The 230,686-nt window shown below is 40.1% G+C and carries 226 protein-coding genes and 2 pseudogenes (2 of these 228 only partly in view); 149 read left to right on the forward strand and 79 right to left on the reverse strand.

Going from position 1 to position 230,686, the window contains the following annotated elements; translation table 11 throughout:
• The 4 genes and pseudogenes from EC846_RS03020 to EC846_RS18420 form a co-directional block, all read left to right on the forward strand.
• Positions 1-961, forward strand: partial view of a bifunctional aconitate hydratase 2/2-methylisocitrate dehydratase gene (locus tag EC846_RS03020; protein ID WP_005230954.1) — the final stretch only. 1,679 nt of this gene lie to the left of the window's left edge; only the last 961 of its 2,640 coding nucleotides appear in the window; its start codon lies beyond the left edge, outside the window; its stop codon occupies positions 959-961.
• A 49-nt stretch (positions 962-1,010) separates the two neighbouring features.
• Positions 1,011-1,712: an ImmA/IrrE family metallo-endopeptidase gene (locus EC846_RS03025; RefSeq protein WP_023012534.1), complete on the forward strand. Its 702-nt coding sequence runs from the start codon at positions 1,011-1,013 to the stop codon at positions 1,710-1,712.
• A gap of 3 nt (positions 1,713-1,715) precedes the next feature.
• Positions 1,716-2,231, forward strand: a complete 516-nt coding sequence (locus EC846_RS03030) for a hypothetical protein (protein WP_123774143.1) — start codon at positions 1,716-1,718, stop codon at positions 2,229-2,231.
• A 46-nt stretch (positions 2,232-2,277) separates the two neighbouring features.
• Positions 2,278-2,516: pseudogene (locus EC846_RS18420) on the forward strand (hypothetical protein).
• Positions 2,517-2,585: 69 nt separating this feature from the next.
• Here the strand turns inward: EC846_RS18420 and EC846_RS03040 are convergent.
• Positions 2,586-4,043, reverse strand: a complete 1,458-nt coding sequence (locus EC846_RS03040; RefSeq protein WP_123774147.1) for a DASS family sodium-coupled anion symporter — start codon at positions 4,041-4,043, stop codon at positions 2,586-2,588.
• 268 nt (positions 4,044-4,311) lie between these two features.
• Between EC846_RS03040 and EC846_RS03045 the strand changes: the two genes are divergently transcribed.
• From EC846_RS03045 to EC846_RS03070, 6 genes are all read left to right on the forward strand, one after another.
• Complete coding sequence (locus EC846_RS03045) at positions 4,312-5,295, forward strand: ion transporter (protein ID WP_123774148.1); 984 nt, start codon at positions 4,312-4,314, stop codon at positions 5,293-5,295.
• A 282-nt stretch (positions 5,296-5,577) separates the two neighbouring features.
• Positions 5,578-6,534: an ABC transporter permease gene (locus tag EC846_RS03050; RefSeq protein WP_123774150.1), complete on the forward strand. Its 957-nt coding sequence runs from the start codon at positions 5,578-5,580 to the stop codon at positions 6,532-6,534.
• The gene (locus EC846_RS03055) at positions 6,524-7,480 is read left to right on the forward strand and encodes an iron chelate uptake ABC transporter family permease subunit (RefSeq protein ID WP_123774152.1); all 957 of its coding nucleotides are present in this window, start codon (positions 6,524-6,526) and stop codon (positions 7,478-7,480) included. The genes EC846_RS03050 and EC846_RS03055 overlap by 11 nt, the downstream gene beginning before the upstream one ends.
• Positions 7,471-8,235, forward strand: a complete 765-nt coding sequence (locus EC846_RS03060) for an ABC transporter ATP-binding protein (protein WP_004772594.1) — start codon at positions 7,471-7,473, stop codon at positions 8,233-8,235. The genes EC846_RS03055 and EC846_RS03060 overlap by 10 nt, the downstream gene beginning before the upstream one ends.
• Before the next feature lie 9 nt (positions 8,236-8,244).
• Positions 8,245-9,198, forward strand: a complete 954-nt coding sequence (locus EC846_RS03065; protein WP_123774154.1) for a siderophore ABC transporter substrate-binding protein — start codon at positions 8,245-8,247, stop codon at positions 9,196-9,198.
• A gap of 97 nt (positions 9,199-9,295) precedes the next feature.
• Positions 9,296-9,910 (forward strand): DUF2238 domain-containing protein, encoded by a 615-nt coding sequence (locus EC846_RS03070; protein WP_123774554.1) that lies wholly within the window; start codon positions 9,296-9,298, stop codon positions 9,908-9,910.
• A gap of 15 nt (positions 9,911-9,925) precedes the next feature.
• Here the strand turns inward: EC846_RS03070 and EC846_RS03075 are convergent, their stop codons facing one another.
• Positions 9,926-11,146 carry an MFS transporter gene (locus EC846_RS03075; RefSeq protein ID WP_069578327.1) on the reverse strand — a complete coding sequence of 407 codons (1,221 nt, stop codon included), beginning with the start codon at positions 11,144-11,146 and terminating at the stop codon, positions 9,926-9,928.
• Between the two features lie 189 nt (positions 11,147-11,335).
• Between EC846_RS03075 and EC846_RS03080 the strand changes: the two genes are divergently transcribed.
• Positions 11,336-12,127: a DUF4198 domain-containing protein gene (locus EC846_RS03080; protein WP_123774156.1), complete on the forward strand. Its 792-nt coding sequence runs from the start codon at positions 11,336-11,338 to the stop codon at positions 12,125-12,127.
• A gap of 55 nt (positions 12,128-12,182) precedes the next feature.
• Here the strand turns inward: EC846_RS03080 and EC846_RS03085 are convergent, their stop codons facing one another.
• Positions 12,183-12,875, reverse strand: coding sequence for an epoxyqueuosine reductase QueH (locus EC846_RS03085; RefSeq protein WP_032863925.1), 693 nt, complete (start codon positions 12,873-12,875; stop codon positions 12,183-12,185).
• A 400-nt stretch (positions 12,876-13,275) separates the two neighbouring features.
• Between EC846_RS03085 and EC846_RS03090 the strand changes: the two genes are divergently transcribed.
• Complete coding sequence (locus tag EC846_RS03090; protein ID WP_005257996.1) at positions 13,276-14,196, forward strand: LysR family transcriptional regulator; 921 nt, start codon at positions 13,276-13,278, stop codon at positions 14,194-14,196.
• A gap of 78 nt (positions 14,197-14,274) precedes the next feature.
• Here the strand turns inward: EC846_RS03090 and EC846_RS03095 are convergent, their stop codons facing one another.
• Both EC846_RS03095 and EC846_RS03100 read right to left on the reverse strand, forming a co-directional pair.
• Positions 14,275-14,730 (reverse strand): DUF441 domain-containing protein, encoded by a 456-nt coding sequence (locus EC846_RS03095; protein ID WP_004772587.1) that lies wholly within the window; start codon positions 14,728-14,730, stop codon positions 14,275-14,277.
• Positions 14,731-14,904: 174 nt separating this feature from the next.
• Positions 14,905-15,759, reverse strand: a complete 855-nt coding sequence (locus EC846_RS03100) for a hypothetical protein (protein WP_004772586.1) — start codon at positions 15,757-15,759, stop codon at positions 14,905-14,907.
• Between the two features lie 448 nt (positions 15,760-16,207).
• Between EC846_RS03100 and EC846_RS03105 the strand changes: the two genes are divergently transcribed.
• Entirely contained in the window at positions 16,208-16,768 is a 561-nt protein-coding gene (locus EC846_RS03105) for a TetR/AcrR family transcriptional regulator (RefSeq protein ID WP_005257994.1), read from the forward strand.
• A 117-nt stretch (positions 16,769-16,885) separates the two neighbouring features.
• Here the strand turns inward: EC846_RS03105 and EC846_RS03110 are convergent, their stop codons facing one another.
• Positions 16,886-17,665: a ferredoxin--NADP reductase gene (locus EC846_RS03110; RefSeq protein WP_004772583.1), complete on the reverse strand. Its 780-nt coding sequence runs from the start codon at positions 17,663-17,665 to the stop codon at positions 16,886-16,888.
• Positions 17,666-17,783: 118 nt separating this feature from the next.
• On the opposite strand from EC846_RS03110, the gene tsaA reads away from it, so the two are divergent.
• From tsaA to EC846_RS03135, 5 genes are all read left to right on the forward strand, one after another.
• The gene (tsaA, locus tag EC846_RS03115) at positions 17,784-18,497 is read left to right on the forward strand and encodes a tRNA (N6-threonylcarbamoyladenosine(37)-N6)-methyltransferase TrmO (protein ID WP_123774555.1); all 714 of its coding nucleotides are present in this window, start codon (positions 17,784-17,786) and stop codon (positions 18,495-18,497) included.
• Positions 18,498-18,545: 48 nt separating this feature from the next.
• Entirely contained in the window at positions 18,546-20,324 is a 1,779-nt protein-coding gene (locus EC846_RS03120; RefSeq protein ID WP_123774158.1) for a GspE/PulE family protein, read from the forward strand.
• Between the two features lie 87 nt (positions 20,325-20,411).
• The gene (locus tag EC846_RS03125) at positions 20,412-20,777 is read left to right on the forward strand and encodes a NirD/YgiW/YdeI family stress tolerance protein (protein WP_123774159.1); all 366 of its coding nucleotides are present in this window, start codon (positions 20,412-20,414) and stop codon (positions 20,775-20,777) included.
• A 100-nt stretch (positions 20,778-20,877) separates the two neighbouring features.
• Complete coding sequence (locus EC846_RS03130; protein ID WP_123774161.1) at positions 20,878-21,540, forward strand: response regulator transcription factor; 663 nt, start codon at positions 20,878-20,880, stop codon at positions 21,538-21,540.
• Position 21,541: 1 nt separating this feature from the next.
• Positions 21,542-22,873, forward strand: coding sequence for a sensor histidine kinase (locus EC846_RS03135; protein WP_123774162.1), 1,332 nt, complete (start codon positions 21,542-21,544; stop codon positions 22,871-22,873).
• Between the two features lie 86 nt (positions 22,874-22,959).
• On the opposite strand, the gene hemP is transcribed toward EC846_RS03135, so the two are convergent.
• The gene (hemP, locus tag EC846_RS03140) at positions 22,960-23,130 is read right to left on the reverse strand and encodes a hemin uptake protein HemP (protein ID WP_004661888.1); all 171 of its coding nucleotides are present in this window, start codon (positions 23,128-23,130) and stop codon (positions 22,960-22,962) included.
• Positions 23,131-23,306: 176 nt separating this feature from the next.
• Between hemP and EC846_RS03145 the strand changes: the two genes are divergently transcribed.
• Positions 23,307-24,218 carry an NUDIX domain-containing protein gene (locus tag EC846_RS03145; protein WP_123774164.1) on the forward strand — a complete coding sequence of 304 codons (912 nt, stop codon included), beginning with the start codon at positions 23,307-23,309 and terminating at the stop codon, positions 24,216-24,218.
• Between the two features lie 2 nt (positions 24,219-24,220).
• On the opposite strand, the gene EC846_RS03150 is transcribed toward EC846_RS03145, so the two are convergent.
• Complete coding sequence (locus tag EC846_RS03150; protein ID WP_123774166.1) at positions 24,221-24,766, reverse strand: tetratricopeptide repeat protein; 546 nt, start codon at positions 24,764-24,766, stop codon at positions 24,221-24,223.
• A gap of 21 nt (positions 24,767-24,787) precedes the next feature.
• Positions 24,788-27,202 (reverse strand): penicillin-binding protein 1B, encoded by a 2,415-nt coding sequence (gene mrcB / locus EC846_RS03155; protein WP_123774168.1) that lies wholly within the window; start codon positions 27,200-27,202, stop codon positions 24,788-24,790.
• Positions 27,203-27,436: 234 nt separating this feature from the next.
• Here mrcB and EC846_RS03160 point away from each other — a divergent pair, with 234 nt between their 5' ends.
• The 3 genes from EC846_RS03160 to EC846_RS03170 all read left to right on the forward strand — a co-directional run bounded on the left by EC846_RS03160 (position 27,437) and on the right by EC846_RS03170 (position 29,071).
• Positions 27,437-28,345, forward strand: coding sequence for an NAD(+) kinase (locus tag EC846_RS03160; RefSeq protein ID WP_032810682.1), 909 nt, complete (start codon positions 27,437-27,439; stop codon positions 28,343-28,345).
• Positions 28,342-28,614 (forward strand): YeaC family protein, encoded by a 273-nt coding sequence (locus tag EC846_RS03165; RefSeq protein WP_004772572.1) that lies wholly within the window; start codon positions 28,342-28,344, stop codon positions 28,612-28,614. Before EC846_RS03160 ends, EC846_RS03165 begins: the two co-directional genes overlap by 4 nt.
• A 91-nt stretch (positions 28,615-28,705) precedes the next feature.
• The gene (locus EC846_RS03170; protein WP_123774170.1) at positions 28,706-29,071 is read left to right on the forward strand and encodes a hypothetical protein; all 366 of its coding nucleotides are present in this window, start codon (positions 28,706-28,708) and stop codon (positions 29,069-29,071) included.
• A 41-nt stretch (positions 29,072-29,112) separates the two neighbouring features.
• Here EC846_RS03170 and EC846_RS03175 read toward each other — a convergent pair whose 3' ends face one another.
• Positions 29,113-30,108, reverse strand: coding sequence for a glycosyl transferase family protein (locus EC846_RS03175; protein ID WP_123774172.1), 996 nt, complete (start codon positions 30,106-30,108; stop codon positions 29,113-29,115).
• Positions 30,109-30,355: 247 nt separating this feature from the next.
• Here EC846_RS03175 and EC846_RS03180 point away from each other — a divergent pair, with 247 nt between their 5' ends.
• Complete coding sequence (locus EC846_RS03180) at positions 30,356-31,501, forward strand: acyl-CoA dehydrogenase family protein (RefSeq protein ID WP_123774173.1); 1,146 nt, start codon at positions 30,356-30,358, stop codon at positions 31,499-31,501.
• 60 nt (positions 31,502-31,561) lie between these two features.
• On the opposite strand, the gene EC846_RS03185 is transcribed toward EC846_RS03180, so the two are convergent.
• Positions 31,562-32,503: an alpha/beta hydrolase gene (locus EC846_RS03185; RefSeq protein WP_123774175.1), complete on the reverse strand. Its 942-nt coding sequence runs from the start codon at positions 32,501-32,503 to the stop codon at positions 31,562-31,564.
• A gap of 195 nt (positions 32,504-32,698) precedes the next feature.
• Between EC846_RS03185 and pheA the strand changes: the two genes are divergently transcribed.
• The 4 genes from pheA to EC846_RS03205 all read left to right on the forward strand — a co-directional run bounded on the left by pheA (position 32,699) and on the right by EC846_RS03205 (position 38,368).
• Positions 32,699-33,808, forward strand: a complete 1,110-nt coding sequence (gene pheA, locus EC846_RS03190) for a prephenate dehydratase (RefSeq protein WP_004772565.1) — start codon at positions 32,699-32,701, stop codon at positions 33,806-33,808.
• Positions 33,809-33,883: 75 nt separating this feature from the next.
• The gene (locus EC846_RS03195; protein WP_123774177.1) at positions 33,884-36,133 is read left to right on the forward strand and encodes a bifunctional prephenate dehydrogenase/3-phosphoshikimate 1-carboxyvinyltransferase; all 2,250 of its coding nucleotides are present in this window, start codon (positions 33,884-33,886) and stop codon (positions 36,131-36,133) included.
• A 287-nt stretch (positions 36,134-36,420) separates the two neighbouring features.
• Positions 36,421-36,804, forward strand: coding sequence for a hypothetical protein (locus EC846_RS03200; RefSeq protein ID WP_004772562.1), 384 nt, complete (start codon positions 36,421-36,423; stop codon positions 36,802-36,804).
• Between the two features lie 103 nt (positions 36,805-36,907).
• A complete protein-coding gene (locus EC846_RS03205; protein ID WP_123774179.1) occupies positions 36,908-38,368 on the forward strand; it encodes an aminoacyl-histidine dipeptidase in 1,461 nt (486 codons plus the stop codon).
• A 108-nt stretch (positions 38,369-38,476) separates the two neighbouring features.
• Here EC846_RS03205 and EC846_RS03210 read toward each other — a convergent pair whose 3' ends face one another.
• The 5 genes and pseudogenes from EC846_RS03210 to EC846_RS03225 form a co-directional block, all read right to left on the reverse strand.
• Positions 38,477-39,061: a hypothetical protein gene (locus tag EC846_RS03210; protein ID WP_123774181.1), complete on the reverse strand. Its 585-nt coding sequence runs from the start codon at positions 39,059-39,061 to the stop codon at positions 38,477-38,479.
• 246 nt (positions 39,062-39,307) lie between these two features.
• Positions 39,308-39,766, reverse strand: a complete 459-nt coding sequence (locus EC846_RS03215; RefSeq protein WP_004772559.1) for a DIP1984 family protein — start codon at positions 39,764-39,766, stop codon at positions 39,308-39,310.
• 114 nt (positions 39,767-39,880) lie between these two features.
• Positions 39,881-40,015, reverse strand: a pseudogene (locus tag EC846_RS18425) (RtcB family protein); the annotation flags it as partial.
• Positions 40,016-40,030: 15 nt separating this feature from the next.
• Positions 40,031-41,101, reverse strand: a complete 1,071-nt coding sequence (locus EC846_RS03220; protein WP_123774183.1) for a DUF2157 domain-containing protein — start codon at positions 41,099-41,101, stop codon at positions 40,031-40,033.
• Positions 41,102-41,191: 90 nt separating this feature from the next.
• A complete protein-coding gene (locus EC846_RS03225; RefSeq protein ID WP_123774185.1) occupies positions 41,192-41,821 on the reverse strand; it encodes an alpha/beta hydrolase in 630 nt (209 codons plus the stop codon).
• A gap of 125 nt (positions 41,822-41,946) precedes the next feature.
• Here EC846_RS03225 and yaaA point away from each other — a divergent pair, with 125 nt between their 5' ends.
• From yaaA to EC846_RS03245, 4 genes are read left to right on the forward strand one after another with little or no spacing between them, the layout of a single operon-like run.
• The gene (gene yaaA, locus EC846_RS03230) at positions 41,947-42,729 is read left to right on the forward strand and encodes a peroxide stress protein YaaA (protein ID WP_123774186.1); all 783 of its coding nucleotides are present in this window, start codon (positions 41,947-41,949) and stop codon (positions 42,727-42,729) included.
• Positions 42,730-42,750: 21 nt separating this feature from the next.
• Complete coding sequence (locus tag EC846_RS03235) at positions 42,751-43,014, forward strand: hypothetical protein (RefSeq protein ID WP_123774187.1); 264 nt, start codon at positions 42,751-42,753, stop codon at positions 43,012-43,014.
• 9 nt (positions 43,015-43,023) lie between these two features.
• Entirely contained in the window at positions 43,024-43,644 is a 621-nt protein-coding gene (locus EC846_RS03240; RefSeq protein WP_123774188.1) for a metal-dependent hydrolase, read from the forward strand.
• A 22-nt stretch (positions 43,645-43,666) separates the two neighbouring features.
• A complete protein-coding gene (locus EC846_RS03245) occupies positions 43,667-44,122 on the forward strand; it encodes an NUDIX domain-containing protein (RefSeq protein ID WP_123774189.1) in 456 nt (151 codons plus the stop codon).
• A gap of 52 nt (positions 44,123-44,174) precedes the next feature.
• On the opposite strand, the gene EC846_RS03250 is transcribed toward EC846_RS03245, so the two are convergent.
• The 5 genes from EC846_RS03250 to EC846_RS03270 all read right to left on the reverse strand — a co-directional run bounded on the left by EC846_RS03250 (position 44,175) and on the right by EC846_RS03270 (position 46,904).
• Positions 44,175-44,960, reverse strand: a complete 786-nt coding sequence (locus EC846_RS03250; RefSeq protein ID WP_004639328.1) for a thiazole synthase — start codon at positions 44,958-44,960, stop codon at positions 44,175-44,177.
• 23 nt (positions 44,961-44,983) lie between these two features.
• A complete protein-coding gene (thiS, locus tag EC846_RS03255) occupies positions 44,984-45,181 on the reverse strand; it encodes a sulfur carrier protein ThiS (RefSeq protein ID WP_005286303.1) in 198 nt (65 codons plus the stop codon).
• A gap of 9 nt (positions 45,182-45,190) precedes the next feature.
• Positions 45,191-45,556 carry a DUF423 domain-containing protein gene (locus EC846_RS03260; protein ID WP_123774190.1) on the reverse strand — a complete coding sequence of 122 codons (366 nt, stop codon included), beginning with the start codon at positions 45,554-45,556 and terminating at the stop codon, positions 45,191-45,193.
• 107 nt (positions 45,557-45,663) lie between these two features.
• On the reverse strand, positions 45,664-46,533 hold the full coding sequence (rpoH, locus tag EC846_RS03265; protein ID WP_004772546.1) for an RNA polymerase sigma factor RpoH: 870 nt from the start codon (positions 46,531-46,533) through the stop codon (positions 45,664-45,666).
• Between the two features lie 131 nt (positions 46,534-46,664).
• Positions 46,665-46,904 (reverse strand): sulfurtransferase TusA family protein, encoded by a 240-nt coding sequence (locus EC846_RS03270; RefSeq protein WP_032810678.1) that lies wholly within the window; start codon positions 46,902-46,904, stop codon positions 46,665-46,667.
• A gap of 356 nt (positions 46,905-47,260) precedes the next feature.
• On the opposite strand from EC846_RS03270, the gene EC846_RS03275 reads away from it, so the two are divergent.
• The 3 genes from EC846_RS03275 (at position 47,261) to fba (ending at position 49,977) form a co-directional block, all read left to right on the forward strand.
• Positions 47,261-47,473 (forward strand): cold-shock protein, encoded by a 213-nt coding sequence (locus tag EC846_RS03275; RefSeq protein WP_004653893.1) that lies wholly within the window; start codon positions 47,261-47,263, stop codon positions 47,471-47,473.
• Between the two features lie 101 nt (positions 47,474-47,574).
• Positions 47,575-48,726, forward strand: coding sequence for an ATP-dependent RNA helicase RhlB (rhlB, locus tag EC846_RS03280; protein ID WP_123774191.1), 1,152 nt, complete (start codon positions 47,575-47,577; stop codon positions 48,724-48,726).
• 213 nt (positions 48,727-48,939) lie between these two features.
• Positions 48,940-49,977, forward strand: coding sequence for a class II fructose-bisphosphate aldolase (gene fba / locus EC846_RS03285; protein ID WP_004772540.1), 1,038 nt, complete (start codon positions 48,940-48,942; stop codon positions 49,975-49,977).
• 115 nt (positions 49,978-50,092) lie between these two features.
• On the opposite strand, the gene EC846_RS03290 is transcribed toward fba, so the two are convergent.
• Positions 50,093-51,409 (reverse strand): peptidylprolyl isomerase, encoded by a 1,317-nt coding sequence (locus tag EC846_RS03290; RefSeq protein ID WP_123774192.1) that lies wholly within the window; start codon positions 51,407-51,409, stop codon positions 50,093-50,095.
• A complete protein-coding gene (locus EC846_RS03295; RefSeq protein WP_123774193.1) occupies positions 51,409-53,880 on the reverse strand; it encodes an LPS-assembly protein LptD in 2,472 nt (823 codons plus the stop codon). Before EC846_RS03295 ends, EC846_RS03290 begins: the two co-directional genes overlap by 1 nt.
• 118 nt (positions 53,881-53,998) lie before the next feature.
• On the opposite strand from EC846_RS03295, the gene EC846_RS03300 reads away from it, so the two are divergent.
• From EC846_RS03300 to EC846_RS03435, 28 genes are all read left to right on the forward strand, one after another.
• On the forward strand, positions 53,999-55,012 hold the full coding sequence (locus tag EC846_RS03300; RefSeq protein ID WP_005257932.1) for an aminoglycoside phosphotransferase family protein: 1,014 nt from the start codon (positions 53,999-54,001) through the stop codon (positions 55,010-55,012).
• Complete coding sequence (murU, locus tag EC846_RS03305) at positions 55,012-55,701, forward strand: N-acetylmuramate alpha-1-phosphate uridylyltransferase MurU (protein ID WP_123774194.1); 690 nt, start codon at positions 55,012-55,014, stop codon at positions 55,699-55,701. The genes EC846_RS03300 and murU overlap by 1 nt, the downstream gene beginning before the upstream one ends.
• 175 nt (positions 55,702-55,876) lie before the next feature.
• Positions 55,877-56,512 (forward strand): 16S rRNA (guanine(527)-N(7))-methyltransferase RsmG, encoded by a 636-nt coding sequence (gene rsmG / locus EC846_RS03310; protein WP_123774195.1) that lies wholly within the window; start codon positions 55,877-55,879, stop codon positions 56,510-56,512.
• A 17-nt stretch (positions 56,513-56,529) separates the two neighbouring features.
• The gene (locus tag EC846_RS03315; RefSeq protein ID WP_004772534.1) at positions 56,530-57,312 is read left to right on the forward strand and encodes a ParA family protein; all 783 of its coding nucleotides are present in this window, start codon (positions 56,530-56,532) and stop codon (positions 57,310-57,312) included.
• Positions 57,309-58,196, forward strand: a complete 888-nt coding sequence (locus tag EC846_RS03320; RefSeq protein WP_123774196.1) for a ParB/RepB/Spo0J family partition protein — start codon at positions 57,309-57,311, stop codon at positions 58,194-58,196. Before EC846_RS03315 ends, EC846_RS03320 begins: the two co-directional genes overlap by 4 nt.
• Positions 58,197-58,243: 47 nt before the next feature.
• A complete protein-coding gene (locus EC846_RS03325; protein ID WP_123774197.1) occupies positions 58,244-58,873 on the forward strand; it encodes a MotA/TolQ/ExbB proton channel family protein in 630 nt (209 codons plus the stop codon).
• A gap of 14 nt (positions 58,874-58,887) precedes the next feature.
• Positions 58,888-59,316: an ExbD/TolR family protein gene (locus EC846_RS03330; protein ID WP_123774198.1), complete on the forward strand. Its 429-nt coding sequence runs from the start codon at positions 58,888-58,890 to the stop codon at positions 59,314-59,316.
• On the forward strand, positions 59,313-61,040 hold the full coding sequence (msbA, locus tag EC846_RS03335) for a lipid A export permease/ATP-binding protein MsbA (RefSeq protein WP_062847443.1): 1,728 nt from the start codon (positions 59,313-59,315) through the stop codon (positions 61,038-61,040). Before EC846_RS03330 ends, msbA begins: the two co-directional genes overlap by 4 nt.
• A gap of 2 nt (positions 61,041-61,042) precedes the next feature.
• Positions 61,043-62,050, forward strand: a complete 1,008-nt coding sequence (gene lpxK / locus EC846_RS03340) for a tetraacyldisaccharide 4'-kinase (protein WP_123774199.1) — start codon at positions 61,043-61,045, stop codon at positions 62,048-62,050.
• A gap of 9 nt (positions 62,051-62,059) precedes the next feature.
• The gene (gene kdsB, locus EC846_RS03345; protein WP_123774200.1) at positions 62,060-62,821 is read left to right on the forward strand and encodes a 3-deoxy-manno-octulosonate cytidylyltransferase; all 762 of its coding nucleotides are present in this window, start codon (positions 62,060-62,062) and stop codon (positions 62,819-62,821) included.
• 4 nt (positions 62,822-62,825) lie between these two features.
• Complete coding sequence (locus EC846_RS03350; RefSeq protein ID WP_123774201.1) at positions 62,826-63,809, forward strand: DNA polymerase III subunit delta'; 984 nt, start codon at positions 62,826-62,828, stop codon at positions 63,807-63,809.
• Between the two features lie 201 nt (positions 63,810-64,010).
• On the forward strand, positions 64,011-64,316 hold the full coding sequence (locus EC846_RS03355; RefSeq protein ID WP_062847440.1) for a hypothetical protein: 306 nt from the start codon (positions 64,011-64,013) through the stop codon (positions 64,314-64,316).
• A gap of 359 nt (positions 64,317-64,675) precedes the next feature.
• The gene (locus EC846_RS03360; protein WP_004772519.1) at positions 64,676-65,020 is read left to right on the forward strand and encodes a PilZ domain-containing protein; all 345 of its coding nucleotides are present in this window, start codon (positions 64,676-64,678) and stop codon (positions 65,018-65,020) included.
• A gap of 24 nt (positions 65,021-65,044) precedes the next feature.
• Positions 65,045-65,818 carry a TatD family hydrolase gene (locus EC846_RS03365; protein ID WP_005257909.1) on the forward strand — a complete coding sequence of 258 codons (774 nt, stop codon included), beginning with the start codon at positions 65,045-65,047 and terminating at the stop codon, positions 65,816-65,818.
• Positions 65,819-65,858: 40 nt separating this feature from the next.
• Positions 65,859-66,467, forward strand: coding sequence for a TetR/AcrR family transcriptional regulator (locus EC846_RS03370; protein ID WP_004772516.1), 609 nt, complete (start codon positions 65,859-65,861; stop codon positions 66,465-66,467).
• Positions 66,468-66,478: 11 nt separating this feature from the next.
• The gene (locus tag EC846_RS03375; protein ID WP_069576597.1) at positions 66,479-67,027 is read left to right on the forward strand and encodes a pilus assembly FimT family protein; all 549 of its coding nucleotides are present in this window, start codon (positions 66,479-66,481) and stop codon (positions 67,025-67,027) included.
• Between the two features lie 67 nt (positions 67,028-67,094).
• Positions 67,095-67,520: a type II secretion system minor pseudopilin GspI gene (gene gspI, locus EC846_RS03380; protein WP_227516925.1), complete on the forward strand. Its 426-nt coding sequence runs from the start codon at positions 67,095-67,097 to the stop codon at positions 67,518-67,520.
• Positions 67,520-68,137: a type II secretion system minor pseudopilin GspJ gene (gene gspJ, locus EC846_RS03385; RefSeq protein WP_004772511.1), complete on the forward strand. Its 618-nt coding sequence runs from the start codon at positions 67,520-67,522 to the stop codon at positions 68,135-68,137. The genes gspI and gspJ overlap by 1 nt, the downstream gene beginning before the upstream one ends.
• Before the next feature lie 4 nt (positions 68,138-68,141).
• Positions 68,142-69,101, forward strand: a complete 960-nt coding sequence (gspK, locus tag EC846_RS03390) for a type II secretion system minor pseudopilin GspK (protein WP_123774203.1) — start codon at positions 68,142-68,144, stop codon at positions 69,099-69,101.
• A 107-nt stretch (positions 69,102-69,208) separates the two neighbouring features.
• Entirely contained in the window at positions 69,209-69,805 is a 597-nt protein-coding gene (locus tag EC846_RS03395) for a 6-pyruvoyl trahydropterin synthase family protein (protein ID WP_123774204.1), read from the forward strand.
• A gap of 43 nt (positions 69,806-69,848) precedes the next feature.
• On the forward strand, positions 69,849-70,562 hold the full coding sequence (ung, locus tag EC846_RS03400; protein WP_123774205.1) for a uracil-DNA glycosylase: 714 nt from the start codon (positions 69,849-69,851) through the stop codon (positions 70,560-70,562).
• On the forward strand, positions 70,559-71,683 hold the full coding sequence (locus EC846_RS03405) for an enoyl-CoA hydratase/isomerase family protein (RefSeq protein ID WP_171409981.1): 1,125 nt from the start codon (positions 70,559-70,561) through the stop codon (positions 71,681-71,683). The genes ung and EC846_RS03405 overlap by 4 nt, the downstream gene beginning before the upstream one ends.
• Before the next feature lie 6 nt (positions 71,684-71,689).
• Positions 71,690-72,199, forward strand: coding sequence for a tRNA adenosine(34) deaminase TadA (gene tadA, locus EC846_RS03410; protein ID WP_123774207.1), 510 nt, complete (start codon positions 71,690-71,692; stop codon positions 72,197-72,199).
• 66 nt (positions 72,200-72,265) lie between these two features.
• Complete coding sequence (locus tag EC846_RS03415; RefSeq protein ID WP_004772501.1) at positions 72,266-72,706, forward strand: SRPBCC family protein; 441 nt, start codon at positions 72,266-72,268, stop codon at positions 72,704-72,706.
• A gap of 9 nt (positions 72,707-72,715) precedes the next feature.
• Entirely contained in the window at positions 72,716-73,396 is a 681-nt protein-coding gene (gene cmk / locus EC846_RS03420; RefSeq protein WP_123774208.1) for a (d)CMP kinase, read from the forward strand.
• Positions 73,397-73,511: 115 nt separating this feature from the next.
• Positions 73,512-75,194 carry a 30S ribosomal protein S1 gene (gene rpsA, locus EC846_RS03425; protein ID WP_004772497.1) on the forward strand — a complete coding sequence of 561 codons (1,683 nt, stop codon included), beginning with the start codon at positions 73,512-73,514 and terminating at the stop codon, positions 75,192-75,194.
• Between the two features lie 157 nt (positions 75,195-75,351).
• Positions 75,352-75,654: an integration host factor subunit beta gene (locus tag EC846_RS03430; RefSeq protein ID WP_004653854.1), complete on the forward strand. Its 303-nt coding sequence runs from the start codon at positions 75,352-75,354 to the stop codon at positions 75,652-75,654.
• Between the two features lie 14 nt (positions 75,655-75,668).
• On the forward strand, positions 75,669-76,034 hold the full coding sequence (locus EC846_RS03435; protein WP_004772496.1) for a lipopolysaccharide assembly protein LapA domain-containing protein: 366 nt from the start codon (positions 75,669-75,671) through the stop codon (positions 76,032-76,034).
• An 84-nt stretch (positions 76,035-76,118) separates the two neighbouring features.
• On the opposite strand, the gene EC846_RS03440 is transcribed toward EC846_RS03435, so the two are convergent.
• Both EC846_RS03440 and EC846_RS03445 read right to left on the reverse strand, forming a co-directional pair.
• Positions 76,119-76,445, reverse strand: coding sequence for an AzlD domain-containing protein (locus EC846_RS03440; protein ID WP_123774209.1), 327 nt, complete (start codon positions 76,443-76,445; stop codon positions 76,119-76,121).
• Positions 76,442-77,098 (reverse strand): AzlC family ABC transporter permease, encoded by a 657-nt coding sequence (locus tag EC846_RS03445; RefSeq protein WP_123774210.1) that lies wholly within the window; start codon positions 77,096-77,098, stop codon positions 76,442-76,444. The genes EC846_RS03440 and EC846_RS03445 overlap by 4 nt, the downstream gene beginning before the upstream one ends.
• 89 nt (positions 77,099-77,187) lie before the next feature.
• Here EC846_RS03445 and EC846_RS03450 point away from each other — a divergent pair, with 89 nt between their 5' ends.
• Together EC846_RS03450 and pyrF are read left to right on the forward strand one after the other, a co-directional pair.
• On the forward strand, positions 77,188-77,736 hold the full coding sequence (locus EC846_RS03450) for a helix-turn-helix domain-containing protein (protein WP_123774211.1): 549 nt from the start codon (positions 77,188-77,190) through the stop codon (positions 77,734-77,736).
• Between the two features lie 113 nt (positions 77,737-77,849).
• Entirely contained in the window at positions 77,850-78,530 is a 681-nt protein-coding gene (gene pyrF, locus EC846_RS03455; RefSeq protein ID WP_123774212.1) for an orotidine-5'-phosphate decarboxylase, read from the forward strand.
• A 12-nt stretch (positions 78,531-78,542) separates the two neighbouring features.
• On the opposite strand, the gene EC846_RS03460 is transcribed toward pyrF, so the two are convergent.
• The gene (locus tag EC846_RS03460; RefSeq protein WP_123774213.1) at positions 78,543-79,460 is read right to left on the reverse strand and encodes a lysine exporter LysO family protein; all 918 of its coding nucleotides are present in this window, start codon (positions 79,458-79,460) and stop codon (positions 78,543-78,545) included.
• Positions 79,461-79,692: 232 nt separating this feature from the next.
• Between EC846_RS03460 and EC846_RS03465 the strand changes: the two genes are divergently transcribed.
• Positions 79,693-80,268: a TetR/AcrR family transcriptional regulator gene (locus EC846_RS03465; protein WP_123774214.1), complete on the forward strand. Its 576-nt coding sequence runs from the start codon at positions 79,693-79,695 to the stop codon at positions 80,266-80,268.
• A 25-nt stretch (positions 80,269-80,293) separates the two neighbouring features.
• On the opposite strand, the gene EC846_RS03470 is transcribed toward EC846_RS03465, so the two are convergent.
• Together EC846_RS03470 and EC846_RS03475 are read right to left on the reverse strand one after the other, a co-directional pair.
• Positions 80,294-81,520: a multidrug effflux MFS transporter gene (locus EC846_RS03470; protein ID WP_123774215.1), complete on the reverse strand. Its 1,227-nt coding sequence runs from the start codon at positions 81,518-81,520 to the stop codon at positions 80,294-80,296.
• Positions 81,521-81,752: 232 nt separating this feature from the next.
• The gene (locus tag EC846_RS03475; RefSeq protein ID WP_123774216.1) at positions 81,753-83,267 is read right to left on the reverse strand and encodes a flavin-containing monooxygenase; all 1,515 of its coding nucleotides are present in this window, start codon (positions 83,265-83,267) and stop codon (positions 81,753-81,755) included.
• 155 nt (positions 83,268-83,422) lie between these two features.
• Between EC846_RS03475 and EC846_RS03480 the strand changes: the two genes are divergently transcribed.
• From EC846_RS03480 to EC846_RS03500, 5 genes are all read left to right on the forward strand, one after another.
• Positions 83,423-84,442, forward strand: coding sequence for an AraC family transcriptional regulator (locus tag EC846_RS03480; protein ID WP_004772479.1), 1,020 nt, complete (start codon positions 83,423-83,425; stop codon positions 84,440-84,442).
• A gap of 118 nt (positions 84,443-84,560) precedes the next feature.
• Entirely contained in the window at positions 84,561-85,706 is a 1,146-nt protein-coding gene (gene zapE, locus EC846_RS03485) for a cell division protein ZapE (protein WP_004772477.1), read from the forward strand.
• Between the two features lie 289 nt (positions 85,707-85,995).
• Complete coding sequence (locus EC846_RS03490; RefSeq protein WP_123774217.1) at positions 85,996-88,158, forward strand: malate synthase G; 2,163 nt, start codon at positions 85,996-85,998, stop codon at positions 88,156-88,158.
• 177 nt (positions 88,159-88,335) lie between these two features.
• The gene (locus EC846_RS03495) at positions 88,336-88,956 is read left to right on the forward strand and encodes a 2OG-Fe(II) oxygenase (RefSeq protein ID WP_004772473.1); all 621 of its coding nucleotides are present in this window, start codon (positions 88,336-88,338) and stop codon (positions 88,954-88,956) included.
• A gap of 77 nt (positions 88,957-89,033) precedes the next feature.
• Complete coding sequence (locus EC846_RS03500; protein WP_123774556.1) at positions 89,034-89,699, forward strand: SOS response-associated peptidase; 666 nt, start codon at positions 89,034-89,036, stop codon at positions 89,697-89,699.
• Between the two features lie 56 nt (positions 89,700-89,755).
• On the opposite strand, the gene EC846_RS03505 is transcribed toward EC846_RS03500, so the two are convergent.
• Both EC846_RS03505 and EC846_RS03510 read right to left on the reverse strand, forming a co-directional pair.
• Positions 89,756-90,220, reverse strand: a complete 465-nt coding sequence (locus EC846_RS03505) for a MarR family winged helix-turn-helix transcriptional regulator (RefSeq protein ID WP_004772470.1) — start codon at positions 90,218-90,220, stop codon at positions 89,756-89,758.
• A 641-nt stretch (positions 90,221-90,861) separates the two neighbouring features.
• Entirely contained in the window at positions 90,862-91,719 is an 858-nt protein-coding gene (locus EC846_RS03510) for an alpha/beta fold hydrolase (protein ID WP_123774218.1), read from the reverse strand.
• A 134-nt stretch (positions 91,720-91,853) separates the two neighbouring features.
• Here EC846_RS03510 and EC846_RS03515 point away from each other — a divergent pair, with 134 nt between their 5' ends.
• Complete coding sequence (locus tag EC846_RS03515) at positions 91,854-92,309, forward strand: hypothetical protein (RefSeq protein WP_005257874.1); 456 nt, start codon at positions 91,854-91,856, stop codon at positions 92,307-92,309.
• Positions 92,310-92,322: 13 nt separating this feature from the next.
• Here EC846_RS03515 and EC846_RS03520 read toward each other — a convergent pair whose 3' ends face one another.
• Together EC846_RS03520 and brnQ are read right to left on the reverse strand one after the other, a co-directional pair.
• A complete protein-coding gene (locus tag EC846_RS03520) occupies positions 92,323-92,583 on the reverse strand; it encodes a hypothetical protein (protein WP_004772467.1) in 261 nt (86 codons plus the stop codon).
• A gap of 426 nt (positions 92,584-93,009) precedes the next feature.
• Positions 93,010-94,311 (reverse strand): branched-chain amino acid transport system II carrier protein, encoded by a 1,302-nt coding sequence (gene brnQ, locus EC846_RS03525; protein WP_123774219.1) that lies wholly within the window; start codon positions 94,309-94,311, stop codon positions 93,010-93,012.
• A 357-nt stretch (positions 94,312-94,668) separates the two neighbouring features.
• Between brnQ and map the strand changes: the two genes are divergently transcribed.
• On the forward strand, positions 94,669-95,463 hold the full coding sequence (gene map, locus EC846_RS03530) for a type I methionyl aminopeptidase (RefSeq protein ID WP_004772465.1): 795 nt from the start codon (positions 94,669-94,671) through the stop codon (positions 95,461-95,463).
• Between the two features lie 31 nt (positions 95,464-95,494).
• Here map and EC846_RS03535 read toward each other — a convergent pair whose 3' ends face one another.
• Both EC846_RS03535 and EC846_RS03540 read right to left on the reverse strand, forming a co-directional pair.
• Positions 95,495-96,415: a LysR family transcriptional regulator gene (locus EC846_RS03535; RefSeq protein ID WP_047427838.1), complete on the reverse strand. Its 921-nt coding sequence runs from the start codon at positions 96,413-96,415 to the stop codon at positions 95,495-95,497.
• 55 nt (positions 96,416-96,470) lie between these two features.
• On the reverse strand, positions 96,471-96,899 hold the full coding sequence (locus EC846_RS03540) for a guanosine-3',5'-bis(diphosphate) 3'-pyrophosphohydrolase (RefSeq protein WP_123774220.1): 429 nt from the start codon (positions 96,897-96,899) through the stop codon (positions 96,471-96,473).
• An 89-nt stretch (positions 96,900-96,988) separates the two neighbouring features.
• Here EC846_RS03540 and EC846_RS03545 point away from each other — a divergent pair, with 89 nt between their 5' ends.
• The gene (locus tag EC846_RS03545; protein WP_004772461.1) at positions 96,989-97,312 is read left to right on the forward strand and encodes a hypothetical protein; all 324 of its coding nucleotides are present in this window, start codon (positions 96,989-96,991) and stop codon (positions 97,310-97,312) included.
• 51 nt (positions 97,313-97,363) lie between these two features.
• On the opposite strand, the gene grxD is transcribed toward EC846_RS03545, so the two are convergent.
• Positions 97,364-97,705 carry a Grx4 family monothiol glutaredoxin gene (gene grxD, locus EC846_RS03550; protein ID WP_004772459.1) on the reverse strand — a complete coding sequence of 114 codons (342 nt, stop codon included), beginning with the start codon at positions 97,703-97,705 and terminating at the stop codon, positions 97,364-97,366.
• Between the two features lie 451 nt (positions 97,706-98,156).
• The gene (locus EC846_RS03555) at positions 98,157-99,008 is read right to left on the reverse strand and encodes a hypothetical protein (RefSeq protein WP_123774221.1); all 852 of its coding nucleotides are present in this window, start codon (positions 99,006-99,008) and stop codon (positions 98,157-98,159) included.
• Positions 99,009-99,850: 842 nt separating this feature from the next.
• Between EC846_RS03555 and EC846_RS03560 the strand changes: the two genes are divergently transcribed.
• On the forward strand, positions 99,851-101,065 hold the full coding sequence (locus EC846_RS03560) for an aspartate aminotransferase family protein (RefSeq protein ID WP_123774222.1): 1,215 nt from the start codon (positions 99,851-99,853) through the stop codon (positions 101,063-101,065).
• 57 nt (positions 101,066-101,122) lie between these two features.
• Here EC846_RS03560 and EC846_RS03565 read toward each other — a convergent pair whose 3' ends face one another.
• From EC846_RS03565 to EC846_RS03575, 3 genes are all read right to left on the reverse strand, one after another.
• Positions 101,123-101,554, reverse strand: a complete 432-nt coding sequence (locus EC846_RS03565) for a CBS domain-containing protein (protein WP_004772457.1) — start codon at positions 101,552-101,554, stop codon at positions 101,123-101,125.
• Between the two features lie 138 nt (positions 101,555-101,692).
• The gene (locus EC846_RS03570) at positions 101,693-102,070 is read right to left on the reverse strand and encodes a DUF2750 domain-containing protein (RefSeq protein WP_032810616.1); all 378 of its coding nucleotides are present in this window, start codon (positions 102,068-102,070) and stop codon (positions 101,693-101,695) included.
• 334 nt (positions 102,071-102,404) lie between these two features.
• Complete coding sequence (locus tag EC846_RS03575; protein ID WP_004772455.1) at positions 102,405-102,638, reverse strand: hypothetical protein; 234 nt, start codon at positions 102,636-102,638, stop codon at positions 102,405-102,407.
• 226 nt (positions 102,639-102,864) lie between these two features.
• Between EC846_RS03575 and EC846_RS03580 the strand changes: the two genes are divergently transcribed.
• The 4 genes from EC846_RS03580 to EC846_RS03600 all read left to right on the forward strand — a co-directional run bounded on the left by EC846_RS03580 (position 102,865) and on the right by EC846_RS03600 (position 105,834).
• Positions 102,865-103,224 carry a hypothetical protein gene (locus tag EC846_RS03580; RefSeq protein WP_004772454.1) on the forward strand — a complete coding sequence of 120 codons (360 nt, stop codon included), beginning with the start codon at positions 102,865-102,867 and terminating at the stop codon, positions 103,222-103,224.
• A gap of 113 nt (positions 103,225-103,337) precedes the next feature.
• Positions 103,338-103,667, forward strand: coding sequence for a hypothetical protein (locus EC846_RS03585; protein WP_047427821.1), 330 nt, complete (start codon positions 103,338-103,340; stop codon positions 103,665-103,667).
• A gap of 116 nt (positions 103,668-103,783) precedes the next feature.
• The gene (ftsY, locus tag EC846_RS03590) at positions 103,784-104,905 is read left to right on the forward strand and encodes a signal recognition particle-docking protein FtsY (RefSeq protein WP_004772450.1); all 1,122 of its coding nucleotides are present in this window, start codon (positions 103,784-103,786) and stop codon (positions 104,903-104,905) included.
• 332 nt (positions 104,906-105,237) lie between these two features.
• Positions 105,238-105,834: a nitroreductase family protein gene (locus EC846_RS03600; RefSeq protein WP_123774224.1), complete on the forward strand. Its 597-nt coding sequence runs from the start codon at positions 105,238-105,240 to the stop codon at positions 105,832-105,834.
• A gap of 148 nt (positions 105,835-105,982) precedes the next feature.
• Here the strand turns inward: EC846_RS03600 and EC846_RS03605 are convergent, their stop codons facing one another.
• Positions 105,983-106,471, reverse strand: a complete 489-nt coding sequence (locus EC846_RS03605; protein WP_062847418.1) for a pyridoxamine 5'-phosphate oxidase family protein — start codon at positions 106,469-106,471, stop codon at positions 105,983-105,985.
• 369 nt (positions 106,472-106,840) lie between these two features.
• Here EC846_RS03605 and EC846_RS03610 point away from each other — a divergent pair, with 369 nt between their 5' ends.
• On the forward strand, positions 106,841-107,302 hold the full coding sequence (locus EC846_RS03610; RefSeq protein WP_123774557.1) for a hypothetical protein: 462 nt from the start codon (positions 106,841-106,843) through the stop codon (positions 107,300-107,302).
• A gap of 1,068 nt (positions 107,303-108,370) precedes the next feature.
• Complete coding sequence (locus tag EC846_RS03615) at positions 108,371-109,060, forward strand: DUF2057 family protein (protein ID WP_123774225.1); 690 nt, start codon at positions 108,371-108,373, stop codon at positions 109,058-109,060.
• A gap of 92 nt (positions 109,061-109,152) precedes the next feature.
• Here EC846_RS03615 and EC846_RS03620 read toward each other — a convergent pair whose 3' ends face one another.
• Genes EC846_RS03620 through EC846_RS18430 form a run of 3 tightly spaced genes read right to left on the reverse strand, consistent with a single transcriptional unit; the run spans position 109,153 to position 111,360 of the window.
• Positions 109,153-110,811 (reverse strand): PepSY-associated TM helix domain-containing protein, encoded by a 1,659-nt coding sequence (locus tag EC846_RS03620; protein ID WP_123774226.1) that lies wholly within the window; start codon positions 110,809-110,811, stop codon positions 109,153-109,155.
• 2 nt (positions 110,812-110,813) lie between these two features.
• Positions 110,814-111,101: a hypothetical protein gene (locus tag EC846_RS03625; protein ID WP_004772439.1), complete on the reverse strand. Its 288-nt coding sequence runs from the start codon at positions 111,099-111,101 to the stop codon at positions 110,814-110,816.
• Between the two features lies 1 nt (position 111,102).
• Positions 111,103-111,360 carry a hypothetical protein gene (locus EC846_RS18430; protein ID WP_123774227.1) on the reverse strand — a complete coding sequence of 86 codons (258 nt, stop codon included), beginning with the start codon at positions 111,358-111,360 and terminating at the stop codon, positions 111,103-111,105.
• A 168-nt stretch (positions 111,361-111,528) separates the two neighbouring features.
• Between EC846_RS18430 and EC846_RS03635 the strand changes: the two genes are divergently transcribed.
• Positions 111,529-113,688, forward strand: coding sequence for a TonB-dependent siderophore receptor (locus EC846_RS03635; protein WP_123774228.1), 2,160 nt, complete (start codon positions 111,529-111,531; stop codon positions 113,686-113,688).
• 76 nt (positions 113,689-113,764) lie between these two features.
• Here the strand turns inward: EC846_RS03635 and EC846_RS03640 are convergent, their stop codons facing one another.
• The 8 genes from EC846_RS03640 to EC846_RS03675 all read right to left on the reverse strand — a co-directional run bounded on the left by EC846_RS03640 (position 113,765) and on the right by EC846_RS03675 (position 119,617).
• Positions 113,765-114,061 (reverse strand): cyd operon YbgE family protein, encoded by a 297-nt coding sequence (locus EC846_RS03640; protein ID WP_005257841.1) that lies wholly within the window; start codon positions 114,059-114,061, stop codon positions 113,765-113,767.
• 4 nt (positions 114,062-114,065) lie between these two features.
• On the reverse strand, positions 114,066-114,167 hold the full coding sequence (gene cydX / locus EC846_RS03645; protein WP_000270276.1) for a cytochrome bd-I oxidase subunit CydX: 102 nt from the start codon (positions 114,165-114,167) through the stop codon (positions 114,066-114,068).
• 14 nt (positions 114,168-114,181) lie between these two features.
• Entirely contained in the window at positions 114,182-115,327 is a 1,146-nt protein-coding gene (gene cydB / locus EC846_RS03650; RefSeq protein WP_004772432.1) for a cytochrome d ubiquinol oxidase subunit II, read from the reverse strand.
• Positions 115,324-116,901, reverse strand: a complete 1,578-nt coding sequence (locus tag EC846_RS03655) for a cytochrome ubiquinol oxidase subunit I (RefSeq protein ID WP_005241807.1) — start codon at positions 116,899-116,901, stop codon at positions 115,324-115,326. The genes cydB and EC846_RS03655 overlap by 4 nt, the downstream gene beginning before the upstream one ends.
• Positions 116,901-117,092 (reverse strand): cytochrome oxidase putative small subunit CydP, encoded by a 192-nt coding sequence (gene cydP / locus EC846_RS03660; protein ID WP_004653758.1) that lies wholly within the window; start codon positions 117,090-117,092, stop codon positions 116,901-116,903. Before cydP ends, EC846_RS03655 begins: the two co-directional genes overlap by 1 nt.
• Before the next feature lie 555 nt (positions 117,093-117,647).
• On the reverse strand, positions 117,648-118,259 hold the full coding sequence (locus tag EC846_RS03665) for an OB-fold-containig protein (protein WP_171066990.1): 612 nt from the start codon (positions 118,257-118,259) through the stop codon (positions 117,648-117,650).
• A gap of 22 nt (positions 118,260-118,281) precedes the next feature.
• Entirely contained in the window at positions 118,282-118,587 is a 306-nt protein-coding gene (locus tag EC846_RS03670; RefSeq protein ID WP_104021878.1) for a Rieske (2Fe-2S) protein, read from the reverse strand.
• 16 nt (positions 118,588-118,603) lie between these two features.
• Positions 118,604-119,617 (reverse strand): adenosine kinase, encoded by a 1,014-nt coding sequence (locus EC846_RS03675; protein ID WP_123774229.1) that lies wholly within the window; start codon positions 119,615-119,617, stop codon positions 118,604-118,606.
• 112 nt (positions 119,618-119,729) lie between these two features.
• Here EC846_RS03675 and EC846_RS03680 point away from each other — a divergent pair, with 112 nt between their 5' ends.
• From EC846_RS03680 to EC846_RS03695, 4 genes are all read left to right on the forward strand, one after another.
• A complete protein-coding gene (locus EC846_RS03680) occupies positions 119,730-120,179 on the forward strand; it encodes a GNAT family N-acetyltransferase (RefSeq protein ID WP_123774230.1) in 450 nt (149 codons plus the stop codon).
• Positions 120,180-120,311: 132 nt separating this feature from the next.
• Entirely contained in the window at positions 120,312-123,251 is a 2,940-nt protein-coding gene (locus tag EC846_RS03685) for an insulinase family protein (protein ID WP_123774231.1), read from the forward strand.
• 20 nt (positions 123,252-123,271) lie between these two features.
• Positions 123,272-124,438, forward strand: coding sequence for a phospholipase A (locus EC846_RS03690; protein WP_123774232.1), 1,167 nt, complete (start codon positions 123,272-123,274; stop codon positions 124,436-124,438).
• Complete coding sequence (locus EC846_RS03695) at positions 124,439-124,966, forward strand: cysteine peptidase family C39 domain-containing protein (protein WP_123774233.1); 528 nt, start codon at positions 124,439-124,441, stop codon at positions 124,964-124,966.
• On the opposite strand, the gene EC846_RS03700 is transcribed toward EC846_RS03695, so the two are convergent.
• The 3 genes from EC846_RS03700 to ilvA all read right to left on the reverse strand — a co-directional run bounded on the left by EC846_RS03700 (position 124,954) and on the right by ilvA (position 128,639).
• Positions 124,954-126,291 (reverse strand): TrkH family potassium uptake protein, encoded by a 1,338-nt coding sequence (locus EC846_RS03700; protein WP_123774234.1) that lies wholly within the window; start codon positions 126,289-126,291, stop codon positions 124,954-124,956. The two genes, EC846_RS03695 and EC846_RS03700, sit on opposite strands and share 13 nt — an antisense overlap.
• A 1-nt stretch (position 126,292) precedes the next feature.
• On the reverse strand, positions 126,293-126,943 hold the full coding sequence (locus tag EC846_RS03705) for a potassium channel family protein (RefSeq protein ID WP_004772416.1): 651 nt from the start codon (positions 126,941-126,943) through the stop codon (positions 126,293-126,295).
• 157 nt (positions 126,944-127,100) lie between these two features.
• On the reverse strand, positions 127,101-128,639 hold the full coding sequence (ilvA, locus tag EC846_RS03710; protein WP_123774235.1) for a threonine ammonia-lyase, biosynthetic: 1,539 nt from the start codon (positions 128,637-128,639) through the stop codon (positions 127,101-127,103).
• 104 nt (positions 128,640-128,743) lie between these two features.
• On the opposite strand from ilvA, the gene rpiA reads away from it, so the two are divergent.
• Positions 128,744-129,415 (forward strand): ribose-5-phosphate isomerase RpiA, encoded by a 672-nt coding sequence (rpiA, locus tag EC846_RS03715; RefSeq protein WP_004772412.1) that lies wholly within the window; start codon positions 128,744-128,746, stop codon positions 129,413-129,415.
• Positions 129,415-130,110 (forward strand): M48 family metallopeptidase, encoded by a 696-nt coding sequence (locus EC846_RS03720; RefSeq protein WP_123774236.1) that lies wholly within the window; start codon positions 129,415-129,417, stop codon positions 130,108-130,110. The genes rpiA and EC846_RS03720 overlap by 1 nt, the downstream gene beginning before the upstream one ends.
• Here the strand turns inward: EC846_RS03720 and EC846_RS03725 are convergent.
• Both EC846_RS03725 and EC846_RS03730 read right to left on the reverse strand, forming a co-directional pair.
• Entirely contained in the window at positions 130,107-130,718 is a 612-nt protein-coding gene (locus EC846_RS03725; protein ID WP_123774237.1) for a CDP-alcohol phosphatidyltransferase family protein, read from the reverse strand. The genes EC846_RS03720 and EC846_RS03725 overlap by 4 nt on opposite strands.
• A 306-nt stretch (positions 130,719-131,024) precedes the next feature.
• A complete protein-coding gene (locus tag EC846_RS03730; protein ID WP_123774238.1) occupies positions 131,025-132,536 on the reverse strand; it encodes a hypothetical protein in 1,512 nt (503 codons plus the stop codon).
• Positions 132,537-132,832: 296 nt separating this feature from the next.
• Between EC846_RS03730 and argC the strand changes: the two genes are divergently transcribed.
• The 5 genes from argC (at position 132,833) to EC846_RS03760 (ending at position 138,527) form a co-directional block, all read left to right on the forward strand.
• Positions 132,833-133,882 carry an N-acetyl-gamma-glutamyl-phosphate reductase gene (gene argC, locus EC846_RS03735; RefSeq protein WP_123774558.1) on the forward strand — a complete coding sequence of 350 codons (1,050 nt, stop codon included), beginning with the start codon at positions 132,833-132,835 and terminating at the stop codon, positions 133,880-133,882.
• Between the two features lie 81 nt (positions 133,883-133,963).
• Complete coding sequence (locus EC846_RS03740) at positions 133,964-134,713, forward strand: DUF6776 family protein (protein WP_004772399.1); 750 nt, start codon at positions 133,964-133,966, stop codon at positions 134,711-134,713.
• A gap of 22 nt (positions 134,714-134,735) precedes the next feature.
• Complete coding sequence (clpS, locus tag EC846_RS03745; RefSeq protein WP_171067701.1) at positions 134,736-135,149, forward strand: ATP-dependent Clp protease adapter ClpS; 414 nt, start codon at positions 134,736-134,738, stop codon at positions 135,147-135,149.
• A 730-nt stretch (positions 135,150-135,879) separates the two neighbouring features.
• Entirely contained in the window at positions 135,880-138,165 is a 2,286-nt protein-coding gene (gene clpA, locus EC846_RS03755) for an ATP-dependent Clp protease ATP-binding subunit ClpA (protein WP_004772396.1), read from the forward strand.
• The gene (locus EC846_RS03760; protein ID WP_005257818.1) at positions 138,165-138,527 is read left to right on the forward strand and encodes a YnfA family protein; all 363 of its coding nucleotides are present in this window, start codon (positions 138,165-138,167) and stop codon (positions 138,525-138,527) included. The genes clpA and EC846_RS03760 overlap by 1 nt, the downstream gene beginning before the upstream one ends.
• Before the next feature lie 55 nt (positions 138,528-138,582).
• Here EC846_RS03760 and EC846_RS03765 read toward each other — a convergent pair whose 3' ends face one another.
• Positions 138,583-140,154, reverse strand: coding sequence for an ATP-binding cassette domain-containing protein (locus EC846_RS03765; protein WP_123774239.1), 1,572 nt, complete (start codon positions 140,152-140,154; stop codon positions 138,583-138,585).
• Between the two features lie 618 nt (positions 140,155-140,772).
• Here EC846_RS03765 and EC846_RS03770 point away from each other — a divergent pair.
• Complete coding sequence (locus EC846_RS03770; protein ID WP_005257815.1) at positions 140,773-141,816, forward strand: 3-deoxy-7-phosphoheptulonate synthase; 1,044 nt, start codon at positions 140,773-140,775, stop codon at positions 141,814-141,816.
• Positions 141,817-141,861: 45 nt separating this feature from the next.
• Here the strand turns inward: EC846_RS03770 and EC846_RS03775 are convergent, their stop codons facing one another.
• Together EC846_RS03775 and EC846_RS03780 are read right to left on the reverse strand one after the other, a co-directional pair.
• On the reverse strand, positions 141,862-142,782 hold the full coding sequence (locus tag EC846_RS03775) for an alpha/beta fold hydrolase (protein WP_123774240.1): 921 nt from the start codon (positions 142,780-142,782) through the stop codon (positions 141,862-141,864).
• Positions 142,782-143,342 carry a PadR family transcriptional regulator gene (locus EC846_RS03780; RefSeq protein WP_004772388.1) on the reverse strand — a complete coding sequence of 187 codons (561 nt, stop codon included), beginning with the start codon at positions 143,340-143,342 and terminating at the stop codon, positions 142,782-142,784. Before EC846_RS03780 ends, EC846_RS03775 begins: the two co-directional genes overlap by 1 nt.
• Before the next feature lie 125 nt (positions 143,343-143,467).
• Here EC846_RS03780 and EC846_RS03785 point away from each other — a divergent pair, with 125 nt between their 5' ends.
• The 4 genes from EC846_RS03785 (at position 143,468) to EC846_RS03800 (ending at position 147,827) form a co-directional block, all read left to right on the forward strand.
• The gene (locus EC846_RS03785) at positions 143,468-145,492 is read left to right on the forward strand and encodes an NADPH-dependent 2,4-dienoyl-CoA reductase (protein WP_213071304.1); all 2,025 of its coding nucleotides are present in this window, start codon (positions 143,468-143,470) and stop codon (positions 145,490-145,492) included.
• A gap of 68 nt (positions 145,493-145,560) precedes the next feature.
• Positions 145,561-145,968, forward strand: a complete 408-nt coding sequence (locus EC846_RS03790) for a nuclear transport factor 2 family protein (RefSeq protein WP_123774242.1) — start codon at positions 145,561-145,563, stop codon at positions 145,966-145,968.
• Between the two features lie 39 nt (positions 145,969-146,007).
• Entirely contained in the window at positions 146,008-146,727 is a 720-nt protein-coding gene (locus EC846_RS03795) for an SGNH/GDSL hydrolase family protein (protein ID WP_123774243.1), read from the forward strand.
• A 14-nt stretch (positions 146,728-146,741) separates the two neighbouring features.
• Positions 146,742-147,827 carry a YheT family hydrolase gene (locus EC846_RS03800; RefSeq protein ID WP_062848030.1) on the forward strand — a complete coding sequence of 362 codons (1,086 nt, stop codon included), beginning with the start codon at positions 146,742-146,744 and terminating at the stop codon, positions 147,825-147,827.
• A gap of 73 nt (positions 147,828-147,900) precedes the next feature.
• Here EC846_RS03800 and EC846_RS03805 read toward each other — a convergent pair whose 3' ends face one another.
• On the reverse strand, positions 147,901-148,407 hold the full coding sequence (locus EC846_RS03805; RefSeq protein WP_123774244.1) for an internalin: 507 nt from the start codon (positions 148,405-148,407) through the stop codon (positions 147,901-147,903).
• 369 nt (positions 148,408-148,776) lie between these two features.
• On the opposite strand from EC846_RS03805, the gene EC846_RS03810 reads away from it, so the two are divergent.
• The 14 genes from EC846_RS03810 (at position 148,777) to EC846_RS03875 (ending at position 161,278) form a co-directional block, all read left to right on the forward strand.
• A complete protein-coding gene (locus tag EC846_RS03810; protein WP_004772379.1) occupies positions 148,777-150,408 on the forward strand; it encodes a CTP synthase in 1,632 nt (543 codons plus the stop codon).
• Between the two features lie 33 nt (positions 150,409-150,441).
• On the forward strand, positions 150,442-151,299 hold the full coding sequence (gene kdsA, locus EC846_RS03815; RefSeq protein WP_123774245.1) for a 3-deoxy-8-phosphooctulonate synthase: 858 nt from the start codon (positions 150,442-150,444) through the stop codon (positions 151,297-151,299).
• A 45-nt stretch (positions 151,300-151,344) separates the two neighbouring features.
• Positions 151,345-152,634, forward strand: a complete 1,290-nt coding sequence (gene eno, locus EC846_RS03820) for a phosphopyruvate hydratase (RefSeq protein ID WP_005230688.1) — start codon at positions 151,345-151,347, stop codon at positions 152,632-152,634.
• Between the two features lie 125 nt (positions 152,635-152,759).
• Positions 152,760-153,131: a cell division protein FtsB gene (gene ftsB / locus EC846_RS03825; RefSeq protein ID WP_004772376.1), complete on the forward strand. Its 372-nt coding sequence runs from the start codon at positions 152,760-152,762 to the stop codon at positions 153,129-153,131.
• Positions 153,115-153,819 carry a 2-C-methyl-D-erythritol 4-phosphate cytidylyltransferase gene (gene ispD / locus EC846_RS03830; protein WP_123774246.1) on the forward strand — a complete coding sequence of 235 codons (705 nt, stop codon included), beginning with the start codon at positions 153,115-153,117 and terminating at the stop codon, positions 153,817-153,819. The genes ftsB and ispD overlap by 17 nt, the downstream gene beginning before the upstream one ends.
• A 152-nt stretch (positions 153,820-153,971) precedes the next feature.
• A complete protein-coding gene (locus EC846_RS03835; protein WP_004772374.1) occupies positions 153,972-154,448 on the forward strand; it encodes a DUF6438 domain-containing protein in 477 nt (158 codons plus the stop codon).
• Positions 154,449-154,562: 114 nt separating this feature from the next.
• Positions 154,563-154,979, forward strand: coding sequence for a YeeE/YedE family protein (locus EC846_RS03840; RefSeq protein ID WP_123774247.1), 417 nt, complete (start codon positions 154,563-154,565; stop codon positions 154,977-154,979).
• Positions 154,979-155,398: a DUF6691 family protein gene (locus EC846_RS03845; RefSeq protein WP_123774559.1), complete on the forward strand. Its 420-nt coding sequence runs from the start codon at positions 154,979-154,981 to the stop codon at positions 155,396-155,398. The genes EC846_RS03840 and EC846_RS03845 overlap by 1 nt, the downstream gene beginning before the upstream one ends.
• A 2-nt stretch (positions 155,399-155,400) precedes the next feature.
• Positions 155,401-156,273, forward strand: a complete 873-nt coding sequence (locus EC846_RS03850) for an MBL fold metallo-hydrolase (RefSeq protein ID WP_123774248.1) — start codon at positions 155,401-155,403, stop codon at positions 156,271-156,273.
• 182 nt (positions 156,274-156,455) lie between these two features.
• Positions 156,456-157,154, forward strand: a complete 699-nt coding sequence (locus EC846_RS03855) for a histidine phosphatase family protein (RefSeq protein WP_123774249.1) — start codon at positions 156,456-156,458, stop codon at positions 157,152-157,154.
• Between the two features lie 230 nt (positions 157,155-157,384).
• Positions 157,385-158,482: an LLM class flavin-dependent oxidoreductase gene (locus EC846_RS03860; RefSeq protein ID WP_123774250.1), complete on the forward strand. Its 1,098-nt coding sequence runs from the start codon at positions 157,385-157,387 to the stop codon at positions 158,480-158,482.
• 172 nt (positions 158,483-158,654) lie between these two features.
• On the forward strand, positions 158,655-158,915 hold the full coding sequence (locus EC846_RS03865) for a hypothetical protein (protein WP_005257798.1): 261 nt from the start codon (positions 158,655-158,657) through the stop codon (positions 158,913-158,915).
• Between the two features lie 314 nt (positions 158,916-159,229).
• The gene (locus EC846_RS03870; RefSeq protein ID WP_123774251.1) at positions 159,230-159,679 is read left to right on the forward strand and encodes a hypothetical protein; all 450 of its coding nucleotides are present in this window, start codon (positions 159,230-159,232) and stop codon (positions 159,677-159,679) included.
• 486 nt (positions 159,680-160,165) lie between these two features.
• A complete protein-coding gene (locus EC846_RS03875) occupies positions 160,166-161,278 on the forward strand; it encodes an OmpW/AlkL family protein (protein ID WP_123774252.1) in 1,113 nt (370 codons plus the stop codon).
• A gap of 127 nt (positions 161,279-161,405) precedes the next feature.
• Here the strand turns inward: EC846_RS03875 and EC846_RS03880 are convergent, their stop codons facing one another.
• Both EC846_RS03880 and EC846_RS03885 read right to left on the reverse strand, forming a co-directional pair.
• Positions 161,406-162,812: a molybdenum cofactor biosysnthesis protein MoeA gene (locus EC846_RS03880; protein WP_123774253.1), complete on the reverse strand. Its 1,407-nt coding sequence runs from the start codon at positions 162,810-162,812 to the stop codon at positions 161,406-161,408.
• A gap of 53 nt (positions 162,813-162,865) precedes the next feature.
• Positions 162,866-163,927, reverse strand: coding sequence for a NucA/NucB deoxyribonuclease domain-containing protein (locus EC846_RS03885; RefSeq protein ID WP_123774254.1), 1,062 nt, complete (start codon positions 163,925-163,927; stop codon positions 162,866-162,868).
• Positions 163,928-164,639: 712 nt separating this feature from the next.
• On the opposite strand from EC846_RS03885, the gene EC846_RS03890 reads away from it, so the two are divergent.
• The gene (locus EC846_RS03890) at positions 164,640-165,230 is read left to right on the forward strand and encodes a uracil-DNA glycosylase family protein (protein WP_123774255.1); all 591 of its coding nucleotides are present in this window, start codon (positions 164,640-164,642) and stop codon (positions 165,228-165,230) included.
• Between the two features lie 21 nt (positions 165,231-165,251).
• Complete coding sequence (locus tag EC846_RS03895) at positions 165,252-165,878, forward strand: class I SAM-dependent methyltransferase (protein WP_123774256.1); 627 nt, start codon at positions 165,252-165,254, stop codon at positions 165,876-165,878.
• 24 nt (positions 165,879-165,902) lie between these two features.
• On the opposite strand, the gene EC846_RS03900 is transcribed toward EC846_RS03895, so the two are convergent.
• Positions 165,903-167,426: a phospholipase D family protein gene (locus tag EC846_RS03900; protein WP_123774560.1), complete on the reverse strand. Its 1,524-nt coding sequence runs from the start codon at positions 167,424-167,426 to the stop codon at positions 165,903-165,905.
• Positions 167,427-167,584: 158 nt separating this feature from the next.
• On the opposite strand from EC846_RS03900, the gene EC846_RS03905 reads away from it, so the two are divergent.
• From EC846_RS03905 to EC846_RS03950, 10 genes are all read left to right on the forward strand, one after another.
• Positions 167,585-168,694, forward strand: coding sequence for an S-(hydroxymethyl)glutathione dehydrogenase/class III alcohol dehydrogenase (locus tag EC846_RS03905; RefSeq protein WP_004772305.1), 1,110 nt, complete (start codon positions 167,585-167,587; stop codon positions 168,692-168,694).
• A gap of 57 nt (positions 168,695-168,751) precedes the next feature.
• Positions 168,752-169,099 (forward strand): winged helix-turn-helix domain-containing protein, encoded by a 348-nt coding sequence (locus EC846_RS03910; RefSeq protein WP_123774257.1) that lies wholly within the window; start codon positions 168,752-168,754, stop codon positions 169,097-169,099.
• Positions 169,100-169,352: 253 nt separating this feature from the next.
• Positions 169,353-171,179 (forward strand): allophanate hydrolase, encoded by a 1,827-nt coding sequence (gene atzF, locus EC846_RS03915; RefSeq protein ID WP_123774258.1) that lies wholly within the window; start codon positions 169,353-169,355, stop codon positions 171,177-171,179.
• Positions 171,180-171,194: 15 nt separating this feature from the next.
• Positions 171,195-174,800 carry an urea carboxylase gene (gene uca, locus EC846_RS03920; protein WP_123774259.1) on the forward strand — a complete coding sequence of 1,202 codons (3,606 nt, stop codon included), beginning with the start codon at positions 171,195-171,197 and terminating at the stop codon, positions 174,798-174,800.
• 6 nt (positions 174,801-174,806) lie between these two features.
• Entirely contained in the window at positions 174,807-175,499 is a 693-nt protein-coding gene (locus EC846_RS03925; RefSeq protein WP_069578810.1) for a GntR family transcriptional regulator, read from the forward strand.
• A gap of 533 nt (positions 175,500-176,032) precedes the next feature.
• Positions 176,033-176,527 carry a hypothetical protein gene (locus EC846_RS03930; protein ID WP_069578811.1) on the forward strand — a complete coding sequence of 165 codons (495 nt, stop codon included), beginning with the start codon at positions 176,033-176,035 and terminating at the stop codon, positions 176,525-176,527.
• 221 nt (positions 176,528-176,748) lie between these two features.
• Entirely contained in the window at positions 176,749-177,627 is an 879-nt protein-coding gene (locus EC846_RS03935; protein WP_123774260.1) for an AraC family transcriptional regulator, read from the forward strand.
• Between the two features lie 4 nt (positions 177,628-177,631).
• A complete protein-coding gene (locus EC846_RS03940; RefSeq protein WP_123774261.1) occupies positions 177,632-178,636 on the forward strand; it encodes an NAD(P)H-quinone oxidoreductase in 1,005 nt (334 codons plus the stop codon).
• Between the two features lie 108 nt (positions 178,637-178,744).
• Positions 178,745-179,620 (forward strand): glyoxalase III HchA, encoded by an 876-nt coding sequence (gene hchA / locus EC846_RS03945; RefSeq protein ID WP_123774262.1) that lies wholly within the window; start codon positions 178,745-178,747, stop codon positions 179,618-179,620.
• 156 nt (positions 179,621-179,776) lie between these two features.
• On the forward strand, positions 179,777-180,778 hold the full coding sequence (locus tag EC846_RS03950) for a 2-dehydropantoate 2-reductase (protein WP_123774263.1): 1,002 nt from the start codon (positions 179,777-179,779) through the stop codon (positions 180,776-180,778).
• Positions 180,779-180,835: 57 nt separating this feature from the next.
• Here EC846_RS03950 and EC846_RS03955 read toward each other — a convergent pair whose 3' ends face one another.
• Positions 180,836-181,708 carry a bile acid:sodium symporter family protein gene (locus EC846_RS03955; RefSeq protein ID WP_004772294.1) on the reverse strand — a complete coding sequence of 291 codons (873 nt, stop codon included), beginning with the start codon at positions 181,706-181,708 and terminating at the stop codon, positions 180,836-180,838.
• Between the two features lie 739 nt (positions 181,709-182,447).
• On the opposite strand from EC846_RS03955, the gene EC846_RS03960 reads away from it, so the two are divergent.
• The 6 genes from EC846_RS03960 (at position 182,448) to EC846_RS03985 (ending at position 190,132) form a co-directional block, all read left to right on the forward strand.
• On the forward strand, positions 182,448-183,509 hold the full coding sequence (locus EC846_RS03960) for an HlyD family secretion protein (RefSeq protein WP_123774264.1): 1,062 nt from the start codon (positions 182,448-182,450) through the stop codon (positions 183,507-183,509).
• A gap of 23 nt (positions 183,510-183,532) precedes the next feature.
• The gene (locus tag EC846_RS03965) at positions 183,533-185,080 is read left to right on the forward strand and encodes a DHA2 family efflux MFS transporter permease subunit (protein ID WP_004772292.1); all 1,548 of its coding nucleotides are present in this window, start codon (positions 183,533-183,535) and stop codon (positions 185,078-185,080) included.
• A gap of 156 nt (positions 185,081-185,236) precedes the next feature.
• Positions 185,237-186,058, forward strand: a complete 822-nt coding sequence (locus EC846_RS03970; protein WP_047427667.1) for a hypothetical protein — start codon at positions 185,237-185,239, stop codon at positions 186,056-186,058.
• Positions 186,055-187,641 (forward strand): GH3 family domain-containing protein, encoded by a 1,587-nt coding sequence (locus tag EC846_RS03975; RefSeq protein WP_123774265.1) that lies wholly within the window; start codon positions 186,055-186,057, stop codon positions 187,639-187,641. Before EC846_RS03970 ends, EC846_RS03975 begins: the two co-directional genes overlap by 4 nt.
• Positions 187,638-188,975 carry a TolC family protein gene (locus EC846_RS03980; RefSeq protein ID WP_123774266.1) on the forward strand — a complete coding sequence of 446 codons (1,338 nt, stop codon included), beginning with the start codon at positions 187,638-187,640 and terminating at the stop codon, positions 188,973-188,975. The genes EC846_RS03975 and EC846_RS03980 overlap by 4 nt, the downstream gene beginning before the upstream one ends.
• Entirely contained in the window at positions 188,972-190,132 is a 1,161-nt protein-coding gene (locus tag EC846_RS03985; RefSeq protein ID WP_123774267.1) for a hypothetical protein, read from the forward strand. The genes EC846_RS03980 and EC846_RS03985 overlap by 4 nt, the downstream gene beginning before the upstream one ends.
• Positions 190,133-190,202: 70 nt before the next feature.
• Here EC846_RS03985 and EC846_RS03990 read toward each other — a convergent pair whose 3' ends face one another.
• From EC846_RS03990 to EC846_RS04000, 3 genes are all read right to left on the reverse strand, one after another.
• Positions 190,203-190,676 (reverse strand): SRPBCC family protein, encoded by a 474-nt coding sequence (locus EC846_RS03990; RefSeq protein ID WP_123774268.1) that lies wholly within the window; start codon positions 190,674-190,676, stop codon positions 190,203-190,205.
• Entirely contained in the window at positions 190,654-191,013 is a 360-nt protein-coding gene (locus EC846_RS03995; protein ID WP_123774269.1) for an ArsR/SmtB family transcription factor, read from the reverse strand. The genes EC846_RS03990 and EC846_RS03995 overlap by 23 nt, the downstream gene beginning before the upstream one ends.
• A gap of 92 nt (positions 191,014-191,105) precedes the next feature.
• Entirely contained in the window at positions 191,106-191,999 is an 894-nt protein-coding gene (locus EC846_RS04000; RefSeq protein WP_123774270.1) for a DMT family transporter, read from the reverse strand.
• Positions 192,000-192,088: 89 nt separating this feature from the next.
• On the opposite strand from EC846_RS04000, the gene EC846_RS04005 reads away from it, so the two are divergent.
• From EC846_RS04005 to EC846_RS04025, 5 genes are all read left to right on the forward strand, one after another.
• Positions 192,089-192,961 (forward strand): LysR family transcriptional regulator, encoded by an 873-nt coding sequence (locus EC846_RS04005; protein ID WP_123774271.1) that lies wholly within the window; start codon positions 192,089-192,091, stop codon positions 192,959-192,961.
• A 251-nt stretch (positions 192,962-193,212) separates the two neighbouring features.
• Complete coding sequence (locus EC846_RS04010) at positions 193,213-195,417, forward strand: OsmC domain/YcaO domain-containing protein (RefSeq protein ID WP_123774272.1); 2,205 nt, start codon at positions 193,213-193,215, stop codon at positions 195,415-195,417.
• A gap of 258 nt (positions 195,418-195,675) precedes the next feature.
• A complete protein-coding gene (locus EC846_RS04015; RefSeq protein ID WP_123774273.1) occupies positions 195,676-195,987 on the forward strand; it encodes a DUF305 domain-containing protein in 312 nt (103 codons plus the stop codon).
• A gap of 95 nt (positions 195,988-196,082) precedes the next feature.
• Entirely contained in the window at positions 196,083-196,424 is a 342-nt protein-coding gene (fdx, locus tag EC846_RS04020; RefSeq protein ID WP_123774274.1) for an ISC system 2Fe-2S type ferredoxin, read from the forward strand.
• A 99-nt stretch (positions 196,425-196,523) separates the two neighbouring features.
• Entirely contained in the window at positions 196,524-196,712 is a 189-nt protein-coding gene (locus EC846_RS04025) for a heavy-metal-associated domain-containing protein (RefSeq protein ID WP_123774561.1), read from the forward strand.
• A gap of 103 nt (positions 196,713-196,815) precedes the next feature.
• On the opposite strand, the gene cueR is transcribed toward EC846_RS04025, so the two are convergent.
• Together cueR and EC846_RS04035 are read right to left on the reverse strand one after the other, a co-directional pair.
• On the reverse strand, positions 196,816-197,274 hold the full coding sequence (gene cueR, locus EC846_RS04030) for a Cu(I)-responsive transcriptional regulator (RefSeq protein ID WP_005257759.1): 459 nt from the start codon (positions 197,272-197,274) through the stop codon (positions 196,816-196,818).
• An 11-nt stretch (positions 197,275-197,285) separates the two neighbouring features.
• A complete protein-coding gene (locus EC846_RS04035) occupies positions 197,286-199,769 on the reverse strand; it encodes a heavy metal translocating P-type ATPase (protein WP_123774275.1) in 2,484 nt (827 codons plus the stop codon).
• Between the two features lie 277 nt (positions 199,770-200,046).
• On the opposite strand from EC846_RS04035, the gene EC846_RS04040 reads away from it, so the two are divergent.
• The 3 genes from EC846_RS04040 to EC846_RS04050 are packed head-to-tail and all read left to right on the forward strand — an operon-like array spanning position 200,047 to position 205,871.
• On the forward strand, positions 200,047-201,228 hold the full coding sequence (locus tag EC846_RS04040; protein WP_123774276.1) for an efflux RND transporter periplasmic adaptor subunit: 1,182 nt from the start codon (positions 200,047-200,049) through the stop codon (positions 201,226-201,228).
• Between the two features lie 3 nt (positions 201,229-201,231).
• Positions 201,232-204,402 (forward strand): efflux RND transporter permease subunit, encoded by a 3,171-nt coding sequence (locus EC846_RS04045; RefSeq protein WP_123774277.1) that lies wholly within the window; start codon positions 201,232-201,234, stop codon positions 204,400-204,402.
• On the forward strand, positions 204,399-205,871 hold the full coding sequence (locus tag EC846_RS04050; RefSeq protein ID WP_123774278.1) for an efflux transporter outer membrane subunit: 1,473 nt from the start codon (positions 204,399-204,401) through the stop codon (positions 205,869-205,871). The genes EC846_RS04045 and EC846_RS04050 overlap by 4 nt, the downstream gene beginning before the upstream one ends.
• 73 nt (positions 205,872-205,944) lie before the next feature.
• Here the strand turns inward: EC846_RS04050 and EC846_RS04055 are convergent, their stop codons facing one another.
• Entirely contained in the window at positions 205,945-206,787 is an 843-nt protein-coding gene (locus EC846_RS04055) for an SDR family NAD(P)-dependent oxidoreductase (RefSeq protein ID WP_123774279.1), read from the reverse strand.
• Positions 206,788-208,320, reverse strand: coding sequence for a flavin-containing monooxygenase (locus EC846_RS04060; protein ID WP_123774280.1), 1,533 nt, complete (start codon positions 208,318-208,320; stop codon positions 206,788-206,790).
• Positions 208,321-208,433: 113 nt separating this feature from the next.
• On the opposite strand from EC846_RS04060, the gene EC846_RS04065 reads away from it, so the two are divergent.
• The 4 genes from EC846_RS04065 to EC846_RS04080 all read left to right on the forward strand — a co-directional run bounded on the left by EC846_RS04065 (position 208,434) and on the right by EC846_RS04080 (position 213,068).
• Positions 208,434-209,459 carry an AraC family transcriptional regulator gene (locus EC846_RS04065; RefSeq protein ID WP_123774281.1) on the forward strand — a complete coding sequence of 342 codons (1,026 nt, stop codon included), beginning with the start codon at positions 208,434-208,436 and terminating at the stop codon, positions 209,457-209,459.
• A gap of 129 nt (positions 209,460-209,588) precedes the next feature.
• Complete coding sequence (locus EC846_RS04070) at positions 209,589-210,302, forward strand: response regulator transcription factor (RefSeq protein ID WP_123774282.1); 714 nt, start codon at positions 209,589-209,591, stop codon at positions 210,300-210,302.
• An 86-nt stretch (positions 210,303-210,388) separates the two neighbouring features.
• Positions 210,389-211,852, forward strand: coding sequence for an indoleacetamide hydrolase (iaaH, locus tag EC846_RS04075; protein ID WP_123774283.1), 1,464 nt, complete (start codon positions 210,389-210,391; stop codon positions 211,850-211,852).
• Between the two features lie 184 nt (positions 211,853-212,036).
• Positions 212,037-213,068, forward strand: coding sequence for a M20/M25/M40 family metallo-hydrolase (locus EC846_RS04080; RefSeq protein ID WP_123774284.1), 1,032 nt, complete (start codon positions 212,037-212,039; stop codon positions 213,066-213,068).
• 70 nt (positions 213,069-213,138) lie between these two features.
• On the opposite strand, the gene EC846_RS04085 is transcribed toward EC846_RS04080, so the two are convergent.
• Positions 213,139-213,441 carry a DUF3817 domain-containing protein gene (locus tag EC846_RS04085; RefSeq protein WP_004772263.1) on the reverse strand — a complete coding sequence of 101 codons (303 nt, stop codon included), beginning with the start codon at positions 213,439-213,441 and terminating at the stop codon, positions 213,139-213,141.
• A 377-nt stretch (positions 213,442-213,818) separates the two neighbouring features.
• Between EC846_RS04085 and EC846_RS04090 the strand changes: the two genes are divergently transcribed.
• Positions 213,819-214,802, forward strand: a complete 984-nt coding sequence (locus EC846_RS04090) for an NAD(P)H-dependent flavin oxidoreductase (protein ID WP_123774285.1) — start codon at positions 213,819-213,821, stop codon at positions 214,800-214,802.
• A gap of 46 nt (positions 214,803-214,848) precedes the next feature.
• Here EC846_RS04090 and EC846_RS04095 read toward each other — a convergent pair whose 3' ends face one another.
• From EC846_RS04095 to EC846_RS04110, 4 genes are all read right to left on the reverse strand, one after another.
• Entirely contained in the window at positions 214,849-215,835 is a 987-nt protein-coding gene (locus tag EC846_RS04095; protein ID WP_123774286.1) for an NAD(P)H-quinone oxidoreductase, read from the reverse strand.
• An 89-nt stretch (positions 215,836-215,924) separates the two neighbouring features.
• Positions 215,925-217,370 carry a coniferyl aldehyde dehydrogenase gene (locus EC846_RS04100; protein WP_123774287.1) on the reverse strand — a complete coding sequence of 482 codons (1,446 nt, stop codon included), beginning with the start codon at positions 217,368-217,370 and terminating at the stop codon, positions 215,925-215,927.
• Positions 217,371-217,426: 56 nt separating this feature from the next.
• Entirely contained in the window at positions 217,427-218,671 is a 1,245-nt protein-coding gene (locus tag EC846_RS04105; protein WP_123774288.1) for a saccharopine dehydrogenase family protein, read from the reverse strand.
• A 34-nt stretch (positions 218,672-218,705) separates the two neighbouring features.
• A complete protein-coding gene (locus tag EC846_RS04110) occupies positions 218,706-219,602 on the reverse strand; it encodes an acetoacetate decarboxylase family protein (protein ID WP_123774289.1) in 897 nt (298 codons plus the stop codon).
• Positions 219,603-220,028: 426 nt separating this feature from the next.
• On the opposite strand from EC846_RS04110, the gene EC846_RS04115 reads away from it, so the two are divergent.
• Together EC846_RS04115 and EC846_RS04120 are read left to right on the forward strand one after the other, a co-directional pair.
• Positions 220,029-220,859, forward strand: a complete 831-nt coding sequence (locus EC846_RS04115) for an alpha/beta fold hydrolase (protein WP_032869652.1) — start codon at positions 220,029-220,031, stop codon at positions 220,857-220,859.
• A gap of 174 nt (positions 220,860-221,033) precedes the next feature.
• Complete coding sequence (locus tag EC846_RS04120; protein ID WP_123774290.1) at positions 221,034-222,263, forward strand: NADH:flavin oxidoreductase/NADH oxidase family protein; 1,230 nt, start codon at positions 221,034-221,036, stop codon at positions 222,261-222,263.
• Positions 222,264-222,574: 311 nt separating this feature from the next.
• Here the strand turns inward: EC846_RS04120 and EC846_RS04125 are convergent, their stop codons facing one another.
• The 3 genes from EC846_RS04125 to EC846_RS04135 form a co-directional block, all read right to left on the reverse strand.
• Positions 222,575-223,621 carry an acetoacetate decarboxylase gene (locus tag EC846_RS04125; protein ID WP_123774291.1) on the reverse strand — a complete coding sequence of 349 codons (1,047 nt, stop codon included), beginning with the start codon at positions 223,619-223,621 and terminating at the stop codon, positions 222,575-222,577.
• A gap of 189 nt (positions 223,622-223,810) precedes the next feature.
• A complete protein-coding gene (locus EC846_RS04130; RefSeq protein WP_123774292.1) occupies positions 223,811-224,614 on the reverse strand; it encodes a type 1 glutamine amidotransferase domain-containing protein in 804 nt (267 codons plus the stop codon).
• A gap of 112 nt (positions 224,615-224,726) precedes the next feature.
• Positions 224,727-225,146, reverse strand: coding sequence for a MerR family transcriptional regulator (locus tag EC846_RS04135; protein ID WP_047427589.1), 420 nt, complete (start codon positions 225,144-225,146; stop codon positions 224,727-224,729).
• Between the two features lie 92 nt (positions 225,147-225,238).
• On the opposite strand from EC846_RS04135, the gene EC846_RS04140 reads away from it, so the two are divergent.
• The 5 genes from EC846_RS04140 to EC846_RS04160 all read left to right on the forward strand — a co-directional run.
• Positions 225,239-225,931, forward strand: a complete 693-nt coding sequence (locus EC846_RS04140) for a type 1 glutamine amidotransferase domain-containing protein (protein WP_123774293.1) — start codon at positions 225,239-225,241, stop codon at positions 225,929-225,931.
• A gap of 150 nt (positions 225,932-226,081) precedes the next feature.
• The gene (locus EC846_RS04145) at positions 226,082-228,478 is read left to right on the forward strand and encodes a TonB-dependent hemoglobin/transferrin/lactoferrin family receptor (RefSeq protein WP_123774294.1); all 2,397 of its coding nucleotides are present in this window, start codon (positions 226,082-226,084) and stop codon (positions 228,476-228,478) included.
• Positions 228,479-228,767: 289 nt separating this feature from the next.
• Positions 228,768-229,289 carry a sigma-70 family RNA polymerase sigma factor gene (locus tag EC846_RS04150; RefSeq protein ID WP_171409973.1) on the forward strand — a complete coding sequence of 174 codons (522 nt, stop codon included), beginning with the start codon at positions 228,768-228,770 and terminating at the stop codon, positions 229,287-229,289.
• Positions 229,290-230,300 (forward strand): FecR family protein, encoded by a 1,011-nt coding sequence (locus EC846_RS04155; RefSeq protein WP_123774295.1) that lies wholly within the window; start codon positions 229,290-229,292, stop codon positions 230,298-230,300.
• 194 nt (positions 230,301-230,494) lie between these two features.
• Positions 230,495-230,686, forward strand: the 5' end (the start) of a protein-coding gene (locus tag EC846_RS04160; RefSeq protein WP_322900088.1) for a TonB-dependent receptor. 2,970 nt of this gene lie beyond the right edge of the window; only the first 192 of its 3,162 coding nucleotides appear in the window; the start codon lies at positions 230,495-230,497; its stop codon lies off the right edge, out of view.

The raw sequence follows: 230,686 nt of genomic DNA on the forward strand, positions 1-230,686 counted from the left end.
CTACGCAATTCAAGCGGGTGATTTAACTGTAGAGAAGAAAGGTAAGAAAAATATCTTCTCTGGTCGTATCCTTGAGATCGATTTATCAGAAATGGAAAATGACTTGACTGTTGAGCAAGCATTCGAACTTTCTGATGCTTCTGCTGAACGTTCTGCTGCTGGCTGTTCAATCACACTTTCTGAAGAGAAAGTTGCTGAATACCTACGTTCTAACATCACGATGTTGAAGTGGATGATCGCAGAAGGTTATGGCGATGCACGTACACTTGCTCGTCGTGCTGAAAACATGCAGAAGTGGTTAGATAACCCAAGCTTGTTAAAAGCTGATGCTGATGCTGAATACTTAAAAGTTTACGAAATCGATCTAGCTGACATCAAAGAACCAATTCTTTGCTGCCCGAACGATCCAGATGACGCGAAACTTCTTTCTGACGTTCAAGGCGACAAGATTGATGAAGTATTCATCGGTTCTTGTATGACGAACATCGGTCACTTCCGTGCAGCTGGTCAGTTACTTGACAAAGTACCTGGTGGTTCATTGTCTACTCGTTTATGGTTGGCTCCACCAACGCGTATGGACGAGCATCAATTGATGGAAGAAGGCATGTATAACATCTACGGTCGTGCTGGTGCGCGTACTGAGATGCCAGGCTGTTCATTGTGTATGGGTAACCAAGCGCGTGTAGCACCGAACACAACATGTGTATCGACTTCTACACGTAACTTCCCGAACCGTCTAGGTCAAGGTGCAAACGTTTACTTGGCTTCTGCTGAGCTTGCATCAGTCGCTGCGGTTCTTGGTAAATTACCAAGCCCAGAAGAATATCAACAGTACGCGTCGCAAATCGACAGCGCTTCTGCTGATATCTACAAATACTTGAACTTCGACAAGATGAGCGAATATACCAAAGAAGCTGATCAAGTTGATACCAAGAAAATTCAAGCTGCTCAATTGACTTAATGTTTTGATTTAGAAAGAATAAGGGCTGATTAATCAGCCCTTATTTTTTATGAATATATTAGATATTATACATAGTAATGAAAGTTTGAATGATTATTATCAATTAATTTTGAGATTATGCGATAACTATAATTATCGACTTGCATTAGAATATAAGTCACTTAATGACTCAACGCCAAATTTAGGTTACTTCTTGGATGAAGGCGAAAGTGGTGTAATAAGAATAAGTACATCGTTAAATTATGAGGAAAAAATATCTTGTATTGCACATGAATTAGCTCATGTAGAATTAAATTTTTTAGGTGATACAAATGAATTATGCTATCAGATAGAAAGAATTACGTATCCTTATGATTTTAATTTATTAAAAGTACAGATATTTAATTTTTTACAGCACTTATTAATAGATGATATTTTAACTGAAAATCAATTGTCGAATCAGCTTTACCATAGTGAAATTTTAAAAACGGATATTACACATGAATTCCCCTTTACAATTGATGAGTTTTATGCTGGTTCTTCAAGAGAAGAGCTAATAGTTAAAATGAAAAATCTATTTTTATCTTTTAAGGAAGTTGAAAATAATTTAAGTAAATTCAATGGAAATTATATGGAAGTGGATTGTTCGCTATTGAGTAAAGAATATTCTTTAAATGTTATGGAAATTGTAAGATGTGGAAAGACTTTTAAAAATTTAAGAAGAATAGAAGATCTAGCTCTAATTTTAATCAATACAGTTAAGAGTGATTGAGTTATGAAATTATTTCCTAGTATATTATTGGGTAAAGTCTGGCATATGACTTCTATAAATCATTTAAAAAATATTTATGGTAAGGGTTTTATTTACGCTAATCCTAATGATGATTTACTGTTCCAAAATAAGTGGGTTAACTTTGCTGTTAAATCAGGTAAAACTTATGTACAAAGTATAAATGGAGTTAGTGTTTTTGATCTAATTGATTTTAATTATTCTGAATATTTGGAAAGGATAGATCCACCTAGAAATGCAGTTAAAAATATAGTCAATAGTAGGGTGGTTGAAGGTGCTTGCGTATGGTTGGAAGTTGATGTTGATGGTATTGATTTTATTGATAGAAATAGTTTGTATGCTAAATGGTCAGAAGATATTAAATCAGAAATTAACTTGCAGTTTTTACCAGGATTAGAAGCGGCAGTTATAGGGGATATTCCAGTTGATAGAATTAAAAAAGTATATCTATATATGGAAGAAAATAATAATTATTATTGTGTTGGGCGTGAACTAATTTAGTTTTAATGTTAATTAGCTTTACTCTTAAGTAATTAAATAGATAGTTTTGTTTCGTAAATACCTGAAATTATGTATTGGTGGATTTCTTAACGGTTCAGCAGTGAAAGATCAAGGTGACAGTTTTATCTGTGTCGAAAATGGTAAACAAGTAAGCTACCACAAAAAGGAAATTTTTCACCAAGACTCGTGGCATCAAGATTATTACGTCTGCGAAACGACGACGGATCAACAAGTACGAAACTGAATTATGACATTAAGCCTATTATTCGGTGTCTGGGCTTATAATTCAAGTATTCTTTAAATACATACATAAAAAAGCCCCTTTGATAGGAGCTTTTTTTAAACTAAATCATCCTACCAATAACCCAACACTTTCCACCAAAGTCCGCCAATCACCACAAAGATGATGATATTGACGACACTCATGACAAAGCCAGCTTTCCACCATTCACCGAGTGTGGTGTAACCCGAACCGAATACCACAGGCGATGTACCCGTTGCATAATGAGTCAAGGTCATCATGATGCTAGAAGCCGCTGCCATCATTAAGGCAAATAACATCGGTGGGGCACCAAGTGCAAGTCCTGCTGTATAGAAGGCTGCAAACATTGCAGTGATATGGGCCGTGGTACTGGCAAACATATAATGTGCATACAGATAGGCGAGCATTAACAATAAACAGGCAGGCATCCAGCTTAAACCTAAATGACCAATCCCAGTTTCAAGAACACCTGAGAACCACGTGATTAAACCTAGTTTATTTAAATAAGTCGCCATCATCACCAAAGCCGCGAACCAAGTAATGGTATCCCACGCACTTTTTTGCGTCAGGATATCTTCCCAAGTCAGTACGCCAGTGATGAGTAGTAATCCTAAGCCAATAAAGGCTGTTGTAGTTGGATCTACTGCCCAAGCTGAACCAAAAATCATGGCTGGGATACCCGCCCATAACAGCAGTAAAATCCCAAATACACCGAGCATAATGATTTCATTTTTACTGACAGGTCCCATTTCCTGCAACTTGGTTTTGGCAAACTGAGCTGCATTCGGGGTTTCTTTGACCTCAGGTGGATACATCCAGTACATAATCAGTGGCATGATGATCAAGGCGATCAAACCGGGTAATAACATTGCCAGTGCCCATGTACTCCAACTCAATGAAATCTGGCTATTGGTCGCTTTCGCCACCAGATCAACTACCAATGGGTTAGGAGCAGTCGCGGTAATAAACATGGCAGAAGTAATCGGGTTAGCTTGGTAGTTCACCAACGCTAAATATTTCCCCATACGACCTTCGGTGCCTTTAGCAGGGTCAGAGTCATAACTGGTGGAAATTGCACGGACAATCGGGTGAATAATCCCGCCACCACGAGCCGTATTACTTGGGGTGACAGGTGCAAGAGTCAGCTCAGAAAGCACCATGCTATAACCAATACCAATGGTTTTCTTGCCCCACACCGCGATAAATAAATAGCCTAAGCGTGCTCCCAATCCAGTTTTTTGCAAACCTTTGGAAATCATAATTGAAATACCAATCAACCAGATTAGTGGATTTGAAAAACTGCTGAGAGCATCTTGAATTGCGCCACTTGGGCTGTCATTGGTGACACCTGTTACGGCGACTAAGGTAATCGCAATAATCGCAATTGCACCAATTGGCATAGCTTTACCAATAATGGCGGCAATGACACCGACAAACATTGCCAATAAATGCCATGCATCAGGATCGACTCCAGCAGGTACAGGAATCACGAACCAGATGATCAATGCAATAAATAAAGAGATAAGCGTAGGGAGAGCTTTAAATCCCATGTAAATTCCCCTTGTTGTCACGGGTTTAATAAAATTTATAGTTCTTTATGAATGAATCGTTAAAGAAATAACCACTAAGCTTTTATTATCGGTGAATGAGGCCACAAAATTCAAAGAGAGTTTTGTTGAAACCGCGTGAGATAGGCCAATGATTTGGCAAATGATTTTGTTTTAAGCAGTAAAAGCGAGGTTCCCACCAAAATTTCTTATTAAAAACACAGTCAACGTGCTACATTTTTAAACTGCTTGATCGAACAATAAATATGGTATGACTCAATTTTCATGGCAACAATTAAGACGATTCATTTATAACAACCTACATAACGATGACTATAAAAGTAGCGTCAGTACCTGTGTGAATTATCTCTTAATCGCATTGATCATTGGCAATGTTGCAGCGGTATTGCTTGAGTCGGTGAATGAGTTTTATAAGCTATATCGTGTCTATTTTGATTTTTTTGAAAATCTCTCAATCATAATTTTTAGTGGCGAATATCTATTACGGTTATGGAGTATTGTTGAGAAAAAACCTCAAGAGAGCGCTTGGAAACAGCGTCTCCGCTGGATGAGAAGTGGCGGTGCAATTATTGATTTAATGGCAATTTTACCTGCCTATCTAAACTTCTTCGTACATCTCGATTTACGCTTCTTGCGTGTATTACGACTATTCCGTTTATTGAAATTGACACGCTATTTTGTGTCACTACAAATTCTTTTACGGGTCATCCAGCGAGAAAAAGGCTCGTTCCAAGCTGTTATTTTTATCTTGGTCATTATGATTGTGATGACAGCTTCTGCAATCTATGTGGTTGAGAATAAAGCGCAGCCTGACGCCTTTAGTTCAATTCCTCAAGCGATGTGGTGGGCGGTAGTAACGCTGACCACAGTGGGCTATGGCGATGTGACACCTGTAACCAATTTAGGGCGGATATTAGGGGCATTTATTACCATTCTCGGGGTAGGGATCGCTGCTTTACCGGCAGGTATTTTGGCCTCAGGTCTAGCCAATGAATTGAATATGCGAAATCAGCGTCTTGAACAGGAGTTTCGTGAAGTTCTACAAGCGAAAGGACTGGATCTATTACATGACCAAGTGGAAATTGAACGGATTCGCAAGAAAGTCGGTTTGCCTAAGGAACAAACCCATGAAATTATCATTCAGCTGGTTCGAGAAAAATTACTTGAAGACCAAGAGCAGGAAAAAAAGCATTATCGCTTCTGTCCACATTGCGGTGAGAAATTATCTGAATAATTCAAAGATTTATTATAAAAATGTAGAGCAGGGTTAAGCTCAAGTTCCTAATCATTTTCAAATCTGAACAATTTTGGAGCGCTATAACTGAGGTGTGTGAGTGCTTAGCGCTTTTTATACCTAAAAATAAAATTCTTTAAATGTTAAGTTGTACTTAATAGAGATTAAAATCCATTTAAAAAAGTTAACAATAATCTTTCTCGTTTGTGATAGTTTCTTATTATCTATTTTGTATTTTTTAAGCTTATTTTAAGTTTACGCATCCTATGAAGTTCTCCCAACATGATTAAGCGGCGTTACCTGATTCTATTATTGCTTCCGCTGGCATTTATTTCCTTATTTGTCGGTGTGGGAGGGATGAGCCTTACTGGTCTGTGGGCTGGCAATCCTCAAGACTGGCAGTTGTTCTGGACCAGTCGTTTACCACGTTTGATGGCGATTATTGTGGCGGGCGCAGGTCTGAGTGTCTGTGGTTTGATTATGCAGTCACTGAGTCGTAACCGCTTTGTCTCTCCAACCACCGCAGGTTTATATGACTGTGCACGTTTAGGCGTACTGGTTTCGATTATTTTACTGCCAAGTGCTTCGATCTTTATTAAAACTGGTTTTGCGATTGTCGTAACGCTCATTGGTGCGATGGCCTTTATGAGTATTCTGGCGACTTTAAAGCATCGTGATACGGTTTTTGTTCCACTGGTGGGGATGATTTTTGGCAGTATCATTTCTGCATTTACCACCTTTATTGCGCTGCAACTGGATTTATTACAGAACTTGGCAGGTTGGTTGCAAGGGGACTTTTCCACCATTTTAAATGGTCAATATGAGCTGATCTATCTCAGCGTGCCCATTCTGATTCTAATTTATATCTTTGCCAATCGTTTTGTTTTGGCTGGATTAGGGCAGGATTTTGCGACGAATCTTGGACTGAATTATAAGCAGACCCTTTTTATTGGCCTGTTACTGGTTTCGGTCATTACGGGTGTGGTGATTGTCACTGTGGGCGCGATTCCATTTCTTGGTTTGATTGTACCGAATCTGGTGAGTCTGTATCTGGGCGACAATATCCGTAGAACGCTTTCGCATACTGCATTGTTGGGTGCTTTGCTGGTTCTGCTTTGTGATGTATTTGGCAGGGTGGTGATTTTCCCTTATGAGGTCTCTGTGAGCCTGATTATGGGGGTGGTGGGAAGCGTGATTTTCCTGTGGTTGCTACTCAGGAGATATCGTTATGCCTCATAAAACCAAGCTGATTGTTTTGGCTGTATTGGTGCTTGCAACGATTGTACTGTACCTTGGCTGGAATTTAGGCGTGGCATGGCAATATGCCTTGAATCTACGCTTAAAAACCGTTGCTGCCATTATCGTGGCGGGTGTGGCGGTCGGTGTTTCGACTTTGGTTTTCCATACTATTGTGAATAATCGGGTGGTGACACCACAGGCTTTAGGATTAGATAAGTTATACGAACTCTCCAAGACGGCGATTATCTATTTCTTTGGTGCCAGTACGTTATTGTCACTGAACTTTGTCACCGATTATCTGATCAGTTTAATGTTAATGGTGATCTTTGCCTTGCTGCTGTATCGGTTTATTTTCCAGAAAGTTGCACAGCAAAATATCTATTTCCTCCTGCTCGTTGGTCTGATCTGCTCGACTTTATTCGACAACATGACCACGTTCTTTCAGGTTTTGCTAGATCCCGATGAATTTCAGATTGCAGCCTACGCTGGTTTTGCCAGTTTTAATGTGGTGAAAATGGAAACAGTGGGGCTATCCTTGCTGACCATTGTGCCAATTTTATTTTACAGCCTGAAGCATTATTACAAGCTCGATGTCATGGCGCTGGGACGTGATCATGCACTGAATTTGGGACTGGATTATGACAAGACCAGCCGCTTGCTATTGATTCTGGTGGTATTGGCATTGGCTTCTGCAACAGCGTTAGCTGGCCCAATGATGTTCCTCGGTTTATTGGTTCTCAACATTACCTTAGAACTGTTCAAGACCCATCAACATCATATCTTACTGCTTGGCATTATTCTGGTCAGCATTCTTTGTCTGATGCTTGGGCAATTCATGGTTCTGCATGTACTGAATTTCAAAACAACGCTCAGTGTGATTATTAACTTTGTCGGTGGAATTTATTTCTTCTGGATCTTATTGAAGGAAAATAAAAAATGGCAATAGAGCTTAAGAATTTAAGTAAAAGCTATCAACAGCAGCGTGTGGTAAATGCACTTTCGCTGACGATTGCCAAAGGACAGTTTACGGCGTTTATTGGCCCAAACGGTGCAGGTAAAAGTACAGTACTTTCGATGATGAGCCGCTTAATTGAAGCAGATCAAGGCCAAGTTTTGCTGGATGGGCAAGATTTGCAACAGATGAAAAGTGCCGACATTGCCAAAAAACTGGCGATTTTAAAGCAATCTAACCACACCGAGTTACGCCTGAGTATTGAGGATCTGGTTGCTTTCGGTCGTTTTCCCTATTCACAAGGCCGCCTTACACAGGAAGACCGTGAGGTGATTGATCGCTCAATTGCCTATATGGATCTGGAAGCCTTAAGACACCGACAAATCAGTGAATTGTCGGGCGGGCAGCGACAACGCGCTTATATCGCCATGATTTTGGCACAGGACACCGAATATATCTTGCTTGATGAACCCTTAAACAATCTTGATATGAAGCATTCTTCACAGATTATGCGGGTTTTAAAAGATTTGGCCGAGAATCATGGCAAATCAATCATTGTGGTGATTCATGACATTAACTTTGCTTCCGTCTATGCCGATCACATCATTGCCATGAAAGAAGGTGAATTGGTGTATCAAGGGCATCCACAACAGTTGATGGATGAACATATTCTGCAAGATATTTTTGATTTCCATATTCCGATCCAGCAGGTTCAGCAACATAAATTAGGTTTGTATTTTATTAGTTAGGAGTTTGTTATGCGTTTCAAAAAAACATTGCCAGTCATGATGCTGAGTGTGGCATTGGCTGCATGTGGCAATTCCAACACACCTTCGGCAAATCAGGACAGTAATACTACTGCTACACATGAAACCTTAAGTTTTAACAGCAAGGCAGGGCAGATTACTATTCCAGCGAATTTATCGCGTATTGCGGTACTGGATACCAGTGCTTTAAATACCATTCATGCTTTGGGCGCGGACGATAAAGTGGTTGCCTTGCCAAAAGGAACGCCGTTGCCGAAAGTCTTGCAAAATTTCAGTGAAGGTAAATATCTGGATGTAGGGACAGTGAAAGAACCGAATCTGGAAAAAATTGCAGCCAGTCAGCCTGAACTGATCTTGATGAGTGGCCGCATGGAAAATCTAGTGGGTCAAATCAAGCAGATCGCGCCAACTTATTTTGTCGATGTAGATTACAACGATCAGTTCAATTCTTTTAAACAGCAAACATTGAATATTGCTGAAATGGTGGGCAAGAAGCCTGAGGCAGAACAGCAATTACAAACTTTGGAAAAAGATATTGCTGCATTAAAAGACAAGACCAAAGGTAAAACGGCTTTGGTAATTCTGGTGAATAACAGCAAGATTGCTGCTTATGGCCCAGGTTCGCGTTTTGGTAATATTCATGACCTGTATGGATTTACGCCAGCCGATCCTTCAATCAAGGTGGGATTGCATGGTATGGCGGTATCGCATGAGTTTATTGCCCAGAAAAATCCAGATTATCTGTTTGTGATTGATCGTGGTGCAGCAATTACTGAAAATCAGGAAGGTGCAAAACGCGTATTGAATAATAAGATTATTAATGAGTCCAAAGCTGCGAAAAACGGCAATATTGTCTATCTGGATTCGAGTAACTGGTATTTGATGAATAATGGCTTGGGTGGTATGCAAGCCATGCTTAAAGAAGTCACGGATGCCGTGAAATAAAATCTAATTTGCCGATTTTATAACAAAAACCCGCAGGACTTTCCGCGGGTTTTTTATATGATGATATAAATAATGAGATCAATACTTTTATAAAATGATGCGTATTTCTTTATTAAGCTTGGGTACTGCGATTCTAGCCATTCTATTGGTCATTTCAGGGATCCAGCCTTTTGATCGTACCACTTGGTGGCTTGAAGTCACGCCCGTGCTGATTGCGATACCGTTATTATTTGTCACTTATAAAACTTTTCCACTTACCCATTTGCTATACGTACTTATTTTCTGTCATGCCATTGTACTGATCGTAGGTGGGGCATATAGCTATGCGCGTGTGCCTTTCGGTTTTGAAATCGCAGAATGGTTCGATCTTGATCGTAATCCTTACGACAAGATTGGGCATTTTATGCAGGGCTTTGTGCCAGCAATGGTGGCACGTGAAATATTGATTCGAAATCATATTTTAGCCAAAGGCAAAATGCTGAGCTTTATTGTAATTTGTATTGTGTTGGCAATTAGTGCGACCTATGAATTGATCGAGTGGGCTGCAGCATTGTTATTGGGACAGGGAGCAGAAGAATTCCTCGGAACTCAAGGGGATGAATGGGATACGCAATCAGATATGTTTTTTGCCCTAATTGGGTCGATCATGGCCTTATTATTGTTATCAAAGTGGCATGATCGACAGATTGCAAATTTAATGCATGAAAATTAGTAAATGAAACTGCTGTTAAGACGCAGCAGTTTCATTTTTTTGTGAATATTTGGCATAAGCCAGCGCAATTAATAAAATAGCCAAACCACCCAAACTTAAGACAAAACCAACCCAGATTGGTGCTAACCAGCCCATATTATGGCTGAGTACCCATCCACCTAAGAATGCACCCAGAGCATTAGCCAAGTTAAATGCTGAATGATTGAGAGACGCTGCCAGAGTTTGTGCATCGCCAGCAATATCCATGAGATGTGTCTGTAATGCACCACCTAAACCAATCACGGTAAAACCAATCAGGAATAAAGCTGCAATCGCGGTATAAAGATTGGACATCATAAAGCTGGCCGCGACAAAGGCAAGTGCAGAGCTGATCAGGATTCCGATAATGGTTTTAAAGAGGTTTTTATCGGCCAGCCAACCTGCAACCAGACCTCCAATGACCATGCCTATGCCCCAGATTGCTAAAGCAATGGGTACGACACTGATATTGGCATGAGTATATTCCGTCAGAATCGGTGAAACATAGCTATACACCGAGAACATGCCACCAAAACCGATTGCGCCAACCGCAAGTGTCAGCCACATATTGATATTTTTTAGACCTGCCAATTCAGCCTTGATACTTGCACTTTTTTGCAGAGGAATATTCGGAACAAATAAGCCAACACCAATCAGGGTAATAAACGCAATCACCGCAGAAAATTCGAATCCTGCTTTCCAGCCAAATTGCTGACCGAGCCATGTGGCAATGGGTACACCAATCACATTGGCAATGGTTAAGCCCATCATCACTTGGGCAATCGCAGTAGCACGACGTTGTTTGCCTGCCAGTTCAGCAGCAACCAGCGCCGCTACACCAAAGTAAGCGCCATGTGGAAAACCTGCAATAAAGCGGGATACCAGCATGGTTTCTGGTGTTGTGGCAAAAGCTGTCGCTGCATTGGCTAAGCCATAAAAAAGCATCAGGCATAGCAATAACGTTTTACGCGGAACTTTTGCGCCGAGGATGGCAATAATCGGTGCACCAACCATGACCCCAAGCGCATAAGCACTGATGAAATAGCCTGCATGAGGAACACTGACATTTAAGTCCGTGGCGATTTCCTGAATCAGACCCATAGCGACGAATTCAGTTGTTCCAATACAGAAACTACCGACAGCCAATGAAAAAATAACCAGAAATAGGGAATAATTGTGTGAGGGAGATGTGTGCAAGGGAGAGCTTGGCGAGGACATAATATCTCGAGTCTAAAAGTACCGCCGTATTATATTCGAGTCGCATTCAGAAAAGTGAAACAGCACATAATTTTTATCTCATTCTCTGCATAAGTTCAGGTCAAAAAAGATATTATGTAATGATAATTATTTTCATTTATGTATAATGCAAAACATACATATTTAGATGACAACTTTCAGGGTGGAAAAGTGAAAAAATTATTAATCAGTTCATTGCTACTTGTTTCTGGCTATAGCGCTGCACATGAACCGTATGTTGCACCAATTGCCTATACAACTGAACAAACACAAGTGGCGATTATTTCTGGTTATGCAGAAGAAGCCTTAAACAGTGAATATGCGTTGAAAGATGCAAAGTTTGAGATCACTGCGCCGAATAAGACCAAAACCAGCATTCAAGCTGATTCTAAACTTGGTTCAGCGACAGTGTTTGATTTGAAATTGCCAGAAGCGGGCACTTATCTCATCCAGACCAAGGCATCTTACCCATTGAAATACGTGCAAGATCAAAAAGAATGGAAAATGTTCTTTGATATGCCAGCAGATAAAGCACCTGCAAAAGCTGAGCGTGATTTTGTGATTCCTGCGGATCTAAAAGCTAAAAAAATTAGCCCAGTAGAAATCACGCGAGAATGGACGTTATTGACGTATGTGAGTAAAGAAAAACATACTCCCGTTCAAGCAAGTACAGCACCGATTCAAGTTGAGTTTTTAACGCATCCAAATGAGTTAAAGGCCAATCAGGCAGTAAAAATTAAAGTATCGAAAGCCAATAAAGCCTTAGCAAATGCCGAGGTGGTGATTCGTGCCAAAGGTGCGACCGATAAGCAAGGAATTAGCTTGAAAACGGCGGCGGATGGCAGTGCTGAATTGTTATTTCCAAAAGCTGCTGAGTATTTGATTGAAGTGAGTGAAACGGTAGATGTGAAACAAAAGCCGAGCAATCAGTTCTATAGCATTATCAGTGTTGCTGTAAATTAAGATGTGAAAAGGCTAATTCACTAGAATTAGCCTTTTTATTTCGATTTCATTTTTATTAATTGGACTCATCATCCATCGCATTGCTATAAAATTTCACACCCAGTTGAATTCGGTCACGACCATTGCTCATACGCCAGCGATTGGTATCTCTGAGTGAATAGACACAACCGCAATATTCCTGTTGATAAAACTCTTCACGTTTACTGATTTCCAGCATACGCACTGCGCCACCGTGTTTGCGCCAGTTATAATCCCAATATTGAATATCTGGATAATGTGCAGCAGCACGTAGACCACAATCATTAATTTGCTGCATGTTTTTCCAACGGGAAATCCCAAGAGAGCTACTGATCAGACTAAAACCGTGTTCATAGGCGTAGAGGGCAGTCCGTTCAAAACGCATATCAAAACACATGGTGCAACGAATGCCTTTCTCAGGTTCATTTTCCATGCCTTTAGCGCGTGCAAACCAGTTGTCGGTATCGTAATCACAGTCGATAAACGGAATATTATGCTTCTCGGCAAAACGGATATTTTCTTCTTTACGAATCAGATATTCCTTTACTGGATGAATATTGGGATTATAAAAAAAGATCGAGAAGTCGATACCCGATTCAATCAGGGTTTCCATGACTTCACCCGAACATGGCGCACAGCATGAGTGCAGCAGTAACTTGTCATGTCCTTCGGGTAAGCTTAGTTTTTGGCGTTCAAGCGTCTTTTGACTTTGACGGGTCATAGGCGACATGGTCTATAAAAATAATTTTATATTGTAAAAGTTTTAAATGAGTAAAACGTTTGAATTAACTGAAATATTCTCAGTTCAAGCTGAAAATTTTTAAAGCCTAAAAGTATATTTCCTTGTTTCATTATTTAAGGTTGAATAGAGTTTTTTCAAAATTCGAAAAATAATCAATAATTGGCAAGAAATTACTGTTCAAAGTTCCTTCTCCCTTAGGGAGAAGGTTAGGATGAGGGGTTTCATATAAATTTTTTCCTTGAGATTAGGATTATTAATTTTGTTAAAAAAATACATTCTTTAAATTAGAAAATTTCATTGTATAGGAAATGATTGAAATTAAATTCATGTTGAGACTTGCTAATTAATTTTATGTTAAGATGAAATAAATTCAATTTTGGTTGTTGCTGTGCTAGAACTCCGTCATTTAAAAACATTACTTGCGTTAAGAGAACATGGTTCATTGGTCGCTGCGGCAACTGATTTATGCCTGACACCGTCTGCAATTTCTCATCAATTAAAAGAACTTGATCATTGGTATGGGGTAGAAGTGGTGAATCGCCGCAGTCGCCCGGTCAGCTTTTCCAATGTCGGAGAGCGTTTGCTTAAACTGGCAGATGATGTATTGCCGCAAGTTCAGATTGCACAGACCGATATTACCCGTATCGTGCATGGTCAGACGGGACGAATTATTTTTTCTTCGGAATGCCATAGCTGTTTTGACTGGCTGATGCCGTTGTTGAATCAATATCGTCATCAATATCCAGATGTAGATTTGGATTTTGCCGCAGGTTTTGAGTCTAATCCACATGAGCTGTTGCAAAATTCCGAGTTTGATTTGTTGATCACAGCAGATCCAATTGCCTTGAAGGGAATTGAATATTTCCCAATCTTTAAATATGAATCACGTTTAGTGCTTTCCAGTACGCATCCTCTAGCTCGTGCTGAGCAGGTTTCAGTTCAGGATTTGGCTGAAGAAACCTTGATCACTTATCCTGTCGATAAGCATCGTTTAGACATTATGGCGCATCTGTTTATTCCTGCCAATGTATATCCGAAGCACATTCGTACCACGGATCTGACTCAAATGCTGATTCAACTGGTGGCAAGTGGGCGTGGTATTGCAGCTTTACCAGATTGGGTTGTGAATGAATATGAGCAAAAAGGCTGGGTGGTAAGTCGCCGTCTAGACTGTGTAGCACCAGAAGGTCTAAGACGTACTTTGTATGCGGGCTATCGGGTAGAGGATAAAGAGAAGAACTATTTTGAAGGTTTTATCAAGCAGCTTGAAAAGTTTTCCAAGATGCGTGCCGTGTATTACGAAAATTAATTGAAGTTGATTTAAAAAATAAAGGTAGCAATCGGCTACCTTTATTTTTATGATGCGATTAAGCAGATCATAAATGTTCTAAGATTTCCCAATCAGCAGAGACAAAATACCTGCTGCAATCAGTGGGCCGACGGGAACACCTCTCAATAAGGCAACACCTGCAACGGTACCGATCAGAAGCCCTGCGACGACATCAGGCTGATTACTCATCAACTTGACTCCGCGGCCTCCTAGCCATGCAACCAATAAGCCAACGGCAATTGCAGCCAAAGATTTAATACTGATAAATGATTTAAGGATGCTTTCACCACTGATCTTGCCACTTGCAATCGGAGCGAGTACGCCAATAGTGAGGATAATGATACCGATATTTAAACCATGATTCTGAATATAAGGAAAAAACTGGTTTAAAGGTGTCAGTTTGACCAAGATCAGGCAAGCGGCTGCCACCGTGACTGCCGTGTTTTGGCTAAAGATACCGCAACCTAATAAGACAAGCAGAACCACTAAATTGATATCGAATTGTGAGAACATCGCAGGGCATGGAGAGGGAAATAAAGTTGAATTATATCGTAATTTATCGAGGTTTATTTTAAAAAGGGCTTTTTTCTTATCTTATGATTGAGCTTTAATAATATAAATATTTGAAATTTAATAAAAAATAAAGGAAGCCATTTCCAAAATTAGAAATGGCTTTTCCTGAGAAAGTTAGGCCAGTTTTTTAAAGCTTCCGTAGTATGCAATTTGTTCATCCCAGAACTGTTCCCATAAATCACAGTATTCAAGACAGATTTGACGGATTGAATCATATTCAGACTCAACGCAGGCTTGTGCCAGAACAAACCACAAATCATCTTCATGGTCATCATCAGCCGCTTCTGCGGTCGCATCATGTGAAACACCATGAACATAGTAATAGCCGCTATCGACATCAAAACCAACCGCTTTGGTTGCTTGGCGTAAAGCAGGACTGAATAAAATCACTTCTTCTTCTGCCACAGCAAGTAAAGCAGAAACGGCTTGATAGCTGTTAAACGAGTTCTCCAGATAGTTACGCACACGTTGAGCGATTAGCGAAGGTTGATAGTCATTGCGCTCAGACTGGCTCAATTCGAAGTCATTGAGAACCTCTTCGAACAATGGATAATGCGCGTATTCAGGATTACCAGAATAATAGCCTTCCTGATCCAGACCAGGTCGGAAACCAAATTCATCCAGAATATTCAGGTTTAATAAAAACCGTGGAAACATTTTTGAACCCGATAATAAGCGTGGTTCTAATTGTTTAGTTTGGAATTGTGCCATCAGCAAAGCATCAGTAAATACCTGAACAATGGCATGTCGATATTCGAGATGAATATGTTTTAATGCCTCTTTGTCAATTACACCGTCATTTAAAAGTTGAATGGCAGGATGTCTCGAAACAGGATGATTTGAAATTTCTGCTCTTAATTTGTTCAGAAAGTTCAGATTCTTGTTCCATACGTCTGTAGAAATACTATTCTTCATTCCTTCAATAGCTTTCTGTCTTGGGTTATCAAAGTTTTCAAATTTTTTTGGCATAGTCTTGTACTCGATGAATTAATAATATTATTGCTTTTCCAATTATTTAGTTAGATTTTCTTTGGTTGATTATGGATATAACTATTGGTACAACCAAACATCTTTTTATTGGATGATTTAAATATAAAATGATTTTTTTGTGAAATCAATTTATTAAGACGGCTAAAAAATGGCAATAAAGTTTATTATTTAACTTAACTGTAAATAAAAGGTGAAATGATTCACGGTATATTCTTTTATTTAAAAAATAGAAAGATTTTTTTACAAATGATCTTGTGTATAAGCCTTTTTTTTCATACCCTATAAGAGGAACAATAAAGAAAATTCGACTTTTCTATAATGCTCTTAAAATAAGATAAACATACATAGTGGCCAGAAATTTCCAGCATGTAAACTATGTCTTAATAATACGTTAAGTTTTTTGATAGAATTCTAAAAGGATAATAAAATGTCAAAAAAAGAAGATATTATTGTAACGGCTCTAGACCTTTTTAACCGTCATAACTACAGTTCTGTAGGTGTGGATCGAATTATTAGTGAGTCAGGTGTTGCCAAAATGACTTTCTACAAATACTTTCCCTCTAAAGAGAACCTGATTGAAGAGTGTCTGTCTCGAAGGAACAAAAGCATTCAAGAAGCTATTGAAACAGAAATTAACCTCAAACAGGAAGATGACTATTTGGGTAAAATTAAAGCAGTCTATTTTTGGCATTTGGGCTGGTTTAATTCAGATGATTTTCATGGTTGTATGTTTCAAAAAGCTTCATTAGAAATATTACAACAGTATCCTTCAATTATTCGACCAATCATGGAGTATCGTGAATGGTTAATGGCATTGGTTGAGGGGTTGTTTGTAAAGGCTCAGGTCTATCAGCCTCATGTATTAACCGCCATGTATATTAATATTCTGGATGGAATGACTTCCTATGCAAAGGTTAATAAAGATCATGCTGAGATTGAAGAGTGTTGGTATTATATTGAGCGATTGATACATTTAGATGCTGCATAATCACTCATTATTTTAGTTTTTCAATCATTACGTTTATATAAATAAAATTACATTTTTATAAAACTTAAAAATAAAAAACCGAGGTTTTAGCCTCGGTTCTTTTTGCATCTATTCAAATTATTTTTCAACAAATGCGCGTTCAATTACATAATCACCCATAACGCCCATACGTGGTGATTCGACTAAACCATGTTGGTCAAGCAGTGCAGCAACGTCTTTCAAGAAGGCAGGGCTACCACAGAGCATGGCACGGTCAGTTTCACGGTTAAAACGTGGTAAACCAATTTTTTCAAACAGTTCGCCTGTCTCAATTGCCGTCGTTACACGACCTTGAGTGTGGAACGGTTCACGTGTCACGGTTGGGTAGTAGATCAACTTATCTTTGATTCCTAACTCTTCAAAGAATTCATGGTTAGGAAGTTCATTCAAGATTAAATCTTGGTATGCAAGTTCAGACACATAACGTGTACCGTGAACCATAATCACTTTTTCAAATTTTTCGTAAGTTTCTGGATCACGAAGTAAAGAAAGGAATGGTGCAAGGCCCGTACCAGAAGATAAAAGATATAAATTTTTACCTGGTAATAAATCGTCGTGTACTAAAGTGCCTGTAGGCTTTTTAGAAATAAGGATTTCGTCGCCCACTTGTACTTTTTGTAAAATAGAAGTTAATGGACCGTCTTGTACTTTAATAGAGAAGAATTCAAGCTCTTCTTCATAATTCGCACTGGCGATCGAATAAGCACGCATCAAAGGCTTACCATTCACTTCAAGGCCGATCATTACAAACTGACCATTTTTAAAACGTAAGCTGACGTCGCGTGTAGTTTTAAAACTGAAAAGTGTGTCATTCCAGTGGTGAACATGAGTAATGCGTTCAACGTTAAAAGCAGCCATTAAAGGTCTCGATCACAGTTAAAAGAAACAGATCGCTATTCTAATCTAAAATCATTCTCGATAAACTGAATATATTTAATTGTGTTTATAAGAAAAAGTGATGAACAATTCTGTAGTGATGCCAATTATTGGCCATATGCGTTCGCCTTACCGTGAGAAATTCGGCATTCCGCGCCAGCCAAATCTGGTGCAGGTTGAGTCTTATATAGAGATGACGGAGGCTTATAGCGATATTCTGGCATTTGAGGGGATCGAAGATTTTAGCCACTTATGGCTGCTGTGGCAGTTCCATGAGAATAAAAAATCGGATAACACCTTGAATCAAATGCCTAAATTTCGTGCACAAGTACGTCCGCCGAGACTTGGAGGTAACCAGAAAATAGGAGTTTTTGCGACGCGAAGTATGTATCGTCCATCTCCGATTGGTTTATCGGTCGTGCAATTTTTACGCGTTGAAAAGCATGGTAAAGCGGTGCGTGTCTATGTCACGGGAAGTGATTTACTGGATGGGACGCCAATTTTAGACATCAAACCGTATATTCAATATTCGGATGCAATTGCTGATTCCGTCAGTGGATATGCACAAGATGAGCCGCAGCGTAAAACGGTTGTTTGGTCGGAAAATGCACAACAGCAACAGCAGCAGTTATTAAAGCAGGGAATTTTGGATAAAAAGATATTCGATGAACTTGAACAAGTGTTATCTTTAGATCCTCGACCTGCGTATCAAAATGATGCTGAACGCGTGTATGGAATGTGCTTTGCAGTGTTGAATGTGCGTTTTACGGTCGATGAACAGGATGTCATCGTTGTTGCAGTTGAACAAAGTTAAAACTTTAAAAATATAAATTTCGTTAAAAAATTTGGGGAATGAACGGTTATGCAAGCTCAGGCAAAATTCGCAAACTTTTCTTTTACGATTGATGTGACGTGGTGCTTAGAGCAACTACTGAAAGATGGTCGGATTACTGAACGCGACAAATTGCTGGTTCAGACCACACATCGCCAAAAAGATCAGTTAAAATGGCATCCTTTGCAGTGGATTGCCAATTTTAGTTTAAAAGATCAACTGAATGCGGGTATGACCTTATCGTTGAATCGTTTGTGTCAATGGCTAGCCGAAAAAGCCGATCTTCCCTTATTTATCATTGATCCGCTTAAAGCCGATGTAGCTGCCTTGACCAGTGTCATGTCGCAAGAATTTGCAGTCAGAAATCATATTCTGGCGGTGGAGGTACAGGCAGACCGAATTTTGATCGGAACCGATCAGCCTTTTACCACCGAATGGTTAAACAATCTGGAACGTAGTCTGGCACCTAGAAAGATTGAAAAAGTTCTATTAAATCCTGAACAGTTGCAGCGCTATATTATTGAGTATTATCAAGTCAGCCGTGCAGTTAGTTCCTCACAAAATGCCAGTATCTATGACCGGGAAAATAAAGGCGTTGAAGCTTTATTACAGTTAGGCGATACACAAAATCCTGATGCCAATGACCAGCATATTGTCAAACTGGTGGACTGGGTGCTGCAATTTGCGTTTGAGCAAGGCGCCAGCGATATTCATCTAGAACCACGAAAAGACAAAGGTAAGGTGCGTTTTCGTATCGACGGTGTGTTGCATACCATCTATAACATGCCTGCCAATACACTGACAGCGGTGATTTCCCGTATTAAAATTTTAGGTCGCATGAATGTGGCGGAAAAGCGTAAACCGCAGGATGGACGCTTAAAAACCCGTACCCCGAAAGGTCAGGAAACTGAATTACGTCTTTCGACTCTGCCGACCGCTTTCGGTGAAAAGCTGGTGATGCGTATTTTCGATCCGGAAGTATTGGTGCGTAGTTTTCAGCAACTGGGTTTTGAAGGTCATTTATTACAGAGCTGGCAGCAGTTGACACAACACAGTCATGGCATCATTTTGGTCACAGGGCCAACAGGTTCAGGTAAGACCACCACTTTGTATTCATCTTTAAAGCAATTGGCAACCGAACAGGTTAATGTCTGTACCATTGAAGATCCGATTGAAATGCTGGAACCTAGTTTTAACCAGATGCAAGTCAATCCAAACATTGAGTTAGGCTTTGCAGATGGCGTGCGGGCTTTAATGCGTCAAGATCCTGACATTATCATGGTCGGTGAGATTCGTGACCATGACACCGCCAATATGGCGATTCAGGCTGCATTAACAGGGCATCTGGTGTTATCTACCTTACATACCAATGATGCACCGTCGAGCCTGACGCGTTTACATGATCTAGGCGTGCAGCCATTCTTGACTGCTGCAACCATTCTGGGGGTATTAGCTCAACGTCTGGTTCGTCGCCTGTGTCCGCATTGTAAGCAAGAAACACCAATCAATGAGCAAGAATGGGAACATCTAACCTTTGATTATATGATGGATATGCCAACCAGCATGTATAAAGCTGTGGGGTGTGAAGCATGCCGTCATACTGGATATAAGGGCCGTGTCGGTATTTACGAATTTATGCCTGTCAGTCTGGAGCTCAAGTCGATCATCAGTGCGCATGGCACACTCAATGATCTAAAAGGGCAAGCGAAAAAAGAGGGAATTGAGCCATTGCGGATTGCGGGTGCACGTAAAGTGATTGAAGGCGTGACCACGTTAGAAGAAGTATTGCGCGTGGTGCCATTAAATTAAGCTACAGTGCCATCTTCAGATTCACCTCATCTTGGTTTGTTTTAATGACTCCATCGAAATGATGAAACCACGATGAGGGGAAAGTATATGAACGTATTATCTAAATTTGCAGTTGTTGCTGGCTTGGTTGGCGCAACTACTTTTGCCGTAGCGAATACTACTGCCGTAAATCAGCAAGCATTGGCGCCGACTCAAATCACCACAGTCAAACAGGCTTTGACCTTGAAAGATGATACGCCAGTTAAATTGAAAGGTTATGTGGTAAAAGCAACAGGTGATGAGAAATATCAGTTTAGTGACCAGACAGGTTCAATGACGGTCGATATTGATGATGATTTATGGCAAGGTAAGCCAGTATCAGCAAAAACACCAGTGACCTTAATTGGTGAAATCGACATCGACTATAAGCCAGCGAAACGTGTTGAAGTTGATGTTGATCAGGTTCAATTCTAAAGATTGATGGACGAATAAAAAAACCACATGATCATCATGTGGTTTTTTGTTTATGATTTATTTTAAGATTATGTGAAAGATCAACAGAGTGGGCTGTTTTATGCGAATTTTATTGGCTGAAGATGATGCCTCGCAGGCGGAAAGTATCAAAGCCTGGCTGGAAATGGACGGTTATAGCGTTGACTGGGTGGAACGGGGGGATCATGCGATTCTGGCGGTCGAACAGCATCAATATGACTGCATCCTTCTGGATCGGGGCTTACCGCAAGCTTCAGGCGATGAAATCCTTAAAACCATTCGCCGACAAAACACCAAAACTCCTGTTATTTTTATTACTGCCAAAGACCACATCCATGATCGGGTAGAAGGACTGGATCTGGGGGCTAATGACTATCTGGTCAAGCCATTTAATCTGGAGGAATTATCAGCTCGGGTTCGTTCTCAATTGCGTCAACATCAGACTCAAGCGGGTCAATATCTTCATTTTGCCAATTTACAACTTGATCCTCAAGCCAAGACTCTGATTCAGGACGGTAAAGCGGTTAATCTCACTGCCAAAGAGTTCCAGATTCTATATAAGCTGATGCAGAAACCTGAGCATATTGTGACACGGGAGCAACTGGAAGAATCTCTCTATGCATGGGGCGATGAAATTGAAAGTAATGCCATCGAGGTGTTTATCTATCAGATTCGTAAAAAGATTGGTGGGCAATATATCAAGACCATTCGTGGTCTAGGCTATCGCATGCATCAAGGGGAATAGAATGAAAGTGGTGTCATTACAAACCAAGCTGGTTAAAACTTCTTTAGTAAGTTCAATGATTGCTGGATGTGTGGCATTACTTTTGTTCGCCGTGATTTCGGTATATCAAACCATGCAGGTACAAGATGAAATCATGGACGAGATTTCAGATATGTTGCTGATTACGGATTTAACCCAAACCTCTGGGCAACAAATTGATGAACTGAGTGATGAATTTGATATCCAATATCAGTTGAGCAATTCGCAGCAAGTTTTAACCCAATCCACTGATTTTCAGCTTGATCCACAGCATCACACTTTGATTGCAGCAACTCATGGCGACTATGGCATCATTTGGCAGCAAGGCCAGTTATGGCGGAGTTATGCGGGCGAAGATGAACATGCACATATGCAAGTACTAATTTTACAGCCGCTTGGCGAACGTTTTAAAGACTTGCTGAATAGTTTCGCAGGCTATGCACTGATCTTGATGCTGGTGTGGCTGATGCAATGGATCATGATACATTTCCTGATTAAACGACAATTTAAAGTGATTCATCAATTATCTTCAGAAATATCAGAAAAAAATGCAGATGATTTGAGCCCGATACATGCTGGAGACGTCGAACTCAAAGAATTGCAGCCAATGTTGGGGCAGCTCAATCGACTGTTACAGCGTCTCGAACAATCCTTGCTAGCAGAACAGCGTTTTACCGCTGATGCATCCCATGAATTGCGTTCACCTTTATCAGCGATTCAATTGCGATTGCAGTTACTACAGCGTAAATATCCTGAACGGGCTGGGGATTTCGTCCAGATGCAGCAAGATGTGAACCGTGGAATTCAGACACTGGAAAATTTATTGCTTTTGGCGCGTCTAGATCCTGAGCATGCAGAAAATCTACCCAAAACTTATTTTGATTTACAAGAGGTGGTGCAGGAAGCAACACAAGCATTGGCATTATTTGCTAAGGAAAAGTGCATTCAAATCCATGTAGACATCACAGAACAATCAAATATGCTGCATGCCAATCAGCAACTCATATTTACCTGCATCCGAAATATAATTGATAATGCGATCCGATATAGCATTGAGCAAGGACAGATTTATATCAGTTTGGAGCAGCAACAAGATGCTATAGCGCTGGTGATCGAAAATGAAGGACAAGGCATGGACAACGACATACTAGCGCGATTGGGAGAGCGTTTTTATCGTGCCTTAGGAACTAAAACCCAAGGTTCGGGATTAGGTCTGTCGATTTGTAAAAAAATTGTTGAATTGCATCAGGGCAAAATCAAGTTTTCCCAATCCAGCTATGGCGGACTCAAGGTGAGTATCCAGCTACCTGTATAAATTTACCAATGAGCAAAATAAAAAAAAGCAGCATGCGCTGACATACTGCTTATTCCCACGTTTATTATTATGCGGTTGTTATTATATTACTTCGTTAAAATCAGGCGATTATTACGCGTTAGACGTAAACGATATTCTTCGCCCGCATGCATAATGCGGATTTCGCGCCCCAAGGCAAAAAGGTTGTTTGAATGCAACATTGGCAATGATTGAGCTGCATCTGTACTACGAGTAAATAGGTTGAATGGTGCGTTCATTTGTTATGCTCCGTGGTGTGTTCTTTAATGTTTTAAATGATAATCATTATCGAATAGACCTGTCAACGGAAATTTTAAGAATTTACAAAATCAGTGATTAATTTTGTTTTTGGTCATGTGAATTCGTGTTTAAATTCCCTAGAATCGGGATAAAAGGTGAGAGATTTTAGTCTGTTATGACCAAAGCTACTGTTGATGTTGCAATCGCAATTTTATTACATAAAACCAAAGTATTGGTCGGCTGGCGACAGGCCAACCAGCATCAGGGCAATAAACATGAGTTTCCAGGTGGAAAAGTTGAAGCAGGTGAAACACCAGAGCAGGCTTGTCGCCGTGAGATTTATGAAGAAGTAGGGATTGGTATAAAAGACTGGCATGTTTTTGATGTGATCCGTCATGAATATGATGACATTATTGTGAATCTACATTTGTTTCATGCCTATGTGCCCGATGAATTGCTCGATCTGATTCATCAACCGTGGGGATGGTATAAACGTGAACAACTGGCTGAGTTAAATTTTCCAAAGGCCAATGATGCCATTCTACAACGTTTGATCTGGCCTCATTTCATCAAGATTAGTGACCAAATTGATGCCTTGCCGCAACAAGAGGCACTCTTATATTGGCGTACTGATTGTGCTGATATTAGACAGATCCAGCAGCAGCTTTTAAGGTTGAGCGATGCGCAATTACAGAAATTGATGATCAATGTCGATCTGTGGCAGCAACTGGATGTTGAATTACGCGATAAGATCTCAACCATCCACTTGAAGCAATCACAATTAATGAGTTTCAGTAAAGCTGGCTTAGTCGTTGGGAAGCGCTTTATCGCTGCTTGTCATGATGCGGTCTCTTTGCAACATGCCCATCATATTGGTTGTGATGCGGTGTTGTTAAGTCCGGTACAGGCGACAGAAACGCATCCTGATGCGAAAAAATTGGGTTGGGAAGGTTTTGAAGAACTCGCTCGAACAAGCGATATTCCTGTGTTTGCTTTAGGTGGTGTCGCACCTGCTGAATTAAAACAAGCCCAAAAGCATCATGCTTATGGGCTTGCCGGGATTCGTCAGTTTAGTGCAATTGACTAGGATTAGAGTGCCTGAAGGGCTCTACGAGCTTCTTGGGCCTTCACCGAATGATTGCGGGCTTCACTGGCTTTAAGAATAATTAACCACAACTGCTTTTTCATGGCATTGCTTTGCGCGTAACTAAGGCCACGGCGTGCCAATGCTTCTGCATTGGCATACTCTTTACGTTGATCAGCAATCATTGCCAAATACAAATAAGTTTCGGTGGCTTGTGGCGCGATACGTTGCGCCTGAAGCGCATAACGTTCAGCTTCCGCAAGTTGTTGCTGCTTATAAGCTACCTGCGTTTTTTGCATCAAGGTTTTAAATGCAGGTAGCTGACTACCATCATTAAACTTCTGCTGAACCTTTTGTTGAGGCACAACCACAGGAACGCTTTGACGCTTAATCTCTTTTTGATCATAAGGCGTAATTTTCACTCCAGAAGAAGGTTGAGTCACTTTCTTCGGTGGGTGAGTTGGCGAAGTCTTGGTTGGTGCCTTTTCAGGTGCCGTCGTACAACCCGCCAGTATAAGCATTCCGATAATCGCTACTGTTTTCTTCATCATGTCCAATCATCCTTTTGAGGCTTAGTTCTCACCGTTACCGTTATAGCTGCCACTGGAAATAACGCGTGCAGGGCTACGATTGGATAAATCTGTATCCATTTGGTTTTCACTTTCACGAATATAGTTACCAATGCTATCTTCATGCTCATCATTCTGTGTGTCATCTGTTTGTGGAATATAGGTTGGTTCCACTTCATAATGAGATTGACCACATAAGGTTGCACGACGTGGCACGGTTTGACGGAGTAGTGGAATATACAACGCACCATCACAGCCTTGCGCAGACAAATCACCACTCGCGCTATCAATCCATTGCCATTGCACATTATCGGTCTGGCGCAGATTAACAGGCTCTTGACGAAGCTGTTTCATCACATTAGTCCAGACTGGAAGTGCACCAGAAGAACCAGTTAAACCTGTGACTTTATTGTCGTCGAGACCTAACCACACCACTGCAACATGATTGCCTGAATAACCTGCGAACCATGAATCTCGGGTGTCGTTGGTGGTACCAGATTTACCCGCCAGATTTAATGATTCAGGTAAGCTGTTATAGGCAGAGCGACCTGTACCAGAACGCATTACTTGTTGTAAGCCAAAGTTCAGGATATAGGCAGCAGCAGGGTCAATGGTCTGTTGTACATTTAGGCCATAACGCTCAAGTAAATGTCCTTTAGCATCCACCACAGTACGGATAGAACGAGGCGGATATTTAAAGCCACCTGTCGCAAAGTTGCTATAGATGCTTAATACTTCCATTGGTGACATATTCACTGCGCCCAGATAGATTGAAGGGTAAGCAGGAATATCTGAGGTCACACCAAACTGTCTTAATTTATTGCTAAACGCAGATAAACCAAATTCATTTCCTAAACGGACAGTGGATAAGTTGTATGAGTTTGCCAAAGCTTGTTGCATTGGTACAACACCATGCTCACCACCGCTATAGTTTTTCGGTGTCCAGCTCTTATCACCATCAATTGGAATATTGACTGCGCTATCTTCAATCGGGCTTGCCCATGTGTATCGGCCTGACTCGATTGCGTTCAAGTAAATGATCGGTTTAAGCAAAGAACCCACTTGACGTTTTGCATCAAGCGCACGGTTAAAGCCAGTAAAGTCCTGAGTCGAACCTACGGCTGCAACCAGTTCACCATTTTCAGGGTGCGCAACCAGCACAGCACCTTGCAGGTTTCTTAAACGGCCGGGGTTGGCATTGGCTAAACGGCTGACGGTACTCTTAAATGCGTTCTGCACCTGAGTTTGTGCGATTGGATCAAGGGTTGTGAAAATTCTTAAACCTTGATTGGTAATATCACTCTCTTGGTATTCCGTGCGTAATTGACGACGCACAATATCCAAGAAGTCAGGGAATTTTGCAGGGCCTAAAGTTGGCTTGCTGACCACATTTAAAGGACGGGCAATTTCATCTTCATATTCTGCATCGGTCAAATAACCCATCACTTTCATGTTGTTTAGTACAACATCACGACGTTTCTTCGCCGATTCTGGATTACGCCATGGATTATAAAGAGAAGGGCCTTGAACTAAGCCAACCAGAAATGCCTGTTGTGAAATATTCAATTCACGCAATGGCAGACCGAAGTAAAACTGTGAAGCCAAGCCGTAACCATTAATAGAATAGCTACCGTTTTGGCCTAAGTTCACTTCATTTAAGTAAGCTTCCAGAATCTCATCTTTACTGTAATGTAATTCAATCAATAGCGCCATAAGTGCTTCATTGACTTTACGTTTCAGCGTCTTTTCTGGTGATAGATAGAAGTTCTTGACCAATTGCTGCGTTAAGGTTGAACCACCTTGACGACGGCCACCTGTCACATTACTGACGACAGCACGGGCAGTACCACGAATTGAAAGACCATGATGGTGATAGAAGTTACGATCTTCTGTCGAGATCAGAGCTTCGATCAGGGTTTTTGGTACTTTATTCAATTTAATGAGAACGCGGTCTTCATTATGTTGTGGATAAATACCACCAATCAATAAAGGTTCTAAACGTGCAATCCCTGTATTTGAGGGTTTGGTTGAGCGAACCTCACTCACTTCGCCATTGGCAAATGCTAGTTCCAGTACTTGTTCAGGCTCAGTGCTATCACCGTAGTCAAATCCACGGGTGTGTACATACATCTGATTGCCTTGAACCACATAGCTACCAGACTTATCGTAGTTAGCTGTATTCTTATACCCGAGTAATTTTAACTCTTGCGTAAAATTATCCTGAGTAATCGGTGCATTGGCGTAGATTTCCAATGGGCGTGCAAACACCTTGGCAGGGATGTCCCAACGCTGACCTTCAAACTTGTCACGAATAATATTATCCAGTCGGATCAGATAGATACTAAATGCAACAAAGACACCTATCACTAACATTGAGAAAATGAGTGCTAGAAAACCAATACCACGTTCAAACTTCATAGATTTGCGTTAAAACCAAAACAATGACGGTAATGATGCGATAGCTTATTGTCATTTTGCAATCATAAAACTGTGAATAAATAGCAACATGCAATAAAAAGATTAAGAATGTGTTGACATTAAAGGTATAAAAAAACAACGGATAGACATTTTTATACTTTTTAATCAATCATCAACGCAACATTGATTGTTAATGATATGATAGTCAGTAATCGCGACGGAGCTGAATTATTCGTGCAAATTTCACATAAATCCTTTCGAAATATTGGTCTCATTGGACGACCAGACAAGTATTCTGTAGTAGAAACGTTATGTTTAATTCATGATCATTTGATCAATTTAGGTTTAAACCCCGTTTTTGATCAGGAAACAGCGAAACTTGTCCCCTATAGTCATGGGCAGACTGTAAGCCGTAACTTGCTGGGTGAAGTCGTAGATTTAGTGATTGTGGTGGGCGGTGATGGTTCACTGTTACATGCAGCGCGAGCTTTGGTTAGACATAATACGCCAGTGCTCGGTATTAACCGTGGTCGACTGGGCTTTCTAACCGACATCAAGCCAGCGGAAGCTATTTTTAAGCTGGATCAGGTGTTACAAGGTCAGTTTCAACTGGATCGCCGTTTCTTACTGGAAATGGAAGTGCGGACCAATGGCGAAACGATTTATGACGCGATTGCATTGAACGATGTAGTGTTGCACTCAGGCAAGTCGGTACATATGATCGATTTTGAACTGAATATTGATGGGCAATATGTCTATCGTCAGCATAGTGACGGTTTGATTGTTTCTACACCAACGGGTTCGACTGCTTATGCGCTGTCAGGCGGTGGACCGATCTTGCATCCGAGTATGGATGCGATTGCACTGGTTCCGATGCATCCGCATACCTTGTCATCACGTCCTATCGTGGTCGGTGGGCAAAGCGAAATCAAGATTACCATTCGTGAAAATCGTGTTTTGCCTATGGTTAGTGCTGATGGACAACATAGTGTTGCATTAAATGTTGGCGACACGGTGCATATCCGCAAACATCCGTTTAAACTAAGCTTATTACATCCACCAGGTTATGACTTCTATATGGCATGTCGTACCAAGTTAGGGTGGAATCAAGATTTTGAATCTTTTCAACAGGATGACTCATGAATATTGAACAAATGCTCGCTATTTTAAATCCTGAAATTGTTGAGCGTCTTCGTACAGCTGTTGAAATTGGCAAATGGCCAAATGGTGTTGTATTGACCAAAGAGCAGCGTGAAATCTGTATGCAAGCAGTTTACGCATGGGAAATGGAAAATTTACCAAAAGAACAGCGTAGTGGTTATATCGACCGTGGTACCAAAGAAGAAGGTGAGGAATGTGATGATGATCATCACAAAAATGAACCTGAATTTAAGCCAATTCGTTTTGTTTAAATTTAAAAAAGCTCAGTGATCACTGGGCTTTTTTTATTTTCATTAAAAATGTCATCATAAATTTTATGAAACTTCAGAAATCTGTTTGACCATGTTTAGTGGAATTACATTTGCAAAACAGCCGATCGAATGTTTACTCAAAGTGAAAGTTGTCGCCAGCCAAAAATATGCTTTGCCTCAAACAGAGTATACACCCTTAAAGAATGATGGTTATCCCATGTTATTGATTGGGATTAGAGTTCTGGATGCTCAGACGATGCGAAGCTCTCAAAAGAGCAAAGCCCATTATTCATATTGTAATAAGCTGATTGGTCAGCAGCGAGATGCTTATCTATCTGATGCCTACGATTCAAACAAAATCACATTTAAAATTGGCGATCAACTCATCTTGAGAAATATTCACTCTTCAGGTCAGGAATATCCATTTTGGCCAGATTTTTATTATGTTGAAGATTAAGACCAAGATTATGCAATATAACCTTGGTCATTAATTCTAGATCAGAAACGACTTTCCCAAAGCTCTTTCGCTTTTGTCATTGCATCATCATAGCGACTGACCACACCCATGGTATACAACGCAATCCCCATCGTTTGGATCACTGCCATTTCTCCATATTCATGCGTTTGTTCACCCAACCAAACTGCTTTAAATACTGTAAGATCAAGCTCTTCTTCAACAGGGCTGCGGTCAGGAGTTAGTTTTGGCAGCTCATGTTCATACAATTCACCATTTTTAATCCCACAGATTAAAGTTTTGGCATCAGGATTACGTTCAAACTCACCACCTTCACCTTTAATCACGGCACTGTTTTGATAACCTAGACGGAAAGCAGTTTGCTGGTGTGACGTTCGATAGGCAGGGTGGAAAATGGCCTGTAAAGTAGCTTTGGCATTAAATGGATTAATCAGGCGTGCCAGTGTATGAATCGGAGAGCGTAATCCCATCACATTTCGCAGTGAAATAAGTTCGCTTAAAATAGGTGAGATGGCTTCTAGCGGAAGGTAGGCAAAGTTGTGCTGTTGAAGTTGTTCACGGACATCCTGTTCATTCTGGCAAATAGAATAGCCTAAGTATTGCAAAACCTGTTCAGTATAAACACGGTTAATCGTGTGACCAGATGCACCGTGCATCACAATCTTGTAACCATGATGCGCTAAAGTCAGTGCAGCCAATAAAAACCACGGATAGTGTTTACGTTTACCTGCATAAGAAGACCAGTCAAGATCCACTTCAAGTGGTTGAAAATTAAGCTGGTCACGCGTAGCTTGGACAAAACCTGCCAGTTCATCGACAGATTCTTCTTTAACGCGGAGTAGCATTAAAAATGCGCCAAGCTGCACATCTAGCACTTCATCTTTCAAGATCATGCCAAAGGCCTGATAAGCCTCTTCGTAACTGAGTGAACGTGAACCTGTTTTGCCTTTCCCTAAAATACGAACATATTGAGCAAATGGATGTTCTGCGGTTTTATAGATATTTCGTTTTGTGTTCATGGCCGTATTGAGGATTGTCACTAAGAATGAAATCAATATGACATAAAATAGAGACTTGTAGCATAAAAAAACCAATAGGCTGTTTAATCAATAAACAGTTGTGGTCTGGAAAGCCACCGTGCAAACAAAATTATTGACCCAATCAGTCTAGTGATTTGATGTAAACGGGACATGACATCTGATCTAAAAGTTATTAGCATGACTTCGTACAAATTTTTAAGAACAAAGAAAGCGAAAGGAAATAAAGATGTTAGCTTATGATGCAGATTTGGAACTCTTCCGTGATAATTTTAAACGCTTTATGAGCGAGCAGATTGCACCGCATTATGATCAATGGGAACGTGAAGGCATTATGCCGCGTTCAGTGTGGTCTGCATTGGGTGAAAATGGATTCTTGTGTGTGGATGTACCAGAAGAATACGGTGGTTATGGTGTGCCAACACATTATTCACTCATGTTGGTGGAAGAGTCTGCCCGTGCAGGTTACTGTGCACTATCGACTGCAATTTCATGTCACTCTGAAATCGCTGCACCGTATATTCAGCACATTGCAACAGAAGAACAAAAACAATACTGGTTACCAAAAATGGTGTCGGGTGAAGTCGTCGGTGCGATTGGTATGACTGAACCAGGTGCAGGCTCAGACTTACAGGCAATGCGTACCAGTGCAATTTTGCAAGATGACCACTATGTATTAAATGGTTCGAAAACCTTTATTTCAAATGGTCAGCATGCTGATCTGGTTGTGCTTGCAGTAAAAACTGATCCACAGGCGCGTGCTAAAGGTGTGTCATTGATGTTAGTCGATACGCATTTGGATGGCTTTAAAAAGGGCACCAACCTCGACAAAATCGGATTACATTCACAAGATACCTCAGAGCTGTTCTTTGATAATGTCAAAGTGCCGAAAGATCAATTGCTAGGTCAAGCAGGGCAAGGTTTTGCTTACTTGATGCAGGAGCTTCCGCGTGAACGTACTGCGATTGCGGCGACAGCTTTAGGTGCGATTCGTGGAGCAATTGATTTAGCAACGGCTTATGTCAAAGAGCGTCAGGCATTTGGTCAGGCAATTTCACAATTCCAGAATACTCGTTTCGTCTTGGCACAAGCGAAGATTGATGAGTTGGCAACTGCTGCTTTCTATAACCAAAACGTTGAGCTATATAACGAAGGCAAACTGGACGTAGAAACTGCTGCGGCATTGAAGAGCTTCAGTACTGATATGCAAATGAAAGTTGCAGATAACTTACTTCAGTTATTTGGTGGTTATGGTTATATGACTGAATACCCAATTTCACGTTTCTTCGTTGATGCACGTATCCAGCGTATTTATGGTGGTACCAACGAAATTATGAAAGAAATCGTGGCGCGTGGAATTATTGGTAAAACTTAATTCATACGCTTCAAAGAATAGCCTGCTCAATAGCAGGCTGTTTTGTTTCATGCAGGAGGATTAAGGCTTTGGTTCATCAAATAAGGCCGCACAGCGTTCAGTTTGACATCCTGCAAGTAGAATGGCTTTGGGTAAGCTGGCATACATATTGGTCAGGTGTTGTTCAGCGGGATGTTGAAAATACCAAAAAGAAAATTGTTTTGAGTGTTGGTCTTTAAAATTTTGATAGAAATCATTTTGCTTTTTTAAAGCATCTGGATTTGCCGCGGGTCCTTTGCCTAATTCTTGTGTACCCACGGTGGTCATGAGCATCACGTTTTGAGTTGTATTGGCTTGATTCTTTAACCATTCAGCCTGTCTATTTAATAAGGCATAGTTGTCAAACCAGAGTGAAGGGCTGGCTGCAATATAGCGCTGAAATGTTTGTGGCTTGGAAAAGAAGGTATGTAATGCAAACAAGCCGCCAAAGGAGTGTCCGAATAAGCTTTGTTGCTGGGCATTGACTTTAATCCGTGAACTGATTGCTGGTTTCAGTTCTTTATCCAAAAACTGGATGAACTGGTCTGCACCACCATATTGATATTTTGCCTGCGCTTGAAACTCAGCAGACGTTTTAGGGGTATAGTCTAAAGCACGTTTTTGCACATCAAACGTGCTCTGGTCAGGATAGCCTACAGCAACAATCACCACAGGATTAAGCCCCAAACGATTTGCACCTGCACCAACTGATTTCGCAATATTGGCAGCGCTTTCAAAAGCAGCATTGCCATCTAGAACATACAGCACAGGAAAGCCTTCTACAGGCGCTGCACGATCAGGAATAGAAATCTGAATCAGGTAGTCCTGAGCAGTATATTTCGATTTCAGGATAAAACTTTGTCTGGTCTGGGTATTTGCTTGCACTTCACGTACTGAACTGGAGCTTGCTGTAGAAGGCTGCGCAATCACGGATTGGGTCGCGATCATAAGAGAAAAAGTTAAAATACCAAGACGTTTCAACATCACTTTATTTACACTCGTCAAAATTTTGATAAGAAATATATAATGAAAATCATTATCAATAAAGTTTAATGGGAAAAAGAGTTAAAACTCAGCGTGTTTAATGCATAAAAGTATTGTTATACTCTAGCTCGGATAATCGATTCATAGATAGATTGTAATCCATTCTTATAGATGATTTTGCTGAGGCTGCATTCAATGGTAAACGATGGACAAAACACATCGAATTCACTTAATTTAGAACAAATTCGTAACGATATTGATAGTGTTGATCAACAAATCCAAGAGTTACTCAACCGCCGTGCGACACTGGCAGAAGCGGTAGCTAAAGCGAAATTTGCATCCGAAGAAAATCCACTGTTTTATCGCCCAGAACGTGAAGCGCAAGTGCTCCGTAAAGTCATGGAGCGTAATCAAGGGCCTTTGTCTGATGCAACCATGGCACGCTTATTCCGTGAAATCATGTCGGCATGTCTGGCGCTTGAAGCTCCACAAAGCATTGCATTTTTAGGGCCAGAAGGGACGTATACGCACTCTGCTGTGTTAAAACATTTTGGTAAAGATGCGGTTGTGCGTCCATTACCAACCATTGATGAAGTCTTCCGTGAAGTTGAAGCGGGCAGCGCACATTATGGTGTTGTTCCTGTAGAGAACTCATCTGAAGGGATTGTGAACCATACGCTGGATTGCTTTAAAGCATCGACAGTGAATGTGATTGGTGAAGTTGAGCTTCGTATCCATCACCAATTCCTTGTCTCAGAAAATACCCGTAAAGACAGCATCAAACAGATTTATGCGCATCAGCAAACCTTGGCGCAATGCCGTAAATGGCTAGATGCACATTATCCAGGCGTTGAGCGTGTTGCACTGAACTCAAATGCAGAAGCGGCTCGTCGTATTCGTAACGAATGGCATTCTGCTGCGATTGCATCTGATATTGCGGCAAGCATGTACAATCTTGAGATTTTACATAGCAATATTGAAGATAACCCAGAAAATACCACACGTTTCCTTGTGATTGGGCGTGAGAAGATTCCTCAAAGCGGTAATGACAAGACCTCGCTATTAATCTCTGCACATGACCGTGCGGGTGCTTTATTGGAAATTCTTGCACCGTTTGCGAAGCATCAAATCAGCTTGACCAGCATTGAAACACGTCCAGCTTTACCTGAAAAATGGGCTTATGTGTTCTTTATCGATTTAGAGGGACATATCGGTCAGGAAAATGTTGCGGCGGCATTGGAAGAAATTCGTCCAATGGTAAAAGAATTACGTGTACTCGGATCTTATCCAATCGCTGTTTTATAATCCCGTTCTATAGAATGGATAGATGACTTCGGTATCTATCCATATCAATGTCGTCTCATTAGGCAAATATGTTTTATGTCTCAACCATTATTTAAAAAAGTTGCATTTATCGGACTTGGACTGATTGGGTCTAGTCTTGCCCGTGTGATTGTGGCAGAACAACTTGCATCTCAAATTGTGGCTTCAACACGCTCAAAAAAAACATTAGAAGATGCCAAGACACTCGGTCTTATTCAACACGGTTATGCAACGCCTGAAGAAGCAGTTCAGGATGCAGATTTAATTGTTTTAGCATTACCCGTTCGTGCGACACAAAAAGTGCTTGAACAGATCAAACCCTATCTTGCCGAAAATGCCATTATTACCGATGTAGGTAGTACTAAAGGCAATGTGGTTGAAGCGGCAAAAGCAGTATTTGGTGAAAATTTACCTGTCGGTTTTGTGCCGGGGCATCCTATTGCAGGTGCAGAACATACTGGTGTGCATGCGGGTAAAGTTGATTTATTCGTCAATCACAAAGTGATTCTAACGCCACTGCCGACCAGCGCGGAGTGGGCGGTTGAAAAGCTGATTCAGCTTTGGTCTGCGGCAAAAGCAGAAGTGATTTGCATGGATGTTGCTAAACATGATGAAGTGTTGGCACATACCAGTCATTTACCGCATTTGATGGCATTCAATCTGGTTGAGCAACTGGCAAATCGTGAAGATAATCTAGATATTTTCCGCTATGCTGCGGGTGGTTTTAGAGACTTCTCTCGGATTGCAGCCAGTGATCCACAGATGTGGCATGATATTTTCTTTGCCAACAAAACCGCAATTTTGAATGCTGTTGATGGCTTCGAACAGCAATTATCCGTTTTGAAAAAATTGATTGAACAGGAAGATTCGCATGCGTTGATGGGGCTACTAGGCCACGCGCAAGCGGCACGCCAACATTTTAATCATATGTTAGCCAAAAAACCTTTGATGGAGAAAAACAAGGTGACACAGCAATTTAGCATTTTACCGGGAAAGAAAACATTTACAGGTAAATTCACCGTACCGGGTGACAAATCTGTGTCACATCGCTCAATTATGTTTGGTGCGATTGCAGAAGGCACGACTCATGTGACAGGCTTTTTGGAAGGTGAAGATGCCCTCGCAACTTTGCAGGCTTTCCGTGACATGGGCGTGAGCATTGAAGGACCAAAGAATGGTGAAGTGACCATTCATGGTGTTGGTATGCAAGGCTTAAAAGCACCAGCAAGCGCATTGTATATGGGCAACTCAGGCACCAGTATGCGTTTGTTATCAGGCATGCTGTCTGCGCAAAAATTTGACTCTGTCATGACGGGTGATGCCTCATTGTCTAAACGTCCAATGGAACGTATTGCTAAGCCACTTCGCGAAATGGGTGCACTCATCCAGACCACCGGCGAGAAAGGTACACCACCTGTGAGTATTACAGGTAGTCAGGCGCTTAAAGGAATCCAATACGATTTACCAATGGCGTCAGCTCAGGTGAAATCAGGCATTTTATTAGCTGGTTTATGGGCTGAGGGTGAAACTTCAGTGACTGAACCAGAACCGACGCGTGATCATACTGAGCGTATGTTGCGTGCCTTTGGTTATGATGTAAAAACTGAAGGCAATAAAATCTCACTTGTCGGTGGTGGCAAGTTAGTCGGTACAGATATTCAAGTGCCTTCGGATATTTCATCTGCTGCATTCTTTATGGTGGGTGCTGCGATTACTGAAGGTGCTGATGTGGTACTGGAAGCGGTCGGTATTAATCCAACTCGTACAGGTGTGATCGAAATCCTTAAGCAAATGGGTGCTGATCTGACAGTGGAAAATGAACGTATTGCAGGTGGTGAGCCGATTGCAGATATTCATATCAAAGGTTCAAGAACATTGAAAGGCATTCACATGCCAGAAGATCAAGTGCCTTTAGCCATTGATGAATTCCCGGCATTGTTCATTGCTGCTGCGTGTGCAGAAGGTCAAACTGTATTGACAGGCGCTGCTGAGCTTCGTGTTAAAGAATCTGACCGTATCCAAGTGATGGCAGATGGTTTGAAAATCATGGGGATCGACTGTACACCAACGGAAGATGGCATCATCATTGAAGGCAAAGGTAAATCTGGCGACTGGTCAGCGATCTTTACGGGTGGTGAAATTGAATCACATCATGACCATCGTATTGCCATGAGCTTTAGTATGGCTGGTTTACGTACCTCAGGTGAAATTACGATTCATGGTACAGAAACGGTTGCGACAAGTTTCCCAACCTTTACCGAGCTTGCAAATTCAGCTGGATTGGATTTAAGTGTTGTAAATCCGTAATCTAATTTGAATTAAGTAGCATTCAGCTATTGAAGGTTGAGTGCTGCTTTTTTTATGTGTTTATCTCTAAAAAGAATTTGTTAAAACCATCCATTTAACGCTTAAATACTAAAAATGATGACTTCTCTGATGTACATATCTAATCGGGTCGAAATTTATCAATTTAACAATAGAACTAAGACAATCAGCTAATCGTTTAGAGACGATTGTATATATAATAATTCAGAGTATAGGCGTTGGATTTAGGTTGTGATGCGGCGCTAAAATATAATAAAAGAGGGAATAGCATGAAAACGTTGCAGTTTATAGCAGATTGCCCAAAACATGGAGTGGTCGATCATCCACCCAATGAGTGCTATATCACACAAGAGTATGTGGCTGCACTGCTGTTTAAACAATTAGAACAATATGGTTTTGATGCACAGCATATTCGTCATGAGCATGAAAAAATTGAAGTGCGCATCGACAATCATCAATTGCCGCTTTCGATTTTATGTTCGCAACAAGATACCGAAGGGCATATTTTGTGTGAGATTTCAGCCAATCCACAACGTGAACAAGCGTGGTTTGAAAAGATCGAGACGCAAAGTATTATTCGCCAACTGGCTCAGGCCGTAGAAAATAGTTTAAAAGCAGAGCATAGTTTTTCTCAGTTTGTATGGAAAAGCTAAGTCTTTTTTACAAATAGAATCTTAAATGAAGTGCATTAACATCATGACCGTTTCTGTGTATGGTGTATATTGATTTAAACGCTTTATTTGAGAGTATAGGTGCATGATACAGGTCGATTTTTCTAAATTATCACCCCAAGTGGTTTGGCAACATTTTGAGACCTTATGTACCATCCCTCGGCCTTCCAAGCATGAACAACAATTAAGACAACATTTAAAAGATTGGGCGGAACAGCGTAAGCTCCAAACTTATGTCGATAACATTGGTAATCTGATTATTCGCAAAGCGGCAACTGTAGGTAAAGAACAGGTGGCTGGTGTGATTTTGCAGGGGCACTTGGATATGGTGACTCAGGCAAATCGCGGAACCCAACATGATTTTTTTAAAGATCCCATTCGACCTGTATTAAAAGATGGCTGGCTAATTGCTGAAAATACCACTTTAGGTGCGGATAATGGGATTGGTGTTGCATTGGCACTGGCGGTATTAGAATCAAATGATATTGCACATGGGCCGATTGAAGTCTTATTGACCATTGATGAAGAAGCGGGAATGAGTGGTGCGCGCTTACTCGAATCTGGCGTTTTAACTGGACAATGGCTTTTTAATATTGATACCGAAGAATGGGGCGAGCTATATCTTGGCTGCGCAGGCAGTATTGATCTGGAAGTGGGGCAGCCACTTGAATATGAAACAGCACCAAATGATTTAATCTTTGTAGATTTACTGGTATCAGGGCTAAAAGGTGGTCACTCTGGGGTTGATATTCATTTAGGTCGAGGGAATGCCAATGTCATTCTAGCCAATTTCCTCAATGATTATTTGACACAATCCAATGGTCGATTGGTTGAATTTGTCGGTGGAACAGCACGCAATGCCATCCCGCGTGAAGCTGTTGCAACCATTGCAATTCAGGCAGAACAACTTACTGATTTGAAAAACGCTGTGGCAGCGACACAAGCTGCATGGCAACAGAAACTACAGGGCATTGATGATCAGTTGCAAATCACGGCACAGCAAAATACCAGTCAGATAAATGAAGTCATTGCCTTGCATCAACAACAAGCGTGGTTGCAGGCATTAGCAACGTGTCCTTATGGTATTGCTCAATGGAGTAGCGCTTTACCTGATGTGGTCGAAACCTCGAATAATATCGGTGTGGTAAAGCTGACTAAAGACGAAGCAAAAGCCTTGATTATGGTTCGTTCGATGGTAAATCAGCACGCGTTAGCCTTTGCTCAGAACATTCAACAGCACTTTTCTCATTTCCAGATTCAATCTGAATTAACGCCGTTAGTATCAGGTTGGACACCGAATCCAGAGTCGGCTGCGTTAAAGTGCTTACAACAAGCGTATCAATCCGCATTTAAAATTGAGCCAAACTTGAAAGTGATTCATGCAGGTTTGGAGTGCGGCATTATTGCGGAACATTATCCTGATTTGCAAATGGTGTCTTTTGGCCCAGATATTCAGGGCGCGCATGCACCGGGAGAGCGAGTTAAAGTGGATACGGTAGAGAAATGCTGGAAGTTGTTGGTGACTGCTCTGGAGTCTATTAAATAAGCCCTTAATAAAAAGAAGCTCAAAGATGAGCTTCTTTTACTTTAACTGTGATCTGAAACAGTGTTTTATCCAACTTGATAAATTCAATTTCACAATTAAACCTGTGAATTAATCTTCCCAATGGAAAAAAGCATCAAAGTAGCAATATCCATGATTTGTGAAATTTGTATGTACCCCATAATTTGAAGGTAATTTTATTTTTAATTGTTTTTGATTTAATCGAATTAATTCAAATTTTGATAGTAATTTCTCAATCTGTTGTGCAATCAATATAATATTTGAATTTTTAATTTCATCAATTTGATCTAACTCTGGAAAACCATTAAAACGTTCTATTTTTCGGGTTTTACTTTGCCAACGATATTCATCTTCAATCATAATGAAATAGGGAGCTATGCGACAAAAATATATTTCTAATCCCAGAAAGTTTTGGTTATAGGATGTATATAGCTGTTTTGTACGAAATTCGTCTTTGAAGAAAAAAGTAGGAATATAAGATGCATAACCTGAACCATAGTGATCAAAATCTACGAGGAATTGTGTACCAGATAGTTTTGAAATATCTAAAAATATTTGTTTATAGTGTTGATCAATTAAGTTTTCATTATTTGTGCTCCATGGGAACACATCTGAAATAGAATCTCCCGAGATCAATGATTCAATTTCTAATTGTGATAATTGAAAAAAACTCATAACTTTCCATTAAGGTTAAATGAACATACTGTCAGTACATGGTAATGCGAAGTAACGTGTCACTTTGCTTTCGGCAAAGGTTTACGAGGTACATGGTGCTGAGCCTAATCTGTGAAGATTGATGCACGGCTCACATGCTGCCGTAGCCGCCTGAATTATTTTCAATCCCTCAAGCGGATGCAGGATCTTGTACTCGCCCAGTATGTCCAAACTGTGATTGTGAACTAAATTCACAAAATCTGTTGTCTATTCGACTAAATCAATCTGCCAATTGGCAGCCTGAATCTTGATATTTAAATCACGTAGTTTCGCGCTGATATCATCGGCTTGTTTTTGCAAGCTAGAAACAGGGATAACCTTCTTCCATTTAATCTCTCGTGAACTATAACGATCAGATTCACGATGGGTATTGGCAATCGCATCAACTAGAATCTTATGCTGTTCTGCATAATTATCACGTAAGCTTAATAGGGATAGCAATATTTTGCCATCCTCTAATTTTGCTTGCGCATTGGTCAAATGAATACGACAAATCAATTGATTGCTTTCTTGGGTCAAAGCAAACACTTGTTTGATTAGCTCATTTGGATCTTCACTCGGTTCATCACCATCTTGTACCAATACATTGGCATTGATCCGTTGTTTTAATGAAGCGAGCTTTTTTTGTTGATCACTTCGAAGTAAAAGTGCTTCTGCGAGTTTCATTTTTCTATCTCTATTTTATTCCAATCAAAACTATTATCAGGTAAAAAGTCTGAATCACAGGCTTGAGTATGTTGCATAGCCCAATCAAAACCTGTTTCAATTTGATTCATTAAATCACCCTTTAACATACGCCAGTTGTCTTAATGTATAAACCACTTCAACCAAATCCCGTTGTGGTTTCGGCTTATAGGTCGATGCAATTTTATCAATCACAGTAACATCTTTACGGCCTTCCACATCTTTAGTTTGAGAGACTTCCAGTAATCATTCTCCTAGACGATCTTTCTTATTTTGAGATGGGCTAGATAGAAACTCTAAATTCCAGAGTTTTTCGGCATGCCGACCTAGCCACCAGAAAGATGCTGCCAATATAATAAAGAAAATGGCTTTGTGCATACCATTCCAGAAGAACTCAAAGTACTTGGTATATAGGTTGATAAATAAGAAGGTGATACCAAAACCACGTGAGGTGGCATCGTCATGTTTCAAACCATAGACAATTGCAATGATGGCAATAAATGCGAATAAAACACCCCAATGCAACAGCTCATATTGTTTAACGTTATACCAGCTACTTAAGTCACCATAGTTGCCAAAGATTGATAGAAGCCACAAGGCAATAAATAGATAAAGCAATCCCATGACATAAGTTGAGTGTGCAAAATCTTTAAAATGCGCATAACGTTTAAAGAGAAGACTCAATCCAATCAGTACACCACCAAAGAATACAAAGCGTAAAGGGAAGTTCATCCCTAGATAATACGCACCCCAACCAGACATATAACCTGTTTCAGTTCCAAACCATGAACCCAATGAGAGTAATGAAAATACCCAAATCAGTTTGGATGGGAACCAGAAGGCAAGAGCAGCATAAATGAGGGTTGAGAGCAGGAATAACAACGAGAAATGTCCGCTGCCAGTATCAATCGCTTGTCCGAAATAAGCCACAGATGCTGCTGTAGAGAGCACACCAGCAAAAATTATGGCTTCATTGCTAAATTGATGCAGTGGTTTGGTTTTACGTCGACGATATGCAAAGCCATAAAAGGCCGCAGCGACTCCTGCAAAAATCAGACAAGGAATGATTTTGGAATCAATAAATATTTTTTCAATCAGTTCCATCAAGAACTGATCCGCTGTAATTGCGGCAATGGCAATCACGGCACAAATCATCGAAATCCAGAATGAGTATTTTGCCAAGCGTTCCCAGTCAAAAGGACGAATCGAAATACTATGCTTTAACTCATTGGCAACATCAGGCGTAATGGTGCCTTGTTGTTGCCATTGTTCAATGGTTTGCTTTAAAAAAAGTCCTTGTTTTTTATTTAATTTCATTAAAGAACCCGAATGTCTGTACATCTATACTGATATAACAGACATTGGATTGAAAAGACGTATAGTTTTCTTAGTAATTTGTTGTTAAGTCTACAGTTTTAAAAAGCGAGCAATCACTTGTCTGAGCTGTTTTAAGTAACCTGTAAAGAAATGATTGGCACCTGGCAAAATCGTGATTGGATGTTTTTGCGGTTTTGCCCATGCAATCATATCTGATAGCAAGGTAATGTCATCTTGCTCGCCATGAACAAATAAGATATCGCCGTCAATTGCAGGGGTTTTATAGTGGCGTAAATCGACTACAGAACCAGTTGGTAAACCACAGAGCACCAATTGTTTCGGACGTAATTCATTACTGAGTTGTGCTTGGCATTTTGCCAACACATGAGAACCAAAGCTAAAGCCACCAGCGTAGAAAGTAAGTCCTGCATGCTTCTCGCGGGTATATTCAATCACAGCCATGATGTCATCAGTTTCGCCGTGTCCTTGATCATGTGTGCCTTCACTGCCTGCTAGACCACGGAAACTTGGACGATAAACTACACAGCCCATTTCATTAAAAATCTGAGCCAGTAGCACAGGAACTTTATGATTTGGTGTCCCGCCTTGCAAAGGATGTGGATGGCAGACAACAGCAAAACCTGTGACTTCACCTTGAGGTTGATCGACAAACATTTCAATTTGACCAACAGGACCTTGGATGAATAATTGCTCAGACATAAGATACGCAATGGATAATGGAAGAATCCACTATTTTACCGATAATGAAGAATGAAAACACGAATTGGCATTAAAAATTATCAACTGTTATAGTTTCACCAAGATAAATTTATGTTTGATTGATTATGCTTGCTTTAATTTCTCCTGCTAAAACACTTGATTACACAACAGCACTTCCTACAGATACACATACCCAACCACGTTTGTTGGCACAATCACAACAGTTGATTGATGTATGTCGTAAGCTTTCGGCAACTGAGATCGCGTCGTTAATGACGGTAAGTGAGAAAATTGCCAACTTAAATGTAGAGCGTTTCCGTGACTGGAATGCTGATTTTAATTTTTCCAACGCACGTCAAGCCTTGTTTGCATTTAAAGGTGATGTGTATACGGGTTTAGATGCTTATCACTTAAAAGATCAAGATATTGATTTTGCCCAGCAGCATTTGCGTATGTTGTCTGGTCTTTATGGATTGTTGCGTCCTTTGGATTTGATGATGCCGTACCGTTTGGAAATGGGAACTAAATTAAAAAATACCCGTGGTCATAATCTGTATGAGTTCTGGGGCAGCATCATTACGGATCAAATTAACAAAGATTTATCTGAAATTAATTCGAAAGTATTGGTAAATTTAGCCTCTGACGAATATTATAAGTCTGTGAATGAAAAGAATATTCAGGCGGAAATTATCAAGCCAGTATTTCTGGATCAGAAGAACGGAAAATATAAAGTCATTAGTTTCTATGCGAAAAAAGCGCGTGGTCTGATGGCAAGATACTTGATTGAAAATAAATTAAGCCAAGTAGAACAATTAAAAGCATTTGATAGTGAAGGTTATTACTTCGATGCTGAAAGTTCATCGGATAAAGAATTGGTCTTTAAGCGAGATGAACAGCACGCAGCGTAAGTTTACCTTGGGCAGGGTGGGATGTTAACCAAAGAGCATTTATTAAAGTACGCAATATCGTCTGATCAAGTTTGTGTTAAAGGGCATTTAACAGAACCTCGCAGTTATGGAGTGTACGCACTACCATTAGATACAGATGGTACTCGACGATTTCGATTTGGTAATCATCCCATGCGCCAGCAGGAACTAAAACATGAGTTTGGTTCCTGCACTTTGTATCAGCTTTTTCTTGAGCGCAAAGATGCTGAATCTTTAGCAAAATGGCTTAATAACGCATTTCAGTGATAATTGGCAATGCAGCAATATTTAGCCGTATTGGAAAAATCATGGTTTGAGCTGCATCAGCATTATCATTTTTCTGAGCCGCAGAAAATTTTTAACAAGTTGATTGCTGCCTATAGTGAAAAGCAGCGCGCTTATCATACAGTTCAGCATTTATATGAATGTTTGGTGTTGCTTGAATCGATTCGAGCCAATTTGAATGATGCAAATGCTGTTGTATTAGCACTTTGGTTCCATGATGCGGTTTATGATCCGCAAGCAAAAGATAATGAATTGAAGAGTGCCGAGCTATTTGAGCAATATGTAGCTCATAATTTATCAGCAGATGTTGTTCAAAAGATAAAGCGATGGATTGTTGCGACGCAAAAGCACGAATCGACGCATGAGTTGGATTTACAATTTTTACTGGATATTGATTTAGCGATCTTGGCTGCATCTCCAGCGCGTTTTGCAGAATATGAAAAACAGATTCAAAAAGAGTATGCTTGGGTTAATCCTGAGATTTACTCCCTTAAAAGAAAAGAAGTTTTAGCGCACTTTTATCAGACTGAACCGCTGTATCAAACGGAATATTTCCAACAGAATTTTGAGCAACGCGCTAAAAGCAATTTAAAGAATATAGTAGATTATTAAAAACGAATTCATTGAGTGATAAATGAAAGATTTAACATTAGAGATAGCAGAGGGAAAGCTTAATATCCGTGTGGCTGCTTGGATAGAACATGAAGATCAGATTTTGGTTTCTACATTTCCAGATGGAAGTATTTCTTTAGTGGGTGGTCGATTAAAATTTTCAGAAACTACTTTAGAGGGGATTCAACGAGAAGTGTTTGAAGAAACAGGAGAGTATTTTAATTCGCCTGTGCTCTTTGCGATTGTTGAGAACTTTTTCTATGATCCTGTCGTAGGACAGCATTTCCATGAATTTCTTTATATTTATAAAGGTCAGATCCAAGCCAAAGCTTTTTATCTTGATGATGCAACTGAAGCTCAAGTGATTTCATGGATGCCAAAGCGTGAGATCAAACTGCTAAAGCCAGATGTCTTAAGTGACCTTGCTGTACGATCAAATGAGCATGTTGTTCATCTCATTAATCTGGAATCAAGATAAAATCATCATTGCATTAAAAAAGGGAGCTCAAAAGCTCCCTTTAATATTTTTCTTACTTAAAGAAATACCCAGTCTCAGGCGAGCTGGCATTCGCCATACGCTTACGTGGCATACGACCCGCTAAAAATGCTTCACGACCCGCTTCAACTGCTTTTTTCATTGCAGAGGCCATCAGAATCGGGTTTTGAGCGGCAGCAATCGCCGTATTCATAAGAACGCCATCACAACCGAGTTCCATTGCAATGGCAGCGTCACTGGCTGTACCAACACCCGCATCTACCAAGACAGGAACCTTAGCATTTTCTTTAATGATTGAAATGGTATGAGGATTCAAAATACCAAGACCAGAACCAATCAAACTACCCAAAGGCATAATCGCAACACAGCCCATGCTTTCAAGTTCTTGGGCAACAATCGGGTCGTCCGAGGTATACACCATGATTTCGAAACCATCATCAATCAATGTTTGCGCAGCTTTCAGGGTTGCAGTGACATTTGGATATAAGGTTTTTTCATCACCGAGTACTTCTAATTTCACCAGATTATGACCATCAAGTAGCTCACGTGCCAACATACAGGTACGAATCGCACTATCTGCATCGAAACAACCTGCGGTATTGGGCAAAATCGTGTATTTCTCAGGTGGAATCACTGAAAGTAGATTCGGTTGATCGGCATGCTGACCGATATTTACACGACGAATCGCAACGGTGACAATTTCTGCACCACTAGCTTGAATGGCTAAATCGGTTTCATTTAAATCTTTATATTTACCAGTTCCGACCAATAAACGTGATTGAAATGTACGTGAACCAATAATTAAAGGGGAATCTTGCATGGGCTTACTCCATTTTTAGCCAATTAGCCGCCACCAACAGCTTGAATAATTTCAATACGATCTTCAGGAGCAATTAAGGTCTGCTCAAGTCTACTTTTCGGAATAATCTGTTGGTTCTTCTCAACAGCGAAGCGTTTACCTTCAAGCGTCAAGCTTTGAATGAGTTGCTGTAGATTTTCACAAGACGTGTCTGTTGACTCGCCATTTAAATAGATGTGCATGATAAATCCTTATTTCGCATGCTTAATCGCTTGCCATGCGAGCATTACCCAGCCCGCAATCATAAATGCACCGCCAATCGGGGTGATTGCACCTAAGATTCTCGGTAGACCAAGCGCCATAATGTACAACGAACCACAGAAAAAGATGATGCCAATTTGGATCAAAATATAAGGAATTTTTATAGAGAAAGTTGGCGTGGTTTTATGTAGGACACCTAAAATCAGTAAGCCCAGCGCATGATAGAAAAAGTACTGGGTTGCTGTACTCCACCAAGCGAGCTGCTCTGGTGTAGCAAAAGATTTAAGACCATGTGCACCGAAAGCGCCGACCATGACTGCAAGCGCAAGATTAAGCGCTGAGATTGCTATCCACATAATGAGAATGGAACAAGAAACTTGATGAACAAAGTTAACATATTCGGATGTTTAAACAAAGCCAGATAAAACAAAAGGGCATGAAAGCCCTTGTGTTTGATTTAATCTTAACTCGCTGACATAGCGGTTTTGATTTTTTCCATTGCATTCTTTTCTAACTGGCGGATACGCTCAGCAGAAACGTTATATTCAGCCGCCAACTCATGCAAAGTTGACTTGTCATCATCTAACCAGCGACGTTGCAAAATATTACGCGAACGGTCATCAAGCTGATCCATTGCCTCGTGTAAAGCAGAAGTACTTTGTTCTTCGTAGTCTTCTTCTTCAACTAGACGTGCTGGATCGTAACGATTATCTTCTAAATACAGCGCTGGAGCAGTGTGTGGTGTATCGTCATCATCATCGCCTTGCGCTTCAAAAGCAGCATCATAAGCGGTTAAACGACCTTCCATTTCTAACACCTGCTCAGGTGTTACATTTAAATCATTAGCAATCGATTTTGCTTCTTCTAGCGTCAATCGTTTACTTGATTTCTTGAGGCTACGTAAATTAAAGAATAGTTTACGTTGTGCCTTGGTGGTCGCGATTTTGACGATACGCCAGTTACGAATCACATATTCATGAATTTCAGCTTTAATCCAGTGCACTGCAAAAGAAACTAAGCGAACGCCCATATTCGGATCAAAGCGCTTAACGGCTTTCATTAACCCGAGGTTACCTTCTTGGATGAGATCACCTTGTGGTAATCCGTAACCTGCATAGCTACGTGCAATATGTACGACAAAGCGGAGGTGTGACATTACCAAAAGTTTGGCAGCATCAAGGTCTTGGTCATAATAATAACGCTCAGCAAGTTCTTTTTCCTGCTCGGCCGTTAAAATTGGAATTTGATTGACAGTACTGATATATGCACCAAGGTTTACGCCTGGCGCAGACAATGACAGGGGCATCAATTGATTGCTGCTGTCAGTAGTCATGGAGTCTCCTTATAGGATGGTATTTGAGTCAACAATTTCATCTTAATGCGAATGTTCTTCATCACTAAGGAAATTTGAGTATAGAAATGTAAAGTTAACTATTTTATCTTTACCAAGAGTTTAGCAAAGAATCACATAGATTCAATTAAATAGTGAAATTCATTGTCTGAAATTTTTTGTGTCTGGCACTGAAGTTGCTGAATTTGGCAATATCGTGTTACATCAATTTCACTGTGTGGATCTGATGATTTCAATAAAAACTGTGTTGGACGGTCTGCTTTTTTTAAAGCGCGCTTTAACATCAATAGGGGCATTGGGCAGGGTTGTCCCAAGGCATCAATAATTTCAGGTGAATTTGGTGTACCAGTCATAAGCATTTAAATTGTTCCATTCAAACGTATGTTAACAAATTTTCGCGTAATTTTTATGATAAAAATTTCATTAAAAAAACAGCTAAATTATTGAAAAAACCTGATAGAACAGATGGAAATAACTAAAAATAATCCTATTAATTGTCATAAACCCGTGCTAAGCTCGATGCGTTTTAGGAAGAGTTTAATACAATATTAATGTAATAAACCCTATAACAAATGGATGTAACCGGAAATTGTTGATAGTTTTACAGAATGATTACAAGCTTTAAAATTATAAATATTTTAAAACCTTGTTGGCTCTGCTGTTTGCAACACCGGAAGGTCCTTATCTTTCAATATCTGAGGATTGACTTATGACAGCTCGTGAACAAGGCGTAGTAAAGTGGTTTAACGACACTAAAGGCTTTGGTTTTATTCAGCGTAATGGTGGTGATGACGTATTCGTTCATTTCCGCGCAATTATGGGTGATGGCCACCGTTCTTTACGTGACGGCCAACGCGTAGAATTCAGTGTTGTTCAAGGACAAAAAGGTTTCCAGGCTGAAAACGTTCAGCCTTTAGACTAATTTGTTGCTTTAACGCAATATAAAAACGCTCCAATGTAATTTGGGGCGTTTTTGTTTATAATAGCCACTTTCTTTTGGTCATTGATGGTTCGAGAGCATATATGACGTCTGGTTTTGAAACCTTAAATTTACATCCGCAGTTGAAGAAAGCGATTGATGCTTTGGGTTTTACAAAAATGACCCCAATTCAGCAAAAGGTTTTAAAATATACATTAGCAGGGCATGATGCCATTGGTCGAGCGCAAACGGGTACGGGTAAAACCGCTGCTTTTTTGATTAGCGTGGTCAATGATCTGTTAAATAATCCAGTTCAAGAACAGCGTTTTCGTGGTGAGCCACGTGCGTTAATTTTAGCGCCAACTCGTGAGTTAGCGTTACAGATCGAAAGTGATGCACAAGCATTAACCAAATTTTCAAATTTACATCTGGTCACTTTGTTGGGCGGCGTAGATTTTGAAAAACAAAAGAAAATGTTAGACCGTAATTTTGTCGATATTATTGTGGCTACTCCTGGTCGTCTAATTGATTTTGTCGAGCAAAAAGAAGTCTGGTTAGATAAAATTGAATTCTTGGTCATTGATGAAGCAGATCGCTTGCTCGATATGGGCTTTATCCCGTCAGTAAAGCGAATTGTTCGTTTTTCACCATTTAAAGAGCAACGTCAAACTTTAATGTTCTCTGCAACATTTAGCTATGATGTTCTTAATCTTGCACGTCAATGGTTATTTGAGCCGGTTACGGTAGAAATTGAACCTGAGCAAAAAACCAATAATGACGTTGAACAGCGTGTATATGTGGTTGCAAAAGAAGATAAATACAAACTATTGCAAGAGATCTTACGCGAAGAACCGATTGATAAGGTGATGATCTTTGCGAATCGTCGTGATCAGGTGCGTCGTTTGTATGATCATTTAAAGCGTGATGGTTATCGTGTGGGTATGTTGTCGGGCGAAATTGCACAAGATAAGCGTTTGAAGATGCTGGATCAATTTAAGCAAGGTAAGAACAATATTATGATCGCGACTGATGTTGCGGGTCGTGGTATCCATGTGGATGGTGTTTCGCATGTCATTAACTTTACCTTACCTGAACAGTCTGATGACTATGTACATCGTATTGGTCGTACTGGTCGTGCAGGTGCGCAAGGCGTAAGTATCAGCTTCTTATCGGAAGATGATGCTTTCTATTTGCCTGAAATTGAAAAAGCGATTGGTAAGAAATTGCCTTTAACGCGTCTGGATGGTTATTGCTAAGTCTGAATCTACTTTGATTTAAGCGATTTCTGACAGAGAAAGTTTTTCAAAAAAAGACCAAATTATTTTGTGATTTGGTCTTTTTTATTATTTAGTAAGATTTGCTACTCAAATTACACAAAAGATTAAAGATTTTTTTATAATTCCTGTGATTAGTTGCTGAATTGAAATAAATCAACATGTAGAATATGGCGCATTACCTGGGAGGATATTATGGCTCTAATCTCAATGCGCCAGCTCTTGGATCACGCTGCAGAATATAACTACGGCGTACCAGCGTTTAACGTAAACAACTTAGAACAAATGCGTGCAATCATGCTCGCTGCGGATGCAACAAATTCACCTGTGATCGTGCAAGCTTCAGCTGGTGCGCGTAAATATGCAGGTGCACCTTTCTTACGTCATCTTATTTTAGCTGCGATTGAAGAGTGGCCACATATTCCAGTGGTAATGCACCAAGATCATGGTACAAGTCCAGATGTTTGCCAACGTTCGATCCAGTTGGGCTTTAGCTCAGTCATGATGGATGGTTCATTGGGTGCGGATGGTAAGACACCAACATCTTATGATTATAACGTTGATGTAACCCGTCGTGTGGTTGCAATGGCGCATGCTTGTGGTGTTTCAGTTGAAGGTGAGATTGGTTGCTTAGGTAGCCTTGAAACTGGTATGGCTGGTGAAGAAGATGGTGTTGGCGCTGAAGGCGTACTTGATCACTCTCAATTACTAACTTCTGTGGAAGAAGCGACTCAGTTCGTTGCTGATACCAATGTGGATGCTTTGGCAATTGCTGTTGGTACTTCACACGGTGCGTATAAGTTTACTCGTCCACCTACAGGCGATATTCTTGCAATTGACCGTATCAAAGAAATTCATGCTGCATTGCCAAACACGCATCTTGTAATGCATGGTTCAAGCTCTGTGCCGCAAGAATGGTTAGCTGTGATTAACCAGTACGGTGGTGATATTAAAGAAACTTATGGTGTGCCTGTAGATCAGCTTGTAGAAGCGATTAAACATGGTGTGCGTAAGATTAATATTGATACCGATTTACGTTTGGCTTCTACGGGTGCAATGCGTCGTATGATGGCAGAAAAACCAAGTGAATTTGATCCACGTAAATTCTTTGGTGAAACTGTTGAAGCAATGAAAGAAATCTGTGTTGCTCGTTACGAAGCATTCGGTACAGCAGGTCATGCAGACAAAATTCGTCCAATTTCTTTAGAGAAAATGGTTGATCGTTACAAATAATTGATTTGTAATGCAGAAAAATAGCGGCAATTGCCGCTATTTTTTTATTTGTATTCTGCTGGGCAATAAAAATGCCAGCACATGGCTGGCATTTTCAATTCACTTAAGGCTTAACTTACTTTTTTTGCTGAGCTTTAGAGTCTAAATTAGCATCTTTGATTTCAACATAAGCATTGGCGCGAAGTTCACGCATCCAGCTGTCTACTTCAGTATCAAACTGACGTTCGCCCAAGATTTGACGTGCCATACGTTCTTGCACTTCTTTGGTCATGTCTTGTTGGCGAGTATCGGTGACTTGCAGAATGTGCCAGCCAAATTGACTTTGGAAGGGTTGGCTAACTTGACCAACAGGTGTCTCTTTCATTACTTTTTCAAACTCAGGCACCATCACACCTGGGCTAACCCAGCCTAAGCTACCGCCATCACGTGCAGAGCCAGTATCATTTGAATAAGTAGCTGCCAAGGTTGCGAAATCATCACCCGCTTTAGCACGATTGTAAAGGCTATCAATCATTTGCTTGGCGCGATCTAAGCTTACGACTTCTGAAGGTTGAATCAGAATATGGCGAGTCTTGTATTGTGGCACCAGCGCTTTTTGTTCATTTTGCTTACGTTCTAACAACTTTAATACGTGTGTTCCATCACGTACATTGATCAGCTCGGTTGTTTGTCCCACTTGAAGTGGAGTGATACGAGCTGCCAATTCTGTTGGAATCTCTGATAATGAACGGAAACCCATATCAAGACCATCTACTTTTACAGCACCAGTTGAAAACTTGGTGCTAATTGCTTTAGGGTCATCACTGGTAGTGAGTGATTGTTTAACCTGCTGAGCGACTTGCTGTACATCATTGGTATTATCACCAGAGATGCGCATATGGATGACATGAACTTGTGTACCCAGTGCAGCTTGACCTTCTGGTGATTTCAGGAAGTTTTCAACATCATGGTCACTGATTTTAATGCGTGACATCACTTGTTGCTGACGTAAACGGCCAATTGCAAGATCTTCCGCAACACGGTTACGCAAGTTTTCGTAAGTACCTGGTGCAATAGTATCTAGCTTTTGCTGAAAAGCTTCTAGTGAGTTTGCACCCGACTGATTTGCAACTTTCAGTACAGCAGCATTCAAGCTTTTCTCATCGGCTTTAATACCGTAACGCTTAACCTGTTCAAGTTGCGCTTGACGTACAATCAGTTGATCTAAAACCTGCATTTGCAAGTATTGTTGCGGTGGAACAGTTTTGTTTTGCGCTTTTAATTGGTGTTCTGTTTCAGCAACACCTTGTTCTAAATCACTTTTAAGAATGACACTACTATCCACAATTGCAACAACCTCATCCGTTGGTTGAGCAAAGCTTTGCATTGATGAAGAAATTAGGGCAGCGAGAACAGTGGCTCTAAAGATATGTTGAAAAGGTTTTATCTTCATTAACGTTGTGTCCAAGATTGATTAATTTTGTTGAAACCTAAAACTCTATTCTCCAGAAGTGAAGCGAGCTTATTGTTTAAAGCACCAAGACCTTTTAGCGTGAATTCAGCCATAACCGCATTCTTTTTACGAACGTCTGGGGTATTTGGATCATCCAGATCGTTATAGTAAGAGCGGCCATAGACTGACACAGCCCAACAACAAGATTCATAATTTACGCCAAGTAAGTATTCGCGCATGACATTGTTGTCGATGTCGTATTGAGCATGACCCATAATACGCCAATTGTCTTTTACAGGTTGTATAAAGGATGCAACCACTTGATCATAAGAGTCTTGACGATCAGGAATATCTTTGCGGTAGAAATAGCCTAAGTTATATAGATTACCTTTGTCGCCTGTATAGTAGGCTTGGAAATCGCGCTGTGCATTGTCACCGTTTGACATCCATGCAGCATTTGAACTGATCGTAACGTTCTGGTTGAGCTGGCTAGATAGACTTACAATTGGGCCTGTACGGCGTTGTGTATCAAATTCATCTAGTTTTTCGTTTAGGCTTACACGACGATCACTGAAATAGTAACTTTGTCCAACACTTGCTTTGATACGTTCTAAACCTTCCGTATCTAAAAGGCTATAAGTCACGCCAAGTGATAGGAAGTTATTGTCATCTAAACGGTCATGACCATAGAAACGGTAGGGGTTAAATAATTGGTCGTAATTGATTGACGCTGAAGTAGAGTCAAAGTTTGGATGATCATCCTGTTTTTTATATGGTGAATAAGCATAGAAAGCACGAGGTGAAATGCTTTGTAAGTACTTACCATCTTTTTCAAATGTCATTCCTGTAGCAAGTGTGAATTGAGGAACGACAACTGATTTTTCTAAGTCATCTGAAGCTGATAATCCACGACCTTCTTTTGAATCCTGATCGAAGAAAGTATTGATACTGCGAACAGAAACTTCTGGAACGACATAGAACCATGATGGCGTTAGATAATTATATCGAACTGCAAACTGGTTGTAGATACGGGTACCACTTGATTCAAGTGCGGAACCATCTTCAATTGATTTCTTGAAGTATGCGGTATCATTATTAAATTCATATTGGAGGCCTTGTGGATCACCAGTGACATAATTTAATAAGAATTGCGGCAATCGCGCATAAGGTTTGTCTGCATCTTTAATCGTTTTATCCAAAGTCTGGAAGTCTTCGACTTTTAACTGGGCTCTAAGACCAGGGATACCATTACCATAATTCAGTTCCCAGGCACGACGTAAATTTAGATCTGTACGTGTGTTGGGGTTGTTATTAAAGTCTGAAAAATAATCTTTATCTGATGCGTAGTTATATTCTAGATTAGTCGACCATTGATCATTGATTCTCCAGTTATGGAGAAAGTGGAGGTCTTCACGGTCTTCATTGTCATATTGATTATCTTGAGCAATATAACCACCCCAAATACGACCAGAACCGAAGCTTTCAGTCATATATCGGAATTCAGCATCTAATTTCGCCCCACGTTTACTCATAAAGCTTGGTGTGAGCGTAAGATCGTAATTTGGTGCAAGGTTTAGATAAACTGGTGCGGCAAGTTGTGCGCCACCGTCATTACTATAGCCAAAGCTTGGACTCAGTAAACCTGTAGTACGGCGGTCATCAATTGGGAAATTGAAATACGGAACGGCAAGTACGGGCACATCTTTAACATAGAATTTTGTACCGCGTGTGACACCACGACCTGTATCCTGATTTAACTCAATTTCTTTGGCCTGAATTTTCCATGCTGGTTTTTGTTCTGGTGGACATGCGGTATAACTTGCATCTTTAAAGATCACCAGATTTTCGTTGGCACGTTTGATCTGAGTGGCATGACCATGTGCATGTTGTTGTTCTGAGATATAGAAACTATTGTTTAAATCCCCAGTCTGGGTCTTTAAATTATAGTCAATTGCATCACTTTGGGTGAGGAGACCTGATTGAGCAAGTTGTACTCGACCCTCGGCATTGGCATGCGTTTGTGTTGAGTCAATAGTGACCTGATCGGCATGAATAGTGCGGCCTTCCTGATCAATGACGACATTGCCTTGCAGAACTGAATCGCCCGCTGGATTGTAGTGTCCATAGTCAGCGGTAATCACTGACGTGGTGGTACTTGCATCTCCCGCCTTGGTTTCAGGATTAATTGGTGTTACCCAAGTCCCTTGGCAAAAAGAAGAACTTAAATAGCGGTTATCACGCAATTGGGCTTCTGGTGCAGATTTGTCTACATAATATTGCTGGAAAAAATGTTCCCCAGGATAACTTTCTTGGTCTTGCTGTCCTTGATTTCGAATGGCTGCTTTGAGCTGTTTGTTGTCAAGCGTAGAGACAGCATCAGCTTGTGCCGCGAAACTGGATTGAATCGAGCCGCCACACAAGAGTGTCAAAATAGCTGTTGCTAAAGGATTAAATTTAAACTGATGTTTCATTGTCTCATTAACCAGTACGCTAATTCACAATTAATTATTGTCGCATCATAGAGAAAAAGTTGATAAGTGGCTACACTTAAGCTTTCAAAATCTCAGCTAGTTTTAGATTTTATTGCAAATGAATACACAACGTGAACAATTGATACAAACTTGGCTTCAAGCCACTCTCCAATCTGATCAATTCGAGATCAACTTTTTAGCAGGAGATGCAAGCTTTCGTCGTTATGCACGAATTAAGTTACAAAACAAAACATATATGCTCATGGATGCGCCGCCTGAAAAAGAAGATTGTGCACCATTTGTAAATATCGATGAGTTCTTTGATAAAAATGGTGTGCGTGTTCCGCATATCGTTGCCAAAGACCTGACATTGGGTTTATTGCTACTGGAAGATTTTGGTGATGTGGTGCTATCAACATTACTGAATGATAAAACAGTAGATGAGTATTATGCTCAAAGCTTTAAACAGTTGATTGAACTGCAACAGGTTGATGGGCAGGCTCATTTGCCAGCTTATTCTTATGAAAAGCTTATGACAGAAATGCGTTTGCTAACAGAATGGATGTTGCCTTCATTAAAGATTCAGCCGACAGAGCAGCAGTTGGAAACCATTGAACAAGCCTTTGATTTTCTGGCGATCGAAGCAACTCAGCAGCCGCAAGTAATTGTACATCGTGATTTTCATAGTCGTAATTTAATGAAAATTGAAAATGAACAAGAATTAGGGGTGATTGATTTTCAGGATGCTGTGATTGGTGCAGATACTTATGATCTGATTTCCATTACGCGTGACGCCTACGTGCAGTGGAATGCTGAGCGTGTTTATCAATGGTTTGAAGTGTTCTACAACTTATTGCCGGCTTCTGCTAAAGAAAATCGTAGTTTTGAGCAGTTCAAGCGTGATGCAGACTTAATGGCGATTCAGCGTCACATCAAGATCTTAGGCATTTTTGTCCGTTTATTCGAACGTGATGGCAAATCAGGTTACTTAAAAGATTTACCGCGCGTGATGTGGTATTTACTTGAAGAAAGCCAAGGTTATGATGAGTTGAATGACTTTATGCAATTTATCCGTGACGTTGTCATGCCTAAGTTCATTGCTCAATATGGTGATTACGAGGTTGCAGCATAATGAAAGCGATGATTCTTGCTGCCGGTTTAGGCAATCGTATGCGTCCACTGACTTTGCATACGCCTAAGCCTTTGCTAGAAGTCGGCGGGAAACCGCTGATTGTCTGGCATATTGAAAAGTTGCAGAAGGTTGGCGTCACAGAGATTGTGATCAATACGGCTTGGTTAGGCGATAAGCTTGTTGCTGCTTTAGGTGATGGCTCGCAATTTGGTGTCACTATCTTGTGGTCACATGAAGGCGAAGGTCTGGAAACAGCAGGCGGCATCATCAATGCTTTGCCATTGCTGGGTGAGGAACCTTTCATTTTGGTGAATGGGGATGTCTGGACCACGATGGACTTTTCAACGCTGCTCAATGTTCAGTTAGAAGACAAGCAGGCGCATTTGGTTTTGGTCGAAAACCCGCCTCAACATTTAAAAGGAGACTTCATCCTGGCAAATGATTTAGCTTATACTTTTGAGCAGGAACAGTTGGGAGAAGCCTTAACCTATAGCGGTGTTGCTGTTTTAGCGCCACACATGTTTTCTGGGCTAGAAAATGGTAAGCGACCTTTGGCACCTTTGTTGAAACAGGCGATGCAACAGCAGCAAGTTTCAGCAGAAAAGATGCAGGCGATCTGGGTTGATGTGGGCACACCTGAGCGTTTAGAACAGCTTGATCAACAAATCAAGCAAGGCGCATTTATATAACAAAAAATTGCTTTGTCTATCTTTGATTTGCCTAAGAAAAGACAAAAACTTAATGGATTGTGCAGTTTATCATGCTTGTAAATGATTAACTGCATAATCGTTCAACAAGTCCTACTGTGCCTTGTATCAGAAATCGGTATACTGCACAGCAAATTTATCGAGATGTTGCACTGTTATGCATCCTTTTTTTCAAGAATTAAAGCAAGGTAGTCAAGCTCTGGGTCTGAACCTGAGTGAGGACACCCTAACACTCTTATTGAAATATCAAGATGCTCTGGTGCTGTGGAATAAGGCATATAATTTAACGGCTATTCGTGAGCCGAAAGAAATGCTGGTTAAACATTTATTAGATAGCTTAAGTATCTTGAATGATTTGCCGCAAGGTCGTTTATTAGATGTAGGAACGGGTGGTGGAATGCCAGGCATGATCATTGCATTATGCCAACCAGGACGTTCTTGTGTCCTTTTGGATTCGAACGGGAAAAAAATTCGTTTCCTGAAGCAGTTTATTGCTGACTTGAAACTGCAAAATGTAATTGCAGTTCAAACACGTGTTGAAAATGAAGATAGTATTGGTGAACTAGGTCAGTTCGATGTCATTACAAGTCGCGCATTTGCGTCTTTAACCGACTTTGTCGATGCTGCACAACCATATATGCATGAGCAGAGTATTATTGCTGCAATGAAAGGCTTGATTCCAGCTGATGAAATTGAGCAAATGAAAAATGAGTATTCATGTAAGATCATTGAACTTCGTGTCCCGAGATTAGATGAACAACGTCATTTACTTTTACTTCAACGTATTCAATAAAAATATTAAGGGTAATCATGGCTCAAATTATTGCGATTGCAAACCAAAAAGGTGGTGTAGGGAAAACCACGACAGCAGTCAATCTTGCTGCCTCTTTGGCGATCTTGAAGAAACGTGTCTTGTTGGTTGATATGGACTCACAAGGGAATGCCACCATGGGGTCTGGCATTCAAAAGAATGATTTACTGTACTCGGTGACAGATGTATTGCTGGGTGAAGTGCCGATTGAAACTGCGATTCAGAAAGCAGAAGTTGGTTATAAGGTTTTAGGTGCGAACCGTGAATTGGCTGGGGTAGAGCTTGCAATTGCAGAACAGGAAGGGCGTGAGTTCATTCTTAAAAATGCCTTGCAGGAAGTAGAGTCTGCCTTTGACTATATTATTGTCGATTGTGCACCAAGCCTCAGCTTGATTACCGTAAATGCCTTAGCTGCCGTAAACGGCGTGATTATTCCAATGCAATGTGAATACTATGCACTGGAAGGTTTGGCTGATCTTACGCAAACCATTGACCGTATACAAAAAGCCCTTAATCCAAACTTGGAAATTGTAGGGGTATTACGTACCATGTATGACGCTCGTAATGCATTGACGCGTGATGTGTCTGCCGAATTAGAGCAATATTTTGGTAAAAAGTTATACGAGACAGTGATTCCTCGTAATATCCGTTTGGCGGAAGCGCCAGCACATGGTTTACCTGTGATCTATTTTGAGAAAAGTTCTAAAGGCGCTATTTCATATTTGAATCTCGCTGCAGAAATATTGAAGAAAAGTAAAGTGAAAAAAGGAAGTGCTGTATGAGCATCAAAAAACGCGGATTGGCTAAAGGTCGTGGTTTAGATGCGCTATTAGGTTCAATTCAAAAAGAGAAATTGCAACTTGAAGCACAGGCCTTGGATCATGGTCAACTCAAGCAAATTGATGTCAATTTATTAAAACGTGGTGAATATCAGCCACGTCGCTTTATTCATGAACAAGACTTGCAAGAGCTTGCGGCATCGATTGAAAAACATGGTGTGATGCAACCGATTGTCATTCGTCCTGTCGACGATGAGCAGCATCCATATGAAATTATTGCCGGTGAGCGTCGTTGGCGCGCAGCGCAGTTGGCGGGTTTGACTGAAATTCCTGCGATTGTGCGTGATTTAAATGATCAGGTTGCCATTGCTTTAGCGTTAATTGAAAACATTCAGCGTCAGGACTTAAATCCAATTGATCAGGCAATGGCTTTACAGCGTTTCCATGATGAGTTCGGTTTAAGTCATCAGGAAATTGCCGATACCGTCGGTAAGGCACGTACCACCGTGAGCAACTTATTGCGCCTCTTGAGTCTTGCTGATCCGATTAAAGACTTGATGCAACAAGGTCAAATCGATATGGGACATGCGCGTGCCATTCTTGCGCTAAAAACTAAAGACCAGATTTCAGTTGCGCAAATCGTGATTGAAAAAGGTTTATCGGTACGTCAAACTGAACAGTTAGTACGTGAGTGGAGTGAACCAAAACCTGAAAAGGAAAAGGCTCAGATTTCTCCTGACATTGAACAATTGACTCAGAAGCTCTCAGAACGTTTCGGAGCAAATGTAAAAATTGACCATAACCAGAAAGGTAAAGGGAAAATGGTCATTCACTACCACTCATTGGATGAGTTGGATGGAATCCTCAATATTTGTTTGCCTAACTAATATTTAGGATACGTCCTTTTATATTTTAAATATTATTGGGGAATAATATGTGGGAACTTGTGAAAGCGGGTGGCTGGTTAATGCTGCCCCTTATTCTGGCATCAATTTTTACGGTTGCGATTACGATTGAACGATATATTCGTTTAAAGCGATCACAAGTTTTACCTCAGGCTTTACTGGTCAATGCGACAGATGCTGATACTGTGATTGCACAGCTCGAGCAGGATGACGCTTTGAAAAGTCCACTCGGACGTATTTTAAAAGCAGGTTATGATCATCAGGATCAGGGTGAACAATTTGCCCGTGCGCAAATGGAAGCCACTGCTTCGCAAGAGATCAGTGCCTTAGAAAAAAATATTAATTTCCTTGGTACATTAAGTGCAATTGCACCTTTACTGGGTTTACTCGGTACCGTACTGGGAATCATTGAATCATTTTTGGTGATTGATGTCGGTTCTGCGGGTAATGCCAGTATGATGATGCCTGGGATTTCAAAAGCCTTGATTACCACAGCCGTGGGGATGCTGATTGCGATTCCTGCAATGATTGCCTATCGTTATTTTCAACGTGTCGTGCATGAATATATTGCAGAGTTGGAACAGCAATCGACTTTATTTCATGCTGCGCTTTTCTATAAAAAAGCGTCTCCTTTACAAGAACACCGTCGTGCAAGCTGAGCCGAGGTGGCATCATGAAATTTAAACGTTCTCAAGTTGAAGATATTCATATTAATTTGACACCAATGATTGACTGTATGTTATTTATTTTGGTGTTTTTATTATTATCCACGACTTTTAGTCAACAAAGTCGTATAAATCTGACACTGCCAGATGCACAAGGGGTTCCGCCTAAACAGTTCGATCAAAAAATTGAAATCATGGTAGACTCCACAGGGCATTATTCTGTGAATGGTCAGGCTTTATCCAGTAAAGATATTGCCGATTTAAGTACTGCGATCAAGCAGGTTGCTCAAGATCGTCGCGATTTGATGTTTATTATTGCTGCTGATGCGAAAGCCACTCATCAAGATGTGATTCGGGTGATGGATGTGGCAGGCCAACTTGGCTTTATGAACGTCAATATCAGCACTAAAGTTCCAACTAGAGGTTTTACTGAGTGAATCAAGATTTTAAGGTTTATGTCCGCTTAATATCGTATTTAAAATCTTATTGGGGCGTTGCCTTATTTGTCTTGCTTGGTTTTGGTATCAACGCTGCCACAGAAGTCTCTGTGGCAAAGTTGCTTAAATACATTATCGATGCAATTCAAAATGGTAGTCGTGAGAATCTGGACTGGTTTCCTGCACTCATCGTCTTGTTAATGTTCTTCCGTGGCGTAGGTTTATTCCTCGGTGGATATTTCTCAGCGGTGATTTCGCGGAGTCTGGTATTCAGTATTCGTCAGGAAGTGTATGCAAAACTTTTACGACTGCCAGCTCAGTATTATCTTGATAACAGTGCGGGTCATATCAGCGCAAAGCTGATGTATAACGTTGAACAGCTCACCGCGGCATCCTCTGAGTCTTTGCAGACTTTGATTAAAGATGGTTTGATTGTTATTGGTTTGTTGAGTTATCTACTCTATACCAACTGGCGTTTAACTCTATGTATCGTCGTTTTCATGCCGTTTATTGGTATTCTGGTCAGAATCGCATCGAAAAAGATGCGTAAGCTCTCGATTCAAGTACAAAATACAATGGGTGATGTGAACCATGTGGTACAAGAAACCATTACCGCAAACTCGGTTGTGAAAAGCTTTACTGGCGAAGAGTTTGAACAGAAGCGCTTTTATAAGTCTTCTGAAGAAAACTTACGTCGTGGTTTGAAAATGGTTGTGGTGCAAAATATCAATAGCCCAATCATTCAGCTTTTGTTGTCGATGGCAATGGCAATCATCCTTTGGTTAGCGCTACGTCCGCAAGTGTTTGGCGATACTTCTGCGGGTGAGTTCATTTCATTCATTACCGCTGCTGGTTTAATTTCTAAACCTGTAAAGAATTTGACTGATATCAATGAAAAACTGCAACGCGGTTTGGCTGCAGCACACTCAGTATTTGAGTTGTTAGATTTACCTGAAGAAGTCAACGATGGTCAGTTGAAACCTGTGTTAAAAGGCAATATTCAATTTGATCATGCGAATTTGCGTTATGAAGATGGTACACACGCTATTAAAGATTTTTCTTTAACCATCAAAGCAGGACAAACTGTTGCTTTGGTTGGGCGTTCTGGTGCGGGTAAGACCTCATTGGTTAACATGCTGCCACGCTTTCAAGAGTTAAGTGAAGGTCAGATTTATTATGATGGCATTGCTGTCAAAGAAATTGAGCTGGCTTATTTACGTTCTCAAATTGCCACAGTGAATCAGCAAGTTGTACTATTTAACCGTTCAGTACGTGACAATATTGCTTATGGTCAATTACAAGATTCAAGTGATGAGCAGGTGATTGCAGCAGCGAAAGCAGCTTATGCACATGACTTCATCATGAATCTGCCACAAGGTTACGACACGATTCTGGGGGCGCAGGGCTTAAACCTTTCAGGTGGCCAGCGTCAACGTATTGCGATTGCCCGTGCAATTCTTAAAGATTCTCCAATCTTGATTTTAGATGAAGCAACCAGTGCGCTGGATAATGAATCTGAATACTTTATCCAACAAGCCTTTGATGAAGCGATGCAAGGTCGTACAACTATTGTGATTGCACACCGTTTATCGACCGTTGAGAATGCAGATCTGATCGTGGTGATGGATAAAGGCCAGATTATTGAGCAGGGTACCCACGCTGAGCTGTTGGCTAAGCATGGTATGTATTATCAATTACATCAACGCAATTTTGAGGAAGACTAAGCATGTCGATGGCGCAACGTATTCAGGATGCCTGGAATGAACAGGCTTCATGGTTGGTGGTGTTGCGCCCACTGTCATGGTTGTACCGATTGGGCTTTTGTACCAATCAGGCACTTTATAAAAATGGTCTAAAAAAAGTCTATAAAGCACCAGTCCCGGTCATGGTGATTGGTAATATTACGGTCGGTGGTAGCGGTAAAACACCTTTGTTGATCCAGTTGGTCAAATACTTGCAACAGCAGGGCGTTCGAGTCGGTGTAATCAGTCGTGGTTATGGGGCCGAAGGGCCTTTTCCGCTCTTGGTTACTCAATCCTCCGGGCCTGATGCTGCTGGCGATGAACCTTGTCTTATTGTGCAGTCGACACAAGTTCCGATGGCTGTTGGCCCGAATCGTCAAGTGGCAATCGAGCTGTTACTGCAAAATCAACAGCTTGACCTGATTATTAGTGATGATGGTTTACAGCATTGGGCCTTGGCACGCGAAATTGAATGGATTGTACTAGATCAAAATCGTGGTTTGGGTAATGAGAAATTATTGCCAGAAGGTTATTTAAGAGAACCTAAATCACGCCTAAACCACAGTACAGTGATTGAACATACCAAAGTTGCTCAGCCTAAGCAGAACATGCATCTAGAAGTAGGTCAGCCTTATTTATTAAATGCCAATCTGGACACACCTTGGTTTGATCCAAAGCAATATTTTAATGCGGTGGTGGGCATCGGTTTCCCACAGCGTTTTTACCAGACTTTGAACAAGCTCGAAGTTGATCAATATCAAGCGCATGAATTTCCAGATCATCATGATTATGAAATTGCTGATTTAAGTTTTGATAATCCAGATGCAATCATTACTACGGAAAAAGATGCCGTAAAATTCAAGGCATTATTAAAGCAACATCCTGAATTTAATATTCCGATTTGGGTGGTACCCGTCGAAGCAGTATTATCGCCTGACTGTTATGTGCTGTTAAAACAGCAATTAAAACAGGTCGGGATTCAACTTTCTTAGAGATCTATCATGAAGCATATTGTTATTCCTGCTCGTTTTGCGAGCTCTCGTTTGCCAGGAAAACCATTACTCCTTATTCATGGTCGACCGATGATTTTGCGGGTGGTAGATCAGGCAAAAAAAGTTGCAGGTTTTGATGATTTGTGTGTTGCAACAGATGATCCACGTATTGCCGAGGTTTGTCAGGCAGAAGGTGTGGATGTGGTTTTAACCAATCCTGAGCATCCATCTGGTACGGATCGTTTAAGCGAAGTTGCTCGTATCAAAGGTTGGTCAGCAGACGATGTGATTGTGAACGTACAAGGTGATGAGCCTTTATTGCCTGCTCAACTGGTACAACAGGTCACACAGCTTTTGATTGATAATCCACAATGCTCAATGTCTACCTTGTGCGAGCCGATCCATCAGTTAGATGAATTTCAACGTGATAGCATCGTGAAAGTGGTGATGAGCAATCGTAATGAAGCGCTTTATTTTAGTCGTGCGACCATTCCTTATGATCGCGACGGCGCAAAACAAGCTGTACCAACGCTACACACACAGGCTTTCCGTCATTTAGGTCTATATGCTTACCGTGTGAAATTATTGCAAGAATACGTGACTTGGGAACAGGGCAATCTGGAGAAACTGGAAAGCCTAGAGCAATTACGTGTTTTGGAAAATGGTCATCGCATTGCGATTGATATTGCAGAAGCGAACTTACCCCCAGGCGTAGATACACAGGCGGATTTAGATCGTCTCAATACAATGCCTGTGAGTGCATTTGAATAAGATTATGGTCGATACTCAAACGAAAACACTATATCCCTGGCATGCACAGACTTGGGAACTTCTCAGTACGCGATTTCCTAATCTTGGACATGGGCTATTATTTTATGGCAAGAAAGGCTGCGCCAAAAAAGAGTTTGCTGAACGTTTTGTTGCCTGGGTGCTTTGTTTAAATAAACAGGCACAAGCTGCTTGTGGAGAATGTACAAGTTGCCAATGGCTAAAATCGGATACACATCCTAATTATGTGCATATCACGACAGACGAAGAAAATAAAAAACAAAACGCAAAAATTAAGATCGAGAAAATACGTGACTTACTGCCATTTGTTCAACAAACAGGAGAAGGCTGGCGTGTTGTGGTCATTGAGCCTGCGGAAGCATTAAACACAGCCTCTGCAAATGCTTTGTTGAAAACGCTAGAAGAACCTGGTGAGCGGGTCGTATTAATTTTACTTGCTGATCATTATTTGAAATTACCTGCCACCATTCGCAGTCGATTACAGCATTTTGCGTTAGATCGTTTAACGCTTGAGGATGCGCAGACTTTTGTCAAACAGCAAATTCCAGAAATTTCATCAAGCCAAGTGTCATTATTGCTGAATCTTGCCAATGATATGCCGCTAACTGCGATTGAAATTGAAAAAAGTGAATGGTTGCAGAAACGCGCTATTTTCCTTGCGGACTGGTTGAAGTTAGTGGCAGAAAAAAATATGCCTTTGAACTATTCAAGCAAATGGTCTAAAGAGCTTAATTTTTCAGAATTTATGACCATGTTTGAGTATTTGCTGGGTGATTTGATTAGTTTGAAACTCAATCAGACACTTAAAAATGATGATCTGGATTTTAGTCGTTTGGTCGAGTGTTATAACCTTGAGCAGCTATTTGGAATCTATTCTGATTTGCAGCAGAAAAAACGAATGGTTGAGCAGAATGTTCAAACCCAATTGGTGATGGATGAGTTATTTATTCAATTGATGAATGTAGCTTAATCATGCTTTAAGTACTCGGCTGACTAATTATTTCAATAAAACAGGTAATGAACTTGGCTCTAAAATAAGTTCATTACCTTGTTTTATATTATTTATGTAAAGATTGTATCTAAAATGTACATTGCTCTTTAATCCTTGATCAAAAAAGAATATAAAATGTGAAACACTTCACAATAATATTAAAAAATAAGGAATATCGAGATGAAAATTAAATCTATCGCGATTGCGTTGTCATTTGTAATTTTACCCAGCATGGCAATGGCTGAACCGAAGTTTATTTCGAATATTAATGGATCATCTTTTCAGATTAATGCGTCTAATGCGGGATCACAAGCTTACGAATGTGTATATAGCTACTCTTTCAATCATGTCCGTGGTACTGGCGCAAATCAGTTCAGTGGTAAATTTTATATTGAAGCTGGGGCCAACAACATTTCTGTCATTGCCAGAAATACCGATCAAGCGATTAGTAAATTAGACTTTGATTATAAATGTACTGAAAAATAAAAAACTTTATTTTTATCATTGTTAAAAAGCCGCTCACAAGAGCGGTTTTTTTTCTAAATCACATCTGTATTTTTCTTGCCATTTCTTTTAAGTTGTCATCTGTTGTAAAACTACGGCACGTATTATTCGAAAAAGTGATAAATAAGCTGCTTTTTTAAATGCCCTAAATGGTATTTAGCCTAAACATCATTTGTTGTTTGCAGGATTGTTTTCTATAATTCAGTCATATAAGACGTATAGATATTAAATGAACGATCACGAAAGATAGGCTATAAATCAGATGGAAACATTCGGATGTTTTATACGTCGATAGTAGACGTTCTAGATTTTGATGTTTCAATATTGAACAGGGGAAAGTTATGCAACCACAAATGATGGGCGGAATTATACAGGTCAACATTCCAGACAAAGCGACCTTACAATCAAGTTATATGCCTTTTGTACAAGGCGGCGGTTTATTTGTGCCAACTAAACAAGCGGTGAAAATGGGACAGGAAGTTTTTGTACTGGCAACACTTCCGGAACAATCCCAAAAGATTCCATTGACTGGGAAAGTGATCTGGATTTCTCATAAACAGACGCATTTTAAGCCACAAGGTTTTGCAATACAGCTTGCTGGTGAAAAAGGCGTGTATTATAAAAATGAAGCTGAGAAATTACTGGCCGGATCCAAAGGTCTGGATCGTCCAAGTTATACCATGTAGTTATGAAGTAAATAGGATAGAAGAGTGTTTGTTGATACGCATTGCCATTTAACCATGTTGGATCTAAGCCCTTATCAAGGCGACTTGGATCAGGCACTTGAGCAAGCCCGTCTTGCTGGTGTTTCGAAATTCATGGGCATTTCGGTTGATCTTGAGGATCATATAAAGTTGGCAGAAATCGCATCCCGACACGATGATGTTGGGTATTCTGTCGGTGTTCATCCATGTGAAGATGAACAGGTGATGGCGCGCGCGACAACAGACTATCTCGTCAATCTTGCTCAATCCGATAAAGTATGGGCTTTGGGTGAAACGGGGCTGGATTATTATCACAGTACAGATTTCGTCGAGGAACAAAAGCGTTGCTTTGCCCGACACATTGAAGCTTCAAAAATCGTGAAAAAGCCTGTGGTTGTGCATACCCGTGCAGCCAAGCACGATACCATTGATATTATTCGTGCAGAGCAGTCTACCCATGGTATTTTGCACTGTTTTACCGAAGATTGGGAAACAGCAAAAGCCGTTTTGGATTGTGGTTACTATATTTCTTTCTCTGGGATTGTTTCTTTTAAAAATGCTCAGGATTTACGAGATGTGGCAAAGCAAGTGCCGCTTGATCGTCTTTTGATAGAAACAGATAGTCCTTATCTAGCGCCAGTGCCTTATCGCGGTAAAAGCAATGAACCGAAATATGTTCCTTTTGTAGCAAAAGCCTTAAGTGATGTATATGATAAATCGGTTGAAGAGATTGGCATGATTACAACACAAAATTTTGAAAATCTCTTAAATTTGAAATAAACGGTTTTGTTGTATTAGGAAAGAGAGTTATTACGTGAAAATGGATCGTCAAGCTCAGTTTAGAGCACGAGAAGTATTAATTTTTCAAATCGCGGAGCAACTCCTGTTAGAAAATGGTGAAGCGGGCATGACGCTGGATGCGTTGGCAGCTGAGCTGGATCTTGCTAAAGGCACGTTATATAAGCATTTTCAAAGTAAAGATGAGCTATATATGTTGCTGATTATTCGTAATGAGCGCATGTTGCTGGAAATGATTCAGGATACCGAAAAGGCATTTCCTGAACATTTGGCTTTCTTTATGTTGCACCATTTGCATCATCCTGAGCGTACGGCCTTATTCCATCAGATAGAAGAGCGGCTTTCGACCACTGGACAGGGTATTCAATTACTATTCAGTGAGTTATATAAGGTGCGTAGACAGCGTTTGCGTATCATCATCCGCATGACGGAAAGTTATTTGCTGGGTATTAACAGTACCATGACAACGCGGGATTACCTTGCTTCGATCTGGTCTTTGACCTATGGCGCAGCCGTTATCCTGAATTCGAGTTTCTATCAGCGTTATTTAGGTTCACGAGATACCTTACGTGTCGCTTATATTGAGCAGGCTTTGGCATTACCGAAGCTGGTCGAAACTGCGCTTGCATAGTTGAAATGATAATGAGATCACCAAAGCATTCACAAAAGGCTTTTACCCTGATTGAGGTGATGGTGGTGATCGTTATTATGACGATTATGGCATCTCTTGTGGTTTTGAATATCGGTGGTGTTGATCAACGCCGCGCAATGCAAGCCCGAGAGATGTTTATTCTTGATCTGAAAAAAATTAATAAAGAAGCCACTGATCAGGCAAAAGTTTTTGCTTTAAATACTCAAAATGCGACGGATGTTGCACCTTTCAGTTATAACCTCTATGAATATCATGACCAGAGTCTTGAACAGATTCAGCAGGCTGACCGCACTTGGCAACTGTATAAAGAGTTTAAGACGCGTCAATTACCCAATAATGTGTCTTTGAGTATACAAAGTTTAGATACAGCAAATTATAACAAAGCAAAAAATGAAGATTTACTGGGCGGTAAGGCTCCTCAACTCATCTGGTTTGGAAATGGTGAAGCGAAGCCTGTCCGAATCCAGTTTTATTATGCGCAACAGCCGATTGGACATGAGTTAGAGCTGGATCATTTGGGCAAAGTCAATGAAAATTAAGTCGTTAGTATATTGTCCAGAGTGTGGTTCTTCTGTTGCTGTAGAACAGAAACCTCGCACCTCAAGCATAGCTTTCGGCCTTGCAGCAGGGCCGAGCGTTGCTCGGCGTAGACCTGCTTCAGGATTTACCTTACTGGAAGTGATGGTGGCGTTGGCGATCTTTGCTGTTGCGGCGATTGCGTTAACCAAGGTAGCGATGCAATATACGCAATCGACATCAAATGCCATTTTAAGAACCAAAGCACAATTTGTGGCCATGAATGAAGTGGCAATGATGGAAATGAATCAAGAGTGGCTGGATGGAACACAATCCAAGCAAGTGACCTCTCAAGGTGAAACCTGGCAAATCGATAAAAAAGCACAATCTACAATCAGCCCTAAAATCCAGAGAATTGAACTCCAAGTCAGTTTATTCAATAAAGAACAAGGTAAGGTCGAAGCGGGGATTACCAATCTTGTGTTCTTTAACTATCCTGCCAAAGCTAGAACATAATGAAATATACACGCGCATTTACTCTGGTCGAGTTATTGGTTGCAATTGCAATCTTTGCAGTACTTTCGATGCTGGGCTGGAAAGTGTTTGACTATTTATTAAAAGTAAAAGACCGTAATGCAGAACATGAATTGCACTTATTTGCCTTGCAGGATGCTTATCAGCAGTTCTTGCGGGATAGTTTGCAGATCATACCTTTGACAGCTAATGATGGACGACAGTTGCAAGCTGCGCTTGTCTTGAATGATCAGCACTTTGCATTCAGCAAGGCTGGTGTTTCTGACCCACTGAAACAAGGTTTGTCGCCTTACGAGCGTATTGAATATCGTTATGATGCTGAACAAAAGAAAGTGTATCGCCTCAAATATTCAAATCTGAATATTCCTAATCGGGTACAGCCTGTTTCAAGTACTCTATTGGAAAATGTAGATCAATTTAAAGTGATGGTTTTGAACCCACAAGAATTGACGCAATGGCCTGAAAATAGTGATCCAAGTAATATCGCTGAACTAAAAAAATTACCGCTTGGAATCAAAGTTCAGTTGACAGTGGCTGGTACAGACTACGAGTGGATTTATAGTCTGCTCAATAATAATTCAGATGCAGGCGGTCAGTAATGTCATGAAAAAACATTCATCTCAACATGGCATCGCTCTATTAACGATTCTGGTAATGGTAGCTTTGGCGACCATTCTAGCGGCGACCATTGCCAAGCGACAAACCAATACTGCCGAAAACACGGGCTATTTAATGCGTCAAAACCAGTCTCTACTTTATGCAAAAAGTGCAGAGGCATTTTTCTCGGAATTGCTGATACAAGATAGCGATAATGGAGAAAGTATTGACCATTTACAGGAAAACTGGGCTAAACCAATGCCGCCATTTCCTGTAGATGATGGATATGTTTCTGGTCGTTTGGTTGATGAGTCTGGAAAATTTAATCTTAACAATCTGGTGAAAGCCGATGGAACAAAGGTGGATGAAGCCGCGCAACGCTGGTTTGAAAAATTGCTACAACGGGTAGGTTTGCCTGCTGAGTTAAGTCAGGCCGTAATTGACTGGCAAGATGTTGATGATGAAACCACAGGGCCAATGGGAGCCGAGAGTAGTTATTATCAGGGTTTGGATCCTGCTTATCTAACGCCAAATACCAAATTCCACAGTGTAGAAGAGTTGAAACTGGTCAGAGGATTTGAGGGTAAGAATTATGATTTGATTAAACCCTATGTCACAGCATTACCTGAGCAAACGAAGGTTAACATGAATACGGCACCTGCCTTGTTATTGGCCAGTATTGATCCAAAAGTCGATGTAAAAGCGGTTGAACAAGAGCTAAAAGCAAAACAGGCGAATTTGACTTATTTCAATAATATTGATGATTTATGGCAGCTAAATGCATTTTCTGGGATAGAAGAACAGAATAAATTTGATGCCGCTGATTTGCTGGATAGTAAATCCAACTATTTTACTGCACAAATTGAAGTGGTTTTAAGCGAACGAAAACGTCAATTTACCAGCTCTTTAGCACGTAAGGATAAGCAAGTGACTGTTTATTCAAGAAGTCTTTCACCTTTCCAGTAAATTTCTGGATTGGTTAATCAAATGGTGACAAGGTTTAAAATCAATCCCAATCCATGTTTTTTTGCTTTATAATAAAATTCGTTTGCAGATAAAGATTAGCTTGGTGCATGTTAATTCGTAAATTGTTTAAGTTTGAGAATGCTCATATTGTACGTAACTGTACATCGGATCGTTGTAAGCGTTCGATTCATGGGCATAGTTATAAAGTTGAATTATTATTAAAAGCGTCAAAGCTGGATCATGGGCAAATGGTCTATGATTTCGGCTTACTCAAAGGCGTTATTAAGGAGCTATATGATAGCTTCGATCATGCAATCTGTTTTTGGCAGAAAGATGACCCTGCTTATATTGATGCATGTAAGACATTCAGTGCGCGCTGGATTTCCTTACCCGTTTCGCCATCGGCAGAACAGTTTTCGCGTATCTTTTTCTATCTCGCTCAGCAAGTGTTAAATTCAACTGTTACCCAGAATGGTGAAGGGGACGTTGAAGTGTATTCAGTGATTGTGCATGAAACAGATACTGGCTATGCACAGAGTTTTCAGGAAGATATTGAAAATACACAAATGGGCGAATTGAATCTGGAACAGATTGTCTTTTCAGAACAGGTACAGGCTGAATGGAGCGACGTTCAGATGTACGAAAACCTGAAAAAAGGAACAAAATTCCAGAATCCGAATGTAGAGTTACAAGTTAATATTTAAGTATTCTTCACTTAAATAAAAGAATTTATTTCAAGGAATGTTGATGCAACTTACTGAACAGCAACAGGACAAACTTAATAAAGTTCAGTTGGACGAGTCTTGGAAAATCTCATTATCAGAGTTTCTTCTGAGCCCTAAAATGGATAATTTGCGTGAGTTTTTACAACAAGAAAAACTTGCAGAAAGAGTCATCTATCCACCAAGCAAGCAGATCTTTAATGCATTGAATACCACACCATTAAATGCAGTGAAGGTCGTGATTCTGGGGCAGGATCCTTATCATGGTCCAAATCAGGCCAATGGTTTAAGCTTTTCTGTGCAAAGAGGGGTTGCATTACCGCCATCTTTGCGTAATATTTTTCACGAATTAAATACTGATCTGGGTGTTCCTGTTTCTCGTCATGGTGACTTGAGTAAATGGGCGGCACAAGGTGTGTTATTGCTCAACAGTGTACTTACGGTCGCGGCAGGACAGCCAACTTCACATCAAAAACAGGGATGGGAAGACTTTACCGATTCAGTCATTGATGTATTGAATGAACAGCGCGAACATGTTGTGTTTATTTTATGGGGTGCTTATGCACAGCGTAAAGGACAACGTATCGACCGTAACAAGCATCTTGTTCTAACGGCAGCTCACCCGTCACCACTCGCTGCAAACCGTGGTGGTTTTTTTGGCTGTAAAGTATTTTCTAAAACTAATCAATATTTGAAACAACATGGCATTGAGCCTATAGACTGGCAATTGGACGCATAATGACTTCTCCCGATTTAAATAGCTATCATCCTGATTTAGTTATTGAGCATGCAAAAAATGGTTGGCGAATCATTCGTCTTAATCGCCCTAAATCACTGCATGCTTTAGATGAGCCGATTGTAAGTGCTCTGCTTAAAGTATTTGAGCATTTTCATGAAGATGAAAGTGTCAAGGCGATCTGGTTCGATTCGACGACACCAAAAGCATTCTGTGCAGGTGGAGATGTCCGTAAATTACGTCAGCTTGTCATTAATAAAGAAGTTGAAACAGCAAATCAATTTTTCCAGCAAGAATATGCGCTTGATTTACTCTTACATAATTATGCAAAACCGATCGTTGTCTGGGGCGAAGGCTATGTAATGGGTGGTGGCTTAGGCTTGTTTATGGCAGCACCATTCCGTTTGGTTACTCCATATTCGCGTCTGGCAATGCCTGAAATCAATATTGGTCTATATCCCGATGTAGGCGCAAGCCGCTTCCTTGCTGACCGTGGTCAAATCGGTTTATTTACTGGCTTAACTGGCTCAATTATGACCGCAGCGGGTGCATTCAGCGTAGGTTGGGCAACGCATATTTGTGAAGCACAACGCGATAATGTGCTGCAAAAGGTTTTAAATGTCGATTGGCATCATTATCCGGCGGGTGCTTTCCGTGCAATTGATGACACCTTGAATAGCTTACATCGTCCTGTTGCTGCGGGGCCTTTGCAAAACTCAATTGATGTAATTCATAGCGTTTGCCGTGGGCAAAACTTTGAATATGACTATCAATCGATTATTGGCCTCAGTGATGCAAGTAGTGACTGGTTACGTCAGGCAAGTGAGAACCTGCAAAAAGGTTCACCAAGCACTGCAGCAATTACTTGGTTGTTATGGCAATGGGGCAAACAAGGTCATGCGTGGGATGAAGTTTTTGCATTAGAAGCACAAATTTCTGAATGGAAAATCCGTCATCCTGATTTTGTTGAAGGTGTGCGTGCCCGTCTGGTTGATAAAGACTTATCACCTGAATGGAAAGCAACAGAACAGTTAACACTTAAAGGTATCTTGGGTGACTGTGCACCTGTAACCAATATCGAGAGCTGGAATGCGTTGTTGAAGTACTATGGCGTGATTGCTTAAGCTGATATGACTGTAGAAAAACATAATGATGAATACTGGATGCAGCTTGCCTATGAGCAGGCTGCATTAGCGGCATCACAGGGAGAAATTCCTGTCGGTGCCGTTCTTGTCAGTGATGATCAGGTCATTGGTGCAGGATATAATGCACCGATTAAACTTTCAGATCCCACTGCACATGCAGAAATACAGGCTTTACGTGCAGCGTGTCAGTCTTTTAATAACTACCGTTTACCTGAAGATACGACACTGTATGTTACGCTTGAACCTTGCACCATGTGTGTGGGGGCTTTAGTGCATGCACGGGTGAGGCGTGTGGTTTTTGCAACGACTGAGCCAAAAGCTGGTTCTCTGGTCAGCGCCAGACAATTACTCGAAAGTGGTTATTACAATCATAAATTTGTTTTTGAGCAAGGATGTCTGCAAGCGCAATGTTCCTTGCAGCTAAGCGATTTTTTCAAACAAAGAAGAAGTGAAAAGAAGAAAATCCGTTCGTCAAAAACGTCCTTAAATGATTAAAAATGTCTCATGAGTTATGGCACACTAAGCCTCCAATGTTTTTGGATATAATCAAAAGGCGAAGTTATGCGTAATGCAATCACGATAGAAAAAGAATTCAATGCACCGATCTCTGAAGTTTTTGACTTGTTGTCAAAACACGCAACCTATAACAAGGCATTTGCACCATTACAGGTGGTTCGTGTGAAAGATTCTGCTGATCCAGAACGTCCTGACGGGATTGGTTCAATTCGCCGCATGGGATTTGGTCCGATTAAACCGCTTCAGGAAGAAATCACGCTACTGGAAGAGAATAAACGAATTGAGTACAAGTTGATCAACAACCCATTGGTAAAACACCATTTGGGGCAAATTGACTTTAAAGAAATCACACCTTTTGTGACTTTGGTGACTTATAAGATTGAATTTACAGCAAAAGCACCTTTTGTAAGTAAATTAGTTCTTGCACAACTCAAAGCAGCGATTACACTAGGTTTTTCAAAATTAGCCAAATCAGTTGCTTCATAAGAGATGGGAATGACAGTTCATATTATTACGATTGATGGTCCAAGTGGTTCTGGTAAGGGCACATTGGCTGCAAAAATTGCCGCACATTATGGTTTTAATTTATTAGATTCTGGTGCGTTATATCGTTTACTTGGGCTGTCTTTGTTTCAACATGGCTTACTGGATCAGCTGCATACCAAGCTAGAGCAGTGTGTTGAGTATGCTACACAGCTTGATATCGAATTTAAATCTACAGAAGCCGCAACACTTGTTTTTCTGGAAGGTGTTGATGTCACCAATACCATTCGCACAGAGCAGGTCGGTGAGTATGCATCTAAAGTGGCAACTGTCCCAGAATTAAGAAAAGCATTATTTGAACGTCAACGTGCATTTATTCAGGCACCGGGTCTGGTTGCTGACGGACGTGATATGGCGACATCGATTTTTCCAGAAGCCCAAGCCAAGATTTATTTAACTGCATCGGCTGAATCTCGTGCAGAGCGTAGAGTAAAACAGTTGCAGGGTATGGGTCTTGATGCTAAAATAAGCGACATTTTATCTAACATACAGGCTAGAGATAAAAGAGATATGGAGCGAACTGTTGCTCCGCTCAAGCCAGCTGAAGACGCGTATGTCATTGATAGTTCTACAATAGGCATCAATGAAGTGTTTCAGTTAATGGTGGACTATATCGATAGCCGTATTCAATAGATAAACCCTTTTATTTTCAGTTGAAGCATTGCTTGATCAGATTTTTTGGACAATGTAACAACTTAACTAAACCGGCCTTGTCTGATCCAAGACCGCGGACTTTATCAGGTATATCATGACCGAATCTTTTGCAGCCCTCTTTGAAGAAAGTGAATTAAACCTCAACGTTGAAAAGGGTGCAGTCATCCAAGGTACTGTTGTTAGTATCGATTCTGACTGGGTTACTGTTGACACTGGCCTTAAATCTGAAGGCGTTGTTGACCGTGCTGAATTTTTAAATGAACAACGTGAACTTGAAGTTCAAGTTGGCGATACTGTTGACGTAGTTGTTGAAGCGCTTGACAACGGTATGGGTCAAACAGTTTTATCACGTGAAAAAGCGAAACGTGCTGAAACTTGGACTAAACTTGAGAAAATCTTTGAAGACGGCGAAATCGTTACTGGTGTTATCTCTGGTAAGGTTAAAGGCGGTTTCACTGTTGACATTGGTCCTGTACGTGCATTCTTACCAGGTTCTTTAGTTGACACTCGTCCTATCCGTGACACAACTCACCTTGAAGGTAAAGAATTAGAGTTCAAAGTAATCAAACTTGATGCTAAACGTAACAACGTTGTTGTATCTCGTCGTGCAGTTATGGAAGCTGAATCTTCAGCTGACCGTGAAGCATTACTTGCTCAACTTGAAGAAGGTCAAACAGTTACAGGTACTATCAAGAACCTTACTGATTACGGCGCGTTCGTTGATCTTGGCGGTATTGATGGTCTTCTACATATCACAGATATGGCTTGGAAACGTATCAAGCACCCTTCAGAAGTTGTTGAAGTTGGTCAAGAAGTTACAGTTAAAGTACTTAAGTTTGACCGCGAGCGTAACCGCGTATCTTTAGGTCTTAAGCAATTAGGCGAAGATCCATGGTTAGCGATCATGAGCCGTTACCCTAAAGGTTCTATCGTTAAAGCACGTGTAACTAACTTAACTGACTACGGTTGCTTCGCTGAAATCGCTGAAGGCGTTGAAGGCTTAGTACACGTTTCAGAAATGGACCACACAAACAAAAACATCCACCCATCTAAAGTTGTTCAGATCGGTGACGAAGTTGATGTTATGGTTCTTGAAGTTGACGAAGAACGTCGTCGTATTTCATTGGGTATCAAACAAACTCGTGCTAACCCATGGGAAGAGTTTGCTAAAGCAAATGAAAAAGGCGAAAAAGTTTCTGGTACGATCAAGTCAATCACTGACTTCGGTATCTTCATCGGTTTATCTGGTGGTATCGACGGTTTAGTACATTTGTCTGATATCTCTTGGAACGAACAAGGCGAAGAAGCAATTCGTCGTTACAAGAAAGGTGACACAGTTGAAGCAGTTATCTTATCTGTTGACGCTGAAGGCAACCGTATCAGCCTTGGTATCAAGCAATTAAACAGCGATCCATTCAATGACTTCTTGGCTGCGAATGAGCGCGGTGCTTTAGTTAAAGGTACTGTAACTGCTGTTGATGCTAAAGGTGCTACAGTTAAATTAGCTGATGACATCGAAGCAACACTTAAAGCTTCTGAAATCAACCGTGACCGCGTTGAAGATGCGACTAAATTCTTAGAAGTTGGTCAAGAAGTTGAAGCTAAGATCATCAACGTTGATCGCAAATCTCGCTCTATCAACTTGTCTATCAAAGCGAAAGACGAAGCTGAAGAGAAAGAAGCTGTGAACAATGCTCGCCAAGCTGCTGCAACTCAAGCTGCAGAAAGCAATGGTCCTAAGACTATTGGTGACTTAATTAAAGCTCAAATGAAGTAATTTGTTAAAAAGTACGTTTCTTGTAACAGAGACGTACTTTTTTATACAAAAATACTGTAAACGGTAGCGTAGTAATCATGTACTGCGCTACCGTTTTGTATTTAAACAGGTTATTATTAAAAACATTGGAAAGTAGCGATAATTAAAGAGGTCATCAATGACTACTGAAGCACTTAATAAATCTGATTTAATTGAACGGATTGCTCTTAAAAACCCACACTTAGCTGAACCTTTAGTTGAAGATGCAGTTAAGATCATGATTGATCAAATGATTGAAGCACTATCAAGCGGTGATCGTATTGAGATTCGTGGTTTTGGTAGTTTTGCATTACATCACCGTGAACCACGTTTAGGCCGTAACCCTAAAACAGGTAAGTCAGTTGATGTTGCAGCGAAAGCAGTTCCACACTTTAAACCTGGTAAGGCACTTCGTGATGCAGTAAACGAATCTGCTGAATAAGTATTGAGGTCTTTATGCGTTATGTCTTAATTGCATTACTCGTTGCCATTTTTGGTTATTCACTTGCTTTGGTACTTCAAAACCCGGCTGAGCTACAAGTAGACTTGTTATTTACTCAAGTTCCAGCGATGCGTTTGGGGTTATTACTTTTATTGACGTTAGTCTTGGGTGTTGTTGTTGGTTTACTTCTAGGCGTACAGGTTTTCCGCGTTTTCCAAACCAGTTGGGAAATTAAGAGATTGCGCAAAGATATTGATCATCTTCGTAAAGAGCAAATTCAACTTGCACAGCAAGCTGCCGCAGAAGCTGCTGCGAGTGTAAGACATGAGAAAACGGTTCTGGATATTAACCCAGAAAGCCAGCCGCGTACTCCGTTATAAATTTCATATTTCAGCCTTATAAAATCTTGATGATTGTATAAGGCCCTTAAAAGCTCTTTATTGGATTAAAGAGCTTTTTTGTTTTTATGGGAAACCGAAATATCTCAACATAGCGGTAATGAGCATGGCGACTAAAATCACCACAATAAGAGAATATTTTTTCCATGCAAAAATGATTGCAACCGAAACGCCAATAATTTTACTGATGCCACTAAAATGAGCTTCAGTAAAAAGGGTATTAAATACCGCTAAGGTGAACAGCAGAACACAGGCAGAATCAGCCAATAATTGTTTATGATGCTCTTTGATCTCAATGCGATTTGCCAGATAAAAGCCTGAATAACGGATCAGGTACGTCCCTAAAGCAAGTACAACAATGCCGATGAAGATATAACTTTCGCTGTATTTCATTTTGTTTTTCGGCCTATCATTAAACCAAGCATAGACACTAAAACAGGAAGTCCTGTTGGAAGTAAAGGAATAGAAGCTAAGGAAAGTGATGTGCCCATAAATACTCGATTTCGTGTGGTTTTATTCTTGAGCATGGGTAGAATCAAGGCAAAAAGAATGGCTGGGAATGCTGCATCAATACCAAAGACATAGATATCAGGAATATTTTTGCTCAGCAGATAACCGATGAATACACCGAGTGGCCAAAGTATGCTGATGCCTAGGCCGCACATCCAGTAAGCCCATTTTTTCAAATGCGCTTCTTGTTGACTCAGTCCGAACATCACACTTTCATCATTCATGATGTGACAGGCAATAAAGTGATAGACATTTTTCTCAATAAAGGTTGCGACCGATAATCCAAAAGGTAAATGACGCAAATTGATGAGTATGCCTGTGAATGCGGCAAATACAGGATTTGCTCCTGTTGCAATCATGCCAATAAAAGTAAATTCAGCTGCACCTGCCAATACAGTTAACGAAAGAGCGAGAGGAATCCACATGGGCATGTCAAAACTGGCTGCAACTGATCCAAGAGAAATCCCGACAATTCCTGTTGCGACTGAGATGAGAATGATGGCTTTGATTAAGTTATAGCGTTCTTTATCTTGCATCTTTATTTTCTATATCAAACGACCGTACGATATAATAGATTAATTTTATATCGTTCGTCAAAACGAACAATCGTTTTTTATGGTGATTTATGGCATTGCCAATTGAAATTGTTGCAAAGGGTTTGCAAAGAGAGAGACAAAAAGCAGGACTGTCATTGGCAGAAGTTGCGCGTCGGGCGGGTATAGCCAAATCAACCTTGTCGCAATTAGAAGCAGCACAAGGAAATCCTAGTCTGGAAACATTGTGGGCCTTGTGTGTGGCTTTAGATATTCCATTTGCAAAGTTAATGGAAAGCAATATTGCACAAACTCAGATCATTCGTTTTGGCGAAGGGCCATCTGTTTCCTCTGAAATTGCCCATTATCAGGCTATTTTATTGGCCAATTGTCCAACTGGCGCCAGACGTGATGTATATATGCTCACCACACAGCCTGGTGAACCACGTTGCAGTCAGCCGCATCCGATTGGCAGTATTGAGCATATTGTGATTATGAAAGGTCAGGCCAGAGTAGGCTTAATTTCCGAGCCAGTTTTGCTGAATGAAGGGGACTACATTTGTTATCCTGCCGATCAGCCTCATATCTTTGAGGCTTTGCAAGACGATACCAGAGCAATTCTTATTTCCGAGCAAAGATAAGGGTTATTTCTGTATGATCGAAACGCTTTTTTGCATTATGGGTGCTTTCTTGCTTTGTTCATGCTGTGAATCACTTTATAATTAACTGATTTTTATGTGATGGAACTAGATTCGTGAGTATTATTGTTGCCCTAGACGCAAAAAGCCAATATGACGCCTTAACAATTGTTGATCAGCTTGATCCGTCACTTTGCCGTGTGAAAGTTGGCAAAGAGCTTTTTACTCATGAAGGTCCATCAATTGTGAAAAACTTACAAGACAAAGGTTTTGAAGTTTTTCTTGATCTAAAGTTCCATGATATCCCGAACACTACCGCTCAAGCAGTATGTGCTGCTGCCGACTTAGGTGTATGGATGGTGAATGTGCATGCTTCAGGCGGCCGTAAGATGATGGAAACTTGCGTTGAACGATTGAAGGCTGGCAACTATCAAACTCAGTTGATTGCAGTGACTGTATTAACGTCAATGGGACGTGAAGATTTGCGTGATATTGGTCTGGATATCGAGCCAGTTGAACATGTGAAGCGTTTAGCAAAACTCACTCAGGAAAGCGGGCTAGATGGTGTGGTGTGTTCAGCACAAGAAGCCAAGATCCTTCGTGATATGTTGGGTCAACAGTTTGCATTGGTGACACCAGGTATTCGTCCAGAGGGTTCAAATGCAGATGACCAAAAACGTATTGTTACTCCAAAACAGGCTATGCTTGATGGTTCAACGCATTTAGTAATTGGTCGTCCAATCACTAAAGCGGAAAAACCGACTGAGATGTTGAAATCAATTTTGGCTTCAATCTGATGAAGTCGAAGTTTAAAACTTCATACTGAGAAATAAGCTGATTAAGAGTGGTGCGAGGAGAGATAGAATCAAACCACTCATCATGGCATGTGGGACATAATGTGTGCCACATGACTGTTTCACCATCGCAAGCGTTACATCCATAGACGTAGCACCCGCACTGGAAATCGCCGAGCGTGGAAAGCGCCAACCTAGACAATACATCAATAAAATTGCAAAAATTTCCCTAAATAAATCGGTTAATAAGGCAATGCCACCCAGTTTGGCCGAATGCAGTTCGGTAAATAAAATCCCAGACATTGAATACCAGCCATAACCTTGTGCTAGGGCCATGACTTCATTCAGGCTGTAATGATTTAATAGAATAAAATAGTTAACAATTGCTGCAAGACAAGATCCAATAAAGGCTGCGACAGGCACCAATAAGATTTTCCAGCTTAACCAGCTACGATCGAATTGAGTAAAGGCCAGTTCAACACCAATCAAGAAAATAAAGATTAATAATAAATACCAGCTATTAAAGGCAATATGCAGATCTAATTTTTGAATAAGCATACCCAAGCCAATACCCACGGCTAAGGCCAGAAAGGCTTTTCCAATGTTTTTCAGTGCATTTAGAAACAAGTGGAGTGAAATTTTCCCTTGCACGCTTTGGCGATCAATCAGCTTATACGTCATTAAACAAATGAAAAAAGAACCAATCGAAGTGGTAAATGCAATGAGTACTGCTGGTGGCAAGATTGCAGCTGGATTTGGAATATGGTTGAGTGCTTGTGTGAGTTCAAACGCAACACTGACCAGTAAAATATAAGAAAAATAAGGAAGAATTCTAAATACAAATTTTTTTAGGGATTGAGATAAATGCGGTGCTATAAAATAGCCTAAGCTAATACAAACAAAAATTTGGAAAATCAAAACAAAAGAGGTCATACGATCAGAGCGTTGAAAGTGCTGATTTATTATGCAGGGAAATCTGATAGTTGGGTAGATTTATATATCATTTGATCAACAAAGTTTAGAGGTGAAATAACTGAAAAGAGTTGAACAGAGCATCTTCCAGATTTTTATTCTATTTTTAAGATGTAGATTGAATGAGCTGATTCATCTATGAATATCGCATGAGGTGAAATATACTTTTATTAGTACAAGAGGTAGATGATTTGTGACAGCAGCTAAGATTCAAAAATATGCATTGGAACGTTTTGCAAAACAGGGCTTTGCCGCCACGTCATTAAATGAAATTGCGACTGATGTTGGTATAAAAAAGCCTTCGATTTATGCACATTTTAAAAATAAGGATGAACTCTATCTTAGCCTGATTCCCATCATGATTGATGAAGAACTGGGATATGCCAAAACAATTTTGCAAGGTGGGGAGCATCTACAACAACAATTGCATGATTATTTTATCAGTATTGAACAGCGCTTTAATGAGTCTTATGCGGTTCAGTTCTGGATGAATGCTTTGATCAGTCCACCCGTGCATTTGTATGATCAGGTGATTGAGCCGATGCATGTGTTTATGGCTGATCTGGAACAGTTATTTTCGCAAGCCATTCAGAATTCTGAAGTGGCTAAAAATCAGCATCAACTCGATTCCCAGACACTTGCTCGGGTATGCATGAGTTTTGTGGATGCATTGCAAAGTGAATTGATCTATGGCGGTCGAGAAAAGTTCCGACTTCGTCTGAATGCCATCTTAAAAGCATTGAATGTATTGATCAGTACCTCAATTTAAAAGGTACTGATGCGTGTGAATATTATTATTCAGCTTCTGCAACAGGGAAGCGAGCCCGTTGTCCTGAGGCGGCAAAAATAGATAAGCCCAGTGCGATACTGCCACAGATGAATAAACTTGCAGGAAGCAGGCTGATATTAACGTCCATAAAGCTGACAATAAAACCAATCAGTGAAGCAAAAGCATATTGGAGTAAGCCCATGAATGATGAGGCTGCGCCCGTTAAATGCTGTGGGCTTTGTTGCATGGTAAGCGCGGTGACGTTACCAAAGATAAATCCTGTAGACCAGATACTTAGTCCCAAAAGAACAATGTATTGCCACAAGCTTAAATCATAAAAAGACACACTCATTAGCAGAATTAAGCTGGCCCCACTAAATATACAGATCCCAAGTACCAGTAAGCGTTGCGCAGACCAGCGTTTCAATAACAGGATTGAAATTTGTCCAAGAATGATTAGTCCAATCGCATTGGCTGCGAATAAGGTACTAAAAGTTTCATTATGAATATGATAATGCTGAATAAAAATAAAAGGAGACTGGCTTAGGTAAACAAAGAAAGCACCCAAGATAAAACCACCAGCAAGGGTGTAGGCCATAAAGCTTTTATTTAAGCTCAATGTTTGATAGCTAGTTTTGATTGTGGTGAGTTGGAGTGGCTGGCGATATTCAGGCTTTAAGGTTTCGGGTATAGCGTAATTACCCCAGAACCATAAGATTGTACCAAGTATAGCCAACGTATAGAAAATAAGCGTCCATGATCCGAATCGAAGAATAAAGCTACCAAATAAAGGGGCAATGATTGGAATGATCATCATCACCTGCATCAGGATGGAAAAGTTTTTGGCACTACTTTGTGCATCACATACATCCGAAATAATCGCTCTGGGTACAACTAAACCCGCGGATGCACCGATGGCTTGTAAGAATCGGGCAGCCAGTAACCATTCAATCGACGGTGCGATTGCAGCCAGTAATGAGCCTAAAATGAAGATCGCGATACCGATTAGCAAAGGTTTACGGCGTCCAAAACGATCAAGTAAAGGCCCGTAAATCCCTTGACCAATTGCAAGACCAATCAAGAAGACCGAGAGCGTCAATTGAACCTGTCCAGGTGTGGTTGCAAAGCTTTCTGCAAGAAGTGGAAATGCAGGTAAATAAATATCAATCGCCAGCGCATCTAAAGCGGTAAATAAGGAGAGCAGTAGTAACAAAGACCAGCTGATTTTAGAAATTGGAGGAGCAGATTGCATATCTTGTAAACTCTAGTGCAGAAAGCGGACAGGTATTGGTTAACTACCTAACGGTAGGTAGTTAAAATCTTAGCATGAATTATTTAATTTTGCCTATAAAAAGAAATGTGGCTTTAAATTGGAAAAGATAAAGGAATAAAGAGAGGGCAAGCAGGAGGTATAAGTCGTTGTATCATTCAGAAATAAAAAAGCCCCTGAGAAGTTCAAGGGCTTTTTAACTGTATTTTGCTATTTATGCAGCATTGGATTTGGCAGCAGTTGAGCTATTGATAAAATTATAATCAGCCACGTTTACTTTGCGTGTCTCTAGCCAGTATCTCCATGTATAGGTTGGCCATAGTGAGAAGTTTTTGCCATCAGCAGCCTGATACCAACTGCTACAGCCTCCCGCTTGCCAGACCGTACCTTTAAGTTGCTCTTGTACACGCTCATTGAACTGATCTTGAACATCCTGCTTGATTTCGACAGCTTGAGTCTTGGTTTGATCGACAGTTTGAATCAATTGCAGAATGTAGTTCACCTGTGATTCGATCATGAAAATCACAGAGTTATGACCAAGAATAGTATTTGGCCCAAGTAACTGGAACAAATTCGGGAAGTTTTTGGTGCTAATACCATAATAGCTTTCCGCGCCATCTTTCCATGCTTGTTTGAGTTCAATACCGTTACGACCAATGCAATTGAAATGTTTTAAGTAAATACGTGGGTCAGTAATAAAGCCCGTTCCATAAATCAGGCAATCAATTTGGCGTTCTTTGCCATCTTTAGTGATGATGCCATTCGCTGTAATTTCCTGAATAGCATCCGTCACCAGTTCAACATTGTCACGGTTAAAGGTCGGGAAGTATTTATTAGAAATCAGAATACGTTTACAGCCCATCACAAAGTCAGGGGTTAATTTTTTTGCCAGCGCCTTGTCTTTTACTTGAAAGCGAATAAAAGCTTCCGCCAGTTTTTGACCATATTTCATGATTTGTGGCTGTACAATCGGCACGACACGAGATTCATTGGTCCAGTACAGACGGGTACGATGAATTTGACGATAGATGTCTGAAGCTTTAAACAGTGTTTTGCTGAGCTGTGAGTATTTGCGTTCATCACGTGGAATCACCCAAGCTGCGGTACGTTGCAATACATAGAGCTGCTTCACTTCGGGTGCAATTTCTGGAATGTATTGAATAGCACTACCACCTGTACCAATGGATGCAACTGATTTACCCGTTAAATCATAATCGTGATCCCATTGAGATGAATGGAACACTTTACCCTTAAAGTTCTCAATTCCTTTGACATGAGGGATTTGTGGAACATGTAGCGGGCCAGAAGCAAAAATCACAAATTGTGCTTCAAGAGTGGCTTGGTCTTTAAAGTCCAATGTCCAGATATTGCGGTTTTCATCAAACTCGGCTTTGGTTACTTCATGTCCGAATTTGCAATAGTCTTTTAATTTGTATTGTTCAGTGATGTCTTGAATATAGGTAAAGATCTCATCTGCTTCTGCATAACGTTTTGACCAATCGGTTTTCGGCGCAAATGAAAGGGAGTACATATGCGACTGCACATCACATGCTGCGCCTGGATATTGGTTTTCACGCCACGTGCCACCGACGTCATTGGTTTTTTCTAGAATTACAAAATCATGGATCTGACTTTGTAACAGGCGAATGGCCATTGCTAAACCACCAAAACCTGCACCAATAATTGCCACTTTTGTTTTTTGAATCGCATTTTTGGTTACATCACGCATAGCGTATATCCTGCACAGCTAAATTTTATGCAAGTTTAATGGTTTTAACGAGATTAAATATGATTGTACCGACGTAAAACTTGACCATTTCGGCAATTCATTTGCTCAGGCTTTTATAGTAAAACATTAAAGTTTTGAGAACTGTATTAGGAACTATGAAGAGATCTATCCTCGGATTGATGTATTTGATTCAAGGCATGCGTCATGTCGGCATTGATGTGGATGCACGTTTAGCAAATATGGGTATACAAGCCGATGCTTTAGATCCAGCTTCAATTATTCCTGATGAGATCGAATGGGATATCTTGCAACATATTAGTCAGGATATTTCACCTGAACAAGGTCTGTTCATCGGGCAACATTATGCGCTGGCAGGTTATGGTCCATTTCTGATGTTATTGGTCACTAGTGAAACTCTCCATAAGGCTTTGTTGAATGGTGTGCAATTTCAGCAGTTGACTCATTTATTTGGTTCTTTACATCTCGAAATTAAAGAAGATTTTATTCATTTGTTCTATCAGCCTGTTGATCTGAATACGCATTTAGGTCAATTGCGAGCACAATGCGAAATTTCAGGTACGTATAAGTTCTTACAAGATATTTTCAAAATGATGGGATTAGAGATTCCTAATATTCGGATTGAATTGCCATTTACCCGCCCGAAAGACTTAAATTTGCTTGCAGCCTATCAGGATTATTATGGAATAGATGTCAAATTTGGATGTAGAGAGGCTGCTTTCATATTAGAAAATACTCAAATACTCAACATTAAGATCCCATCTGCTGATGTATTGACCTATCGCATTTATGAAGAAAAATGCCTAGCGGATATTCAAAATCTAGAAAAAAGTGCCAGTCTAAAATTGACCGTGGTCGAATATGTTAAGGATTATCTGGAAATGCAAAATGGGGTCATTCCGACCATGGCAGAAACGGCCTGTGCTTTGCATATTCCTGAGCGAACTTTAAGGCACCAATTGCAGCAAATGCAGACCAGCTATAAAGAAATTCGTGAAAAGCTGATCCAGCAGAAGGCCATAAAGTTCATCGAAAACAGTTCATATTCGATTGAACAGGTGGCTGAAATGTTGGGTTATTCTGAACCGGCAGCGTTCAATCATGCCTTTAAAAGATGGTTTGGATTGAGTCCAAGACAATATAACCGCAATCATTAAATGATTAAAAATGGTACATTATGATGTTTAAACTCTATGATAATTAAGCCTAAAATCTAATGTCATTGAACGGAATGTTCGATATAATTTTCACCAATTAAAATTGCAATAACACCTTATGTCAAATTCTAAACCAGACTCACATAGCACTGCATTTATCCCAACGTCACCTGCTGAGCGTTATACTCAAGCACTTGAGTCAGGACAATTCATGCCAGATGAAGCACAAGCTCAGGCTGTGCGAGAGTTAGACCGAGTATGGAAAGAGTTACTCACTCGCTATAAGGCTTCTAAGAAGGCGTTTCGACGTTTCCGTCGTCAAACCTATCCGAAAGGCGTTTATATGTGGGGTGGTGTAGGCCGTGGCAAGACGTGGCTGATGGATCAGTTTTACGAATCTGTTCCATTCCGCCGTAAAATGCGTATGCATTTCCATCACTTTATGCAACATGTCCACAAAGAGTTGAATAAGCTTTCAGGTCAACGCAATCCTTTAGATTTGGTTGCGGATCAGATTTATAAAGATGCTGTTGTAATTTGCTTTGACGAATTTTTCGTATCGAACGTTACAGATGCAATGATCCTGAGCGATTTGTTCCAGAAGTTATTTGAGCGTGGCATTACGCTGGTTGCAACGTCAAATATTGCACCAGATGGTTTGTATAAGAACGGGATTCATCGTGACCGATTCTTGCCAACCATTGAGCTGGTCAAGAAAAACTGTGTCGTTTTAAACGTAGATGCCGGTGTGGATTATCGTTTACGTGTTTTGAAACAAGCACAATTATTCAAGTATCCATTGACGGATGATGCCCAAGCTTGGTTATCTGGTCGTTTTAAAGCCTTGACTCAAACACAGGCGCAATCTAACTCTCCAATCATGATCAATAATCGTGTGGTAGAGACGTTAGGCCATACTGAAGATGTATTGTGGTGCGAATTCTCTGAATTATGTTTTAAACCGCGTAGTCCAGCCGACTTTATTGAAATTGCCAACATTTACAATACCGTGCTGGTGAGTAATGTTCCGCATTTGACAGATTTCTTGTCAGAAGGAACACGCCGTTTTATTTATCTGGTCGATGAATTCTATGACCGTGGTGTAAAACTGATTCTTACCTCTGAAGATTCAATCATTGATCTGTATGAGGGTGAGAAACTGGCATTTGAAATTGAACGGACGCGTTCACGTTTATTGGAAATGCAATCGGATGATTATCTACATTCCGAGCATCGACAGATTCAGGTCGCACAAACTTCATAAATCAAAAAGGCATTCTTCTGAATGCTTTTTTTATAAACTTACATTGATAAGGCTTTATTCCTGACTGATTTTTGTTATAACTAGATGAGTTTGAAAAGGGAGTATGTTGCAGAACTAGAAAGAAAAGCATCGACATTTGATATTTTGATAAATATAAAAAATCTTGTTTGTCAATACTTCTAATGGGGAAAATGCTTACTATTTAGGAATGTGATATTACTATTCAGGCTAGTATAAATCAGTATACTAGAATTCTTGTTATAAAAAGTTAGCACCATCAGGAAAGACAATGACTGTACGTATTCAAAAAGGCAAGCTAGCGATTGCTAAAGAACTTTATGATTTCATCGAAAATGAAGCTTTACCAGGGACTGGTTTAGAGAGTGAAACTTACTGGAAAAACTTCGAGCAAGTCGTTGTCGACCTTAGCCCAAAGAACAAGGCATTATTGGCTAAGCGTGATGATCTTCAAGCGAAGATTGATGAATGGCACCGTAATAATAAATTTGAACTTAATGCTTATAAAGCATTCTTAACCGAGATTGGTTATCTGGTACCAGAAGTTGCAGACTTTAAAGTAAGCACTGAAAATGTAGATGAAGAAATTGCTTTACTTGCAGGCCCTCAATTGGTTGTACCTGTACGTAATGCACGTTACTGCCTAAACGCAGCCAATGCACGTTGGGGTTCTTTATATGACGCGCTTTACGGTACAGATGTCATCTCTGAAGAAGGTGGTGCAGAGAAAGGTAAGGGTTATAACCCAGTTCGTGGTGACAAGGTTATCGCTTTTGCTAAAGACTTCTTGAATCAAACTTTCCCATTGGCACAGGGTTCACATGCAGATGCAACCAAATATGCAGTTGTAAACAACGCTTTGGCTGTGACTTTAAAAGATGGTTCAACCACTGATTTGGCTCATCCATCTCAATTTGTTGGCTTTAATGGCGATGCTGCGGCTCCTGCAGAAATCGTATTATTAAATAATGGCTTGCACGTGATCATTGAGATCGATGCGAATAGCCCAGTGGGTAAAACTGATGCGGCGGGTGTAAAAGATTTAACACTTGAAGCTGCTGTAACCACGATTCAGGATTTGGAAGACTCGGTTGCTGCGGTTGATGCAGAAGAGAAAGTTGAAGGCTACCGTAACTGGTTAGGCTTGATGAAAGGTGACTTACAAGAGTCAATCGAGAAAAATGGTAAAACCATTACCCGTGCTTTGAATAAAGATCGTACTGTACAAAACCTTATTGGTGGTACAACTACTTTACATGGTCGTTCATTGATGTTGCTTCGTAATGTTGGGCATTTAATGACGAACCCTGCGATCCTTGTCGATGGTGAAGAAGTATTTGAAGGCATCATGGATGCATTAGTGACGCCATTACTTACAGTTGCTGATATCCGTGGTCAAAACGAGAATAAAAACTCTCGTAAAGGTTCAATGTATATCGTTAAGCCAAAAATGCATGGCCCAGAAGAAGTTGCGTTTGCCGTTGAATTGTTTGAACGTGCTGAACAAGCGATTGGTTTACCTGCAAAATCGCTCAAAATCGGGATTATGGATGAAGAACGCCGTACCTCTGTAAACTTGAAGAACTGTATTGCTGCTGCAAAAGATCGTACGATCTTCATCAATACTGGTTTTATGGATCGTACAGGTGATGAAATTCATACGTCTATGGAAGCTGCACCCGTTGTTCGTAAAGAAGCGGTTAAAACACAAAAATGGATTGCTGCTTACGAAAACCGTAACGTTGCCATTGGTTTGGCATGTGGTTTACAAGGGAAAGCGCAAATTGGTAAAGGCATGTGGCCAAAACCAGACAGCATGAAAGATATGTTGGCAACCAAGACAGCTCATCCAAACGCGGGTGCATCTTGTGCATGGGTTCCATCTCCAACAGGTGCTGTACTTCATGCCTTGCATTACCATCAGATCAATGTAAAAGCGCGCCAAGATGAGTTGGCTGCTGAAAACATGTTGTCTTTAGATGACTTGTTAACACCGCCGTTTGCACCAGAAACAAACTGGACTGCGGAAGAGTTAAACAATGAACTTGAAAATAACTGTCAAGGTATCTTAGGTTATGTAGTTCGTTGGGTAGATTTAGGTGTTGGTTGTTCTAAAGTGCCAGATATCAACAACGTTGGTTTAATGGAAGACCGTGCAACATTACGTATTTCATCTCAACACGTTGCAAACTGGCTGCGTCACGGTATCGTAACGCGTGAACAGGTTGAAGAAGTGCTTAAGCGTATGGCTGTAATTGTTGATCAGCAAAATGCTAATGATCCACTTTATACGCCAATGGCACCTAACTTTGATGGTATTGCGTTCCAAGCTGCTTCTGACTTGATCTTCAAAGGTGCAGAGCAGCCATCTGGCTATACAGAGCCATTGCTACACGCAGCGCGTTTAAAATTAAAAGGTTATACAGGTGATTAATTTCATCTGAATAAAAAGCCTCTTCGGAGGCTTTTTTTATTTCTACGAGTTGGAAAAATAAGGTTTCTTCATTGTTATTGAGCTAAGCATTGAATCTTTAAAAACAGGATAAAACAGATTAGCACCGAAATATTTGTTATAATTATTACAGTTTGATCATTTAGCCGAATCATAGCGATGTCACAAATTTTAAAATTAGATGCTTTAAAACAGGCGCAAGTTTCAACTTCGCCATATCCTTACTTTGTGGTGGAAAATTCAATTGTAGACAGCGAAGTGAAAGCTGTGATTCAGGATTTTCCAAAGATTGAGCAAGGTGGAAGCTATAACATTGAAGATGTTGAGATTAAGCCTAATTTTGATCGCTTCTTAAAATCATTAGATACCAAAGAATTTCGTCAGATTTTAACTGAAAAATTTGATGTGGATGTGATGGAACATCCGATGATGATCACTTTACGTGGTTATTCACGTCAAAAAGATGGTCGTATCCACTCGGATTCAAAAACCAAACTTTTGACCATCCTGATTTATTTAAATGAATCTTGGGATGCGCCTACAGGTCGTCTACGTATCTTAAATGATGAAAAGAACATGGATGACTATGTTGCAGAGATCGATGCTGGCCCGGGTACATTGGTTGCTTTTAAAGTTACCGATAACGGCTGGCATGGTTATGTTCCTTATGAAGGACAACGTCAATCAATCCAGATTAACTTTTTAACCAGTGATAAAGCCAATGCCAAGCACCGCTTTATTCATGGTTTAAGTGCAAAAATGAAAAAATTATTTGGCTAATATTGGCTGAATAGAAAGAGGAGGGTTGATACCTCCTTTTTTTAACTTTATTTTCGAAGGTGAATACTGAACGAACTATGTGTGCCAACTTTAAACCACTGACAGACGAACAAGCGAAGCAGCTTGGTTTGCCTCCGATTCCATTTGAATATGTAGAAGAGGTTTATCCAAGCTATAAAACACCTTTGTTGTTTAAATCAGAACAAGGGTTTGAGTGGCGTAATGTGCTATTTGGTTTAGTGCCGAAATGGTCGGAAGATATTAATATTTCCAAGCATACCTATAACGCCCGACATGAAACACTGTTTCAAAAGCCGAGTTTTCTGGAGGCTGCTTCCAAATGTAAGTTTGGCGTCATTCCAGTCACTGAGTTTTATGAAAGTAAGTACATTGATAATAAACCGCAACGCTGGGCAGTACGCCGTAAAGATGGAAAGGCTTTCTTCATTGCGGCGTTATATGAGATCAGAAAGCTAAATGATCAGGTGATCCGCTCAGCCACCATGCTAACGATGGATGCCATAGACCACCCGATGATGAAGGATTTTCATGAACCAGGCGATGTCAAACGATCTGTAGTAGTGATTCCTCATGAGCGTTTAGATGAATGGTTAAGCTTAAAACAGCCCCATCAGCTTTATGATTTTATGAAGGGTTTCCCTGTGGAAGAGTTTGAGTGTCTACATGTTCCCAAAGCAAAAATTGAGAAAGTGACACCGCAGTTAAATATGTTTGATTTTTAATTTTTCAAATAAAAAAGGCTTCATGATGGAAGCCTTTTTTATCTTTTATCATTACATTAACGTGCAAGATTTTTAAACATATGACGCAGAATTTCCATGGTCTTTTCAATTTGCAGTGGTGTTAAACCGTCAAAAGATTGTTCTAGTATGACTGCAGTCAGGTCATTGATCTTGGTAATCATTTCTTGACCTTTTTCAGTAAGATAAACACGAGTGATACGTCCATCTTCCTTACATGAGTAGGTGTCAATATACCCTTCATCTTTCAGGCGATAAACGATCTTGGTGGTGGTCGACATTTTTGAAATGACCATCTCGGAAAGTTCGGATACGCTGGCATGCGGTTTGACGTGCAGGGCAATCAAAATACGACGACGTGAATTGTCTAGACCGTACTTTTTCAACACATTGTCGATGTTTTGGACATACTGAGCATTTACTTGAGAAATCCAGTAAAAAGGGAAGTCTTCCAGATTAAATGAATCGGCTGTAGGTAAAAAACGCGCATATTTTTTTGGCATTACTTATTTCCTATGCTTGCACAAGGAGCTAATCCAATTTAGCTCTTAGATTCCATGAAATGTCTACAATTTGCCTGTTAACAAAAATCCTTTTCCTGATTTTTTTAACATCCCATTTTTAACATCTTTGCCTAAAGATAATCTTTAAATTATCTTTGTTCTGAATAGAGAAGTCATCATAAAATTCACATAAATCAGCTATTAAAGATGAACTATCCAGTCGTCTAACCCTAAAGGGAGTTCTATAGTTTCGCATTGCTGCTTGTTTATAGAATACTCGTATTGTAGAAAAAAAATACGAATTTTGACGTGACATTTTTATAAAAATTTCTGTCTAAAATGTCATAAATATATAAAATCAATATATTTATAAAATAAATAACGCTTAAATAAATAGCGAATACATGAGTTTGTCTTGATCAATTGGTTAAAATATAGCACATCAATTTTTTTTAAAAAGATGAATAAATACATTCTTTGTCACACTTTTCTATTAATTTTCTAAAAAATCGAGTGTGTAGTCGGTTAAATGACATTATTTAAGATGATAGATCCCATAAAAAAACGCACCTAAACAGGATTACAGGTTTAGATGCGCAAAAGTAAACTGGTTGTTGTGTTCGCTTTTTATCTGGTCATGGTCAAATCCGTAATTCATTTTCTAATATTGGCCAGATTTTCTGATGAGATTTCTTGAACATCAGCATATGTCCAATTTGCTTATAACCAAGCTGTTGCGGATTCAGTTCAATTAACTTTGTTTCTGCATTCGGATATAAACGAAGCAAATCTTTAACATTGGTATGCGTGGCAATTTCATCATCTGTTGCCCAGAATGACGTGATAGGGCATTGAATTTGCTGATGATAATCTTCAAAGATACTTTTTCCTATGGCATTCATTACATAACCAGGTTTGCTACAAAACTCTGCCCATTGTCGTGCAACATTCTTTGGCAGATTTTCACCCATTCCGATGAATTGGGTCGCGCCATAACCTTTAAAAAAGCTAGAAACAGGAAAAATGACATTGAACATGAGCGGTGCTAGAACTTTGGTTTTACCTTTGAGTCCTTTTACGTGGCCCGTTGAGCCAGCAATAGCTAATACTTTTGCAACCTTGTGATAATTTGATGCAATACCAAGCAACTGTCCGCCAGCACTATGACCTACGATAATGATTTTCTCTGCTTGGGTACGATTCAACAATGCTTCTATCGCAGCAGGAATATCATAAACTCCCCAGTCATTAATGCTTGCTGTGGAGTCTTTTAGTGGACCATGTAGTGATTCTCCAATTCCTCGAAAATCAAAACTCAGTACTTGATAACCTTGCTGGTTCAGCCATTCGGCGAATGCATGATAAAAGTTTTTGGTAATTCCCGTTGCTGGGCAGATCAAAACTGGATAGGGCTTATCAGAATGTTCTATCGGGTAGAACTGGGCAGCAAGTTGATAGCCATCTTTACAACTGATCCAAAAAGATTCAACGCTATTCATGGAGAAAACACTCTTATGTATTTATCTTTATACTTTACATAAGTTCCAAAAAGAAACCTGATTAAAAAATGACTTAAAAGTCAAATTTTATGTAATATAGGCGCCTATAAGAAATTAGGATATAGGGAAATAAGATGTATGTTTTAAATACAGCAACACAATTTGCAATTGTATTTAGTGGGATTTTTCTATGGGTGGGGATGCTTACAGGTGTTTGGAAGTATTATCAAATTAGACAATCTGAGCTGGCGAGAGCACATTATTATGTAGATATCGCGCATCGGAGTAGTCTGCTTTATGCGCCAGCAAGTCTGATTTTAGCTGTATTAAGCTATTTTACGGTTTTATCGGATGAGATCGTTTTATTCTGTGTGATTGCTAATTTATTCTTTTTTGCGATGTCGATCTTAATGTATATACTGCATGGCTTATTAAAAGATACGACCAATCAATTTAAGCAACCGCATAAAGTAGGGCGGTTAAATTTGCCTGCATGGTGTATGACATTGATGATGCTCAGTTTAATTATCGTCGAGTTAGGCGCTACAACAGTGTTGTTATTCGGAACAATTGCTCAGTTTTTAAATTAAAAAAAATGGATGATTACTCATCCATTCTCCCTAGAGAATTTTTTTGGCGTGCTGCGCTTAACTGTCGAAACTTTCGATCGACGATCGCCCACATACAAAAGGCAACAGAGACAATCAATGCATATGCAAAATATTCGGGTTTTAAATTACCTTTAATTGTGCCTTGAAACAGCAACGTTACCATTAAGGCCAGCGTTGTCGTTGCATATACTATTGTATCATTCGCCTTCAGAGCGTTAATGAAGACTTGCTTGTTGAAATGTATTGATAACATCTCCATCCCTCCTTGTTGTGACGACAAAACCATGCGTTTTTGTCTGAATTGTTTTTTAAGTTGTACTGCTATTTTCTGAGCATTTCAATAGCAAAAAGGGGTATTTTGAAAATAAATTTTGGAATGTACTGATTTATATAACTTTATAGTATTTTTTATATTAATTTATAGTATTTTTTAGTTAAATATTGGTCAATATTTTTACATTATGAAATATTTATGACAGCTATATAAAATGGGTTATAGCGCTTATTTTAGAAATATCGAGTATCACAAAAGGATAGAAAACAGTGTGATTTTACGCGGTTTTTAACGGATAAAAAAGAAAGATTTGTCGTAAACAAAAAATGATCATTGGATAAAAGGACATTTTCTGCATAGCTAAAATCATGTTTGGGTAAAACATCACTTTAACGACAAATCATTTTACTTCTTCTGAGCTAAAGCTCGGTCAACCACAATTGCAATCACCAGAACAACCAATGATGGGAGTAACCATGCAAGGTTTTGTTCATTTAAAGGTAAATGCTGAATAAAGGTTGGGAGTTGTGCTGTAAAACCTGCGGCTTTAATCGCTTCAACAATACCAAAAAGGAAAGCTACGGCTGTTACTGAACCTACCACGATCGAAGGATTATTCCAGCGTTTCCAGAAAAAGCTGAGCATGATCACAACAATTGCTGGCGGATAAATTGCACTGAGTACAGGTACAGAGAATGCAATTAGCTTGGTTAAACCCAGATTGGAAATTAATAACGAGAAGCCAGTAAGAATGAAAACAAGTAATTTATAAGATAAACCTGTTAATTCATTGAAATATTCTGCACAAGCACAGGTCAGTCCAATCGCAGTAACCATACATGCAAGGAAAATCAGACAGGTGAGGAAGTAAGAACCATAATCACCAAATGCATGCTGTACATAAGCATGGAGGATAATCGCACCATTGGCTGCATCAGGTGCAACTTCGTGACTACCTAAACCAAGTTTAAATAAGCTGACATAGACAAGGGTAAGTCCAACACCAGCAATTAAGCTTGCGATAATCGCGTATTTGGTAATGAGTTTGGTATCTGTAACGCCACGAGATTGAATCGCTTGAATAATCACAATACCGAATACCAAAGCACCCAAGGTATCCATGGTGAGGTAACCACTGACGAAACCTTCAGAAACCGGACTACTTACATAGTTATTCACCGCAGGCGAGATAAGACCTGTTGGAATAGCAAAAGCTGCAATACCTAAAATTGCCAGTGCAATAATTTTTAAAGGTGCAAGTACATGACCTACAGTGTCGAGCAATTTATTTGGGTACAATGAAACCGCAGTAACAAAAGCAAAATAAACAATACTATAGATAAAGAGGCTACTACCTGAGGTACCAAAATAAGGAGCAAAGCCAATTTCATAAGAAACGGTTGCTGTACGCGGAGTCGCGAATAGCGGCCCTACAGTTAAGTAGCAAGCAATGGTGAGCAGTAGGCTAAAGAAACGGCCAAGCGGAGAACTAATGGTTTCGATCGAGCCTTTCATGCGAGATAAAGCCATGATCGTAATAACAGGTAAACCAACTGCGGTGATTAAGAAACCGAAAGCGGCAAGCCAAACATGTTCACCAGCCTGCTGAGCAACGATAGGAGGAAAGATAATATTGCCTGCGCCAATAAATAACGCAAAGGTCATAAAACCTAAAGCAATGATATCTCCTGTACGAAGTTGATTCATAAAGAGGGAGGCATAAAATAAAAGTGCAAATTTTAGAATAAAAAAGCGTTCATTTGAAACTAATTTATGTGAAAATTGTTTGTTTTTTGACTAAAAAGAAATTATTAAAATCATATAATTAGATGTGGTAAAGCTAATGCATTGAAAAGGTTTTTAAAACTCCGAAAATAAAAAGTGCTGATGTCTTTTCTCAATCAGCTTAATCGAAATTAAATGTAAAATAAAAATGGTCTTTTAGTCTTAAAAAGATTGAAGATTTGCATGCAAGGGCGTACAACTATTGAAATACTTTATGCAGCCCTAATATTTTTGCTTGCATGTGAAATTAATCTGATAGATGAATAAGGAAAATCTCGAATGAGAGCTTCTACTGTGACCATTAAAACTGAACAAGATCTTGAGAAATTAAGAATCTCAGGTCGTTTGGCGGCACAAGTGTTAGAAATGATTGGTGCTTATATTAAGCCTGGCGTTTCAACTGAATATTTAGATGATATCTGCAATGATTATATCGTGAATACCTTGCAGGTGATTCCAGCCAATGTTGGCTATCACGGTTTTACCAAGACAACCTGTATTTCTGTCAATGAAGAAGTGTGTCATGCTATTCCTTCTGCCAAAAAGATTTTGCAAGAAGGCGATATCTTGAATATCGATGTGGCTGTGATTAAAGATGGCTATTTTGGCGATACTAGTCGCATGTATTTTGTCGGTGAGCCGAGTCCTGAAGCCAAGAAACTGGTTGAAACAACCTACGAAGCGATGTTAGCTGGTATTCATACCGTTAAACCTGGTGCAACATTAGGTGATATTGGTCATGCGATTCAGACGGTTGCTCAAAATGCAGGATATAGCATTGTTCGTGAATATTGTGGACATGGCATCGGCCGTATCTATCATGAACAGCCGAATATTTTGCATTACGGACAAAAAGGCCAAGGTATGGTCTTGAAAAAAGGCATGGTCTTTACCATTGAACCGATGGTCAATGCAGGCAAGCCGCATGTGAAAGAGTTAAATGATGGTTGGACTGTAGTCACCAAAGACAAGTCACTTTCTGCACAATGGGAACATATGGTTGCGGTGACCGATGACGGTTTTGAATTACTTACCCCGTGGCCAGAAGGTACAGGGCATTATCCAGCAGTTTAATTGTGTTGCGATACAGCAAAAGGCTCGATGATTAATCGGGCCTTTTCTTTGTTGAGCACTGCGTTAATTGCTCAACCAAATAGTCAATAAATACACGTACGGCAGGTAACAAGCCGCGACGAGATGGATAAACTGCATGGAAAACACCATGTGGCGCTGTCCATTCAGGTAGTACAGTCACCAGTTGTCCTGTCTTAACAAAGTCTTGTGCAATACTGTCCGGTAACAAAGCGATCCCGCAATTTTGTGTTGCCAGCTCTGCCAACATTAAAAGATTCGATCCCATGATGACAGGATTTACCTTAATCTTTTTCTGCTGATGATCTGGGCCAGTTAACAAGAATTGCTGATCCAGATGATCTTCTGACATACTGATAATTCGATGTTCGGCGAGCTGTTCTGGCGTTGTCAGATTACCAAACTCATTTAAATAGGCTTGACTGGCAAAAAGACGTTGTTCAATCGCTTCAAACTGTCGTAGTACCAGATTCGGATCATCATCTAGTTTAGAACGCACTCGTAAAGCCAGATCAATTCCTTCATTAATGACATCGACTCGACGATTACTTACTAACATCTGAACACGTACTTCAGGATATTTTTTCAAGAAAGCAGGCAAGATTTTCGCCATCTGGTTCTGGGCAATATCGACAGGCACACTGACTTTAATCACACCACGTGGCTGACTACTTAAATGATTCACCACATCATGTGCTGCTTGCGCTGCATTCATCATGACTTGCGCGTGGCGATAAACATCCATCCCAATATCAGTCACTGCGAAATGACGCGAACTACGCTGAATCAGACGTACACCAAGTTGTTCTTCGAGGTTATATACCCGACGGCTTAATTTTGATTTTGGAATGTCAGTCGCACGTTCAGCTGCACTAAAACCACCATGCTCAACCACAAGCGCAAAGCAATAAAAATCATCTAAATCCGTTAGCATTACGCTATAAACTCCAGCTTATTGTGTTCAGGTTAAATCATTATAAATGCAATTATTAAACATTTTGGGATAATAATATATCTCGAACCTGTTGATATTCTTTCAATCGTTCAAAATCTTTCACTGTCGGAGTCTGAATCCGCGACAAGTCCATATTGTCTGTGATATCAGCTAATTTAACAACACGTGCAATGGGATTCTGTACAGTCCGTTGAGCCGCTTGTATTCGGGATTCGCCCGCCTGCTTAGTGAGGGCAATGATTGCGTCGATTAGATGTGTCTGAAAACCTAATCTATAGAGTTCATCAATCGTGGTTGCGGTATCTTCTAAAATATCATGTAAAACAGCAACGATTTTGTGCTCAATGTCTGGCACGTTCAACATGACTCTTAATGGATGCAGAATATAGGGCGCATTGGCTTTATCCACTTGGCCTGCATGCCGTTCTGCTGCTAGTGAAATCGCCCGTTCAAGTGTTGCCATGATTGAAATCCTCCCATTCAAAAGTATTGAAGATAGATTCGGGCATCATATTCTTTTAAACTGCATGAAACTTTTGATGCTTTATTATTATGTCATACCAACTGATTAACATTGCCGATGCCACCCAAAATATTGCTTGTCCATATTGCCAGCATGCAGTTTTAGACTGGGATCAGGAACAATATATTCAACCTTGTGAACATACCTTGTTTATGGCAATGGATTTAGGTTTTGAATTTATCGCAGATCGTTTTGATGAGGTTTTGTCACAATCGGTTGATGAAATTCATGAAGATCCAAATATGAATATTTTTGCAACGGTGAGTCAGGCAAATTATCCTGAAATGCAAATTTATAAAGCTGATTTAGGGGTAGAAGGCTTATTTCGCTATGTAGGCTTTAGCCAAAACTAATGACCAACCAATAAAAAAGCCAATCATTTGATTGGCTTTTTGCTTTACAACTTATGCTTCTGGAGCAGGGCTGTACTGTTCAACCAATGGCTTTAATTCACCATTCTGGAACATTTCAAGCATAATATCACTACCACCAATAAGCTCGCCATTTACCCAAAGTTGTGGGAAAGTAGGCCAGTTTGCAATTTGCGGTAAAGTTGCACGAATATCTTGATTTTCCAAGATATTTACATACGCAAATGGACGACCAATTTGGCTAAGTGCTTCTACTGCACGAGCAGAAAAACCACATTGCGGGAATTGTGGAGTGCCTTTCATGTAAAGTAAAACAGGGTGTTTCGCAATTTGATCACGAATTAACGCTACTGTATCACGCGCTTGTTCCGTCATAGATAGATCCTCTACTAATCTCCCTGCATTATATACTTTTTAAGACTATCTATCTAGCTTATTTGAGGCTGTTGTAATGTCTTCAATTGTTGGAATAATTTAAAATATTTAACAGCTAGGTTTCACTATGAAATTCATTATTAATGAGTTAAGAAGGAGTTAGATAAAATATAAAAATGTGTATGCAATATACTTTATACCTTGCAGTTTTTCTCTTGTTTTTATCATAATTTACAGGTTTGTTTCATATGTTAATTATTATCCTTGCTTTTCTATTTGTTATAAAAAACAACCAGTCTTAATTTACCAAGCCAGTTAAATAACAATTTAAATCTTTAGTTTGGTTTGAATAAAAATCAGATTTTTTAATTTTACTTATAGCTTTATTCCTCTTTTTAAAGGTAATTCTTAATCCCAAATTTCTAGTTAGTGGTTAAATAATATATAATTGTTATTTATTTCTATTGAGTATATTTACAACTGATTTAAAAGAGTCTTTATTCATATCAAATACGGCTGGCATTTCATCATTAGCCTGTCTAGATGAGCCACTCTCCCATAGTACAACTCCATTGGCCCCTTGAGATTCTAGAAAAGCAAGAGCCATATCCATATTGCTTTCACTTATAGGTGTAACGAAAAATTTTTTATTACGAATCTCCCAGTTACTTAAAGAAATGAAAGGATAGATTTTTAAATTATATTGATTAGCATACTTTTTTGCTTCCTGCATATTGAACTGTGCTTTATTTTTCCAAATATCCATATTCTGAAGTGAATAGAAATATAAAGTTGGGGAAATAAAATCGACATTTTTTGCAATTTCCTCATACTTTTTATTAAGTAAAATAAAATCATTTCTTTGCTTTTTCGATATGATTTTATTGGGAGTTCTTTGAGGTAATACACCATAAACCCCAATTGGTGCCTTGCCACCGATTTTGTGATATATATTTAAAGCACCTAAAATAACAGGTAAATTAGTTTCAGGTTTGTTGGCAACTCCTATTTCAATATCAAAACAAATAGGTGTATAAGGGTCTATTTTTGTAGCTTCAACAATTTTTTTAATTTTTTTATAATCAGGTCTGTTGTCAGTAAGAATTTGTACTGAGTATATGACATTCATTTTTTTCATGCCAATAGACGATAAATTTTTATCATAATCTATAACTTTCTTAGAGTATTTTACTTCGCCATCGGGCATTTTTAGGTAATGCCAATTTAAAAATTGATATATTTCAAATGAATAAGATGATGGTGAAATTATACATATAAGTGAAAATAAAGTTGTTTTTAACATTTTATTTATCGCAAACACAAGGAGTATTTTCTTAATATTACAATTTTACTAGAATGATAGTTGTATATATTGTGTTAGTTTTTATTTTAGAAAATAAAAAAAGTATTGGCTTTTAGTATATAACGTATTGTTGGAAAAATAACTTTTTAGTTACTCTCTTTTTAAGAATGAAACTTATGAATAGCTTGTCTCAAATTTTGTAATGTTGTTTGTTTAATGGGGTTGTATTCTGGAAAATATTAAATAAAAGCAAAATATATGAACCAAGTTTTCTAGCCATGCATATGCTTTTGAGTTTAAATATCCAAGTAGTTGGTATGTTTGTAATATTTTTAATCGAATTCATTAGGATGGGCTAAGTTTTCGGTATAATTGTAGAAGTAGAGTTTTTACTTGCATAGTATTATTTGAATAAGATTAAAGAGAACTGTGTAAATAATTTATAAGAGAATAACCAGAAACTATGAAGCGAAAAATGATGTTGATTAAAATTAAGTAGTAATTTGTGTGTTTTTTGTTTAAGTGATCGCTAAAGAAGAATGAATCTAATTAGCTATTCTAATCCTTGAAGATTTGATAGGTATAGTAAAAGTGTATAGATGACTAGTCCTAACGTTAAATTTAGCAGTAATTTTTAATAATAAAGCTGATTTCTTGAAGGCTTTGGAAATCATTTTATATTTTAAATTTCAATGAAATTACTTCAATCAGGTCCTTTTTCTACTAAAAAGGCTCATTGCAAAAGATTTTTCTTGTATAAATGTGACTTTAAGCTTTCAATCTATGCAAGTTTTTGCTTATATAACTTTTTTCACCACAACTACTGATAGATTGAGTTTGTTATGACTAATATCACTCTTGCTCCTGTGCAACCTGATCAACCCACACATCTTATGGCTACTTATGGTCGCCAGGCGATCAGCTTTGTACGAGGGCGAGGGGCGTATTTATATACAGCAGATGGCACTGAGTATTTAGATGCATTAACAGGTATTGCAGTATGTGGATTAGGGCACGCACACCCTGTCATTGCTGAAGCAATTGCTGAACAGGCTGCAACTTTAGTACATACTAGTAATTTATTTGAAATTCCTTGGCAAACTGCGGCAGCACAGAAACTCGCTGAAGTTTCTGGAATGGAAGAAATCTTCTTCTCAAATAGTGGAGCAGAATCTAATGAAGGTGCAATTAAAATTGCGCGTAAATTTGGCTCACAACAAGGCATTGCCAATCCTAAAATTTTAGTGGCAGAGCAATCTTTCCATGGCCGTACACTTGCAACCTTATCCGCAACAGGCAATAAGAAAGTACAGGAAGGTTTCGCACCCTTGGTAGAGGGCTTTGTTCGTGTTCCGTTTGGGGACGTTGAGGCGATTCAAGAAGCAGCCATTACTCATCCAGATATCGTTGCCATCCTGATTGAGCCAATTCAAGGTGAAGGTGGGGTGAATACTGCACCTCAAGGCTTTAGCTATCTAGAAGATGTGCGTGCTTTATGTAATCAGCATAACTGGCTGATGATGCTGGATGAGATCCAGACGGGTAATGGCCGTACAGGCAAATATTTTGCTTATCAGCATACCAATATTATTCCTGATGTTATGACCACAGCAAAAGGTTTGGGGAATGGTTTTCCTGTGGGTGCGGTGATGACACAAGGTAAGGCGGTAGGCTTACTTGGCGCAGGAAGTCATGGTTCAACTTATGGTGGCACAGTGCTGGGTTCACGTGTGGTATATACCGTGCTTGATACCTTGGAAAAGGAAAATGCTGTTGAAAATGCGGCAACAATGGGTGCTTATATTGTTGATCAGTTAAGAGCGCAATTGGCGGATCATCATGTACAGGTGCGTGGTTTCGGGATGATGATTGGTATTCAATTGCCAAAAGATTGTGCTGAGCTGGTTGCAATTGCGCGTGATGAATATAAGTTGATTATTAACGTGACGGCTGGTTCAGTTGTTCGTTTACTACCACCTTTGAATATGACGCAAGCGCAAGCCGATGAGTTGTTGCAACGTCTTGTTCCAGCTATTCAAAATTTTCTAAAAGCTTAATTTGTAATAAGTCATAAAAAAGGGCAATTCATTTGCCCTTTTTGTTTTTGATTAAAATTAACCAGAAATATATTGTTGAAGCTGCTCAATCAGAATGCGTTGATCATCCATCGCTGCTTTTACCAGATCTCCAATCGAAATAAAGCCCACTAACTTTTCTTGATCGAGTACTGGAAGATGACGTAAATGGCGATCGGTCATGAGGTTAAGACATTCTTCTACCGTATGATTAAGACTGACCGAAATGACTTTCGAGGTCATAATGTCTGCAACAGGCGTGTTATTTGATGAACGTTCCATTAAGGCAATTTTACGCGTGTAGTCACGTTCAGAGAAAATTCCAACAACTTTTTCATCTTCAGCAACAACCAGAGCACCGACACCTTTATCGGCCATGATCTTAATTGCTTCAAGTACAGTCGCATTGGGTGAAATTGTAAAAATTGATTGTACTGCTTTATTCTTGATGACTTGAGCAACGATTGTCATTGTTTATCCACCTGTGTTGTATTGTCATTTTCATTTAACTTAACGGTATTTTTTTTAATTGCAAAGTGCTAATTTCACTCCAATGATAACTTTTTCTCATAAATGCTCAAAAAGTCATCACTGGCGCTAAATCATGTTTTAAGCAGGTATAACTGCTTCACGGGGCATAAAAAAGAAATGCTGCATTTGCTGTGTTGAGAGCTTAAATTTGCGGTGTGATGAGTTGAATAATGCTGGCTCAACCTGCAAGCGGGTTAAAGTGGGAAGCAATGACTCATGAAAATCCTTAGGGGTAATTTTCCGTGGCGTGTAGTGTTTCCAGTTGGCTTTTGCATAACGATGGGCTTGTACACCATTGAGCCAGAAAGGGAAGACATGACCGTCCTGATCCGATTTGATTGCCCAACCTTCGTGGTAAAGGCCCCAAAGTGCACCACAGTACATCATTGTTTTTAGAATTGAAATTTTAATCATCAACTCTCGTGAAACCGGCTGAAAATGGTTAAAGCGATACATTTTATTGAACTAATATTCTTAAACTTATGGTTCATTATAAGAAATCTAGATGTCATTTATGTTTAACAATTGACTAAAATCGTAAGCAAATATTGTAGTTACTTAGAAAATTGAGTGATTAGTTCTTTAATTTTGTAAGCTAAAGCTTTGGATAAAATAGAGTTATTGTGTTTTTATCGGTCGGGAAATTCGATCAAGATAGGGCAATGTTTTAATGCAGTACGAGTGAAAAAGAGGAGATCATCTTACTAATTATAGTTTAACAGGCATTAAAAAAACGCCACCTGAGCAAATCAAAGCAATAAAAGCTTTGATATAGCGCAAGGACGTTTCTTTAAGCTTGAAGGGTTGCCATCTTCTGCCAATACTGAGCTTTCAAGGAATCACGTTCTACTCGGAAGCCTTGATAATACAATTCTGCTAAAAATAGTGCCGCTTTACCGTGACCTGCTTTAGCGACTTCCTCAAGCTCTTTTACTGCATCTTGGAAGTTTTTTTGCGATTGAATTGTATTGACCGCATTTGCATATAGATGCTCTAGTTCATGGTGTGTAAAATGTTGAATCATATAATAACTCCTTATTTTAATTATGATTACCGCAAATTCTATCCAAAGTTACTCTACTTTGAATTTAAGCTACTTTAACTTAGAATTATTAAAGTAATATGACAATTTGATGGAATTGTCAAATATATTCAGCAATTTTGCGTAAATAAAAGCTTACACGATTAAACATTTACCACAAATAATTTTAAGTAGAATCAAAGTGAGAATAAGAGAAAAGGAGAATAACATGTCAAATGTGATTGATGGTGTGAACGTTGATGTTCCTCCATTAGAAAGCCAAATCATTGCGCTTGCTCATCATCATCGTAAATTACTTGATGAAGCGATTTTTCATCAGGAAATTCATCTAGGTGATTATTGTCTTGCTCAGCGTAAGCGTGTTTATGACTTTGCCAGCCATTTAAGCCCTGAACAGAAAGACCGTTTTTATAAAATTTATGATGGCGAGCTGAAGAATATTGCCGATGACGATGATTTACATCCTGCTGATGCAGAAAGTGGGGTCGGCATGTTTGCAATTTTCATTGTTCTCGTCATCATTGCATTCATTCTGTACTTTGCTTTTGTTCGTTCGCTGGTCAGTTAATCACAGCTAAAGTTGTTTGCACGTTCAATAAGTTGTGGAATTGTGACTTATTGAACGTTGTACTTGTCCTAAGCGAATCAGAGACATACACTACCTCTAATTCGAGGTAGGTTATGTTGTCTATACTTTCTAAACATAAAGTGATGCAATCCAGATTAGGATTCAAACTGGACCAATTTTATAATATTTTGGTCGGTATTATTATTTTGTCCATTTTTATACTTGCGTATAACGCATTACTACGTCCAATCAATGCATCGCAATATCAGCAAGTGGTGCAGTTTGCTCATCAGGCCAGCCATCCAAGAACCCAGCATATGGCGCATGATGTTTTAGACCAGACGCCAATTCGTCGTCTAGATTATTTAAAGTTATTAAATGCTTATCAATTTGAATCAAGCCGGATTAGACAATATCCAGCGATGGCGAAAGAAGATGAGTGAGTTTTAATCGACTCATTTCCATTATAAATGAATGAATTGTCCCATTCGGGAAAACGATAGCAATTTATGCTAGACTGGCCCCATTTTAAAAGCTGCTTTACACTCAAGGAATCGACATGCAACAGCAATCGAATATGCAAAATAAATTCTTGATAAATGCTGACATCGGTGATGACGATGTGACATTACCAAGTTTACCTGCTGTCGATGTTCCCATTATAGAGCCAGCGGTACAGCAAACAGTTGAAACCCCTGTAGTAGCGCCAGTCGTTGAGCAACCTGCATCGGCAGCTGTTGAAGAAGAAGCCAAATCAACAGGCTTCTTTGGTCGCATGAAAGATGGTTTGACGAAAACCCGTCGTAGTTTTACGGATGGTATGGTCAACATTCTGATTGGTGGCAAAGAAATTGATGACGAATTACTGGAAGAAGTTGAAGAACAACTTTTAGTTGCAGATATTGGTGTTGATGCGACCAAAACTATTATTGCCAATTTGACTGAACGTACTGCTCGTGGTGATTTGATTTATTCGCATGCTTTATACAAGGCACTTCAGGAAGAACTGGTTGCTTTGCTAGCTCCACGTGTTAAACCACTACATATTGATCCGAATAAATCACCGTATGTGATTTTGATGGTAGGTGTAAATGGTGTAGGAAAAACCACAACCATTGGTAAACTGGCGAAGCGTTTACAAGGTGAAGGCAAGAAAGTGATGTTGGCTGCGGGCGATACATTCCGTGCAGCAGCAACTGAACAATTGCAAATCTGGGGTGAGCGTAATGACATTCCAGTTGTGGCTCAAGGACATGGTGCTGATAGTGCTTCTGTGATTTTTGATGCATTTGAAAGTGCGCGTGCCAAAGGCATTGATGTATTGATTGCAGATACCGCTGGTCGTTTGCAAAACAAAGCCAACTTGATGGAAGAGTTGAAAAAAGTTAAACGTGTGATGCAGAAAATTGATGCAACTGCTCCACATGAAATCATGCTAATTGTAGATGCTGGTACAGGTCAAAATGCGATTAATCAGGTTCAGCTTTTTGATGAGGCTGTTGGCCTAACAGGTATTACCATCACCAAACTGGATGGTACTGCAAAAGGCGGTGTATTATTCAATATTGCAAGTCGTACTCATGTGCCGATTCGCTATATTGGTGTTGGTGAGAAGATCGATGATTTACGTCCATTCTCGGCTAAATCATTCGTTGCTGCGTTATTTGAAACAGATAAATAAATTAGATTCTAATATGAAATAAAAGCCGAGTTTTCGGCTTTTTTTCTTTTTAAAAACAAGATATAGCTGGCAATATCATTGAGTGATTGCTAATCATTCTACTAAAAGAGATAGAGTGGAACAGAACAAAATAATGAGATTTGCAAGGGCCAAGAGTTAGAAGTGAACCCATTAAAGCCCAATTACATCTGAACCTGAACAGTATATCAATTTGCATTGTTTCAAAAAAAGAACGATCTGTTATGTTTTTTGGTCTATTCCTAAAAAATACCTCGTTATACACTACATTCAATCCAAGATAACGCCTCAGGGCACAAGGTAGGAATAACAACATGAGCAACTTCTTAAATAGTATTAAATCACGCCGTACAATTTATTCGATTGGTAAAAACCTTACAGTAGACCAAGCAACAATTGAAGAAACGATCCGTGAAGCTGTAAAACAAAGCCCATCATCATTCAACTCACAAACTTCACGTGTTGTGACTTTATATGGTGAATCACATGCAAAATTCTGGGAAATCGTACGTGAAACTTTACGTAAAATGGTTCCAGCCGAAGCTTTCGCGAATACAAGCGCGAAAATTGATAGCTTTGCAGCAGGTTTTGGTACAGCGTTATTTTATGAAGATCAAGATGTTGTAAAAGGCCTACAAGAGCAATTCGCGCTATATGCAGATAACTTCCCAGTATGGTCTGAACACTCAAGTGCAATTGCTCAATTTGCAACTTGGACTGCCTTATCTGAAATTGGTGTTGGTGCATCATTACAGCATTACAACCCAATTATTGATGCAGAAGTTGCAGAAACTTTTGATATTCCTGCAAACTGGAAATTACGTGCTCAGCTTGTATTCGGTTCTATCGAAGCTGCTGCTGGCGACAAAACATATATGGATGATGCAGCACGTTTCAAAACTTTTAACTAAGTTTAGATCGGGCATCAAAAAAAGAGCACTTTATGTGCTCTTTTTTATTGGAGTAAAAAATTTCTATTTTAAACTCATGCGCTGTTAGAGGAGCATTTCATTGAGAGAAGACAAATTAGGTGCCGTCTTATAAGAATGCTCACTAAATTTACAGGGAGATATTTTTCGTCGTGCCAAGCTCCTCAGATTCTCCTGTAATAGAAGCTTTAGCAAGTTTGAATAGGGTTGCTACTTTACCTGAACCTTTCCAATATTGAGCGCCGTTGCAGATCACACGGAGTAGTTGAATATCCGGGTCAGATTTACCATGTTCAAAGAATGCTTCATAAGCAGGAGACCAGATCTGATCAAGAATCGCAGGATCGACGACACACTCAGCGATACCATTAATCGAAACATAATCATTATTCGATATATTGCTATACCCTAAATTGACTTGGTTATTTAGCGGAATACTTTTCACAAGTTCAGAACTTTTAGAACCTAAAAACCATACGATTCCATTAAAATCAGTATCTTGGGTGGTCATTGGGACAGAGTGTAAGTGGCCTTTTTCAGAAATGAAAGTAACCATGGCAAATTTAATGCCTTTAAGTAATTGATTTAATTCTTGATATTCATTGTTTAGGTTGTTCATACCGAAGTTCTCCTACGTTTGATTTCTCAATATCCATGAAAACAAAAAAGTAGAGGGTTTCGGTTTGTGGCGCATTTGTTTTATCCATCTAGAAATGATGACTTCATGTTAATTAAATTATTAAAAAATATTTAAAAGCAGTTATTTCAATCGCTTTGGGAAGCTTGTCTTATATTTCGCGGAAAGCCATTTGTATGTTTTTAAGCCAATTAGGTCTGTGACTTACTGAAATACCAGTAACTTTAAGAGGCAGTTATGATTTGTTGGTTTAATTATAAGTTTTTGTTTTATAATGCTTAATTTGAAATGATTATGTGAAAAGTGTAAAATATACACTTGTCTTTATTTGTTTGTTTATTGGGTGGCTTGGTGAAAAAAATATTAATTCTTCTTATAAGTACGGTGATTTCTGGTTCAGTTTATAGTGCAGATGACTTATTTAATAAACCTCAATCTATATTGATTCTGCAAAACGACGAACCTCAATATCAAATCGAGAGTAGTGAACAAGTTGATTTCTTTGAGTCATTGAAGCAGCAAGAGCAAGATCGTCTAAGTCAACGGACTCAAGATTTAGAAAGCTTGAGTGAAATTCAATCAATTACTTCTAATATGAGTCCACATGACAGAGCGCAGTATTATCTTGAGCATCGACATTTGGGTGCTTTGGATGCGCATGGGCAAGAGCAGCAATTTAATTCATTACAGAAGGCCCGAAATAGAGGGATGATTTCAAACCAAGACTATCAACAAAAAATTATCAAACATAGTCCATTACCTTTAGAGCATAGAAGTAATCAGCTTAAATTATCAATTCCGATTGGAGATTAAGGCGACTGATTTCTAATGAAATTGGGTGGACAGATTCCTTTTCCACCCAAAGCTTCCGTAATAATGATATCTGACTTACATTCATTAGCTAGTTGCATAGGACAGGTTATTCGAGCTATGCATTGGCCATTAAAAGCTGAATGGCGATGCGGCCTATAGTTAGGTTTTACCCAGTGTAGATACTCTCTATGCAAGGAGCTTATCCATTTAAATTATCTATAAAAAACAAACTCAGTACTGTAGATTTGAATTGAGTATTTTTGACCATTTGGTAAAATAATAGAGTAAGGTACTGTTTTTGGGGTGCTTTATTTTACTTTTCAAGGGGTTGAAAATTATGAATATTATCAAGTTTTTAAAAAGCTTTAACACAATTGGGGCTTATCTAATCGTTGCAAGCATCGTGCTTGTCATACTTATTTTATATTTTTATTTCATTAATCCAAATTAAGTATTAATCATTGTTAAACAAAGCCACTTTCGGGTGGTTTTTTACTGCTTATATGTTCTTGCGAAAGAGACAAGATGTTTCAATGGTTACAATGTAGAAGCAATTTAAACACAATAATTACAATCGGATTGCGAATTGTTACACTTAATCTGATATAAAAATTTTAACGAGAAGAGGTTGATAATTATGAATATTTTTAAGTTTTTGAAAAGCTTTAATACGGTAGATTTTTATCTGGTTATTGCTAGTCTTATGCTGGCAGCACTTATATTTCTATTTTACTTTGTGAGCCCAAATTAACACCTAACGAAGTATTATCTGACATTTTTTATACCCTAAATTGCAATCTAAATTATTAAAAACTCAGTCAAAATCAAAAAAATAAATAATAATAGGGTTGTATTAAGGGTTTGTAGATATCAAAGAATGTTGAAATCTTTGCCCTTTTAACACTAAGTTTTAGATAAAGCTTTTTTCTTTTACTGGTTTTAAGCTGCACTTATCTTAACAAAGCTAAATTGTTGCAAGAGGCAGTTTTAACTTTTGTCATAAAATCGTCATAATCGCATTGCATAGTGCATACGGTTTCATAAATTGTTTATAACGAGAAGAGTCTAATGTCTTTAAGAGTTGGTGTTGCTGCTTTTGGGTTATTATTAAGTAGTTCAGTGTTTTCAGCAGTTACAATCACTGCACCTGAAGAAATCGTGATTCTTGCTGTAAATGGTCAAGAAGTGAATAATGGATTAATTCCTTCAAAAAAGAATAACTATCAGGTCGATCCGGGTAATTTAGTGGTTAACGTTCGTTATCGTGAATATTTTGAGCATTTGAATGGTGAGCATGACATCCTTAAGTCGGGTGTCGTCACGATTCAAGCACCGAACCTTCAAGATAATCAAACTTATACTTTAGGTTTGATCAACGCACCTAAAGATTTTGAAGCCGCAAAGAAATATGCTGATCAGCCTACGGTTGCTTTATATGATCAAAATAAAAAGCTTGTCGTTCAACAAACGGGTGCGAACAATGAAGCACAACCTTGGTTCTCTGGCAATAATTTTCTAAGCCGCACTCTGGATTTAACCCAAAAGAATAAAAACAATGTTGCCAATCAGCCAGCGCCTGTTTACTCAGGAACTGCTACACAAGCAGCGGTTGTTGCGACTGCACCTGTTGCTGTAACAACAGCAGCTCAAGTAGGTGCAACCAAGACAACCGATCAGCAAATGGCAGAATTATGGCAAAAAGCATCGAAAGCTGAACGTCAAAAATTTATGGCATGGTTAGCTGGACAAAGCAACTAAATCGCATATCAATAAAAAGGCCGATGATATCATCGGCTTTTTTACGCTTTTAAAAATAATTAGACTGTTTTATCTCTGGATCTACGAATAAGTTAGACCTGATTTTCTGTAAGAACTGAATGATCCTGTTTTTGACTAGACCAGATTGAACCTACGGGTGCACTTCGTGCTCGATCTCTTGCTTGTTGATAAAAGCGTAAAAACAGTAAAGAGAAGCATACTGCAACAATATCTATCCAGATTAAATATCCTGTTGAATGCCATAACCCTTGAATAGGAAATAGGTAAGCGAGAACAGAAGTAGTTGGAATAAGCAATAAAATCATCGCAATTGCAAAGAAGAGCTGAGGTAATGCTTTGGCTGCTCCAATTAGAAAGCTGTATAAGACACAAGCAATAAACACAAAATAGTAGCTGTACATGAATACATGGTTATGACTTTGTAATTGCATTGGTATGACGTAGGCCCAGCGTCCAGCCAGCATGCTCACAAATATTGCCAGCATACAGCCTAAACATGCGCCGATCGTAAGATTAGCAATAAACATCACATCCTTACGTTGTTGTGGAGCTGGCAGATTAGGATTTTTCTGTTTCCGTAAACGGGTTTCAATCCAAAGGATATTGCCAGAATAAAATAAATAAGCACCACCTAAACCAAAGATGAGATAAATCCAGCGAATGGAATCACCACCATAATTTCCAAAATGTAGTGCGAACATAGAACGGATCAGTGATGCAGCCGAGCTTTCTTCTGTTGATAGGGTTTTGGTTGGATAAGGTGAATCTTGATAAGGATTAAAATTCATATAATCAAAAGTATCGCCCCGTAGCATGCGATCTGGATGATAAAGTGCAACGAACGCAGAGGCCCGTTCAGGATGATCCAGCTGGTTGAAACGGATACCATCAATGCGATAATCAGGTGCAGCTTTCTGTATATTCTGGAAAATCTTTTCTACATCGAGCTGTGGTGCTGGATCAACAATTTTTACCGCAGGTGGTCGTTCAAAAAGTGGTTTGTCTTTTGAGACCAGTTGGCTGAGTGCGCCGTAGAAAATATCGTGAAAGGCAAAAACAACGACGGTAACGCTGATAATAATATGAAATGGTAAGCTAGTGATCCCGATAACATTATGAGTATCTAACCAAAAACGTTTTTTATTTTTACCTGGACGGACAGCAAAATAATCTTTGATCAATGTCGGCAATAACACGATCAGACCAGACATAATTGCAAGAAAATATAGAACTGAAACCACACCCATCACCATAACACCAGCAGTATGATGTCCCATCATGCCTGGAATGCCTGCGGTTTCATGAAGTTGTTCAATCAGCCAGCCTAATTTAGACACATTCACTTGTTGAGCAATCAACTGACCATTAGCATCGAGTGTTGCCAACATACTGGTTTGAGCAATATCAACTCCATGATGATCTTCTTCTGGCTCATGTGCTGCTTCCCATTGAATTGGCGCATTATGTCCTTCTGGTGAGCTAAAACTGAGCGTAAAGGCTTTCTTTGTCTCTGGATATTGTGCCTGCACCTGTTCAACGAGCTGGTTATATTGGTTAGGTTGAATGGCTGCTAGTTTTTGTTGAGGAGGTGTTGCCCATTGACTCAACTGATGTTGAAACATGGTTAAACCACCAGCAAAAAAACAGATAAACAGAAGAATACCTGCGCTGATTCCGACCCATGTATGAAGATTTTTACCTGTTTTAATGATATCTGCGCGAACTTTCATTTTTAACCTCGTAACCAGAATAACAGGGCATAAGCAAGCACATTCGCAATACTGAAAATCAGCATCGTTTGCCAACCTTTCGGGATGAAATAGGCAATAAAGAAAGCAAATAGCCAGAACCACGGGATCGACCACATACCTAATTGAGGTGCAATAGAGGAGTCCGAGTGTGACTTGTTGAGTAGAACGATGATTGCACCCATTGCCATGGCAAAGCTCAGTCCTAGAAAGAAACCGGCAAACGTTTTTGTCCACCAGTCTGGTTGTAATTTTTGTTTCAGCATATCCATTTTAATTTGACCTTTTCATTAGCATGAGCAGAGGAGCGAATGACCAGACTAGTGTCGCAATTGCAAGCCAGATCAAGATTGCCACGAGTAAAGGCAACGCATAAAGCAATATGCTTAAACCAATCAATAAACCGATTATGACCGTATAAAAAAAATAACGACCCAGTTGGTTTTTTAAGAAATTTTGATTGGGATGGCTGAGATAAAGACCCATACAGGATAAAAGTGTGACAGTGATCCCGATTAGTTTTAAAGTCATATGTGAAATCTGCAAATAGTAATGATAATAATTATTGTTTAAATTTTAGCAAAATTAAAGCCTATATTCAAAAACTTAATCAAATCCAAAAGGAACAAAGGAAATCTTTGTTATTGATAATCATTTGCATTTATGTAGAATGTAAAAAAATATTTTCAGGGGGAAAGAATGAAGCATCATCATTTATATACTGCGATCATGTTTGTTTTGGCTGGTCAATCTCACAATGTCGCATGGGCAAATGATTCTCGTGTGGACCAAGAGAGCAATAATGTTTTACCCACAATTCATTTAAAAGCAGAACAAGCAGATCCATCCTATACCGTAAAAAAATCAAAATCTGCGACGAAACTTGATTTATCTCTGAAAGAAACACCTCAGAGTGTCACGGTATTTACAGCACAACAAATCGAAGACCAAAACCTGAATAGTACCAATGATGTCTTGGCTCAGACTGCTGGTGTCACCATGGTTCAGTACGGACAATTGGGTGCGGGCTATAACACTTATTACTCACGAGGTTTTGCAATCACCAATGTTCAACGCGATGGAATACCAACATCAACTGCTTCTTTTGGTGGTGCAGATATGTTTGGTCTTGAAGATTCAGCACTTTATGAACGTATCGAGGTGACCAAAGGCGCTACAGGTTTGACCAGTGGATCAGGCAATCCAAGTGCCAGCATTAACTATGTACGAAAACGTCCTACAGCAGAGGTAAAAGGGTCAGTTAATGTACAGGCGGGTAATTGGGATCGGTATCGGAGTCAAATTGATGTAAGTGGTGGGCTGAATCAGGATAACTCGATTCGTGGTCGTACCGTCGCTGTTTATGAGGAAGGTGGAAATCAACAGGATCGGTTTCATCGTCAAAATGCAGTGATTTATGGGGCTTTAGATGTTGATTTAAGCGATAAAACAACGCTTACTACGGCTCTTACAGCACAACAAGTCAAAATTGATGGGGCGACGGCGCACGGTTTTCCATTTATAACGCATGATGGACAAAAGCAAGTAAGTTTTGGGAGAGAGGATAATCCTGCGGCAAACTTTACCTTTAGTGACACTGAGAAATTAAATATTTTTCTAGGCCTTGAACATCAGTTTAATGATAACTGGCAGGCAATTGCGAATTATGCATTTACCAAGGCAAGCAATAAACGTGAGTATGGCGTCGCTGGATCTGGGGGCATTACTTATGATAAGCCATATAGTGTGAATAAAACCTTAACCTTACAACCAGGGCAAATGGTGGTGACGAGTGGGCGTTTAGAAAGTACACCAGAGGTACATTCCCTAGATCTATATACATCAGGCAAGTTTCAGGCATTTGGGCACGAACATGATGTTAGTTTTGGGGTGAATGGCTATCGGATTCAATCAGATGATCCAACTTTCAACCGTTATTATGTCGTTGAAAATATTGCAGGTTGGAATGGAGCGAGTCTGAGACCTGATATAAAACAAAGTGGTCGTAACCTTGTAGATGAGCAGCAATTAGGTGCTTTTGCCGCTGCGAAATTACAATTGCTTGATCCATTAAAACTGGTATTAGGCACACGTTTTAGTAACTGGGAACGTAAAACCACGGATAATGAACAAAAACAGAATGGGGTTTTTACACCGTATGCAGGTTTAATTCTTGATCTGACGGAGAATGTATCTGCTTATAGCAGCTATACCACAATTTTTAATCCTTCTTCTCGAAAAGATAAAAATGAAAACTATCTAGATCCAGAAGAAGGCAATAGTTTTGAGGTGGGTCTAAAAGCTGATTTTTATGAAGGACGTTTGAATGCAAGTGCTGCCTATTTCTCAATGAAACAGGATAACTTCGCAATTCAGGATACCAGTGCCGGAACAGCAGAGTTGGATTTTCAGCCTTATATTGCTGTAGATGGTGCGAAAGTGAAGGGCTATGAATTGAGTCTTGCTGGTGAGGTTTTACCAGATTGGAATATTCAGGCTGGCTATACACATACTGATGCTAAAAATCAGAATGGCGAAATTCTGAATCCTATTTTACCGAAGAATACCTTTAAATTATTTACCACATATAAGCTGGATAAGATTACTTTAGGCGGTGGTGTAAATTGGCAAAGTGAAATTTATGATGCCGCTTCCGCAAAAGCTAGGGGCTTAGCTGCTCAATTGAACAGACAAGATAGTTATGCGTTAGTCAATTTGATGGGGCGTTATCAAATGACTCCAGATGTCAGTCTTGGCTTAAATGTGAATAATTTATTTGATAAAGAGTACAAGGCAAATACTACAAATACGTGGGGTGTGGCGCGTAACTTTACTGCTTCAGTGAATTTTAAGTTTTAATGACTTGATACGTCAGCCAAAATTAAAAAGCTGCCAGATCTGGCAGCTTTTTTAATGGTAGGGAAATGAAAATAACTTATTGGCCTAACCAGATAAAGTATCCAAGAACCATCAAAGGCCAGGCGATATAAGGGCTAAATAACCATTTCCATAACCAGAATCTTGGTACAAATCCAACCCCATGCACGAAGCCACCAGAAATGCCAATCATTACCAGCATCAGCAGGCTATGATTATAGTGTCCGTTTGCATCCAACATCAGCGATGGATGTACCAGTAAAATAGCAGCAAGGGGCAATGCCAACAAAAACGAAATGGTCATTGCAAGCACTTGCGCTTTACGATTCTTCGGTGTTGTCATTGCTTCAGCCATTTTATTATTCCTCATCTAAATTTTGATGATGTTCGATATACAGTGCACTGAGTACACCTGCGAAACATGCCATCAAAATGCCTAGAATCCATGCAAAATACCACATGTCACATCTCCTGATTAGTACAAACTATGTGAATTTTCTTCAATGTGTTTGTTGGTGATGACGCCCCACATTTTGTAATAAGACCAAGAGGTATAGATCAAAATGAGCGGAACGAAGATACATGCAGCAACCGTCATTACCCCGAGGGTCTTATGACTAGAAACAGCATCCCACATGGTCAAGCTTGATGTTGGATCAATGCTTGATGGTAACAAGAATGGGAACAATGCAAAACCAGCAGTCAGGATTGCACCGACAATCATTAAGCTTGTACCTGTAAAACTTGCAGCCGCTTTATGTTTGCCTGCACTGATGATGACCAATAGCGCACCTAAAATTGCAACAATAGGTGCCGCCATCGTAATCGGATAAGTTGCATAGTTATTTAACCAACCATGATTGGCATTGGTCACAACGTCTTTAGCAAGTGGGTTGAGTGCCGCATTTGTATTTACAGCAGTGGCATAGCTATAACCCGAGATATTACCAAAGAATAACCATGCACCCGCAGCCAAGAAGCACACAAGGAAGGCAATTGCCATGATTTGTGTTGCCTTGGCAGAGCGATTATGTAAATTTCCGTCCGTACGTAGCATGAGCCATGCACCACCGTGTGCACATAACATTGATAGGCTGACAATACCGCAAATCAATGCAAATGGATTCAGTAATGCAAAGAAGCTACCAGTATATTGTGAGCGTAATGTGTCATCTAGGCTAAATGGTACGCCAAGGAACAAGTTCCCGAATGCCACACCAAACACCAGCGCAGGCACCGCACCACCGATGCATAGACCCCAGTCCCAAGAAGTACGCCATTGGGTATTCTCTAACTTGGAGCGATAGTCAAATCCGACAGGTCGCAGGAACAGGGCAAATAAAACCAGTAGCAAGGCCCAGTACATTCCAGAGAAGGCAACCGCATACACCATTGGCCAAGCTGCAAATAAAGCACCACCTGCGGTAATGAACCAGACTTGGTTACCATCCCAGTGCGGTGCAATCGTATTGATTGCAGCACGGCGTTCAGAATCGGTTTTACCCACGAATGGCATCAGTGCCATTGAGCCCATATCGAAACCGTCGGTGAGGGCAAAGCCAATCAGTAGAACACCGACCAATACCCACCAGATAATTTTTAGGAGTTCATATTCGATCATGACTGAGCCTCCCCAGCTTTTGCTTCGAGTTTTTCGAAGTGATATTTACCAGTATGTAACGAGCTTGGACCTAAACGCGCAAATTTGATCATTAAGTACATTTCGATAATCAGTAGTACGGTATAGAACGCAGCTAATGCAATGATTGAACCCCATACATCGCCTGTACTCACACTTGAAGCAGACAAATGTGTTGGTAAGATTTCACCAATTGACCACGGTTGACGACCACCTTCAGCCACATACCAACCTGTTTGAGCAGCAATCCATGGGAGAGGGAGAGCAAACAAAGCAAATTTGAGTAACCACGGTTTATCTTCGGCATTACGTTTTGCCACTGACCATGTTGCAAGAAGGAATAGCAATAACATCAGGAAGCCAGAAGCCACCATTGCACGGAATGAGAAGAATAGAGCCGCTACATTTGGAATGGTGTCTTTAGTTGCCGCCTGAATATGTTCTTCAGTTGCATCAACCACATTTGGAGAATATTTTTTCAAGAGTAGGCCATAACCTAAGTCTTTCTGATTTTTCTCAAATGAAGCCAATAAGTCTGGAGAACGGTCACCTGCACGAAGTTTTTCCAACTCGCTATAAGCCACCATACCGTTACGGATACGCACTTCATGTTCTTTCATCAAGTCACGTAAACCAGTCACTTCTTTGTCTGTAGAGCGCGTTGCAATAATCCCCATCACATAAGGAATTTTAATCGCATAGTCGGTACGCATTTCCTGCTGATTTGGGAGACCAAATAAGGTAAATGCAGCAGGCGCAGGTTCGGTATGCCATTCAGCTTCGATTGCAGCAAGTTTGGTTTTTTGAACATCACCGAGTTCATAACCTGATTCATCACCAAGCAAAATCACAGAAAGTGTTGAAGCTAAACCGAAGATGGCAGCAATTGCGAATGAACGACGCGCAAACGGTAAGTCACGTTTCTTTAATAGATAGTAGCTTGAGATCGCAAGAACGAAGATCGCACCTGTGACATAACCCGCAGAAACCGTATGCACAAACTTTACCTGAGCAACAGGGTTGAAGATCAATGCACCGAAGTCAACCAGTTCCATACGCATGGTTTCGTAGTTAAATGCAGCACCAACTGGGTTTTGCATCCAACCGTTTGCGATCAGAATCCACAAGGCAGACATATTCGAACCAATTGCGACTAACCACGTCACGCCTAAATGCTGGACTTTAGACAGGCGATCCCATCCAAAGAAGAACAAACCGATAAAGGTTGATTCAAGGAAGAATGCCATCAAACCTTCAATGGCAAGTGGCGCCCCGAAAATATCGCCTACATAGTGGGAATAATAGGCCCAGTTGGTACCAAACTGGAATTCCATGGTTAAACCAGTGGTTACACCTAGGGCAAAGTTAATCCCGAAGAGTTTCCCCCAGAATTTGGTCATGTCCTTATAGATTTCTTTACCAGAAATCACATACGTGGTTTCCATAATGGCAAGAATAAAAGCCAGACCTAAAGTTAGAGGGACGAAAAGAAAGTGATACATTGCGGTCATTGCAAATTGGAACCGCGAAAGATCGACCACGCTTTCAGAAATCATCAACGTGTCTCCTGAGTTTTGGACATGTCACCAGCAATACGCTCGGCAACTTCATTGTTAAAATCTTTTGGAATCGTTGGGGCATCAAACCAGATGTGTTTAATCACCAAGAGAAGTGCAACTTTAATAATAAGAATAATCGTGATTTCTCGGATGAGCCGCCGATTTGGATCTTGAGAACTTGTGTTCATAGAACTTAGCCTCATACACATTTTTAAAAGATGTAAAACATTATTAAATAAAAACCATTGAAAATAAACCTTTAGGGTTTTTAATATATTTAATTTAAAATAATTTATATAAAACAGTAGCTTGATTTTATTTATGGTTAAAATTTAAAATAATGATTTTATCCAACTAAAATAATATGAATTATTTTTTAAATCTGATTAAAACAGTTGTATTTATGATTTTAAATCTGATTAAAAAGCTCTGGTTTAAAATGAGTTAAATAAATATTAAACCAACTAAAATAGTATGGATATAAAATATATAATATATACAGTGGGTTATCATTTTAATTACATATCAAAATTATTTTTAGAATGAAATGCTGATAAAACCAAGTATTTAGGTAGAGTTTATTTGTAGAAATGTGACGAACATCACTTTTGTGTTTTACAGTATTTCTAGATCACGAATCACTTCAGAAGGGAAGATATAAAACCCCTATTTTTATTGTGTACTTTTGTAACATTGTGTTTATTTTGGACTTGGAGATCGAGTTTAGCGGCTTTTGATCGGTTTTAATCTGGGGTAAACAGGTTATTTGAAAGAGAAATCTTTTTTGCAAGATAGTGTGAATTGGATTTTTGGCTAATCAACAGGACTTGTGATTGTAGTTCCAGTTCGCCATATTCTGGTTCAACTTGTACATAGTACAGTTGCCCAAACTCATCACGAACACGCGCCTGAGCAGAAAAACCTGGACGGGCATTTCCCGTTGAAATTGTTGCTAGCCGCCCAACCAGATTGGTATGCGTATGAATGACTTTGGGTTTAATTACCTGATCCAGACAGTGAATCATAAAGACAGTAAAGAAAATGTCGATGATCAAAGCAGGAACAAATAAATAATATGGAGAAATAAAGTAATGCTGTAAGGCAAAGAACGAAAGCTCAAGAAAATAGCCCGCAAAACTAAAGTTGATGAGCAAGAAAACAAAAATCAGATATTTGGAAAACTTTACATCTACTAAAGGCGAGTTCAGTAACCATTCTGGGGCCAGTTTCTTCACCAGATGGCTTGGACGTAAGCCAATAAAAATACCAATGGTTTCTGCAATGCTAAGCACGATCAAAGCGACTACGCTCATATGGAATGGCATAAGGTAGTAGTTGAGGAAAAACTCAGTCATTGCAGAATTCATGATTTAAGCATCAATCGATATAGATACCACCATCTGAGTGAACTTCCAGATTTACTTTTTCAAGGAATTCACCCAGACACGGGCCTGAAATACATTCGCCAGTTTCAACAGAAAATAGGGCGCCGTGAGTAGAACATTGAATATATTCGCGATCCTGATCGAGAAACTGATTTTCCAAGAACTCAAGTTCTGTCTGCAAATGCGGGCAAACATTCTGATAGGCATAAAAGCTGCCATCTTTTTGAGTAATAAAAATAGTTGTCCCTTTCATCGTATCGTATGCACGAGACTCACGCTCAGGGACTTCTTCAGTCATGCAAATCTTTTCCATGTTAAGCACATTCCTGTTGAGCTTTTTTAAATTTTTCCAAGAGTTCTGCGTAGTTTTCGACACTTAAACGTGGGCCGAATTGTGCAACAACTTCGCTAGAGATTAAAATAGCAAGTTGAGCGGCTGCTTCCAAGCTTAAACCTGCATTAATTGCATACAGGAATGCGCCAGCAAATGCATCGCCAGCACCATTGGTATCGACAGCTTCAACTACGCGGCCATTCACATGGAACTGGTGAGCTTCATTTACGATGACAGCACCTTTAGCACCTTGTGTGATCACAATGTGCTGGTTTTTTAGTTTCAGCGTTTCAATTGCAGCTTCAAGATTTTCTGTATTGGTAAACATGAGTGCTTCCTGTTCGTTACAGAAAAGCAAGTCAACGCCATCATCGAGCAGTTCTTCTAAACCTGAGCGAGCATATTGCACCATTGCAGGGTCAGAAAGAGAAAGGGCAATTTTAACACCGTGTGCTTTAGCTAGTTCTCGTGCCTGTTTAACCGCTACGCGTGCAGTATCACTTGTAGATAAATAACCTTCGATATATAACCATTTCGCTGTTTTTAATGGTTCAAAGTCAATTTGTTCAGCTGTCAATTCAGCGGTAATACCGAGATAGGTTTGCATGGTACGTTCAGAGTCTGGACTAATTAGTACCATGCAGGTACCTGTCACACCTTCGCTGATTGATTGGGTTGCTGTTTTAATTCCGGCTTCGTTTAAGCCGGTTAAATAGATTGAGCCAAGTTCATCGTTACCTACACGGCAACCATAAAATGCAGTACCACCTAGAGCACTGAAAGCAACGCTTGTATTCGCTGCTGAACCGCCACTGGCTTGGCCTTTGTAGCTTTGGGTAGTTTGTAATTTTTGATATAAATCTGCCTGTGTTTCGCCATCTGCTAATTGCATAGTACCTTTTTGCAAAGCTTGTTCTACTAAAAACTCATTGGAAACTTTAAATTCCTGGTCAATGAGTGCATTACCAATTGCAAAAAGATCAACAGTTGCCATGTTTGTCATCACAGTAAAAATCAAAAAGCAAAGTTTACACCAATGCTCAGGATTACAATAGTTTGTTGAAAAAAATTCAGCTGTTTATACGCGGGAAATTCAGGACAAAGACATGGATTTTTTACAAAGATTAAGAATAGAACGAGTTTTAACGCTACCAACTGATCTGAATATGCTGATTGAATTGTCTGAACGAGAAGGGTTCCAGTTTTTAAAAAGACTTAAGCACGAATTTGAAACGGGCAAAAAGCGTTTTGATCAATATGGAGAAGGCTTATTTGCAGTATATAAAGATCAGAATCTGATTGCAGTAGGTGGCGTTAGTCAGGATCCTTTCGATCAAACTGGAAAAATGGGCAGACTACGCCGTTTTTATATTCATCCTGATTGTCGTCAAAAAACAGTGGGTGCATATTTATTGAAGTATATCGAGCAGTATGCCCAAACTTATTTTGAGCAGTTGTGTTTATATACCGATACTAAAAATGCGGCGAATTTCTACCAACGTATGGAATATGAAAGTGTAGATTGGGGGCACAGTAATTTCCGGAAAGTTTTTTAATCAACTGTGTTCTGATTAGCCGCTGCATTTTTCTACAAAAATAGAGTAATTTACATGGATATCGATACGTATTCTTCGGTAGACTCTCTATAATCAATCGTAATGATTTAATAGAGATAAATTGGAGATCACATGACTGTAGATGTTACTGAAAGCATTACTCAAACTATTCATCCCGCGTTTCAGCTATTACGTCAACACCATGTAGAAGCACTCGATATTCAAGTTTCAGAATATAAGCATAAAGTGACTGGTGCTGTTCACTATCACTTGGCGACCAGTCATGATGAAAATGTGTTTCTGGTTGCCTTTAGAACTCAGCCTATGGATTCCAAAGGCGCTGCACATATTTTAGAACATACCGCGTTGTGTGGTTCTGAGAAGTTTCCTGTACGTGATCCGTTTTTCCTGATGATCCGTCGTTCCCTCAATACGTTTATGAATGCTTTTACTGCCGCCGACTGGACAGCCTATCCATTTGCGACACAAAACAAAAAAGATTTTCAAAACTTACTGTCTGTTTATTTGGACGCTGCATTTGCTGCCAATCTGAATCCTTTAGACTTTGCTCAGGAAGGGATCCGTATTGAGCTTGAAAATGATCAGGCGGTGTATAAAGGCGTTGTCTTTAATGAAATGAAAGGTGCGATGAGCTCTCCAACGGATCAGCTTTATCATCAACTTGCACATCATTTGTTCCCAGAAACAACTTATCACTACAACTCTGGTGGCGATCCAAAAGACATTCCAGATTTAAGCTATGAGCAACTGGTTGATTTCTATAAAACGCATTATCACCCAAGTAATGCGGTATTTATGACTTTTGGAAATCAAAGTGCATATGACTTGCAAGAACAGTTTGAGAAACTAGCTCTACACAAGTTCTCTCAAGGTACGACTTTATACTCAAAACCTGAGAAACGCTTAACTGCACCAGTCGAAGTGACTGAAAGCTATGCGGTTGATAGCGAAGATTTGAAAGATAAAACTTATCATGTAATGTCATGGTTATTGCCACAAACCAGCGATACCAAACTCCGTCTAGGTATGCGTTTGGTTGAGGGGATTCTATTAGAGAATTCGGCTTCACCTTTACGTCACTATTTGGAAACCTGTGGTTATGCACAGTCAACAGGCCCACTCATGGGGGTTGATGACAGCAACTTTGAAATGACCTTCTATTGTGGTGTTCAAGGTTCAAATGCTGAACATGCAGAAACATTTAAAAATGGCATTCTGGATATTCTGAAAGATGTGGCTTCTAAGCCAGTAGATGCCGATTTTGTTGATGCTATTCTTCATCAAATTGAATTACATCAACGTGAAATTAATGGCGATGGTACACCGTATGGTTTAAGCCTGATTTTAAATGGTTTAGGTAGTGCCATTCATCATAGTGATCCGATTCATGTCTGGGACGTGGACTCTGCGATTGAGCAAGTGAAAGAAGAGTTGAAAGACCCGATGTGGTTGTCAAACCTGATTCAAACTCACTTGTTAGATAATCCGCATCGTGTACAAATGACTTTGGTCCCTGATGCAACCAAATCGGTGAAAGAGCAGCAAGCAGAACAGGCGCGTCTGGCTGACATTACGGCCAGTTTAACCGATGCGCAGAAAATCGAGATTGAAGAAAAAACTGCAGCCTTAAAGCAGCGTCAGGATACGCCTGATAATCTTGAGTTATTACCAAAAGTTGGTTTAGAAGATGTACCTGCCGAGTTGCAGATTGTTCAAGGTCAGTTGCGCGAAATTATCTGTAATCGTTTAGATACGCCGTTAAATTTATACCATGCAGGCACCAATGGTATTTACTATCAACAAGTGTTGATTCAGATTCCTGACGAGATTGTTCAATCACCTTACTTCAATTTACTTTCGATTCTGATGGGTGAAGTCGGCGCTGGAGAATATGATTATCTTGAATTCCAGCAGATTCAGACAGCCGTCAGTGGTGGTTTGGGTATGGGGGCATCGTTGCGTAGTAAGGTAGATGATAAAGACCGTATCAGCGCATGGCTGACTTTAACCACCAAATCGTTGACACAAAAACTGGATGCGATTCAATTATTGAAATTGGCGTTTGAGCAACTACGCTTTGATGAGAAAGATCGCATTATTGAACTGTTACAGCAACGTAAAACGCGTTGGCAGTCACGTTTGTCAGGTTCTGGTCATAGCTATGCGATGCAGGCTGCATCTCGTCAAATGAGTGCTTTGGCGCGCCGTGATTATCACAACACAGGCTTGGGCGCATTGAACTGGTTAACCGAGTTGGTCAATAAAATTGATCAGGATGATGCAGCTTATCAAGCGTTAATTGGCGAGTTACAGTCGATTCATCGTAAATTACTACAAGCGCCTAAACAATTCTTATTGGTTTGTGAAGAACATCAATCGGATCGTTTAGTTGAAGAAGTTCAAAATGTCTGGGATAAGCTGGCTGTTGATGAAACACCTGTTCAATTAACGCAAGTCGAACCTGTGAATACTTCAGATGATGAAGCGTGGTTAATTCAAGCCAATGTACAATTCTGTGCATCTGCTTACCAAGCAGTCGATGTAGCACATCCAGATGCAGCACCTTTGATGGTGTTGGCGGCTTATTTACGAAATGGTTTCTTGCATAGTGCCATTCGTGAAAAAGGCGGTGCGTATGGCGGTGGTGCAAGCTATGATGGTAATGCGTGTTCGTTCCGTTTCTATAGCTATCGTGATCCACGTTTAGCAGAAACATTCAATGATTTTGAAGCTAGTGTGCAATGGTTATTGAATACCGAGCAACAGCCACATCAACTTGAAGAAGCTATTCTTGGTTTGGTCGCGAGTATGGATAAACCGGGTTCTCCAGCGGGTGAGGCGATTACTGCATGTTATGCATTGCTACATGTACGTACACCAAAATTCCGTAAGATTCTGCGTGAACGTTTGCTCAATGTGAATCTGGACGATTTACAACGCGTTGCCAAGCAGTATTTATTGGCTCAAAAACCTGTGAAAGCGGTCGTTGCGCCATTTGCGAAACGCGAAGAATTGCAGAAACTTGGATTTAGCATCAAGCAAGTCAATTAAAAGAAAAATTGGAGAATTCTATGGCGTTCAAATCTTTTGAACGTAGTTATCTGGAGCTGAGTGTCTTGACGATACTTGGCTTAACTACGTCGTTGGCACATGCGCAAGCGACCGCACCAGCCAGTCCAGCTACAGCGGATGCATGTGTGGCTTTAGCCTCAAATGCTGAGCGTTTAGCTTGTTATGATGCGATTTTTAAAGCACCTGCTGTAATTCAGTCACAAGTGCAGACGCCAGAACCTGTGGTCGCCGTAGCGGCCGTACCAGTGGTAGCCAGTACTGAAAAAGCTCAACCAGAATCTTTGAAAGATAAAGTGGTTCAAAAGGTAAGTGATCTGCATATTCTTGGTACTGCGCCCAAGTTTGACCCAAATGTTTCTTTACTGGATCGCCGTTGGGAGCTATCAGAAGACAGTAAGTTAGGTACATGGAATATCCGCGCTTATCAACCTGTCTATTTGCTGCCTGTGTTCTGGACAAGTGACAAGAATGAGTTTCCGAGCAGTCCGAACCCTGAAAATACGGTTAAAGACAAGCAAGAGCTGACCTCGAGCGAAGCCAAGTTCCAGATCTCATTTAAGACCAAGGCTTGGGAAAATATTTTTGGCGAGAATGGTGACCTGTGGTTGGGTTATACCCAGTCTTCACGCTGGCAAGTCTATAACTCGGATGAGTCTCGACCTTTCCGTGAAACGAATTACGAGCCTGAAGCGAGCTTAATGTTTAGAACCAATTATGAAGTTTTGGGGCTGAATGCGCGCTTACTTGGTGTGACGTTGAACCACCAATCAAATGGTCGTTCTGATCCGCTATCGAGAAGCTGGAACCGTGTTATCTTTAATCTTGGCTTCGAGAAAGATAATTTCGCCTTGATGCTGCGTCCGTGGTATCGCGTTGAGGAAGATGCTAAAGATGACAATAACCCGGATATTAAAGATTATGTAGGCCGCGGTGATTTAACCGCATTTTACCGCAAAGGTGATCACGATTTTTCATTGATGCTACGTCATTCCTTGAAAGGTGGGGATCGTTCACACGGCGCGGTTCAGTTTGACTGGGCATTCCCAATTACGGGTAAATTGCGTGGACACTTGCAACTGTTTGATGGTTATGGTGAAAGCCTGATTGATTACAACCATCGTGCGACCTACGCAGGCTTGGGCGTATCATTGATGAACTGGTATTAAATGAGTTTAAATATTCCAGAATCATTATTACAGTTAGATGCAAATTGTGGGGTGTTCGCACTGTGGCTCATCTTAAAGCAATATCAAACCCATATTGATATTGCTGATCTGATCCAGTTGTGTCGCCATGATCGTAAAGATGGCACATTCACGATTGCTCTGGCTGTAGCCATGAAGAAATTAGGCTATACCGTTTCATTTTATACAGCACCTGATCCGAATATCGATGACAATGAAAAGCAGTGTTATCGCGAAGCGGAAGGTCTGCAGATTCCTGTTGAAGCTGCTTTAACCTATGCTGAGATTCAGCACGCTTTTGAAAGTGGCAATTTTGTGATTGTGTTTTATGACACCTTGCAAGGAATGGGGAACCAGTCCTTGCTTTATTCAATTGATGAACAGGAAGTGAGTTTCTGTGATCATTTTGATGTGATGTCTAAAGCTGTATTTGAACAACAACGCCAAGCTGATGGAGTCTGCCAACAAGTGATTGTGATTGAGCAGCCTTCCAGTTTTCATCCAATCTGAATGTTGGCATTGGCGTGTTTTAAACGGCTCTTTTTCGGTGTTGCAATTAAATAGGCAAGCGTTAAAGGGCCGAGTCGACCTGTAAACATCAGTACGCTAAGGACAAATAAACTGCCGTCATGTAATTGGCTTGTGGCGCCACGCGATAAACCGACAGTACAGGCGGCAGAAACCACCTCAAACATCAAGTCCATCACATCCAGTTTGGGTTCGAGCAGCAGAATAATAAAGCAACCGACAAAGACTAACATGCCTGTAATCGCTGTCACGGCAAGGGCTTTATAGGTTGTTTCTGCTGAAACTGAATGATTAAAAATACGGATTTCTTCATTTCGCCGTAAAAAAGAAATCACACACAGCAACAAGATCACAAATGTACCGACCTTAATGCCACCCGCAGTACTGAGAGAGCCACCGCCAATAAACATTAACAGCATGGTGAGTAAGGCTGTACTATGTTCCATCGCACCTGTATCAATCGTATTAAATCCAGAGGATCGAGGAACCGTGGCCTGAAACCATGCATTCATGGCCTGTTCACCTAAACTCATTGAACCGAGCGTCAGTGGATTATTTGACTCTAATAACCAGATCAAGATAAAGGCGACCAGATTCAAAATCGCAATGGTACTGAGGATGAGCTTGCTGTTTGGCGTCAGTTTGCTCCAGCGCTTATTTTGTTTGACATCGATCAGCACCAGAAAACCAATTCCACCCAAGGTATAGAGCAGGCTAATGGTTAGACAGATCAGATAGTGGCTCTGAAAATTGATCAGACTATTGTCGAACAAGGAAAAGCCTGCATTATTAAAGGCAGAAACGCTATAGAAGATGGCGTAATAAAGCCCGCGGCCAAAGCCATAAATCGGGGCAAATGAGGCAGTTAATATCACAACGCCGATCAGTTCAAAGAACAGGGTATAGAGCACAACGCCTTTGGCGACGAAGGTGACTTTGGATAGGCTGGTTTGCCCAAGGCTATCCTGAGCCATCATTTGCTGTTTAAGACCCAACTTAGGTGCCAGACTCAAGGCTGCCAATATGGCAAAGGTCATAAAACCCAAACCACCCGATTGAATCAATAACAGGATAATAAACTGCCCCAAATGATTGAATGACTCATTTAGATTAACCACGGATAAGCCAGTAATGGTGACGGCTGATGTTGCAGTGAACAATGCATCCATCCAGCTCACGTTACCTTTATTGGCAATCGGCAGTTTCAGTAATAATGTCCCGATGACAATAAAACTTAAAAAACCAATCGCCAGCAAAGAAGGAGGACTTAGGTTAAAAATCTTTTGGGAGTTTATTTTTAATGCCATGTTATGCGAAACATCCTGAAAGTTTTCTGAGATGGCTAAGCGAACCTTCCAAAATCAGTACATCATCTGTTTGTAAGGTAAAATTAGGATCGGTTTCATAAAAAATCTGCTGATCACGTTTAAGCAATAACAGTTTAATATTTGGCTCTTGCTTTAAAATACCTGACAAATTGATATTGTTCAGTTTCTCATTAACGGGAACCTTGACGATGTAATGATCATCATCCAGTGCCATATAACGACTCACCATTGGGTAGTTCAGTGCTTGCGCTACACGGACACCCATATCTTCTTCAGGATGGATAATCTTGCTGACATTTAAATGAGAAAGGATGGTGTGATGTGCTTTGGTTTTGGCTTTCACCAGAATCTTCTCAACACCTAAATTCTTTAGGTTTAGCACACAGAGAATACTGGCTTCAATATCTTCGCCAATCGCAACAATAACCGCATCACAATTCTGGATGTTCAGCTCTTCAAGAACGTGCTCATCTGTTGCATCGGCAATCACTGCATGCGTAATACGATCAGCTAGATTTTCTACATTGCGCTTGATGGTATCAATTCCGATGACATCATGATTCAGTTTGGTCAGCTCTAATGCAACAGTTGCCCCAAAACTACCTAAACCAATGACTGCAAACTGTGCCATAACTGTCCTTAACTAAATGATAAAAATATCTTTTTACTCATTTTAAAATGGAATAATTTTCTGTTTGTAATGATTTTGTGTTGTCGTCTATCAAAGATTGAATAGATGTTGATAAAAATAAAGCCGACATCATGCCGGCTTTAAGTCATTAAGCTGCTTATTTAAGGAAACGCTTATAACCAATATTGTTGCTGATTTCAGCATATGGATAAGTGATCTGCTCTAATGTTTCAATCAGACCATCTGGATTCTGTTTAGCATCAGTCGCTTCCAGACCCACCAATACACGACCTTCCGCTGCACCGTGATTACGGTAATGGAACAAGGTAATGTTATGGGTTGGCCCCAAGCGCTCAAGGAAGGTGAGTAACGCGCCTGGACGTTCTGGGAATTCAACACGGAATAAACGCTCATTTTCAATATTGGCATGTCCACCAATCAGATAACGAATATGCAGTTTTGCCACTTCATCATCAGATAAATCATCCACCTCATATTGCTGTTTCAGCATATTGTGAATTTCATGACGCTCAGCTTCACCACCTTTTAAGCTAATTCCGACAAAGACTTGAGCCAGATTGCTTGAGCTCGCGCGATAGTTAAATTCGGTAATGTTACGACCTTGCAATGCTCGGCAGAAGTTGAGGAATGCACCTTTTTGCTCAGGAATCGTCACGGCATAAATTGCTTCACGGCGTTCACCTAGTTCGGTACGTTCTGCAATATAACGTAAACGGTCAAAGTTCATGTTGGCGCCACAAACAATCGAGACCATGTTTTTATCAGTCAATTGATGCTCTGCAACATATTTCTTGATGCCAGCCAAGGCCATGGCACCAGATGGTTCGACGATGCTGCGATTTTCATCATAGGTATCTTTAATGGCAGCACAGATTTCATCTGTATCGACCATTACGATATCGGGTTCAACGATTGGGCCTGAATTATCCGATTTACGTAAACGGATCACATCAAAAGGTAATTCACCAATTTGAGCGACCGCTGTACCGTCAGCAAATAGACCTACATGCGGCAATACCACGCGTTCATTTGATTCGAGTGCAGCTTTTAAACATGCTGATTCTTCGTATTCAACACCAATGACTTTGACATGCGGTGCCACTTCACCGAGATAGGCCGCAACACCCGCAATGAGTCCGCCACCACCAACAGCAACGAAAACATATTCAACATCACGCCATTGGCGCAGTAATTCATTGGCAATTGTGCCTTGACCAGCAATCACCAGCTCATCGTCATAAGGTGGAATGAAAACCAGCCCTTCATCTTCCGCACGTTGTTTTGCATATTTGTTGGCAACATCAAAGCTATCGCCGTATAACACCACTTGACCGCCCAAGCGTTTAACAGCCTGAACTTTAATATCAGGTGTCGTGCTTGGCATAACGATAATTGCAGGAATACCTAATTTTTTTCCAGACAATGCTACGCCTTGCGCATGATTACCTGCGGATGCACAAATGACACCACGATCAAGCTGGTCTTTAGGAAGCTGGCTGATACGGTTATAAGCACCGCGGAGCTTGAAAGAGAACACAGGTTGTAAATCTTCACGCTTAAATCGAATGTTATTATTAATTTTTTGACTAATTCGTGGAGCTGCTTCAAGCGGTGTTTCAATTGCAACATCATAAACCGTTGCTTGTAAAATTTGTCGTACCACACGAGACAGCATGTTCTTCTTCCCTATAACAGTTTAAAATAGACGATCATTGTAGCAAACCCCTGTGCATTTGCGCTGTTTTCTTGCAGCAAATGTCAAAATAGTTGAGTGAAGTCATGAGTCTATATGCAACCCAAGATGAAAAAAAACAAGCTGCGGCAAAAGCAGCTTTGAAACATTTGCCTAAAGGCGGCATTTTGGGCGTAGGAACAGGAAGTACCGTTAATTTTTTAATTGATTTATTGCCTGAATTGCAATTAGAAGCAGCTGTCGCTAGTTCGAATGCAACCGCTGAGCGTTTGAAGAAGCTCGGTATTGAAGTTGTGGATATGAACTCGGTAGGTGGCCTAGATGCCTATGTAGACGGTGCTGACGAAATCGACCGCCATATGCATATGATTAAAGGCGGCGGCGCTGCATTAACGCGTGAAAAAATCGTTGCGTCGATTGCAAAGAAATTTGTATGTATCGTTGATGATTCAAAATGGGTTGACCAATTGGGTCGTGATTTTCCACTTCCTGTTGAAGTGATTCCGATGGCACGTTCTGCTGTTGCGCGTAAAATCGTCGCTTTAGGTGGTGATCCAGTTTATCGCGAAGGTGTGGTTACGGATAATGGTAACGTGATTCTGGATGTATTTAACTTAAACATTCTCAATGCGCTTGAGCTGGAAAAAACCATTAATGACATTCCTGGTGTTGTCACCAACGGTATCTTTGCATTAAATGCAGCAAGCATTGCGATTGTTGCAACTAATAATGGTATCGAAGAGCGTACTGCACAATAATGCAGGCAGTTTCATTAGAAACGTTATTACCTGAAATTAAGATGGTTCGACATGCAAGGGCGAGAAATCTGCGCTTGCGTGTGGAGCCCACAGGTATTCGTTTAACGGTTCCGCTATTTTGTAGTAAAAAACAGATCCAGCAGTTTTTAACTCATTCTGAGCAATGGCTGGTTGAAACTTGGGGTAGACAACAAAAACAATTTAGTTTGAACGTGGATTTGCCTGAGCAACTTTCATTATTCTTTCATTCCCAACCGTTTCAGGTTATTCGACAATCACAACGACATATTTTTAAGTTTGATTGGGAACAGCAGACGATCTTTATACGAGATACGGCGTCGGAAAAAGCGTTACAGGCAGCCGTCATGGCCTATGCCAAGCAATTTTTACCTGATTATTTGGATCAGGTCAGTCGGGAAATTGGCTTGGCTTATCAAGCTTGTACTATTCGAAATCCGAAAACTCGTTGGGGAAGTTGTAGTTCCAAACATGACATTATGCTTAGTGCTGCATTAGCGCTGATGCCTGAACACAATGTCCGAGCTGTATGCGTGCATGAATTAGCACATACCAAACATTTTGATCATAGTGCGGCGTTCTGGAATGAAGTTGCTAAATATGATGAAAACTATCTGATCCATCGTCAGCAACTGAAGCAAATTCAATTACCGAGCTGGTACTATAAAAAGGACTAACCGTTAAAAAAGCGGTTATGTTGTACAGTTAAACCTTTTCGGATACGCCAAGCCTGTTTAAGGTTTGGAACATCATTCTGCCAGTGTTTCAGCACAAAGATGATGGCAATGATTTCCGCACGGGTCAGAATTCCTAGCCAGAACACAATTAGAAATAGAATGTGGGATTGTCCAGTTAGAGTTACTTGCACCAACAGTGCAAATAAAAATAAAGTCCAGATTTTGGCACCGAGACTATGGGTGGCAACTTCTTTGCGAAATTTAATGAAACTGACCACATAAATGGCAATTTCAGATGCAACTAAAATAATGATGGGATAGAGATGCTGTTGAAAAAATGCGGGCTGTTGTAGGTAAATCGAAACGATTGCACAAATAAAAAAGATTTGATCAACATTGGAATCAAGTCGGCGTAAGCGCTCATTTGAAACCCCGAGATGTCGGGCAAGCATGCCATCGAAGATATCGCTAAGCAGACCCATTGTGAGAAAAATGACGGTGTAGATCGGATAAAATTCCGGTTTGAATAACGTCACTGCGACGATAAGAAAGCCGAGAACGACTCGGGAATAAACAAGTAAGGTCGGAATTTGATATTTTAGAGACATTCATGAATTGAAATAACATTATTTATTCTGAGTATAGCATCGGAGTAAATGAATGAATTTTAAAATTATCTATTTCATGTAAATAACAGCAGCCTCGAAAGACTGCTGTCGTGTTTAAAACGATTTTATTTAATGCCTAAAGCATCGCGCATGATAAAGAATAAATCGGTTTGATCAATACACGAAACCACCTTTACTTTTTTGGGAGTGGGGGTAAGTGTTTAAATTATATTTTGATTTTCTTTATATTATTTAAAAAAGGCATTGAAAGCGAGATTTCAATGCCTTGATTTATGTTTTAAGTTTTTAAAAACTACATTGTAATTGTGTCGTTTGCAGTTGATCTGGAGCTTTACGATTGTCAAGCCCAGCGCTTGCACTGACTACCTGATTAGCTTTGATTTGAATCTGAATAAAATTATATTGGAAGGTTGCGTTGGTGGGTTGCGATGAACTGCTATTTAAAAGATATTCGTGAGTTGTTTTATTGACCTGTAACAGGTTGTCGGTACTGTCCGCATCAAGTGTTGAGCGATACGTTTGAGAGCCTTTAATCAGTTCAAGTACACCATTTGCCCGAATATTGAGTTGACAGCCATTGCCATCTTCATAATGACCAATCAGATATTCAATAGAAGGTAAGTTTACATTAACCAGATTAATTCCCGTTAATCCTTGCTTACATGGATAAGTAGAGCCATTGCAGGTTGCAGTTGTATCTACAAAGCCAACCGCACGACGGTAATCGCCTGCACCTGAAACACGGAATGAATCAGTAGATTCTATTTGAGGATCAAAGCTATAAACTTTTTGTTCTAATAAATTATAGCCTGATGGATTGATTGAATCCTGCTGGTAGTTCTTTGCCAGTTGTAAGGTCGATTCTTTTAAAGAGGTGCCATAATCATCCCGAACCATTTTTTGGTTTGCGGCTATTTTTAACAGTGTATTTTGAGCTGGATCGATATTTTCTGGTGCATTAGAAACAAGTGTTTTTAAGGCTGTCTTATCACCCCGTAGTATTTTTCCATCAAGTTGCCCATCTCTTAAATCAATTGCCAGATTTTTAGTAAACTCGGTAAAAGAATCGGTGGGAAAGCTGTTGGCCCATTGCTGAATATAACCAAAACTAAAAAAGACAGTGGTATAAAGCGCTGGTAAATTGATGATATCTTGGGCTGTAAAACTGCTGAGTGAATAGGCAGGGCTTAAATTAGGTAGATCAATACTATTAAAGGCACTTAATAAGGCTGTATTTACATCATTTGAAGCCAGTTTTAAATGTAAACTGCTAATTCCCGTCGGATCAATTTTGGCATCAGTTGGAAGATACCCAGAGCGAATAAGTGCTCTTTGATAAATAGCTTCCGAATTCGGATTAATAAAAACAGTCTGGTTGGTTGAATTGAGGTTGATCTCAATCAGCGTATTTAATTGAGTTGAAACATTATTGTATTGACCTGACAAGGGATTATAAATAAGCGCACTAGGCAGGGTTGTTAATTCCACTCTATAAATACGATTTTTAACGCTTTGAGGCAAGGTCAGTGCAAGATTAGTGGTTGTATTGGCTGTCTGCTCTAAAATTAAAGTGTTGTCTGTATTGTCATAAACTTTAATGCTGATATTACGCAGCTCAACAGGCACTTTAACATTTAATGTTCTTGGACTAGGTGTTGGCGTGGTTGGGGTTTCAGTCGGGGTTGATGCTTCGCTTTCACCACTTCCGCAACCGACTAATGTTGAACTTAATAGAAGGGTACCAAGTCCTACGCAAATATAGTAATTTAATCTTTGTTTTTGTCTCAAAGAAGGCATTCCAGCTCTCCAAAATTTTGCATCCATGAAATTTATTATTACCGCAATGTTTTTTTATTCTATTCGAATCCCTAGCGGAAACAATAGCGTTTCTTGACCAATGGTGAAATCATTTCGGATAAAACAAATTGATTTATCTTTAATTGTTGGATCAATAAAAATATAGACTGAAGATAACAACATAAATTTCCAAGCCAGCAGATATTTATTTTCTTAAAAGTTAGAGACTTGAAGATTGTGTAAAAGAGGGCAAACTGCCATACTACAGGCCTAAATGAAAGCTAGAGGTGTCACACGTGATTTCTGTTGGTATTGTTGGTGGAACTGGATACACAGGGGTTGAACTATTACGTCTATTACTTAGACATTCACAGGTTCAAGTTCGTATTCTCACTTCTCGTACAGAAGCAGGAAAGCGCGTTGCTGATATGTTCCCAAGTTTACGTGGCCACACAACACTTGAGTTTTCAGACCTTGATTTAGAACAACTCAAACAATGTGATGTGGTGTTTTTCGCGACGCCACATGGTGTTGCCATGCAGCATGCAGAAGTTTTAACCGCTGCGGGTACTAAAGTGATTGATCTTGCGGCAGATTTCCGTTTACAAAATCTTGAGCAATTTGAAAAATGGTACGGCATGCAACATAGCTGTCCAACGATTTTGAAAGATTCTGTTTATGGTTTAACTGAATTAAATCGTAAAAAGATCAAACAGGCTCAAGTCATTGGTAATCCTGGCTGTTATCCAACAACGGTACAATTGGGCTTGGCACCTTTGTTGAAATCGGATACTCAGCTCGTCAATACGCAAGGCATTATTGTTGATGCGAAATCTGGTGTCTCTGGTGCTGGCCGTAAAGCTAGTCTTGGCATGATTTATAGTGAGAATGCAGATAATTTCAAAGCCTATGGCGTTGCTGGGCATCGTCATCATCCAGAAATTGTGGAAGCACTTGAGAATATTTCAGGTCAAAAAGGTCAGTTTGATCAACTGATTTTTGTACCTCATCTGGTTCCGATGATTCGTGGCATGTTGAGCACGATTTATGTTGATTTAACAGAACAGGGTCAGCAAGCAGATTTACAGGCACTTTATGAAGATTTTTATAAAGATGAACGCTTTGTTGATGTGATGCCTGCGAATAGTTCACCAGAAACACGTAGCGTTCGTGGCGCGAATGAACTCAGAATTGCACTTTATCGCCCACAACCAAATAAGCTGATTATCTTGGTGGCTCAGGATAATTTAGTCAAAGGTGCAGCAGGTCAAGCCATTCAAAATATGAACTTAATGTTTGGTTTTGACGAGGCTGCTGGCTTAGAAGGCATTGGTTTATTACCATAAAAAACGCTTTTTTACTTCACACACATTTAAATTTCGATTTTAATGTGTGCTTTGATGCAAATCATAACGATAGAGATGATGATGGAAAACGTTGAACCGACTACTTCACCAGACAGTTCCGTTGAGAAAAATAAGTTTTTAAAAACGAATTTACCTTTAATTATTGGTGCTACCGTTTTGATCGGTAGCAGTTTTATGCTTGGTTATACTGTCGGACACCGTCAGGGTTTAACCGTTGTTGGCTATGATGCTGATGCGGAACAATTGGTTGATGTTGTCCAGAAGCAGAAGACTGCGTTGGATGCTGTGAGCAAAAACTTAAATGCAGCTGTGCAAGAGCGTGATATGGCTGTGGGTAATGCAGATGACTTATTTAAATCTGTAAATCAGGCCAATGCAGATAAGGCTCAGTTTGAAGGAATGAACGCGATTTATCGTGAAATCCTGAGACAACGTGGTGGTGTAAGTTTAACGATTCAAAATATGGCAATTAAGTCATTACCTGAAAATGCGTATGAATATCAGATTGATCTTGTTCAGGTCAGCCCGAATAAACGCCGTGCTTCAGGTTCAGTCGAATTACGTCTGATTAAAGACACAGAAGTTTTAGTCGTACCTTTAGAAGATAAAAACTTCAACTTTGAAGATTTTGAGCGTTTAACTGGCCGTTGGACAATGCCAAAAGGTTTTACACCGCAATTTATTGAAGTGCGCTTAACTGGATCAGGTACACCGATCATTAAACGTTTTAGCTGGCAACGTGGTAAGCCTGTGGATGTAAGTTCTGCCTTTGTGTCAGAAATTCCTCAAGCCGAAGCGAATGCTCAATAATTTTTTAGATTAAGAACTGGATATGCGAAGATACAAGCGTCAAATGAATTTAAGTGAAGTGAAAAACTCTTTTCATCAATCAGGTTATGTCGATTGGCACTTAAATCCACGTTTAAGTGATTCGCAGGAAGATCATGAAGGTGAAGTGGTTGTACAAACAGCCCCACCTGAACTAAAGCGTCCGCCATTATATGCGGTGGTTTTAATGAATGATGATTACACACCAATGGATTTTGTCATTGAAGTTCTACAAAGTTATTTTGGGATGGACTTTGATCAGGCCAGTCAAGTGATGCTGACTGTTCATTATGAAGGTAAGGGAACAGCGGGTATTTACCCACGTGATATTGCTGAAACCAAAGCAAATCAAGTGAATAACTATGCCCGTGCACAAGGTCATCCGTTGTTATGTCAGATCGAACCTGAGCGAGGATAAAAACAAAGCGAAGCTTTGTTCCGAGCGCAAGACGAGCAACTATGTTGCGAGTGCAGGCGTTAAGAAAAGCAACGCTTTTTAGCTGCGCAAGACCTTGCGCCATGGTATGGCTCATATGCTGTGAGTGAAGGCGTTAAAAGCAACGCTTTGTCCGAGCGCAAGACCTTGCGCCATGATATGGCTCATATGTTGCGAGTGCAGGCGTTAAGATGAGAATTCCTCATGCGCAAGACCTTGTGCCATATATGGCTCATATGCTGTAAGTCAAAGCATTAAAACTATATTCCCGTTCTATAAAACGCATAGCAAAACTCTTGAGAAGTCTTTACGCTTCTCAGGAATTTAGCGCCTGATGATTATATTGAGATCTAGTATTCATCCTTAAATTGTTAAATCATATTGGCTTGATTTTTATGAGGCCTGATTAACATTTGAAAAATTCACTTTAACTACATTATTCTGATATTTATTAAGTAAATTATCATATTTGCTGAATATTTAATCAAATAAGTGGGTTTTATCCACTTTGTAATTGAATTTTTACAACAATACTTTGTTTTGAAACTTGACCAAGATAGTCAACTAATGCTAACAGTAGAATATGAAGCAAAGAGACTTGTAGATGTATATTCAATCACGTTTACAGAAGCTCAGCGGATCAAGTTAATAATTCGCTTTTTCATTAAAAGATTCTCTTTTTTTGATAGAGCCCAAGATATAAGGGGGTTACATGCTCAGTCGTCAATTAGAAGTATCGTTACGTTTGGCTGTTAGCATGGCTCGTCAAAAGAGACATGAGTTTCTGACAGTTGAACATTTGTTGCTTGCCTTGCTGGATAATGATTCAGCCGTAAATGCGTTAAAAGCCTGCGGTGCTGATATCGTTACTTTGCGTAAAGAATTAGAGGAATATGTAGAGCAACATACCCCGAAACTTGGTGATAACAGTGAACAGGCTCCTCATCCGACAGAGAGTTTTGACCGAATTTTGCAACGTGCCATTTTCCATGTTCAATCGAGCGGCGGTGATCGTACAGTTGAAGGTGCCGATGTTCTCGTCGCAATGTATTCGGAACGGGACTCTTTTGCAGTTTATTTGCTTAAACGTCATCAAATTAATCGTTTGACTTTGACTCAATACTTATCTCATGGCACACGTAAAGATGAGATTCAGGTTGAAGAAGAAGTTGAAGATATTGAAGGTGAAAATGCGGCTTCTGCTAATGCAGGTCCATTGGAGCAATATACGCTTAACTTAAATGTTGAAGCACAAAAGGGTAAAACAGATCCTTTAATTGGGCGTGAAAAAGAGATTGAGCGTGCGGCACAAATTTTATGTCGTCGTCGTAAAAACAACCCGCTTTTAGTGGGTGATCCAGGCGTCGGTAAAACCTCAATTGCTGAAGGTTTGGCTTGGTTAATCGTCAACGGTAAAGCACCAAAACCATTGGCAAATGCGGAAGTGTATAGTCTGGATATCGGTGCGCTTGTTGCAGGTACCAAATATCGTGGTGACTTTGAAAAGCGTTTAAAACAATTGTTGAATGCTTTGAAAAAGAATCCAAATGCGATTTTATTCATTGATGAAATTCATATGATTATTGGGGCTGGTTCGAGCATGGGCAGCACCATGGATGCATCGAATCTGATTAAGCCTGCGCTAGCAAATGGTAGCTTACGTTGCATTGGCTCAACCACTTTCCAAGAATATCGTCAGGTATTTGAAAAAGATCATGCTTTGTCTCGTCGTTTCCAGAAAATTGACGTGAATGAACCGAGTATCAATGAAACGATTGAAATTTTACGTGGCTTGAAAAACAAGTTCGAAGATTTCCATCATGTGGAATACGACGATAAAGCCTTAGTTGCGGCTGTTGAGCTGTCTGCGAAATTTATCAATGATCGTTTCTTACCAGATAAAGCCATTGATGTGATTGACGAAGCAGGTGCGCAACGCCGTCTGAAAGCGGAAGTAGATGGTACCACCATCTCTGTTGAAAATATCGAGGACATCGTTTCTAAGATTGCCCGTATTCCACCAAAAACGGTTTCTAAAGATGACAAGTCTGTACTTGAGAATTTGGAACGTGATCTTAAGCGAGTGGTGTTTGGACAGGATGAAGCCATCACGGCACTTTCATCAGCGATCAAATTGTCTCGTGCAGGCTTAAAAGCACCAGATAAACCAGTCGGTAGTTTTGTATTTGCTGGCCCAACAGGGGTTGGTAAAACAGAGGTTACTAAACAGCTGGCGAAATTGCTGGGTGTAGAGCTGGTTCGTTTCGATATGTCGGAATATATGGAACGTCATGCGGTTTCCCGTTTGATCGGTGCGCCTCCAGGTTATGTTGGCTATGATCAGGGTGGTTTACTGACTGATGCGATTCATAAAAATCCGCATTGTGTACTGTTGCTCGATGAGATTGAAAAAGCACATCCAGATGTATTTAACTTGCTATTGCAAATCATGGATCACGGTGCCTTGACTGATAATAATGGTCGAAAATCTGATTTCAGAAATGTGATTATTGTTTTAACCACCAACATTGGTGCTGAAAGTATTGTCCGTGCTAGCATTGGCTTTACTGAACAGGATCATAGTTCAGACAATCAGGATGCAATGAAACGTGCATTCTCACCTGAATTCCGTAACCGTTTAGATGGCGTGATTCAATTTAAAGCACTTCCAACTACGATTATTGATTCAGTGGTAGATAAATTCTTAACCGAGTTGCAAGCGCAACTGGATGAGAAGCAAGTGGTGCTTGATGTCGATCAAAGTGCTCGTGACTGGTTATCAACCAATGGTTATGACCGTCTGATGGGTGCTCGTCCAATGCAACGTCTGATTCAGGAACATCTGAAAAAGCCACTTGCTGAGATGATTCTATTCGGTGAGCTTGCTGAGCATGGTGGTAACGTTGCGGTTTCTGTGAAAACAGAAAATGGCAAAGAAGTCGGTTTAAAACTGGAAGTATTTGAAGATCATATTAACCCGAGTGCTGAACCTGCTTAATGTTTGAACTTTCTTTCTCAATAACCCAAGTACTTAAAGTATTTGGGTTATTTTTCGTTACAGCAATTGCTGAAATCTTAGGTTGTTATTTTCCTTATTTGATTTTGAATCAAGGAAAGTCGCATTGGTTATGGATTCCTACAGCGTTAAGTTTGGCTGTATTTGTCTGGCTACTCACCTTACATCCAGCCGCTTCTGGTCGAATTTATGCGGCCTATGGTGGAATTTATATTTTTACGGCTTTGATGTGGTTACGCTATGTTGATCAGGTCATGTTGACACGCTGGGATATTCTGGGCGGGATCGTTGTTGTTTGTGGCGCCTGCCTGATTATTTTACAGCCGCAAGGTTTGGTTCGTTAAATAAACATCAGCATGGTGCAAATGATCAGCATGCTGATGTTTAGTCCTATAAGTATTAACTTAGTACATAGCTTTCGTGGATTCCGCATTCCGCAACAAAGCTTTCATCGTGCGACACTAGTATCACAGCACCATTAAAAGAGCGAATTGCCTGGGCCAGTAATTCACGAGATTCAATATCGAGATGGTTCTCTGGTTCATCGAGAAGCAACAATTCAACGGCTTGTTGTTTTAAACCCAATAATGCTACTTTCAAACGTTCTCCACCGCTCAATTTTGTTAAAGGACTCAACGCCTTATCTCTACGGATTTGTAGGTTGCCTAATAGGGTGCGTGCCTGTTGCTCGGTCAGATTTGAATCTATACCACATAGATATTCAACAGCAGATAGGTTTTCATTGAGTAATGAAAGATTCTGATCCAGATAGACAGTAGTTACTTTGCAATAAATCTCTCCTGCAAGTGGCGGGATTAAGCCTTGAAGGGTTTTGAGTAAAGTGGATTTACCCGTACCGTTTGCGCCAATTAAATGCAATTTTTCACCAGCGGATAGGGCTAGATCAATTGGCTGTGTTTTTGCGTAAGTCAGTTTTAATTGCTGACAGCGTAAGATTTCACCTGATTTACCGCTCGTTTGAGTAAATTCAAAAGACTGTGATTTAAGATGCTCCAGTTGCGTTTGTTTTTGCTGTAACTCATCTTTTGCATCTGTAAGTTGTTTGCTCTGCTGTTTTCGTAAGTGAGAAAGAGATTGCTCAGATTGTTCTTTCTTGGCATCCAGCAAGATCGGAGCTTGAGAACCTGATGCTCTTAACTTTTCTCCTGTTTTCTTCCGCTTTTGCGCTTTCATCTGACTTTGATGTTGTTGCTCTTTAAGCTGTTTTAACTCGCGTTTCTCTTGTTGCACCGCATGTGATAATGCTTCAACTTGTAACTGATGTTGTTGCTGATAGAGCGCGTAATTGCCCCCATAGTACTGTAGACCGAGCTGGTTTAAAGCAAAGATACCTTGTACATGAGAAAGTAATTGTCGGTCATGACTAATCATTAAACCACCCGTAGGATGTTGCGCTATTTGCTCTATTAACCATTGTCGTCCTTGAGTATCCAGATGATTGCTTGGTTCATCCAAAAGCAGATAATGATCTTTCAATAGGAATAAACGACAAAGGGCAAGCTTGGTTTTTTGGCCTTCACTCAAATGTTGAGTCGAGGTATCTAGTGTTGTAGGTAATCCTGCACTTTCTAACAATTGTTGCCATTCGTTTGGTAGATGCCAGAGATGTTCAACCCGATCATAATCGTTAAATGAAGCAGTACCTTGCTGAATCCGTTCAAAGCATTGATATAAATCTTCAATATCCAAAGCTTGAGCAATGGTATTGGCTTGTACACGTTGGAGTTGCGCAAGATGCTGATGTGGGCATTGCCATGAAATTTGGCCTGAATAAGCGAGTTCAGTCGATTCACCCTGAAGTAGAGACATCAATAGTGATTTACCCTGACCATTACGTCCAATCAATCCGCAAAACTGATGTAAAGGCAGTTGGAATGAAAGCTGATCAAAGAGTTTGTGCTGTGCCAATTCAAGCGATAGATTTGAAACGATACATGCCTGTTGAGTCATAAGAAACCTCATAAACAGGATATGCAAAATAGCGAGATAGAGATAAATTTTAGAATGACAATCGCTAAACGATAGATAAGTCTATTTTGCACATCAAAAAAGGAAAATGGATTTTGATGATAAAAATAGGACTTACTTCATTGGCGTAATCTCAGGTTGATGTATTTTTCATCTATTCTATGAGCTAAGCGGGCAAAGGTCAAATTTCAGGATTTTTAAGTTATGATTAAAAAAACACAAAAAATGCTTGTCAAATGCTGAAATAGTGCGTAATTTAATACTTAGACACAGTTTTTAGATATTTGAAATAAACATGTTAAAGCATACTGTAAACACAAACGCATACTTTTATTTTTGGCAATATTAATCGTTGCCTGATGCGTTTCGGGCAGCAAAAAGGGTTGCCCAACCAGTTAATACCTGATCGGCAACACCGATCAGGTTTTTTTATGCTTTAACAATCATCATTTTAGGAGAAATACCATGTATACATTCAATTATTCATATTTTAGCAAGATTACTTGGTTTTACTTTGCAAAAAAATCAACATCACTTAGATCACACTTGCTCAAATAAATGAAAAGGACTGCGAAGAAGGCCAGTCCAAAGGAATTGAAAATGAATGCTTTAAATACTGCTTTGACACAACCACAAACACACACAAAAGAATCAATGCTTAGCTTGCCATCACAACTCAAAGCGCAGTATCCCTTGTCTGCAAATCTGGCGCAGCAAATTTCAAAACATCGTCAAACGATTCAAAATATTTTATCAGGACAAGATCATCGTTTAATGGTGATTACAGGGCCTTGCTCGATCCATGATCCTATCGCAGTACTCGAATATGCTGATCGTCTGCAACAACTCCAAGAACAAGTCAAAGATCAGATTTTCCTTGTCATGCGTGCATATATTGAGAAACCACGTACCACAGTGGGCTGGAAAGGTTTTTTATACGATCCAAATTTAGATGGATCATCAGATTTACAGCTGGGCTTAGAAAAGTCTCGTGCGCTTTACTTACAATTGGTTGAAAAGGGCTTACCGATTGCCAGTGAAATTTTAAGTCCAATGGCAACGGGTTATTTTGATGATTTGCTGGCTTGGGGTGCAATTGGTGCACGTACCAGTGAATCACAAATTCACCGTGAAATTGCCAGCCACATGCCGTACAGCATCGGCTTCAAAAATGGGACTGATGGCTCGATTCAGATTGCTTTAGATGCAATCCAGTCTGCCATGAACGGGCATCAATTCCTTGGTATGACTCAACAAGGTTTGCCTGCGATTCTGCATAGTGCAGGTAATCCATTGCCACACTTGATTTTACGTGGCTCAAATCATGGTACCAATTATGATTTGGCATCGATTCAATCTATGCATTTCAAACATAAGCATTTACCAGCGCTTGTGATTGACTGTAGTCATGGTAATAGTGCTAAAGATCCATTAAAACAACCGCAAGTCTTGCAGCAAATCATTGCAGAACGTGCGGAATCGAAAGTGCGCGGTGTGATGATTGAGAGTCATTTGGTAGATGGCAATCAAAAAATCTCTTGTGATATGACTTATGGTCAATCCGTCACAGATGGCTGTTTAGGTTGGGATAAAACGGCACAGGTTTTGCTGGATGTTGCTGAACAAATGCGACATAAGAAATAAAGTTAAAAAAGCCAGTTGAAGACTGGCTTTTTTATTGGCTTAAAATCAGGCTGCTTGAATAGATTGAGCTGCAAGAAAGTGACCGATTTCCTGACTAAACTTTCTTGGTTCAGTAATGAGTGGCGTATGGCCAGAACGTTCAAAATAAACAGCTGTGGCATTTGTCAAACTTTCTGCAATCAAGGTTTGTCCCGTCTCAGGGTACAGGGTAGATTCACGACCAATAAAGAACGTCGTTGGGCAATTGAGCTGGCTAATCGCTTCGCGATAATCTTCATCATGATTGAGATAGTTTTCTACATACCAAAGCAAGTAATCCAGTCGTTGAATTGGCAATAGATACTTTTGTAGAAAAGGACGGTTCAGTGCCAGTTTGAAAATTTTGGGACTATAGTTATTACTGCCTTGTAGCTCGATAAAGGAACCCCATAGGCTCACCAGGTTATAGCGTACATCATCGGGTAAATCTTCAAGCTTCTGTGCATGTTTGTATTGGTGTAATAAGGTTTGAATCTCAAGCAAGAGCTGTTTAAATTGAGGATGCTTCTGCCCGAATAAGCCATATTGCCAAGAGTCATCGACAGAGATCTTCGGTGTTTGATCAATATGTAAATAGGCTTTGAGTTTCTTAGCCAGATTGCCATGTTTCATCCCATGCATGGCTGTGGTTGCCCCCATGGAATAGCCCATCAGGATAAACTGATCGAGTTTTAGTTGTTGAATGAGACTATTAACATCATTCCAGTGACTAGAAATTGCATCCATATTAGGGATCGCACAATGCTTTGAACCACCAAAACCGCGCCAGTCTGGAATGATAAATTCATATTGTTTGCGATTGGAAAATAAGAAAGGAAGCCATTGCCAGCTTTGCATGCCCAGACCTGACAACACCAGCACAGGTTCACCTTCGCCAACGCGTCGCACAAATAATTTTTCCTGATCAGGCATGGTATAAAATGGCATTATTGTTCTCCAATATCGTTTGCTTCCTCAAACTTTCTCAGTTGAGGAATCATTTGTTCCAACCATTTTATCCATTCACTTTCTGTAATGATACCAAGTTCAAGAATCATTTTATGGATGAACAGCACACGGTTGGTGGGTTGGCTATTTTTAAAATCTTTATCATGAATGGCTTGATAAAGGCTTAATTTTTCCTTATGGATGGATAAGTGGCGTTCCAACTCAGGCAAAATGGTATTGCCTCCCAGTTGAGCCTCAGCCCTTAACCTAACCATAAGATCATCACGTAATTGTGCTGGTTCGCTTTGTTGTTCAATCCATGCAGCCAGTTGTATTCTACCCAGTTGCTCAACTTGGTAGGTTTTTTTTCGGCTATTTGCAGCTTGTTCTTCTAGTGTCGAAATCCATCCTTTTTTCAACATCCCATTGAGTTCGCGATAGATTTGCTGATGAGTCGCATTCCAAAAGAAGCCCATTGAACGGTCAAAGCGACGAGCCAATTCAAAACCTGTGCTCGGCTTCTCTAATAGGCTGGTCAATAAAACATGGGCGAGTGACATGATGTTCCATAATAAAAAAATGACTCATCAGAATTATGCAATATGTTGCATAAAAATCAAATCTTGTTTATAACTTTATGCAACAAGTTGCATTAGCCAGCAGAATGCGAGCCAAAGGAGAAAACATGTCAGCTTATCCACATTTATTAAAGCCACTTGATTTAGGCTTTACCACTTTAAAAAACCGTGTGCTTATGGGGTCTATGCATGTTGGCTTAGAAGAAGCACCTCAAGGTTATGAGCGTATGGCCGCATTCTATGCAGAACGCGCCAAAGGTGATGTTGGATTAATTGTTACAGGTGGGATCTCGCCAAACGATGCTGGCTTGACTTTTGCGCATGCGTCTAAGCTCGATAGCATTGCTGAAGCAGATAAACATAAAGTGATTACCCAAGCTGTACATGATGCGGGCGGTAAGGTTGCAATGCAGATTTTACATACAGGTCGCTATTCTTATCAGCCTGAGATTGTTGCACCATCTGCGATTCAGGCGCCGATTAACCCGATTAAACCCAAAGCGCTTACTTCAGCTGAAGTGCAGCAAACCATTGATGACTTTGCCAACTGTGCCAAGCTTGCACAATATGCAGGCTATGATGGCGTCGAAATCATGGGGTCAGAAGGTTATCTGATTAATGAATTTATTGCCGCTCGTACTAACCATCGTGATGATGAGTGGGGCGGTAGCTATGAAAACCGTATTCGTTTCCCGATTGAAATCGTAAAGCGTACCCGTGCATTGGTGGGTGAGAATTTCATTATCATTTATCGCTTGTCGATGCTGGATTTGGTTGAAGGTGGTTCAACGCTGGAAGAAGTGATTCAACTTGCAAAAGAAATCGAAAAAGCGGGTGCAACCATTATCAATACAGGGATTGGCTGGCACGAAGCGCGTATTCCAACGATTGCAACTAAAGTACCGCGTGCAGCATTTACATGGGTGACTGAAAAGCTCAAAGGTGAAGTTTCAGTTCCTTTAATTACTTCAAACCGTATCAATACCCCTGAAATGGCGGAACACGTTTTGGCTTCTGGTCATGCAGATATGGTGTCTATGGCACGTCCAATGTTGGCAGATCCAGAGTTTGTATTGAAAGCCAGCGAAGGTCGTAGCGATGAGATCAATACCTGTATTGGTTGTAACCAAGCTTGTTTAGACCATATCTTCTCAATGAAAATTGCGACTTGCTTAGTCAATCCACGCGCTTGTTACGAAACGGAACTCATTTTTAAAGAAGCGAATGCGGTTAAAAATATTGCAGTGATTGGTGCAGGTCCAGCTGGTTTGAGCTTTGCAGTATATGCAGCAAGTCGTGGTCATAAAGTGAAAGTCTTTGATGCCAGCAACCAGATTGGTGGTCAATTCAATATCGCCAAAACTATTCCGGGTAAAGAAGAATTCTACGAGACCTTACGTTACTTCAAACGTCAAATTGAATTACAGCCGAATATTGAGTTAGTACTGAATCATACGGCCACTTATGAAGAGCTAAGCCAAGCAAATTATGATGATATCGTGGTTGCGACGGGCGTGACTCCACGTCAATTGCAATTTGAGGGCATCGATCATCCAAAAGTGTTGAGCTATATTCAGGTATTAAAAGAACGTGTACCTGTTGGTAAGCGTGTTGCCATTATTGGTGCCGGTGGTATTGGTTTTGATACCGCAGAATACTTAACTCATGAAGGTGATAGTGGTAGCTTAAATCCTGAAAAGTTCTATGCCGAGTGGGGAATTGATACGACTTACGAGCATGTAGGTGGCTTAAAACCAGCTGAGTTAGAAAAGTCAGAACGTGAAATTTACTTACTACAACGTAAAACAGCATCTGTTGGTGCAGGTTTAGGTAAAACTACGGGCTGGATTCACCGTACTGGCTTAAAACATCGTGATGTGAAAATGATTGCGGGAGCAAGTTACGACAAGGTTGACGACCAAGGTCTACATATTACGGTGGATGGTCAAAGTCGTGTGCTTGAAGTGGATAATGTGGTGATTTGTGCTGGTCAGGAATCTTATACTGCGATGTTCGACCAACTTAAAGCAGATGGTAAAAATGTTCATCTGATTGGTGGTGCGAAAGAAGCAGGTGAACTGGATGCGAAGCGTGCAATTCGTCAAGGTGCTGAATTAGCAGCCGTTTTATAAGATAGTAATGAGCATTTTCTCATGAGAGGAAGTGCTCATTCATTTTTAGATATGAAGGAAAAATAACAATGGCATTTGCAACAACAAAACAAGCCTTAGCGATCTGGCATGAAATGATTCAAGCTGGCGATTTATCTCGCTTAAATAACTTGCTTGCGGAAGATGTTGTGTTTCGCTCGCCAGTTGCTTACAAGCCTTATGAAGGAAAGCATGTGGTCTTTTTTATTTTGACCAATGTGATTCAGGTGTTTGAGAACTTTACTTATCACCGTGAATTTTATACCGAAGATGGTGAAAATGTAGTGCTGGAATTTAGTGCTAATGTGAGTGGTAAGTCATTAAAAGGCATTGATATGATTCGTTTTAATGATCAGGGGAAAATCATTGATTTTGAAGTGATGATCCGTCCGATGAGTGGTTTGGCAGCATTAGCAGAGAAGATGGGCGCAAGATTTGCCAAGTATCAACCCAACTAAAGCACCAAAAATAGCCTAAGTAATATTCAGAGATTTAAAATGTGGTTAAAACTTTCAACTTTGGCTTTATTGCCTATATTACTCATTCAGGGTACGAAAGTTCGTAAAAATACACCACGTCTTTTAGAAGCCCGTGGAGAGCGCGCAGGTACGATTGGTGCGGGACAACCGCTGTCCTTATTGATCTTAGGTGATTCAGCAGCGGCTGGCGTGGGTGTTGAAACTCAACAAGACGCTTTATCAGGAGCGATCATTTCCGAATTACAGAATGAATATCGCTTGCAGTCGAAATTACAGGCAAAAACAGGCGATACCACTCAGCAAATTTACCAAACAGTACAACAGTTAGATCAGCAATGTTATGATGTAATCGTCACCTCAATCGGTGTTAATGATGTCACTAAGCTGACTTCGGCAAAGTCTTGGTTGAAACAGCAACAACAACTTTTTAGCTATATACAACAACAGTTTCAACCCAAGTTGATTATTGTGTCTGGTGTGCCGCCAATGCAGCATTTTCCAGCTTTACCGAATCCATTGGCTTGGCTGTTTGGAAAATATGCAGCACAAATGAATCAAGTATTACAACAATGGCTGGCACCGCAGCCGCAATTTCATTTTATTCAATATGATGTAGAAACTTTTCAGGCGATGAATCTGCCAATGGCCAGTGATGGTTTTCATCCTGGCAAAGAAATTTATGCAATTTGGGGAAAACAGGTCGCTACTTTAGTGCGGCAAACATTTACTCATCGTTAGAGGCGGTATTGGATATGGGTATATCTGCTTTAGACAAAATAAAAGTGTTAGGTTCAGAGCTCTTTGATACGGTACTCGGTGCTGAACAGCCGAAAATGTATTATGACCCGCAAGGGAAGATTAAGGATGTGCTGGAAAAATTACCTCAATTAAAGCAAAAATATCGTCCAACGCCGTGGCTAAGTAATACACATCTACATTTGCTGTATTTTGATGTGATTCGAAAGAAAATGATCAAGCTTGAATATGATCGAATCGAACAATTACAGATGCAGGATGGTGGTGTAACGGCAATCGCATGGTATGGATATGACTTACCGCCAGAGACGCCGACTGTTGTGATTATGCATACCATTACAGGGACACCTGAAAGTATGCGGGAGCTGGTTAAAGACCTGCATGAATATACAGGGTGGAGAATCGCACTGTGTTTACGCCGTGGTCATGCAGGTTTACCAATGCCTGTACCACGTATTTCATTGTTTGGTTCGACCAGTGATCTAAAAGAGCAATTGGCACATATTCAAAGCTTATTTCCAGACTCAGACTTATATGCTGTCGGTTCTTCTGCGGGTACAGGTTTGTTAGTGCGCTATCTAGGTGAGCAAGGTGCAGACACACCTTTCAAAGCTGCCTTTGCAATGTGTCCGGGTTATAACACTGAAATTGGCTTTAAAAATGTCCATCCTTTTTATAGCAAAATGATGACCAAGAAGCTTTTTAAGCACTTTATCTATCCGTATCAGACCACATGGGGGCAACTTGCTTCGGTAGAAAAGGTGCTGACAACCACCAGCTTGGAAGAGTTTGAAAAAGAATACTTTGAAATGGCTGGATTTCAGGATTATCAAAGCTATTGTCAGGCAATCAACCCGATCTATGTGTTTGAAAATGTCAAAATTCCATTGATGATTTTGAATGCAGAAGATGATCCTGTCTGTTCAATCAAGAATCTGGAACCGTATAAAGATGCAATTCAGCATATGGAAAATATTGCTGTGGTCACGACGAAGAAGGGTAGCCATTGTGGCTTCTATGAAACGTTAAGTGTGAAATCTTGGGCTTCACGTTTGATGTCTGATTTTTTTAAGAATTACTAATAATGTAGAAATAAAAAAGCCATGAGCTGCAACAAACGCGGTTCATGGCTTTTTTCAGCAAGCAATTAAAACATTAGTTGTTTAATGCAGGTGTAGCAGCAGCAATCGCGGCAGCAACAGCATCATCTTCACTTTGAGCTGGTGTAGATGATTTTGGCGCTTTTGCAGTTTGTTCAGCTTTTGGCTGCTCTGCTTTAGCTGGTTTTGGTTCAGCTTTTACAGGTTGCTCAGCTTTAGGCTGTTCTGTTTTTGCTGGTTTTGGTTGTTCAGTACGTGGAGTCTCAGTTGCAGCAGGCGTTTCAGTCTGCGCAGGATGGATTTCACGACGAATTTCAGTGGTCGTATTTGTAGTTTCTTCGCGCGTTGTTTCAACAGCAGGCGCTGGAGCTTCTTGCTTATCAACACTTTCTAACGATTCAAACTCCTGAATTTTTTCAGGCTCAGGTTGTGGCTGAGTTTGAGTTTCAGTCGTTGACTGTTCTTGCTGCTCTTCGTTTTTAGGTTCTTCTTTTTTCACACAAGCAGTTAATAAAAGACCAGTCGCCAGTGCTGCACAAATTAAAAGTTTTTTATTTGCCATTGCTAAAACAACATATTAAATAAGGACAGCACGAATTATAACAGTAAAAGTATGTGAAGAAATCCCTATGCTTTGTTGAGTTTGTTTATATTTTATAATTGCTTGCAAATCCTCATCACTTTTATGGCTCATTTATTGCGGTTTAAAACCGATTTTTAAGAAGTTTGAGGACTAATTTGAGCGCTTAAACGTAATTTAAGTATGAAAAATCATCAAATTCCGTAAATTTTTATCGAAAATGCTGATAGAATAACCAGTTGTTTATAGTTCTTTGAATTGATGCGGTTTGACTTTGCTTTATAGGGGCAGAGTACAGTAAAATTGCCCAACATTGTAGGCCGATTTCGGCTCGATTGTACGAGAAACTCAATGACCCATTTTATTTTTGTCACTGGTGGTGTGGTTTCATCACTAGGTAAAGGTATTTCTGCTGCTTCTGTTGCTGCACTTTTGGAAGCTCGTGGCTTAAAAGTCACTATGGTAAAAATGGATCCATACATTAATGTCGATCCAGGTACCATGAGTCCATTTCAGCATGGTGAAGTTTTCGTCACAGAGGATGGTGCTGAAACTGACTTAGATTTGGGATATTACGAACGTTTCTTACGTCGTGCGAAAATGACCAAACTGAATAACTTTACCAGCGGTCGTGTATATCAGGACGTTTTGAACAAAGAACGTCGTGGTGACTACCTAGGTGGTACTGTTCAAGTTATTCCACATATTACAGATAACATTAAAGAACGCGTACTTCGCGCAGGTGAAGGTTACGACGTTGCGATCGTTGAGATTGGTGGTACTGTTGGTGATATCGAATCACTTCCATTTATGGAATCAGTACGTCAGCTTATGGTAGAGTTGGGTCATAAACGCACAATGCTGATGCATTTGACCTTATTACCATACATCAAATCTGCTGCGGAATTGAAAACCAAGCCAACTCAGCATTCTGTGAAAGAGCTTCTTTCAATCGGTATTCAGCCAGATATCTTGATCTGTCGTACTGAATATGATGTCGATGTTGATACTAAACGTAAAATTGCATTATTCACGAACGTTGAAGCGCGTGCCGTTGTGGTATGTAAAGATGCGAAAACGATTTATCAAATTCCACGTACTTTCTACGAACAGAATGTTGATGACCTAATCTGCGAACGTTTTGGCTTCAACGATCTTCCAGAAGCAAATCTTGAAGATTGGGACAATGTGGTAGAAGCATTACTCAATCCAGAATACACAGTCCGTGTTGCGATGGTGGGTAAATATGTAGAACTTCCAGATGCTTATAAATCTGTCAATGAAGCACTTTTACATGCAGGGATCCAGAACCGCGTTAAAGTTCAGATTGACTATGTCAATGCTGAAGAGCTTGAACAGCAAGACATTAGCATTTTAAGTACGGCTGATGCGATCTTGGTACCAGGTGGTTTTGGTGAGCGCGGTACTGAAGGCAAAATGAAAGCCATTCAATATGCACGTGAGAACAAGATTCCATTCCTTGGTATTTGTTTAGGTATGCAATTGGCTGTGATTGAATATGCACGTAACGTTGCAGCGATGCCAGAAGCAAGTTCAACTGAATTTAACCGTTCAACTAAATATCCACTTATTGGTTTAATCACTGAATGGTTAGATGAACGTGGTGAATTACAGCAACGTAGCCTTGAGTCTGACTTGGGCGGTACGATGCGTTTAGGTGCACAAAAATCAGAACTGGTTGAAGGCACTAAAACACGTGAAGTATATGGCAAAGCTGAAATTACTGAACGTCACCGTCATCGTTATGAAATGAACGATCGTTTTATTCCAGCACTTGAAGAAGCTGGTATGAAAATTTCAGGCTATTCATCAGTACAACATTTAGTTGAAACTGTAGAAATTCCTGAACATCCTTGGTTTATTGCTGTACAATTCCACCCAGAATTTACAAGTTCACCACGCGATGGACACCCATTATTTGCTAGTTTTATCGGGGCTGCTAAAAATCAGCACCAAAAGTAAGTATTGAGTTTTAAATAAACTGGGAAAGTTTAAATGTCACAATTAAAACCACAAGAAGTTGTACGTTTAGGCGATATACAAATGGCAAATCATTTGCCATTTGTATTATTTGGCGGAATGAACGTACTTGAATCGAAAGATTTAGCATTTGAAATTGCTGAAACGTATGTTGATATTTGCAAACGCTTAGATATTCCTTACGTGTTCAAGGCAAGCTTTGACAAGGCAAATCGTTCGAGCTTGCATTCATTTCGTGGTCCTGGTCTGGAAAAAGGCATCGAGTGGTTGGCGGATATTAAAAAGCATTTTAATGTGCCAATCATTACCGATGTTCATGAACCTTACCAAGCAGCGCCTGTAGCTGAAGTCGCAGACATTATCCAGCTTCCTGCCTTCCTTAGTCGTCAGACTGATCTTGTTGAAGCAATGGCAAAAACTCAAGCCATTATCAATATCAAAAAAGCACAATTCTTAGCACCCCATGAAATGCGACATATCTTGCATAAATGTCTGGAAGCTGGGAATGACAAACTCATTCTTTGTGAACGTGGTTCAGCATTTGGCTATAACAACCTGATCGTTGATATGCTTGGCTTTGATACCATGAAAGAAATGAATGTGCCAGTATTCTTTGACGTTACCCATGCTTTACAAACACCAGGCGGACGTGCTGATTCTGCGGGTGGTCGTCGTGCTCAAATTACAACTTTGGCACGTTCAGGTATGGCAACAGGTTTAGCGGGTTTATTTCTGGAAGCGCATCCGGAACCGGAAATTGCAAAATGTGATGGACCATGTGCATTGCGTTTATCTCAGCTTGAGCCATTCTTGGCACAATTAAAAGAATTGGATACTTTAGTTAAAGGATTCAAAAAGTTAGACACCCACTGATGCAATAATTTGCATCTTGTTTTTCATTCAACAGAGGAATTGTTCATGAGCCAAATCGTTGACATCCGTGCACGTGAAATTTTGGACTCTCGTGGTAACCCAACCATCGAAGCAGACGTTATTTTAGAATCTGGGGTTGTTGGTCGTGCATGTGCACCATCTGGTGCTTCAACTGGTTCTCGTGAAGCTTTAGAACTTCGTGATGGCGATAAAGCACGTTATTTGGGTAAAGGTGTTAAAACTGCGGTTAATAACGTAAATACGATTATCCGTGACGCTTTAGTGGGCAAATCAGTATTTGAACAAAAAGACATCGATAATACGATGATCGAACTTGATGGTACTGAAAACAAAGAAAAATTAGGTGCTAACGCAACTTTAGCTGTTTCATTGGCTGCTGCTCGCGCTGCTGCTGAAGAAAAGAAAATTCCTCTTTTCCAATACATCGCAGATCTTCGTGGTCAAACGACTTTGACTATGCCTGTACCAATGATGAATATCATCAATGGTGGTTCGCATGCAGACAACAATGTTGATATTCAAGAGTTCATGATTGAGCCTGTAGGCTTTACATCATTTGCTGAAGCATTACGTGCAGGTGCAGAAATCTTCCATTCTCTAAAATCAGTTTTAAACAAAAAAGGTTTAAACACTGCTGTAGGTGATGAAGGTGGTTTTGCGCCAAACTTGCGTTCAAACGAAGAAGCAATCACTGTTATTCTTGAAGCGATTGGTCAAACGGGTTACAAAGCTGGTTCTGATATCATGTTGGCACTTGACTGTGCTTCTTCAGAATTCTACAAAAATGGTCAATATGTCCTTGCTGGTGAAGGCAATAAAGCATTCACAAGCAACCAGTTCTCTGACTATTTAGCTGGTCTCGTAAACCAGTACCCAATCATTTCGATTGAAGATGGTCTGGATGAATCTGACTGGGAAGGTTGGAGCTACTTAACATCAATCCTTGGTGACAAAATCCAGTTGGTTGGCGACGATTTATTCGTAACTAATCCTAAGATTTTGCAACGTGGTATTAATGAGAAAGTCGGTAACTCGATTCTGATCAAATACAACCAGATTGGTACATTGACTGAAACTCTAGATGCAATCTACCTTGCAAAAGCAAATGGTTATAGCACTGTAATCTCACACCGTTCAGGTGAAACTGAAGATTCAACAATTGCTGACTTGGCAGTGGGTACAGCAGCGGGTCAAATCAAGACGGGTTCACTATGCCGTTCTGACCGTGTAGCGAAATATAACCAATTGCTTCGTATCGAAGAATTAACGAAAGCAGCTTACCGCGGTAAAGCTGAATTCAAAGGTCTAAAATAAGGTCAAATTATCCATGTTGAAAACTTCTGATCATCTTTCTTTACAAAAGAGAGAAACTCTGCAAATTCATAATCCTATAGAATTCGCAGATGATCTTCCTTTCAGAAGGATGTAGGGGCTTTTTCATGTTAGAGATGTTTCGATCGACCTCGAGTAAATTGATTCTGTTGCTTGCAGTCGTTTTGGTTGCAAGCTTGCAGTATCAATTCTGGTTAGGTGAGGGTGGCTATTTCCCTCACCAAGCCTTAACTCAGCAAATTACTCAACAAGCTGAAATTAATACTGAATTAAAAGAACGAAATCGTATTTTAGCTGCCGAAGTTTTTGATTTAAAAAATGGTAGCGAAGCGATTGAAGAACATGCACGTTTAGATTTAGGTTTAATTAAACCCAATGAAACATTTGTGCAAATGAGTACAATCAGTACCCATTACAAACCGATTTATATCGATCCAAACGCAAAAGAAGATACTGCAACGAATGAAAACCCAGACTAAGCTGTGGGCGGTTGTACCAGCAGCAGGTTCGGGCAGTCGTTTTTCTAAAACTGAATTAAAACAATATCAGTATATTCAAAATCATACTGTACTTGAACATACCGTTAACCGTCTAAATACACTTGATCTGGCAGGCTGTGTGCTTGCCATCGGTCAGCAAGATAATTTTGCCAAAACACTGCCGTTTCAACATAAAGATAATCTGCATTTTTGTGAAGGTGGTGCCGAGCGTGTGCACTCTGTTTTAAATGCCTTGATTTATTTGTCTGAAATTGCAGATGAAAATGATTGGGTATTGGTTCATGACGCGGCACGCCCATGTGTTACTTCGGATTGTTTAACCCGTTTGGTTGAGTCAGCACAGCATTCAAATCAAAGTGCAATTCTGGCCATTCCAGTACGTGACACTTTAAAACAAGTCCCAAGCGAGAATCAGATTGAGAAAACGGTAAGCCGTGAATTGTTGTGGCAAGCTCAGACACCACAAATGGCTCGATTGCAAGTTTTAAAAAGTGCAATTGAACAGGCCTTAGCAGATCATATTGTGATTACAGATGAAGCGAGTGCTTTGGAATATGTGAAAGAACCTGTGCAAGTGGTGCAGGGACGATCTGATAATATTAAAATTACTTATGCCGATGATCTGGAATTGGCACGCCTTATTTTACAATCTCAAATTCATTCATAATTATTTCATTTGCTTTATAAATCAGTTTTTCTCATTGCTTTAATAACCTAAATAAAATTAAGTGAAGTTTACTGTTTGTTTACATTAACTTAAATGACAAAAAACTGACGATTTGTTAAATTTGAACAACATACTTTATAACGGATCAACAAATGAAAAAATTATTACTTGCGGGCCTTTTTACTTTTTCTTTAGTTGGCTGCGCAACGACTCCTCAACAGCCTGAAGATACTGTACAGGAAACAATTCGCTATTCTACTAGCCCTTGTTTTGGTACTTGTCCAATCTATTCTGTTGAGATTACACCTGAAGGCGCTGTTCATTTTGATGGTAAACAATATACCAAAGTGACAGGTACTCAGGATTTAAAAGTTGATCCTTCTGTTTATACCAAGCTCCAACAAGAGCTAAAAACTTACCGTCCTGCGACTGGCGCGAATGTAAAAACAACGGGCTGTGCAGAAACAGCAACTGATCACCAAAGTGCTTTCTTTGCATGGAAACGTCCAGATGGTACAGTGACTCAGTTAAGCCACTACACAGGCTGCATCTCTCCAGCAAATGCTGAGCTCAATAAAGTGATTGAAAAGTTGCCTAAGACGATTGGTATTGAAGATTTAGTACGTTAATATCGATCTAACTTAAAAGAAGGCTTAATTACGCAAAGTAGTTAAGCCTTTTTTCATTGTGTAAAGATTAAAAATAACATATTATAAAAACATATACTGTTTTATGAGAGGAAGATGAGCAGCATTATTTTGGCTTTGATTGGTGGGGGGCTGATCGGATTCGCTGTTGTTGGCTATTTATATATAAATGGTCGGATTGCTGGCATTAGCGGGTTAATTGCTCAACTCTTACAACCAAAATCTTTCATTGGAAGCTCTGCTTTTTGGTTCTTGATGGGCTTAATTGTTACTCCTTTTATTTATCAATTATTTGTACAGCCACAGATTATTTTAGATTCTTCTCCATTTGCTTTGATTGCCGCAGGTTTACTGGTGGGCTTTGGTACACGATTGGGTTCAGGGTGTACCAGCGGACATGGGGTCTGTGGGATTAGCCGTTTATCAATGCGTTCAATCATCGCAACCGTTACATTTATGTTTGTGGGAATGCTCACGGTCTATGTCGCACGTCATCTTTTGGGAGCGATATGATGAAAAACCTATTTGCTTTTATCTTTGGAAGTATATTTGCGCTAGGTTTAATGATTTCAGGAATGTCCAATCCAGCAAAAGTATTAAGCTTCTTAGATATTTTGGGTGAGTGGGATATCAGTTTGATGTTTGTAATGATTGGTGCAATTGCTGTGGCATTTATTCCATTTCAAAAAGCAATCCGTCATCCTAGAACCATCTTGGGAGAAACGATAGCATTGCCGCAGAATCGTCAGATCGATAAAAAGCTGATTATCGGCGCGGTTCTATTTGGTATAGGTTGGGGAATTGCAGGTATTTGCCCAGCACCAGCGCTTACTTTAATTGGACTCGGTTACACACAAATCTGGTATTTCATTATTGCCATGTTAATCGGTATGTTTCTTCATCATCTTTGGGCTAAATCAAGCGGAGAGTAGCAATGTCAAATCCACAAGTTAAAGCTTTCTTTGATGAAAATAGTAACACCTTTAGCTATGTTGTCAGTGATCCTGAAACCCGTTATTGCGCAATTATTGATAGTGTACTGGATTATGATGCCGCTTCTGCGACAACCTCAACAACACATGCCGATGAGATTATTGCCTATATTCAAACTCAGGCCTTACAGGTTGTATGGATCTTAGAAACACATGTGCATGCTGATCATTTAACGGCTTCGCAATATTTAAAATCACAACTTGGCGGAAAAATTGCCATGAGTGAAAAAATTGCTGTGGTTCAGGAGACTTTCAGTGCGATCTATGATCTTGATATAAAGTATTTTAATTCCCAACAAATATTTGACCATCTTTTTAAAGATAATGAGCATTTCCAGATTGGACATTTAGATGCATTTAATATTCCAACGCCCGGCCATACACCTGCATGTTTAAGCTATGTAATTGCAGATGCTGTTTTTATTGGCGATACTTTATTTATGCCTGATTACGGCACAGCACGTTGTGATTTCCCAAAAGGGAGTGCAGAGCTACTGTTTGAGTCCATACAAAAACTTTATCAATTACCTGAACAGACCCGAGTTTTTCTTTGCCATGATTATAAGCCTGAAGGGCGAAATGAATATGTTTGTGAAACCAGTATTCAGGCTCAAAAACAATCTAATATTCATTTAAATGCCGCAACGCCAAAACAGGAATTCGTAAAAATGCGGCAGGCACGAGATGCAACCTTATCTATGCCAAAGCTGATATTACCTGCGATTCAAATCAATATGGATGCAGGGCGTTTTCCTGAACCTAAAGCCAATGGAATTCGTTATTTAAAGCTTCCTTTAAATTATTTTAAATCCTGATTCTTCCAAAAATAGCACTGAAATTCGCGTTAATCCTACCAAATAGCCTAAGTAACATTAAGCTTTAAACAGCCAGCACAAGCAAAGACCAACAAAAAGTCAAAACAAAAATTTTGTACTTTAAGAAAGAGCTATGTTAAAACTACATCCATTTTGAGACTTACATCAATCAGGATATAGGAATGACAACCATCTATTTAGTCAGACATGGTCAAGCTTCATTTGGCAAAACTAATTATGATGAGCTGTCAGAAAATGGCGAGGCACAAGCAAAACTCTTGGGTCAATATTTCAAAAATATTTTTACTGAACAGCCTTATATTGTTTCAGGGAGTATGAAACGTCATCAGCAAACCACACAAATTTCTTTAAGCGAATGTTTTCCTCAAGCCATATATAAGACCGATGGATTGTGGAATGAGTTTAATCACCAACAGGTGTTTTCTCTGTATGAACCTAGATTTTCGCAGCCAGAAGTATTGAAAGAGGATATTTTTAAAGAAGTTGATCCAAGGGCTTATCTGGCACAGATTTTTGATAAGGCAATCGAGCGATGGGCAAATGATGAATTTCATCATGAATACGATGAATCTTGGCCTGTTTTTAAAACCAGAGTAGATCAGGCATTACAAAATTTATGTACTGAGTTAGTAGATCAGCAACCTCAAGAAGCGATTGTATTTACTTCTGGTGGTGTTATCTCTGTGATTATTGGAAAGTTACTTGAGTTGAGTGTACAGCGTACTTTCGCACTGAGCTGGTCGATTGCAAATACAAGTGTTACCACTTTAAAACTGAGTAATGGCGCACTTCAGCTCATCAGTATGAATGAACACCAATTTATTAAATCAAAAAATCCAAACTTATTAACCTGGCTCTAAAGTAAGGCTGGGTACAATATTTAATATAATGTCTGACTTGACCATCCGCTAACCAAAGCTATAGAAAAATATTTGAAGCTTGAAAAGGAACGGGAAGAAAAATTTATATTACTTTATATTTCACATAATTAAAAAAGTTTAAATCCACGTTAGAATATAACGCTTACTTGATAAATAAAGAATTTAAAGTTTCTACATTTATTCATTTACATTAAAAAAAAGGAAAAAATATGTCTCAACATGACTTTAATTTATCAGATCATTTTAAGCTGGGTATTTTTGCTTTTAATTGCTCTGGCGGACTCACTGCTTCTACTTTGGAAGATGGCTGGGATGCGAGTTGGGAGAAAAATCTGGAACTGGCACAAATGGCTGATGACGCTGGAATTGATTTTCTTTTATCTGCTGCACGATTTATTGGCCACGGCGGTGAAAAAGATTTTCATGGTACAGTTCTAGAAACCGTGACCTGGACATCGGCTTTATTAGCCAAAACCAATAAAATTCATGTATTCGCCACATTACACAGTGCGTTAAACCATCCGGTTGTGGTTGCCAAGCAAATTGCGACTATGGCTCAAATCAGTGGCAATCGTGTTGGATTAAATATTGTCGCAGGTTGGAATAAGCCTGAATATGACGCAATGGGATTACAACTGCCAGATGATCATGAAACGCGCTATGATTATGCGCATGAGTGGTACGGATTAGTTAAGAAAACTTGGCAGAGTAAAGAATCCTTTAATTGGAATGGAAAGTTCTTTCAAACGAAAGGGACTTATGGAAAGCCGAATTTGATACCAGCTCCACCTATCTTTAATGCGGCTGGCTCTAAAGAAGGCCGTGAATTCGCAGTTAAAAATTCCGATTTTTTATTTACACCTGCATCAGATCTTGAGCGTTCTGTGTCTGAAATTAAAGAACTGAAGAAAGAAGCTGCAGCACTTGATAGAAGTATTAAAGTATTAACCTTTTCACATGTCATTTGTCGTCCTACGGAGGAAGAAGCCCAAGCAGAATGGGATCGACAATTGAATAATGCAGATGAGGGCGCATTACAACATTTAATAGATACCTTATTTTCATTCTGTAAATCTTTCCCGCCTGATTTATTTGAAGGATTGCGCCAACGTATTGTCGTGGGACACGGTGGTTTCCCATTAGTAGGTACACCAGAGCAGGTTGCGGACGGATTGATTTCTTTACAGCACACGGGTTTCTCAGGTACTACATTATCATTTCTAAACTATACACAAGAATTTCCATATTTTAGAGATCATGTTATGCCGATATTGAAAGAAAAAGGATTGCTTCAATCTGCGTCCTAATTCTTGTGATGGGTGGATGATCTTGGGTAGAAAAGGTCATCCACTGATCAAATACTGACGTGTGAGTGCTTTATTTATATGACAAAAAATATTCAATTGATTGATTTTTGAACATGTTTTTTGATTTTTTGTGGTATAAAAATATCTCAATTATTAAACTTGAGAATAACAAATGTCTGAACAAAAATATCATTGGTATTTGATTGGTTATACTTTTAATGATGCAAGTAATAACGGAAATACAAGAAGTTTTAACATTCAACTGCCATTAGAATCCTTTCTGCCACCTGTTTCTAAAACGAAACTAAATGAGTTGAATGCGATTGGTGCTGAGTGGATCAAGAAAAGTGATCCCTCAACACAGCCAGTGAATTTGTTTGCCATGTCGATTTGTTACTTGGGGGAGATGACTCAAGCTGAGTTTAATGCATAAAGAAAAATGCAAGAATGCTTGGATGATAGGAAAGTCTGGTTAGACGGTTCAACATTCATTTTAATGTCTGCTATAAATACCCTCATGATATTGAGGGTATTTTATAAGAAATAGTAATATTTTTAAAATATCCAAATAGTTACGGCTTGATAAGCAATTACTCTAATAAACATAGTATAGAAATCTAGGTAATTAAAAATCTAACTTTCTATTACATAGATGACTCCTTATAAATAAATTCATTTTTGTATATTTTTTTAATGACTTCGTATCAGCTATTTGATAAATTACCTGCATAATAAAGGGGTGTTTTAATGACAAGAATTTTAATTACTTCAATGCTACTGGCCTTGAGTTTTAATGTAACCGCTAATACTGATGATGAATTGAAAGAACAAGGAATTATTGGGCAGGATTTTAAGTTTATAGATCTTGATCGAGCGACTGAGTATTTTAAAAAATCGACTGAGAAGACTTCAAAATCAGTGACTTATAAATCAAATGAGTTGGTAAAGATAACATCAGCTTCCGCGACGCCATTTTATTCTTCAGTAACATTTAGCCCAGCTTTAGATATATCTGAAACTGAAGAAAAAGATTTAGCTGATTTTATAAGTACTAAAGATAGTTATCAGGTTTGGTGCAAAGAGCTTTATAACTCTAAGTATATGGGTGTTAATGATCATAAAGTTGAGGTCTTTTATAAGAATAAAGTTGGAGAGACTTTAGGCAGTGTGATTTTGAATAATGAAACTTGTAGATAGCATTTTTTAGTAATTACGACTTCTAATTATTGATTAGAACAACTTAATAAAGCATAAATAGGTATTCAAGTTAGCAATAGAATAATTTAATTTATTAAGTCACTGTTTTATTTAAATTAAACTGACCTCTTATGGTCAGTTTTTTTATTGGTTAGAAAGAAGATACTATAAGTTAAGCGTCTTACTCAGCCATTTTGGCTGTACTCAAAGCTTATGTCTAATGAAACTATAATTCCAGCAATAAAATTAATAGAGTAACAACACTATTCACGTAAGTATATCTATAAGAATTCCTTAAAGAGGGCATTTTTTCTATAAGCGCTACTTTTAACTACAGTTAATTTTGTTAAGTTCATCACAAAAAAATGGTGATTAGTCACCTTTTATCAGTAAGTAAAATTTATTGTTTGATAAAAAAACATTTGTAGTTATATTCAAAAAACATATTACTAAATCAGGTAATGTGGAATTTCAGGAAGAAATAAAATGAAAAAAACAGCAACAAAAATTGTAATCGCAACAACTTTGATGTCTTTAACCAACTTAACTTATGCCCAAGAGTTTAAGCGATTCTCGGTCTCGGCAGGTTGGTTACATGTAATGCCACAAGGTAAGGCGAATCCCTTTAATATTAATACCAATGTTAAAAATGGAACGGTCACCAAAGTCGGAAGTATTTCGACGACTAGCTTCTTAAATTCGGTTGATCCGAATGCGATGGGAACTGATTTAGGAGGAGAGCAGTTTAACCAAAAAGAATTTCTCGAGTTAGCTTTAAATGAGCCATCTTTGGCAGCAATATTAACTGATGGAAATGGCAATATCCTGCCAGAAGTTGCTGGTAGTGCTAATATTTATGGGTTAGAAAACTGGCGGCAGAATGATGCGGGTCTTGAAGTTGATGATGTCGATACTTTAGGTTTAATGTTCAATTATTATTTGAATGACAAAGTTTCATTACAGTTAATCGGGGGCGTTCCACCGAAAGTTGATATTAAAGGAGAGGGAGAAATTGCAGCGCCTTTAACTGGATTAGCAGTTTCTCCAAATGAAATCGTAAAAATTTTGTTCCCTGATGGTATTACCTTAGGTCAATCTATTCCTATTACAAATTTAGGTAACAAGTCCAAAGCTGCAACAGTTCGTGCATGGACTCCAGCGATAGAAGCACAATATCAGTTTGGTACAGGTGGCGTAGATAAATTTAGACCATATGTGGGTGCTGGTCTGATGTATGCTCATTTTAACCAGATTAAGCTTAATGAAGGAATTAGAGCTGATTTGATCTCAGCTGGGCATATGATTCAAAATGTATTGGATGGTAAAGGTGGAGCTGCTTTAGACCGAAAAGTCTCAAGTGGTGATATGACTGTCAAAGTAGATGCGGATGATGCGATTGCACCTATTGTTTCCGTTGGTTTTACTTATGATTTTAATGATTCTTGGTATGGAGTCGGTTCAGTTTCCTATGCCAAATTGAATAATAAGGCCACTATTGATGTCGTCAACAAAAATACAGGCAGTAAGTTAATTCACGCGACAACCAAGATCGATATTGATCCACTGATTACTTATGTTGGTGTGGGATATCGTTTCTAGTACAGAGATCGATGAAAAAGCGCTTTAAGAGAGTAATAGACATCTTTCAATTTTTCTATTAAATTCAAAAAAAACCATAGCTTACATCGTTATGGTTTTTTATAATTATCCAGAATTTAATATAAAGTTAGTCAATTTTTATAAAATAAACATTTTCATCAACTTGGATGGGCTGTTCTGCAAAAGGAACAACGACAATACAGTTCGCAACCAGATAAGGTTCTATTTGATAAGCATGCTGCTTTTCAATTATCTCTAAGTCATACTGACCATCATCATGAAGTTGATATTTGCCCCATACTAGTCTCTTTTGAACCAGATCTGTTTCAATTTTTTGTTTAGCGCGACCTTTTATAAATATTTTGTTGAGAAAATCTGGATCATGTTTATTTAGAATATACTTCACCATGAAATGCATGAGTAAGGCAATGTCTTGCATATCACCAGGGAGATTAATAATCGTCGTTTTATCTTCGGTGATAACGGTCTTAGAGCCTCTAGGATTACCTTGATCATCAATGAGCGGTACGATTTCACGCACTTCAGGAGTTCTAGGCATACTTCTAATAATACCCATTTCAGCAGCAGGGATAGAGCGTGTTTGGAAATTTGAGGGCATACTGCCAGGATCAAAAGTCGTTAGTCTACCGATTGAAAATACTGAACCACCAATGTTCTTGTGAGAACAGATAATCATTACATCAAAATTTGGAATATGTTCTTCAAAAAAACGATTATAACTTTCCCAATCTGTTGTTAATGTCTCATCTAAAGTTGGGTCTTTCTCTTTCTTTCGGCTATTGTATGCTGAATCATAACGCTGTGGCTTAAGTCGCTTTATCTCAACATTGTCGTAACCCCACGTTTTCAATACGTCTTTAACGTACAAGCTTTCTTCACAAAATGAATGCTCCTCATCAAAGGAATGCATACTCACAACCATAATTCGTGGATTTTTATAAATTGTGATTTCTTTAATTCCAGCGCGTCTGAGTGCAATCAATTTTTCTGGTGTGATTTTTTCATTTTTAGCTAAGATTAGATCACCTTGTTGAATTACACTACCTTGCTGGATAACGCCTTGCATTGTAGAGACAGGCGCTATAATTTTTTTATTATCATAATCAGAAATATCTAAACGCTTATCTTCTTCTGCAATAACAGCATCAACAGATTCAGGTAATTTTGTATATTGTGGAATTCTGAGTAGATTTTTTCCATTTAGATCCAGCTTATATGGGTTCACTGAACGATAAAGTTGTGATCCCCAGCAGTACAGGTTATCGATTAATATTGGCCGCTGTTTACTTGCAGCTTGAGTTGATTCTGAATTAATAGCCCAACCAGTGTAGGCGGATAGGTTATGGATTGGATAGTCCTGTAAAGCATGAATATCAGTTGCATTTACTTGATTAAGTGCCATTTCTAAGTTTACAGTATCCTTTAGTTCCCCCAGAGGAAGCTGCATAAAAAGGCGATAATAAATCGTGGTCAGATCATATGGAAGATCTTCAGGTACGGGAAGTTTACGCATAAGTATAAGTCCAAGAGGTAGCTCTGATTTGAGCTACCTCTTTAAATGAGTCATTAATCAACTTTTAAAAAGAATTCATCTTGATCTAGCACTCTTTCCGCACTAAAAAAAGCACCTAAACGAGCACCTGCTCTCCGATTATCAGAGGCGTCAATCTTTTTCACGGAAGCATCTGCTCCACCTTCACCTGTTGCCGCAAATGGAAATTCATCACAATCGCAATCCGTTGCAACTTCATCAGAATCACCTGTAAAGAAGCATTTCGAACCCACAGTTGGACCATATTTTGCCTTACAGTTTTTGACGGAAATGGCTCGATGTTCTTTGCGTTTTCCTGCATCTCTAAGACGATGTAAAGGTCTTGAATTTGACGTTCTAAATAGTGAGTTTGGTGCACTAGCAATAAACTCCCCCGGTTGTCCTGCTAAAAAGGCTTCTTTAATATGCTTTGCAGATTCATCTACATCAGGATCAGTAAGTTTAATTGTGGTCATAATCGCTGGTGCATTGGGATAGACACAGCCCTGTGTGTTTAATTTGGCCTTCCCAATATCACATCTTACACTAGGATTATAAAGGCCTGGGTCCAAATAGCCTGCATTATCAAAAGATTCTTTTACTTTTGCAACCTGAAAACTAACACTGGGAGATAAAAATAAAGGATTTGATGTTGCAAGAGATGCTTTTGAGGGTGTAAATGTGGTAATTGACTCTGCAGATAAACCATTAACTAAATTAATAGGATTACCATATACAGTTTTTACAGTACATTCATAACAATACAATTCCGGACGTACTTTTAAAGATTCACCAGGCTTTCCAATAATTTGAGTACGTAATTTATATTTATAGCTCCAGGTTAATGCATTTTTAGGATTATCAGAATAAACATATGCAGTAACTTTTGCAGTACCAACATTCAGCCCTTGTGCATCAGTTAAAGCTATTTCTCGCTGTTCTGACATTAGACAATGTGACCCTCTACTTATAAAACTATCAAGATCTTTACCGACTGTTTTACAAATTGGTGATACATCTAAAGCGCTCGCTGCATAATTACTAGAGGCTACAAACAAAGCACTTATTGCCATTATATATTTAGTTATATTTAACATGAATTTTCCAATATTTTAGTAAAAAAATTTTAAACAATTTCCTTTAAATTATTTAAAATTTGAATAAATAATAAGGAAAAATAAATGAAAGTAAATTTATTTATTAAAAATTATTAACTTATATTTATCATATGGTCTTTTTTTACACAGTAGAGTAGTAAAGATAATCATAAAAATATTTTATTTTTCATGTAATTAAATAGCATATTTTTTTAAAATAATTTGTTAACTTATTTTAAATAGTAAGCTTTTTTGTTACAAATATCTTAATAAATATTTCTTTTTGAAATAAGTTCATAAGAAGTTCCTATACCTTTATTTCTGTGTATTTAATAAGGTTATCTGTTCATAAATATCAGTCTCAAAAAAATATATCCATGGGGGCTACTATCTATATGAGCTGAAAAATGCAGGTCCAAAAGTCCTTCTGATATACATGTTATTGGCGTTACTTTTTACTTTATATGTCAAATTGAGATATATAACTTTATAAAGTTAGTTTGTTGGTCTGACTAAGTTATTAATCGAAATAGTTTAGTGATATTATAAGGGTATTAATCCGAATATGAGCTCTATAAGCTATGAAAATTGAGAGCTTTATTGTTGTTAAAAAAAAGATTCTTAGCATCTCAAAGACCCAAGCAAAAAACTGGAAAATTCGATAAAATGATTAAAAATATTCATTCGATTTAAAATTTGGCTATTGATATAAATGACTGATATAGAAATAGAAACACATCCACTACAACCATTTTTACCTTCCAGTGCCAAGCTATTGATGCTAGGTAGTTTTCCACCGCCACAAAGCCGTTGGAAGATGGATTTTTACTATCCAAATTATCAAAACGACATGTGGAGAATATTTGGCCTGATTTTCTTTAATAATAAAAATCATTTTTTAAATTTACCCAATAAAAACTTTAAAGAACAACAAATTCGTGAGTTTCTAACTGAGATTGGAGTGGGAATATTTGATACGGCGTATCAGATTAAACGCTTGCAGGGTAATGCATCGGATAAGTTTTTAGAAATTGTCACACCCACAGATTTATCAAAGTTACTTGAGCAAATACCAATGTGTCATACCATCATGACAACGGGGGATAAGGCAACGGATACACTGATGCAGCATTTTCCAGATCAGCCAATAAAACCAATGATAGGGCAATCTGTACAGGTTAAACATCTTGATCGGGAGCTGAATTTATATCGTTTACCTTCTTCGTCACGCGCCTATCCGTTAGCACTGGAAAAGAAAGCAGAAGTCTATCAACAATTTTTTCAGCGAATTGGATTGGTGTAATAAAAAAAGAGGAGGGAAGCTATGAGTGATGATGTGGCTAGTCCTATTGATTTAAGGCTTTATGCAGATGCGCTTGAATGGCAAGAAACAGCAAATGCAAAACGTCCATGGAGACAGGACTTCTTTCAGTATTATGTAGACTTTATAAAAACTCACATCGGTAATAATTGTCATTTATTAGAACTAGGGTCTGGACCTGGTTTTTTAGCTCAACATTTGTTATCGCAACTTGATGGTATTAAATATCACGCTTTTGATTTTTCTGAAGTGATGCACACGCTTGCACAAGAGAAATTAAATGCCACTGAAAAAGCACGAGCAACCTACATTATCGGAGATTTTAAAGAGCCGAACTGGCAAGATAGCCTGACTCAAAAATTTGACATCATCATTATTCATCAAGCTTTACATGAGCTTCGCCATAAGAAATATGCAACCGATTTTCATAAAATCGTGAAAACCTTATTAAAATCTGAAGGCCATTATATGGTTTGTGATCATATTTGTGCGCCTGATGCGATGCAAAATGATCAACTTTTTATGAGTAAACAAGAGCATATTGAGGCTTTAAAAAAGGCATCTTTTAATGTTATCAAAATGCCTTTAGAAATAGCAGGTTTGTGTTTATTTGAAATGTCACCCAGTTAAGATATAAATAAACCTGAATAAGGTTTACATCATCCACTCTACAGGGAAATAAGACACCACATTCATGGTAAAGCGCTGGAATCTGGTACTTTCAGGATCATGATGATGCTGAATAACTTCACCATTGTCTTTATGCTCATACCAGACAATATTGCCATGTTCATCTAATTTAAGTTGATAAGCCACTTGTAATAAATGCTGGTCCAGCATTGCGGTAATCTGGTCTTGTAAATGATCAGATTCCACCACCAAACCCACTTCAGTATTTAGATGAGCAGAGCGTGGGTCAAAGTTAAATGAACCAATAAAAACCTTTCCATCAACATCAAAAAACTTGGCGTGTAAGCTGGAGCGATTTTTACCTTTGACGGGAATGACACTCCCTGTCGCAATTTCATACCAAGTTCGCTTTTTACGCTCGATGTTAGGCTTAAACTCATAAAGCTGCACACCATTTTGTAAAAGCGGCTTACGATACTGGCTATAGAACGAATGAACTACGGCCACATCATTGGCAACCAGACTATTGGTCAGTACCCGTACTTTGATACCGTCTTTAGAAAGTTGATTGAGATAGGCCGTACCACGTTCAGTCGGGACGAAATAGGCAGATACCAGTTCCATATGCTGTTCTGGTTTGCCCATAATATTGAGGACTTGGGAATAGAGAAGTTGCTGTTGTTGTGCTTGTCCGCGAGCCTTATCTGGATGATCAGCCACAAAATGGGCTTTGGCCCACTGGATTGGATAATTTTCTAAACGTAATTTTAAATAATCTTGTGCGGCTTCTAATTTATCTTCGGTTGGTGTATTGACCTGATCCAGCGTTTTATATGAGATTCTTAGGTTTTCAAGTTGCTGAGCAGAGCCATGACCTAACAATTGTTCTGTTGAATAGCTCAGTGGATGATTCCAGAACTCATCAAATACATCTTCCGCTCGCTCTACCGCTTTGCCGTAAAATAAAATATCCATGTCACTGAACTGAAACTGATCGCCAGCATCAAAATATTCACTACTGATATTTCTTCCACCTGTAACAGCAATAGAATGATCCGCCAGTGTAAGCTTGTTGTGCATGCGATGGTTAATCTGTTTTAAGCGGAAGATATAATCAATAAAACGGAGGTATCTAAATTTATAAGGATTGAAGATACGTATTTCAAAATTTGGATGTTGGGCAAGGGCTTTTAAAGTCTTATCCAGCTTTATTCCATTTTGGTCATCAATCAGCAGGCGGACTTTTACACCACGATCAGCAGCATTCAGCAGTTCATGAAGCATCAGATTGCCAATGGCATCGTCATTCCAGATATAGTATTGTAAATCAAGCTGATGCTTGGCATTTCTGATTAAATGAATACGTGAGGCAATGCTTAAAAAAGCATCATCTAGAGCTAAAAAAGCCGTTAAACCGTTTTCAATATTAAGATCGGCCTGTGGGTCATTCATCCACTTTGTTTTAGTTTGCAAGGAATTACTCCGATCATGATTTTCATTCGGCGGTAAAGAACAACCACCAATTCCGAATACAATAACAAGCGTCATCATTTTAAAGTGATATAAATTCTTTATCATTTTTATCGTGAAATGTTGCGTACTATGTAAAGATAGCATCACATGTACTTGAAGATGTTGAATATCAGCATAAAATCAGTTAACTGTTACAAACATAACACATTACATCGACTATAAAGGATGAAGGTATGAAATCTCGTGCAGCCGTTGCATTTGCCGCAGGTGAACCATTACAAATCGTAGAGCTTGATGTTGAGCCACCAAGAGCAGGTGAGGTTCTCATTAAAATTACGCATACTGGGGTGTGCCATACAGATGCCTTCACTTTATCAGGTGATGATCCTGAAGGTGTATTTCCTGCTGTTTTAGGCCATGAAGGCGCAGGGGTTGTGGTACAAGTGGGTGAAGGTGTGACTAGCGTCGCAGTAGGCGATCATGTGATCCCATTGTATACGGCTGAATGTAAGGAATGCTTATTCTGTAAATCTGGAAAAACCAATCTTTGTGTTGCTGTGCGGGCAACTCAAGGTAAAGGGGTTATGCCAGATGGCACCACTCGTTTTTCTTATAACGGTCAACCGATCTATCACTACATGGGCTGTTCAACCTTTAGTGAATATACGGTGGTTGCTGAAGTATCTTTGGCAAAAATCAATCCAGAAGCCAACCATGAACAAGTATGTTTACTTGGTTGTGGCGTGACTACAGGTATTGGCGCCGTTCATAACACTGCAAAAGTGCAGGAAGGCGATAGCGTTGCTGTGTTTGGTTTAGGCGGTATTGGTCTTGCTGTAGTACAAGGTGCACGTCAGGCCAAAGCTGGACGTATTATTGTAGTAGATACCAATCCAGATAAATTTGAACTAGCAAAACAGTTTGGCGCAACAGATTTCCTTAATCCAAAAGAGTATGATCAGCCTATTCAGCAAGTCATTGTGGAAATGACAGGTTGGGGCGTTGATCATTCTTTTGAATGTATCGGCAATACGAATGTTATGCGTTCTGCACTTGAATGTGCACATCGTGGTTGGGGACAGTCGGTGATTATTGGCGTTGCGGGTGCAGGTCAGGAAATCTCAACCCGTCCATTCCAGTTGGTGACAGGCCGTAAATGGATGGGTACTGCTTTTGGTGGTGTAAAAGGTCGTTCACAACTTCCTAAAATGGTTGAAGATGCAATGAAAGGTGAGATTCAGCTTGAACCTTTTGTAACGCATACCATGCCACTTGAAGACATTAATGAAGCCTTTGACTTGATGCATGAAGGTAAGTCGATTCGTACTGTGATTCATTTCTAAATTTAAATAATGAGATTTGATGGTGTGAAATACATCATCAAATCTTGGTAACTCGAAATGTCAAAACCACGTTTAAAAATGCACCTTCGGATCTTGTCTGATGAACAGATTGCCTTTGGCCCCGGCAAAGCTGAATTACTCGAAGCCATCCAGCGTACAGGTTCAATTTCACAAGCGGCCAAATCTATGAACATGAGTTATCGTCGTGCATGGCAACTGGTCGATACCATGAATCAATGCTTTCAATCTCATCTTGTCGAAACTCAAACAGGGGGAACGCATGGTGGTGGTGCAATCGTAACCGAATTGGGGCAAGTCATATTAAAAAAATTTAGAGGCATGGAACAACAGGCGATTCAGTCCGTTGCTGCAGAATTTGAAGATATCACTAAATATTTAAAGTAAATAACGCTATAAAAACAAATAACTTAAATCGAATTTTATCATTTTTATTCAAATCTTTTATTCCACACTAAAGATCTGCTGATTTATAGCGCACGTCAGCTCGAAGGAAATTTTTCCAGCACTATAACTGCACCATTCTCATAAGCTTGTATTTTATTAAATAATCTAAGTAATTAATTTTTATATTAAAAAAATATTGGCACAGTTTCTGCATTTATCTATTCAAACTTGTATACAAGATAGGATTCATAAGATGCATGAACTAAAAACTTTAGGCTGGACAATTTCTGAATGGCAAACGGCGTATTTCAACAATGAAATTCAACTCGATATTTTAAAAGAATTAGTCAAAGCACTTGATCCTAATGATGTGGCCTGGATTTCGATTGTGAGTCCTGATGTACTCGAACAACAGATTCAGTCTTTAACGCAATTAGCGCAAGATGCGGAAGACCTCAAAAAGCAATTTCCTTTATACGGCATACCGTTTGCGGTTAAAGACAATATAGATGTCGCTGGTTTTGTTACCACCGCAGCATGTAAAGCATTAAATACGATTGCGACACAAGATGCTGAAACTGTCCGTTTGCTTAAACAAGCGGGTGCGATTGTCATTGGTAAAACCAACCTTGATCAGTTTGCCACAGGTTTGGTCGGGACACGTTCACCCTTTGGTGCAGTACCAAATAGCTTTAAACCTGAATATGTCAGTGGCGGTTCAAGTTCAGGTTCTGCCAGTGTAGTAGCAAGAGGTTTGGTTCCATTTTCATTGGGCACGGATACAGCTGGATCGGGTCGTGTGCCAGCGGCATTCAATAATATTGTGGGCTTAAAACCAACCAAAGGTCGTTTTTCCAATCGTGGTTTATTACCGGCAGTCAAAAGCATTGATTGCATTTCAATTTTTGCATTAACCGTTGCAGATGCAGAGTTGGTTGCCCATCAAGCCGAAGCGTATGATGCTTTAGACAGTTACTCTCGTCCACATCCTAAAAATGTACCTGCTCGATTCTCGAGTAAATTGAAATTTGCGATTCCAAAACAATTAAATTTTTTTGGTGATGAGCAGGCAGAAAAAGCCTTCCAGCAAACCATTCAATTACTTGAAAGTTTAAATGCAGAAATCACAGCGATTGATTTTTCTGCCTTTGAGCAACTTGCAGCACAGTTATATCAAGGGTCTTGGGTTGCCGAGCGCACGGCGGCGGTTGCGGATCTACTAAAAAGCAATGCCGACGATTTTGATCCAACGGTCTTGGAAATCGTTCAACAAGGTGAAAAATACTCTGCGGTAGATGCCTACAATGCCGAATATTTAAGAATGGATCTAGCTCGAAAAATTCAAGACAGTCTGGCTGAATTTGATGCACTTATTGTTCCAACTGCACCAACGATTTATACCATTGAGCAGCTTCAACAACATCCAATTGAATACAACGCTCACTTTGGCATTTATACCAACTTTACCAATCTTGCAGATTTAAGTGCACTGGCATTACCAGCAGGCTTTAGAGCAGACAACTTACCTTTCGGCATCAGTTTAATTGCACCTGCATGGCATGATGCGGCCCTAATTCACTTTGGTAAGGCTTGGCAAAACTATTTGGCACTTAAATTGGGTGCTTTAGACAAGACCTTAGCTTCAAACGCACCAACTTTCGTGTCTCCTCATCATATCCGAGTTGCTGTGGTGGGCGCACATTTAACAGGCATGCCACTCAATTTCCAACTAACCACTCGTGATGCAGTACATGTCGAAACCACCAAAACCTCTCAGGACTACGCACTTTATGCCTTAAATGGCACCGTTCCACCAAAACCTGGACTAGCACGTCAATCCAATGGAAAAAGCATCATCGTCGAACTTTGGGATGTACCAACGGCACGATTTGGTGAGTTTGTTGCAGAAATTCCAACCCCATTAGGGATGGGCAATGTCGAACTTGAAGATGGTCGTTGGGTCAAAGGTTTTATTTGCGAACCGTATGGCTTAGGCGATGCCGAGAATATTAGCCATTTTGGTGGATGGAGAGCCTATATCCAGCATCGTAACAGTCAAGCGGCAAACACAGCGAATTAATTGGGGGAAATCATCATGTTTAAAACTGTACTTATTGCAAACCGTGGTGAAATTGCTGTCCGAGCAATTCGAACATTAAAAAAATTAGGCATTACCAGTGTGGCTGTGTATTCCGATAGCGATCGTTATGCACAACACGTACAAGATGCGGATATTGCAATTTCGCTAGAAGGTCTAAAACCTGCCGATACTTATCTCAGTATTGATAAATTGATTGAAGCAGCCAAAAAAACTGGGGCAGAAGCAATTTTTCCCGGTTATGGTTTTCTGTCTGAAAGTGCCGATTTTTCCCGTGCTTGTGAAGAAAACAATATTGCATTTATGGGCCCAACCGCAGAGCAGATTCTGGAGTTTGGTTTAAAGCATCGCGCACGTGAATTGGCAGCAGCGGCGAATGTTCCAATGACACCGGGTACAGGATTGCTCGATAGCTTGGAAGAAGCATTGACGGCTGCTGAACGGATTGGCTATCCAATCATGTTAAAAAGTACTGCTGGTGGCGGCGGAATTGGCTTAACACGTTGTGACACGCCGCAAGCATTAACCGAAGCTTATGAAAGCGTAAAACGTTTAGGTGAACAATTCTTTAAAGATGCGGGTGTATTTATCGAATGTTTTATTGATAAAGCACGTCATGTCGAAGTACAAATTTTTGGTGATGGCAAAGGCCAAGTAGTGGCATTTGGTGAGCGCGATTGTTCATTGCAACGTCGTAACCAGAAAGTGGTAGAAGAAACGCCAGCGGCCAATTTACCTGAAGCTACCCGTCAAAAGTTGCATCAAGCGGCGGTTGAACTGGGTCGTTCTGTTAATTATCGCAGCGCAGGCACGGTTGAGTTTATTTACGATGCTCAACGGGATGAGTTTTATTTCCTTGAAGTGAATACCCGTTTACAAGTGGAACATCCTGTCACTGAAATGGTCACTGGACTCGACTTGATTGAATGCATGCTCAAAGTTGCAGCTGGCGATGCATTGGACTGGGACTATTTAAGCAATATCCAACCCAAAGGTGCGGCTATTGAAGTCCGTGTCTATGCTGAAGATCCTGTGAAAAATTTCCAGCCAAGCCCGGGTGTACTCACAGAAGTGTCTTTTCCAGAAGATATTCGTGTCGATACTTGGGTCAAAACAGGTACCGAAATTTCTCAATATTTCGATCCGATGATTGCCAAAATTATTGTCCATGCCGAAGATCGAGCTACAGCAATTGAAAAATTAAAAGTGGTTTTGGCTGAAACTCGTTTAAATGGAATCAGTACCAATCTGGATTATGCACGCGCCATCGTTTCAGATCAGCGTTTTGAATCTATGCAAATCTGGACGCGTATGCTGGATGATTTTAACTATTCACCAAAAGTCATTGAAGTGATTCAAGCTGGCACACTCAGTTCAATTCAGGACTATCCTGGGCGTACAGGCTACTGGGATATTGGTGTACCGCCGTCTGGTCCAATGGATGATTATGCGTTCCAACTCGCCAACCGTATTGTCGGCAATGATGCTAAAGCGGCAGGTTTTGAGTTTACCTTGGTGGGGCCAACATTAAAGTTTCATGCAGATACCACGATTGCACTGACTGGTGCAAGTTGTACTGCTGTGTTAGATAATCAAGAAATTAGCTTTTGGCAACCAGTTAAAGTCAAAGCAGGGCAAACCTTAAAAATAGGACAAGTGGCTTCAGGCTGCCGTACTTATTTGGCTGTGCGTGATGGACTGGATGTCCCTTTATATTTGGGTAGTCGTTCAACCTTTGCACTAGGTAATTTTGGTGGTCATGCAGGACGTACTTTGCGTGTTGGCGATATGATCAAAATGGTTGATTCAAGCTTGGCGAATGCTGAATTGCCATTGGCAACCGACATGCCCCAAGCCTTATCGACAGATTTAATCCCTGAATATAGCAATGAATGGGAAATCGCAGTGCTGTATGGTCCGCATGGTGCGCCTGATTTCTTTAAACCTGAATATGTAGAAGAATTTTTTGCTTCTGAATGGACCGTTCACTTTAACTCAAACCGCTTAGGCGTAAGACTTTCGGGGCCTACACCAAGCTGGGCGCGTGAAAATGGCGGTGAAGCTGGTTTGCATCCGTCCAATGTGCATGACTGTGAATATGCGATTGGCGCGATCAACTTCACTGGTGATTTCCCTGTGATTTTGGCAAAAGATGGCCCAAGTTTAGGTGGCTTTGTGTGTCCAGTCACCATTGCCAAAGCAGAGCTCTGGAAAGTAGGCCAACTCAAAGCTGATGACAAAATCCGTTTTTATCCAATTACAGTCGAGCAGGCCAACGAGTTAGAACGCAAACAAATTGAAAATATACAAAACTTTGCCGCCGCTGCCAAAGTGGTAGAAACGATTGAGCCAACTCAAGATGTCTTAACAACCATTCTGGCACAACGTGAACAAACTGAATTCTCGCCAAAAACCCTGTATCGCCAAGCAGGTGATAGCTATATCTTATTAGAGTACGGTGAAAACGTTTTGGACTTGGCACTACGTTTACGTGTACATCAACTGATTAAAATGATTCGTAGTGCCAATCTTGCGGGTGTTTTGGAACTGTCGCCGGGTGTACGCTCGCTACAGATCAAATACGATGGTTTGGTGATTCCTCAAGCTGAGCTGATTACGACATTGCTTAAACTTGAAGATGAAATGGGCGATTTGAGCCAACTTAAAATCCCATCGCGTATCGTACATTTACCAATGGCGTTTGAAGACAGTGCGACTTTAGGTGCAGTGGAGCGTTATCAGGAAAGTGTGTGTGCTAAAGCGCCTTGGTTGCCGAATAATGTTGATTTTATCCAACGAATTAATGGGCTTGCGCATCGTGATGAAGTGAAAGACATTATTTTCGACGCCAATTATTTAGTACTGGGTTTGGGCGATGTTTATCTGACGGCACCGTGTGCTGTACCGATTGATCCACGCCATCGTTTGCTCAGCTCTAAGTACAATCCAGCACGTACCTTTACTGCGGAAGGTACAGTGGGTATTGGTGGTATGTACATGTGTATTTATGGCATGGACTCACCGGGTGGTTATCAGTTGATTGGGCGGACGCTGCCGATCTGGAACAAGTTTAAAAAGAACAAGCAATTTGGTGATAAACAATGGTTCTTGCAATTCTTTGACCAGATTAAATATTTCCCTGTGACTGAAGCTGAACTCAATGAATGGCGTGCAGATTTTGAAAATGGCCGCGCTCATATTCAGATTGAAGAAACTGAGTTTGATTATGCAAACTATGTACAGTTCTTGGAAAATGAAGCGGAAAGTATCGCCGCATTTAAACAGAAACAGCAACAGGCTTTCAGTACGGAAGTGAGTCGTTGGAAAGAAGAGTTTGCAGTACAACCTGAACAGCATGTGGAACAAGCCAGTCAGGTCGATTACAGCCATCTTTCTGCTTTAAATGCATCAATGACAGGCAATATCTGGAAAATTTTTGTTGAACATGGGCAAGAGATCAAAAAAGGAGAAACTATTGCTATTATTGAAGCAATGAAAATGGAGCTACCTGTTTATGCAGAGGAAGATGGTATCGTCAAAGCCATTATTTGCAGAGCGGGGCAAACTGTACACAGTGGCGAGCCATTGGTATATATGGAATAGGGTTGAATGAAAGAACCAAAAATAACAACAAAAAGCTCAGACAATCTGTCTGAGCTAGTTTACCAACGTATCAAGAATGACATCTTTGATTTCAAATTGATGCCTGGTGAACGCTTCACTGAGTCTGAAGTTGCTAAAGCTTATGCGGTAAGTCGTACCCCCATCCGACATGCCTTATATCGTTTGCAACAAGAGGGCTATGTTGATGTGAGCTTTCGGAGCGGTTGGCAGATTCGACCGCTCAATTTTCGTTATTATGAAGAACTTTACGATGTGCGTATTGTTTTGGAAAAAGATAGCATTCGTAAACTTTGTCAGATTGATCATCACAACTCAGTTGAGTTGTCACTTTTAAAAGCGCTTTGGCTGGTTGAGCCTGATGCGTACTTAAAGGATATTAAACAGCTTTCGCAACAAGATGAAGATTTTCATTGTGCTTTGGTCCGTGCTTCGGGCAATAATGAAATGGCAAGAATTCATCGTGACTTAAGTGAGCGCATCCGGATTATCCGCCGTTTGGATTTTTCTAAAGATTATCGGGTGGAAGCGACTTATCAGGAACATCAAAAAATCTTAGGTTTTATTTTTGAGAGACAGACAGAGCAGGCGATCAATGCGATTGAAGCGCATATCATGCAAAGTCGCGATGAAGTGAAAAAGATTACCTTACAGATGTTGGATTCGAGTCAGTTTTATTAGGTTTTAAATAATAACCTTCCATAAGAGTCGGTAGATTTTTATAAATATATTTTTGAATACTTTGGTAGGGACTGTTGTCGGCTATTTGATGAATGAAACATTTAACAGGCCAGCTGCTGCACCATTTTCTAATATTTTAACTCAGCAATATCTAAGAAACCAAAAACTATGAAATGGTTTATCGAACAATATCGGTACCTGAAGCACAATTCTTACAAACAAATCATAAATTGAAAGTCTCACACGAAACTTTTATTTCACCCTAACAAGCTTATATACAATGGGAGTAGCAGACCAAAGTTCAACTAAATATTTACCTGGTCTACGATCTTCATCAACAGTAGCAGATTGGACAAAAACAAATGCTTTGTTTAAGTTAGAAGGTGTGGGAAATGCATATTTTTATAATAAACAGGGGTAATCAATACAGGCTTAGGTAGTCAAAATGGTGTAGCTATAACATATATTAATAGTAGTTGGATTATTGGTTCGAAACCTGTCCCAAGAATGCCAGAAATAAGGTTGAAATCACAATGATTAAAGAGTCTAAGTTAGTTGAGAGTGGTTATAAGTTAGTTTATAACCTTAAAGAGTATTTATTGGTGAATCAAGATTGGATTGATGGCGCACAAGAGACTACTCTTGATGAAAGTAGTACAGCAGGATTGAAAGGTAATTATGGATTATTTGGCTCTGATGAATGGTGGGGAAATATCGAGAATGGAAATATTGAAACATATATTGTTAGTGGCACTATAATAGGATTAAATGAAGAAAACCCCTTCATGGAAGCTAATAAAGTGACCACAATAAAATTAGATAATGAGGAACGAGAAATATTTGGTGGAGTTGATTTTACAAATAAAGAAACAGAAATTAAGTATAGAGACCTATATAAGATTGGAAATAAAATAGTTGAGTTTTATATACTGGATAAGCTCAAAGAGGATGATACATGGAATGATATAGTTGAAGGAAGGTTAGGTATATTGCCTTTGGTTAATAAAATATATATTAAAGAATGTTAAAATTCTTTGATTCGAACCAATTACTCATTCGTGAATAATTGTTTTTTGTTTTTTTCTAAAGTAAGTAGAAATGTTCAGTTAAGTTAGGAGATACATTCGATCATACATCCACTGAGAGTCACAAAACTCTTCATTCCATGCCTAATTCTGCATAAAACTAACAGCTTTTATCTCTTTGCTATTTAATAATAAAAATCATATTTCAAATCATCAGATGACACATGATGAATGACCAAAAACTCATCAACTTATTTCTAAAACTGGTTCAGAAAGAAGGTTTCTTTGCCACAGCCATTGACGGCATTGTGCTCATGCGAGTTGACCATAATACACCACCGATTGCTGTATTACAGGAACCAACCCTTGTGTTTGTATTGCAAGGCCAAAAACGCGGCTATATCGGCACAGAAACCTATTCTTTTCAACAAGGTCAATGCCTGATCGTCTCTGTTTCGATGCCCTTTGATTGTGACACCATTGCCAATGCGGAAGCGCCGATGATTGCGATCAGCATGAAACTAGAAGCAGACACTGTGAATGAGCTGCTTGCAAAAACCTATTTCGAGAATTACCAGTTTAAGCCACTGACCACAGGAATGAGTGTGATTCAATATGATCAGACTATTTCGAGTGTGCTAAATCGTTTATTACAGACATTGACCTCAGAACAAGATGTGCTGGTTTTGGGCGATCAGATTAAACGAGAATTGCTCTATCGGGTGATTCAACATGCCGGTGCTGATGCCTTAAAAGGTTTGGTTGCACAAGGCAATCTTAGACCTATTTATAAAATCTGCGAGTATATCCAGCATCATTTTACAGAAAAGCTCACTGTAGAAATGCTGGCAGAGCAAGCCAATATGAGTACTTCTGCATTTCACAAAGCCTTTAAACAGGTGACACAACATTCGCCGTTGCAATATTTGAAAATCGTTCGGTTGCATAAGGCAAAACAATTGTTGCAAAACGCAGACCAAAGTGTGGCTCAAGCGGCTTATGCTGTTGGATATCAGAGCTCTTCTCAATTTAGCCGAGAATTTAAAAAGCAGTTTGGTTTTCCACCCAAACATGCTGAATCTAATACTGAAACGGAGTCATGATCAGATGAATCAAAAGAGCGTAGAACAAATGAAATATATTGAAATTACTCAAGCAGGCGGCCCTGAAGTTTTACAAGTTGCTGAGGGAGCACGCCCAGAAATTACTGCTGATGAAGTTCTTATTGAGGTCTACGCAACAGGAATTAATCGACCTGATATTTTACAGCGTCAAGGATTATATCCAATGCCAAAAGGCGTCACGCCTATTCCTGGTCTAGAAGTATCTGGTGTGGTTGCACAAGTAGGTACGCAAGTGACGCAGTTTAAAGTGGGCGATAAAGTCTGCGCACTGACCAACGGTGGCGGGTATGCTGAATATTGTGCTGTACCCGCAAATCAAACTTTGAAAATCCCCAAAAATTTAAGTTTTGTTGAAGCGGCTGCTATTCCTGAAACATATTTTACTGTTTGGGCAAATCTGTTCCAGATTGGTCAATTGAAGAAGGATGAAACCGTGCTGATTCATGGTGGGGCCAGCGGTATTGGTTCAACCGCGATCAGTTTGTGTCATGCTATGGGAATTAAAAATTTCTCTACGGTTGGCCACGATGACAAAGTTGAAAAGTTATCTCCAATGTCACAGGTCATTAACTACAAAACGCAGGATTTTGAGAAAGAAGTATTGGCACTGACCGATGGTCAAGGTGTGGATGTAATTCTGGATATCATTGGAGCCGCCTATTTCAACCAAAACCTGAAATTATTAAAGCGTGATGGACGGTTGGTGATTATTGGTTTTATGGGCGGTCGTAAAGTTGATGGCTTTGATATACAGGAGTTGATGTTAAAACGTGCCGTTGTCACAGGCTCAACCATGCGTGCAAGAACCAACGCTGAAAAAGCCAAAATTACCCAAGAGCTTGAACAATTTGTCTGGCCTTTGATTGAAGCCGATCAATGTAAGCCAATGATCTACAAAACTTTTGCCTTTGCAGATGTTGCTCAGGCGCACCAATGTTTAGAGAGCAGCCAGCATATTGGCAAAGTCGTACTCGAAATTAAGTCTTAATTTGCCTGATTATGTTCATTCTATGCCTGTTCGTACTCAAAACTTGAGTATGGCAGGTTGCTCAAGCAGTATAGATATCAATAAAACGATGCAATGAGGAAACTTGAAATGACAACAAATCTTGATGATCGTAATCCAACACCTGATCTTGCAGAAGACAATGCATTCTTCCCATCGCCCTATTCATTGAGCCAGTATACCTCCGCTAAAACTGACTATGATGGTACAACCTACCCACAACCCTATCAGGGTGATAAAAAGATTTTAATGATCGCGACAGACGAACGTTATATCTTGATGCAGAATGAAAAATTCTTTTCTACAGGAAATCATCCCGTTGAAATGTTATTGCCAATGTTTCATCTGGATAATGCAGGCTTTGCCTTTGACGTTGCAACGCTTTCAGGAAATCCAGTCAAGCTGGAAATGTGGGCGATGCCAAACGAAGAACAAGTGGTATTAGACACCTATAAAAAATATGAGAAACAGCTCAAAGCGCCGTTAAAACTCGCTGATGTGCTCGAGAAAGCCTTAAGCGCTGATTCACCTTATGCAGGTATTTTTATCCCAGGTGGACATGGTGTATTGGCTAAAATTCCGCAAAGCACCGAAGTCAAAGCATTATTAAAGTGGGCCATTGCAAATGATAAGTATGTGATTACCTTGTGTCATGGGCCAGCATCACTACTGGCTGCCGCTGTAGATGAAAATCCACAAGATTATATTTTCAAAGACTATCAGGTTTGTGTTTTCCCCGATTCCCTAGATAAAGGTGCGAATATTGATATCGGTTATATGCCAGGGCAACTGCCGTGGTTGGTCGGTGAAAATCTGGAAAAACTTGGCGTTAAAATCTTGAATAAAGGAATTACAGGTCAGGTACATCAAGATCGAAAATTACTGACAGGTGATAGTCCGCTGGCTTCAAATAATTTAGGAAAATTGGCAGCAACGACATTATTGGCCGATCTGGACCTACGTTAATTGCTTGAGATAAAAATGAAAGCCTGACATTGATTGTTGGGCTTTTTTATTTTTTTTTGACCTGTTTTGGCTGATCAATTGTCAACTCAATGACAATCTCTTTTTAGACTTCGGGTTACAGTAACCCATACGGACGCAAACTGAACAGGATGTTGAATGAAAATATGTATTTATGGTGCAGGCAATATTGGTTGTTATCTGGGAGGGCGGTTGGCAGCCATAGGATGCGATGTTCAATTTATTGTACGCCCTAGAATTCGCCAGCAATTACAACAATATGGTCTGACAGTTTCGGATTATCTTGGGTATCAACAAACGATTGCAGCAAGTCAGCTTCAATTGAGCGATGATCCACAAGTTGCAGCGCAAGCAGATATTATTCTTGTTTGTGTTAAATCAGCAGCCACTGAACACGTTGCTCATGAGTTAAAAACTGTTTTAAAAAACAAAACATTGATTATCAGTTTTCAAAATGGTTTAAGAAATGCGGAGATTTTAAAACAGATTCTGCCCAACCAAACCATTCTTGCAGGCATGGTTCCTTTTAATGTCGCGGCTTTGGGAAATGGTGGGTTTCATCAAGGTACAGAAGGTGAGTTATATATCAAGCAAAATGATGCGCTGTATGAGCTAATGAACGCATTTAAAACCGCAGGGCTGGAACTGAAACTGGAGCCGGATATGAAGGCAGTACAGTGGGCGAAGTTAATTCTGAATTTAAATAACGCAGTGAATGCCTTATCGCAGCTTCCATTAAAACAACAGCTTTCTATTCGGGCATACCGTCAATGTCTGGCAATGGCACAAATGGAAGCGTTGAGATTGCTGAAAATTGCGCATATTCAACCTGCTCAACTCACGGCTTTGCCAGCACAAATTGTTCCTGTGGTATTGAGATTGCCAGATTTCATTTTTAATGTGGTGAGTAAGAAAATGTTAGCCATTGATCCACTGGCTCGTTCATCTATGGCAGATGATCTGATGGCAGGACGAACAACTGAAATTGACTGGATTAATGGAGAGGTTGTTCGTTTAGCAGAACAGCTCAATTTAGAAGCACCTATCAATGCAAAATTGATTCAGCTTGTTAAACAGGCGGAAACTTCTCCTCAGGCTTGGTCAGCACAAGCGCTTCGACAACAGCTAGAAGTCGTATAATTAAAAATAGCGTATCACTGAAAATCAGTCATACGCTATTGACGATAAAACAAATATTTAAGATTTCTCAGTCACTGGTGGCCCAAAGCGGGTAATCAAAATGCCAAAGATTGTAGCGAAGATATACATAAAAATAGAATAAACTGCGGCTGGCATTGCGATCGTTGTACTGGCCATAATTGTAAGCGCAATCGTCATGGCAAGGGTGCTGTTATGAATCCCGATTTCAAATGCACAGGCACGGGCTTGATATGAACTGATCCCAAAGAAACGCGGTACAAAATAACCAACTGCCAAACTGATTGCACAGAATAACGCGGTAGCAAAGCCAATCTGTCCCAGATATTCAACCAGATTATGCCGCTCATTAAAAATTGCCCCAGCAATAATGATAAGTAAGAAAACAATCGCAAAAATACGTACAGGACGATTTAACTTTTCTGCTAAATGTGGGGCAAAATGACGAACCAGCATACCGATTGCCACAGGCACCAAGATAATTAGAAATACTTGTAGAATTTTAGAAAATTGTAGCCCGACATGTTGTCCTTCATTCATAAAATGCAAAATGGCGAAATTGACAATAAACGGTAAGAACAGGGCAGCAACCAAGGCATTGAGTGCGGTCAAACTAATATTTAAAGCGATGTCACCCTTATACAAATAACTGAATAAGTTAGCAGTCGAGCCACCCGGTGAAGCTGCTAAGAGCATGAGGCCCACAGCTAGTAACGGCGGTAGTGCAAGGATTTTACAAATCAAGAATGCAATCCCGACCAATAAAACTAATTGGCAAAACAGGGCAATGATAACGGCTTTTGGGTGTTTGGTGACACGGGCGAAATCTTTTAAGGTGAGTTCCAAGCCCATACCCGCCATGACAATGGCAAGTGCGATTGGCAAGAAAAGGGTGATCAATCCTGAATCCATAACTATTCGTTCCTTTGAGTTAAAATTATATTAAAAAAATTTATATATTATTTCCTATGAAGATATCAACTTTCCAATAATTTTGTTGATATATTTGGCATAAGTCGGTTAATTTATTAAACTGGTTCTCAAATAAAATCATCGATTATCAAAACTAAATAACAAATTAATGTCTTTATGTTATTAATTCTAATCATTTATATCACTTAAATATTTTATTAACTTTGACAGCATAAATTTGTCAAATAGATGACAGTTTATTCAAAATAAATTGAAAAGCATAAGAGATAAAACTCCCAAATATGACGTTTTACATTTTTATAACGTTATATGGATTTTGTTAACGAAAGCAGATTATGTATATAAAACAAGCAAAAGATGTGGCCTTTTTTGTTAATGAGGAAAATTTGTGGCAAAACAATAAAAAATAATATATATAGGTTTAACAACATTATAGATCTATTTTAAAAAATAAGTTTATGAAGATAAAGTAGGCCAAGCTTACAATTACATAAATTTTAAATATAGTTTTTATAACATTCTGTCTACTGGCAGAAATAGAAAAAACACCTGTCAAAACGGTCAATGATATTTATTTGACTTAAGAATGATAATTTGCATCAATTTTTACACTGTGACGATTTATTGAATAAAACCAAGTGAAAAGTTACGTAAAAAAGACGCCAATATTTTGTTGGTGTAAATAAAAAATTGAATATTACAAATAAGCGGAATGAATATGGATAACGTCGCTCAGCTAGAAACTGACACTAATTTCCAAAGTCGAAAAAAAATAACATGGGCTGTTTTTAGTGCGCTTCTGTTATTACTCATTATCGGCATTATATATTATTTTTTTGTATATCGATATTATCAGTCTACCGATAATGCCTATGTTCAAGCTGATGTCACTTGGGTAATGCCAAAAATATCTGGTGAAGTGATTGAATTGATCATTAAGGATAATCAGGTAGTTAAAAAAGGCGAGACCTTGGCGATACTGGATCATCGTGATTATCAAGCTCGTTATGATCAAGCCCGTTCAGTCGTAACCTTAAAACAGGCAGCGCTTGGGGTGCAGCAGCAAAATGAAAAATCAGCCAAGTCATCTATTAGTGAAGCAAATAGTGGTGTTGTTGCAGCGCAAGCCGACTTATCCCGCTTGAAAAAAGATTTTGAACGTTATCAAGACTTGTTAAAAGATGGGGTGATTACCCGCCAAAATTTTGAAGGTGTCCAGTCCCAGTATTTAACCGCACAGGCACAACTGACTAAGGCACAAGCCGCTGTCAATGCAGCCGAAGCACAACTCGGTAGCTTACAGGCAAGTAGAGCGCAAATTTTGGCAGATATTCAAAATGCTAATGCGAGTCTAGATCTTTATCAGATTGATCTTGCTTCATCAAAAGTGGTTAGCCCAGTGTCGGGCAAAGTTGGCAGTCTTGCAATCCAGAAGGGATCACGGGTCTCGCCACAAACGCGTTTGATGGCAATCATTCCTGAAAAAAGCTTATATGTGCAGGCCAATTTCAAAGAAACTCAAATTGAAAAAATGCATGTTGGCCAGCAAGTTAAATTAAAAATAGATGCATATCCAAGCCTGACATACACCGGAAAAATCGAAAGCTTTTCTCCAGCATCCGGGGCTACTTTTTCACTCATGCCACCTGACAATGCGACGGGGAATTTTAACAAAGTTGTACAACGTATTCCTGTTCGCATCACCATAGATTCAAGCCCGCATATTGATCTCATTAAACCGGGAATGTCGGTCAGCGCGACCGTTGATCTCAGAACTTAATCATAAAGTCTTAGGTGTAAGTGATGAATCAGTCTGTCGAAAGTGAATGGAAATTCCCTCGAAAAACCGCATGGGCAATTTTTGCTGCCATGATTTTTGGCAACTTTATGGCGATCCTTGATATTCAGATCGTAGCGAGTTCTTTAAATGAAGTTCAAGCAGGTATGAGTGCAAGCCGTTATGAAGTAACTTGGGTACAAACGGTTTATTTGATTGCAGAAATTATCGCGATCCCTATGTCTAGCATTGTATCGCGTGTGCTTTCTACACGTGTCTATTACACCATTTGTGCGGTTGGATTTACCATCAGCTCACTGCTTTGTGCGTTGGCATGGAATCTGGAAAGTTTACTGGTTTTCCGTGGCATTCAGGGCTTTATGGGCGGAGGCATGATTCCAACTTCGATGACAGCGTTGTATCTGCTTTTTCCTGAAGCAAAACGCTCATTACCGTTGGTGACCTTCGGGATGGTCAGTACATTAGGCCCAGCGATTGGCCCAACTATTGGCGGCTGGTTAACCAATAATTTCTCATGGCACTGGATGTTCCTGATCAATATCATTCCGGGGATTATTATTGCCACTGTGATTTACTCAGGGCCAAATATTGACCGCGCCAATTATTCACTGATTAAAACTATGGACTGGCTGAGTCTGATTGGTATGGCGATGTTCTTGGGTGGGCTGGAATATTTCCTTGATGAAGGCGCACGGCATGACTGGCTTGCAGATTCAGGTGTTCGTATAGCCTTTATGATCTGCCTGATCGGCGGCATGATTTTCTTCACTCGAAGCTTTACTCAGCCTAAGCCTTTACTTGATCTAAGCGTATTCAAAAACAAGAACTTCACTCTAAGTGCAATTACGACCTTTGTCATCGGCATGGCGCTGTATGGCTTGGGCTATATGATTCCTGTTTTTCTTGGGCAGGTTCGAGAAATGAACAGTAGCCAGATTGGTCACATTATGATGGTGACAGGCGTGGTGATGTTCTTTTTTGCGCCGTTCCTTGCTTGGCTGATTCCTAATTTTGACACTCGCAAAACCGTATTCGTTGGCATGATTTTGGCGGGGTTCGGGGTATGGCTGAATTCACATCTCAGCATCCACAGTGATTATGACTTTATGTTCTGGCCACAAATTTATCGTGGTATCGGCCTGATGATTTGTCTGATTGTGGTTTCACATTTAGCCATGAGCACATTACCACTGAGTAAAGTGGCCGATGCCAGTGGTATTTATAACCTGATGCGCAATATTGGTGGAGCAGTTGGCTTGGCATTGATCAATTCCTCACTGGACTGGCTAACAGCGCTACATGTGACCCAAATTAATCAATATATGACGCCACAGAACTGGATCTTTGTCGAAAGACTGGATCAGTTGACTGCGCAATATCAGGAAGTCGGTTCAAATGCACAGCAAATTGCGCTGAGCGTGATTTACCGTGACATTCATTATCAGGCGCTTACATCAAGTTTCAATGATTTATTACGTATGCTCGCAATCATTATGTTTGTGACGGCTTTTTTAACCATATTTATGGATCGGGGGAAAAAGATGGATATGTAGATATTTTAAATAGAGGGTAATTTCAAAAATGAAAAAACAATAGGGCTTATATAAAACATATCCCGTTATAAGAAAAGAATATTTATATAAGTATTTTTAATACCTCTATATGAGGTAGGGGTACTCGTGTATCTAGATTTAGAAGGTTAAAGTATTATGATTAATACAACATATAAACTAATTTCAAAATTTAACCAGAAAGAACGTACCTATGGTCAGTATTTTGAAAAAGAGCAAATCGATATTGATCGATTAAAAGTGATGTACTCTATTTATGAACAATATTATGAAAACACCAGATTTTCTATATTTGCAGAGGATTTTAAAAAGAAAAGTGGTGTAATTCTGGTTTTTAATTCACAAACCGATGAAATCGTGGGTTTCTCTACAGTCGTTGTGCAACATTTCTATTTAAATGGCAAGGACTATACCGTTTTATTTAGCGGTGATACTGTGATTTTAAGAGAGTTTTGGGGAACGCGTTCGCTGCAAAGCACCATGCTCAAACTGATGATCAAGTTAAGAATCAGATATCCATTTAATGAGCTGTACTGGTTGCTGATTTCTAAGGGTTATAAAACCTATTTATTACTTGCCAATAATTATTATGTGTACTACCCAAATATCAAAGATGAAAATCAGCATCTCTCCTCAGTCATTGAACATTACTGCGAAAACTTCTTTGGCGAATATTATGATAAAGAAGCTGGATTATTAAATTTTGGTGAGGATTATCAACCATTAAAAGGTGAAATTGCACCGATTACAGCTGAAATGAGAGAAAAGAATCCAAATATTCATTTCTTTGAGCAGAAAAATCCAACCTGGAGCATTGGCACTGAACTCCCATGTATTGGACGTATGGGCTGGAAAGATATTGCCCGTTTTCCAGTGAAGCTCATGAGAAAGCCAGTCAGCAAAGGCAAATGTGAGGCGATTTTAACGACTAAAACCAACCGTAGAGAGGCCATCCAATGAAACCGAATGAATGGCTAACAACAGGCTCGCATCTTATTTTAAAGCAATGGTGCAATGCATCTGATCGTAATTTTCAAAAACAGTTTAATGCATTAGAAGCAACACAACGTCAAATTTTGCATTCGATTTTACAAACCTCAAGCTTTGCGAAAGATAAAAAAGTTCAAAACTATGAGCAGTTTGTAAAATCATTTTCTGCCACGCGTTACGGCGCTTGGCGAGAAGAAATTCAACGCTATCGTGAGCAAAAGGTGGCGCTTTCCAGCAGCAAGCTGGTGCGTTTTCAACCGACCAGTGGTTCAAGCGAACAGATCAAATTTATTCCTTATACCAAGTTGTTTTTAGATGAACTTGATCATGCGATTGCACCGTGGTTAGCCAGTATGTATCGCAAGTGTCCTCAACTCAGCTCGGGCACACATTACTGGTCAGTGTCATGGTTGCCTGAAAGTCAGCGAGAAGTTTTGAAAGACAAAAACTTAAATGATGACAGTGCATTATTGGGGATGGGTAAACGGATTTTATCGAAGTTTACCCAAGCTGTTCCAAGTAATGTGGCTTTTGCCGCGAATGCCGATGATGCATTATTTGCGACAATCTGTTATTTGGTTGCAAACCGAAATCTGGCGATGATCTCTGTCTGGAGTCCAACTTTTGCATTGCAACTCTTAGATCGTTTAGAGGCAATGCAACAAGAAGTCATTGAGGTACTTGAAAGTGGTTTATGGGGAGGTCGCCAAATTTCACTCAAAGAAGTTACTGCGCCATATAGCCCTGAAAGTGCTCAGGCTTTAATTAGCAGTTCCAATGGCGAGCAGATTGATTTCAAAAAACTCTGGCCAAAATTAAGTCTAGTGTCCAGTTGGGATACCGCTGGTTCCAAAGCTTGGGCCGAGAAATTGCAACAACGCCTTCCATCTGTGCAATTTGAAGGCAAAGGCTTGTGGGCGACTGAAGGTGTGGTGACCATTCCATATAACGATCAATATCCGCTTGCTTATCAGAGTCATTTTTATGAGTTTGAGTATCTTGAAGGTGAGAAGCAGGGCCAGATTATCCCGTCATGGGAACTCAAAGCTGGTGATGTAGTGAGCCCCATTATTACTTCGGGCAATGGTTTACTCCGTTATTGTCTAGATGATTGTTTGCGTGTCACAGGTTTTCTGCAACAAATCCCTTGTTTCGAGTTTCAGGGACGTCGTTTTGGCGTTGATCTGGTGGGAGAGAAACTTGCACCTGAAACGGCGCAACAACTACTTTCACAGCTTAATGAAACGGAATCTAAAGCAATCTCTTTGCTTGCCATAGATACAGAACAACAGGTTAAACCTTTTTATTGTGTCCTGTTCGAAGGAGAAATCCATCACAGCATTAACGATGAATATATTGATCGTATCTTGCGCCAGAACTTCCATTATGAACTTGCCCGCAATCTCGGTCAGTTAGATCAGCCGCAGATTCGTCAAGCCCATAATGGTTGGAATGCTTATAAGAAACTGGTCATGTTTGACGGCATTATTGAAGGCAATATCAAGCCTGAACCCTTAAAGAAAATTACCCTGAATAGTTTGGAACAACTATGAAGAAAGGGATAATGCAATTTAATAATCAGCTTTTTAAGTCCACGCATATTGCACTATGCGTGGGGATGTTGTTCGTTTCAAATAACGTGACTGCGATGACTTTAGATGAGGCATTGTCAGCAAGTTTAAGACATGAAAGTCAACTCGAAGTAAGTCGCTTAAGTGTGAATCAATCTACAGCAATGCTTGAGCAGGCCAAACAGCGAGATGGTTTAAAAGTTAATCTGGTCGGGCAACTGGATTATGAGCGGGTGGAAACACCTGCTCAGGTCATGTTTCCAACTGAAGGCAACCGTAAGGGCCGAAGTCTGCAATTACAACTGGATTATCCCGTCTACACCTCTGGACGACATCGCTTAGGGGTTGATGTGGCGAAAAATCAGTTATCTGCACAAGCGCAGGGTTTATCGGATCAAAGATCGGAAACCATTCTGAATACGGTCATGGTCTATACCGATGTATTAAAAAAGAAAGCGATTTTAGAGCTGCGGAAAAAGACCATGTCTAATCTGCAACGCTCGCTTTATGAATCACAACGACGTTTTGATGTGGGCATGATTACCCGCGCAGATCTGGCACAGGTTTTAGCTCAAGTGGCTCAAGGACAAGCTGATATTACACAGGCGCAATCCAATCTCACCGTAAGTGAAGCACAGTTTTATCAAATTACGGGGGTCACGCCTGAGAATCTTGTGTCGATTAAACATCTTCCCGTCATTTCTAATCAATTGGATGAAATCTTGGCAAAAACCAATCATCATCCTGCTTTGATGCGCGCGAAATACGAGAAGCAAGCTGCCGAGAAACAATATGCCTTAACCAAACGGGAACTCTGGCCTACAGTCATGTTGACCAGCCGTGCGGGCAAGCAGCATGAAGCCAGTTATATCGGTTCTGAAAGTAACAATTACATGGTGGGGGTACAGTTGAATGTGCCTTTGTTTGATGATGGCCTGAATCGGGCCAATACGCGAAAAGCACAGGCAGATGTCGACTTAGCTAACCAGAAAATCCGAACGCTTGAGCTTGATCTGAATCAGCGCGCACGGACGACATACGCACAACTGCAAACCATTCGACAAAATAAAGAGGCACTTCAAAATGCTATAGATGCGGCGTCGATTGCTTTTGTTTATACCCGAAAAGAGTTTGAGTTAGGGACCAAAACAACCTTTGATTTGCTCAATACCGAACAAAAATTATTGGATGTACAGACCCAGAAAACAGTTAATGAACAGGATGAAGTTGTTTTTGTCTATCAACTTCTTGATCAAATGGGACAATTAAATCAGCTGGTTCCAAACCAGACCACAACACAGGTGAATAATGAATGAAAACAAATCCACCGACATCAACTGAAAGCAGCTTGATTACACGTGAAGCCACATTGGCAGATGATCAGGCTTTACGTGAACTGATTGCCGTGCCAATGACCACCAAAGGCGTGCAAATCAGCTTTCAGCGCGAACCGAGTTATTTTAAGGCATCAGATATCTTGTATCGACATAAACTGCATGTGGTGATTGAAGATACCGAGAATCAGAAGAATGTTGCGTGTTACAGCAACGGCCATCGTCCATGTTATGTCGATAACGCGGTACAAAATGTGCGATATGCCAGTGATTTGCGGGTTGATCCCAATTATCGGGGTAAATCATTGGTCAAGATTCTTGGTGCACACGTCAAACAGACGCTCCATGAACCTGATTTTAGCCAAATGATTATTTTCAATGATAATTATGCCGCAAGAGCTGCCATACAAACCGGTAAAACAGGAATTCCGGATTACTATGATGAAGGTCTGATCGAAACTTTGACTTTGACCCATTTAGGGACAAAACGTGATATCGATGCATTCTTAGAAATGACCAAGCACACAGAAATAGGCAACATCCATTCTCGTGTTGCTAAACCAGAAGATATCCCTGCAATGAATGCGTTTATTGCTGCAATGGCACAGCACTATAATTTTATTCCTGCTTATAATTTTGAAGAACTGCAAGCAGGGCATCACTATTTTACGGGTCTACAATTGTCAGACTTTCAATTGTATTTTCAGAATGAAAAATTAGTCGGTATGTTTGGATTGTGGGATCAGCATAGCCTGAAGCAAACCAAAATCCTGCATTACAGCCCCTTAATTGGTGTATTTCGTCCTGTTTATAATTTATTGACCAAAATCACCAAAGCAATGCCATTGCCGAAACTAGGTGATTCGCTCAAATATCATGTGTTACACAGCTTATTGTCTCATCCACGACATTTGGGGCTGCACCATTTAATGCTTGAAGATGCCTATCAATTGTCTAAGCAGAAAGGTGTTGGGGTAGTGAGTTTTACCTTGTCGCATCAAGATCCACGCTACCAGTTGAATCAGTTTTATAAAGGTGAACGATTAACAGGAATGCATGGCTTTATTAGTTTTGCGGGTGATCCACGTCCGAACTTTGATAAGAGTTTAATTCCATATCTGGAAGTTGGGCGGATTTGATTTGATCTATAAAAATGCCTCAAAGTATTGGAAAGTAAACTTTGAGGCATTTTGAGTAGAAGGGGGAAAATTATTGAGCTTTTAAGCTGTTTGCATATTCGACCAGTTGATCAACCACGGTTCCCCAACCTTCAAAAAAGCCCATATCCTCATGCTGTTGGCGGGTTTCCTGAGTCCGATGTCGCGCAATCGCCGTATATTTAGTTGCACCATTACCCACATCTTCAAGTAATAGAATCGCAGTCATAAATGGATTTTCAGCAGGTTTCCAGTCTTCAGTATAGGTATCAGTAAAAACCAGTTTTTCGCCGTCAATCACTTCAAGATAGACACCTTCATTTTTAATTTCATTGCCATCCACATCAAAAGTGGTATTGAATTTTCCACCCACTCTTAAATCAATTTCACAGGCCTTGATCGAGTGAGGTAGAGGAATAAAGAAGTGTTTGATATGTTCAGGTTTCGTCCAGCATTCCCAGACCAGTTCACGTGGTACATCAATCACTCTTTCTAGTTTTAAATCAGTTTTGGGATCCAGTTTCATTTTCTCTTTTCCTTTTTAATTCGAGTGCGTAACGATCAAATTGATTGAGTCTTTGTTCCCAGATGGCTCGTTGTTCACTTAACCAGTTTTGCATAGGCGTAAATGCATCAGGGGCCAAAGCACAAGTTCTGATTCGTCCATTTTTTTCAGAATGAATGAGTCCAGCCTGCTCTAATTTGTTCAAATGCTTTAGAAAAGAAGGCAGGGCCATATTATGTTGTTCAGCCAGCTCTGTGATTGAGGCTGCCCCAAAAGACAGCCGCGTTAAGATATCTCTACGCGTTGGATCACTAAGCGCACTGAACAACAAATCGAGTTTAGAATCATACTTAGCCATAGAGCTAAGTATTGTGTATTTATTGACCTAATGTCAACAAAAACTTAGCTAAAAAGCTAAGTTTTTAAAAGATGATCGCTATCATTTTGTTTTTAATATTTATTCACCAATAAGATACCGACGAAACTGAGGACTGCACCCACAGCCATTGATCCAGTAATCGGTTCTTTCAGTATAAAAAAGGCCAGTAATACAGCAAAGATCGGAACAAGATTGGTAAAAATAATGGTTTTGGATGCCCCAATGGCATGAATGGCTTGTGCATACCAGATGAAGGCCAATACGGTACCCAAAGCACCTAAATAAAGAACAGCTAGCCAACTGTTCAATGAGATATTCATAAGCGTTTTATAACTTAACTCAGGCATTGAACTGATGAAAAGAAATGCTGTCCCCCAAAGGACGGCGTATGTGGTCATAGTCAAAGCTGATGTATTCGCTTGTTTCAAGCACAAGGTATAAATCACCCAACTGAATACCGCACCACACATCATCATTTCACCAAGCCCAAAAGACTGTTGTAAGGCATTAAATACTTCACCGCGAGTCACCACCAGCAGTGTTCCAACAAGGGCAATGCAGACACCAAGATATTTGACTCTGCTTAACTTTTCGTTAAAGAAAATACGCATGATCAAGACGGTCAGGATAGGTGACAAACTGACAAATAAAGCCGTTCGACCTGCCTCAATTCGGGAAAGCGCAGCAAAGAAAAACAGGTTATAAGCGCATATCCCAGTTAAACCCATCAGAATTGCATAGATATGCTGTTGAGTGGAAAGACGGGGAAAGCCGCCTGCTGTTTTGATCAGTAAAATAAGCAGTAAGATGGCAGCAATTGTGAAGCGTAACAGTGCAGATAAAGTTGGAGAAACTTCTGTGGCAAGAATACGTCCAGCGACAAAGGTGCCACCCCACATCAAAGCCACACAGATCAATTTAAAATAAACAGTACAACGTGGCAGAGAAATTGCGAAATGGCGCATGAGGTTTTTAATCAATACAGAATTGAATCAAATCGTAAAACTAATTTATCTTTATAGTAAAATGAGCTTTTACTCATGAATGATCCATCATGACGCTAACTCAACTCGAAATCTTTTCAAAACTGGCAGAATTAAAAAACTTTACCCTGACCGCACAGCAACTGAATATTTCACAGTCTGCGATTTCACATGCACTGAAATCCCTAGAAAAGAAATGGGAAACTCAGCTATTTTATCGAAATAACAATGAAGTTGAACTTACCGCAGCAGGGCAAGGTTTGCTGCCTTATGTGAATGAAATGCTCAATGTCTCAACCATCATTCATCAACAGGTCATGGACCACAAAGGCTTTAAAACAGGGAGTTTGCGTATCGGCTCCTTTGGCGCATCTTCTTCCAATGTATTGCTTCCATTGATTTTAGAAAATTTTAGTCGGGAATATCCTGAGATCGACGTGTTGATTTTTGAAGGAACAGATAAAGAGGTGTTGCAATGGATAGATGAGCGCAAAGTTGATCTTGGTTTTGTGGTTTTACCTGAGTCTCGCTTTGATACTTTTGCTGTATTGGAAGATATCTTTGTAGCTTTGATACCAAAGCATTTACCGATTGCCCAACAAGCTGCTGTCAAACTGGAAGAGTTGATGGATTATCCTTTTATTTTGACCAGTGCAGGCAGTCAAAATCATGTGCTGGAATTGTTTCGTGCAGCTCAACTAACACCTCAAGTGAAGTACCATCTCTCTCAAATCCTGTCGATTTTAAATATGGTAAATAGCAATGCAGCGGTATCTATTGTGGCTGATTTATCTCTTGATCAAAACATTTTGCAACTGTATCCCAATATCGTAAAACGACCGTTATCACCAAATATTAAACGCTCAATTGGCTTGGCTGTGAAGAACAAGCAGCAAATGACGCCGATTGCAAAGGCATTTATTGAGATTGCAACACAACTGTAAATATCCGGTTCAATCATCAACAATTCAGCTGACTGTTCATAAAAAGGCTAGAAAAACAGACAAAAGTTATCAATTACACAAAATACTTCTATAATAGCGGCCATTATTACTAAGGTCAGTGGTCGATCGTGCTTAAATGACCTTAGCCACAGCTTTCTTTTTTAAGTCTATTTCATATCTACGATTCGGCTTATCAATCAATATTTTCACTCTTGTGTGCTTGCAACGCATAAGAATATTTAGGTGTTCGCATGGAAATTAAGGTTAATTATCTCGACAATCTTCGACAAGAGGCGAAGTTTGATGATTTTACGGTAATCGCCGATCAGCCCATTCGCTATAAGGGCGATGGCTCTGCGCCCGGTCCATTCGACTATTTCCTTGCTTCATCTGCGTTGTGTGCGGCTTACTTTGTCAAAGTGTATTGTGCTGCGCGTGACATTCCAACGGATAATATTCGTTTATCACAAAATAATATTGTAGATCCTGAAAACCGCTATAAACAGATTTTTAAAATTCAGGTTGAACTTCCAGCGGATATTTCTGAAAAAGACCGTCAAGGGATCTTGCGTTCAATTGATCGCTGTACGGTAAAAAAGGTGATTCAGACTGGCCCTGAATTTGTGATTGAAGAAGTGGAAAGTATTGATGCAGATGCGCAAGCGTTGCTGATGCCAAGCCTGACTTCAGAAAACAATACTTATATTCTGGGCAAAGACCTGCCGCTAGAACAAACCATTGCCAATATGTCTGAGATTTTGGCTGGTTTAGGCATGAAGATTGAAATTGCATCATGGCGTAATATTGTGCCGAATGTGTGGTCATTACACATCCGCGATGCACAGTCTCCAATGTGTTTTACCAATGGTAAAGGCTCAACGAAAGAGAGTGCTTTGGCATCGGCTTTAGGTGAATTCATTGAACGTTTAAACTGTAATTTCTTCTATAACGACCAGTTCTGGGGTGAGGAAATTGCCAATGCAGAATTTGTGCATTATCCAGATGAAAAATGGTTTAAGCCGGGGCCAAATGGTGAGTTACCAAAAGAAATTCTGGATGAATACTCTCTCGAAATTTATAACCCTGATGATGAGTTACTGGGCACACATCTGTACGACACTAACTCAGGTAATACTGAACGTGGTATCTGTTCATTACCATTTGTACGTCAATCTGACAATGAAACTGTCTATTTCCCTTCAAATCTGATTGAAAACCTATATCTCAGTAATGGCATGAGCGCGGGCAATACTTTGGCTGAAGCTCAGGTTCAATGCTTATCTGAAATTTTTGAACGTGCGGTGAAACGTGAAATCTTGGAAGGTGAAATTGCCTTGCCAGACGTACCACAAGAGGTATTGGCAAAATACCCAGGTATCGTGGCAGGTATCCAAGGTCTGGAAGAACAAGGCTTCCCAGTGCTTGTCAAAGATGCTTCATTAGGCGGTCAATTCCCTGTAATGTGTGTGACGCTAATGAACCCACGCACAGGCGGTGTCTTTGCCTCATTTGGCGCGCACCCAAGTTTTGAAGTCGCTTTAGAACGTAGTTTGACTGAACTACTACAAGGTCGTAGTTTCGAAGGTTTAAATGACTTACCGCAACCGACTTTCCAAAGCAATGCGGTGACCGAACCAAACAACTTTGTTGAGCACTTCATTGATTCAAGTGGTTTGGTCTCTTGGCGTTTCTTTAGTGCTAAATCTGATTATGACTTTGTAGAATGGGACTTCACCAATGAAGGTGAAAACTCGAATGCTGAGGAAGCGGCTGAGTTGTTTGGCATCCTTGAAGAAATGGGCAAAGAAGTCTACATGGCGGTGTATGAGCACTTAGGTGCAACAGCATGTCGTATTCTGGTGCCTGATTATTCTGAAATTTATCTGGTTGAAGACCTGATTTGGGACAATACCAATAAAGCCTTGTTATTCCGTGAAGATATTCTCAATCTACATCGTTTAGATGAAGCACAGCTGGAAGCATTGGTCGAGCGTTTAGAAGAATGCGAACTGGATGATTACACTGAAATCACGACATTAATTGGTATTGAGTTTGATGACAATACCGTTTGGGGTCAGTTAACGCTGCTTGAATTGAAGTTATTGATCTATGTTGCATTGCAACAGTTTGAAGAAGCCAAAGAGCTGGTTGAGACCTTCTTGCAGTACAACACCAACACGGTAGAACGTGGTTTATTCTACCAGTGCATGAATGTCGTGCTTGAAGTGTTGCTCGATGACGAAATGGAACTGGAAGATTACGAGATCAATTTCCGCCGTATGTTTGGCAATGAACGTATGGACGCGGTTATCGGCTCGGTTGAAGGTACGGTTCGTTTCTATGGTTTAACCCCAACCAATATGCAACTGGAAGGACTTGACCGTCATTTACGTTTAATTGACAGCTATAAAAAATTGCACAAAGCGCGTGCGAAAGCAGTTGGCTTAAATGTCTAAAACACGTTAAATATTCATTTAAAAAGTGCATGTTGATCATGCACTTTTTTATAAAAAGAACATAAAACTTAAGCATTCAAAATTTTAATAAATAGATCCCTTGACCTTGCAATTATTGGAAGGACTACCGTGTTGTTAATAAGGGGAGATTTAGTAGATCTCATCTATTAACTGCATTACTCCCTTTATTTTCATTAACATAGTACATCCATTTCCTCTTAAATAAGGGTAATGCGACTAAGCAAAAGGGAAAAAAGAATGCGTGAACAACACTCTGTAACAATGCCCAATTCAAATGACTCAAGTGATACTTATAGTCTTTCAACACGTGCTTATATGGAAGCGAGTAATCGTATGCATATCGATATGAGAATTAATTATACAGGTAATGCAGACATTGATTTCATGTTGGGAATGATTCCACATCATCAAGGTGCAGTAAATATGGCTAGAATTGCTTTGAAATATGGTTGTGACCCTGAAGTGTATAGATTGGCAACAGATATCATCATGGCTCAGGAGCTGGAAATAAAAGTGATGAATGCTTGGCTCAAACGTCATCAGCTATAAGACTTGGGTGAACTGATTTGATAATAAAAGGCTTGGATATCAAGCCTTTTATTGTTTGATCTTTGACTTTTTAAAAGATGAAAAGGGTAGTAATTATGCCAAAAATAAAGATTCTCCCACATGAAAAAATCTGTCCTGAAGGCTCAGAACTGGAAATCAACAAAGGTGCAAATTTATGTAGGAGTTTGCTTGATCATGGTATCGAAATCGAACATGCCTGTGATCTTTCAGGGGCATGTACTACATGTCATGTAATTATTAAAAAAGGATTTGATAGCTTACAGGAAATGGGAGATATCGAAGCAGATCTTCTCGATCGTGCTTGGGGACTTACCTCAGAATCACGTCTTTCCTGTCAAGTCAGCGTTCTAGAAGTCTCATTGGAAATAGAGATTCCTAGATATACAGTCAATTACATTTCAGAAAAAAAGGATTAATCACATAATTCTTAAATTTTAAATCCCTGAAGGTCTTGACCTTACTATAATGGGAACGTTTATATTAGGTTCATATCCTCATCTGATTGGAGTTGTATGATGGAATTTTATGTAGAAAATATGACCTGTGGTGGCTGTGCACGTGGCGTAACACGCGCGATTCAGGAAGTGGATGCCAATGCAAAGGTCATCACTGATCCACCTAACCGCAGTGTAAAAGTAGAAACCACAGCATCACAACAGCAAGTGGCTGATGCATTAACAGAAGCAGGTTTTCCACCACGTTAATCTGTATCTAATAAAAAAAAGCGGCTGATATAGCCGCTTTTTTTTATTTCAAGAAAATACTAAAAAATTAAAAGGCCATATGTCTATAGCCTTGTAATAAATCTTATTTGCGCCCAGTTAAAGGTGAGAGCGAGAGCAGATCATTATGATGGTGGATATCCTTCATTTCATGACTCGGTTCTCTCAAGCCCTCAAGAATTGGACAGTCAGGACGATTGTCACCAGCGCAGCAATCCACCAAAGTTTGCAAGGTTTGCGCCATTTGCTGTAAATCCTGAATGCGTTCTTCTAACTTATGGATATGTGCCTGAGCCAGATGTTTTACATCCGCGCTATGCCTGTTGCGATTGTTCCATAAATCCAGCAGATCGGTAATTTCTGCTACGGAGAAGCCCAATTCACGACTACGTTTAATAAATTTCAAACGCTCAACATCATTATCTGAATAAGAACGATAACCCGCATTGCTACGACCAGCCGCTGGAATCAAACCTATCTGCTCGTAATAACGGATCATCTTGGCAGTCACGCCAGAAGCCTGAGATACTTTACCAATATTCATAACATCCTCCATTAGCGGCTGCGTGTAGAAGGTGGCTGGAAACGACGTAAACGTAATGCATTACCCAGCACAAAGACACTAGACAGTGCCATCGCACCCGCTGCAAAGATAGGTGACATCAGGATACCATAGGCTGGATAGAGTAGCCCTGCAGCCACAGGAATCAACAGGGTATTGTAAGCAAAGGCCCAAAACAGGTTCTGGTGAATATTGCCAATCGTCGCTTTGGATAAAGCAATGGCATTGGCTACACCTTGCAGATTGCCTGACATTAACACCACATCCGCAGACTCAATCGCAACATCTGTGCCCGTACCAATGGCAAGACCTACATCCGCTTCTGCAAGCGCAGGAGCATCATTAATACCATCACCGACAAAGGCAATATTGCCATATTTTGCTTTTAACTGTTGTACTGCTTTGACTTTGCCTTCAGGTAGAACTTCTGCAATCACTTCGTCGATGCCCAGTTGTTTGGCAATCGCATGGGCCGTACGCGCATTGTCACCAGTAATCATGGCCACTTTTAAACCGAGCTGATGTAATGCCTGAATGGCTGCTGGTGTTGATTCTTTAATCGGATCTGCGACAGCGATAATTCCAGCAAGTGCGCCATCAATGGCAACATAGAGTGGCGATTTGCCTTCATCACCTAAACGTTGTGCTGTAGCCGCAAAAGGTGCAACATCAATACCCATTTGAGTCATATAGCGATCTGCACCAATCTGAATGGCCTGACCATTTACGCTGGCGTCAACACCCATACCTGTCACTGACTCAAACCGCTCAACTTGCGGAAGTCCCAGTTGTTGCTGTTTCGCTGCATCGACAATGGCTTTAGCAATCGGATGTTCTGAGCGCGCTTCAACAGCCGCAACCAGACTCAACACCTCATCGCGTTGAAAAGAGGGAGTCACTTCAAAATCTGTCAGTACAGGATGACCTTCGGTTAATGTGCCTGTTTTATCCACCGCAACCACTTGAGCATCTTTTAGCAGTTGTAAAGCTTCGCCTTTACGGAACAATACACCTAACTCTGCGCCACGGCCTGTACCGACCATAATCGAAGTAGGTGTTGCCAATCCCATTGCACATGGACATGCGATAATCAGTACCGCAACAGCATTGACTAAAGCGAAAGTTAAAGCGGGTGATGGCCCAAAAATCAGCCAGACGAGGAAAGTTAGTAGGGCAGCCAACATGACGGCAGGCACAAACCATAATGTCACTTTATCAACCACTGCCTGAATCGGCATTTTAGAACCTTGCGCTTGCTCAACCAGACGGATAATTTGCGCAAGCATGGTGTCGCCACCCACAGCCAGCGCTTTAAAACTCAAGTTGCCATTTTGGTTAATGGTTCCGCCCACCACCTGACTGCCAATATTTTTCTCAACAGGAATAGGCTCGCCTGTAATCATGGATTCATCAACGAAGCTTTGACCTTCAACCACTTCACCATCGACAGGGATTCGTTCACCAGGTTTCACCATCACAAAGTCGCCAGCAATCACTTGATCGATTGGAATGTCGATAATTTGACCATTGCGTGAAACATGAGCAACTTTTGCCTGTAAGCTGACCAAACGTTGAATTGCTTCCGAAGTTCGACCTTTGGCCTTGGCTTCAAGAAACCGTCCCAATAGGATTAAAGCCACAATAACGGCTGCTGCTTCATAGTAAACATTGACGGTTCCTGCTGGCAGTAGCGTCGGTGTAAAAGTAGCGACCAGTGAGAAGAGATAAGCGGCTAAAGTCCCGACTGCCACCAAAGAGTTCATATCGGGTGCTAAACGGAATAAGGCAGGAATGCCTTTACTATAAAAACGTCGCCCCGGAATAATCAGGACTAAAGTGGTTAAAACAAATTGCAAGTACCAACTGTTTTGAATCCCAATGCTGTGTTCAATCAGATGATGAATACCCGGAATCAGGTGAGAACCCATTTCCAGAATAAACACAGGTAAGGCCAGAATCGTGGCAAGGATCAGGTCTCGTTTGAGTTCAGCTCTTTCCTGATCTTTCTTCTCAAGTTGTTCTGTTTGATCTGGCGCCGCCGCTTGAATTTCTTTGGCATCGTAACCCGCTTTATCAATCGCTGCGATGAGGCTTTCAATACTGGCCGTACCATTTACGGTCGCACGTTCTGTAGCGAGATTGACATTGGCTGTTTTTACGCCTGCTACAGCATTCAATGCTTTTTCAACCCGACTCACACACGAAGCACAGGTCATCCCCTCAATAGAAAGCTCTACTGTATTGGCAGGGACGTCATAACCCGTTCGCTCAATTGCCTGAATCAGTACTTGTCGATCTATCGGTTTAGCCAAGGTGATATCTGCACGTTCAGTGGCTAAATTCACGGAGGCGGATTGTACACCTTCAACTTTTTTTAAGGCAGTTTCGACACGACCGACACAACTGGCGCAGGTCATTCCTTCAACTTGAAGTGAAACTTTTATATTTTTAGTCTCTGTATTTGTTTGGGTTTCCATAAGTAAGACCTATAGAGTTAATTCTGATTGCTTAAAGCATAGACCTTAACATTATAGGAAGGTCAAGAAGTAATACGAACTTTTATTGCGTAGAAAGATTAAATATTCATATTTAAAAATAAGTATTTGTTTTATTTAATATTTTAAATCTCAATAGATCTACTAAAAAATATATTGTGGACGCTTGACCTTACAATTATTAGAAACTCTAGCATCAAGGTGATTACTACAGAAACCGATTAAAGACTCTGTAGCCTTACATATGAAGGTAAGCACCATGAAAAAACAGATTTCAACTATTGCTATTGTTATAGGCGTTACGATATGGGGCGGATTAATCTATACCGCCAAAAATAAATCAGATCACTCTAAAGCAGTAGAACCAGCAACGGAGTCACACTTCCCGCAAGTACCTGTGGCTGAAGTTATTGTGGAAGAAGTACATCCTACTATTGAATATACAGGTTATTTATCAGCACCACAGCAAGTTGAGTTAAAATCTCGTATTGGTGGGGTTATTCAGAGTGTAAGCTTTCCAGAAGGAGGTTCTGTTCGTAAAGGCCAATTGCTTTTTAAGATCGATCCTGAACCGTTCCAAGTCATATTAAATAGTGCCGAAGCCAGACTCAAAGCGACAGAGATTCAGTATCAACAAGCTGTTTCAGACTTTAATCGGGCCAATAAACTCGTCGAAAGTGGAGCGATTTCCAGAAAAATTTATGATGATGCTTTAGCTGCTAAGAATAATCGTCAAGCGCAAATTCAAGAAGCTCAAGCTGCTGTTCAAGCCGCTAAACTAGATCTCTCTTATACCAATATTACTGCACCGATCTCTGGACGGATCGATAGGATTTTGGTAACGGCAGGCAACCTAATTGTTGGGGGGAATATGGCAAATGCTACACCGCTTACAACACTTGTCTCTGTAAATCCTCTACATGTTTATTTTGACTTAGATGAAAAAACTTTTCTTGATTTAAAAGAGCTTAGAAAAACGGTCCCATATCAGTTACCTATTGCAATGGGGCTGGCAAATACAGATACCTATCCATATATAGGTCAGCTTAATTTTATCAGCAATCAGATTGATCAACAGACAGGTACACTCCGAGTAAGAGCGTCAGTCAGCAATGAAAAAGGAGAACTATCTCCTGGGATGTTCGCGCGAATCAAGTTAACAACGGGTCCTAAAAAACAGACTATTTTAATTGATGATCAGGCTGTGGGTACAGATCAAGGGAAGAATTATGTTCTGGTATTGGGAGCCGAAAATAAAGTTGAATTACGCCCCGTAAAATTAGGCCCTATGCTAGAGCAGTTACGTGTAATTGAAAGTGGTTTAGCGAAGGGAGATAAAATTATTATTAAAGGGTTAGTTGGGCCTGGAATGCAAATTACCCCCGATATGGTTCCAATGAAAGCTTTTACACCACTACAAAAAATGAAAGAGGGGGACTAATCAATGAAAAACTTCCCTCATTTCTTTGTTAATAAACCTATTTTTGCCATCGTGATTTCTGTACTGATTTTAATTTTAGGCGTGTTATCGCTGTTTAAATTACCATTAAGTGAATATCCAGCAATTACCCCTCCAACGGTTCAGGTCATGGCAAGTTACCCCGGTGCAAATCCAGAAGTGATAGCAGAAACCGTTGCAGCTCCGTTAGAACAAGAAGTCAATGGGGTTGAAAATATGCTGTACATGAGTTCCCAAACAGCCGCCGATGGAAAAATGATTCTTACAGTAACCTTTAAACAAGGTACAGACCCTGATTTAGCACAAATTCAGGTTCAAAATAGAGTTTCTCGTGCTTTACCTCGGTTACCTCAGGAAGTTCAACGTATAGGTGTCATCACAGAAAAAACATCTCCAGATGTTTTGATGGTGGTAAATTTACGATCCAGTAAAAATCATGATCCAGTTTACTTGGCAAATTATGCACTTTTAAATATTCGTGATGAGCTTGCACGTTTATCTGGTGTCAGTAATGTGGTTATTACAGGTGCTGGAGAATATGCCATGCGGATCTGGATTGATCCACAAAAACTGGCCTATAGAAATTTAACTGCAAATGATGTGGTCAAGTCTATTCGTGAACAAAATATTCAGGTTGCTGCAGGTTCCATTGGCCAACAGCCAGATACCTCTTCAGCCTATCAAATCACAGTAAATACACTCGGAAGACTGACCACTGAACAGCAGTTTAAAGATATCGTTATAAAAGTAGGTGAGTCTGGACAAATCACACGTTTAGGAGATATTGCACAGATAGAACTTGGTTCGGATTCTTATACTTTACGTGCACTGCATGACGGTAATCCTACCGCAGCGATGCAGATATTTACAGCACCTGGAGCGAATGCACTCGAAGTGTCGAGTAAAGTCCGCCAAAAAATGGCAAGTCTGCAACAGCATTTCCCTGAGGGAGTTGAATATAAGATTCCTTATGACCCAAACCTTTTTGTCAAAGCTTCTCTTAAATCCGTTCTTGCCACCTTGTTAGAAGCGATTGCGTTAGTCGTTATCGTTGTTATTTTATTTTTACAAACATGGCGTGCTTCCATCATCCCTTTAATTGCAGTACCTGTCTCATTAATAGGTACATTTGCAGTAATGTATTATCTGGGTTTCTCATTGAATACATTGACCTTATTTGGTCTAGTACTTTCAATCGGAATAGTGGTTGATGATGCAATTGTTGTTGTTGAGAATGTCGAGCGGCATATTGCTCTAGGAGAAGAACCGAAAGAAGCCGCACGTAAAGCGATGACAGAGGTTACAGGTCCAATTATCGCGATTACAGCTGTGTTATCAGCAGTATTTATTCCATCTGCTTTTCTTACTGGACTGCAAGGTGAGTTTTATAGGCAGTTTGCATTAACGATTGCGATCTCGACAATATTATCTGCTCTTAATTCGTTAACACTTTCACCAGCCTTAGCTGGAATATTATTAAAAGCACATGGTAAAGATATTAAAAAAAGTCGTTTTACCTATATTACAGACAAATTATCTGGTGGATTCTTTAAGAGCTTCAATAATATCTTTGATATTGCCTCTGAAAAATATGTGAAGATCATACAAAAAGGTATACGTTTCAGTACCATTTTATTTGTTTTATATACAGGTTTTCTGGCATTAACCTGGTTAGGCTTCAATAAAGTTCCTGCAGGATTTGTACCAGCGCAGGATAAGTATTATCTGGTTGGTATTGCCCAATTGCCGTCAGGGGCCTCTTTGGATCGAACCGAAGTAGTGGTGAGAAAAATGACCGAAATAGCTTTGAAAGAACCTGGTGTGGAAAGTGTTATGGCTTTCCCTGGATATACCCCAAATGGTCCTGTAAATGTCCCGAACTCGGCTGTTCTTTTTGCTATGCTAGATCCGTTTGAAGATCGAAAAGATCCTTCACTTTCAGCAAATGCCATTGCTAATCGCTTGATGGCGAAATTCAGCCAGATTCCTGATGGTTTTGCAGGAATATTTCCACCGCCGCCAGTTCCAGGCCTTGGTTCAATGGGTGGTTTTAAATTACAGATAGAAGATCGTGCTGGTTTAGGCTTTGAAACCTTAGCAAAAGTACAAGCTGAAATTATGGCAAAAGCATCTAAAGCCCCAGAACTTGCTGGAATGTTAGCGAGTTTTCAATCAAATGCTCCACAAATTGAGGTAGAGATCGATCGGGTTAAAGCAAAATCTCAAGGCATTGTATTAACAGATATCTTTGAAACACTACAAATTAATTTAGGTTCTTTATATGTTAATGATTTTAACCGGTTTGGCCGTACTTATCGGGTAGTTGCACAAGCAGACTCACCTTTTCGTATGCAACCCGAAAGTATTAATTTATTGAAAGTAAGGAATTTAGCAGGTGAAATGATTCCACTTTCGACTTTTGTCACGATCACCCGTAGTTCAGGGCCTGATCGCGTCATGCATTATAATCGTTTTCCATCAGCGGATATCAGTGGTAGTGCTGCACCAGGCTATTCATCTGGACAAGCAACAGATGCAATAGAAAAAATTGTTCAGGAGACCTTACCTCAGGGTATGGACTATGAATGGACAGATCTGGTATATCAGGAGAAAAATATAGGAAATACAGCCATATGGGTCTTTTTGCTGGCAGTAATATTGGCGTTCCTATTTTTGGCAGCTCAATATAACAGTTGGTCGATGCCATTTGCTGTTCTTCTGATCGCGCCAATGGCACTTTTATCTGCAATTGTTGGCGTATGGATAGCAGGCGGTGATAATAATATTTTCACTCAAATAGGATTTGTGGTACTGGTTGGTTTAGCAGCTAAAAACGCCATTTTAATTGTTGAGTTTGCACGAGCCAAAGAACAAGTAGGAGCAAGCCCTACAGAGGCAGTGTTAGAGGCAGCCCGCTTAAGATTACGGCCTATTTTAATGACTTCAATCGCATTTATTGCGGGTGTATTACCGCTGGTCTTGGCAACAGGTGCAGGTGCTGAAATGCGACAAGCTATGGGGGTTGCTGTTTTCTCTGGAATGTTAGGTGTAACTCTGTTTGGCTTAATCTTTACGCCAGTCTTCTATGTCACCATCCGCAACTTTATTGTTCATAGAGAAAAAAATCTCTCATCTAGACGGGAGACTTTGAAATGAAAAAACTAATTAGTCCTCTACATAATCTTCAACATTTCTTTATGGCAAAAATGGGGAGTGTCATAGTGCTGGCCTTACTCGCAGGTTGCACTATGATACCACCTTATGAAAAGCCTCCAGTTACAGTACCGTCGCACTATCCAACTGGTGAAGCTTATCCTGTGAAGGATTATGCGAGCACAAAAACAGGCGCTATGAATGATATTGGCTGGCGTAACTTCTATCAAGATTCTGTTCTACAGCAACTGATCGTGCATGGCTTAAAAAACAATCATGATATGAAAGTTGCAACCTTAAATGTTGAAGCAATTCAGGCCCAATATCGAATTCGTCGAGCCGATATTTTCCCCAATTTAAATATTTCAATGGAATTTAGCAGACAGCACTTACCTACTGATATAGCTCATATTCCACGTTTATATCAGTTAGGAGGGACGACTATAGCCTGGGAAGTAGATTTATGGGGAAGAGTGCGTAGTCTTAAAGATCAAGCTTTGCATCATTATTTTGCCTCTAAAGAAAACCAAATTGCTTCTCAATTAAGCTTGATCTCTACTATTGCTACTACTTATCTTATTTACAAAGCTGATCAGGAATGTTTAAATCTGGCGCGTTCAACTTTGGCGACACAACAACAAAGCTATGAGTTAATTCAGAAAATGTTGAATGCTGGACAAGCAACTCGGTTTGATTTACGTCAGTCCGAAATGGCTTTGCGTACAGCACAAACCCATTATTTAAAATTCTTACGCCTTGTAGCGCAAGATCGTAATGCACTGATTTTATTAATTGGTTCTCCGCCAACACAAAATTTATTAGACCAATTAGAACAGACAACGTCTTTCTCAGATAACATTATCATGCATGATCTTGCTGTCGCTCTACCATCTGAACTTTTAAAACGACGCCCCGATATCCGAGCCGCAGAGCATAGGCTACTCGCGGCCAATGCAAATATTGGCGCTGCTCGTGCTGCTTTCTTCCCATCGATTACACTCACGGGCTCTGCCGGTACAGCAAGCTCAAGTCTAGATCAACTTTTCTCTGCAGGAACAGGTGCCTGGAGCTTTATACCAAAGATTAATATTCCTGTTTTTAATGCTGGCTTGAATCAATCCCACCTTGATCGTTCTTATATTATGAAAAAAGTTGAGGTAGCACATTATGATCAGACGATCCAGCAAGCTTTCCGTGAGGTTGCAGATGGCTTGGCCGGGAAAAAAACACTAGAGGAACAAATCGAAGCACAGCATCAAATGGTTGAGGCCAGTCAAGATGCATATCGTTTAGCAAATTTACGCTTCAAAGCTGGTGAAGATAATTATTTAGCTGTACTGGACTCACAAAGAAGTCTATATGAGGCTCAACAAGTCTTAATACAAACTCGTTTAGAGCGTTCACATAATTTAATTCGTCTTTACAAGGCATTAGGAGGTGGCTGGCAGGAAAATATGAAGACTTTAAAATAAAGTAACTCGAAAGTGACTGATAGATCGACCATTCATACACCCAGCGAATGGCCGATCACCATACACATTTTATTTATGAGAAGAATCGGGCTTGTAGGGTAGAGGCTGTCGCAAAAATCTTTTGATATCCTTGTGGCAAAATCCGTTGCAAGATATCAACTGCTTTTGCATCTGCACCAATCAATAAACGACGTTTATTTTTGCGCACGGCTGTCAGGATTTGTTTTGCTGCCTCATCGGCAGAGGTTCTCAGTATTTTGTCAAAAGCAGCCTGACTGTTTGCTGGGTCTAACCCTAAAATTTCAACACTATTATTAATACGGGCAGCTTTAACAATATTGGTGCGAATCCCGCCGGGATGCACACACGTTGCACTGACACCTGAACCTTGTATATCCAGTTCTTGCCGTAAAGATTCGGTAAAGCCACGAACTGCGAACTTACTGGCATTATAAGCACTTTGTGTTGGTTGCGCTGTCAAACCAAACATGCTGGAAATATTGATGATATGACCGTCACCACTCTGTTTCAGGTAAGGTAGGAACTCTTTGGTGCCATAAACCACACCCCAGAAATTAATCCCGATCAGCCATTCAAGATCATCATAGCTAACACCTTCCGCGGTACTGCCCATAGCCACACCCGCATTATTAAAGATCAGGTTGACCTGCTGATGCTGTTCAGCAATCTTTTTAGCCCAATTTGCCATTTCTTGTCGATTGGCTACATCGACCACCTGTGTGCTGACTTTGACTGGATATGTTTTTAATAGATTCTGTGTCTTGGCTAGACCCAGTTCATTTACATCAGATAAAGCCAGATGGCAGCCTTGTTTTGCCAACGCAACCGCAAGTGCTTGACCAATCCCTGAACCAGCGCCTGTAATGGCTGCGACCTTGTTATGAAATGTTTTCATTTAAACTGCCATTTGTTGTTCTAAAAGTTGTGGCTGAACATGAGTATGATCTGACTTTGCGACCTGATGATAATTTTCCAGATCGAAACGACGGGTACGCTGACGATATTCCAATGTGAAGCCGGGCCAGTTATTGGTATTTTTTCCTGTCGCAGTTTGATACCAGCTGGTGCAACCTTGTGACCACATGGTTGATTTCATGCGCTCCTGAATTTCCTGATTAAACTGTGTCTGGATTTCAGCCTTAATATCTGTAAAGCAAAGCTGATTGCGAATATGTGCCTGAATTGCATCCAGAATATAGTTCACCTGACTTTCAATCATATAGACGATTGAGTTATGACCAAGATTGGTGTTCGGGCCATACAACATAAAGAAATTCGGGAAGCCATTCACGGTTAAGCCCAAATAAGCTTCAGCACCATCGGCCCATTGGTCTTTTAATTTTTTACCTTTGAGTCCTGTGATTTGCATCGGTGCCATAAACTCGGTTGCGGCAAATCCTGTTCCATAAATAATGGTATCTACTTCGCGTAATTTGCCATCTTTATCGACAATACCATTTTCAGTGACTTCCTGAATTGCGGTATTGATGACCTCAACATTAGGACGAATCAGACTACGGTACCAATGATTTGAAATCAAAATTCGTTTACAGCCAATCGGATAATCAGGCATCAGACGATGACGAAAATGCGGATCTTTAACTTCTTCACGGATATGTCGCTGGAAAATATATTCAGCTAATGGAATCTCATTTAAGGTTGCGGTAAAGCTTTTGAGGCGAATCTCGTTATAGCTATATTGAAATACGCGATCAAGGCTTTGCAAAATGGGAAGTTTTTGAAATGCTTTTCGTTCCAGTTTTGAATATACACGGTCTGGTTTTGGAATAACGTAAGGAGCAGAACGTTGATAAATATCTAAATGCGCCACTTGCTTGACGATCTCTGGTACAAACTGGATCGCACTGGCACCTGTCCCAATGACTGCGACACGCTTATTATTCAGGTCATCGTCATGATCCCAGCGCGCCGAATGGAAAGCTTTGCCTTTGAAATTGTCCAGACCTTTAATTTTCGGATACGCAGGGCGGTTGAGCTGACCAACCGCGGCAATTAGAAATTCCGCCTCAAATTTTTCTCCAGTTAAACTCTGGATATGCCAAACGCCTTGAGTCGCATCAAAATCAGCGCTGGCAATTTCAGTATTAAACTGGATATGCGGGTACAGTTGATATTTTTCTGTGCAATGTTTTAAGTATTGATGAATTTCCTGTGATGAGCCATAACGGTTTTTCCAACCCAGTTCCTGCTCAAAAGAAAAGGAATACAGATGAGAAGGCACGTCACAGGCTGCACCGGGATAGGTATTGTCACGCCAGACACCACCGACATCATTGGCTTTTTCAAATAAGGTAAATTGTTCAAATCCAGCAAGTTTGAGCTGAATAGCCAGACCTAATCCGCCAAAGCCTGTGCCGATAATGGCGATACGAATATTCTTATTTGAAGATAATTGTTGTTTCAACATAACTGACTCAAGTGAAAATTATCATGTATTACATGCAGAATAATCGTTTCATGCATTGATTTAGAGGATGGATGAGGACAAAATATTGTGATTAGCGGACATGGAGAAGACGCTTGAAATACTTATGGACCTATGAACGAAGTATCCATAGTGTTCGCCTGATGGCTGATTTTGCCGCAGAGTTCGGGGTCAGCCATCACCAGATTCTGAAAGGAACAGGCTTAGAACAACAGCAATTGCTTGATCCCAATACACTGGTGACAGGCCAGCAAGAATTACAACTGATCCGCAATCTGGTAGAAAAATTCGGACAACGGCCTTTGCTAGGGCTGGAAATCGGAACACGTTATCACTTTACGACTTTTGGCTCTTTAGGACTGGCTTTGATCAGTAGTGCCAATATTCGTGAAGCTTTGAACTTTGCATTGGCCTATTTTCCCTTATCCTTTGCTTTTAGCCAGTTTGTGGTATCGGAACAAGCCGAGACCCAGAGTGTTCTAATTGAAATTGTGGTAGATGAAGGGATTCCAAAAACGTTATGGCCATTTATTATTGAACGAGATGTGGCCGCACTCATTACCGTGCAACGCGATTTGATGCGGGCTCATCTCTGCCAAAAAGTAGTATTTTCTTTTCCGCTTCGGGGAGAAATGCAGCCTTATACCGCGTTATTTGGCGTTACCCCAGAATTTGGCGGATTAAAAAACCTTATTGTCCTAAACGCAGAAAAAATAGATCAGAAGTTGAGTATGGCCAATGAACTGGTGTTACATGCTGCAGAAGAACAATGTCGACAGACGCTGGATAAACGACAATCACAAAAGAAATATACCCATCAGGTTCAGCAAGTATTGATGAATAATAAAGGGCAAATCCCGTCTATGGAGGACGTTGCGGATCGATTGCACTTAAATTCACGTACCTTGCGCCGTTATTTGTCCCAAGAGCAGGTGACATTTCTCCAGATCAGGGAAGAGGTTCGAAAAATTCTTGCAGACTATTATTTGTCTTTAACCCAAACCTCCATTGAGCAAATTTCTGAATGGTTAGGCTATGCAGAGCCTGCCAGTTTCATTCATGCCTACAAACGCTGGTATGGCAACACCCCGCATGCAAACCGATTAAAAAATAAAGTATAGAAATTTACAGTGTATTGATCTATAAAAGTAGTTGGTTGTTTTTTCAGCCTGCTGAATGGAATCAGTTTAGATTTAAATCTGGATAACAAAAATATTTTTATGCATCATTTTTAATAAAACGGTCAATCTATGCTTTTAGAACACGATTTAAGTCCATCGGAGTTTACGCTTTTTTCCGAAATACTTTGGAAATTAGGCGCGCAAAAAGGACAGGAAAGCTTACGCGAAACGATCATTGCAGATATTGCGACCTTGTTACGTGCTGATTTTGCAGCATCTTATATATGGGATGCTAAACATCATTTATCCAGAAAAGGCATCATGTGGCAAATTGATCCCAAAGCCATCACGGAATATGACCAAATCTGGCAATATAATGATCCGATCACAACCCAACTTCGACAGCGACAACATCCAACCTTTGTTCATGAAATCATTTCTCTTTCCGCGCTCAAGAAAACCGATTATTACAATGAGTTTTTAAAACCTTATGGTTTGTATCATGGTCTGAATGTTTATTTTGTTCGAAATGGTATGGATATCGGAGACCTACGCATTTGGCGTGCCAAAGATTCAACCATGTTCAGTGAGCGGGAGAAAAGAATCCTTAATTTACTGGAATCTTATCTGACCCAAGCCTTAGCAATGGATTTATCCACTCAGTATTGTTTAACTCCACGCGAGCAGGAGGTTGCAACGTTAGTGGCGAAAGGATTAAGCGATAAGTACGTTGCCAATTTACTGGATATTGGCTTCACCACGGTCAGGACGCATCTTAAAAACGCCATGCAAAAAATGGGTTGCCATAATCGTACCGAAATGGCGAGGCTCATCTATTGTTAATTCATTCCTCAATTTTGAGGATATCCCCGGAATTTACAACTGTACTAAATTAGCAAAACAATTACTTAAATGGATTTTAAGTCACTATGCTAAACATGAATGAAAAAGTAAATTCGGATCAAATTATTCACCTGAATAAAGCCACCATTGGCGAAATTACCCGTCTGGTACAAGAGCGGAAAGTCACTTGCGAACAACTCGTCCACCACTATTTTGACAACATTGAAAAGCAGCAAGCCTTAAATGCTTTTATTCAGACGGATAAAGCAGCAGCTATTCGGCAAGCACAATTTTGGGATCAATCTATCCGTGAGGGCCATGCTTGTCCTGCCTTGATCGGGGTCTTGCTTGCCGTAAAGGATAATATTCATGTCGCAGGTTTTTCTAATACAGCGGGAACACCAGCCTTGGCAGATTTCAGACCCAAAACCACAGCACCAGTGATTCAGGCCCTGATTGATCAAGGGGCGATTATTGTTGGTAAAGCTCATATGCATGAATTGGCATTTGGTGTGACAGGTTATAACACCGCCATGCATATTGACGGTGTGATTGGCACGCGTAATGCGGTTAATCCTTCACATATTGCAGGCGGTTCTTCTTCTGGCAGTGCCGTTGCAGTTGCCGCAGGAATGGTGCCAATTGCCATCGGAACCGATACAGGTGCATCTGTCCGATTACCGAGTGCCTTAAATGGTTGTGTTGGATTCCGTCCAACGGTTGGACGCTATGCTCAAGCAGATATCACCCCGATTTCGCATACACGTGATACAGCAGGGCCTATAGCGCATTGTATGGCTGATATTATTTTGATTGATCAGTTAATTGCACCATCAACTCAGCCTATTGCATTGCCTGCACGACCGATCAGACTCGGAATCAATGCCTATTTTTGGGAGAATCTGGATGAAGATGTCCACGAACAGGCACATACAGCACTGCAACTGTTAAAAACCGCGGCTATCGAAATTATTCCCGTGGATATGCTAGATTTGGCTCAGCTCAACCAGAATATTTCATTTCCTTTGGTGATTTATGAAGGTAAATATGACCTGATTGAGTATTTGAAACATCATGAGATTGAGATGAGTTTTGAAGCTCTAGTCGAGCAGATTTCCAGTCCAGATGTAAAACATATTTTTCAACAAAATATATTACCTGAAATGATCATGGACGAAACGGAGCAATCTGTACCCGTTCAACCCTTGTATCAAAAGGCGATTCAGGAAGCTCAACCACAACTGCTAGCGCTCTATCAAACAACCTTTGAGAATCATCAACTTGATGCTTTGATTTTTCCAACCTCGCCGATTGTGGCACCGCTTGCGGATGAGCAGGTTAGCTCCATTGAACTTTTCCAAAGACTGATTCGTAATACCGATCCGGGCAGTAATATTGGCTTGCCGGGGCTTAGTTTACCCATTGGTCGAGGGAAAAAATCACAACTTCCTGTGGCACTGGAAATCGATGGCTTACCTCATACGGACCAGCAACTTCTGGCAATTGGACAAGCGCTGGAACAGATTTTTAGCAGCTTAAATAATCGCTAACATAACTTCATTTTCAGTACATCGCCCGTTTAATTGAAGACGGGTTTTATATTACTGAAAATAAGCAATGATAGCATTGTGGCTCAATCGATAAGTGAAACGGATACAAATTGAAATGGCAAATACACAGGTGCAAAACTAGTATTAGACTGACTTTATAAAAAAATTGGTTTAATTTTATCTTATGTTTTTAAAGAAAATTTTAGGTATATGTATTTTAAGTAGCCTATTTGCAATCAGTGGCTGTCAAAAAAACCAGCAACATTCCAAAGAAAAAACTGAAGATGTGAATCAATCTAGTTTAAAACTGGATGCAGCACAGATGATGACGCACTTACATGCTTTTGAACAAATTGCCAAACAGCATGGTGGCAATCGTGCAGTGGGCACACAAGGCGGCTTAGCAAGTGCAGATTACATTTTAGATCAAGCCAAGAAAGCAGGTTTTAGTACAGAGGTTCAGACTTTCGAAAATCGTGAAAAGACCAAAGGCCAGAATATTATTGTGGAGATTCCGGGAGAGTCAAAACAAAATATTATTTTACTGGGGGCGCATTATGACTCGGTCAAAATGGGACCTGGCATAAATGACAATGCTTCTGGTGTCGCCTTATTACTTGAGTTGATGACACAATTGTCGACTCAAAAAATAAAGCCTAAACATACTATTTATCTGGCGTTTTGGGATTCAGAAGAAGTGGGAATCGCAGGCTCTCAAGCTTATGTGGAAAAACTGACTGCCGAGCAATTAAAAGCGATTAAAGCCTATATCAACTTGGATATGGTTGGCACCAAAGACCCTGAAATCTTGATTGCAGATGGGGATAAATCATCTGTAGACGAGATGGAAAAAATGTTAAAAGAACGTGGCATGCAGGAGCAGGACTATAAGCCTTTACTCGATGGTTTACGCAGTCTTCCAAGCCATAGAGGTGACTTAGCCTTAGAGAATACGCTCAAAGAATTTTTTAAAACTAAAAATCTAAAAATTAAAGAAGATGTCTCCACCTTAACCGCAAGTGATACGGCTCCGTTTTTAGGTAAAATTCCAGTGACTGCTGTCATCTTGTTTAATGAACAAATGAAAGGAGACGAGCTTGAGTTCGCACCGTGCTATCACAAAGCATGTGACACCATTGAACAAGTTGATCCAAAGTCAATGCAACTGGCAGCTGATGCCGTCATTCATTTATTAAAATCACTCGATAAAAATTAAATTTGAGCGTGTTGTACGCAACAAAAAAGGAAATCGCGTGATTTCCTTTTTTATATAAATCTTCGTATTTCTATTTAAGCTTGGCTTGTCGCTGAGCGATATACTTTTCATTAAAGAAGCCACCAAAAGGAATAAACGCCAGAATAAATAATCGGAGCAATTCAGCTTTTGACCATACCGCAGCCGTGCTGATCAAATTCCACAAATAGAAAAGAAATGCTACGCCGTGGATTGGCCCCATAATTTTGGTGGCAACAGGCAGGTCAAATGCGTATTTAACAGGAATCGCAACGGCAAATAGAAGTAATAAAGTCACAGCCTCAAGAATGGAAGCCAAACGTAAACGTTGCAATTTTTGGGTGGTAGCACTCATAACATCGTCTCAGGAGATTAATAAAACCATAAAAATGACTGAAGCATACCATCTTTATCGCTCATCACCTTGAGAGACTGGGTAACAGAATTGAAAGATAAGTATATTTAAGCAATTAACTGTATTGAGCTAAGTGATAAATTTTAAGCGGACTGGTTGATATCCTTATTTTTATACAATAAATTTCAATACCTTATGTAAATTTCTAGTATGCAAACCTGATTCATAAAATTCTTTCATAGATTGATGCTATGCAACTTGTTGCATAAAAATGTTTGTCCCGATATGATCAGGTGAAGTCAAAATCAGGCGTTGATGATTTAAATGGCTTGATGAGCGTATTGAAATAAAAATTTATCTTAAAAAGGGCATATTTCATGTCAAACATTCCAGAAGTACTCAAGCACTTAAGACTTCCTGTTATAGGATCTCCATTATTTATCATTAGCACACCTCAACTGGTGCTTGCTCAATGTAAAGCTGGAATCGTTGGCTCAATGCCTGCGCTAAATGCACGTCCAGCAGAAAAGCTGGAGGAATGGTTAAAAGAGATTACAGACGGAATTGCAGAACATAATGCCTTACACCCAGACCGTCCCGCAGCGCCATTTGCGATTAACCAGATTGTGCATAAAAGTAATAATCGTCTCGAACATGACATGGAACTGATTGTTAAATACAAAGTTCCGATTGTGATTACCTCTTTGGGCGCTCGAACTGAAATTAATGATGCAACGCATAGTTATGGTGGCGTAGTCTTGCATGATGTGATTAATAATCGCTTTGCCCAAAAAGCCATAGAAAAAGGTGCTGATGGCTTAATTGCAGTAGCCGCAGGTGCAGGTGGACATGCAGGCGTAAAGAGCCCATTTCCATTAATTCAGGAAATCCGAGAATGGTTTGATGGGCCTTTAGCTTTATCTGGAGCAATTTCTACAGGGGATGCGATTTTGGCAGCGCAAGCGATGGGTGCTGATTTTGGTTATATTGGCTCTGCATTTATCGCAACTCATGAAGCCAATGCAACGGATGCTTATAAACAGGCCATCGTTGATCATAATTCAGATGAAATTGTCTATTCCAACTTATTTACTGGCGTACATGGCAACTATTTAGCACCAAGTATTCGTGCAGCAGGGCTTGATCCAGCCAATTTGCCCGAAGGTAATTTGAAGGACATGGATTTTAGTACTTCCAGTGAAGATGGCACACAGCATAAAGTGAAAGCGTGGCGAGACATCTGGGGATGTGGGCAAGGCCTAAATGCGGTGAAATCAACCACATCTGTTGCCGAGCTGGTTGATCGTCTTGAAAGAGAATATCGTGCAGCTAGACAACGTTTAATGCTAAATAACATTTGATAAAAAAGAGCTAAAAGTAATACTTTTAGCTCTTTTCAAAACCAGATTATTTTTTCACGATTAATGCCAACTTGCCGACATGTTGACCCTGATTTAAAAGTTCATGGGCCTGACGAGCCTGTTCCAAATCAAAAGATTGATAAAGCAAAGGTTTGATTTGTCCTTTGGAAATTAAAGGCCAAACTTTTTCCTGCAAAGCAGACATCACTTCCGCTTTGGCTTCGGATGATTGTGAGCGTAAAGTTGCGCCTGTATGTGTCAGGCGTTTTGCTAACATCGGAAAAATATTAAGATTCTGCGCGAGACCTTTTAATACACCAATTTGTAAAATGGTGCCATTCATCGCGGCAACTTCATAATTTCGCTGAATATAATCACCTGCAATAATGTCCAGTACGAAGTCTACGCCTTTACCATCGGTATGTTTCTTGACTTCTTCAACAAAGTCTTTTTCGTGATAATTAATAGCAACATCCGCACCAAGTTCCAGACTGGCTTTTTGATGTGCTTCACTAGAAACCGTAGTAAAAATTTGTGTGGCGCCAAATGCTCGGGTCAACATGGTTGCCGTCGTGCCAATACCAGAAGTACCACCATGAATTAAAATCGAACTATTCGGGCGAAATTTAGCGTGCTGGAACAAGTGCGACCAAACTGTCATAAAGGTCTCAAGTAAAATACCGCCTTCCACCAAAGTCAGTCCTTCGGGAATAAAAAGAACATTATCTTGATGAGCGACAACGTATTCAGCATAGCCACCGCCAGGGACGAGGGCGCATACTTCATCACCCTCTTTAAATTTGCTGACAGATTTTCCCACCTGTTTCACAATGCCTGAAACTTCCAGTCCCGGAATATCAGTCACCCCAGGCGGAGGTGCATATAAACCCTGACGTTGCATCACATCTGGGCCATTGATACCAGCGGCAACCACTTCGATTAATATTCCTTCATCACTCAATTCCGGCATTGGTCTTTCACTGACCGTAATGACTTCGGGGCCACCCGCACCGTTAAACGTAATACATTTCATGAGACTGTACCTTATTCGATATTTTATAAATTTGCGTAAAATCGCAGTGGTAGAATGAGAATAGAAAACTGCCACTGCATAGCGTTCAATTAAACATTAGACTTTTTCTTGCCTAATGTGACGGCGAGTGCCAGTTCCATAAATTTGCCAAACGGGGCATGTAACAGGCTTGGAAAATTCCAGCGTCCTTGATTAAAAACACCTTTGGCATGACTCATAGAGCGGAAACCTTCGATGCCATGATAAGCGCCCATACCGCTTGGCCCGACACCGCCAAATGGCAAGTCATCTTGAGCAACATGAATGATGGTATTGTTGATACCGACATTGCCTGATGTGGTTCGTCTCAGCAGTTTTTTACAGTCCGCATCTTTTTCACCAAAATAATATAGGGCGAGTGGGCGATCCCGCTGATTAATATAGTCAATCACTTCATCGATATGACGATAGGTTCTTACGGGTAGTATTGGCCCAAAGATTTCTTCTTGCATAATGGCATCATCGTCCCGTGCACCAACCACCAAAGTAGGGGCTAGGGTACGAATACGCTCCGAAGCTGATTCGGGTTTTGTTCCCATTTCAAGCACACGGGCGCCTCGCTTACGTGCTTCATCCAGCAAGCCTTGCAAACGTGCATAGTGACGTTCACTGACGATAGAACTGTAATCCTGACAATCTGGCCCATCTGGATAGAAACGTGTCACCGTCTCATTGAATTGCTGGATAAAGTCTTCCAGATCATCTTCATGGATTAGTGCATAATCAGGTGCAACACATGTCTGTCCACTATTGGACAGTTTTCCATAGGCAATACTGGTCATGGTTCGACGATTTACATGTCCGCGGGCGACAATCACCGGACTTTTACCACCGAGCTCAAGCGTCAGCGGGACAAGGTGATCACTAGCAGCCTTCATCACTTTACGACCGACAGGGGTACTGCCTGTAAATAATAAATGATCGAAAGGCAAGGCACTGAAAGCAGCTCCAACTTCAGGCCCACCTAAAATCACGGCAACCTCCTCAATAGGAAAAGTTGCTGTAAGCATACGGTGCATCACATCACTGGTACGTGGTGTCAGTTCTGAAGGTTTAAGCATGGCCCGATTACCCGCTGCCAATGCAGTCGCAAGCGGGATAAGGGTCAATGAAATAGGATAGTTCCAAGGTGACATCACGCCAATGATGCCTTTGGGCTGATATTCCACATGGGCTTTTGCAGCTCGATAAAACAGGCTGACATGACGGCGTTCAGCCTTCATGAATCGGCGTAAATGACGTGAGAGATAATCAATCGACTGTACAATCCCAACCAGTTCCATAACATCCGTTTCGTGTGCCGAACGATGTCCAAAATCTTCACTGACTGCGGTTTGTAATTCAGTACGATAGGCAAGCACAGCGGCGCGGAGCTTCGCCAGATTGGCTTTGCGTTGTGCCAGACTTGGCGGTTCCGCGGCCAGAAAAGCCTGACGTTGCTGTTTCAATATTTCAGATGCATTGTTCACATGACTGATATCGTTAAATGTGTTCATCTTCAACCTCATGAATTTTGGCAGACAGCCTGCCGACATGTGGATATTGGCTACACTTAGAGCTGTTGAAACGCTAGGCCTGCATGCTTGGTCAAACGTTGAATAAACCGATCATCAAACATGCTTGCAGGTGTCCAGAAACCACCAGCACGGCCCGTTTTTTTAGTTTCTTTAACATGATCAATTGCAAGACTTAAGACAGCTTGTCCCAACATTTTTCCAGTAGAGCCATAGCCTGGATCACGATCACCTGTGACTTTGATTTTGAGGGTTTGACCTGCTTCGGTTTTGCCGACAAAACGTAAATCAAAACGTCCTGTACGCTGCTGTTCTGGGGTAGGGCCTTCGCCTGGTTTTGGCAACATATAACGTTCCATCAGCTGGCTCACAGGTTTACTGACTGCGGCGAGCATGAAGACACCTAAGCCAGAAACCACGCCTAAGGCTTTGAAACGTCCTTTTAAACCTTCGCCAGTTAAAATGGCTTCGTTATAGCTAAAGTTGCTGCCATAGGCATTGCCTGACAACGCGTTGGAACGATGCACAACACGTTCATTGACTGCTGCCATCACAAATGGCGCAATCCATGCATTAAAATCTGAATCGAATTTCGCAGTTTTAATATAAATTTGGCGTTGGCTATTGCCATGATCAGGCGGGCAAAGCACATAAGGATTGACCAGATCTTTACGTAGTGCAGGATCAGCAGCAGCTTCTTGAATTACATTAATAAGACTCGCAACTGTGCCACCCGACGCACCACCTTTTAAGGTCTTGACCCGCATGCTGACTTGCGTTGCAGGTGCATTGAACTGTTTTTGAGCCTGTTGCTGTAAGTAATAAACCCCCATATCTGATGGAACTGAATCAAAACCACAACAATGCACAATGCGTGCGCCTGATTGCTGGGCTTGAGATTCGTATTTCTCGATCATTTTTTTGATCCATTGGGTTTCACCTGTCAGATCACAATAATCTGTACCGTTGGTCACACAGGCCTGAATTAATGGTTCGCCATATAAAGCGTAAGGGCCAACCGTTGAAACCACCACACGCGTCTGTGCGCACAATGCGTTTAGCTCAGCTTGCTTGCTCGCATCGGCGATCAGGATCGGTAAAGATTCTCCCAAAGTACCTAAACTACTTTTAAGGTCTTGTAGTTTTTGTTGAGAGCGGCCCGCAATGGCCCAGCTCAGTTGTTCCTGTTGGGTCGAAAAATATTCTGCCAGATATCGGGTCAGAATTTGCCCAACAAAACTGGTGGCACCGAATACAACAAGATCATAATTGGTTTGTGTCATTGTTTATTTTCCTTCATTTTAAGTGGTTTGATATTTAAAGTGGTTTCGGTAAATTGAGCACAACCTGAGCATCTTCTACCACATCCAGACGAAGAATTCTGGATACTCCCAGCTCATCCAGTAACTGGCTTAAAGGCCCGCCATGACGAAGCAACTTGACCTTTTTCGGTAATAATTGCTGTGCCAATGAAAGGGGATTAGATTGCACCAGTGTTTGATGCCATTTGCCATCAACTTGATGCAGCATCGTCGCTTCAGTCATTCGAGATTCAGATTTCACATGCTGTAAAGCAGGTGTCACTGCGGTCAGGCTTAAATCGATCTTGCCTGTGGTATCCATCAAATTTGCATTAATTTGATCGGGATGAATCTCGACATTAATTTTGGTGAGCCATTTCGGCAATTGATAGCCATATACGCCACGAACGCGTGCGATCTCGGTATCGACCGGCAATGCCAATACATGGGCATAAAAATGACGTTGTCGAATCGAATTGGCCAGCTCTAAAACATGTGAGCCATGCGCCTCTGGTTTACGCACAACAATTGCAACCGAGACTTCGTTATACGGATCATTATCACAAACAGAATAGCGGAAGAAGGTTAATGCCACCAAGCCATAACCAGGCAACGCGCGTAAAGGTTGCAAAGGCACAGGTAGCTTTTTCTTGAGTAATTTCAATGGTGCCAACATCAGTACTTGCACGTTACTGCTACGATAATAAAAATTTGGTGCCCAGACAGGGCCAACTCTCGATTCGACTAGCTTCTTTGGAATCTTACGGAAAAAATCGATATTTCCAGCAGCAGGATCCTGAGCAACTTCATCAAGGTTCGGGTTCATTCTAAAACGGTCATAGTAGCCACCTTTAGGAACGCTAACCTTTTGTTGTCCAAACTCAATTTCAGTAAACTGTTTATTGCTGTTCATATTGGTTAACCTTTAATTGATCAAATTATTCAAAATGCCTGTATAAGAATCTATGCATTTGTCATCTGAGATCACTATAAGATTAAAGCTAACTTTAAAGTCAAGCCCTAAAATTTCTGTTTTGAAAAACAGGCGCTGTATTCGTTGAAAGTATGTAAACAGAATAGACAATCAAATATTTTTAAATCTTTAATAAAACATTGAATTTCAATAGCTCATCTTCGATTTTGTCTTTTATTTCTAAATTATAAAATTACATTTTTATTATCAGAATGGGACTAAACCCGTTGACCTTAAAGTGAACTTTAATCTTAGTATAGAGTGGCTATCCATACAGATAGTTTTAAAAATAATGTGATTTTACCGACATGAATTACAACATAGATCATGACTCGACAGTGTATATCTTACACAGGAGAAACAAAGATGGCGTACGTTACGACAAAAGATGGTGTAGAAATTTTTTATAAGGACTGGGGTCCACGAGATGCACAAGTCCTCTTTTTCCATCATGGCTGGCCACTGAGCTCAGATGATTGGGATGCCCAGTTACTCTTTTTCTTAAACGAAGGTTTCCGTGTCGTCGCACATGATCGTCGTGGGCATGGTCGTTCCAGTCAGGTTTGGGATGGACATGATATGGATCATTATGCTGATGATGTCGCTGCGGTAGTACAACATCTCGGGATTAAGAATGCCATTCATATTGGGCATTCAACAGGAGGTGGGGAAGTAGCACATTATATCGCGCGTCATGGCGAAGAAAATGTTGCCAAAGCCGTGCTGGTGAGCGCAGTGCCACCGATTATGGTGAAAACGCCAAATAATCCTGACGGCTTACCGAAAGAAGTGTTTGATGACCTGCAAAACCAGTTATTCAAGAATAGATCGCAATTTTATTACGATTTGCCTGCTGGTCCTTTCTATGGTTTTAATCGTCCTGATGCAAAACCATCTGAACCTGTGATCTGGAACTGGTGGCGACAAGGCATGATGGGCGGTGCCAAAGCACATTACGATGGCATCGTGGCTTTTTCCCAAACCGATTTTACTGAAGATTTGAAAAAGATTTCAGTGCCTGTGCTGGTGATGCATGGCGATGATGATCAGGTGGTTCCTTATGAAAATTCGGGCGCATTGTCAGCCAAGCTAGTGCAAAACGGTACTTTAAAAACGTATAAAGGTTTCTCACATGGAATGCTCACCGTAAACGCGGATGTGATTAATCCAGATTTACTGGCATTTATCCGCCAATAATCCATTTTACTCAACACAATCAAAATAGAGGCCTGCATGCCTCTATTTTTTTATTACCTAATTAACTGAATCTAAAAATATTTATAAAAAATATATTATTCCATTTGATAAAACTATTGACATTAAAGTTAGCTTTAATCTTAAAGTAAATCCATACTCAATGAGGTCACAAAAATGAAAGTATTTGAAAAACTGGTTTTCCCGAATGGTTCTGATATTCCCAACCGCATTGCAAAAGCGGCAATGGAAGAAAATATGGCAGATATTAATCATGCGCCGTCGGAAGAACTGATGCGTTTATATCAGGCATGGGCGGATGGTGGCGTCGGTTTAATCATTACTGGTAATGTGATGGTCGATCGCCGTGCAATGACAGGGCCTGGCGGTGTAGTACTTGAAGATGAACAGCATCTGGATACCTTTAAGCGCTGGGCACAAATCGGTCGATCTAAAGGCGCACAAGTCTGGTTGCAGATCAATCATCCAGGGCGTCAGATGCAATCCAATTTAGGTCAGGATACTTGGGCACCTTCAGCCGTTGCACTAGATTTGGGCAAAATGTCAGATCGTTTTAATACGCCAATTGAAATGAATCAGGACATGATTCAGGAAGTGATAGACCGCTTTGCCAATACTGCACGTCTAGGAGAGAAAGCTGGCTTTACAGGTGTTGAAATCCACGCAGCGCATGGTTATTTACTCAGCCAGTTCCTTTCACCACTCAGCAATAAACGTCAGGATCAGTGGGGCGGTTCTCTGGAAAATCGGGCACGTATCCTGATCGAAATAGTTAAAGCAGTACGTGCTGTGGTTTCTGAGACATTTACTGTTGCAGTAAAACTCAATTCAGCAGATTTCCAGCGCGGTGGTTTTAGTGCGGAAGATGCACAGCAAGTGGTGCAGATGCTAAATGGATTAGCGGTGGATCTGGTCGAGCTGTCTGGTGGTAGCTATGAAGCACCTGCCATGCAAGGACAAGCACGCGATGGTCGTACCTTGGCACGTGAAGCTTATTTTCTGGAATTTGCTCAGGAGATCCGCAAAGTAGCCAAAATGCCAGTGATGGTAACGGGGGGAATTCGCCGTAAACAGGTGGCGGAGCAAGTGATTGAAAGTGGTGTTGATATGGTCGGGATTGCGACTGCGTTGGCAATCGAACCAAATTTACCTCATCAATGGCAGCAAGGGCAGAACACGGCGCCTGAATTACAGCCCATCCAATGGAAAAACAAAACGCTGGCTTCTTTGGCAAATATGGCCACAGTGAAATTTCAGTTGCGTAAATTGAGCCTTGGAAAGCACCCGAATCCAAAAGTTTCTCCACTTTGGGCACTGATTCTGCAACAAGCTGCGATGGCACGCCGTACCCGTCTTTATAAAAACCAGATGCGTCATTATGCCTAAGCATATTAAACAGCAGCAGAGCTTCTAAACTTTTTATAGTTTGAATCATGAAGCGACAGCCAATGGCAGCACATCTGTCATTGGCTTTTTTTATTGATAGCTTTTTTGCAATCTAGGATCAAACAATTAGACATCAACCGAATGTTCTACAATCCTACGCAAGCGAATAAGATGGGTACTTAGTCTTAAAACTAAAAAGAAATAATTGACCAAAGACGAGAATTTTGTATTTTTAAAACGACAAACATTTTAGTGCAAATAAAAAAACACCCGCTTTCAAGCTGAAAATGGGTGTGGGTCATGCCATAAACTTACTTTTTATGCTTGCTGACCTGATCCAGCGCAGGATAAGGAACCGGCATATTCAGGGCTAATTGAGCATCTTTGACCACATCGAGACGTAAGATCTTATCCGCACCTAAATCATTCAGAAGTTTCGTCAATGGCCCGCCACTACGCACCAGTTGTACGTCCTTTGGAAATAACTTTTGTCCAAATGCCAATGTATTTGACTCTACAGAAGTGCTGTGCCATTTACCGTCAACCAGTTGATACATGGTCTTGGTTTCAATTCTTGATTGTGGCTTCACCGTTTTAATTTTTGGCAAAGCTGCAGTCAGACTTAAATCAGGTTGACCATCTGTATTAAAAATCTGGGCCTGTAGTTTTTGACTACCGATATTCAGATCAATCGGTGTGAGCCATTTCGGTAACTGGTAGCCATAAACACCACGGACACGGGCAATTTCCGTATCGACAGGTAAAGCCAGTACATAACCATAATATTTATGCTTGCGCATTGAGCTTAATAATTCAGTGCTATTGAAATGATGTGCACCAGGCTGACGAACCACAATGGCAACAGAAACTTCATCATATGGATCGACATCCCCAACAGCATAGGAAAAGAAGGTTAGCGAAACTAAACCATAACCAGGGAAAGGTTGTAAGGGCTCAAGCGGCGCGGGTAACTTGGTTTTTAATTTTGCGATGGGAGCAAGCATCAACAACTGGACATTGCTGGTACGGTAATAGAAATTTGGTGACCAGACCTTACCCACGCGTGTATCCACCAGCTTTTTAGGAATAGTACGGAAATAATCAATATTTCCTGCGGCTGGATCTTTTGCCACTTCATCTAAATCAGGATTCATACGAAAACGATCGTAATAACCACCTTTAGGCACATTGACTTTATAAGGCCCAAATTCAACAACAGTGGTTTGCGCTATGTTCTGTGAGGTATGGATTTGATTTGCGAGCTGATTGGGCTCAGTTGCATAAGTCGCAGTGCTGAGCAATACACTTGCTGCTATTGCCGAGATTGAACGACTTAAATGACGTTGATTGAAGTTCATGAGATTCCTCCTGTTAACCTTTTAAGATGCTAAGATTAAAGCTCACTTTAAGGTCAAGCATTTTTTGAAGGCTTTCACTCATTCGATGCATGAGAACAATGAATCAATAGGGAAATATAAATCTTATTGAGAAATATCTATTTTTAATAAAAAAGCCAGATTGTTAGGATCTGGCTTGAATGGCATTTTTTATTTTAAAGTACTAAGACGTTTGACCACAGCTTCCGCAATTTCTTTACTCGACTGTGGATTTTGTCCTGTAATAATGCGGTCATCCACAACCACATAAGACGTAAATGGGACCCACGCACGCTTATAATGTGCGCCGCGTTGTACCAGCCCATCTTGCAATGAAAAAGGGACTTGCGATTTGATGCCTGAGAGTGTTTCCTCAAGATTAGCAAATCCTGTTACAGTTCGGCCTGCAATCAATGCTTTTCCCTGATTGTCTTGAAGTGACAATAAACCTCCCACACCGTGACAAACTGCCGATACCACACCACCTTGCTGGTAAATCTGCTCACTGATCTTTTTCAGGCCCTCATTTTTGGGGAAATCCCACATGGTGCCGTGACCACCAGTATAGTAAATTGCCTTGTAACGGGATGGATCAATCGCAGCAGGTGCAAGTGTATTATTTAAACGCTGCATAAATTTAGGATCTGCAAGATGTGCTTTGGCAGATTTATCTAGATAAATGGGCTTTAGGCTGCGTTCATCTAAAGGAACAGAGCCACCTTGTGGACTAACAAAATCCATGTCATAGCCAGCAGCTTGTGCAATATCATAAAAATGGGTCAGTTCAGTCAACCATAAGCCTGTATGATCTGAACGAGAAGGGTAAGCAGCGTGGTTGGTCATCACCACCAGAATTTTACCTAAGGATTTCGTTTGTACATTTTGCGCAGATTCAGCCGCTAAGGCCGAGTTAACCGAAAAGATCAGCATAAAAATACTGATCAACCACTTTTGAAGATTCCAACGTTGCAACATGACAGGTTCCTCATTAATCACCTGTCAAAGATCCTATGCTTAAAGTAAGGTTTAAGGTCAATAGCTTTTGATCAGTTTCTTATGAGGAAAGAACGATAAAAGAGGGGGCCAATTATTTTTCAGCGTTGTCATTGCTATAGTAAAGATTGAGCAAACGCTGCGCATTTTCTGCACAGGTGATTTCATCTGGTTTATTGTTAATTGCAGTAATCATCACTCGAAGATTCTGTTTACTCATGGCCAGTTTCTGCTCTAAGTCCTCAATATCCTTAATTTTACTTTCCAGCAGATTAATCAGAACATCATGATCCCAAGAGCTGACATTTGAAGGGAGAAAAGCCTTGATCTCGGTCAAAGAGAAACCGACTTGTTGTGCTTGCTGAATCACGAATAATTGTTTGAGGTCATTTTCGCTATATTCACGATAACCATTCGATTTGCGCTTTGCTTTCGGTAACAGTTTAATCTGCTCATAATAACGAATCGTTGGAGTGGTTAAACCACTACGTTTCGATAATTCACTGATATTCATTTTACCGATTTCCTCTTGACATTAAAGCTAACTTTAGACTTATAGTGAGACAAAAGCAAGACTAAAAATAACGTTAAAAGCTGAGGTGGAAAATGTCTAAACGTATCCTGCATGTGGTGACCAATGTTGCCCAATATGAAAAAGTTGATCGTCCAACAGGTCTATGGCTAGGGGAGTTGACCCATGCCTATGACGAGTTTGAAAAGCATCATTATATTCAAGATATTGTGAGTCCTTTAGGCGGTCATTCTCCGATTGAGCCTAAATCACTAGAGCGTTTCGTGGCTGACGCTTCTGTTTTAAAACGCAAAAATGATCCTGCATTTATGCAATTACTGGAAACAACCAAGAAACCTGCCGAGATTAATTGGCAAGATTATGATGCGATTTATTACACGGGCGGACATGGTGTGATGTGGGACTTTTTAGATAATCCTGAGCTGCAACAGATCACCAAGAATATTTATGAAAAAGGTGGCATCGTTGCCAGTGTCTGTCATGGTTATTGTGGATTGCTCAATGTTCAGCTTTCAAATGGACAATACTTGATTGCAGGTAAAAAGCTCACTGGCTTTGCGTGGTGCGAAGAGGTATTGGCTGGTGTGGCAAAAAAAGTGCCCTATAACGCAGAACAACTGGCAAAAGAGCGAGGTGCAGATTATGAAAAGAAATTGATTCCTTTTATGCCAAATGTCGTTCGAGATGGCAACCTCATTACAGGACAGAATCCATTTTCAGCGCGTGTGACTGCATTGGCAATGATTGAAGCTTTAGAGCAAGTTTAGACAAACTGCATGGAGTGAACTGCAAAATCCTTAAAGTAAGTTAACAATAAAGATTAAAAGTTTAATTGATGGAAAAATAACATGATTTTGTTTACAAAATTACAAATGTAAACGATAATTATTATCAATTAAGCAACATTTTTTAATTGAATGAAATACTCCCTTAACTTCACCAAGAAACGGACATCACGTCTTGGTGAATCAAATCTAAATAAGCCACTTGCACAGGGCCTTGTATTTAAACCGTTGTTGTTGGCGACTGCGATTGCTTTGTCCATGAATTTAATCTCTGGACAAAGCTTTGCAGAACAGCCATTAACCAATGCCGAGAGTACAACTGTATTATCAAATAAATCGCTCCAAACTAATGCCCAAAACCAGATTTATCAGATGACACCGATTGTTGTGCAGGCAGAAAAAGACGATACCATTCAGTTTGGTCAGAGCGTATTAAACCAGAAAGCCATTGATCGTTATCAAGCGAATAATGTCGCTCAATTGCTCGATCATATGCCAAGTGTAGGATCTGCGGGTTCTCCAAGACCAGGTGGGCAAACCATTAATATTTTAGGAATGGGCGGCGTTGAGGATGTTCCGATTACGCTGGATGACTCGTTCAAAAGTTTTGATAAATATCGTCAAGGTTCGGTGTTTATTGAGCCTGAAATTTTAAAGAAAATCACGGTCGATAAAGGGCCGCATAATGTTGAGGTTGGCAATGGCGGTTTTGGCGGTAAAGTCACCTTAGAAACCAAAGATGCGACAGATCTGCTTGATGACGATCAAAAAGTGGGTGCTTTTTTTAAATACTCACGTTTTTCCAATAACCAGCAAAATACCTATACTGGTGCTGTCTATGGCCAAAGTCAAAATGGTCTGGTCGATGGCATGTTTTATTACACCAAGCGTGATAGTGATGATGTGATACGCCCAGATGGCACAAAATTTTTATATTCGGCCCAAGAACAAAATACCTATTTGGCCAAGCTGAATTTTCATCCTACTGATAATCAGAAAATTAGCTTCAATGCCATGCGAAGTGGACACGATGGTTGGGAACCTTTTGCCGCCATGCGGGATCAGGATGCCGTGCCAACCGAAGCCGATATTAAAAAATATGGCTATGAAGAAGCATGGAAACGCCGACTGGTTTATCGTGACCAGAAAGATACCAGCTACTCGATTGGATATGAGTTAAACCCTGCGTCCAATCCCTATCTCAACCTCAAAGCCACAGCCTCTTATTCCAAGACAGATCAACATGACCAGCGCTTACCGAGCGTGAATGGATCAGCATCAACCTTAGGCAATGAAAGCTGGGTCACTTATACCAATACGGCTTTTAAACTCAGCAATATCAGTGATTTTGATACCGAATATGGTACGCACAAATTAAAGGTCGGTGCGCAATATCAAAAGATGGAACAGAACTCTCTGATTTACGATAAAACCAATTCGAAAAAGCCAGATTATAATTTTGGTTATTATGAACCGAATTATATGCCCGCTGGGGATCAGCAAATGCTGAGTGCCTTTGTGGAAGATCAATATCAGATTCATAATGTTACCATTACACCTTCAATTCGCTATGATCATATTACCAACACCGGTAAACCGAACCGTGCGTCACGCTACAATGATCCAGAAGCAGGGCATGATTATTCCAGTAAAACCTATACAGGCTGGTCACCTCGTTTAGCACTGGCTTGGAAGCAGACCGATTATCTGACTTGGTTTGCCAATATCAGTAAAACCTGGCGTGCGCCCCGTGTGGATGAACAATATTATGTGCAATCCGCGATCACATCTGTACCGTCAACCAGTCGTTATTTATTGCCTGAAAAAATGCTCGCGCTTCGCTTAGGCAATGAAATGAACTTCGATGATGTATTTGCAGAGAACGACCATTTACAAGTTCGCCTAACCTATCATCGTAATCGCGGATCTGATGAAATCTTCCGTAATCGCTCGACGTTCTGTAAAGCACAAGCTGAAAATAATGCCAACGGCGGCAATGGCAGTATCGATGACTGCAATGGAAAATATCACCACGGTTTTTATCGTAATGTGAACGATTATACGATCAAAGCCTATGAAGCCGAGATTTTCTATAACCAGCCAATGTGGTTTACAGGTTTAACTTATTCTTATATTCGCGGACAACGGGATAATTCCCCAGTCAATCCATGGTTTGACCAAAAGACCTGGATGACGGATATTCCACCGAGAAAAGCCACGGCAACTTTGGGCGTGAATGTGCCTGAGCATCACCTCACCATGGGATGGCGCGGGATTTTTGTGGCTGCACAAGACCGCAGTCTTTCGGACAACGATAAATCTATCGCCGCCTCTTCATTTTCATTACCGAAAACCAAAGGCTATTCATTGCATGGCGTTTATGTGGATTGGCAACCCATTGGAGAGAAAGGGCCTACCTTAAATATGTCGATTGATAATCTATTTAATCGAGATTACAAGATGTATCTGGGTGAATATATGACGGGTACAGGCCGAGATTATAAACTCAGTATTTCCCAGAAGTTCTAGTTAAATCTAAGAATAAAGCTAAATAAAGCTGGATAAATAAGTGATATGTGCAGTGCTTTAGTCAGAAGAAAGCGCTGTACATATCAGATAAGATGACTTCTGACTCAAAACGATCAATTAACTAAAAAGCATGTTGGTGCTCTTTGCATCAAAATGATTGTGTTTTTAGTGGATATATCTATCAAATTTCATGTATTTAATATAAAAAAAGATAAAGCATACTTCTATCTTGACTTTTGTTAATGATAATTATTATCATTTAAGAACACCTTGTTTGAGTCAGATCATTGTGAACAGAACCTCTCTGCTTATAGATGAATTATATAAAAACCATCGTGGCTGGCTTCACCAATGGTTGAGGCAAAAACTTGGTAATAACGATCAAGCTGCTGATCTGGTTCAAGATACATTTATCAAACTTCTACAGACTCGCGATGAACTTTTAGGATTAAAAGAGCCACGTGCCTATCTTACGTCTATCGCAAAGAATTTACTGATTGATCAGGTACGACGTAAACGTATTGAACAGGCTTATCTGGATGGCCTAAGTCAGATGGAATATATGCTGGATACTGTTGCTTCGCCAGAAGACCAGCTGCAAATTATTCAAGCGCTCGACCAGCTTTGTAAAGCCTTGGAAGATGTTTCTGCAAAGGCTCAACAGGCATTTATCCTGCATTATCTAGAAGGCTATACCCATAAAGAAACTGCCGCACAATTGGGCGTTTCAACCAAAATGATCCAGAAATATCTGGCAAGCTGTTTAATCCGTTGCTATCAGGCTCGACTAGATATGGATGTTAGTATCTGAATGACTATCGACAGACAAGATCATCATCAATTGGTCGAGGAAGCAGCATTATGGATTGTACAATTAAGTTCAGATGATGAGTCAACCAGAGAAAATGCACAATTAAAATTTAATCAGTGGAAACAGAACAGTCAACAGCATCAAAAAATTGCGGCAGATATCGAACAGTGTATCCGCTCGATTCAAAAAGTCTCTCAGACAGCGCCTCATAAAAAACTGGTCAAATCAGCACTTAAAGCAGGTTTGGGGTCTGCAAAAACCTACAAACATATCCGTGCGGGCAGTGCATTTGCTATCGCATTCGTTATCATCAGTGGAGGCTCTCTATATCTATCTGATACTTCTATTGCCTATCTCAGTGCTGATATTCAGAGTGATTCGGCGCAGTGGACATCGCAAACCTTACAAGATGGGACACGCTTGATTTTGCGTGGGAAGAGTGCAGTCAATATTGATTTTCAGGCAAAACAAAGGGTGGTTGAACTCGTTAAAGGGCAAATCTATGTGGATGTTGCTAAAGATGCGAAACGGCCGTTTTTAGTCAAAACCAAGCATGGGCAGATTCAAGCACTTGGAACAGTATTTAGTGTGAACTATGATCCCGTTGCAACAGAGCTAAAAATGTTGCATTCACGAGTACGTGTAGAAGCAACAACAACGAATGGCTATTCAACCCAGCAGGTGATAGTCAATGCAGGGCAAGCTGTCAGTATGAATCAAAATGGCGTGCAATCACTGCCAGCACTCAATATTTATAATGAACAACAAAAATGGAATAAACATCAATTGATGGTTGAAAATTTACCACTTGATCAGGTGTTACAGGAATTAGATCAAAATTATAAAGGTAAAATCCTGTTTAATGCCGAAGCATTGCACACTATTCAGGTGAATGCGGTGTTGCCATTAGATCAAACACAAGATGCACTTAAATTATTGGCAACTGTATTTCCAAACTTAAAGGTATACCAAGTTACACCATATCTAATTGTTATTGCATTAAAAAAATAGAAAACAGTCTCTATTTTTAGAGTCCCGATAAACGGATTTTAAAAATTTTTTTCAAATTGAGGTTCCACTTTTTTCAAAGCTGTTCGTCATAGTAAGTAGAAGCAATAAATTTGGATCATTTTATTTAAGTATATTGAATGATTCTTATTTCTATTTACTGGGGCGGCAAAATGAACAAAGTTGGAAAGGGTCAAATGCGAAATCGGAACTTATTTCGATTTTCAACACTCGCATTTGCGATACATACAGTTTGTATTGGTAGCTTAACTTTACCTTTACAACAGGCTTATGCGGAAACAGTGGGAATAAAAGCCTATGATATTCCAGCAGGAACCTTAGCCAATGTATTGAATCAATTTGCTGAACAATCTGGTACTGCTATTGCA

Source organism: Acinetobacter sp. BIGb0102 (assembly GCF_003815055.1).
Taxonomy (GTDB): domain Bacteria; phylum Pseudomonadota; class Gammaproteobacteria; order Pseudomonadales; family Moraxellaceae; genus Acinetobacter; species Acinetobacter vivianii.

Coding starts and splice junctions, on each gene's coding strand:
- EC846_RS03025 (WP_023012534.1), top strand. CDS start 1,011: ATGAATATATTAGATATTATACATAGTAATGAAAGTTTGAATGATTAT.
- EC846_RS03030 (WP_123774143.1), top strand. CDS start 1,716: ATGAAATTATTTCCTAGTATATTATTGGGTAAAGTCTGGCATATGACT.
- EC846_RS03040 (WP_123774147.1), bottom strand. CDS start 4,043: ATGGGATTTAAAGCTCTCCCTACGCTTATCTCTTTATTTATTGCATTG.
- EC846_RS03045 (WP_123774148.1), top strand. CDS start 4,312: ATGACTCAATTTTCATGGCAACAATTAAGACGATTCATTTATAACAAC.
- EC846_RS03050 (WP_123774150.1), top strand. CDS start 5,578: ATGATTAAGCGGCGTTACCTGATTCTATTATTGCTTCCGCTGGCATTT.
- EC846_RS03055 (WP_123774152.1), top strand. CDS start 6,524: ATGCCTCATAAAACCAAGCTGATTGTTTTGGCTGTATTGGTGCTTGCA.
- EC846_RS03060 (WP_004772594.1), top strand. CDS start 7,471: ATGGCAATAGAGCTTAAGAATTTAAGTAAAAGCTATCAACAGCAGCGT.
- EC846_RS03065 (WP_123774154.1), top strand. CDS start 8,245: ATGCGTTTCAAAAAAACATTGCCAGTCATGATGCTGAGTGTGGCATTG.
- EC846_RS03070 (WP_123774554.1), top strand. CDS start 9,296: ATGCGTATTTCTTTATTAAGCTTGGGTACTGCGATTCTAGCCATTCTA.
- EC846_RS03075 (WP_069578327.1), bottom strand. CDS start 11,146: ATGTCCTCGCCAAGCTCTCCCTTGCACACATCTCCCTCACACAATTAT.
- EC846_RS03085 (WP_032863925.1), bottom strand. CDS start 12,875: ATGTCGCCTATGACCCGTCAAAGTCAAAAGACGCTTGAACGCCAAAAA.
- EC846_RS03095 (WP_004772587.1), bottom strand. CDS start 14,730: ATGTTCTCACAATTCGATATCAATTTAGTGGTTCTGCTTGTCTTATTA.
- EC846_RS03100 (WP_004772586.1), bottom strand. CDS start 15,759: ATGCCAAAAAAATTTGAAAACTTTGATAACCCAAGACAGAAAGCTATT.
- EC846_RS03105 (WP_005257994.1), top strand. CDS start 16,208: ATGTCAAAAAAAGAAGATATTATTGTAACGGCTCTAGACCTTTTTAAC.
- EC846_RS03110 (WP_004772583.1), bottom strand. CDS start 17,665: ATGGCTGCTTTTAACGTTGAACGCATTACTCATGTTCACCACTGGAAT.
- tsaA (WP_123774555.1), top strand. CDS start 17,784: ATGCCAATTATTGGCCATATGCGTTCGCCTTACCGTGAGAAATTCGGC.
- EC846_RS03120 (WP_123774158.1), top strand. CDS start 18,546: ATGCAAGCTCAGGCAAAATTCGCAAACTTTTCTTTTACGATTGATGTG.
- EC846_RS03125 (WP_123774159.1), top strand. CDS start 20,412: ATGAACGTATTATCTAAATTTGCAGTTGTTGCTGGCTTGGTTGGCGCA.
- EC846_RS03130 (WP_123774161.1), top strand. CDS start 20,878: ATGCGAATTTTATTGGCTGAAGATGATGCCTCGCAGGCGGAAAGTATC.
- EC846_RS03135 (WP_123774162.1), top strand. CDS start 21,542: ATGAAAGTGGTGTCATTACAAACCAAGCTGGTTAAAACTTCTTTAGTA.
- hemP (WP_004661888.1), bottom strand. CDS start 23,130: ATGAACGCACCATTCAACCTATTTACTCGTAGTACAGATGCAGCTCAA.
- EC846_RS03145 (WP_123774164.1), top strand. CDS start 23,307: ATGACCAAAGCTACTGTTGATGTTGCAATCGCAATTTTATTACATAAA.
- EC846_RS03150 (WP_123774166.1), bottom strand. CDS start 24,766: ATGATGAAGAAAACAGTAGCGATTATCGGAATGCTTATACTGGCGGGT.
- mrcB (WP_123774168.1), bottom strand. CDS start 27,202: ATGAAGTTTGAACGTGGTATTGGTTTTCTAGCACTCATTTTCTCAATG.
- EC846_RS03165 (WP_004772572.1), top strand. CDS start 28,342: ATGAATATTGAACAAATGCTCGCTATTTTAAATCCTGAAATTGTTGAG.
- EC846_RS03170 (WP_123774170.1), top strand. CDS start 28,706: ATGTTTAGTGGAATTACATTTGCAAAACAGCCGATCGAATGTTTACTC.
- EC846_RS03175 (WP_123774172.1), bottom strand. CDS start 30,108: ATGAACACAAAACGAAATATCTATAAAACCGCAGAACATCCATTTGCT.
- EC846_RS03180 (WP_123774173.1), top strand. CDS start 30,356: ATGTTAGCTTATGATGCAGATTTGGAACTCTTCCGTGATAATTTTAAA.
- EC846_RS03185 (WP_123774175.1), bottom strand. CDS start 32,503: ATGTTGAAACGTCTTGGTATTTTAACTTTTTCTCTTATGATCGCGACC.
- pheA (WP_004772565.1), top strand. CDS start 32,699: ATGGTAAACGATGGACAAAACACATCGAATTCACTTAATTTAGAACAA.
- EC846_RS03195 (WP_123774177.1), top strand. CDS start 33,884: ATGTCTCAACCATTATTTAAAAAAGTTGCATTTATCGGACTTGGACTG.
- EC846_RS03200 (WP_004772562.1), top strand. CDS start 36,421: ATGAAAACGTTGCAGTTTATAGCAGATTGCCCAAAACATGGAGTGGTC.
- EC846_RS03205 (WP_123774179.1), top strand. CDS start 36,908: ATGATACAGGTCGATTTTTCTAAATTATCACCCCAAGTGGTTTGGCAA.
- EC846_RS03210 (WP_123774181.1), bottom strand. CDS start 39,061: ATGAGTTTTTTTCAATTATCACAATTAGAAATTGAATCATTGATCTCG.
- EC846_RS03215 (WP_004772559.1), bottom strand. CDS start 39,766: ATGAAACTCGCAGAAGCACTTTTACTTCGAAGTGATCAACAAAAAAAG.
- EC846_RS03220 (WP_123774183.1), bottom strand. CDS start 41,101: ATGAAATTAAATAAAAAACAAGGACTTTTTTTAAAGCAAACCATTGAA.
- EC846_RS03225 (WP_123774185.1), bottom strand. CDS start 41,821: ATGTCTGAGCAATTATTCATCCAAGGTCCTGTTGGTCAAATTGAAATG.
- yaaA (WP_123774186.1), top strand. CDS start 41,947: ATGCTTGCTTTAATTTCTCCTGCTAAAACACTTGATTACACAACAGCA.
- EC846_RS03235 (WP_123774187.1), top strand. CDS start 42,751: ATGTTAACCAAAGAGCATTTATTAAAGTACGCAATATCGTCTGATCAA.
- EC846_RS03240 (WP_123774188.1), top strand. CDS start 43,024: ATGCAGCAATATTTAGCCGTATTGGAAAAATCATGGTTTGAGCTGCAT.
- EC846_RS03245 (WP_123774189.1), top strand. CDS start 43,667: ATGAAAGATTTAACATTAGAGATAGCAGAGGGAAAGCTTAATATCCGT.
- EC846_RS03250 (WP_004639328.1), bottom strand. CDS start 44,960: ATGCAAGATTCCCCTTTAATTATTGGTTCACGTACATTTCAATCACGT.
- thiS (WP_005286303.1), bottom strand. CDS start 45,181: ATGCACATCTATTTAAATGGCGAGTCAACAGACACGTCTTGTGAAAAT.
- EC846_RS03260 (WP_123774190.1), bottom strand. CDS start 45,556: ATGTGGATAGCAATCTCAGCGCTTAATCTTGCGCTTGCAGTCATGGTC.
- rpoH (WP_004772546.1), bottom strand. CDS start 46,533: ATGACTACTGACAGCAGCAATCAATTGATGCCCCTGTCATTGTCTGCG.
- EC846_RS03270 (WP_032810678.1), bottom strand. CDS start 46,904: ATGACTGGTACACCAAATTCACCTGAAATTATTGATGCCTTGGGACAA.
- EC846_RS03275 (WP_004653893.1), top strand. CDS start 47,261: ATGACAGCTCGTGAACAAGGCGTAGTAAAGTGGTTTAACGACACTAAA.
- rhlB (WP_123774191.1), top strand. CDS start 47,575: ATGACGTCTGGTTTTGAAACCTTAAATTTACATCCGCAGTTGAAGAAA.
- fba (WP_004772540.1), top strand. CDS start 48,940: ATGGCTCTAATCTCAATGCGCCAGCTCTTGGATCACGCTGCAGAATAT.
- EC846_RS03290 (WP_123774192.1), bottom strand. CDS start 51,409: ATGAAGATAAAACCTTTTCAACATATCTTTAGAGCCACTGTTCTCGCT.
- EC846_RS03295 (WP_123774193.1), bottom strand. CDS start 53,880: ATGAAACATCAGTTTAAATTTAATCCTTTAGCAACAGCTATTTTGACA.
- EC846_RS03300 (WP_005257932.1), top strand. CDS start 53,999: ATGAATACACAACGTGAACAATTGATACAAACTTGGCTTCAAGCCACT.
- murU (WP_123774194.1), top strand. CDS start 55,012: ATGAAAGCGATGATTCTTGCTGCCGGTTTAGGCAATCGTATGCGTCCA.
- rsmG (WP_123774195.1), top strand. CDS start 55,877: ATGCATCCTTTTTTTCAAGAATTAAAGCAAGGTAGTCAAGCTCTGGGT.
- EC846_RS03315 (WP_004772534.1), top strand. CDS start 56,530: ATGGCTCAAATTATTGCGATTGCAAACCAAAAAGGTGGTGTAGGGAAA.
- EC846_RS03320 (WP_123774196.1), top strand. CDS start 57,309: ATGAGCATCAAAAAACGCGGATTGGCTAAAGGTCGTGGTTTAGATGCG.
- EC846_RS03325 (WP_123774197.1), top strand. CDS start 58,244: ATGTGGGAACTTGTGAAAGCGGGTGGCTGGTTAATGCTGCCCCTTATT.
- EC846_RS03330 (WP_123774198.1), top strand. CDS start 58,888: ATGAAATTTAAACGTTCTCAAGTTGAAGATATTCATATTAATTTGACA.
- lpxK (WP_123774199.1), top strand. CDS start 61,043: ATGTCGATGGCGCAACGTATTCAGGATGCCTGGAATGAACAGGCTTCA.
- kdsB (WP_123774200.1), top strand. CDS start 62,060: ATGAAGCATATTGTTATTCCTGCTCGTTTTGCGAGCTCTCGTTTGCCA.
- EC846_RS03350 (WP_123774201.1), top strand. CDS start 62,826: ATGGTCGATACTCAAACGAAAACACTATATCCCTGGCATGCACAGACT.
- EC846_RS03355 (WP_062847440.1), top strand. CDS start 64,011: ATGAAAATTAAATCTATCGCGATTGCGTTGTCATTTGTAATTTTACCC.
- EC846_RS03360 (WP_004772519.1), top strand. CDS start 64,676: ATGCAACCACAAATGATGGGCGGAATTATACAGGTCAACATTCCAGAC.
- EC846_RS03370 (WP_004772516.1), top strand. CDS start 65,859: ATGGATCGTCAAGCTCAGTTTAGAGCACGAGAAGTATTAATTTTTCAA.
- EC846_RS03375 (WP_069576597.1), top strand. CDS start 66,479: ATGAGATCACCAAAGCATTCACAAAAGGCTTTTACCCTGATTGAGGTG.
- gspJ (WP_004772511.1), top strand. CDS start 67,520: ATGAAATATACACGCGCATTTACTCTGGTCGAGTTATTGGTTGCAATT.
- gspK (WP_123774203.1), top strand. CDS start 68,142: ATGAAAAAACATTCATCTCAACATGGCATCGCTCTATTAACGATTCTG.
- EC846_RS03395 (WP_123774204.1), top strand. CDS start 69,209: ATGTTAATTCGTAAATTGTTTAAGTTTGAGAATGCTCATATTGTACGT.
- ung (WP_123774205.1), top strand. CDS start 69,849: ATGCAACTTACTGAACAGCAACAGGACAAACTTAATAAAGTTCAGTTG.
- tadA (WP_123774207.1), top strand. CDS start 71,690: ATGACTGTAGAAAAACATAATGATGAATACTGGATGCAGCTTGCCTAT.
- EC846_RS03415 (WP_004772501.1), top strand. CDS start 72,266: ATGCGTAATGCAATCACGATAGAAAAAGAATTCAATGCACCGATCTCT.
- cmk (WP_123774208.1), top strand. CDS start 72,716: ATGACAGTTCATATTATTACGATTGATGGTCCAAGTGGTTCTGGTAAG.
- rpsA (WP_004772497.1), top strand. CDS start 73,512: ATGACCGAATCTTTTGCAGCCCTCTTTGAAGAAAGTGAATTAAACCTC.
- EC846_RS03430 (WP_004653854.1), top strand. CDS start 75,352: ATGACTACTGAAGCACTTAATAAATCTGATTTAATTGAACGGATTGCT.
- EC846_RS03435 (WP_004772496.1), top strand. CDS start 75,669: ATGCGTTATGTCTTAATTGCATTACTCGTTGCCATTTTTGGTTATTCA.
- EC846_RS03440 (WP_123774209.1), bottom strand. CDS start 76,445: ATGAAATACAGCGAAAGTTATATCTTCATCGGCATTGTTGTACTTGCT.
- EC846_RS03445 (WP_123774210.1), bottom strand. CDS start 77,098: ATGCAAGATAAAGAACGCTATAACTTAATCAAAGCCATCATTCTCATC.
- EC846_RS03450 (WP_123774211.1), top strand. CDS start 77,188: ATGGCATTGCCAATTGAAATTGTTGCAAAGGGTTTGCAAAGAGAGAGA.
- EC846_RS03460 (WP_123774213.1), bottom strand. CDS start 79,460: ATGACCTCTTTTGTTTTGATTTTCCAAATTTTTGTTTGTATTAGCTTA.
- EC846_RS03470 (WP_123774215.1), bottom strand. CDS start 81,520: ATGCAATCTGCTCCTCCAATTTCTAAAATCAGCTGGTCTTTGTTACTA.
- EC846_RS03475 (WP_123774216.1), bottom strand. CDS start 83,267: ATGCGTGATGTAACCAAAAATGCGATTCAAAAAACAAAAGTGGCAATT.
- EC846_RS03480 (WP_004772479.1), top strand. CDS start 83,423: ATGAAGAGATCTATCCTCGGATTGATGTATTTGATTCAAGGCATGCGT.
- zapE (WP_004772477.1), top strand. CDS start 84,561: ATGTCAAATTCTAAACCAGACTCACATAGCACTGCATTTATCCCAACG.
- EC846_RS03490 (WP_123774217.1), top strand. CDS start 85,996: ATGACTGTACGTATTCAAAAAGGCAAGCTAGCGATTGCTAAAGAACTT.
- EC846_RS03495 (WP_004772473.1), top strand. CDS start 88,336: ATGTCACAAATTTTAAAATTAGATGCTTTAAAACAGGCGCAAGTTTCA.
- EC846_RS03500 (WP_123774556.1), top strand. CDS start 89,034: ATGTGTGCCAACTTTAAACCACTGACAGACGAACAAGCGAAGCAGCTT.
- EC846_RS03505 (WP_004772470.1), bottom strand. CDS start 90,220: ATGCCAAAAAAATATGCGCGTTTTTTACCTACAGCCGATTCATTTAAT.
- EC846_RS03510 (WP_123774218.1), bottom strand. CDS start 91,719: ATGAATAGCGTTGAATCTTTTTGGATCAGTTGTAAAGATGGCTATCAA.
- EC846_RS03515 (WP_005257874.1), top strand. CDS start 91,854: ATGTATGTTTTAAATACAGCAACACAATTTGCAATTGTATTTAGTGGG.
- EC846_RS03520 (WP_004772467.1), bottom strand. CDS start 92,583: ATGTTATCAATACATTTCAACAAGCAAGTCTTCATTAACGCTCTGAAG.
- brnQ (WP_123774219.1), bottom strand. CDS start 94,311: ATGAATCAACTTCGTACAGGAGATATCATTGCTTTAGGTTTTATGACC.
- map (WP_004772465.1), top strand. CDS start 94,669: ATGAGAGCTTCTACTGTGACCATTAAAACTGAACAAGATCTTGAGAAA.
- EC846_RS03535 (WP_047427838.1), bottom strand. CDS start 96,415: ATGCTAACGGATTTAGATGATTTTTATTGCTTTGCGCTTGTGGTTGAG.
- EC846_RS03540 (WP_123774220.1), bottom strand. CDS start 96,899: ATGGCAACACTTGAACGGGCGATTTCACTAGCAGCAGAACGGCATGCA.
- EC846_RS03545 (WP_004772461.1), top strand. CDS start 96,989: ATGTCATACCAACTGATTAACATTGCCGATGCCACCCAAAATATTGCT.
- grxD (WP_004772459.1), bottom strand. CDS start 97,705: ATGACGGAACAAGCGCGTGATACAGTAGCGTTAATTCGTGATCAAATT.
- EC846_RS03555 (WP_123774221.1), bottom strand. CDS start 99,008: ATGTTAAAAACAACTTTATTTTCACTTATATGTATAATTTCACCATCA.
- EC846_RS03560 (WP_123774222.1), top strand. CDS start 99,851: ATGACTAATATCACTCTTGCTCCTGTGCAACCTGATCAACCCACACAT.
- EC846_RS03565 (WP_004772457.1), bottom strand. CDS start 101,554: ATGACAATCGTTGCTCAAGTCATCAAGAATAAAGCAGTACAATCAATT.
- EC846_RS03570 (WP_032810616.1), bottom strand. CDS start 102,070: ATGTATCGCTTTAACCATTTTCAGCCGGTTTCACGAGAGTTGATGATT.
- EC846_RS03575 (WP_004772455.1), bottom strand. CDS start 102,638: ATGATTCAACATTTTACACACCATGAACTAGAGCATCTATATGCAAAT.
- EC846_RS03580 (WP_004772454.1), top strand. CDS start 102,865: ATGTCAAATGTGATTGATGGTGTGAACGTTGATGTTCCTCCATTAGAA.
- EC846_RS03585 (WP_047427821.1), top strand. CDS start 103,338: ATGTTGTCTATACTTTCTAAACATAAAGTGATGCAATCCAGATTAGGA.
- ftsY (WP_004772450.1), top strand. CDS start 103,784: ATGCAACAGCAATCGAATATGCAAAATAAATTCTTGATAAATGCTGAC.
- EC846_RS03600 (WP_123774224.1), top strand. CDS start 105,238: ATGAGCAACTTCTTAAATAGTATTAAATCACGCCGTACAATTTATTCG.
- EC846_RS03605 (WP_062847418.1), bottom strand. CDS start 106,471: ATGAACAACCTAAACAATGAATATCAAGAATTAAATCAATTACTTAAA.
- EC846_RS03615 (WP_123774225.1), top strand. CDS start 108,371: ATGTCTTTAAGAGTTGGTGTTGCTGCTTTTGGGTTATTATTAAGTAGT.
- EC846_RS03620 (WP_123774226.1), bottom strand. CDS start 110,811: ATGAAAGTTCGCGCAGATATCATTAAAACAGGTAAAAATCTTCATACA.
- EC846_RS03625 (WP_004772439.1), bottom strand. CDS start 111,101: ATGGATATGCTGAAACAAAAATTACAACCAGACTGGTGGACAAAAACG.
- EC846_RS18430 (WP_123774227.1), bottom strand. CDS start 111,360: ATGACTTTAAAACTAATCGGGATCACTGTCACACTTTTATCCTGTATG.
- EC846_RS03635 (WP_123774228.1), top strand. CDS start 111,529: ATGAAGCATCATCATTTATATACTGCGATCATGTTTGTTTTGGCTGGT.
- EC846_RS03640 (WP_005257841.1), bottom strand. CDS start 114,061: ATGGCTGAAGCAATGACAACACCGAAGAATCGTAAAGCGCAAGTGCTT.
- cydX (WP_000270276.1), bottom strand. CDS start 114,167: ATGTGGTATTTTGCATGGATTCTAGGCATTTTGATGGCATGTTTCGCA.
- cydB (WP_004772432.1), bottom strand. CDS start 115,327: ATGATCGAATATGAACTCCTAAAAATTATCTGGTGGGTATTGGTCGGT.
- EC846_RS03655 (WP_005241807.1), bottom strand. CDS start 116,901: ATGATTTCTGAAAGCGTGGTCGATCTTTCGCGGTTCCAATTTGCAATG.
- cydP (WP_004653758.1), bottom strand. CDS start 117,092: ATGAACACAAGTTCTCAAGATCCAAATCGGCGGCTCATCCGAGAAATC.
- EC846_RS03665 (WP_171066990.1), bottom strand. CDS start 118,259: ATGACTGAGTTTTTCCTCAACTACTACCTTATGCCATTCCATATGAGC.
- EC846_RS03670 (WP_104021878.1), bottom strand. CDS start 118,587: ATGACTGAAGAAGTCCCTGAGCGTGAGTCTCGTGCATACGATACGATG.
- EC846_RS03675 (WP_123774229.1), bottom strand. CDS start 119,617: ATGGCAACTGTTGATCTTTTTGCAATTGGTAATGCACTCATTGACCAG.
- EC846_RS03680 (WP_123774230.1), top strand. CDS start 119,730: ATGGATTTTTTACAAAGATTAAGAATAGAACGAGTTTTAACGCTACCA.
- EC846_RS03685 (WP_123774231.1), top strand. CDS start 120,312: ATGACTGTAGATGTTACTGAAAGCATTACTCAAACTATTCATCCCGCG.
- EC846_RS03690 (WP_123774232.1), top strand. CDS start 123,272: ATGGCGTTCAAATCTTTTGAACGTAGTTATCTGGAGCTGAGTGTCTTG.
- EC846_RS03695 (WP_123774233.1), top strand. CDS start 124,439: ATGAGTTTAAATATTCCAGAATCATTATTACAGTTAGATGCAAATTGT.
- EC846_RS03700 (WP_123774234.1), bottom strand. CDS start 126,291: ATGGCATTAAAAATAAACTCCCAAAAGATTTTTAACCTAAGTCCTCCT.
- EC846_RS03705 (WP_004772416.1), bottom strand. CDS start 126,943: ATGGCACAGTTTGCAGTCATTGGTTTAGGTAGTTTTGGGGCAACTGTT.
- ilvA (WP_123774235.1), bottom strand. CDS start 128,639: ATGCTGTCTCGTGTGGTACGACAAATTTTACAAGCAACGGTTTATGAT.
- rpiA (WP_004772412.1), top strand. CDS start 128,744: ATGAGTCTATATGCAACCCAAGATGAAAAAAAACAAGCTGCGGCAAAA.
- EC846_RS03720 (WP_123774236.1), top strand. CDS start 129,415: ATGCAGGCAGTTTCATTAGAAACGTTATTACCTGAAATTAAGATGGTT.
- EC846_RS03725 (WP_123774237.1), bottom strand. CDS start 130,718: ATGTCTCTAAAATATCAAATTCCGACCTTACTTGTTTATTCCCGAGTC.
- EC846_RS03730 (WP_123774238.1), bottom strand. CDS start 132,536: ATGCCTTCTTTGAGACAAAAACAAAGATTAAATTACTATATTTGCGTA.
- EC846_RS03740 (WP_004772399.1), top strand. CDS start 133,964: ATGGAAAACGTTGAACCGACTACTTCACCAGACAGTTCCGTTGAGAAA.
- clpS (WP_171067701.1), top strand. CDS start 134,736: ATGCGAAGATACAAGCGTCAAATGAATTTAAGTGAAGTGAAAAACTCT.
- clpA (WP_004772396.1), top strand. CDS start 135,880: ATGCTCAGTCGTCAATTAGAAGTATCGTTACGTTTGGCTGTTAGCATG.
- EC846_RS03760 (WP_005257818.1), top strand. CDS start 138,165: ATGTTTGAACTTTCTTTCTCAATAACCCAAGTACTTAAAGTATTTGGG.
- EC846_RS03765 (WP_123774239.1), bottom strand. CDS start 140,154: ATGACTCAACAGGCATGTATCGTTTCAAATCTATCGCTTGAATTGGCA.
- EC846_RS03770 (WP_005257815.1), top strand. CDS start 140,773: ATGAATGCTTTAAATACTGCTTTGACACAACCACAAACACACACAAAA.
- EC846_RS03775 (WP_123774240.1), bottom strand. CDS start 142,782: ATGCCATTTTATACCATGCCTGATCAGGAAAAATTATTTGTGCGACGC.
- EC846_RS03780 (WP_004772388.1), bottom strand. CDS start 143,342: ATGTCACTCGCCCATGTTTTATTGACCAGCCTATTAGAGAAGCCGAGC.
- EC846_RS03785 (WP_213071304.1), top strand. CDS start 143,468: ATGTCAGCTTATCCACATTTATTAAAGCCACTTGATTTAGGCTTTACC.
- EC846_RS03790 (WP_123774242.1), top strand. CDS start 145,561: ATGGCATTTGCAACAACAAAACAAGCCTTAGCGATCTGGCATGAAATG.
- EC846_RS03795 (WP_123774243.1), top strand. CDS start 146,008: ATGTGGTTAAAACTTTCAACTTTGGCTTTATTGCCTATATTACTCATT.
- EC846_RS03800 (WP_062848030.1), top strand. CDS start 146,742: ATGGGTATATCTGCTTTAGACAAAATAAAAGTGTTAGGTTCAGAGCTC.
- EC846_RS03805 (WP_123774244.1), bottom strand. CDS start 148,407: ATGGCAAATAAAAAACTTTTAATTTGTGCAGCACTGGCGACTGGTCTT.
- EC846_RS03810 (WP_004772379.1), top strand. CDS start 148,777: ATGACCCATTTTATTTTTGTCACTGGTGGTGTGGTTTCATCACTAGGT.
- kdsA (WP_123774245.1), top strand. CDS start 150,442: ATGTCACAATTAAAACCACAAGAAGTTGTACGTTTAGGCGATATACAA.
- eno (WP_005230688.1), top strand. CDS start 151,345: ATGAGCCAAATCGTTGACATCCGTGCACGTGAAATTTTGGACTCTCGT.
- ftsB (WP_004772376.1), top strand. CDS start 152,760: ATGTTAGAGATGTTTCGATCGACCTCGAGTAAATTGATTCTGTTGCTT.
- ispD (WP_123774246.1), top strand. CDS start 153,115: ATGAAAACCCAGACTAAGCTGTGGGCGGTTGTACCAGCAGCAGGTTCG.
- EC846_RS03835 (WP_004772374.1), top strand. CDS start 153,972: ATGAAAAAATTATTACTTGCGGGCCTTTTTACTTTTTCTTTAGTTGGC.
- EC846_RS03840 (WP_123774247.1), top strand. CDS start 154,563: ATGAGCAGCATTATTTTGGCTTTGATTGGTGGGGGGCTGATCGGATTC.
- EC846_RS03845 (WP_123774559.1), top strand. CDS start 154,979: ATGAAAAACCTATTTGCTTTTATCTTTGGAAGTATATTTGCGCTAGGT.
- EC846_RS03850 (WP_123774248.1), top strand. CDS start 155,401: ATGTCAAATCCACAAGTTAAAGCTTTCTTTGATGAAAATAGTAACACC.
- EC846_RS03855 (WP_123774249.1), top strand. CDS start 156,456: ATGACAACCATCTATTTAGTCAGACATGGTCAAGCTTCATTTGGCAAA.
- EC846_RS03860 (WP_123774250.1), top strand. CDS start 157,385: ATGTCTCAACATGACTTTAATTTATCAGATCATTTTAAGCTGGGTATT.
- EC846_RS03865 (WP_005257798.1), top strand. CDS start 158,655: ATGTCTGAACAAAAATATCATTGGTATTTGATTGGTTATACTTTTAAT.
- EC846_RS03870 (WP_123774251.1), top strand. CDS start 159,230: ATGACAAGAATTTTAATTACTTCAATGCTACTGGCCTTGAGTTTTAAT.
- EC846_RS03875 (WP_123774252.1), top strand. CDS start 160,166: ATGAAAAAAACAGCAACAAAAATTGTAATCGCAACAACTTTGATGTCT.
- EC846_RS03880 (WP_123774253.1), bottom strand. CDS start 162,812: ATGCGTAAACTTCCCGTACCTGAAGATCTTCCATATGATCTGACCACG.
- EC846_RS03885 (WP_123774254.1), bottom strand. CDS start 163,927: ATGTTAAATATAACTAAATATATAATGGCAATAAGTGCTTTGTTTGTA.
- EC846_RS03890 (WP_123774255.1), top strand. CDS start 164,640: ATGACTGATATAGAAATAGAAACACATCCACTACAACCATTTTTACCT.
- EC846_RS03895 (WP_123774256.1), top strand. CDS start 165,252: ATGAGTGATGATGTGGCTAGTCCTATTGATTTAAGGCTTTATGCAGAT.
- EC846_RS03900 (WP_123774560.1), bottom strand. CDS start 167,426: ATGACGCTTGTTATTGTATTCGGAATTGGTGGTTGTTCTTTACCGCCG.
- EC846_RS03905 (WP_004772305.1), top strand. CDS start 167,585: ATGAAATCTCGTGCAGCCGTTGCATTTGCCGCAGGTGAACCATTACAA.
- EC846_RS03910 (WP_123774257.1), top strand. CDS start 168,752: ATGTCAAAACCACGTTTAAAAATGCACCTTCGGATCTTGTCTGATGAA.
- atzF (WP_123774258.1), top strand. CDS start 169,353: ATGCATGAACTAAAAACTTTAGGCTGGACAATTTCTGAATGGCAAACG.
- uca (WP_123774259.1), top strand. CDS start 171,195: ATGTTTAAAACTGTACTTATTGCAAACCGTGGTGAAATTGCTGTCCGA.
- EC846_RS03925 (WP_069578810.1), top strand. CDS start 174,807: ATGAAAGAACCAAAAATAACAACAAAAAGCTCAGACAATCTGTCTGAG.
- EC846_RS03930 (WP_069578811.1), top strand. CDS start 176,033: ATGATTAAAGAGTCTAAGTTAGTTGAGAGTGGTTATAAGTTAGTTTAT.
- EC846_RS03935 (WP_123774260.1), top strand. CDS start 176,749: ATGATGAATGACCAAAAACTCATCAACTTATTTCTAAAACTGGTTCAG.
- EC846_RS03940 (WP_123774261.1), top strand. CDS start 177,632: ATGAATCAAAAGAGCGTAGAACAAATGAAATATATTGAAATTACTCAA.
- hchA (WP_123774262.1), top strand. CDS start 178,745: ATGACAACAAATCTTGATGATCGTAATCCAACACCTGATCTTGCAGAA.
- EC846_RS03950 (WP_123774263.1), top strand. CDS start 179,777: ATGAAAATATGTATTTATGGTGCAGGCAATATTGGTTGTTATCTGGGA.
- EC846_RS03955 (WP_004772294.1), bottom strand. CDS start 181,708: ATGGATTCAGGATTGATCACCCTTTTCTTGCCAATCGCACTTGCCATT.
- EC846_RS03960 (WP_123774264.1), top strand. CDS start 182,448: ATGGATAACGTCGCTCAGCTAGAAACTGACACTAATTTCCAAAGTCGA.
- EC846_RS03965 (WP_004772292.1), top strand. CDS start 183,533: ATGAATCAGTCTGTCGAAAGTGAATGGAAATTCCCTCGAAAAACCGCA.
- EC846_RS03970 (WP_047427667.1), top strand. CDS start 185,237: ATGATTAATACAACATATAAACTAATTTCAAAATTTAACCAGAAAGAA.
- EC846_RS03975 (WP_123774265.1), top strand. CDS start 186,055: ATGAAACCGAATGAATGGCTAACAACAGGCTCGCATCTTATTTTAAAG.
- EC846_RS03980 (WP_123774266.1), top strand. CDS start 187,638: ATGAAGAAAGGGATAATGCAATTTAATAATCAGCTTTTTAAGTCCACG.
- EC846_RS03985 (WP_123774267.1), top strand. CDS start 188,972: ATGAAAACAAATCCACCGACATCAACTGAAAGCAGCTTGATTACACGT.
- EC846_RS03990 (WP_123774268.1), bottom strand. CDS start 190,676: ATGAAACTGGATCCCAAAACTGATTTAAAACTAGAAAGAGTGATTGAT.
- EC846_RS03995 (WP_123774269.1), bottom strand. CDS start 191,013: ATGGCTAAGTATGATTCTAAACTCGATTTGTTGTTCAGTGCGCTTAGT.
- EC846_RS04000 (WP_123774270.1), bottom strand. CDS start 191,999: ATGCGCCATTTCGCAATTTCTCTGCCACGTTGTACTGTTTATTTTAAA.
- EC846_RS04005 (WP_123774271.1), top strand. CDS start 192,089: ATGACGCTAACTCAACTCGAAATCTTTTCAAAACTGGCAGAATTAAAA.
- EC846_RS04010 (WP_123774272.1), top strand. CDS start 193,213: ATGGAAATTAAGGTTAATTATCTCGACAATCTTCGACAAGAGGCGAAG.
- EC846_RS04015 (WP_123774273.1), top strand. CDS start 195,676: ATGCGTGAACAACACTCTGTAACAATGCCCAATTCAAATGACTCAAGT.
- fdx (WP_123774274.1), top strand. CDS start 196,083: ATGCCAAAAATAAAGATTCTCCCACATGAAAAAATCTGTCCTGAAGGC.
- EC846_RS04025 (WP_123774561.1), top strand. CDS start 196,524: ATGGAATTTTATGTAGAAAATATGACCTGTGGTGGCTGTGCACGTGGC.
- cueR (WP_005257759.1), bottom strand. CDS start 197,274: ATGAATATTGGTAAAGTATCTCAGGCTTCTGGCGTGACTGCCAAGATG.
- EC846_RS04035 (WP_123774275.1), bottom strand. CDS start 199,769: ATGGAAACCCAAACAAATACAGAGACTAAAAATATAAAAGTTTCACTT.
- EC846_RS04040 (WP_123774276.1), top strand. CDS start 200,047: ATGAAAAAACAGATTTCAACTATTGCTATTGTTATAGGCGTTACGATA.
- EC846_RS04045 (WP_123774277.1), top strand. CDS start 201,232: ATGAAAAACTTCCCTCATTTCTTTGTTAATAAACCTATTTTTGCCATC.
- EC846_RS04050 (WP_123774278.1), top strand. CDS start 204,399: ATGAAAAAACTAATTAGTCCTCTACATAATCTTCAACATTTCTTTATG.
- EC846_RS04055 (WP_123774279.1), bottom strand. CDS start 206,787: ATGAAAACATTTCATAACAAGGTCGCAGCCATTACAGGCGCTGGTTCA.
- EC846_RS04060 (WP_123774280.1), bottom strand. CDS start 208,320: ATGTTGAAACAACAATTATCTTCAAATAAGAATATTCGTATCGCCATT.
- EC846_RS04070 (WP_123774282.1), top strand. CDS start 209,589: ATGCTTTTAGAACACGATTTAAGTCCATCGGAGTTTACGCTTTTTTCC.
- iaaH (WP_123774283.1), top strand. CDS start 210,389: ATGCTAAACATGAATGAAAAAGTAAATTCGGATCAAATTATTCACCTG.
- EC846_RS04080 (WP_123774284.1), top strand. CDS start 212,037: ATGTTTTTAAAGAAAATTTTAGGTATATGTATTTTAAGTAGCCTATTT.
- EC846_RS04085 (WP_004772263.1), bottom strand. CDS start 213,441: ATGAGTGCTACCACCCAAAAATTGCAACGTTTACGTTTGGCTTCCATT.
- EC846_RS04090 (WP_123774285.1), top strand. CDS start 213,819: ATGTCAAACATTCCAGAAGTACTCAAGCACTTAAGACTTCCTGTTATA.
- EC846_RS04095 (WP_123774286.1), bottom strand. CDS start 215,835: ATGAAATGTATTACGTTTAACGGTGCGGGTGGCCCCGAAGTCATTACG.
- EC846_RS04100 (WP_123774287.1), bottom strand. CDS start 217,370: ATGAACACATTTAACGATATCAGTCATGTGAACAATGCATCTGAAATA.
- EC846_RS04105 (WP_123774288.1), bottom strand. CDS start 218,671: ATGACACAAACCAATTATGATCTTGTTGTATTCGGTGCCACCAGTTTT.
- EC846_RS04110 (WP_123774289.1), bottom strand. CDS start 219,602: ATGAACAGCAATAAACAGTTTACTGAAATTGAGTTTGGACAACAAAAG.
- EC846_RS04115 (WP_032869652.1), top strand. CDS start 220,029: ATGGCGTACGTTACGACAAAAGATGGTGTAGAAATTTTTTATAAGGAC.
- EC846_RS04120 (WP_123774290.1), top strand. CDS start 221,034: ATGAAAGTATTTGAAAAACTGGTTTTCCCGAATGGTTCTGATATTCCC.
- EC846_RS04125 (WP_123774291.1), bottom strand. CDS start 223,621: ATGAACTTCAATCAACGTCATTTAAGTCGTTCAATCTCGGCAATAGCA.
- EC846_RS04130 (WP_123774292.1), bottom strand. CDS start 224,614: ATGTTGCAACGTTGGAATCTTCAAAAGTGGTTGATCAGTATTTTTATG.
- EC846_RS04135 (WP_047427589.1), bottom strand. CDS start 225,146: ATGAATATCAGTGAATTATCGAAACGTAGTGGTTTAACCACTCCAACG.
- EC846_RS04140 (WP_123774293.1), top strand. CDS start 225,239: ATGTCTAAACGTATCCTGCATGTGGTGACCAATGTTGCCCAATATGAA.
- EC846_RS04145 (WP_123774294.1), top strand. CDS start 226,082: ATGAAATACTCCCTTAACTTCACCAAGAAACGGACATCACGTCTTGGT.
- EC846_RS04155 (WP_123774295.1), top strand. CDS start 229,290: ATGACTATCGACAGACAAGATCATCATCAATTGGTCGAGGAAGCAGCA.